Annotated in this window: 205 protein-coding genes, 3 tRNA genes and 1 pseudogene (1 of these 209 only partly in view); 105 read left to right on the top strand and 104 right to left on the bottom strand. The window is 33.9% G+C overall.

Annotation, left to right across the window (positions count from 1 at the left end; all coding sequences use genetic code 11):
* Window positions 1-70, top strand: the final stretch of a protein-coding gene (locus QYS48_RS08825; RefSeq protein WP_308355588.1) for an SDR family oxidoreductase. Its footprint begins 713 nt before the window's first position; only the last 70 of its 783 coding nucleotides appear in the window; the start codon falls outside the window, past its left edge; its stop codon occupies window positions 68-70.
* Window position 71: 1 nt separating this feature from the next.
* Window positions 72-1,511, top strand: a complete 1,440-nt coding sequence (locus QYS48_RS08820) for an aldehyde dehydrogenase (RefSeq protein WP_308355587.1) — start codon at window positions 72-74, stop codon at window positions 1,509-1,511.
* 77 nt (window positions 1,512-1,588) lie between these two features.
* Here QYS48_RS08820 and QYS48_RS08815 read toward each other — a convergent pair whose 3' ends face one another.
* A complete protein-coding gene (locus QYS48_RS08815; RefSeq protein ID WP_308355586.1) occupies window positions 1,589-2,332 on the bottom strand; it encodes a hypothetical protein in 744 nt (247 codons plus the stop codon).
* 413 nt (window positions 2,333-2,745) lie between these two features.
* Between QYS48_RS08815 and QYS48_RS08810 the strand changes: the two genes are divergently transcribed.
* On the top strand, window positions 2,746-3,711 hold the full coding sequence (locus tag QYS48_RS08810; RefSeq protein WP_308355585.1) for a hypothetical protein: 966 nt from the start codon (window positions 2,746-2,748) through the stop codon (window positions 3,709-3,711).
* A 71-nt stretch (window positions 3,712-3,782) separates the two neighbouring features.
* Here QYS48_RS08810 and tpx read toward each other — a convergent pair whose 3' ends face one another.
* Entirely contained in the window at window positions 3,783-4,283 is a 501-nt protein-coding gene (tpx, locus tag QYS48_RS08805) for a thiol peroxidase (RefSeq protein WP_308355584.1), read from the bottom strand.
* A gap of 77 nt (window positions 4,284-4,360) precedes the next feature.
* On the opposite strand from tpx, the gene QYS48_RS08800 reads away from it, so the two are divergent.
* On the top strand, window positions 4,361-4,903 hold the full coding sequence (locus QYS48_RS08800; RefSeq protein ID WP_308355583.1) for a DUF1543 domain-containing protein: 543 nt from the start codon (window positions 4,361-4,363) through the stop codon (window positions 4,901-4,903).
* Window positions 4,904-4,947: 44 nt separating this feature from the next.
* Here the strand turns inward: QYS48_RS08800 and QYS48_RS08795 are convergent, their stop codons facing one another.
* From QYS48_RS08795 to QYS48_RS08760, 8 genes are all read right to left on the bottom strand, one after another.
* Window positions 4,948-5,058 carry a MetS family NSS transporter small subunit gene (locus tag QYS48_RS08795; RefSeq protein WP_308355582.1) on the bottom strand — a complete coding sequence of 37 codons (111 nt, stop codon included), beginning with the start codon at window positions 5,056-5,058 and terminating at the stop codon, window positions 4,948-4,950.
* Window positions 5,055-6,563 (bottom strand): sodium-dependent transporter, encoded by a 1,509-nt coding sequence (locus QYS48_RS08790; RefSeq protein WP_308355581.1) that lies wholly within the window; start codon window positions 6,561-6,563, stop codon window positions 5,055-5,057. Before QYS48_RS08790 ends, QYS48_RS08795 begins: the two co-directional genes overlap by 4 nt.
* Window positions 6,564-6,729: 166 nt before the next feature.
* On the bottom strand, window positions 6,730-7,173 hold the full coding sequence (locus tag QYS48_RS08785; RefSeq protein WP_308355580.1) for a hypothetical protein: 444 nt from the start codon (window positions 7,171-7,173) through the stop codon (window positions 6,730-6,732).
* A gap of 2 nt (window positions 7,174-7,175) precedes the next feature.
* Window positions 7,176-7,904: a DUF6503 family protein gene (locus tag QYS48_RS08780; protein WP_308355579.1), complete on the bottom strand. Its 729-nt coding sequence runs from the start codon at window positions 7,902-7,904 to the stop codon at window positions 7,176-7,178.
* Between the two features lie 22 nt (window positions 7,905-7,926).
* Window positions 7,927-9,084, bottom strand: coding sequence for a formimidoylglutamase (locus QYS48_RS08775; RefSeq protein WP_302122496.1), 1,158 nt, complete (start codon window positions 9,082-9,084; stop codon window positions 7,927-7,929).
* 61 nt (window positions 9,085-9,145) lie between these two features.
* On the bottom strand, window positions 9,146-9,826 hold the full coding sequence (mnmD, locus tag QYS48_RS08770; RefSeq protein ID WP_308355578.1) for a tRNA (5-methylaminomethyl-2-thiouridine)(34)-methyltransferase MnmD: 681 nt from the start codon (window positions 9,824-9,826) through the stop codon (window positions 9,146-9,148).
* Between the two features lie 3 nt (window positions 9,827-9,829).
* Window positions 9,830-10,333, bottom strand: a complete 504-nt coding sequence (gene ispF / locus QYS48_RS08765; RefSeq protein ID WP_308355577.1) for a 2-C-methyl-D-erythritol 2,4-cyclodiphosphate synthase — start codon at window positions 10,331-10,333, stop codon at window positions 9,830-9,832.
* On the bottom strand, window positions 10,330-11,568 hold the full coding sequence (locus QYS48_RS08760; protein WP_308355576.1) for a pitrilysin family protein: 1,239 nt from the start codon (window positions 11,566-11,568) through the stop codon (window positions 10,330-10,332). Before QYS48_RS08760 ends, ispF begins: the two co-directional genes overlap by 4 nt.
* A gap of 168 nt (window positions 11,569-11,736) precedes the next feature.
* On the opposite strand from QYS48_RS08760, the gene QYS48_RS08755 reads away from it, so the two are divergent.
* The 3 genes from QYS48_RS08755 to ytxJ all read left to right on the top strand — a co-directional run bounded on the left by QYS48_RS08755 (window position 11,737) and on the right by ytxJ (window position 15,618).
* Window positions 11,737-13,713, top strand: coding sequence for a dehydrogenase E1 component subunit alpha/beta (locus tag QYS48_RS08755; protein ID WP_308355575.1), 1,977 nt, complete (start codon window positions 11,737-11,739; stop codon window positions 13,711-13,713).
* Between the two features lie 74 nt (window positions 13,714-13,787).
* The gene (locus QYS48_RS08750; RefSeq protein ID WP_308355574.1) at window positions 13,788-15,263 is read left to right on the top strand and encodes a hypothetical protein; all 1,476 of its coding nucleotides are present in this window, start codon (window positions 13,788-13,790) and stop codon (window positions 15,261-15,263) included.
* Window positions 15,244-15,618 carry a bacillithiol system redox-active protein YtxJ gene (gene ytxJ, locus QYS48_RS08745; RefSeq protein ID WP_308355572.1) on the top strand — a complete coding sequence of 125 codons (375 nt, stop codon included), beginning with the start codon at window positions 15,244-15,246 and terminating at the stop codon, window positions 15,616-15,618. Before QYS48_RS08750 ends, ytxJ begins: the two co-directional genes overlap by 20 nt.
* Here the strand turns inward: ytxJ and QYS48_RS08740 are convergent, their stop codons facing one another.
* Window positions 15,619-16,023: an OsmC family protein gene (locus QYS48_RS08740; protein WP_308355571.1), complete on the bottom strand. Its 405-nt coding sequence runs from the start codon at window positions 16,021-16,023 to the stop codon at window positions 15,619-15,621.
* Between the two features lie 161 nt (window positions 16,024-16,184).
* Between QYS48_RS08740 and QYS48_RS08735 the strand changes: the two genes are divergently transcribed.
* The 9 genes from QYS48_RS08735 to QYS48_RS08695 all read left to right on the top strand — a co-directional run bounded on the left by QYS48_RS08735 (window position 16,185) and on the right by QYS48_RS08695 (window position 27,128).
* A complete protein-coding gene (locus tag QYS48_RS08735) occupies window positions 16,185-16,898 on the top strand; it encodes a hypothetical protein (protein WP_308355570.1) in 714 nt (237 codons plus the stop codon).
* Between the two features lie 26 nt (window positions 16,899-16,924).
* The gene (gene lipA / locus QYS48_RS08730) at window positions 16,925-17,812 is read left to right on the top strand and encodes a lipoyl synthase (protein ID WP_308355568.1); all 888 of its coding nucleotides are present in this window, start codon (window positions 16,925-16,927) and stop codon (window positions 17,810-17,812) included.
* A 122-nt stretch (window positions 17,813-17,934) separates the two neighbouring features.
* Window positions 17,935-19,455, top strand: a complete 1,521-nt coding sequence (locus QYS48_RS08725; RefSeq protein ID WP_308355567.1) for a bifunctional GNAT family N-acetyltransferase/carbon-nitrogen hydrolase family protein — start codon at window positions 17,935-17,937, stop codon at window positions 19,453-19,455.
* A 1-nt stretch (window position 19,456) separates the two neighbouring features.
* Window positions 19,457-19,717, top strand: a complete 261-nt coding sequence (locus tag QYS48_RS08720) for a hypothetical protein (RefSeq protein WP_308355566.1) — start codon at window positions 19,457-19,459, stop codon at window positions 19,715-19,717.
* 1 nt (window position 19,718) lies between these two features.
* Window positions 19,719-20,759, top strand: coding sequence for a GntG family PLP-dependent aldolase (locus QYS48_RS08715; RefSeq protein ID WP_308355565.1), 1,041 nt, complete (start codon window positions 19,719-19,721; stop codon window positions 20,757-20,759).
* Entirely contained in the window at window positions 20,737-21,267 is a 531-nt protein-coding gene (locus tag QYS48_RS08710) for an adenine phosphoribosyltransferase (RefSeq protein WP_308355564.1), read from the top strand. The genes QYS48_RS08715 and QYS48_RS08710 overlap by 23 nt, the downstream gene beginning before the upstream one ends.
* 42 nt (window positions 21,268-21,309) lie before the next feature.
* Complete coding sequence (locus tag QYS48_RS08705; protein WP_308355563.1) at window positions 21,310-22,293, top strand: MoxR family ATPase; 984 nt, start codon at window positions 21,310-21,312, stop codon at window positions 22,291-22,293.
* Window positions 22,294-22,482: 189 nt separating this feature from the next.
* On the top strand, window positions 22,483-24,090 hold the full coding sequence (locus QYS48_RS08700) for a hypothetical protein (protein ID WP_308355562.1): 1,608 nt from the start codon (window positions 22,483-22,485) through the stop codon (window positions 24,088-24,090).
* Between the two features lie 176 nt (window positions 24,091-24,266).
* Window positions 24,267-27,128: a TonB-dependent receptor gene (locus QYS48_RS08695; protein ID WP_308355561.1), complete on the top strand. Its 2,862-nt coding sequence runs from the start codon at window positions 24,267-24,269 to the stop codon at window positions 27,126-27,128.
* 170 nt (window positions 27,129-27,298) lie between these two features.
* On the opposite strand, the gene QYS48_RS08690 is transcribed toward QYS48_RS08695, so the two are convergent.
* Both QYS48_RS08690 and QYS48_RS08685 read right to left on the bottom strand, forming a co-directional pair.
* A complete protein-coding gene (locus QYS48_RS08690; protein WP_308355560.1) occupies window positions 27,299-28,180 on the bottom strand; it encodes an ATP-binding protein in 882 nt (293 codons plus the stop codon).
* A 75-nt stretch (window positions 28,181-28,255) separates the two neighbouring features.
* On the bottom strand, window positions 28,256-29,143 hold the full coding sequence (locus QYS48_RS08685; RefSeq protein WP_308355559.1) for a mechanosensitive ion channel domain-containing protein: 888 nt from the start codon (window positions 29,141-29,143) through the stop codon (window positions 28,256-28,258).
* 89 nt (window positions 29,144-29,232) lie between these two features.
* Between QYS48_RS08685 and QYS48_RS08680 the strand changes: the two genes are divergently transcribed.
* Window positions 29,233-29,772, top strand: a complete 540-nt coding sequence (locus QYS48_RS08680) for an inorganic diphosphatase (RefSeq protein WP_308355558.1) — start codon at window positions 29,233-29,235, stop codon at window positions 29,770-29,772.
* Window positions 29,773-29,842: 70 nt separating this feature from the next.
* On the opposite strand, the gene QYS48_RS08675 is transcribed toward QYS48_RS08680, so the two are convergent.
* Both QYS48_RS08675 and QYS48_RS08670 read right to left on the bottom strand, forming a co-directional pair.
* Window positions 29,843-30,577: a head GIN domain-containing protein gene (locus QYS48_RS08675; protein ID WP_308358415.1), complete on the bottom strand. Its 735-nt coding sequence runs from the start codon at window positions 30,575-30,577 to the stop codon at window positions 29,843-29,845.
* 125 nt (window positions 30,578-30,702) lie between these two features.
* Window positions 30,703-30,924, bottom strand: coding sequence for a hypothetical protein (locus QYS48_RS08670; RefSeq protein WP_308358414.1), 222 nt, complete (start codon window positions 30,922-30,924; stop codon window positions 30,703-30,705).
* A gap of 113 nt (window positions 30,925-31,037) precedes the next feature.
* Here QYS48_RS08670 and mazG point away from each other — a divergent pair, with 113 nt between their 5' ends.
* The gene (mazG, locus tag QYS48_RS08665; RefSeq protein ID WP_308358413.1) at window positions 31,038-31,859 is read left to right on the top strand and encodes a nucleoside triphosphate pyrophosphohydrolase; all 822 of its coding nucleotides are present in this window, start codon (window positions 31,038-31,040) and stop codon (window positions 31,857-31,859) included.
* 160 nt (window positions 31,860-32,019) lie between these two features.
* Window positions 32,020-33,312, top strand: a complete 1,293-nt coding sequence (locus QYS48_RS08660) for an ammonium transporter (RefSeq protein ID WP_308358412.1) — start codon at window positions 32,020-32,022, stop codon at window positions 33,310-33,312.
* A 40-nt stretch (window positions 33,313-33,352) separates the two neighbouring features.
* On the opposite strand, the gene pyrF is transcribed toward QYS48_RS08660, so the two are convergent.
* The 4 genes from pyrF to QYS48_RS08640 all read right to left on the bottom strand — a co-directional run bounded on the left by pyrF (window position 33,353) and on the right by QYS48_RS08640 (window position 37,696).
* On the bottom strand, window positions 33,353-34,168 hold the full coding sequence (pyrF, locus tag QYS48_RS08655) for an orotidine-5'-phosphate decarboxylase (RefSeq protein ID WP_308358411.1): 816 nt from the start codon (window positions 34,166-34,168) through the stop codon (window positions 33,353-33,355).
* Between the two features lie 122 nt (window positions 34,169-34,290).
* Window positions 34,291-34,926, bottom strand: coding sequence for an outer membrane lipoprotein carrier protein LolA (locus QYS48_RS08650; RefSeq protein ID WP_308358410.1), 636 nt, complete (start codon window positions 34,924-34,926; stop codon window positions 34,291-34,293).
* Window positions 34,927-34,943: 17 nt separating this feature from the next.
* Complete coding sequence (locus QYS48_RS08645) at window positions 34,944-37,415, bottom strand: DNA translocase FtsK (RefSeq protein WP_308358409.1); 2,472 nt, start codon at window positions 37,413-37,415, stop codon at window positions 34,944-34,946.
* 205 nt (window positions 37,416-37,620) lie between these two features.
* Window positions 37,621-37,696, bottom strand: a tRNA-His gene (locus tag QYS48_RS08640).
* Between the two features lie 211 nt (window positions 37,697-37,907).
* Here QYS48_RS08640 and tviB point away from each other — a divergent pair.
* The 15 genes from tviB (at window position 37,908) to QYS48_RS08565 (ending at window position 56,312) form a co-directional block, all read left to right on the top strand.
* Window positions 37,908-39,158 (top strand): Vi polysaccharide biosynthesis UDP-N-acetylglucosamine C-6 dehydrogenase TviB, encoded by a 1,251-nt coding sequence (tviB, locus tag QYS48_RS08635; RefSeq protein ID WP_308358408.1) that lies wholly within the window; start codon window positions 37,908-37,910, stop codon window positions 39,156-39,158.
* 2 nt (window positions 39,159-39,160) lie between these two features.
* Window positions 39,161-40,270 (top strand): non-hydrolyzing UDP-N-acetylglucosamine 2-epimerase, encoded by a 1,110-nt coding sequence (gene wecB, locus QYS48_RS08630; protein WP_308358407.1) that lies wholly within the window; start codon window positions 39,161-39,163, stop codon window positions 40,268-40,270.
* Window positions 40,271-40,274: 4 nt separating this feature from the next.
* On the top strand, window positions 40,275-41,486 hold the full coding sequence (wecC, locus tag QYS48_RS08625; protein WP_308358406.1) for a UDP-N-acetyl-D-mannosamine dehydrogenase: 1,212 nt from the start codon (window positions 40,275-40,277) through the stop codon (window positions 41,484-41,486).
* 5 nt (window positions 41,487-41,491) lie between these two features.
* Entirely contained in the window at window positions 41,492-42,625 is a 1,134-nt protein-coding gene (locus QYS48_RS08620; protein ID WP_308358405.1) for a glycosyltransferase, read from the top strand.
* Window positions 42,622-44,061 carry an oligosaccharide flippase family protein gene (locus tag QYS48_RS08615; RefSeq protein ID WP_308358404.1) on the top strand — a complete coding sequence of 480 codons (1,440 nt, stop codon included), beginning with the start codon at window positions 42,622-42,624 and terminating at the stop codon, window positions 44,059-44,061. Before QYS48_RS08620 ends, QYS48_RS08615 begins: the two co-directional genes overlap by 4 nt.
* Window positions 44,058-45,209 carry a polysaccharide pyruvyl transferase family protein gene (locus QYS48_RS08610; protein ID WP_302102385.1) on the top strand — a complete coding sequence of 384 codons (1,152 nt, stop codon included), beginning with the start codon at window positions 44,058-44,060 and terminating at the stop codon, window positions 45,207-45,209. The genes QYS48_RS08615 and QYS48_RS08610 overlap by 4 nt, the downstream gene beginning before the upstream one ends.
* 357 nt (window positions 45,210-45,566) lie before the next feature.
* Window positions 45,567-46,556 (top strand): hypothetical protein, encoded by a 990-nt coding sequence (locus QYS48_RS08605; protein ID WP_308358403.1) that lies wholly within the window; start codon window positions 45,567-45,569, stop codon window positions 46,554-46,556.
* Between the two features lie 82 nt (window positions 46,557-46,638).
* Window positions 46,639-48,036: a hypothetical protein gene (locus QYS48_RS08600; protein WP_308358402.1), complete on the top strand. Its 1,398-nt coding sequence runs from the start codon at window positions 46,639-46,641 to the stop codon at window positions 48,034-48,036.
* A gap of 215 nt (window positions 48,037-48,251) precedes the next feature.
* Complete coding sequence (locus tag QYS48_RS08595; RefSeq protein ID WP_308358401.1) at window positions 48,252-49,712, top strand: MBOAT family O-acyltransferase; 1,461 nt, start codon at window positions 48,252-48,254, stop codon at window positions 49,710-49,712.
* On the top strand, window positions 49,672-51,060 hold the full coding sequence (locus tag QYS48_RS08590; protein ID WP_308358400.1) for a hypothetical protein: 1,389 nt from the start codon (window positions 49,672-49,674) through the stop codon (window positions 51,058-51,060). The genes QYS48_RS08595 and QYS48_RS08590 overlap by 41 nt, the downstream gene beginning before the upstream one ends.
* A 3-nt stretch (window positions 51,061-51,063) precedes the next feature.
* Window positions 51,064-52,104 (top strand): hypothetical protein, encoded by a 1,041-nt coding sequence (locus QYS48_RS08585; RefSeq protein WP_308358399.1) that lies wholly within the window; start codon window positions 51,064-51,066, stop codon window positions 52,102-52,104.
* An 87-nt stretch (window positions 52,105-52,191) separates the two neighbouring features.
* Complete coding sequence (locus tag QYS48_RS08580) at window positions 52,192-53,208, top strand: glycosyltransferase family 4 protein (RefSeq protein ID WP_302102392.1); 1,017 nt, start codon at window positions 52,192-52,194, stop codon at window positions 53,206-53,208.
* Between the two features lie 380 nt (window positions 53,209-53,588).
* Window positions 53,589-54,440 (top strand): O-antigen ligase family protein, encoded by an 852-nt coding sequence (locus QYS48_RS08575; protein WP_308358398.1) that lies wholly within the window; start codon window positions 53,589-53,591, stop codon window positions 54,438-54,440.
* Complete coding sequence (locus QYS48_RS08570; protein ID WP_308358397.1) at window positions 54,433-55,131, top strand: WecB/TagA/CpsF family glycosyltransferase; 699 nt, start codon at window positions 54,433-54,435, stop codon at window positions 55,129-55,131. The genes QYS48_RS08575 and QYS48_RS08570 overlap by 8 nt, the downstream gene beginning before the upstream one ends.
* 95 nt (window positions 55,132-55,226) lie before the next feature.
* Window positions 55,227-56,312 (top strand): MraY family glycosyltransferase, encoded by a 1,086-nt coding sequence (locus QYS48_RS08565; protein ID WP_308358396.1) that lies wholly within the window; start codon window positions 55,227-55,229, stop codon window positions 56,310-56,312.
* A 55-nt stretch (window positions 56,313-56,367) separates the two neighbouring features.
* Here QYS48_RS08565 and glmS read toward each other — a convergent pair whose 3' ends face one another.
* Genes glmS through QYS48_RS08550 form a run of 3 tightly spaced genes read right to left on the bottom strand, consistent with a single transcriptional unit; the run spans window position 56,368 to window position 60,413 of the window.
* Entirely contained in the window at window positions 56,368-58,203 is a 1,836-nt protein-coding gene (gene glmS / locus QYS48_RS08560) for a glutamine--fructose-6-phosphate transaminase (isomerizing) (protein WP_308358395.1), read from the bottom strand.
* Between the two features lie 7 nt (window positions 58,204-58,210).
* A complete protein-coding gene (locus QYS48_RS08555; RefSeq protein ID WP_308358394.1) occupies window positions 58,211-59,644 on the bottom strand; it encodes a DUF4270 family protein in 1,434 nt (477 codons plus the stop codon).
* Entirely contained in the window at window positions 59,601-60,413 is an 813-nt protein-coding gene (locus tag QYS48_RS08550) for a glycogen/starch synthase (protein ID WP_308358393.1), read from the bottom strand. Before QYS48_RS08550 ends, QYS48_RS08555 begins: the two co-directional genes overlap by 44 nt.
* A 125-nt stretch (window positions 60,414-60,538) precedes the next feature.
* On the opposite strand from QYS48_RS08550, the gene panC reads away from it, so the two are divergent.
* From panC to QYS48_RS08515, 7 genes are all read left to right on the top strand, one after another.
* Window positions 60,539-61,384, top strand: coding sequence for a pantoate--beta-alanine ligase (panC, locus tag QYS48_RS08545; RefSeq protein WP_308358392.1), 846 nt, complete (start codon window positions 60,539-60,541; stop codon window positions 61,382-61,384).
* Window positions 61,385-61,411: 27 nt separating this feature from the next.
* A complete protein-coding gene (gene panD, locus QYS48_RS08540; RefSeq protein WP_308358391.1) occupies window positions 61,412-61,759 on the top strand; it encodes an aspartate 1-decarboxylase in 348 nt (115 codons plus the stop codon).
* Between the two features lie 3 nt (window positions 61,760-61,762).
* Entirely contained in the window at window positions 61,763-62,785 is a 1,023-nt protein-coding gene (locus QYS48_RS08535) for a lysylphosphatidylglycerol synthase transmembrane domain-containing protein (protein ID WP_308358390.1), read from the top strand.
* Window positions 62,772-63,242: a D-glycero-beta-D-manno-heptose 1-phosphate adenylyltransferase gene (gene rfaE2 / locus QYS48_RS08530; RefSeq protein WP_308358389.1), complete on the top strand. Its 471-nt coding sequence runs from the start codon at window positions 62,772-62,774 to the stop codon at window positions 63,240-63,242. The genes QYS48_RS08535 and rfaE2 overlap by 14 nt, the downstream gene beginning before the upstream one ends.
* Window position 63,243: 1 nt before the next feature.
* Complete coding sequence (locus QYS48_RS08525; protein WP_308358388.1) at window positions 63,244-63,939, top strand: zinc metallopeptidase; 696 nt, start codon at window positions 63,244-63,246, stop codon at window positions 63,937-63,939.
* 79 nt (window positions 63,940-64,018) lie between these two features.
* Window positions 64,019-65,158, top strand: coding sequence for an acyl-CoA dehydrogenase (locus tag QYS48_RS08520; RefSeq protein WP_308358387.1), 1,140 nt, complete (start codon window positions 64,019-64,021; stop codon window positions 65,156-65,158).
* Between the two features lie 212 nt (window positions 65,159-65,370).
* Window positions 65,371-66,294, top strand: coding sequence for an AraC family transcriptional regulator (locus tag QYS48_RS08515; protein ID WP_308358386.1), 924 nt, complete (start codon window positions 65,371-65,373; stop codon window positions 66,292-66,294).
* Here the strand turns inward: QYS48_RS08515 and QYS48_RS08510 are convergent.
* Genes QYS48_RS08510 through QYS48_RS08500 form a run of 3 tightly spaced genes read right to left on the bottom strand, consistent with a single transcriptional unit; the run spans window position 66,280 to window position 67,800 of the window.
* Window positions 66,280-67,047 carry a geranylgeranylglyceryl/heptaprenylglyceryl phosphate synthase gene (locus tag QYS48_RS08510; RefSeq protein ID WP_308358385.1) on the bottom strand — a complete coding sequence of 256 codons (768 nt, stop codon included), beginning with the start codon at window positions 67,045-67,047 and terminating at the stop codon, window positions 66,280-66,282. The two genes, QYS48_RS08515 and QYS48_RS08510, sit on opposite strands and share 15 nt — an antisense overlap.
* Complete coding sequence (locus QYS48_RS08505; RefSeq protein WP_308358384.1) at window positions 67,028-67,417, bottom strand: hypothetical protein; 390 nt, start codon at window positions 67,415-67,417, stop codon at window positions 67,028-67,030. Before QYS48_RS08505 ends, QYS48_RS08510 begins: the two co-directional genes overlap by 20 nt.
* Window positions 67,418-67,440: 23 nt before the next feature.
* On the bottom strand, window positions 67,441-67,800 hold the full coding sequence (locus QYS48_RS08500; RefSeq protein ID WP_302102401.1) for a phage holin family protein: 360 nt from the start codon (window positions 67,798-67,800) through the stop codon (window positions 67,441-67,443).
* A gap of 79 nt (window positions 67,801-67,879) precedes the next feature.
* On the opposite strand from QYS48_RS08500, the gene QYS48_RS08495 reads away from it, so the two are divergent.
* The 3 genes from QYS48_RS08495 to QYS48_RS08485 all read left to right on the top strand — a co-directional run bounded on the left by QYS48_RS08495 (window position 67,880) and on the right by QYS48_RS08485 (window position 70,339).
* Window positions 67,880-68,731 carry a BadF/BadG/BcrA/BcrD ATPase family protein gene (locus tag QYS48_RS08495; protein ID WP_308358383.1) on the top strand — a complete coding sequence of 284 codons (852 nt, stop codon included), beginning with the start codon at window positions 67,880-67,882 and terminating at the stop codon, window positions 68,729-68,731.
* Window positions 68,728-69,531 (top strand): N-acetylmuramic acid 6-phosphate etherase, encoded by an 804-nt coding sequence (murQ, locus tag QYS48_RS08490; RefSeq protein ID WP_308358382.1) that lies wholly within the window; start codon window positions 68,728-68,730, stop codon window positions 69,529-69,531. Before QYS48_RS08495 ends, murQ begins: the two co-directional genes overlap by 4 nt.
* A gap of 238 nt (window positions 69,532-69,769) precedes the next feature.
* Window positions 69,770-70,339: a hypothetical protein gene (locus QYS48_RS08485; protein ID WP_308358381.1), complete on the top strand. Its 570-nt coding sequence runs from the start codon at window positions 69,770-69,772 to the stop codon at window positions 70,337-70,339.
* A gap of 2 nt (window positions 70,340-70,341) precedes the next feature.
* Here the strand turns inward: QYS48_RS08485 and QYS48_RS08480 are convergent, their stop codons facing one another.
* Window positions 70,342-70,959 (bottom strand): SprT-like domain-containing protein, encoded by a 618-nt coding sequence (locus tag QYS48_RS08480; protein WP_308358380.1) that lies wholly within the window; start codon window positions 70,957-70,959, stop codon window positions 70,342-70,344.
* A gap of 226 nt (window positions 70,960-71,185) precedes the next feature.
* Between QYS48_RS08480 and QYS48_RS08475 the strand changes: the two genes are divergently transcribed.
* The 7 genes from QYS48_RS08475 to QYS48_RS08445 all read left to right on the top strand — a co-directional run bounded on the left by QYS48_RS08475 (window position 71,186) and on the right by QYS48_RS08445 (window position 77,497).
* Window positions 71,186-71,908 (top strand): 1-(5-phosphoribosyl)-5-[(5-phosphoribosylamino)methylideneamino] imidazole-4-carboxamide isomerase, encoded by a 723-nt coding sequence (locus QYS48_RS08475; protein ID WP_308358379.1) that lies wholly within the window; start codon window positions 71,186-71,188, stop codon window positions 71,906-71,908.
* Window positions 71,909-72,109: 201 nt separating this feature from the next.
* Complete coding sequence (locus tag QYS48_RS08470) at window positions 72,110-72,670, top strand: hypothetical protein (protein WP_302102407.1); 561 nt, start codon at window positions 72,110-72,112, stop codon at window positions 72,668-72,670.
* A 353-nt stretch (window positions 72,671-73,023) separates the two neighbouring features.
* Entirely contained in the window at window positions 73,024-73,245 is a 222-nt protein-coding gene (locus tag QYS48_RS08465; protein WP_308358378.1) for a hypothetical protein, read from the top strand.
* Entirely contained in the window at window positions 73,245-73,547 is a 303-nt protein-coding gene (locus tag QYS48_RS08460) for a type II toxin-antitoxin system RelE/ParE family toxin (RefSeq protein ID WP_308358377.1), read from the top strand. The genes QYS48_RS08465 and QYS48_RS08460 overlap by 1 nt, the downstream gene beginning before the upstream one ends.
* A gap of 372 nt (window positions 73,548-73,919) precedes the next feature.
* A complete protein-coding gene (locus QYS48_RS08455; RefSeq protein WP_308358376.1) occupies window positions 73,920-76,073 on the top strand; it encodes a prolyl oligopeptidase family serine peptidase in 2,154 nt (717 codons plus the stop codon).
* 121 nt (window positions 76,074-76,194) lie between these two features.
* Window positions 76,195-76,974 carry a hypothetical protein gene (locus tag QYS48_RS08450; protein ID WP_308358375.1) on the top strand — a complete coding sequence of 260 codons (780 nt, stop codon included), beginning with the start codon at window positions 76,195-76,197 and terminating at the stop codon, window positions 76,972-76,974.
* Between the two features lie 355 nt (window positions 76,975-77,329).
* Window positions 77,330-77,497, top strand: a complete 168-nt coding sequence (locus QYS48_RS08445; RefSeq protein WP_302122374.1) for a hypothetical protein — start codon at window positions 77,330-77,332, stop codon at window positions 77,495-77,497.
* 365 nt (window positions 77,498-77,862) lie between these two features.
* On the opposite strand, the gene secDF is transcribed toward QYS48_RS08445, so the two are convergent.
* The 3 genes from secDF to QYS48_RS08430 all read right to left on the bottom strand — a co-directional run bounded on the left by secDF (window position 77,863) and on the right by QYS48_RS08430 (window position 82,650).
* Complete coding sequence (gene secDF / locus QYS48_RS08440) at window positions 77,863-80,856, bottom strand: protein translocase subunit SecDF (protein ID WP_308358374.1); 2,994 nt, start codon at window positions 80,854-80,856, stop codon at window positions 77,863-77,865.
* Window positions 80,857-80,994: 138 nt separating this feature from the next.
* Window positions 80,995-81,345, bottom strand: a complete 351-nt coding sequence (locus QYS48_RS08435) for a hypothetical protein (protein WP_302102413.1) — start codon at window positions 81,343-81,345, stop codon at window positions 80,995-80,997.
* Window positions 81,346-81,426: 81 nt separating this feature from the next.
* Window positions 81,427-82,650, bottom strand: a complete 1,224-nt coding sequence (locus tag QYS48_RS08430; protein WP_302102414.1) for a HAMP domain-containing sensor histidine kinase — start codon at window positions 82,648-82,650, stop codon at window positions 81,427-81,429.
* 145 nt (window positions 82,651-82,795) lie between these two features.
* Between QYS48_RS08430 and QYS48_RS08425 the strand changes: the two genes are divergently transcribed.
* Window positions 82,796-83,482, top strand: a complete 687-nt coding sequence (locus QYS48_RS08425; RefSeq protein ID WP_302102415.1) for a hypothetical protein — start codon at window positions 82,796-82,798, stop codon at window positions 83,480-83,482.
* A gap of 74 nt (window positions 83,483-83,556) precedes the next feature.
* Here the strand turns inward: QYS48_RS08425 and QYS48_RS08420 are convergent, their stop codons facing one another.
* The gene (locus QYS48_RS08420) at window positions 83,557-84,159 is read right to left on the bottom strand and encodes a DUF3244 domain-containing protein (protein WP_302102416.1); all 603 of its coding nucleotides are present in this window, start codon (window positions 84,157-84,159) and stop codon (window positions 83,557-83,559) included.
* A gap of 167 nt (window positions 84,160-84,326) precedes the next feature.
* Between QYS48_RS08420 and QYS48_RS08415 the strand changes: the two genes are divergently transcribed.
* Window positions 84,327-85,199, top strand: a complete 873-nt coding sequence (locus QYS48_RS08415) for an AraC family transcriptional regulator (protein ID WP_308358373.1) — start codon at window positions 84,327-84,329, stop codon at window positions 85,197-85,199.
* A gap of 2 nt (window positions 85,200-85,201) precedes the next feature.
* Here QYS48_RS08415 and QYS48_RS08410 read toward each other — a convergent pair whose 3' ends face one another.
* Both QYS48_RS08410 and QYS48_RS08405 read right to left on the bottom strand, forming a co-directional pair.
* Window positions 85,202-86,107: a type IX secretion system membrane protein PorP/SprF gene (locus QYS48_RS08410; protein WP_308358372.1), complete on the bottom strand. Its 906-nt coding sequence runs from the start codon at window positions 86,105-86,107 to the stop codon at window positions 85,202-85,204.
* Window positions 86,104-98,793 carry a gliding motility-associated C-terminal domain-containing protein gene (locus tag QYS48_RS08405; RefSeq protein WP_308358371.1) on the bottom strand — a complete coding sequence of 4,230 codons (12,690 nt, stop codon included), beginning with the start codon at window positions 98,791-98,793 and terminating at the stop codon, window positions 86,104-86,106. The genes QYS48_RS08410 and QYS48_RS08405 overlap by 4 nt, the downstream gene beginning before the upstream one ends.
* A 551-nt stretch (window positions 98,794-99,344) precedes the next feature.
* Here QYS48_RS08405 and QYS48_RS08400 point away from each other — a divergent pair.
* Window positions 99,345-100,109, top strand: a complete 765-nt coding sequence (locus QYS48_RS08400; RefSeq protein WP_308358370.1) for an outer membrane beta-barrel protein — start codon at window positions 99,345-99,347, stop codon at window positions 100,107-100,109.
* A gap of 4 nt (window positions 100,110-100,113) precedes the next feature.
* Here QYS48_RS08400 and QYS48_RS08395 read toward each other — a convergent pair whose 3' ends face one another.
* Window positions 100,114-101,232 (bottom strand): glycerate kinase, encoded by a 1,119-nt coding sequence (locus QYS48_RS08395; protein ID WP_308358369.1) that lies wholly within the window; start codon window positions 101,230-101,232, stop codon window positions 100,114-100,116.
* 58 nt (window positions 101,233-101,290) lie between these two features.
* On the opposite strand from QYS48_RS08395, the gene QYS48_RS08390 reads away from it, so the two are divergent.
* The 8 genes from QYS48_RS08390 (at window position 101,291) to QYS48_RS08355 (ending at window position 108,928) form a co-directional block, all read left to right on the top strand.
* A complete protein-coding gene (locus tag QYS48_RS08390) occupies window positions 101,291-102,628 on the top strand; it encodes a GntP family permease (protein WP_308358368.1) in 1,338 nt (445 codons plus the stop codon).
* 19 nt (window positions 102,629-102,647) lie between these two features.
* The gene (locus tag QYS48_RS08385; RefSeq protein ID WP_302102448.1) at window positions 102,648-103,265 is read left to right on the top strand and encodes a hypothetical protein; all 618 of its coding nucleotides are present in this window, start codon (window positions 102,648-102,650) and stop codon (window positions 103,263-103,265) included.
* A 79-nt stretch (window positions 103,266-103,344) separates the two neighbouring features.
* Window positions 103,345-103,914: a TetR/AcrR family transcriptional regulator gene (locus QYS48_RS08380; protein WP_308358367.1), complete on the top strand. Its 570-nt coding sequence runs from the start codon at window positions 103,345-103,347 to the stop codon at window positions 103,912-103,914.
* Between the two features lie 3 nt (window positions 103,915-103,917).
* A complete protein-coding gene (locus QYS48_RS08375; protein WP_308358365.1) occupies window positions 103,918-105,039 on the top strand; it encodes a hypothetical protein in 1,122 nt (373 codons plus the stop codon).
* A 10-nt stretch (window positions 105,040-105,049) separates the two neighbouring features.
* Window positions 105,050-105,757 carry an ABC transporter ATP-binding protein gene (locus QYS48_RS08370; RefSeq protein ID WP_308358364.1) on the top strand — a complete coding sequence of 236 codons (708 nt, stop codon included), beginning with the start codon at window positions 105,050-105,052 and terminating at the stop codon, window positions 105,755-105,757.
* Complete coding sequence (locus tag QYS48_RS08365; protein WP_308358363.1) at window positions 105,754-106,917, top strand: FtsX-like permease family protein; 1,164 nt, start codon at window positions 105,754-105,756, stop codon at window positions 106,915-106,917. The genes QYS48_RS08370 and QYS48_RS08365 overlap by 4 nt, the downstream gene beginning before the upstream one ends.
* A complete protein-coding gene (locus QYS48_RS08360; protein ID WP_308358362.1) occupies window positions 106,914-108,185 on the top strand; it encodes an FtsX-like permease family protein in 1,272 nt (423 codons plus the stop codon). The genes QYS48_RS08365 and QYS48_RS08360 overlap by 4 nt, the downstream gene beginning before the upstream one ends.
* Entirely contained in the window at window positions 108,182-108,928 is a 747-nt protein-coding gene (locus QYS48_RS08355) for an outer membrane lipoprotein-sorting protein (protein WP_308358361.1), read from the top strand. The genes QYS48_RS08360 and QYS48_RS08355 overlap by 4 nt, the downstream gene beginning before the upstream one ends.
* Window positions 108,929-108,961: 33 nt before the next feature.
* Here the strand turns inward: QYS48_RS08355 and rpiB are convergent, their stop codons facing one another.
* The 4 genes from rpiB to QYS48_RS08335 all read right to left on the bottom strand — a co-directional run bounded on the left by rpiB (window position 108,962) and on the right by QYS48_RS08335 (window position 114,438).
* On the bottom strand, window positions 108,962-109,390 hold the full coding sequence (gene rpiB / locus QYS48_RS08350) for a ribose 5-phosphate isomerase B (RefSeq protein ID WP_308358360.1): 429 nt from the start codon (window positions 109,388-109,390) through the stop codon (window positions 108,962-108,964).
* 18 nt (window positions 109,391-109,408) lie between these two features.
* Window positions 109,409-110,596: a GlmU family protein gene (locus tag QYS48_RS08345; RefSeq protein WP_308358359.1), complete on the bottom strand. Its 1,188-nt coding sequence runs from the start codon at window positions 110,594-110,596 to the stop codon at window positions 109,409-109,411.
* A 125-nt stretch (window positions 110,597-110,721) separates the two neighbouring features.
* A complete protein-coding gene (locus QYS48_RS08340) occupies window positions 110,722-112,896 on the bottom strand; it encodes a bifunctional alpha,alpha-trehalose-phosphate synthase (UDP-forming)/trehalose-phosphatase (protein WP_308358358.1) in 2,175 nt (724 codons plus the stop codon).
* Between the two features lie 99 nt (window positions 112,897-112,995).
* Window positions 112,996-114,438: an aldehyde dehydrogenase gene (locus QYS48_RS08335; protein ID WP_308358357.1), complete on the bottom strand. Its 1,443-nt coding sequence runs from the start codon at window positions 114,436-114,438 to the stop codon at window positions 112,996-112,998.
* A gap of 175 nt (window positions 114,439-114,613) precedes the next feature.
* Between QYS48_RS08335 and gldD the strand changes: the two genes are divergently transcribed.
* Together gldD and recG are read left to right on the top strand one after the other, a co-directional pair.
* On the top strand, window positions 114,614-115,213 hold the full coding sequence (gene gldD, locus QYS48_RS08330; RefSeq protein ID WP_302122315.1) for a gliding motility lipoprotein GldD: 600 nt from the start codon (window positions 114,614-114,616) through the stop codon (window positions 115,211-115,213).
* Window positions 115,197-117,290 (top strand): ATP-dependent DNA helicase RecG, encoded by a 2,094-nt coding sequence (gene recG / locus QYS48_RS08325; RefSeq protein ID WP_308358356.1) that lies wholly within the window; start codon window positions 115,197-115,199, stop codon window positions 117,288-117,290. The genes gldD and recG overlap by 17 nt, the downstream gene beginning before the upstream one ends.
* 50 nt (window positions 117,291-117,340) lie before the next feature.
* Here the strand turns inward: recG and QYS48_RS08320 are convergent, their stop codons facing one another.
* Complete coding sequence (locus QYS48_RS08320) at window positions 117,341-118,048, bottom strand: hypothetical protein (protein WP_308358355.1); 708 nt, start codon at window positions 118,046-118,048, stop codon at window positions 117,341-117,343.
* A gap of 318 nt (window positions 118,049-118,366) precedes the next feature.
* Window positions 118,367-120,811, bottom strand: coding sequence for a zinc-dependent metalloprotease (locus tag QYS48_RS08315; protein ID WP_308358354.1), 2,445 nt, complete (start codon window positions 120,809-120,811; stop codon window positions 118,367-118,369).
* Window positions 120,812-121,031: 220 nt separating this feature from the next.
* On the opposite strand from QYS48_RS08315, the gene QYS48_RS08310 reads away from it, so the two are divergent.
* On the top strand, window positions 121,032-121,556 hold the full coding sequence (locus QYS48_RS08310; protein WP_308358353.1) for a hypothetical protein: 525 nt from the start codon (window positions 121,032-121,034) through the stop codon (window positions 121,554-121,556).
* 15 nt (window positions 121,557-121,571) lie between these two features.
* Here the strand turns inward: QYS48_RS08310 and QYS48_RS08305 are convergent, their stop codons facing one another.
* The 9 genes from QYS48_RS08305 to QYS48_RS08265 form a co-directional block, all read right to left on the bottom strand.
* Complete coding sequence (locus QYS48_RS08305) at window positions 121,572-121,790, bottom strand: hypothetical protein (RefSeq protein WP_302102474.1); 219 nt, start codon at window positions 121,788-121,790, stop codon at window positions 121,572-121,574.
* 7 nt (window positions 121,791-121,797) lie between these two features.
* The gene (locus tag QYS48_RS08300; protein WP_302102476.1) at window positions 121,798-122,529 is read right to left on the bottom strand and encodes a shikimate dehydrogenase; all 732 of its coding nucleotides are present in this window, start codon (window positions 122,527-122,529) and stop codon (window positions 121,798-121,800) included.
* A complete protein-coding gene (locus QYS48_RS08295; RefSeq protein WP_308358352.1) occupies window positions 122,526-123,473 on the bottom strand; it encodes a DUF368 domain-containing protein in 948 nt (315 codons plus the stop codon). The genes QYS48_RS08300 and QYS48_RS08295 overlap by 4 nt, the downstream gene beginning before the upstream one ends.
* Window positions 123,474-123,486: 13 nt before the next feature.
* A complete protein-coding gene (locus QYS48_RS08290; RefSeq protein ID WP_308358351.1) occupies window positions 123,487-124,260 on the bottom strand; it encodes a phosphosulfolactate synthase in 774 nt (257 codons plus the stop codon).
* Between the two features lie 3 nt (window positions 124,261-124,263).
* Window positions 124,264-125,673, bottom strand: a complete 1,410-nt coding sequence (locus QYS48_RS08285) for a tetratricopeptide repeat protein (protein ID WP_308358350.1) — start codon at window positions 125,671-125,673, stop codon at window positions 124,264-124,266.
* 76 nt (window positions 125,674-125,749) lie between these two features.
* Window positions 125,750-126,733, bottom strand: coding sequence for an NAD-dependent epimerase/dehydratase family protein (locus QYS48_RS08280; protein ID WP_308358349.1), 984 nt, complete (start codon window positions 126,731-126,733; stop codon window positions 125,750-125,752).
* Window positions 126,733-129,105, bottom strand: coding sequence for a polysaccharide biosynthesis tyrosine autokinase (locus QYS48_RS08275; RefSeq protein WP_308358348.1), 2,373 nt, complete (start codon window positions 129,103-129,105; stop codon window positions 126,733-126,735). Before QYS48_RS08275 ends, QYS48_RS08280 begins: the two co-directional genes overlap by 1 nt.
* Window positions 129,106-129,114: 9 nt before the next feature.
* Window positions 129,115-129,840 (bottom strand): polysaccharide biosynthesis/export family protein, encoded by a 726-nt coding sequence (locus QYS48_RS08270; RefSeq protein WP_308358347.1) that lies wholly within the window; start codon window positions 129,838-129,840, stop codon window positions 129,115-129,117.
* Between the two features lie 131 nt (window positions 129,841-129,971).
* Window positions 129,972-131,126, bottom strand: coding sequence for a glycosyltransferase family 4 protein (locus tag QYS48_RS08265; RefSeq protein WP_308358346.1), 1,155 nt, complete (start codon window positions 131,124-131,126; stop codon window positions 129,972-129,974).
* Between the two features lie 289 nt (window positions 131,127-131,415).
* On the opposite strand from QYS48_RS08265, the gene hflX reads away from it, so the two are divergent.
* The 3 genes from hflX (at window position 131,416) to QYS48_RS08250 (ending at window position 133,215) form a co-directional block, all read left to right on the top strand.
* Window positions 131,416-132,594 (top strand): GTPase HflX, encoded by a 1,179-nt coding sequence (gene hflX, locus QYS48_RS08260; RefSeq protein ID WP_308358345.1) that lies wholly within the window; start codon window positions 131,416-131,418, stop codon window positions 132,592-132,594.
* Between the two features lie 19 nt (window positions 132,595-132,613).
* Window positions 132,614-132,685: transfer RNA gene (locus QYS48_RS08255), tRNA-Arg, on the top strand.
* Between the two features lie 119 nt (window positions 132,686-132,804).
* Window positions 132,805-133,215: a hypothetical protein gene (locus QYS48_RS08250; protein ID WP_308358344.1), complete on the top strand. Its 411-nt coding sequence runs from the start codon at window positions 132,805-132,807 to the stop codon at window positions 133,213-133,215.
* A 43-nt stretch (window positions 133,216-133,258) separates the two neighbouring features.
* Here the strand turns inward: QYS48_RS08250 and QYS48_RS08245 are convergent, their stop codons facing one another.
* Window positions 133,259-133,687, bottom strand: coding sequence for a VOC family protein (locus QYS48_RS08245; protein WP_308358342.1), 429 nt, complete (start codon window positions 133,685-133,687; stop codon window positions 133,259-133,261).
* An 84-nt stretch (window positions 133,688-133,771) separates the two neighbouring features.
* On the opposite strand from QYS48_RS08245, the gene QYS48_RS08240 reads away from it, so the two are divergent.
* Entirely contained in the window at window positions 133,772-135,013 is a 1,242-nt protein-coding gene (locus QYS48_RS08240) for a parallel beta-helix domain-containing protein (RefSeq protein ID WP_308358341.1), read from the top strand.
* Window positions 135,004-136,104, top strand: a complete 1,101-nt coding sequence (locus QYS48_RS08235; protein WP_302102492.1) for an SO2930 family diheme c-type cytochrome — start codon at window positions 135,004-135,006, stop codon at window positions 136,102-136,104. Before QYS48_RS08240 ends, QYS48_RS08235 begins: the two co-directional genes overlap by 10 nt.
* Before the next feature lie 249 nt (window positions 136,105-136,353).
* Here QYS48_RS08235 and QYS48_RS08230 read toward each other — a convergent pair whose 3' ends face one another.
* Complete coding sequence (locus QYS48_RS08230; protein WP_302102493.1) at window positions 136,354-137,151, bottom strand: (Fe-S)-binding protein; 798 nt, start codon at window positions 137,149-137,151, stop codon at window positions 136,354-136,356.
* 34 nt (window positions 137,152-137,185) lie between these two features.
* Window positions 137,186-138,499 carry a 4Fe-4S dicluster domain-containing protein gene (locus QYS48_RS08225; protein ID WP_308358340.1) on the bottom strand — a complete coding sequence of 438 codons (1,314 nt, stop codon included), beginning with the start codon at window positions 138,497-138,499 and terminating at the stop codon, window positions 137,186-137,188.
* Between the two features lie 95 nt (window positions 138,500-138,594).
* On the opposite strand from QYS48_RS08225, the gene QYS48_RS08220 reads away from it, so the two are divergent.
* Together QYS48_RS08220 and QYS48_RS08215 are read left to right on the top strand one after the other, a co-directional pair.
* A tRNA-Phe gene (locus tag QYS48_RS08220) sits at window positions 138,595-138,667 on the top strand.
* Window positions 138,668-138,900: 233 nt separating this feature from the next.
* A complete protein-coding gene (locus QYS48_RS08215) occupies window positions 138,901-140,325 on the top strand; it encodes an ATP-binding protein (protein WP_308358339.1) in 1,425 nt (474 codons plus the stop codon).
* Between the two features lies 1 nt (window position 140,326).
* Here the strand turns inward: QYS48_RS08215 and QYS48_RS08210 are convergent, their stop codons facing one another.
* From QYS48_RS08210 to dusB, 5 genes are all read right to left on the bottom strand, one after another.
* Window positions 140,327-141,178 carry a pseudouridine synthase gene (locus QYS48_RS08210; protein ID WP_308358338.1) on the bottom strand — a complete coding sequence of 284 codons (852 nt, stop codon included), beginning with the start codon at window positions 141,176-141,178 and terminating at the stop codon, window positions 140,327-140,329.
* Between the two features lie 72 nt (window positions 141,179-141,250).
* Window positions 141,251-141,814: an SMC-Scp complex subunit ScpB gene (scpB, locus tag QYS48_RS08205; RefSeq protein WP_308358337.1), complete on the bottom strand. Its 564-nt coding sequence runs from the start codon at window positions 141,812-141,814 to the stop codon at window positions 141,251-141,253.
* Window positions 141,814-142,200, bottom strand: coding sequence for a TraR/DksA C4-type zinc finger protein (locus QYS48_RS08200; RefSeq protein ID WP_302122270.1), 387 nt, complete (start codon window positions 142,198-142,200; stop codon window positions 141,814-141,816). The genes scpB and QYS48_RS08200 overlap by 1 nt, the downstream gene beginning before the upstream one ends.
* A gap of 146 nt (window positions 142,201-142,346) precedes the next feature.
* A complete protein-coding gene (locus QYS48_RS08195) occupies window positions 142,347-143,240 on the bottom strand; it encodes a DMT family transporter (RefSeq protein WP_302102496.1) in 894 nt (297 codons plus the stop codon).
* Window positions 143,237-144,235 carry a tRNA dihydrouridine synthase DusB gene (dusB, locus tag QYS48_RS08190; protein ID WP_308358336.1) on the bottom strand — a complete coding sequence of 333 codons (999 nt, stop codon included), beginning with the start codon at window positions 144,233-144,235 and terminating at the stop codon, window positions 143,237-143,239. The genes QYS48_RS08195 and dusB overlap by 4 nt, the downstream gene beginning before the upstream one ends.
* 38 nt (window positions 144,236-144,273) lie before the next feature.
* On the opposite strand from dusB, the gene QYS48_RS08185 reads away from it, so the two are divergent.
* From QYS48_RS08185 to QYS48_RS08140, 10 genes are all read left to right on the top strand, one after another.
* Window positions 144,274-145,212 carry a CPBP family intramembrane glutamic endopeptidase gene (locus QYS48_RS08185; protein ID WP_308358335.1) on the top strand — a complete coding sequence of 313 codons (939 nt, stop codon included), beginning with the start codon at window positions 144,274-144,276 and terminating at the stop codon, window positions 145,210-145,212.
* The gene (locus QYS48_RS08180) at window positions 145,209-145,415 is read left to right on the top strand and encodes a DUF2007 domain-containing protein (protein WP_308358334.1); all 207 of its coding nucleotides are present in this window, start codon (window positions 145,209-145,211) and stop codon (window positions 145,413-145,415) included. Before QYS48_RS08185 ends, QYS48_RS08180 begins: the two co-directional genes overlap by 4 nt.
* The gene (locus QYS48_RS08175) at window positions 145,396-146,229 is read left to right on the top strand and encodes a phosphatidate cytidylyltransferase (protein WP_308358333.1); all 834 of its coding nucleotides are present in this window, start codon (window positions 145,396-145,398) and stop codon (window positions 146,227-146,229) included. Before QYS48_RS08180 ends, QYS48_RS08175 begins: the two co-directional genes overlap by 20 nt.
* Window positions 146,230-146,317: 88 nt before the next feature.
* The gene (locus tag QYS48_RS08170) at window positions 146,318-147,592 is read left to right on the top strand and encodes a Glu/Leu/Phe/Val dehydrogenase (protein WP_308358332.1); all 1,275 of its coding nucleotides are present in this window, start codon (window positions 146,318-146,320) and stop codon (window positions 147,590-147,592) included.
* A gap of 110 nt (window positions 147,593-147,702) precedes the next feature.
* Window positions 147,703-148,365, top strand: a complete 663-nt coding sequence (locus QYS48_RS08165; protein WP_308358330.1) for a phosphatidylserine decarboxylase family protein — start codon at window positions 147,703-147,705, stop codon at window positions 148,363-148,365.
* 30 nt (window positions 148,366-148,395) lie between these two features.
* Window positions 148,396-148,842 carry a RimK/LysX family protein gene (locus tag QYS48_RS08160; protein WP_308358329.1) on the top strand — a complete coding sequence of 149 codons (447 nt, stop codon included), beginning with the start codon at window positions 148,396-148,398 and terminating at the stop codon, window positions 148,840-148,842.
* Window positions 148,843-148,849: 7 nt separating this feature from the next.
* Window positions 148,850-149,782 (top strand): hydroxymethylbilane synthase, encoded by a 933-nt coding sequence (gene hemC / locus QYS48_RS08155; RefSeq protein ID WP_308358328.1) that lies wholly within the window; start codon window positions 148,850-148,852, stop codon window positions 149,780-149,782.
* Window positions 149,783-149,789: 7 nt separating this feature from the next.
* Window positions 149,790-150,665: a peptidylprolyl isomerase gene (locus QYS48_RS08150; RefSeq protein WP_308358326.1), complete on the top strand. Its 876-nt coding sequence runs from the start codon at window positions 149,790-149,792 to the stop codon at window positions 150,663-150,665.
* The gene (locus tag QYS48_RS08145; protein WP_308358325.1) at window positions 150,662-151,558 is read left to right on the top strand and encodes an SDR family oxidoreductase; all 897 of its coding nucleotides are present in this window, start codon (window positions 150,662-150,664) and stop codon (window positions 151,556-151,558) included. Before QYS48_RS08150 ends, QYS48_RS08145 begins: the two co-directional genes overlap by 4 nt.
* Before the next feature lie 168 nt (window positions 151,559-151,726).
* Entirely contained in the window at window positions 151,727-151,942 is a 216-nt protein-coding gene (locus tag QYS48_RS08140; protein ID WP_308358324.1) for a hypothetical protein, read from the top strand.
* Window positions 151,943-151,954: 12 nt separating this feature from the next.
* Here the strand turns inward: QYS48_RS08140 and QYS48_RS08135 are convergent, their stop codons facing one another.
* The 3 genes from QYS48_RS08135 to QYS48_RS08125 form a co-directional block, all read right to left on the bottom strand.
* On the bottom strand, window positions 151,955-153,163 hold the full coding sequence (locus QYS48_RS08135) for an NAD(P)-dependent oxidoreductase (RefSeq protein ID WP_308358323.1): 1,209 nt from the start codon (window positions 153,161-153,163) through the stop codon (window positions 151,955-151,957).
* 75 nt (window positions 153,164-153,238) lie between these two features.
* Window positions 153,239-153,874 carry a deoxynucleoside kinase gene (locus tag QYS48_RS08130; RefSeq protein ID WP_308358322.1) on the bottom strand — a complete coding sequence of 212 codons (636 nt, stop codon included), beginning with the start codon at window positions 153,872-153,874 and terminating at the stop codon, window positions 153,239-153,241.
* Window positions 153,875-154,047: 173 nt separating this feature from the next.
* Window positions 154,048-154,719 (bottom strand): DUF2461 domain-containing protein, encoded by a 672-nt coding sequence (locus QYS48_RS08125; protein ID WP_308358321.1) that lies wholly within the window; start codon window positions 154,717-154,719, stop codon window positions 154,048-154,050.
* A gap of 80 nt (window positions 154,720-154,799) precedes the next feature.
* Between QYS48_RS08125 and QYS48_RS08120 the strand changes: the two genes are divergently transcribed.
* Both QYS48_RS08120 and QYS48_RS08115 read left to right on the top strand, forming a co-directional pair.
* A complete protein-coding gene (locus QYS48_RS08120) occupies window positions 154,800-155,999 on the top strand; it encodes a DnaJ domain-containing protein (protein ID WP_308358320.1) in 1,200 nt (399 codons plus the stop codon).
* Window positions 156,000-157,220 (top strand): M28 family peptidase, encoded by a 1,221-nt coding sequence (locus QYS48_RS08115; RefSeq protein ID WP_308358319.1) that lies wholly within the window; start codon window positions 156,000-156,002, stop codon window positions 157,218-157,220.
* Here the strand turns inward: QYS48_RS08115 and QYS48_RS08110 are convergent.
* Entirely contained in the window at window positions 157,217-158,440 is a 1,224-nt protein-coding gene (locus QYS48_RS08110) for a glycosyltransferase family 4 protein (RefSeq protein ID WP_308358318.1), read from the bottom strand. The genes QYS48_RS08115 and QYS48_RS08110 overlap by 4 nt on opposite strands.
* Before the next feature lie 70 nt (window positions 158,441-158,510).
* Window positions 158,511-159,080, bottom strand: a complete 570-nt coding sequence (locus tag QYS48_RS08105; protein ID WP_308358317.1) for a hypothetical protein — start codon at window positions 159,078-159,080, stop codon at window positions 158,511-158,513.
* A gap of 103 nt (window positions 159,081-159,183) precedes the next feature.
* Between QYS48_RS08105 and QYS48_RS08100 the strand changes: the two genes are divergently transcribed.
* Window positions 159,184-161,271 (top strand): ATP-binding protein, encoded by a 2,088-nt coding sequence (locus QYS48_RS08100; RefSeq protein WP_308358316.1) that lies wholly within the window; start codon window positions 159,184-159,186, stop codon window positions 161,269-161,271.
* Window positions 161,272-161,276: 5 nt separating this feature from the next.
* Here QYS48_RS08100 and purE read toward each other — a convergent pair whose 3' ends face one another.
* The 5 genes from purE to QYS48_RS08075 all read right to left on the bottom strand — a co-directional run bounded on the left by purE (window position 161,277) and on the right by QYS48_RS08075 (window position 166,743).
* The gene (gene purE, locus QYS48_RS08095) at window positions 161,277-161,798 is read right to left on the bottom strand and encodes a 5-(carboxyamino)imidazole ribonucleotide mutase (protein ID WP_308358315.1); all 522 of its coding nucleotides are present in this window, start codon (window positions 161,796-161,798) and stop codon (window positions 161,277-161,279) included.
* Complete coding sequence (locus QYS48_RS08090; protein WP_308358314.1) at window positions 161,795-162,931, bottom strand: 5-(carboxyamino)imidazole ribonucleotide synthase; 1,137 nt, start codon at window positions 162,929-162,931, stop codon at window positions 161,795-161,797. The genes purE and QYS48_RS08090 overlap by 4 nt, the downstream gene beginning before the upstream one ends.
* Window positions 162,932-163,058: 127 nt before the next feature.
* Entirely contained in the window at window positions 163,059-163,667 is a 609-nt protein-coding gene (locus tag QYS48_RS08085; RefSeq protein WP_308358313.1) for a SiaB family protein kinase, read from the bottom strand.
* Window positions 163,668-163,741: 74 nt separating this feature from the next.
* Window positions 163,742-165,169, bottom strand: a complete 1,428-nt coding sequence (locus QYS48_RS08080) for a DUF5723 family protein (RefSeq protein WP_308358312.1) — start codon at window positions 165,167-165,169, stop codon at window positions 163,742-163,744.
* 11 nt (window positions 165,170-165,180) lie between these two features.
* Window positions 165,181-166,743 (bottom strand): hypothetical protein, encoded by a 1,563-nt coding sequence (locus QYS48_RS08075; RefSeq protein WP_308358311.1) that lies wholly within the window; start codon window positions 166,741-166,743, stop codon window positions 165,181-165,183.
* Between the two features lie 68 nt (window positions 166,744-166,811).
* On the opposite strand from QYS48_RS08075, the gene QYS48_RS08070 reads away from it, so the two are divergent.
* The 4 genes from QYS48_RS08070 (at window position 166,812) to QYS48_RS08055 (ending at window position 173,048) form a co-directional block, all read left to right on the top strand.
* Window positions 166,812-167,363 (top strand): 2'-5' RNA ligase family protein, encoded by a 552-nt coding sequence (locus tag QYS48_RS08070; RefSeq protein WP_308358310.1) that lies wholly within the window; start codon window positions 166,812-166,814, stop codon window positions 167,361-167,363.
* Window positions 167,364-167,549: 186 nt separating this feature from the next.
* On the top strand, window positions 167,550-168,353 hold the full coding sequence (locus tag QYS48_RS08065) for a helix-hairpin-helix domain-containing protein (RefSeq protein WP_302102525.1): 804 nt from the start codon (window positions 167,550-167,552) through the stop codon (window positions 168,351-168,353).
* Window positions 168,354-168,419: 66 nt separating this feature from the next.
* Window positions 168,420-172,442 carry an AAA domain-containing protein gene (locus QYS48_RS08060; RefSeq protein WP_308358309.1) on the top strand — a complete coding sequence of 1,341 codons (4,023 nt, stop codon included), beginning with the start codon at window positions 168,420-168,422 and terminating at the stop codon, window positions 172,440-172,442.
* Window positions 172,443-172,577: 135 nt separating this feature from the next.
* Entirely contained in the window at window positions 172,578-173,048 is a 471-nt protein-coding gene (locus tag QYS48_RS08055; RefSeq protein WP_308358308.1) for a CBS domain-containing protein, read from the top strand.
* 54 nt (window positions 173,049-173,102) lie between these two features.
* On the opposite strand, the gene atpG is transcribed toward QYS48_RS08055, so the two are convergent.
* The 10 genes from atpG to QYS48_RS08005 all read right to left on the bottom strand — a co-directional run bounded on the left by atpG (window position 173,103) and on the right by QYS48_RS08005 (window position 180,125).
* Entirely contained in the window at window positions 173,103-173,978 is an 876-nt protein-coding gene (gene atpG, locus QYS48_RS08050; RefSeq protein ID WP_308358307.1) for an ATP synthase F1 subunit gamma, read from the bottom strand.
* 80 nt (window positions 173,979-174,058) lie between these two features.
* Window positions 174,059-175,633, bottom strand: a complete 1,575-nt coding sequence (gene atpA, locus QYS48_RS08045; protein ID WP_308358306.1) for a F0F1 ATP synthase subunit alpha — start codon at window positions 175,631-175,633, stop codon at window positions 174,059-174,061.
* A gap of 28 nt (window positions 175,634-175,661) precedes the next feature.
* Complete coding sequence (atpH, locus tag QYS48_RS08040) at window positions 175,662-176,219, bottom strand: ATP synthase F1 subunit delta (RefSeq protein WP_302122205.1); 558 nt, start codon at window positions 176,217-176,219, stop codon at window positions 175,662-175,664.
* Between the two features lie 9 nt (window positions 176,220-176,228).
* Complete coding sequence (locus tag QYS48_RS08035) at window positions 176,229-176,729, bottom strand: F0F1 ATP synthase subunit B (protein WP_302102536.1); 501 nt, start codon at window positions 176,727-176,729, stop codon at window positions 176,229-176,231.
* Between the two features lie 85 nt (window positions 176,730-176,814).
* Window positions 176,815-177,003, bottom strand: a complete 189-nt coding sequence (gene atpE / locus QYS48_RS08030; RefSeq protein ID WP_085516136.1) for an ATP synthase F0 subunit C — start codon at window positions 177,001-177,003, stop codon at window positions 176,815-176,817.
* Between the two features lie 38 nt (window positions 177,004-177,041).
* Entirely contained in the window at window positions 177,042-178,109 is a 1,068-nt protein-coding gene (atpB, locus tag QYS48_RS08025) for a F0F1 ATP synthase subunit A (protein WP_308358304.1), read from the bottom strand.
* Window positions 178,110-178,221: 112 nt separating this feature from the next.
* Window positions 178,222-178,611 (bottom strand): DUF6168 family protein, encoded by a 390-nt coding sequence (locus tag QYS48_RS08020; RefSeq protein ID WP_302102540.1) that lies wholly within the window; start codon window positions 178,609-178,611, stop codon window positions 178,222-178,224.
* Between the two features lie 4 nt (window positions 178,612-178,615).
* Window positions 178,616-178,828, bottom strand: coding sequence for an AtpZ/AtpI family protein (locus QYS48_RS08015; protein WP_302102541.1), 213 nt, complete (start codon window positions 178,826-178,828; stop codon window positions 178,616-178,618).
* Window positions 178,806-179,249, bottom strand: a complete 444-nt coding sequence (locus QYS48_RS08010; RefSeq protein WP_302102542.1) for a polymer-forming cytoskeletal protein — start codon at window positions 179,247-179,249, stop codon at window positions 178,806-178,808. The genes QYS48_RS08015 and QYS48_RS08010 overlap by 23 nt, the downstream gene beginning before the upstream one ends.
* A gap of 24 nt (window positions 179,250-179,273) precedes the next feature.
* On the bottom strand, window positions 179,274-180,125 hold the full coding sequence (locus QYS48_RS08005; protein WP_308358302.1) for a M23 family metallopeptidase: 852 nt from the start codon (window positions 180,123-180,125) through the stop codon (window positions 179,274-179,276).
* A gap of 116 nt (window positions 180,126-180,241) precedes the next feature.
* Between QYS48_RS08005 and QYS48_RS08000 the strand changes: the two genes are divergently transcribed.
* Genes QYS48_RS08000 through uvrC form a run of 3 tightly spaced genes read left to right on the top strand, consistent with a single transcriptional unit; the run spans window position 180,242 to window position 186,976 of the window.
* Window positions 180,242-182,839: a tetratricopeptide repeat protein gene (locus QYS48_RS08000; protein ID WP_308358301.1), complete on the top strand. Its 2,598-nt coding sequence runs from the start codon at window positions 180,242-180,244 to the stop codon at window positions 182,837-182,839.
* Window positions 182,840-182,876: 37 nt separating this feature from the next.
* Entirely contained in the window at window positions 182,877-185,156 is a 2,280-nt protein-coding gene (locus QYS48_RS07995; RefSeq protein ID WP_308358300.1) for a transglycosylase domain-containing protein, read from the top strand.
* Window positions 185,157-185,167: 11 nt separating this feature from the next.
* Window positions 185,168-186,976 carry an excinuclease ABC subunit UvrC gene (uvrC, locus tag QYS48_RS07990; RefSeq protein ID WP_308358299.1) on the top strand — a complete coding sequence of 603 codons (1,809 nt, stop codon included), beginning with the start codon at window positions 185,168-185,170 and terminating at the stop codon, window positions 186,974-186,976.
* Window positions 186,977-187,007: 31 nt separating this feature from the next.
* Here uvrC and gldN read toward each other — a convergent pair whose 3' ends face one another.
* From gldN to QYS48_RS07950, 8 genes are all read right to left on the bottom strand, one after another.
* Window positions 187,008-187,898 (bottom strand): gliding motility protein GldN, encoded by an 891-nt coding sequence (gldN, locus tag QYS48_RS07985; protein WP_308358298.1) that lies wholly within the window; start codon window positions 187,896-187,898, stop codon window positions 187,008-187,010.
* 20 nt (window positions 187,899-187,918) lie between these two features.
* A complete protein-coding gene (gene gldM, locus QYS48_RS07980; RefSeq protein ID WP_308358297.1) occupies window positions 187,919-189,505 on the bottom strand; it encodes a gliding motility protein GldM in 1,587 nt (528 codons plus the stop codon).
* 34 nt (window positions 189,506-189,539) lie between these two features.
* On the bottom strand, window positions 189,540-190,370 hold the full coding sequence (gene gldL, locus QYS48_RS07975) for a gliding motility protein GldL (RefSeq protein WP_308358296.1): 831 nt from the start codon (window positions 190,368-190,370) through the stop codon (window positions 189,540-189,542).
* 57 nt (window positions 190,371-190,427) lie between these two features.
* Entirely contained in the window at window positions 190,428-191,465 is a 1,038-nt protein-coding gene (locus QYS48_RS07970) for an SUMF1/EgtB/PvdO family nonheme iron enzyme (protein ID WP_308358295.1), read from the bottom strand.
* A gap of 170 nt (window positions 191,466-191,635) precedes the next feature.
* Window positions 191,636-192,592 carry a type IX secretion system membrane protein PorP/SprF gene (locus QYS48_RS07965; protein ID WP_308358294.1) on the bottom strand — a complete coding sequence of 319 codons (957 nt, stop codon included), beginning with the start codon at window positions 192,590-192,592 and terminating at the stop codon, window positions 191,636-191,638.
* Between the two features lie 113 nt (window positions 192,593-192,705).
* The gene (locus QYS48_RS07960) at window positions 192,706-193,485 is read right to left on the bottom strand and encodes a uroporphyrinogen-III synthase (RefSeq protein WP_308358293.1); all 780 of its coding nucleotides are present in this window, start codon (window positions 193,483-193,485) and stop codon (window positions 192,706-192,708) included.
* 25 nt (window positions 193,486-193,510) lie between these two features.
* Entirely contained in the window at window positions 193,511-194,596 is a 1,086-nt protein-coding gene (locus QYS48_RS07955) for a DUF4271 domain-containing protein (RefSeq protein ID WP_308358292.1), read from the bottom strand.
* Between the two features lie 63 nt (window positions 194,597-194,659).
* The gene (locus QYS48_RS07950; protein WP_308358291.1) at window positions 194,660-196,297 is read right to left on the bottom strand and encodes a hypothetical protein; all 1,638 of its coding nucleotides are present in this window, start codon (window positions 196,295-196,297) and stop codon (window positions 194,660-194,662) included.
* A gap of 1 nt (window position 196,298) precedes the next feature.
* On the opposite strand from QYS48_RS07950, the gene hemW reads away from it, so the two are divergent.
* Window positions 196,299-197,429 carry a radical SAM family heme chaperone HemW gene (gene hemW, locus QYS48_RS07945; protein WP_308358290.1) on the top strand — a complete coding sequence of 377 codons (1,131 nt, stop codon included), beginning with the start codon at window positions 196,299-196,301 and terminating at the stop codon, window positions 197,427-197,429.
* Here hemW and QYS48_RS07940 read toward each other — a convergent pair.
* The 3 genes from QYS48_RS07940 to QYS48_RS07930 form a co-directional block, all read right to left on the bottom strand.
* The gene (locus QYS48_RS07940; RefSeq protein WP_302122154.1) at window positions 197,426-198,145 is read right to left on the bottom strand and encodes a LytTR family DNA-binding domain-containing protein; all 720 of its coding nucleotides are present in this window, start codon (window positions 198,143-198,145) and stop codon (window positions 197,426-197,428) included. The two genes, hemW and QYS48_RS07940, sit on opposite strands and share 4 nt — an antisense overlap.
* Before the next feature lie 18 nt (window positions 198,146-198,163).
* On the bottom strand, window positions 198,164-199,198 hold the full coding sequence (locus QYS48_RS07935) for a histidine kinase (RefSeq protein WP_308358289.1): 1,035 nt from the start codon (window positions 199,196-199,198) through the stop codon (window positions 198,164-198,166).
* 87 nt (window positions 199,199-199,285) lie between these two features.
* Complete coding sequence (locus tag QYS48_RS07930; RefSeq protein ID WP_308358288.1) at window positions 199,286-200,596, bottom strand: NAD(P)/FAD-dependent oxidoreductase; 1,311 nt, start codon at window positions 200,594-200,596, stop codon at window positions 199,286-199,288.
* 606 nt (window positions 200,597-201,202) lie between these two features.
* Here QYS48_RS07930 and QYS48_RS07925 point away from each other — a divergent pair.
* A complete protein-coding gene (locus tag QYS48_RS07925) occupies window positions 201,203-201,508 on the top strand; it encodes a hypothetical protein (RefSeq protein ID WP_302122152.1) in 306 nt (101 codons plus the stop codon).
* Window positions 201,509-201,598: 90 nt separating this feature from the next.
* Here the strand turns inward: QYS48_RS07925 and QYS48_RS07920 are convergent, their stop codons facing one another.
* From QYS48_RS07920 to QYS48_RS07855, 14 genes and pseudogenes are all read right to left on the bottom strand, one after another.
* Window positions 201,599-202,465 carry a transporter substrate-binding domain-containing protein gene (locus QYS48_RS07920; protein ID WP_308358287.1) on the bottom strand — a complete coding sequence of 289 codons (867 nt, stop codon included), beginning with the start codon at window positions 202,463-202,465 and terminating at the stop codon, window positions 201,599-201,601.
* A 229-nt stretch (window positions 202,466-202,694) separates the two neighbouring features.
* Complete coding sequence (locus QYS48_RS07915; protein ID WP_308358286.1) at window positions 202,695-202,952, bottom strand: hypothetical protein; 258 nt, start codon at window positions 202,950-202,952, stop codon at window positions 202,695-202,697.
* Entirely contained in the window at window positions 202,933-203,244 is a 312-nt protein-coding gene (locus QYS48_RS07910) for a thioredoxin family protein (RefSeq protein ID WP_308358285.1), read from the bottom strand. Before QYS48_RS07910 ends, QYS48_RS07915 begins: the two co-directional genes overlap by 20 nt.
* Window positions 203,245-203,361: 117 nt before the next feature.
* The gene (locus QYS48_RS07905; protein ID WP_308358284.1) at window positions 203,362-204,840 is read right to left on the bottom strand and encodes a glycine--tRNA ligase; all 1,479 of its coding nucleotides are present in this window, start codon (window positions 204,838-204,840) and stop codon (window positions 203,362-203,364) included.
* Window positions 204,841-204,892: 52 nt separating this feature from the next.
* Window positions 204,893-206,581, bottom strand: a complete 1,689-nt coding sequence (locus QYS48_RS07900) for an ATP-binding protein (protein ID WP_308358282.1) — start codon at window positions 206,579-206,581, stop codon at window positions 204,893-204,895.
* A gap of 183 nt (window positions 206,582-206,764) precedes the next feature.
* The gene (locus tag QYS48_RS07895) at window positions 206,765-207,379 is read right to left on the bottom strand and encodes a class I SAM-dependent methyltransferase (RefSeq protein ID WP_308358281.1); all 615 of its coding nucleotides are present in this window, start codon (window positions 207,377-207,379) and stop codon (window positions 206,765-206,767) included.
* Window positions 207,354-208,268 (bottom strand): patatin-like phospholipase family protein, encoded by a 915-nt coding sequence (locus QYS48_RS07890; RefSeq protein ID WP_308358280.1) that lies wholly within the window; start codon window positions 208,266-208,268, stop codon window positions 207,354-207,356. Before QYS48_RS07890 ends, QYS48_RS07895 begins: the two co-directional genes overlap by 26 nt.
* A 286-nt stretch (window positions 208,269-208,554) precedes the next feature.
* On the bottom strand, window positions 208,555-209,247 hold the full coding sequence (locus tag QYS48_RS07885) for a TrkA family potassium uptake protein (protein WP_308358279.1): 693 nt from the start codon (window positions 209,245-209,247) through the stop codon (window positions 208,555-208,557).
* A pseudogene (gene udk, locus QYS48_RS07880) lies at window positions 209,244-209,876 on the bottom strand (uridine kinase); the annotation flags it as partial. The pseudogene udk and the gene QYS48_RS07885, both read right to left, overlap by 4 nt.
* A 15-nt stretch (window positions 209,877-209,891) precedes the next feature.
* On the bottom strand, window positions 209,892-210,470 hold the full coding sequence (locus tag QYS48_RS07875) for a non-canonical purine NTP diphosphatase (RefSeq protein ID WP_308358430.1): 579 nt from the start codon (window positions 210,468-210,470) through the stop codon (window positions 209,892-209,894).
* 2 nt (window positions 210,471-210,472) lie between these two features.
* Window positions 210,473-210,970, bottom strand: coding sequence for an FKBP-type peptidyl-prolyl cis-trans isomerase (locus QYS48_RS07870; protein WP_308358278.1), 498 nt, complete (start codon window positions 210,968-210,970; stop codon window positions 210,473-210,475).
* A gap of 13 nt (window positions 210,971-210,983) precedes the next feature.
* Complete coding sequence (locus QYS48_RS07865; protein ID WP_308358277.1) at window positions 210,984-211,523, bottom strand: FKBP-type peptidyl-prolyl cis-trans isomerase; 540 nt, start codon at window positions 211,521-211,523, stop codon at window positions 210,984-210,986.
* Window position 211,524: 1 nt separating this feature from the next.
* Window positions 211,525-212,457, bottom strand: a complete 933-nt coding sequence (locus QYS48_RS07860) for an FKBP-type peptidyl-prolyl cis-trans isomerase (RefSeq protein ID WP_308358276.1) — start codon at window positions 212,455-212,457, stop codon at window positions 211,525-211,527.
* Entirely contained in the window at window positions 212,444-213,487 is a 1,044-nt protein-coding gene (locus tag QYS48_RS07855; protein WP_308358275.1) for a bifunctional oligoribonuclease/PAP phosphatase NrnA, read from the bottom strand. The genes QYS48_RS07860 and QYS48_RS07855 overlap by 14 nt, the downstream gene beginning before the upstream one ends.
* 194 nt (window positions 213,488-213,681) lie before the next feature.
* On the opposite strand from QYS48_RS07855, the gene QYS48_RS07850 reads away from it, so the two are divergent.
* On the top strand, window positions 213,682-214,101 hold the full coding sequence (locus tag QYS48_RS07850; protein WP_308358274.1) for a nucleoside-diphosphate kinase: 420 nt from the start codon (window positions 213,682-213,684) through the stop codon (window positions 214,099-214,101).
* A gap of 75 nt (window positions 214,102-214,176) precedes the next feature.
* Here the strand turns inward: QYS48_RS07850 and QYS48_RS07845 are convergent, their stop codons facing one another.
* Entirely contained in the window at window positions 214,177-214,494 is a 318-nt protein-coding gene (locus tag QYS48_RS07845; RefSeq protein WP_308358273.1) for a hypothetical protein, read from the bottom strand.
* A gap of 186 nt (window positions 214,495-214,680) precedes the next feature.
* Between QYS48_RS07845 and QYS48_RS07840 the strand changes: the two genes are divergently transcribed.
* The 5 genes from QYS48_RS07840 to QYS48_RS07820 all read left to right on the top strand — a co-directional run bounded on the left by QYS48_RS07840 (window position 214,681) and on the right by QYS48_RS07820 (window position 224,292).
* Window positions 214,681-216,441, top strand: a complete 1,761-nt coding sequence (locus QYS48_RS07840; protein ID WP_308358272.1) for a long-chain fatty acid--CoA ligase — start codon at window positions 214,681-214,683, stop codon at window positions 216,439-216,441.
* Window positions 216,442-216,515: 74 nt separating this feature from the next.
* Window positions 216,516-217,628 carry a PQQ-dependent sugar dehydrogenase gene (locus QYS48_RS07835; protein ID WP_308358271.1) on the top strand — a complete coding sequence of 371 codons (1,113 nt, stop codon included), beginning with the start codon at window positions 216,516-216,518 and terminating at the stop codon, window positions 217,626-217,628.
* Between the two features lie 223 nt (window positions 217,629-217,851).
* Complete coding sequence (gene gltB / locus QYS48_RS07830; protein WP_308358270.1) at window positions 217,852-222,375, top strand: glutamate synthase large subunit; 4,524 nt, start codon at window positions 217,852-217,854, stop codon at window positions 222,373-222,375.
* On the top strand, window positions 222,376-223,842 hold the full coding sequence (locus QYS48_RS07825; RefSeq protein ID WP_308358269.1) for a glutamate synthase subunit beta: 1,467 nt from the start codon (window positions 222,376-222,378) through the stop codon (window positions 223,840-223,842).
* 42 nt (window positions 223,843-223,884) lie between these two features.
* Window positions 223,885-224,292, top strand: a complete 408-nt coding sequence (locus QYS48_RS07820) for an STAS/SEC14 domain-containing protein (protein ID WP_308358267.1) — start codon at window positions 223,885-223,887, stop codon at window positions 224,290-224,292.
* Between the two features lie 6 nt (window positions 224,293-224,298).
* On the opposite strand, the gene QYS48_RS07815 is transcribed toward QYS48_RS07820, so the two are convergent.
* On the bottom strand, window positions 224,299-224,754 hold the full coding sequence (locus tag QYS48_RS07815; RefSeq protein WP_308358266.1) for a hypothetical protein: 456 nt from the start codon (window positions 224,752-224,754) through the stop codon (window positions 224,299-224,301).
* A gap of 166 nt (window positions 224,755-224,920) precedes the next feature.
* On the opposite strand from QYS48_RS07815, the gene QYS48_RS07810 reads away from it, so the two are divergent.
* Together QYS48_RS07810 and QYS48_RS07805 are read left to right on the top strand one after the other, a co-directional pair.
* Window positions 224,921-226,204 (top strand): acetyl-CoA hydrolase/transferase C-terminal domain-containing protein, encoded by a 1,284-nt coding sequence (locus QYS48_RS07810; protein ID WP_308358265.1) that lies wholly within the window; start codon window positions 224,921-224,923, stop codon window positions 226,202-226,204.
* An 89-nt stretch (window positions 226,205-226,293) separates the two neighbouring features.
* Window positions 226,294-226,440: a hypothetical protein gene (locus QYS48_RS07805; RefSeq protein WP_302102604.1), complete on the top strand. Its 147-nt coding sequence runs from the start codon at window positions 226,294-226,296 to the stop codon at window positions 226,438-226,440.
* Here the strand turns inward: QYS48_RS07805 and QYS48_RS07800 are convergent, their stop codons facing one another.
* Complete coding sequence (locus QYS48_RS07800) at window positions 226,441-228,153, bottom strand: capsule assembly Wzi family protein (protein ID WP_308358264.1); 1,713 nt, start codon at window positions 228,151-228,153, stop codon at window positions 226,441-226,443.
* A gap of 140 nt (window positions 228,154-228,293) precedes the next feature.
* Here QYS48_RS07800 and QYS48_RS07795 point away from each other — a divergent pair, with 140 nt between their 5' ends.
* The 3 genes from QYS48_RS07795 (at window position 228,294) to QYS48_RS07785 (ending at window position 230,652) form a co-directional block, all read left to right on the top strand.
* Window positions 228,294-228,542 carry a type B 50S ribosomal protein L31 gene (locus tag QYS48_RS07795; protein ID WP_308358263.1) on the top strand — a complete coding sequence of 83 codons (249 nt, stop codon included), beginning with the start codon at window positions 228,294-228,296 and terminating at the stop codon, window positions 228,540-228,542.
* A gap of 140 nt (window positions 228,543-228,682) precedes the next feature.
* Window positions 228,683-230,098, top strand: coding sequence for an aminotransferase class I/II-fold pyridoxal phosphate-dependent enzyme (locus tag QYS48_RS07790; protein WP_308358262.1), 1,416 nt, complete (start codon window positions 228,683-228,685; stop codon window positions 230,096-230,098).
* Window positions 230,099-230,187: 89 nt separating this feature from the next.
* The gene (locus QYS48_RS07785; protein WP_308358429.1) at window positions 230,188-230,652 is read left to right on the top strand and encodes a tyrosine-type recombinase/integrase; all 465 of its coding nucleotides are present in this window, start codon (window positions 230,188-230,190) and stop codon (window positions 230,650-230,652) included.
* The last annotated feature ends 34 nt before the right edge of the window (window positions 230,653-230,686 follow it).

The following is a 230,686-nucleotide window of genomic DNA, read 5'->3' as shown; positions in this document are numbered from 1 at the left end:
ATCAAAGAAGGCAGCATATATCAGTGGGGTCAATTTACCAGTGGACGGTGGTCGATTAGATTGTATTTAAAATGGAAAAAATAGCTAATTATATAAATGGAGAACTTATCACTCCATTTTCTTCACAATACATGGACAATATTGCTCCTGCAACTGCTGAGAAATATTCAGAAATACCTTTATCTGATAATTCAGATTTAGATGAAGCTATTAAGGCGGCAGAAATTGCATTTCCTAGCTGGAGTAATTTAAGTGCCAATGAAAGAGCCTCTTTTCTTTTAAAAATATCTGAAGAGATTAAAAAGAATTTACATGAATTAGCTAAAGCTGAGAGTAGGGATACAGGTAAACCTTTAAGCCTTGCTATGAATGTTGATATCCCCAGAGCAAGCGCAAATTTTGAATTCTTTGGCCATGCCATAACTCAGTTTAGCAGCGAATCACATTCAGGGGTAGATAGTATAAATTACACCTTAAGAAAACCTATTGGAGTAGTAGGATGCATTTCACCATGGAACCTACCACTTTATCTTTTTACTTGGAAAATTGCTCCTGCCTTAGCTAGTGGGAATTGTGTAATTGCAAAACCATCTGAAATCACACCTTACACTGCTTTTTTATTAAGTAAAATCTGTAAAAAAGTAGGCTTACCAAAAGGTGTATTAAACATCCTGCATGGTAAAGGAGCAGAAATAGGAAATGAAATTGTAAAAAACGGTAAAATCAAGGCTATATCATTTACAGGCGGTACCGCCACAGGTAAGAAAATAGCCGAGATTTCTGCCCCCATGTTTCGGAAAATCTCACTTGAATTAGGAGGGAAAAATCCTGCTTTAGTTTTTGCAGATTGTGACTTAGAAAAAACTGTGGATGAATTAGTAAGAGCCTCATTTGCCAATCAGGGTGAAATATGCCTATGTGCTTCTAGAATATACATTGAAAGCTCAATTTATAAGGAGTTCAAAAAGATATTTGTTAGTAAGGTGAAAAACTTAAAGGTAGGAGACCCAAATCAAGAGGATACCAATATGGGTGCCTTAGTTTCAGCTCAACATAAAGAAAAAGTTATAAACTATATTCAATTAGCAAAGGAGGAAGGTGGAACATTATTATGTGGCAATGAAACCTTAAAGCTAAATCCCCCTTATGATCAAGGTTATTTTCTAAGGCCTCATGTATTTGAAAACCTTAATTCATCTTGCAGAACGAATCAAGAAGAAATATTCGGCCCAGTAGTAAGTTTAAATACTTTTGAAAATGATGATGAAGCAATTCTATTAGCAAACGATAGTGATTATGGTCTTGCCTCAAGTATCTGGACTTCAGATTTATCAAGAGCTCATCAGATTAGTGAAAGAATTAATACAGGTATTGTATGGGTAAACTGCTGGATGAAGCGCGATTTAAGAACTCCGTTTGGTGGAATGAAAAATAGTGGTTTAGGTAGAGAAGGAGGACTTGAAGCATTAAGGTTTTTTACTGAACCTAAAAATGTATGTATTCAATACTAATTAAATTGTCCTAATTACTCTTAAAATAATAAAGGCCAATCAAATGATTAGCCTTTATATTCAAATTAGATATGCTCTTAAGCAGAAGCGTCAGTTGCTGTTTCAGCACTAGGCTCTTTCAATTTAGCAATGTGGAAAGTCTTTCTAGCTTTATGACCACAATATGAGCATTTGAAATATTTCATTAACTCACCATCTTCAGTTACTGTAGGTGATTTTATAATTTCTTCCTTTACAACTTTTAAAGTTTGGTAATTACATTCAGAACATTGTAATGCGTGTAAGTGACCAGAATACTTCTCTATTTTAGTATAACCAGTTTCTTCATCTACCCAAACATCATAATCCACTGAGAAAATATCTTCTTCCGCCTGCATACCTTCATCAAGGTAAACATCTTCTTCCTCTTCACTCAATAATTTCATTGGCTTACCAGTTTTAGGAGAGACTCTAGGCGTATAACGTAATTTCTTCAATCTCTTTTCGATGTAAAAAGGAAAGTAGAAACGTAATACATTTTGAATAATTACACCAATTATTAGAGCTAACATAGCCGAAACAAAAACTTTCACAGCAAACCATAAAAATTCTTGCTCTCCAAATACAGAGTTCACCCAAATAACTACACCTACTAATAAAATTACAGCAGAACGCCATAAAGCATCAATTTCATTTTTATTGATGTAATCATACCTCTGTTTGAATTCTTTCAAGGTGCCTAATCTTAAATAATAAAGTAAAACAAGTAAGACGGCTATTCCAACAGTAACCATTCCTACATATGGTCCGTATTGGTTAATCATGTCAAAGATATCTGCCATAATTCAGTTTTTTAGTGATGGTAAATTTAGTTTTCTAATGCGAAATATGAATAATTCATTGTAAAAAAACAACGAAACTTCAAGCAAGTTAAAATTAATTCGTTAAAATTCTATCAATAAAGTTATATAAATTAATTGAAATACCTAAAAAAATATTTTTTTATCCTTTCATCTTAAGTCAATACTCTAAGCAATGACTACTAATCAACTTATTACTAGATGATTACAAAGCCAATTTGAGATTATATCTTGATACAGAAGAATATAAAAAAAGGATAGAATAAAAATTTACTGAAAATTATTCTTTAAATAGACAACCTTCTAGCAATTATTCGTGTCTTAAAATTATCCGAGTAACAATACTTGGATATAATTATATCGCGTATTTTTTATATTATTAAAAGAGATTTATTATGATGAAGTTATTGAAAAATGGATTGCTTCTAGCAATTACAGGTTTATTCATTTTCACAGCCTGTGATCAAACTGGAGATGAATTACCTACTGGTACTGCGCCAAATGTGACTGTTAGTGTTGCTGACCCTCAAGACGAATATTTTCCTGGAGATGTTATTGATATTGTAGTTGATTTTACTGCTGATGCAGCTGCTGTAGGCAGTGTTATTAATGTTGAAACCGAGGAATTTACCATTACTCTATCCGCTAATGGGATTTCAGATAATGTAATTGATTTAAATGCTTTTGGTGTCGCAAATGCCACTGAAGGTTCCTTCACTATACCAGGTTTTGAAATTCCTGAGGAAGCAGAAAATTTAACCCTAAGCTTTACGGTGCAAATGGAGGATGAAGAAGCTAGAACTGGAGAAGGGTCATTAGATATTCTAGTTTCTGAAAACTCCGTACCTGTCAATGAATTCTCAGCTATACTTTTAGGAGGTCAGCTTAATACTGCTTATGGAAGCTTTTTTAATGCTGTAGATGGTGAAGTATATAATGTGAGTCGAGCATTCGATCCAGAAAATACTGATAAAAATGATTTAGTATTCTGGTATGGAACTACTTCAGGATATGCTATTGGAGCAGTAGATGATGAAAGAGCTATTACTGCATTTAATGCTGAAGATGTTAATTTGCAAAACCTAAATCCTTCAAGCTTATCAAGATTTAAATTACTAATTGGAGATATTGATTTCGCTTCTATTGAAGATGAAGCTGACTTATTAAATGCTTTCAATGGAGATGGCAACGCTGACCTAACTAGAGTTGACAACTTAGCTATAGGTGATGTTTTTGGAATTACTCTAGATGAAGGAAGAGGCGGTAGAATTGGTTTAATAGAAGTTGAAGATATTTCTGGCACCAGCGGTTCAAATAGACAAATTACTATAAATGTTAAAATTCAATCAGTAGATAACTAACTTAAGTATATTTGAACAAAAAAGCTCAGAGTTACTTCTGAGCTTTTTTTATGCAAATATATTTCAACTAATTACTTTACCGCTTCTAATGCTTTTTCGTAATTAGGTTCATTTCCAATTTCAGGAACCAATTCATTATAAACAACCTCTCCTTCAGGATTAACTACTACTACTGCTCTTGCATTTAATCCTTTGAATCCGCCATCAACTAACTCTACTCCATAATCTTTACCAAAACTATCATTTCTAAAATTTGAAACAGGAATTGCATTTTCAATGCCTTCTGCTCCGCAGAACCTAGCCTGAGCAAACGGTAAATCTTTTGAAATACATAAGACTACAGTGTTATCTAAAGCCCCTGCTTTTTCGTTGAACTCACGAACTGACATTGCGCAAACCTCAGTATCAACACTTGGGAAAATGTTCAATATAATGTTTTTCCCTTTGTAATCTGACATTGAGACTTCCTTCATATCAGTTTTAACCAGATTGAAGTCAGGAGCTTTATGACCTACCGAAGGTATGTCTGATATGGTATTGGATGGATTGCCACCTAATGTTACTTGTGCCATAGTTTATTATTTGTTTTAGTTTACATTTGTTAACTTAAAATGCAAAGATTAGTTACTGATTATTTATAGTTATTAAAATGAAAGAACTTAAACTTTACGCTGTCGTATTAGGCGGGGCAGCTGAGAAATCAAATACTGAATTACATGATGTAGTTTTTGCGGTGGGTAAATCCATTGAAGATTGCTACACACAACTATTAGATAAATGGTTTGGCATTAAAGAGAAAATGCACATTGATTCCTACATTGAACTTGATGTGGTTGACGGTTATGAAATTAGTCTTGAAAAGGAAAAGAGTGATAATTCAGACAAAAAATTATTCTTTATTAATCTTGGAGCTTATAAAGAAGGAGATTTTATGGAACATCATGCCAATACTTTTTTAGTAGGAGGACTAGCCACCGAAATAAAAAATAGAGCAAAAGCTAAACTATTAAAAGGATATGACGAAGTTCATAAAGATGATCTATATGAGGTGGATGATATGATTGCCATTGAAGAATTAGAAGGTTATCATGTTCATCTTAACCCTACTACTAAAACTGAAAACTTAAAACCGATCAATGGTTATCACGTCCTACCCAAAAAAGTGGTAAGAGATTATTTAGCATCACACTAATAAAAAAGGGATCAAATGATCCCTTTTTGTTTTATAATCTATTTTTACTCTTCCTTCTTTTTGTCCATGGTTAAGGCTTTAAACAAAAACACTAAAAAACCTCCCACTGTGATAGTAAGACATACTATCATTCCTATTATTGCTTCTGTACTCATTTTTTAACAAATTTTTTGTAAAACCATCCATTAAATACTATTGCAATCAATAATGCAATTCCCCACTGCGTTACAATGGTCGCATTACTATAAATATCCATCACATTCCAATTTCCATTTTCATCAAACCACGGATATTCACTGTAGCCTTGGCTCATCCACCAATAAACAAGGAATAAACCTGCAACAAAGTTGAAATAAATCATTCCAGTGAAATACTTAGGCGACACCTTAAAATCAGAATTTTGATCAATAAAATCTTTCTTGAATTTAGCAGGGCCGTATTTGATGATAAGAAATGAAATAAATATCCCACTTACTAATAATCCAACTCCCCATACCCAGTCTTGGTTCTCAAAAACAGATAAAAACCATGCTGATGGAAATCCAATTACAAAACAAGCTGCACCTGCAATTATAGCAGCCTGTTTTTTAGATAAATCATAATCCGTTAAATTCCTGATGATTAATTGCATCATCGGCAATATCGAACTAAAAGCAGCCATTGCGAAAGCCCCGAAGAATATCCACGATAAGAATGGACCACCCGGCATTTTAGCAAATAATTGAGGTAAAATAGTAAATACTAAGGCTGTGTTTCCGTCATGAAGAAAATCAACCGCTTCATTAGGGGTAGCTGCCATTGCAAATACTGCTGGTAAAATAGCCATTGCCGCTAATAATGCTGCCGTATTATTACCAAATGCACCTAAAAATGTATTTAAAGTAACATCTTCTTTCGATCTTGAGAAGGAACCAATCGTGATCATTAATCCCCAACCTGCACCTGTACTCCAGGCTGAGTCGGTAATTGCTTCAATCCAAATTATTGGATCTTTAAATTTCTCAAAATCGATTGTGAAAAGGTATTCTAACCCCTGTGTACCACCCGGCATTTGAATTGCAAATGCAGAAACTACCATAAGTAAAATAAAAAGGGTCGGTATTAATATCTTGTTCGTTTTCTCTAAGCCTTGCTTAATTCCTTTACTTAATACCCAAATGGCAATACTAATGGTAAACATGTAGCATAAAACTGCTTCCCAACTTGAGTTAGATAAACCTGCCCAAAATGTGTCCATGAAATTTACATTCGGATCAGCAAATTTTGCATTCATGGCGCCTGAGCCAAAAATGTAATCTATTAAATTTTGTGTATTTAAAAGGAAGTATCTCAATGACCACCCTGTCACAACGGAATAATAAAATGCAATACCCATAGTAACAATGGTCACGAAGGTACCCATCCAGTTAAATTTTTTACCTGCTAAGCTACCCAAAGCACCTAAAGTACCCTTTTTGTAATGCTTACCAATGGCTAGCTCTGCCATTAAAAGAGGAATGGACCATACTACAAGAAAAAGCATCCAAAGGATGATGAATGCGCCACCGTGTTCTCCGGCTATTCTAGGAAATCTCCATAAATTTCCAGCTCCAATAGCCATACCTAAAGCGGCCAATATTATTCCCCACCTATTACTAAACTCTTCTGTTTTTTGCGCCATATATGTTTTATTTTGATTAAAAACATGCCGAAATTAGTTAAACAAATGGCTTATTCAAACTTAAACGGAGATTGATTTCAAGATTTGCAATCAGGGAAAAGTTATAATTTCAGTCTTTTGCGAAAAAATTTTGAGATTTTAAGAATGTTAGGATATATGAAAATTTTTAGCTTGCTTTTTGCTTTTTAGCTTTCTGGTTTAAGTATTTCACTAATTTATCATATTCTGTATTCTCTTTATTAGATAGCTTGATCACCTTTTTCTTTCCATAAAGAATTTTAGTCTCCTTAAATTCTCCTTGTTTGGTTTTCACCACATCTTCTCTCCAACCCCTGATTTCGGATAGCGGTAAATCAACTTTTGATCTGGTTATTGGGAAAAATATATTCAATTTATTATTTCCAGCCTTAACAATTTTTATAGCTGCTAATAATTTACCTAGCACTAACAAGCCAATTACCAATACTATCGGTGTTAGTATGAGTTTTATAATGAAATAAGATTGATTATTAAGTAAACTATCTAATAAAAGAAAAAAAGAACCAAAAATAAGGACCAAAAAGATTGATAAAGCAAATACAGTATTAATTCGTGGTTTTGATACTATCATGCTTATTTGCTTTGAAATTCTAAATCAATTTTTGATAATAATTCGAGTTCCCCACTTTCAAATAGAGCTGGCAATTCTGTAAGATCTGTTCCTTTTTCCACTTTATAATTATTATAGTCTCTAAAAATCACTCCGTTTACCCTTTCCGAATTAATAGATTCTCTAAATCTCACACCTCCACCATTAGTATGATAGGAATATGCAAAATAGTCCATGTCATACGTTTTGGTATTAAACCAGAACATGAAAATATCTTCATAATCTGTACCTCCACCCTTTTGCTTAAATTTTACTTCAATGGTTTTATAGGCTTCACCATTTATTAATGCATCATCCTTATTGGTAGCAATCACAGCTGCATCATTTAAATTATAAGGAAGTAAAGCAAAATAATGCACTGAATTTACTGAATTAGCGTATGCTGCAGAATCTTCAGTAGACAAATCTGCATTTTCTCCATCAATTAACCTTTTAAACCCATCATTATCTAAGATATCATTAATATGCTGACCAGTGCTATCTATAAATATTCTCTCGTATTTAAAGATTCCATTATTATGATATAATTTATAATCCTTATCTCGGAATTTGAACTCAACTTCTAAATTGGAGTATCCATTCCCGCCATGATATTGAATGGCTTCTTGAATATGTTCTTCTGCTGATTTCTCAGTTGGATTACAGGCAGCAAATATTACTGCAATAAAAACGAATGGTAAAAATTTTCTCATAAGTAAAAAATACGCCTCTCCATTAAAATAGTTTAGAATGCATAACAATCCATCGTTCAGGTAAATCACCATTCATAGCTTGTTGATAATCTGAATAGCTACATGGAACAATAGAATTTCTATTAAATCTATTATCGCCTGAAGGATTAGGCACTTCCATCCACCATTTATCTATGAAATTACTTTTATAAAAAGTTAATGATTCGGGTTCATTAGGCATAGCCACTACATATTTCATGTAATCATTCGATCTGAAATCACGTGACTCTTTTCTTGAATAAAAACCTTCAATAAAATACCAAATCATAGTGGCTAAAACGGCTGCTGATTTATCAGAGTCATCTTCCCTCGTAACATCAAATTCGTAAAAGCCTGCAGCGCTTAGTTTTTCATTAATACCAGCATACCAACATAATTGGCAAGCCTCCTCCCCTGTCAAACCAAATGGCTGTGGTTGACTGGTTGCTGGGAAATCCGCTGACTTTATAGCTGATAAATCAAAACTTAGCATATCAGCCTGACGAATTACGGGCTCCATTTCTTTTATATCATGTCGCAAAGCCCCAATTCTATGAGCTTCAAAATAGAGTTTTTCAAGTGTTGCTATTGCCTGAGGATTAACTAAATAAGTTTGATAGGCAAGATGACTATAGTTAAATAAAAAATTAGGCTGATGCATTAATAGCTTTTGAACATGCCTTTGGTTTGCTGGAGAATCTTTATCCTCCATATCTAAAAAAGCATCAACATTTAAGACGCTAATTAGCTTCTCCATTTCTTCATAGGCCAAATATTGAGCAAAACTCATATCATGTGAGCCTCCAATTAAAATAGGCAACACATTATTCTCAATACAAGCATGACACACTTCTTGAACTCTACCTAAAGTTTGTTCAGTATCGATGGCTTCAGAAATATTACCAAGATCTACAATATTGTAAGCTCCAGAACCTTTCGTAAGCCTATATAACTTTTTCCTTAAGGCATCAGCGCTACCCACAGTTCCAGCATTTTCTCCATTTTCACCTTTATCCGATATTCCAATTAGTGCGATATCCGCGCTTTTATAATCTGGAAATTTCTCTTGGTATACTTTAATGCTTTTGTAGAAGCTTCCTTGTTTTTTAATGTCTGAATAAAGTTGCTCCTGAATTGGGGTGAAGAATAGTCTTAAATCCATGGCATGAATTTAATAACAATAATTAGATGAACACGAAATATAATCTAAAGAAAATCAATAATTAGTTTACAATTCCCCTTACCATTTCTTTTTTTCCGGGAGGACCCGCTAATGTTTCTACCTCAAACCCAACTTTTTTCAAATCTCTCTTAAGTTGTCCTTTAGCACTATAAGTAGTAAAAACACCATCTGTTCTTAATAATTGATAGCATTTTTGCATCATTTCTTCAGTCCACAATTCTGATTGTTTATTAGGAGCGAAAGCATCGAAAAATATAATATCAAACTGCTTTTCCCCAGTGAAATCTTCCAGCTTACCTTTAAATTTTTTCAATGAAAAAAAAGGGTTAATCTCTACTAATTCATCCCACTTAGCAGTATGTAATTGTTTAAAGGTTTCTTTTAATTCTTCCTTACCGATCTGATCAATATAATTTAGCTGGTTTATGGTATCCATAGGAACCGGAAAAGGTTCTACAGAGGTGAAATTTATTTTGACCTCATTTTCTGTAGCAAATTTTGCAGCTAATAGTGCATTTAGCCCTGTGCCAAATCCTACTTCAAAAATATCTACCTCTTTGGGCAGTCCGTTTTTTGTTCTCCAAAATCTTAAGCCTTTTTCTATAAAAACATGAATAGACTCTTGAAGTGCACCATGAAAAGAATGGTAGGTTTCTTTCAATCCCTCATGATAAAGAGAATGAGACCCGTCTTCAGTAGTTATTATTTTAATATCAGCCATAGCCTATGAATCTAAATCATTATGATGCCCAACTTTATAAATCAAGGCAACTGCATGAGCGTCTACTCCTTCTTCTCTACCAACAAACCCCAATTTCTCTGTTGTAGTAGCTTTTAATGATAAATCATCTTCACTGATCTTCATCACCTTCGCTAATACACTCTTCATTTCAGGAATTAGTGGATTGATTTTAGGTTTTTGAAGCCCTACTGTTACATCTAAATTCCCAATTTCATAGCCTTTATCGCGTAATAAGGCTACTGTCCTTTCTAATAATATCTTGCTATCTATCCCTTTATATTGTGGATCCTGATCAGAAAAATGATAACCTATATCTCTTAAATTAGCTGCGCCCAATAAAGCATCGCATATAACATGAATCAAAACATCAGCATCGGAATGACCAACACCGCCTTTATGATAATCCAGCTTTATTCCACCTAGCCAAAACTCTTCACCTTCAGCTAAACGGTGAACATCATATCCATACCCTATTCTAAAGTTCATTTGTTTGATTTATAATAAATAGTGGAACAATTATCTTCTCTCAAAACCTCATTGGCCGCATTATAAATATCATGAGTATTCACCGCTTTAATAAAATCAGTTTCTTCATTCACAAGATTGGGATTACCCATAGCAGCCCCGAAGGCAATCGACATAGCCCTATTGAGAATATCTACCTCTCCGTAAACTATTGAAGATATTGCCTGATTTTTAACCTTTTCTAATTCTTTGTTAGCAATTTCTTCTTCTTGTAATTCTTTAATAATCTGCTTTACGGCTGTATCAGCTGCTTCAATACTAATTCCTGAGGAAACCTGGCCACTGATCACTAACAATCCGGGATCAACTGAACCAGTTACATAGGCTGCTATACCAGAAAATATGCCTTCTTCTTTAACTAATTTTTTATACAATCTACTAGACTTCCCTCTTCCTAAAACATCACTCATTAAATCTGTAGAATAATATTTTTCATCCGTTTTGGCGGGCATGTGATAAGCTTTGTATAAAGCATCCACTGGAACATCTGCTTTAATTTCTAAAAACCTAGCTTCTTTTTGTTTTGGTTCTTTTGGTAAATCTCTTTGCTTCTTTTCCCCTGCAGGAATTTCACCAAACCATTTTTCAGTTAATTTTTTAATGTTCTCAGTTTCCACATTACCCGCCACTACTAAATAGGCATTATTAGGTCTATAGTGAGTAAAAAAGAAATCCTTTACATCCTCCATGGTTGCATCCTCAATATGAGAAATTTCTTTACCTATTGTAGCCCATCTATAAGGATGCTTTTGATATGCTAAAGGCCTCAATTTCAACCATAAGTCTCCATAAGGTTGATTTAAATAACGTTGTTTAAATTCCTCAATCACAACACTCCTCTGAACTTCTAATACTTTAGGATCAAAAGAAAGAGACATCATTCTATCGGATTCTAACCAAAAAGCAGTTTCAATATTTTCAGCAGGAAGTGTTACATAGTAGTTTGTAACATCCGGACTGGTAAAAGCATTATTTTCACCCCCTACTCTTTGTAAAGGTTCGTCATAATTTGGAATGTTTTTAGAACCACCAAACATTAGATGTTCAAAAAGATGGGCAAAACCTGTTTTTCCAGGCTTTTCATCACGTGAACCCACATCATAAAGTAAATTTACAATCGCTAGTGGCGTGTTTTTATCTTCATGAACATACACGTTTAAACCATTATCAAGCGTAAATGAATTATATTTTATCATAAGCTTAAGAGTGAATCAAAAATAAAAAATATAATGGCTTTTGCAGATTAGACCATTACTTTAAATTTGTCAGATAATTCCATCTGATTTTTAGGAATCCCAAAGATAGAAACAGTAATTTAAAAACTAAACTTAAACTTATAAAGCCTCAATCAAAGGTATTTTTTAATGCAATTCGATAGAAAAAAATTATCCGACAACCAGTTAATTAACCTCTATAAACAAATTTTGTTGCCCCGCCTTATCGAGGAAAAAATGTTGATTTTACTTCGTCAAAATAAAATCAGTAAATGGTTTTCAGGGATTGGGCAAGAAGCTATTTCTGTAGGCTCTACAGCAGCTCTTGAAACTGATGAATATATTTTGCCAATGCACAGAAATTTGGGAGTATTCACAACTCGAGACATTCCTTTAAACAGACTTTTTTCTCAATTTCAAGGAAAAATGCAAGGCTTTACTAAAGGTAGAGATCGATCTTTCCATTTTGGAACGAATGATTATAACATTGTAGGAATGATCTCTCATTTAGGCCCACAATTAGGTGTAGCAGATGGAATAGCTTTAGCTAATAAGTTAGTTAAAGATCAAAAAGCCACATTGGTTTTTAGTGGTGATGGTGGAAGCTCAGAAGGGGATTTTCATGAGGCATTAAATGTAGCCGCAGTATGGGATTTACCTGTAATCTTCATGATTGAAAATAACGGATATGGTCTTTCTACTCCAAGTGATGAGCAATTCAAATTCAAAAATTTTGTAGATAAAGGGCCTGGTTATGGCATGGAAGCCATTAAAGTAGATGGTAACAATATATTGGATGTTTACCATGCAGTGGCTAAAGCGGCTGAAAAAATGCGAAAAAATCCAAAGCCCATTTTAATTGAAGCCATTACTTTCCGAATGAGAGGACACGAAGAAGCTTCAGGAACCAAATATGTTCCTCAAGAGCTTTTTGACAATTGGGCTAAAAAAGACCCAGTTGAGAATTATGAAAAATATTTACTAAATGAAAAAATTATTTCAGATAGTGATATTGAAGCTTGGAAAGCGGATATCAAAAAGCAAATAAATGAAGGATTGAAACTGGCTAATGAAGACCTATATCCTGAAATAAGCACAGAACAGCAACTCCATGATATTTATGCTGAAAGTAAAGTAGAAATCATTGAGGCAAGTAAAAATAAAACTACCAAAAGATATGTTGATGCTATTTCAGATGGTTTAAAACAATCATTGGAAAAATATCCTGAATTGGTAGTAATGGGACAAGATGTAGCTGATTATGGTGGCGTTTTTAAAATTACAGAAGGTTTTATCGATCAATTTGGGAAGGACAGAATTAGAAACACCCCTTTGTGTGAATCTGCTATAGTGGGAATTGGATTAGGAATGAGCATTAAAAAGCAAAAATCGGTAATTGAAATGCAATTTGCTGATTTTGTAACCTGTGGATTCAATCAGATTGTAAACAATTTAGCCAAATCTCATTATCGTTGGGGCCAAAATGCTGATGTAGTGGTTAGAATGCCTACAGGAGCAGGTGTTGCAGCAGGCCCATTCCATTCACAATCAAATGAAGCCTGGTTTTTTCATACTCCTGGTTTAAAAATAGTTTTCCCATCAAACCCATTAGAAGCAAAAGGATTATTAAATGCTGCCATTGCGGATCCAAATCCAGTTATGTTTTTCGAACATAAAGGTTTGTATAGATCCTTATCAGAAGAGGTAAGTGATGATTATTACATAACTGAAATTGGAAAAGCTAGAGTTATAAATGAAGGAACTGACATTACTATTATTACCTATGGAATGGCTGTCCATTGGGCAAAAGAAGCAATGAATGATTTGGGTGACATTTCTGTTGAGCTTGTAGACTTGAGGACTTTATTACCATGGGATAAAGAAACTGTTAAAGAAAGCGTTAACAAAACGGGCAAGGTTTTAATATGTAATGAGGATTGCTTGACTGGAAGTATCAGTGGTGAAATCGCAGCTTGGATCAGTGAAAACTGTTTTGAAGCTTTGGATGCTCCGGTTATGCGTGAAGGAAGTTTAGATACTCCTGTTCCATTTAATGCTGATTTAGAAAAGAACTTTTTACCTAAAGAAAGAATTAAAGAGAAGCTTAAAAAACTTGCTGAATACTAAAATTTATTACCTCTGGTATTAAAAAATTCATATTCTAACAATTTGGAATTAAATTGTGAGTTGATAAATCAAACTTGATTAAAAAACTACCATATTATCCTTTTTTAGCAATTGTTGTAATGACAATTGCTTTTGCTATGCCAAATAATTTATCCGCACAAAAGACTGATGGTGATAAATTAGAGGTTACAAAAAATGATGGCCCACAGAAAATGGATAATAAAAAGATTAGGACCAAAAAGCAGATAAAGGCAAAAGGCAATCCTAATCAAGGTAATAATAGAGTTATCAAAATAAATCCCTTCAAGTGGGATTGGGATAAAGTGATGTGGTTTAAGGCTAAAAAAAGCGATTATAAAACCAAAAAATACAATCCTAATAAGAGAACCAAACGTGAAACTTATGACAATAAGCCTAATTATAAGTCTGCTGATCGAGATGCAATAACCAATCCATCGGAGATGAGAGAGCCTTTGATTCCTTATGATAGCCGAATTTCAGAAAAGGGGCCAGTCTTGAACAAAAAATCAAAACCTAAAAATGTCAACCTTCAATCTGGTGGACCACAAGATAAACCTCATTTGATTGAACTTAATGAACCCTCTCAAACATTATCAAAAGCATCTAAAAAAGAGAGAAATAGCAAAGTAGATGGTAAAAGATTATACAGTAATAATAAAGATACTAATAGAAAGCCTTTCAATAACAGTAAATTAGAAACAGCTGAAAAGATTGATCCAGAACCAAAAATGGATGATGATAAAATCATGTTCAAAAAGCAGGATAAAGAATATTCAAAAATGAATAATGACAAACTAATGACTGCTCAAAAGCCTGATTATAAAGAGCAAGATTTAAATGGCGACCGACTCAACACAGTAAAAGTGAAAGATAGCAAGAGAAAGCCATTTGATGATGATAAATTAATGACCGCCACAGTTCAGGATAAAGAGAGAAAGCCTTTCGATGACGATAAACTGATGACCGTTAAAATTAATGACTCGGAACGAAAAGAATTTGATGAGAGCAAATTAATGACTGTAAAGGTTAACGATAGGGAACGAAAACCTTTTGATAATGAAAAATTAATGACCGCTAGTCCTGCGAACCCGAAAAGAAAGGAATATGATTACGATAAATTAATGGTAGCCGAAAAGATTGATCCTAAAAAACAGGATTTGCATGATGACAGACTTTTAACTGTGCCAGAAAGAAAAATACCAACGGCCGAGATGAAGGACTTATCAAAGGATATTTCAAAAGAAGATGGGGATTATGTCAGACATTTTTACGTAACAAACGAATCGCATCCTGGCACAAAAATCTTAGCAGCAGAAAATTCAAAAGCTCCATTCTTTGCAAGAACTTTTCAATCCATTTCTTCGTTTTTCACCAATATTTGGTCAGATGATACGCAACCCAATTATGTAACTCGTAAAAAACCGAAAGAAAGAAGGGATAAAAAAGAGGGACAAATTTGGGATAATTCGGTTCATCCTGACACATGGAAGAAACCTGAAGCGGAATCAGGTGAAACTCAAGAAAATTAAATTATTAAAAGTAATGAACTGGGAAAGAATAGACAGTATAGAAAGTTTAAACAACATTGTAGAGGAATCACAAGACAAAGCTGTGATGATATTCAAACACAGCACTAGCTGTTCCATAAGCTCTATGGCATTAAATAGATTAGAAAGAAGCTGGAGTGAAGACGAAATGTCAAATGTAAAAGCCTATTACCTTGACCTAATTTCTTATAGAGATATTTCTAATGCTATTGCTGATAAATTTGGAGTGATGCACCAATCACCACAGATTTTATTAATAAAAAATGGAGAATGTGTGTACGATGATTCACATATGGGTATCAGTTATCAAAATCTAAAATCTAGCGTGGGCGTCTAGTTAAAGCATAATAAAACTGATTTTTTGCTCAATATCGGGATGCAAACTTTTTGCAACTGGGCAATTCAACCCTATATTTTTTAATTTTTGAATCTCTTTTTCAGGCAAATCAGTTTTCCAACGCATTTCTATAGTTATGGCTTTTATCCTTCGTGGGTTAGAAGCCATTTCTTTTTGTAAATCACATTCAATTTCTCCAAGATCTAAACTGTTCTGATCAGCATAAATTCCCATAACGGTCATCATGCAACTTGCAAGAGAAGTAGCCGCCAAATCAGTAGGAGAAAAATAAGCGCCCTGCCCATTATTATCCACTGGGGCATCAGTAATTAAAGAATTTCCTGAACGATTATGGATTGCAGTTGTTTTTAATGGATGTGTATATTTTATTGTTGAAGTTGGCATAAACTAAGTCAATCTTTTATCGTTATTTCATTGCAAGATAACATTTATGATTAAAATATCTTTTAATGTTGCATTGATGTAAGTAGTTTTAGATGAAAGGATTAAAAAATTATTTAGTTTCCGCATTTAAAACCATAAATTTGTAATTCATTTAAAATACAATGAAAAAAGTTTTTATACTTTCCATATTTATGATAGCCCTTCTTTTTGATGCCAAAAGTCAAAAAGAAGATCCATTTGATTATGGACAAGAATTCCTATTTGGAATTACAAAAGCTACAAATGGCGGGCTTTTTTCAGGAGGTTTTTTTAGATATAGCGCTAAAAAGTCAGATAGAATATTCCAAACTTTTGGAATTGAGGTTGCCAATATTAGACATCCACAAGAAAGACGAGTTCCTAGCCCAACTTTTTTTAGCACATCATCATTTTACGAAGGCAAAGAAAAATATTTAATCAGTACTCGACTAATGTATGGCTATGATATGTTGCTATTTAAAAAAGCAGAAGAAAAAGGTGTACAAATAAATGGAGTACTAACTGGTGGGCCAACCTTAGGATTTGTTTCTCCATATTTACTAAGAAGTGAAGGTGGCGGACTTGTAACCTATTCACAATTTTTAAATGGTTCAGCTATTATTGGACCTGCTGGTTATTTTGCTGGAATCGATCAAATGGAATTAGTATTAGGCGCACACATTAGAGCCTCATTGCTTTTCGAATTCGGAACATTTAAATCTAAAATAACAGGTTTCGAAGTAGGCTTTTTAGGCGAAATATTTAGTAGAGAAATTCAAATAGTTCCGCTAGGAACAAAAAATTATAGTTTTTACCCGGCAGCCTTTGTAAGTATTTTGTTTGGGTCGAGAAAATAAGTTTAAGGATAGAATAATAAGTTGATATGATAGATTTACCGGTAGTAAGCCAGGAAGAAAAGAAGAAAAATAAAAAACCGGATTGGTTAAGGGTAAAGTTACCTGTTGGTAAAGAATATGCTAATGTTCGAAAAATTGTAGACGAAAATAAGCTACATACTATTTGCGAAAGTGGAAACTGTCCTAATATGGGTGAGTGCTGGGGTGCTGGTACTGCAACTTTTATGATTTTAGGAAATGTATGTACTAGAAGTTGCTCATTCTGCGCAGTTGCTACTGGCCGTCCACCAGAATATGATGAGCAAGAACCTCAAAGAGTAGCGGAAGCCATCAAAAAAATGGGAGTTAAACATGCCGTTATCACTTCTGTTAATAGAGATGAATTAAAAGATCGTGGTGCAGAAATTTGGTATCAAACTGTTGTAAAAACGAAAGAACTTTCTCCTGAAACAACAATAGAAACCTTAATTCCTGACGTGAAAGGAAAATGGGATGCTCTTTATAGAATGATTGAAGCAGGGCAAGAGGTAGTTTCGCATAATATCGAAACAGTTCCAAGTTTGTACAGAAGAGTTCGTCCTCAGGCAAAATATCAAAGAAGTTTGGATCAAATTAAATTGACTAAAGAATACGGTAAAAGAACAAAAACCGGAATCATGGTAGGTTTAGGCGAAACTCAAGATGAAATGTTTGCTACTATGGATGATTTAGTAGAGCACGGATGTGACATTTTAACTTTAGGACAATATTTACAACCTACTAAAAGACACCACGATGTGATTGAATATATTCACCCTGAAGTTTTTGATATGTACAGAGAAGAAGGCTTAAAAAGAGGACTTAAATATGTTGAGTCAGGGCCATTAGTTCGTTCTTCTTATCATGCTGAAAGACACGTAAACGTACCTATCTAAGGAATAAATATATTTTGAAGAACCACAGCATAAAGTGATAATCACTTATATTGCTGTGGTTTTTTGGTTTTAAACATCAATGGTAAATTTTTACATTTTTTTAGTTCAACAGCTTAAATTTTATGCAAGATAATTTCATCATAACCCTAGAAAACTTAAAGTTAAAAGACTATCGAAGCTTAATAAAGTCTATGAAAAAGGCTTATGCGGGTTGGGATGACTTGTGGGAGGTTGAACATATCAAAAGTTTAATTGATAAATTCCCTGAAGGACAGTTATGCGTTTTAGTGAATGGTCAAGTTGCAGGATGCGCCTTATCAATTATTGTGGACTATTCAGATTTTGGTGACAATCATAATTATCCTGAAATAACAGGAAAAGAATCTTTCAATACTCATAATCCTGAGGGGGATGTATTATATGGAATAGATGTATTCGTACATCCTGATTTTAGAGGAATGCGAGTTGGAAGAAGATTGTATGATGCTCGGAAAGATTTAGTGGAACAACTTAACCTCAGATCAATAGTGGCAGGCGGCAGACTTCCGGGGTATTCAAAATATTCAGATAAATTTTCTGCTAAGCAGTATATTCAAAAGGTAATCGCCAAAGAAATTTATGATAAAGCATTATCCTTTCAATTATCAAATGACTTTCATGTTAAAAAAGTATTAAAAGGATATCTACCAGGTGATAAACAATCTGCTGAATATGCAGCTCTAATTGAATGGAATAATATTTACTACGAACCGTCTGAAGAATATGTTCATATTCCTAAAACAGTTATAAGATTAGGATTAGTACAATGGCAAATGCGTCCCACTCCTTCCTTAAAAGCTATGCAAGAGCAAATTGAGTTCTTTATTGATGTAGTAAGTGGTTATCAATGCGATTTCATATTATTCCCAGAATTATTCAATGCCCCTTTAATGGCTGAATTCAATCATTTGGATGAAGCATCAGCAATTCGTGAATTAGCTAAATATACGGAACCACTTAAAGAGGTTTTTCAAGAATATGCTATTAATTATAATGTAAATATCATTACGGGTAGCATGCCAGTGATGAGTCGTGGAAAACTTTACAATAAAGGCTTTTTATGCAGAAGAGATGGTACCAGTGAGACCTATGAAAAAATTCATATGACTCCTGCTGAAGTAAGTGCCTGGGGAATGAGTGGAGGCAAGAAAATTCAGGCCTTTGATACGGATTGCGGAAAAATTGGAATCAATATTTGTTATGATGTGGAGTTCCCTGAAATGGGAAGACTATTAGCAGATGAAGGAGTTAAAATTTTATTTGTGCCTTTCTTAACTGATACTCAAAACGGATATATGCGAGTAAGGCTTTGTGCGCAAGCACGCGCTATTGAAAATGAGTGTTATGTAGCTATAGCTGGAAGTGTAGGGAATTTACCAAAAGTAAATAACATGGATATTCAGTTTGCTCAATCTGGAGTATTCACCCCTTCCGATTTTTCATTTCCAACAAATGGCGTTAAAACAGAAGCTACTCCTAATACAGAAATGACAGTAATTGCAGATGTAGATGTTAATTTGTTAAAAGAATTGCATACTTACGGAAGCGTGCGTAATTTGAACGATCGAAGAAAAGATCTGTACTCATTAAAAAAGAATAAGTGAAGTGAAGGTAGAAGAGTTTGTAAATTTAAGCCTGTTTAAAAAGATAAAAACATTATATGTTGAGGGTGAATTTGTCACCTCTATTCGGTATTATCGGTATAAGGTGAATTTATTTTTATTAAATGATTTTTATGTTGAAGCCTTTTACCATCCCAAAACAGATAGAATCGAAAAGATTGTTCCATTCGATAGTAACCACTCTAGAAAAAAATTCTATACTGACCAGGTAAAACTACCACATTGGTTCGAAAAAGTTTCCTAATATGATTGATTTAAGAAGCGACACCATTACTCAGCCTACTACCGCTATGAAGCAAGTTATGTTTGAAGCTCCAGTTGGTGATGATGTTTTCGGTGAAGATCCCACTATAAATTCTCTTGAAGAAAAGGCTGCTGAGTATTTTGGTATGGAAGCCGCAATATTCTGCCCCAGTGGCACCATGACCAATCAAATTGCGATTAGAGTTCATACTGACCCCCACACTGAAGTAATTTGTGATGAAAAATCTCATATCTATTTATATGAAGGGGGGGGAATCGCTTATAACTCTTTTGCATCTGTCAGACTACTGCACGGAGACCGTGGCCGGATAACCGCGGAAATGGTAAAAGATAATATCAACAATCCTGATGATGTACATGCTCCTATTTCCAGACTTGTTTCATTAGAAAATACGATGAACAAAGGGGGTGGATGTGTTTATGATTTTAAAGAAATCGAAAAGATCGGTCAATTATGTAAAGATGAAAATCTAAAGCTACACCTAGATGGCGCAAGATTATTTAATGCTTTAGTAGCTTCAGGAGATGATCCTAAAAAATACGGTAAAACCTTTGACACCATCTCCATCTGTTTATCCAAAGGTTTGGGATGCCCAGTTGGTTCTTTATTAGTGGGCGATAAAGATTCCATTAAAATGGCCCGAAGAATTAGAAAAGTGATGGGAGGTGGCATGAGGCAGGCTGGTATTTTAGCTGCTGCTGGAATTTACGCTTTAGATCATCATATAGAAAGACTAACCGAAGACCATAATAGAGCCAAAACCATTGCTGAAAATTTAAAGGATTTAGCTTTTGTTGAATCAATTCTTCCAGTAGAAACCAATATTGTAATATTTAGATTATCAAATAATCAACTGGCCACGGATTTTGTAGAAAAACTTAAAAATCATGGGATATTAGCAGTTCCTTTCGGAAAGCATGATGTTCGCTTTGTAACTCATCTTGATTTTTCGGATGATATGCTGGATGAGCTTATTAAAAAAATTAAAACAGATATAAATGACCCTTTCAGAAAAAATTAATGCTGAAATCCGTGATATTAAAGACTTTCCAAAGCCTGGTATAGTATTTAAAGACATTACCCCAATTTTAAGCCGTCCAAAATTAGTATCTGAAATTGTGGATTGGTTCGTTGAAAAAGGAAAGCAGGATAAAATAGATGTAATTGTTGGGGTTGAATCCAGAGGTTTTTTATTTGGGATGATGGTAGCAGAACGATTAGGTTTGCCTTTTGTACCCGTTAGGAAAGAAGGCAAACTGCCTCATAAAACCATTAAACATTCTTATGATTTGGAATATGGTAGTGCTACCATGGAAATTCACAGCGATGCCATAAAGCCAGGACAAAAAGTAATGATTCATGATGATTTATTAGCTACAGGGGGAACAGCACTTGCGGCAGCAAAACTAGTGAAAGAATTAGGCGGAAAAGTAGGCAACTTTACATTCTTGATTGAGTTAGGGTTTTTAGAGGGAGAAAAAAAGCTGAAAACAGAAAATGAAGCGGTTTACAGTATCGTTACTTATTAATATATTTGAAATTTAGTTGAATAAAGATTTTTGAGATAAACCATGGAAGAAGCACAGTTAGAAAAGAAAAATGAATTACAGCAAAAAGTAAAAGACGTAATGTCTGAAGTTAGCAAAGTTGTTGTAGGTCAAGATTATATGGTGAATCGCCTTTTAATTGGATTATTCACCAATGGACACATCTTATTAGAAGGAGTTCCAGGCTTAGCCAAAACACTAACCGTTAACACTTTAGCGAATGTTTTACATTTAGATTTCCAAAGAATTCAGTTTACTCCAGATTTAATGCCTTCTGATTTAATCGGTACGATGATTTATAATCAGAAGCAAGGTAACTTTGAGGTTAAGAAAGGTCCGATTTTTTCAAATTTAGTATTAGCAGATGAGGTCAACAGATCTCCAGCTAAAGTACAATCAGCCTTACTTGAGGCGATGCAGGAAAAGCAAGTAACAATTGGAGAAACTACTTTTCAATTAGATCGCCCATTTTTAGTACTCGCCACTCAAAACCCAGTAGATCAGGAAGGAACTTATCCTTTACCTGAAGCGCAAGTTGACCGTTTTATGCTAAAAGTAATGGTGGACTACCCTACTAAAGCTCAGGAATTAGAGGTGATGCGTAGAATGTCTAATATGACTTTTAATAAAGAAGTCAAAACTATTCTTACGAAGGAAGAAATATTCAGCATTAGAGAACAAGTGAATAATGTTGAAATTTCTGAATCATTAGAGCGATACATCATTGAATTGGTTTATGCTACTAGATCTCCTTTGGAATACGGATTAAAGCAAGAAGCTGATTATATTCAATATGGAGTATCTCCTAGAGCAAGTATAAATCTTAACTTAAGTGCTAAAGCGGTAGCCTATATGGAAGGTCGAGATTATGTTTTACCAGAAGACATTAAAGAAGTAGCGTTTGATGTTATGAATCACAGAATACTTTTAAACTATGAGGCTGAAGCTGATGGTGTTACTACTAAGGATATCATTGAAAAAATCTTAAAACAAGTTCCCATTAGTTAAAATTAAATTGACCATAACCCGTCCTAAATAAAAAGCATCCGATGACTAGCGGATGCTTTTTTTGTTTTACCTCAATATTAACACATTAATGAATTAGTAACAATTTGCTAAAAAGTCTGACAAATTCAGTTAACAATTAAAAACCACCTTTGCATCAAAGAAATTTAAACTTATTCAAAATTAGTCACAATGAAGAAATTTAATTTAATCGCGATGCTAGCAATGGTATCAGTTTTTATCTTCTCATCATGCGAAGAAGAAACTGCAGAGCCAAACAACCTAGTAACAATCGAAGGAATTCCAGCAACAGCTGAAATTGAAAACTTAGGGACTGTAGGCCCTGTTTCTGCTACAGTTACAGCTCAAGATGGTATTTCAAGCATAGTAGTTACAAAAGATGGTGACACTTTCTTAGAACCAGAATTCACAGCTGAAGCAACTACAGCAACATTTGAATTCACATATACTGCAACTGAAGCAGATGCTGATCAAAACATTGTTTTTGAATTTACTGCTACTGATGCAGATGGTGATACTGAGTCTGTTACTCACGTATTATCTGTTGGTGCTGCTCCTCAACAATTACCAAATCAAGTATTATCAGGTCTTATCGAAGAGGATCTAACATTAACAAACGACAGAATATGGGAATTAGCAGGTCGCGTAATTGTAACTGCAGGAAATACTTTGACCATTCAACCAGGAACTGTAATCAAAGGGCGTCCAGGTGATGCTGCTGCAGCTTCTGTATTAATTATAGCTAGAGGTGCAGATATCCAAGCTAATGGAACTGCTGAAGCTCCAATCGTATTTACTTCAACTGCTGATGAAATCCGAGTTGGTGAATTCGAAAGTTCTTTAGATTTAACAACTCAAAGAGGTCTTTGGGGTGGTGTATTAATTTTAGGAAATGCTCCAATCTCTGCTGAGGCGGATGAAGCTCAAATTGAAGGTATCCCAACTACTGTAACCGAAGGTTTATACGGTGGTGATGATGTGGCAGATAATTCTGGTGTATTTGAATACGTTTCAATAAGATTTACTGGTGCTGAATTAGGCCCTGGAAACGAATTACAAGGATTAACTTTAGGCGGTGTAGGATCTGGTACTACAATCAATCACGTAGAATCAATCAATAGCTCTGATGATGGTGTCGAAATTTTCGGAGGTACTGTAAACATTACCAATTTTATTGTTTGGGCACAAGATGATGACGGTTATGATACTGACCAAGGATGGAGTGGAACTATAGACAACTTCGTTTATATCGGTGCTGATGAAGCAAATGGTTATGCTTGGGATGGCGATCACGGTATGGAATTAGATGGTTCTGAAGGTGACGATGGATCTGCTAACTTAGTAGGTAAATTCATCAACGGATCTTTAAGAGGACTTTCTTCAAGTGATTACGCTGATTTAAGAGATGGTGCAAAATATGATATTCAAAACACTTATTTCTTTGACTTTGCTGAAGGTTCTGATATTGAGATAGATGCTGATGATAATGATGATGATCCAAGAGGATCTGACAACTATGCAAATGATATCACAGTATTCAGTGGACTTGAATTCAATACTACAAATGTGATTGGAGATATATTTGTTGATAAATTAGATGCTGCTGCCGCTGCTGCTGCTAATGATAGAACTGAAGCTGAATTTGCTGCACAAATCACTGCGAATGGTGAGAAATTTGTTAGCAATAATTCAGTGGTTACTGAAGCAACTGTTGGTGCTGATGTAAGCGTTTTATCTTGGTCTTACGCTGCTGCACAAGGCCAGTTAGACAACTTCTAAGATACTTAAACATATTCTTAAGGAATAGCTCTCAGGAAACTGAGAGCTATTTTTTTTTAATGTATATTAAGTTAATGTTTTTGTTAACATATTATTAACACATAGACAATTCTATGATAAACTAATCTGATTTTATTTGAACTACTTTTGCATGAAATATTTAATTAAAATTAATTATGAAAATTAAAGTAGGAATTTTTACTGTCGCATTTCTTCTTATATCAACTCTTTTAGTGGCACAGAAGGGTACTATTAGAGGTAAAGTAATTGATAATAAGACAGGGGAAGAAATGATTGGAGTTTCTGTTGTAATTAAAGGTACAGCAAATGGTGCTGCAACAGATCTTGATGGTGCTTTTTCTTTTGGTGCTGCACCAGGTGTTTATGACCTACAAGTATCTTTTATTTCATTCGAAACATTAACTGTAAGTGGAATAGAAGTAAAAGCAGGAGAAGTTAGCAATGTAGGCACAATCAGACTTGGAGAGTCGGTAGAGCAAATGCAAGAAGTAGTTGTTAAAGCCGAAGCCATAAGAGAGACTGAAGCTGCTTTATTAACAGTAAAAAAGAAATCTGCTAATATAATGGATGGAATATCATCAGAAACTTTTCAATTAATTGGTGATTCTCATGCTGCAACTGCCGTAAAACGTGTTGCTGGTGTTTCCATTCAAGATGGTCAATATGTTTTTGTAAGGGGACTTGGGGATAGATACACTAAAACCACCCTGAATAAAATGAACATTCCTGGACTAGATCCCGATAAGAATGCTGTTCAGATGGATATTTTCCCTACAAGTTTAATAAACAATATAATTGTATATAAATCATTTACTCCAGAATTAAACGCTGACTTTGTAGGTGGAACTGTAGATATCGAATTGAAAGACTTTCCTACTGCAAAGACTTCAAGCTTTTCATTTAGCACAACCTATAATCCTTCTATGCACTTCCAGTCAGATTATAGAAGTTATGAAGGGGGTAGTTTAGATTTCTTAGGAATTGATGATGGCACAAGAGACTTACCATATAATGCAAAATTAGATGGTGGAAAACTTCAAAGCACAATCCCAACCAATGATGAAAGTATTAGATTTCTAAGTAATGTAACTAGAAGTTTTGATTCAAAAATGGCTGCTCAAGTTTATGGGAACAATTTGCCAGATATGAGTGCTTCATATTCTAGAGGAAATCAATTTGACATAAATACTTACAAATTAGGTTACAATCTAGCAATCAATTACAATAAAAGTACTAACCACTATCAAAACGCGATAGATGGATATTACCTAAGACCACAGGATGCAGATGAATTTGAATTAATTTCTGATAATATCTATGAGGGTCCTTTAAGCTCAAGAGACACTAGATTAAGTGGGCTAGCTGGACTATCATTAAAAACTGATGCTTCTAAATATTCTCTTAAAGTACTAAGAATACAAAACGGCATATCAAGGGCAGGACAAAGAACTAGAACAGCTTCATTGACCAATTCCTATACTGCATTTTTAGATAATTTGGAGTATACCGAAAGAATTATGAATAATGCTACTTTAGATGGTACGCATAGCTTCAATAGAGGTGAATTTGAAATTGATTGGATTTTGGCTTCAACTTTTTCTTCTGTAGAGGATAAAGATGTAAGAATAACCCCATTCACAATTGCTGATGATGAAGGAAATCTTGCTATTCAATCTCAAGAAGGTGGGGAACCACAAAGAATTTGGAGATTATTAGATGAGCAGAATTATAGTGGAAGAGTAGACTTCAAAAAAGGATTTAACCTAAATGAAAATGAATCAAAAATTTCATTTGGAGTTAGTGAAGATTTCAAACAAAGAGATTACGAAATCCAAGATTTTGGAATTGACTTCTTCGGTAATCAAAACCTTTTAGAACTAAATGGTGATGCTGACAGAATATTTTTACCAGAAAATATAATTGGTGAGCTTGAAGGTGTTGATGATTCTAGATTTGGAACATATGTAGGAACTAGATTTACACCTAGTAACGCGTTTAATGGCAGCATTAACATAGTTGGAGCATATGTAAGTAGTGAATTAGTTTTCACTGATCAAATTAAAGCGATCGTTGGTGTTAGATCAGAGAAGTACGATCAATTTTTCACAGGTCAAAATCAGAATGGGTCAAGGGTATTTGAAAATGAAAATGTTTTATCATCTTTAAAATTATTCCCTTCACTAAATCTAACTTATTCACCATTTGATGATACTAACCTAAGAGCTTCATATTCTAAAACTGTTGCTAGACCTTCTTTTAAAGAGAAATCAACTTTGGAAATTCCTGATGTATTAACAGGTTTAACTTTTATTGGTAATATCGACCTTGTAGAAACAGATATTGACAATTTAGATTTAAGATATGAAATGTTCATGAGCAGAGGTCAAACAGTATCAGTTGGGGCATTCTTTAAAAGATTTGTAAATCCAATTGAACTTGTAAGAAATGATATTCAGTCTGATAATGTTAGCCCTCAAAATGTTGGGAACGGTCAAATAATGGGTGCTGAGTTCGAAATCAGAAAAAGTCTAGATTTTATAACTCCTGCTTTAGAAAACTTCTTATTCAAAGGAAATTTCACTTACGCTAGCTCATTTATAGAAAGAAATGAAACAGAAGCTGACGGTACAAAAAATGGCTTGAGAACTGGAGAGGAATATTCAGATAGAAGAGATTTCCTTGGACAACCACCTTATATCATAAACGCTGGATTAGATTATGTAGATTTTGAAACTGGTTTTGAATCAAGTATTGCATACAATATTCAGGGACCTACTTTAGCTATTGTTGGTGTTAATAGAACTCCAAGTACTTATACTGTTCCTTTTCACAGCTTGAACTTTAATATGAGCAAAACTTTTGGTTTAGATGGGAAAAACAAAATTGGATTAAGAGTTAATAATATTTTAGGAGATATTCAAGAAAGAGTATTTAGATCTTTTAATGCTGAGGATCAAATTGAATTTAGCAGAACTCCTGGAAGATCTTTCAGAATTAAATACTCAAGAACATTCTAAGTTTAGGTTGACTTAAATATTAAAAAGCTTTCGGGGAAACTCGAAAGCTTTTTTATTTTGTACAATTTCTCGATCGCATAAAAAAACCTGTGAAGGACACTCCACAGGTTTATATAATTTATCTTAAAACCGTCAACCAATTTTAGGACGGATCAGCGTTTTATTGAAATTTATCTCTCAAGCTGATAAGCCACTACTTTATTGCTAAAGAAAGTGGGAACGTATACAATTTCTTTTTCCGCATTCAAACCAATATCAGCAGTTTGAGAAGCTTCCTCAGTATCTAATAATAAAGTGGCTTTATTACCCGCTACATGGTAAATTTCTCCTTTCCATCTACTTGCAATGTAAGTACCGTCATTTAAAACTGTAAGTCCATCTCCACCTGTAACTGAATCATTAACCATTTCAAATTTATTAGAAGCTAAGTCTAAAGATCTTAGTCCCATTCCATCTAAAGTCATTAAATGATCTCCTTTGCTTAAAAGGCCATTAATACCTTTAACTCCTTCAGCTACAGTTGATAGTTCTCCATTTTCAATTTTATGAATTAAACCTAAACTCATATCTGAAATGAAAACAGCAGATTCTGAAGTTGTAATATCATTTAAAAACTCAGCTTTTTCAGGAGTAAATTCTTTTGCTATTTCACCCGTTTCAAGATCAATCGCAACCACTCTATCTATATCAGTAACATACAGATGACCATCAAAAATGCCCATTCCTTTAGGTGCATTTAATCCGGCAGCCCATTTTAATGACTCAACACTACCATCTAGATTTAAAATAGAAATAAATCCTTCTCCGTTTTTATCTAGTGGCTGTCCATTGATGTTTGACACGAAAAGTCTGTTTCCTTCACCATCAAACAAAACTGACTCACAAGTAGTCATGACCGTATCCGTTTCCCAAAGCTTCACCAATTTTGGATCAGCTGGTTTTTCCACTACTTCTTTTTCTACTGCCTCTTTCTCTTCTGAATTTTCTTTTTTTGCTGGTTGGCATGCAAAAATTAATAATGCGAAGCCTAAAATAAATAATGTATTTTTCATAGTAACTTATGTTGATTTGTTATAAAGTTACAAAACTTATGAAAAACCTAAGTGTTTCGTTTTTATGATAATACCTTAAACTTTTTCCTCTCCTATATATTGTAATACTTTCCTTAAAGCTACTTTTCTAATATCTTTTTCTCTAACTGCAGAATGTCTATGCAATACAAATTGAAATTTTAAGGAAGTGAAATTTTCATTTATTTTAATTATCCTTAACATATAACTATCGTCTTTAATGTATTGCTGATAGTCACTTAAAGCTTCTATAATATATTTTTCAACGGCACTAACATCCGTGATTAATTCATTTTTGAGGTCAAAATCAAAACTAACCTTTCGAATAGCTCTTTTAGTGTAATTATAGATTTGAGAGGTAAACACTAATGAATTCGGAATATAGATCAGGTCTTCATCATCATTCGTTATATGTAGATTAACTAGTGTAATATCAGTGACTTTCCCCTTAACTTCACCAATTTTAATTTCATCTCCAATCATAACTTCCCCATTAAACATGATCAACATACCATTGATCATATTGGCTATATAATCTTTAGATAAAATAGCAATGGCAGCAGCGACAATACTTAATGAGGTGATTAAAGCGATGGGATCTATATTGAATAACATTAGAATTGTCCCAATCAAAATAAAGGTGTGTAGAATATTAGCAATATGATCTATGCCTAATACAAAGTTATTTTTAGTACCCCTTGAGAGTTTATGCTTTTTCTTATAATAAAATACAACCCCCAATCTGATGAATGAAACCCATAAATCGGCATAAAGATAAAAGCGAGCTGCCTTAACATAATTCTCCCCTATTCCATATTTTAATATTTCAGCATGATAGGTGTTGATGGCAAATAATGCAGCAATAAAAATGATTGCTTTCACTAAAAACTTGATTCTTCTTTTATACTCAAGTTTACTGGCCGGGTTAACAGATTTTCTATTCATTTCTCAAAGTTATAACAATCTAATAACACTTAAAGTAGGTGCTCTCGGCTTCATCCATTATTTTTGTGAAAATATTTTACAAATTAAAAATGATAGACAACAAAAGAAACCCTTGGCACGACATCCATTATGGTGATGAAGCGCCAGAATACGTGAACGCTGTAATAGAAATTTCGAAAGGGAGTAAGGGTAAATTTGAGTTAGACAAAGAAACTGGTTATTTAATGCTTGATAGAGTATTATTTAGCTCTGTACATTATCCAGCAAATTATGGGTTTATTCCGCAGACTTATTGTGATGATAAAGATCCATTAGATATCATGGTAATTACTTCTATTGAATTACCTCCTCTATGTATGGTAAAAGCTAAGGTATTAGGTGTAATGAAAATGATGGATCAAGGCGAAGCAGATGATAAGATCATTGCTGTTGCGGCTAATGATATGTCAGTAAACCATATGAATGATATTCACGATTTACCTCCTCATACATCAAGAGAAATGCAGCGATTTTTTGAGGATTATAAAAAGTTAGAAAACAAAAAAGTGGTTGTAGAAGACTTTTTTGACAAAGCTGAGGCTCACAAAGTGATTAATGACAGTATTGAATTATACAATAAAACTTTTTAATACGCTTAGATAAGCAAAAAAGGCTTCTTAAATAATATTTAAGAAGCCTTTTTTATATCAATCAAAAGAATTACATTCTTGAAACTTTACCTCCTGAACTTGAATCAGAATCCACAATTGCTGGGTTTCCTCCATAATTGATTTTACCTGAAGAAGATGCTTTTGCTACTAATTCTTTTTCTACATTAAATTCTACTTTTCCTGATGAACTTGCTGAAACATCAGCATTATTACAAGTAAAATTAGTGGCAGCAATTCTTCCCGAACTACTTACTTTAGCTTCAAAATTATCTGAATTACCCGATAAAGTTAATCTGCATGAGCTACTAGCTTTCGCTTCAACATTGCCAGACTTAACACCTACATCTATTCTTGCTGAACTTGAGCCCGAAATTTCTACATTTGCAGCCTCAACTTCAACATCAATTCTTGCTGAGCTAGAACCTTTAATTTCGATATTATTAGCTTTTATTAGCCCTTCTGCAGATAATCTTGATGAGCTGCTAGCTTTCAACTCTTCCAACTCTTGATAGTAAACTGTAACTTCTACTTCAATATTTCTATAACTTTTGTTTGAGGCCATTTCGATAACCAAATCCTCACCTTTAACATCCGTGATAACATCTTCTAATTCACCAGTTGTGCTTACCTCAACTTCTGGCTGGCTCCCCTTTTTCAATATAACTCTTATGCTTTGTGATGATGATACAGATGTAAAATCATCAATAGATCTGGTTTCAGTTTCCTGAGCAAACAATTGAACGCTTAAAAGAACAAAAATTAGGGCTAATAGTGATTTTTTCATGATTTTATAAGTTTGTTTATTTGATAGATTCCAAAATCACGAAAAGGTTGCATGTTCAAAAAAATAAAATAAAAAAGGCACGACTGATAAAGCCGTGCCTATATAATTGTTAGTATTTTATACGATTAAAACTTACTTAAAACCTTATTCACTTCTGAATCAGGGTTAGCACATTTTTCTCCAGGTTGTTTCCCGCAGAAACTACATGCTTCACCATCCTTATTTAAAAAAGGGCTTTGAGAAGCACATGTACCTTTAAATTCACCATTTTTTACAAATAATAGTCTTACTGACATTAATACGAAAAACGCTGCTATTAATCCGATTGCTAATAAAAAAGTAGTCATATTTTTAATTTTTAAGACTTTCCTAAAGCCTTTTGAATTCGTTGTGCAAATTTAACATTCTAAAATCATAACGCCTAGTAAGAATGCAAAGTTTCTTAAATTGCGATTAACTAATGAAGAAACACATCCCTATGAAAGAAGTTCAAAAATTCCCTGATAATAGAAGAAAAGAAAAAATTGAAGCTTTCGATAGATTATTAACCATTATGGATCAATTAAGGAATTTATGTCCTTGGGATAAAAAACAAACTATTGAAAGTATAAGACATTTAACAATTGAAGAAACTTTTGAATTATCTGATGCCATTCTCGATAATGATTTAGAGGAAATCAGAAAAGAACTAGGTGATATTATGCTTCATATGGTGTTCTATGCTAGAATGGCAGATGAAAAGAATGCATTTGATATGGCTGATGTATTAAATGGTATTTCCGAAAAATTGATAAATCGTCATCCTCATATCTATTCTGATATTGAGGCAAAAGATGAAGAAGCCGTAAAAGAAAATTGGGAAAAGATTAAGTTGAAGGAAAAAGGGAATAAGTCGGTTCTAGGAGGAGTACCCAAATCTTTACCCGCATTAATTAAAGCAATAAGAATCCAAGAAAAAGCAAGAGGCGTTGGCTTTGATTGGGATAATAAAAATCAGGTTTGGGATAAGGTTGAAGAGGAAATGAATGAATTTCAACATGAGGAAGAATCTGGTAATAAAGAAAAAGCAACTGAAGAATTTGGAGATTTACTATTCAGCTTAATTAATTATGCAAGGTTTTCCGATATCAATCCTGAAGAGGCATTAGAAAAAACCAATAAAAAATTCATAAAACGATTTCAATTTCTTGAAGAGGAAAGTAAAAAAGATGGAAAGCAGATTTCTGAAATGAGCTTAGCTGAAATGGATACTTACTGGGAGAAAGCTAAAAAATTACCCTAAAAATTTAAAATTATTGCAAATCTATAAGATAACAGTTTGAAAATAAACCATAAAATTAATAAAAAACATATTTTTACCACAGAAAGGTTAATTATTATACCTTATCCATTTAATTTTTAGGTTAAATTCATAAATTAGGGTTTCATTAAACCCAATTTTTATGAATTTAATGTTTTTAAGCTCATTTAAAGCTTTATTTACACCCTTATTAGCAACAAATCTAGAAAGTGCTGCTTCTGAAGTTAACATTGAAGTACTAACAGTAAATAATGTATGGATGATGCTATGCATCGCTCTCGTATTTATCATGCATTTAGGATTTGCATGCGTGGAAGCAGGCTTCACTCAATCTAAAAATACAGTTAATATTTTATTTAAAAATACAGTCACACCTGCAATAGGACTAGTTTCTTATACGATTATAGGTTTTAACCTTATGTATCCTGAATTTGCTGATGGTCCAGGTTGGTTTGATTTCAATGGATTTTTCTTAAATGATTTTGCCGGCATTAATTATAATCAAAACTATACTTATTGGACAGACTTCCTTTTTCAAGCCATGTTTGCAGCTACAGCCGCAACAATTGTTTCTGGAGCTGTTGCTGAAAGAATAAAAATTTCCGGCTATTTTATTTTCACCATCATATTTGTAGGGTTTGTTTACCCTGCTATTGGAAGTTGGAAATGGGGCGGTGGCGCATTAGATGCTATGGGCTTTTATGATTTTGCAGGCTCAACTTTAGTTCATTCAGTAGGTGGCTGGGGAGCTTTAGCGGGCATTATTGTACTTGGACCTAGAATTGGTAAATACGTAAATGGAAAAGTAATTGATAAAGAAGGATCAAGTGTTCCATTAGCTACTATAGGCGTATTCTTATTATGGTTCGGATGGTTTGGTTTTAATGGTGGTTCTGTACTTTCTGCAGAACCCAGAGCGACATCTTTAGTCATTATGAATACCTCATTAGCTGCCGCAGCAGGCTCATTAGGAGGATTTCTAATGGGATATATCACCTTTAAAAGACTTGATTTAGGCATGGTGTTAAATGGTACACTTGCGGGATTGGTCGGTATCACTGCGGGTGCTGATTTAATGACCCCTGGACTATCTTTATTGATAGGTTTTATTGCGGGTATGTTGGTGGTATTGTCAGCGATTGGACTAGACAAATTGAAATTAGATGATGCAGTGGGAGCTGTGTCCGTCCATCTAACATGTGGAATATTCGGAACTTTAGCGGTTGGAATTTTTGGACAAAAAGCGGGTTGGGAACAATTCGTCAATCAATTAATAGGCGTAGCTGCTTGTGGAGCTGCTGCATTTGGTTCTGCTTTTATTATATTCTATGTACTAAAGAAAACGATTGGCTTAAGAGTTTCGAAAGAACATGAGGAACAAGGCTTAGATAGCCATGAACATGGTATAAGAGGATACACCATTACTTATGAATAAACTATACAGAGCTTGTCTTATTAGAAGCAAGCTCTTTTCTTTATAAATACTGATCTAGATATCCCGCCATATCTTTTTGAATCTCTAAAGCTTTGATACCAGCAGTTTTAGCAAAATCTTGACCATTTGAAGCATATATAATTCCTCTGGATGAGTTAACTAATAATCCTCCATCTTTATTTAGGCCATTTTGAGATAGCTCTTTAAGATTGCCTCCTTGTGCGCCTACTCCTGGAACTAAGAGAAAATGATTAGGTACTAGTTTTCTGATTTCCTTAAACTCATCAGATCGGGTAGCTCCCACAACATACATCATATTTTCTTTAGTACCCCATTTTTGAGAAACCTCTAATACTTTTTGGTACAATAGGCCTCCCGAATTTAAAGATTCAAATTGAAAATCCTTACCTCCCGCATTTGAAGTGAGAGCCAATAAAATCACCCACTTATCTTCAAATTCAAGAAAAGGCTCCACAGAATCACTCCCCATATAGGGCGCTACAGTTATGGAATCAAAATTCATTTGTTCAAAAAATGCTTTTGCATACATTTTTGATGTATTTCCTATATCCCCTCTTTTTGCATCTGCTATCGTAAAAACATCATCAGGTAAGTATTCAATAGTCTTTTGAAGACTCTCCCAACCTTTTACACCCATTGATTCATAAAATGCTATATTAGGCTTGTAAGCAACAGCATAGTCAATTGTTGCATCAATGATCTGTTTATTGAATTCAAATATCGGATCCTCTTCTTTTAAAAGATGTTGAGGTATTTTATTAATATCAGAATCCAAACCCACACATAAGTAGCTAGACTTAGATTTAATTTGTTGAGAAAGTTCTTGGTAGTTCATGATAGTATAAAGGGCTACAATATAAACCTGTCAGGTTTCTAATTAAATCTACAATGGTTGTATTCAGGAATAAATCATAATAAACCTTAAACCTGACAGGTTTGAATCATTTAATAAATGAATTATCTGAAGTCTAATACCTCAATATCAGGGTATTTAGATGGGTCAAATATGAAATCTTTATCTGTTAAACTATTATCAACTTTAAAATTAGTCACTTCGTAGTTAAAGATGTTTCCTGCCCTGTCAAAGATGGTCCACTTGTCTAACAGATTAGTTTTCTTATCAATTTTTAATCTTATTTTATAAAATGATTCATCTTTATCTTCAGGCACTAGATCAATTACATGGTATTGAGCATTTCCTTCGCCCGCCATATATAAATATTTGTAACCTTCTTGATAAGCCTTATAAATCTTACTTGGATTCATCTCTCCAGCCTCTGCATCGTAATCATTAATCGTAACTTCATTAGCATCTCTCAGGTAAGTCCAAACCGTTTCATTATTATTAACGATTAACTGACCTGCAACATCTGCCTTGAATTTATCGCCACTCACTACAATTTCACCTTTAAAGGTATCAGTGAAATCTTCCATTTTATTCTCGAGCGATTGAGTGAAAGTTGCTGTAAAGCCAGGTATATCACTGTATTTAGCACTCATATCATCCAAAATTGCTTTGGCTTTTGGATCATTTTGCGCCATTACTGCGATGCTAAAAAGGCCTAGCATCAAGATTAGTGTGTATTTTCTCATCTCTTTTATATTCTTATTTAATTGTTATTATCGATATTGTTCAATAATTGTTCCAAACTATATTCATCAGGAATTAAAACTTCTCTCGCTTTACTTCCTTCGAAAGCTCCCACAATCCCGGCAGCTTCTAATTGATCAATTAATCTACCTGCTCTATTATAACCTAGTTTAAGTTTTCTTTGAATTAAAGATGTACTTCCCTGTTGGTGCATCACAATCAATCGTGCAGCTTCATCAAACAAAGCATCTCTTTCCGATAAATCAACCTCTCCCACTTTACTATTATCATCATCACCTGAAAATTCTGGCAACTGATACGCTTGTTCATATCCTCTTTGATTACCAATAAATTCAACTACTTCATCAATTTCTGGTGTATCTATAAAAGGGCATTGCAATCTGATTAAATCCGAGCCTTGAGAAAGCAACATATCCCCCATTCCCACTAATTGTTCTGAACCACCTGTGTCTAAAATAGTTCTGGAATCAATTTTTGAGGTAACTCTAAATGATAATCGAGCAGGGAAATTTGCTTTAATAATACCTGTAATAACATTAACAGACGGACGTTGAGTAGCTACTACTAAGTGAATTCCAATTGCTCGAGCCAACTGAGCCAATCTAGCAATTGGAGTTTCAACCTCTTTTCCAGCAGTCATCATCAAATCTGCTAACTCATCTATTACCAATACAATATAAGGTAGGAATCTATGACCTTTTTCAGGATTGAGTTTTCTATTTACAAACTTGTTATTATACTCTTTTAGATTTCTACAACCTGCATCTTTTAATAAATCATAACGATTATCCATTTCAATACAAAGTGAGTTTAATGTATTGACTACTTTTTTGGTATCGGTAATAATTGGCTCTTCTTCATTAGGGAGCATTGCTAAAAAATGGCGCTCTAACTTATTAAATAAAGTTAATTCCACCTTTTTAGGATCAACTAATACGAACTTCAACTGGGATGGATGCTTTTTATAAATAAGCGAAGCAAGCATTACATTCAACCCTACTGACTTACCCTGACCTGTTGCACCCGCCATTAGTAAGTGAGGCATTTTAGCTAAATCAGCAATAAACACATCATTGCTAATAGTTTTTCCTAAAATGATAGGTAATTCTTTATCGCTTTTTAAGAATTTATCAGTGGCAAGTACTGATTTCATACTTACCATCTCTCGATTTTTATTAGGAACTTCAATACCAATAGTCCCCTTTCCAGGTATAGGGGCAATAATTCTAATACCTAAAGCAGCTAAACTAAGCGCAATGTCATCTTCTAAGTTTTTAATTTTAGAGATTTTAACTCCTGCTTCCGGTACAATCTCATAAAGAGTTACTGTGGGCCCAATAGTAGCCTTAATACTTTGAATCTTAATTTTGAAGTTAGTAAGCGTCTCTAAAATTTTATCTTTATTAGCTTCTAACTCTTCTTGAGTAACCTTAACTTTTCCAGAATTATGATCTTCAAGTAAATCTAATATAGGATACTTATAAGATGATAGATCTAAAGTCGGGTCATAATTTTCAACCTTTTTACCAAGCTTTTCATCAAAAGCTGATTCTTCTACCTCAAAATCTTCATCTTTAACTTCAGATTCAATCTCTGGCTCTGAAATCACCTTATTTTCTAAAGTGTTCTCAACTTCCATGGTTAATTCTTCTTTCTGAGGTGACTTTTTAGGTTTTTGTTCGGTTACTGTCCAAGTACTTGCATCATCAAAAGATTCATCATCATCTTTCTGAGCTTCTTTTTCTTGGTTGTCTATAACTTCTTCTTTCTCAGGTTTATTTACTTCATCAACAGAAACATCATTCTTTTCAACTTCATCTTCTTTATCCATAATTTCAGAAGGGTTTGATGAAAACAATGAAGTCACATCAAAATAGAAGACCATGAAAATCAATAATGATAATATTAAAACTAAATACGTACCCCATCCAAAAAGACTATTGAAGAGTACAGCTAATTCATATCCAATACCACCACATAAAAATGAAAAAGCTGTTATTTTTCCTGATTCAAAAACCATGAATCCTAGTAATAAACTAGCCCAAAATAGGAAGAAGACCATGAAAGTAAAGGCTCTTCGAATAGAAAATATTTCTTTTTGAAAAGTAATTTTGTAGCCCGCCAAAAATAAAAAAGGCGGAATAAGAAAGGAAGCAAGACCGAACCATTTAAAAACGAAATAATAAGCAGACTGAGCTCCTAATAAACCCAACCAGTTGTCCATTTCAGCTCCTGATGCTTTGATTCCATTTTCATAAGCAGATTGCAAGACGCTCATATCTGCTTTACCAGTAAATAAATAAGAAATAAAGGCAGTAAATAAAAATATAGAACTTGACAATAGAAAAAAGCCGAAAGCAAGGTGCAATCTTCTATCTTTCAGAAACCCAATATTAAAATTAAACTTTGGACTCTTCTTTTTACTATCAGATTTTTTAAATGTATTTGATTTATAGGTGTTTTTAGCCATAAAAATTGCCTGCTAAGCTATAATAAAGTTGCATAAATTCCATTAAAGTGCAAAATACTAATCTTCAATTAGAATTTAGTATGTTTTTAACGATCGCTGAGATTAATTCTTACTTCTTAAAATTTGAATTATGATTAACTCAGTAATAAACGACTTGCTTGGACAAAAAAATAGCCTGAATAATTAAATCCAGGCTATTTGAGATGGGTGGAAGATGGGACTCGAACCCACGACCTCCTGAACCACAATCAGGCGTTCTAACCAACTGAACTACGACCACCATTTTGAGCACACAAAGGTAAGAAGGTTTCTGAAATTCAAAAAAGGTTTTAGTAAAAATTATTGTAAAGATTTGCTAACACTTTTCAGTCAATGATAATGGAAATAATAAAAGACTCCCCCATAAATCTTGAGTGTATATTTAAGATTAAAATTACATTCTCTTTTTAAGTATTATAAAATGACTAATTTTGCACTTCATTTGGATTTTATATGAAGAAAATAGCAGTAATCGGATTAGGTTATGTGGGATTACCACTAGCCGCTGAATTTGGTAAATATAGAGAGGTTCTCGGTTTTGATATCAATGAAAAAAGAGTAAAAGAATTAAAAGACGGTTTCGATAGAACTTTAGAAGTTGATACTAATGAATTAAAAGAGGCCAGCCAATTAAAATATACTTCTGATGCAAATGATTTAATTGAAGCCAAGATATATATTATCACTGTACCTACACCGATAAATGCATATAAACAACCCGATTTAACACCTTTAAAAATGGCTTCGGCAACCGTGGGTAAAACCTTAAAAAAAGGGGATATAGTGATATATGAATCTACTGTTTATCCTGGATGTACTGAGGATGACTGCGTACCAATCATTGAAAAAGAGAGTGGATTAAAATACAATCAAGATTTCTTCTGTGGATATTCACCAGAAAGAATTAATCCAGGAGATAAAGAACATAGACTGCCTACCATTAAAAAAGTAACATCAGGTAGTACTCCTGAAATTGCTGAAGAGGTAGATCAATTATATAAAGAAATCATTACCGCTGGTACTCATAAAGCTTCTTCAATAAAAGTAGCTGAAGCAGCAAAAGTCATTGAAAACTCACAAAGAGATCTAAATATTGCTTTTGTGAATGAGTTGGCACTGATTTTTGACAAAATGGGTATCGATACTGCAGATGTATTAGCAGCAGCAGGAACAAAATGGAACTTTTTACCATTTAAGCCAGGTTTAGTGGGCGGTCATTGTATAGGAGTAGATCCCTATTATTTAACTCACAAAGCTGAGTCATTGGGTTATCATCCACAAGTAATTCTTTCTGGTAGGAGAATCAATGACAATATGGGAGCACATGTAGCCAGTTCTGTTGTAAAATTAATGGCACAAAAAGGTTCAGTGATCAAAGGTTCAAAAGCCCTAGTAATGGGTATTACTTTTAAGGAAAACTGTCCAGATATTCGGAATAGTAAAGTAATTGACGTTATAAGAGAATTAGAATCTTATGGGATTGAAGTTGATACTTACGACCCACAGGCAGATTCTGATGAGGTTAAACATGAATATGAGATTAATTTAATTGAATCTCCAAAAAAAGATTACAATGCTATAATATTAGCAGTATCGCATAAAGAATTTAAATCTTTTGACTTGTCCAACCATTTACAAGAAAACGGAGTCACATACGACATCAAAGGATTTTTTGAGAGAAGTTTAGTAAATAAAAGATTGTAAATTTGAAGCACTTATTTGTATTTGGTACTCGACCGGAGGCTATAAAAATGGCTCCATTAATTAGGACATTTCAAGCCGATCCTAATCAGGAAGTAGTAGTGTGCGTCACAGGGCAGCATAGAGAAATGTTAGATCAGGTATTAGATTTTTTTGAGATCAAACCAGACCATGATCTTAATTTAATGGCGCCTAATCAAACCTTATACGATATTACTGCTAAGGCGCTTTTAGGACTGAAACCAATATTGGCAGATGAAAAACCTGATAACATTTTCGTTCAAGGAGACACAACAACTGCATTTATCGGTGCTTTAGCTGGCTTTTACGAAAAGATTAAGGTCTCACATATTGAAGCTGGTCTTAGAAGTGGTGATTTATATTCTCCATTCCCTGAAGAAGGTAACAGGAAATTGGCTGGACATCTAGCTAATTATCATTTTGCGCCTACTCAACGTGCAATAAACAACTTAAAATCTGAAGGAATCAAGAACAATGTTCATCAAGTAGGCAATACGGTTATTGATGCATTATTATTAGGGCTTGATATTATAAAAGAAAAAGGTGAAGAGTCTTACGAAGAATTCTTTAAAGAAATCGATTTCTCTAAAAAAGTGATTTTAGTGACAGGACATAGACGTGAAAGCTTTGGAGGACCTTTTGAAAATATGTGCACTGCCATGAAGGATATAGCATTAGCCTATCCCGACACAGAATTAGTTTACCCCGTCCATTTGAATCCAAATGTTAGAAGCACAGTAAATGAAATTTTAACTGGAGTCAATAATGTCAAATTGATTGAGCCATTGGCCTATCCTTTTTTAATTTGGTTGATGAACAAATCATATTTCGTATTAACAGACTCTGGAGGAATTCAAGAAGAAGCACCTTCTTTAGGAAAACCAGTTTTAGTAATGCGTGATGTTACAGAAAGACAGGAAGGAGTGGAAGCAGGAACTGCTAAATTGGTAGGAACTAATTATGATGTCATCATGAAAGAAGCCAAATTGCTTTTAGATGATGAAAAACATTACAAGGGCATGGCCAACGCTGTTAACCCTTACGGAGATGGTACTACAAGTAAACAAGTATTAGAAATTTTAAAGAAATCTTAATTGAATGGTTAAGAAAGATAGAAATATAAAAGCAGTAATGGTGGGCCTAGGCTATATTGGTCTACCAACGGCAGCCTTAATGGCAAGCAGAGGTATTAAAGTTCATGGAGTTGATATTAATCAAAAAGCTGTTGATACGATAAATAGAGGTGAAATTCACATTGTGGAGCCTGATTTAGATGGTCTGGTTAGACATGTAGTAAAAGAAGGTTATTTAGTTGCCGATACACAAGCAACTGCTGCCGATGTTTTTCTCATTGCAGTTCCGACTCCCTTCAAAGGAGATCATGTCCCTGACATCTCTTATGTGGAAACCGCAACGAGAAACCTCTGCCCTTTTCTTGAGGAAGGCAACCTCGTTATCCTTGAATCAACTAGTCCGGTAGGAACTACAGAAAGAGTAAAAGAAATAATTGATGAAGAGCGTCCTGAATTGAAGGGGAAAGTATTTATTGCTTACTGTCCGGAACGCGTACTTCCTGGAAACGTTATTCATGAACTAGAACATAATGATCGTTCTATTGGAGGGATGGACGAAAAATCTACTGAGCAGGCAATTAATTTCTATAGAAACTTCGTAAAAGGAGAATTAGTGGCTACAAATGCTAGAACTGCTGAAATGTGTAAATTAGTAGAAAACTCATCTCGTGATGTAAGCATTGCCTTTGCTAATGAGCTATCTATGATTTGTGACAAAGCAGGAATAGACGTTTGGGAATTGATTAGTTTGGCCAACCGTCATCCAAGAGTAAATATTTTACAGCCTGGTACCGGAGTAGGTGGACATTGTATAGCTGTAGATCCTTGGTTTATTGTATCAGAATTTCCAGAAGAGGCCAAGATTATTCGTTCTGCTCGCGAAATCAATAACTATAAAACGAATTGGGTAATTGAAAAAGTTAAAAATTCATCTCTAAAATTTGAATTAAAACATGAAAGGAAGCCAAAAATTGCTTGCATGGGGCTAGCATTTAAACCAGATATTGATGATCTACGTGAAAGTCCTGCTTTGAATGTCACTAAAGCTTTAATTTCTGAAGGTTTGGATATTATGCCTATAGAACCCAACATTGAATCACACCCTGATTTTGATGTGTATTCAATCCAGGAAGCGAGAGAAAAAGCTGATATATTAGTGTTTTTAGTATCACACAGGGAGTTTAGAAAGCTCTTTGATAAAGGAATTGATAAGGAGTATTTAAGTTTTGTGAATTAATGCCAATGAAGATTTTAATAGTTGTTAATAACTATCTTTCTCCTTCTATGACCTTTATTTATAATCAGGTTAAATCATTCTCCCAAAAGAATGAAGTTAAGGTAATTGGATCAGAAATTAACAATATTCATTTGTTTCCATACCATGACTTGGTTCAAATACCCTATAGAAAATTCAACTCATCAAATCTAATTTCGATGATTAAGCGAAAGCTTAAGATTGAATATACAGGTAATAATGCAGGTTATACTAAATCATTGGTAAGGGAAATTGAAAGTTTTAAACCAGACATTATACATACACATTTTGGCCTTCAACTCATAAGAATTGCTAAAGCTGTTGAGAAAACCAATACTAAAACAATTGTAACATTTCATGGCTACGATGCATCCCAGTTGCTGAGAAATAAACTTTACGTTAAGGAGTTGCGAAGAATATTCAATTTCCCTAATGTTTTTGGAACTACGGTTTCAGCCAATATGAAGGATAGACTTGCTCAGCATGGTCTGCCTCCGGAAAAGTTATTTGTTGATTATCTTGGGGTAGATGTAAATTTCTTTGAGCCAAAAGAGAAAATAGAAAATAGAAAGAAAACATTTCTCCAAGTTTCTAACTTTTTGCCTAAGAAGGGTCATGAATTTACAATAAAAGCATTTGCTAGGTTCTTGGACAAAGCCAATAGAAAGGATTATAGACTTATTTTGGCCGGAGCGGGCCCTCTTTTAGATGAAATGCAGCAGCTTACGAAAAAGCTAAATATTGATAAGTTTGTTTCCTTTCCTGGATTAGTAAATAGGACAGAGGTAAAAGATCTAATGCAACATGCAGATTTCTTTGTACACCATAGTGTGACTGCACCAAATGGTGATAGTGAGGGTATACCTACGGTTATAATGGAAGCAATGGCTATGAAATTACCTATATTATCTACCTTTCATTCGGGGATCAGTGAATTAGTTGAAAATGGTAAGGATGGAATTTTAGTAAGAGAAAAGGATGTTTCGGCTTTTGCACATGCCTTCTCCGAAATTCAAAATATCAATGTTAATCCTGACTCTATAAGAAAAAAAATAGTGGGTAAGTTTAATCTTTACAAGCAGTCATTTAATCTGTTAACTTTAATCGAATCACTTAATTGAGTATTGCCAAAAATTTTGTTAGGAATACCAAGTGGAATAGCCTAATTGTATTATATAATATTTTAATACAATTTTCTCAGTTAACCCTACTTACCTATATTCTCACTGTGCAAGAAATGGGTGTGGTTGGGGTAATTGCCATTTTTCTGGGAATTTACTCCATCTTTACCGACTTTGGACTAGGCCGAGCTATAATACAAGATGAAAATTTTGATCAAACCAAACTTTCATCAGCGCTATGGATAGGTATCTTCGCTTCAATAATATTTTCATTAATATTTCTGTTGTGCTCCCCTTTAATATCTGAAGTATTTAACTACGATTTATTTAAAATCATTTTGTACTCACCTCCTATAATTATAATAAATACAATTGGTAACCCATATCATTCGGTTTTACAAAAAGAGTTAATGTTTAAGGAGATTACAAAAATTAATTTTTTTGCGAATTCTGTCTCCTTTGTTTCCGTATTGATGTTTGCTTGGTTTGACCATGGACCCATTTCAATCATTTATGGAAATATTTTAATGTCATCAATAAACACATTGGGTTATATTTATTATTATCCACTTACTTTAGAGGCCCCCATTAAATTTTCTTGGATTCAAATAAAGCCCTACGTTTCATTTGGGCTTTATCAAACAGGAGAAAGATTAATAGGCATTTTGCGATACCATTTTGATAAATTCTTGATTGGTGCCTTTCTGGGGCTTGAAGTTCTAGGAGTTTATAATATTGCCTGGAATATATTAATTATGCCAATTTCTAAACTGAATCCTATCTTATTAAAGGTAGCTTATCCAGTTTTCGCAAAGATCAAGGCAAATGAGAATGCTTTGCATAAATACTATGCTTCCTCAATAAAAGCTGTGGCTTTAATTAATTTCCCTATATTATGCGGTATTTCAATAGTTGCTCATGAATTTATTTCAATCTTTTATAAGCCTGAATATGAATTAGCCGGTTACATGATTGTTCTTTTAAGTTTGGCTTTTTATAACTCTGTGATCGGTAGTCCAGCAGGGACTATTATTGTCGCCAAGGGTCAAGCTAAGGTATCATTCAGATGGAATTTGGTTTACATTTTAATTACCGTTATTACATCCTATATCTTTGTAACTCTCTATCCTCAAATTGATACAGTTCTTTATGCTAGAATTTTACTTACTTATTTTGTGGGTATTTATATCCACAGGATAGTTTATAGGGTTTCTGGATTTAATATATTAGAGTTGATGCCCTTCTTATTAAAACTTGCTTTCTTATGTTTTATAATGTTTAAATTTACCAACCTACTTTTCAGCTGGTTAATTATCTCAGATATCTTTGTATTGTTTGTTTTAAAAGTTCTAACCGGTATTGTTATATATATTGTTGGTATTTATATTCTGTTCAAAAAAGAATTTTTTGATATTTATAAACTCGTAAAAAAATGAAAGTACAAACTAAAAATATTATCATAAGTAATGCTATACCCACTAATAATGGTGATGCCGCGCTTGTTTTTGGTTTAGCAGATCAACTAAAGAGACAAGGCCATAATGTGATTATATCAACTTTTGGATTTTCAAGAATAAATGGGATATACGCTAATGATTATAATTTCATCAAAGAATTCTACGATTATAACTGGCTAAATAAGTTAAAATACATCAATATCTTCTTGTATCCCTTCTTTTTCATTTTTAAATCTAGCTTTAGAAATGCTGATCTAATAATAAGCGCACCAGGTGGTTATATTAATTCTTATTACGGAATTCTTAAAAAGGTAGTACCAATCATTTGGGCAAAATGCTTTGGTAAAAAGGTTGTTATATATTCTCAATCGATAGGTCCTTTAAACATTAGGGATAAGAAAATTTTACGCTTTAGTATGAGATTTATTGATTATGTAATGGTTCGTGATCATTTCTCGCACAAATATATCAATGAAATAATTGATGATAGCATGCTTCATAAAGTAATGAGGACGGAGGATGCCGCATTCTTGTTAAATCCTGTTACCAATTACAGGAAAGCAGTAACAGAAAAAATTGCATGTATATCTGTAAGGAGCTGGAGTCATGATGAAAGAAACAAAGAAGCCTATTATACCATGATCGCTACCTTTACACATAAGCTAATAGATAAGGGATATAGAGTTGAATTTCTTAGTACATGTCAGGGTTTAAACGATTATATAGATGACTCCAAAGTAGCAAAGGAGATAGTTAACGAATACGTTGCTCATGCTTATAAGGAAAAAATTAAGGTCAATAATGATTATTACAAATTGGAGGAACTTAGAGGTAGATTAAGTTCATTTGATTTAGTAATTGGTACGCGCCTGCATATGTGTATATTATCTCTGATTGAAAGTATACCTACATTAAATATTTCATATGAAGTAAAAGGTAAAGAATGCTTTAGTTATCTAGATTTATCAGATTATTCTATCGATTATAATTCTGATATAGATACGGCCGTAATAAGTTTAAATGCTTTAATCAATAATCGAGAGACGTTATCTGAATTTATATCAAAGAAGATTACTGAATTGAATATAAAATCTCAGGAATATTTGACGAATGTTTTAGAGAAGTAAATAATGCTGCAAAAAACTTTTTGTAGCTCTCTTAAGAATATAATCTTTAGAATAATACATGGTCCTGCAAGATCTGTAAGCTTGCTTTAATAGAATATAAGATTTAATATTTTAAATGATATTATGTTTGGTACTATACAAAGCTCATATAAAATCCAGCTAAGTAGCTTCTTGATTTCCCTCTCCCTTATTTTCAGTTATTTGGCTGTATCAAGCTTGTATATGCTGGTTTTTTATTTTATTAGTATCATTTTCTCCTTTTTATATATTTTGAAGTTCCGATTAGGGAAAGTTTATTTTTCACGATCTATAGTCGCATTTCTAATACTTTATTTACCTTTTTTAGTCTATGGGATTATGAATAACTCTGCCGCTCATATTGACTATAAATTTCATTTATTCACATTCTACCTGCTCCTGATGATTCGTACCTTTGAAAGGGAGGTAGGCTTTTATGAGAGGCTCGAAAAAATTTTGATGTTAATATGCTTTATAGTATTTAGTTATTACTTATTATTTTCTTTTTTAAATCTTCCTAGCTCCTTAAATATTTATAATAGAGGAACTGCGGCAGGTGGTTATAGCTATAGAATCGCTGGACCGACTACACTGGCTTTTATACTTGTTGCGTGTCTAAAAATATGGAATAAAACAAAATGGAATCTGATTTATACTTTTACGTTCCTTTTTGGATTAATAACTATTCTTTTACAGGGGAGCTTACAATATCTAATGATTTATGTTATTGTAAATGGGCTTCTTTTTATTAAAAAGGATAAATGGTTGATAATTCTGCCAATTATTTTTATTGCTCTTTTTGCAATAGTTGCGAATACGGCTCAATTTTTTTTCAATGAAAAGTTAACAGAGAAAATAGGTTATATAACCAAACCATGGGAATATAGTACGGTAAAACATAGAGTCGAGACAGTTAATTTAATGCTAGATAAAACGACAGGCTCTTATCAGGAGATCTTTTTTGGCTCTGGTGTAGGCGTAACTTCAACTTATTTTGAGATTAATGAGATATCTCCTTCTTTATCAAGACAGCGAACTTTTCATGAAATTGATAATGGTTTTTATTATGTGTATCATAGATTTGGTCTCGTGGGTCTCAGTATTTTCTTATTATTTCATTTATACCTTTTATTTGGTTCAAAGGTTAATCTCAGGTTTAAACTAGCATTCTTGGCAATTTTTTTAATCTCTAATCTTCTTTCAATTCATTACTTCACCAACGCGTTTTTCGTGCTTTTTCTTATTTTATTTCTTAATAAACATAATAGAAGCGCAGCAAACCATCCTAATAACTCTAAAGAGATAATTGCCTTTAAAAACCAAGGCTAGTTTTATTAAATCAATTTGAACTTAAAACTGTAAAGAGTCCAATGCCGATTGCTATAGTTTTAGAATTAATATTTTAACCAATATGAAAAGGAAGAAAGGTTCTTTAAATATTCTTGCAGTAAAGTTTTTATTATTAGTGATGATATTCTTATGGATTGTTAAAGGGTTGTCCAGTTTTATTAAGATTAGTAGGGACAAGAATTTACTAACAGCCCTGAACCACCTTGATCAAAATAATCAAGAAAATAATTTCGACATTTTATTTTTTTCAAATTCTCAGGTTTATACAACTTTTGATCCGCTATATATAAAACATTTGACTGGTAAAAATGCGTTATTATTAGCTAGTCCCTCTCAAAGCTTGTTTTTTACCTTGATTACAATTGAAAAAGCGTTACAAAATCACTCGCCAGATAAAATAGTAATAAGCTTAACGGCTGAATCATCAAAATTACCTGATGATCAAAAGGCGTGGTTTTATAATTCTAGAGCCATGAGGGTTCTTGAACCAGATTTTTCAAAATTTTGGACGTTTATGAAATTGATACCTCACGTAAAAGCACAAAAGGTACTCTTAGAAGGTTTATCTAGTTTCGCATATGCGCTATGTCATTTGAATGAATGGAAGAATTACAAAGTCTCAAATCCATCAAAAAACGTATATAGTGATAGCTATTTAGGCTTCATCCCCAAAAGAAGGCCAAATAATAATGATTTTAATAATTATTCAAGTAGAAATTGTCATAATAAAAATGAAAAGCCAAATCTATTTTTTGATACTCCAACTAGAGAGTTCTTCAAAGATTTCTTAAATAAATTAAAAAGGAAGGGAATCGATTTAGTTATAGTCTCCCCAATAGTAGTTGATTCGACATCTGAACTTAATTTTATGCAAGATGTGGGCACTATCATAGAAGAAGTGGGTATGACAAACAAAGTAAAGCTCATTGATTTGAACCAGATTAATAATACATCAAGATTAAATGTTGGAAAGAATGAATTCTATGATTGTAATCACTTGAATCACCTTGGGGCCTTAAAAGTAACAAAGTATTTTTGTGAAGAGATATTTGGTGAATCGAATAACTTAACCAAAATTCACCCCAAACTTAATTACCGAAAAAACCTTAACCTCAATAATTATCAATTATTGATTGATGATAATTTTCAGAAGGTGGTACAATTATACCTCAATGATATACCAAGGGATTATTTAGACTACAATACGGTTATCAATGTTATTCCTTTTTCTGATTTTAAGCATAAACTTATAGATAGTACCTCGAGTAGCGATGCATCGTATTTAAAAGTTAAAGAATACTTTAAACTTGCTGATAGCAGTTATCTGGCGCATATTCCTTTAGACACAGAACTTAAAAGCTCTGAAATAGAACGAATAGACTTGTGGTTCTATAAACCTAATTCATTTGGTAGTGGAAAACACTCAATTTACAAATCAAATCTAATTTTAGAGCCTTAATTCTGGGAGTTTTTATATTCAACATGAAAATCTATAATTTGAAATTGCAAAACTTTAGGCGTTGATAAGGACAAAAAAAAGGTTGTTAATATTTAGATTATGTAAGGATATTATTCAATTTGAAATCTTCATTTCCTTATTAATGCGGTGATAAATAAATTTGTTAGCTTTGCATCTTTATTATGATTGACATTTTTCCATTCAATTGTTAACCTATGTTATTTAATTCACTTGGTTTCCTGTTATTTTTCCCGATAGTTGTAATTATCTATTTTATTTTACCTAATAAATGGAGATGGGTATGGCTCCTAGCGGCTAGTTATTATTTCTACATGAGCTGGAATGCTACCTATGCGCTTTTAATACTAACTTCAACGGTTATCACCTATTTATCGGGAATATTCATTAATAAGAGTGATAAAGTTAACAAAAAAAAGGTATGGGTAGCCATAAGCTTTGTTAGTAATTTATTGATATTGATTTACTTTAAATATTTCAATTTCTTAGCTAATTCTATCAATGACCTTATGGAAATATCGCAGTTAGGTATAAATATACCTAATCTTGATATTTTGCTACCTGTAGGGATTTCATTCTATACATTTCAAGCATTGAGTTATACCGTAGATGTATACAGGGATCAAATAAAGCCTGAATTACACTTTGGCAAATATGCTCTTTTTGTTTCCTTTTTCCCACAGCTAGTTGCTGGTCCAATTGAGAGATCTTCTCATTTGATCCCTCAATTTAGTCAAAGGCATCCTTTCAACTATAATAAATTTAAGAGTGGCTTAAGATTGATGATATGGGGATTCTTTATGAAGCTGGTGGTGGCTGATAGGGTGGCCATATTGGTCAATGAAGTATATAATTCACCGGAGGATCATTATGGTGTTCAGATATTAGTGGCAACCGTTTTTTTTGCAATTCAGATATATTGTGACTTCGCTGGGTATTCTAATATAGCCATTGGTGCAGCCAGGATTATGGGTTTCGATTTAATGAAAAATTTCGACACACCTTATTTTTCAAAATCTATCACAGAATTTTGGAGGAGATGGCATATTTCACTTTCTACTTGGTTTAGAGATTACCTTTATATTCCGCTGGGAGGAAGTCGCGTTAAATTATATCGTTCTTATTTGAATCTATTTATCGTATTCTTAGTTAGTGGTTTATGGCATGGAGCATCTTATAATTTTCTAATTTGGGGTGCTCTACATGGAATTTTTATCGTTGTAGAAAAGGCTATTAACACAAGCGCTCTTCGCCCTACGATTAATAGGTTTTTTAACTTTGATTTACTTGCTAATAAACTATTATTAATTGTATTTACCTTTATTCTTGCAGACTTTGCCTGGATCTTCTTTAGGGCAAACAATTTGAGTGATTCAGTAGTGATTATAAGAAATCTCTTTGATTGGGACTGGAATCTACTTTTTAATGGGAGTTTATACAATCTAGGGCTAGAGGCTAATGAGTTTTGGTTAGCTGTTTATTCCATCCTTTTTTTAATTGGTTTAGAGGTCTTTCAATCTAAAATGAATCTGTCTAAAGCATTAAATGCCCAACCTATTATATTCAGGTGGTCTGTTTATTTAATATTATTGTTTTCAGTTTTAATCTTTGGTGTATATGGATCTGAGGAAAAATCCTTCATTTATTTTCAGTTTTAAGTTAGTAGTCTTTATACTACTAATAGTTCTAATAAGTTATTTTATCTCTGATTTTATTGTTCCTAAGTCAGATGAGAGGCTGGATGTGAGTTTTAAAGAATTGAGGAATGAGACAAAAGACGGTACAAATTATGACGTTTTATTTTTCTCTAATTCTCATGTTTTCACAGCCATTGATCCATTACTACTTGAAAACCTAACAGGAATTAAAAGTCTTCATTTAGGTTCTTCGGCCCAGAGAACACTTTTTACGATTGAAACAATAAAGGCTGCATTAGAAATTCATAAACCTAAAGTAGTGGTGCTTGATTTCTCTCAAAATGCAACTTTTATTCCAAAGGAGGAGGAAGTTTGGTCTTTTAATACAAAAGGTTTTCTGTCCATTGAGCCGAATTTATCCAAATTGAGAACCATGTTAGAAGTAATTCCTCATGCTGAGAAGCCTGATTATCTTATCAATGGGTTTTCTGGCTATTTTTATGCACTAAATAATCTGAATAAGTGGAAAAATTACACCACAAAAGAGCCAGAAGCCTTCTCCAGAGGATATCTTGGTTTTAGACCTGCAGCTAGTTCTTTATATGAGAAAGATACTAGTCATGCAACATGGAATGATGCATACATGAATTTTAATTGCAATAAGGAATATAAATTCTTTGATGATAACGTTACAAAAGATTATTTAATAGAGTTTCTTAAAGAGTACGATGAAATTGGTGTTAAAATAGTTCTTGTTTCATCTTTAAAATTATATTCCTGTACAGAGGCTAATGTCGTTAAAGAGTTTAGCGAAATAACTGAAGGCACAAATAAAGAGAACATTAAATTGCTAAATCTTAATACTCCTAAAGTTAAAAAAGAGCTAAATTTTAATAGAAGACATTATGCCAATAGCACTCACTTGAGTAAATTTGGTGCATTTGAACTAACAGAATACCTAGCTCCATATTTTAGTAGTTTGGTTGGTAATATAAGGAATCAAAATAGTTGTTTAAAATATAGAAAGGGTCTTAATATTCATTCCTTTCAACTCCAACTAGACGATTACTTTAATAAAGTACTTCATTTATATTTTGATAGTATCCCTTCAGATTATCTAGAGTATAACACTGTTATAAATGTGTATCCAAAACCAGGTTTAGAATATAAACTAATGAATCAGGATAAAAAATCTGATAATACCTATATGGAGGTGAAGGATTTTAAAAAAATTAGGAAAGGATTTGTTGCAGATATATACCTTGATACGAAACTTATGAATGATGAAATTGAAAAAATCGATCTATGGTTCTATAAACCTAATTCATTTGGAAGTGGGAGACACACAATATACATAGCCAAAGATTAAATTATGATCCTATATATAGTACCAAATATCAATAAAGTAAGTGGTGGTCCTAGATCTAGGATTATGAACTTTAAAAAAGAATTCATATCAAATTCTGATTTGGTGATAGAGGGTAATGGATTTGATAAATTGAAATCCGTATTTGGTACCAGGCGTCATGGTAAAGTATATATTGAAACTGCTTCCAACCGCTTGTTCTTTGTGGATTTCATATGCCTTTCAATTCTCTATCTGAAGGGATGCAAAATTATCCCGTTCATAAGAGATATCTATATTGAATTACTTCCTCAGGAGTATAGCTCTTTTCGAGGAAAAATAACGAAGCTTTTTAATAAGATATCTAATAAGTTTCTATGCAAAATTGCGGAGTTAGTGGTTTTTCCTACTAAAGAAATGGGAAAGAAATACTTCGAAATTAATCAATTTTCTAAACCTATTAGATACGATGAGTTACCGCCAGGCTGTTTTAAAACAAATGAAGAGAAAAACATGCCAGCAGCTTCTGTTAGCAAGGAAAAAACTGGTTTAGCATTTATAGGTGGAGTCAATTATGCAAATTCAGGCATTGATAATTTCATAAATATTGCAGGGAAACTGAATGTAAAATACAATTTCTACATTCTAAGTCAAGACAAAAACGTTGAGAAAATCCTTGAACAGCATAATTTGACTCTTAAAATTACTTTCACACACGTGAAATTTGAATTGTTAGCAACTTATTTCCAGGACAATAATATTAAATTTGCAATTCACGCACGTTCAAGAAGTCTATATGATGACCTCACATTCCCAATTAAAATATTAGATCTAATTTCTTTAGGCATTCCATTTTTAAGTGAAAAGCACAAACCAATTGCTAGACTGACCGGTGATAAATATCCTCTCTTTTGCGAAATAGAAAAAGTGGAAGAAATTGACAAAAAGCTATCTCAATATGAGCAAGAATCATATTATGGTAAACTTTTAGATGACATTAGATTGCTTCGTGAGCGGAATCTTTATAAACAGAGATACATAGAATTAACAAAGTTCTTTAAAAACTAAATAAAGCAAATGGATAAATTCTGGGTGATATCAAACATGTATCCATCTGAAGTTAACCCTAGGTACGGTGTATTTGTGAAGAATTTTGTGAAGGATTTAGAAAATCTAGGCCTTAATTTCACTCTTAAGACATTTATAAAAGGAAGGAACTCCAACGCTTTTTATCAAAAGTTGATGGATTACCTTAAATTTTATATTGAAATTTTTAGAGGTTTATTTTTAAAAAATTCTCAATTTAATAAAATTTATGTACACTTCCCGTTACACGTAGCCTTTTTATTAATCTTTGTAAATAAGCCAATATTCTTAAATTTTCATGGTTCAGAAATAAGCCGTTCAAATCTATTCAGTAAGCTTCTTTTTTTCTTTTTAATGAAATTAGTAGAAAAAAGAAATGTTCAGATTGTAGTGCCATCTCATTTCTATAAAGATAAAGTTAATGCAATTTTCCATCTTGATACTAAAAAATACATTGTATATCCTTCTGGCGGGATCAATACAAGTATTTTTAAACCTTTTACTATAGATAAAATTAAAGAACTAAAGAAAACTTATAACTGTCAATCAAATAGTTTTATAATAGGTTTTACTTCATCTTTAATAGAGGACAAAGGAGTTAGAGTTTTTCTTAAGACGTTAAAAAAATTAGAGAATATTAAAAAAATTCAAAAATTAGATATTTTTATTGTAGGTGATGGACCATTGAAAAGAGAGGTTGAAGAATTTGTTAGGTCCTATAATAACAGTATGCTGTTTCATTTGCTACCTGCTCAAAATCAAAAAAAATTATCAGAATTATTTAATATTTTTGATCTTTTGGTTTTTCCATCGTCTAGAGAAAGTCTGGGTTTAATTGGTATTGAAGCAATGGCTTGTAAAAAAGTGGTCATTGCCGCTGATAATGGTGGAGTAAAATCATATCTAATAAATAATCAAAATGGCTTTTTATTTGAGAAGAATAATGATACCCAGTTGAAAGATAAAATACTTAATTATATTAATTTAGACAAGAAGAAGCTAAAACTCATAGAAGATCAAGCCATTAATACCGCTTTACTATATGAATCTAAGAAAGTAAATCTCAAACTAATAGAAAGACTCTAAAGATGATTGTTATTAATAAAAAAATCATAGAAAACATTTGCTTGTTATTTCTATATTTGGTCGTTTTAACAATTCCATTTCAAATATTACTTAATAGCTATTTGATAATTAGTCTTACTCTTTTCTCGACATTTTACTTTTTTTCCCTTAGATTGTATACTAAAGTTAAGATAAACAAATTCTATTTTCTACCTTCTTTATTTTTCCTGATAGCTATTTTAGGTTTAAATCAATCTGTAAACATCGATTCTGGAACAAACTTCATCGAGAAAAACCTTTCATCTATAACGTTTCCTTTAGTATTTTTGCTTTTAACTCCCATTATTAAAAAAAAATATTGTAAAATAATTACTGTATTTGCATATTCAGTTATCTCATTGATGACTTTCTATTTAATATTTCAACTAGTTCTAATAATTGAAACAGGAGCTGGCCTAGAAACTCTTTTTCATTATAATACACATTATAATATTGCAAAGAGGTTTGGTTCTCACAATACCTATTTATCACTTTATTTAGTATTTAGTGTTGGAGTTTATTTAAATAAACTGGTCAAGAATAAAAAGTATCGCCTTTTCACTCTACTATTAATTATTTCATCTGTTTTATATATAGTAATTCTTGCATCACGGTCTCAATTTATTGCATTAGGAATTTTACTTATTGTTTCAGCAATAATATATATTTTTAACAAAAGAGAGTTAGCAAAAGGAGTAATTGCAATTTTTTTAATCAGTGGATTATTATTTTTTTTAATGAAAAACGTGCACTTTCTATCCTATCGTTTTGATAAAATCATGGAAAGAGAATTCAATATTGAAAACATTGATAAAAGAGGGGACAAACGTTTTTACAGATGGAAATCAATTTATAATCATATTGATAAAAACACGTTATTTGGTTATGGTACTGGGGATGAAATGGAAAACCTTAATACTTTTTACCAACAGGACAATTTATTTAGTGCAATAAATAAATATAATGCACATAATGAATATATTTCTACTTATATCAGATGGGGATGGATTGGTTTAGTTTTACTTGTAATTTTTTTAATTTATCAATTTTCCCTTTCTATTAAAAATAAAGATTATTTGTATTTTGTTTTTATATTGATCATTGCCCATTTATGCTTATATGAAAGTATATTTGGAGTACAGAAAGGTATAGTTTTTTTCTTTTTCTTTTCATCCTTATTTTTACATAAATATAAAATCCAGTCTATTGATTAAAGTAGAAATCATTAATGAATATAAAATTCATGCCCCTCAAACAAGGAATGAATTGTTGGAATACATTGGAAATTACAAGGGTATACTTGTAGCTATGAACGCTGAAAAAATCCTTAAAAAAGATAATAGGCTTAAGAACTTAATTAATAATAATCTTGGTTATCCAGATGGTATTGGTGCTGTTTGGGCTTTGAAGAAAAAAGGTTTACAAACTACTAAAATCGCAGGTGCAGAATTTTGGTTAGACATCATTAATAAATTTCATAGAAAGAAATCCTTCTATCTTGTAGGCGCTTCAGTAGAAGTGATTAAACAAACAGTAAATAAACTACAATTTGAATTTCCTGAAATTGACATAAGGGGCCATAGAAACGGGTTTATTCAAACAGATGAAGAGAAAAATGATTTGATTCAAGATATTTCTAAAAAAAAGCCTGATGTAGTATTTGTCGCTATGGGAACTCCTAAACAAGAGTTTCTAATGGAGGAAATGCTATCTCATAATAAGTCTTTGTATATGGGCTTAGGTGGTAGTTTTGACGTATATTCCGGACATAAAAACCGAGCCCCAGATTTTTTCATAAATAACTGGTTAGAATGGTTATATCGTTTATTAAAAGAACCTACTAGATACAAAAGACAGCTGGTCCTAATTAAATTCTTTTTTTTGGTTATGTTTAATCGAATTTAAAGTAACTACATGACATAATTAGATAATTCACTAAAACCCTTTAAATTTGTCTATCCAAGACACGATAAGAATCGAATATCTTTCAAATTTAAGCAATGCCGCAAACCCTAGCTAGTTTAATTACTTCCTTTATTCTAACCTTTCTCTTAACGCCATTGGTAATTGGCTTCTTTAAGAAGAAGAATATCATGGATAAGCCAGGAGGAAGGAAAATCCATATAGGTGATACTCCCTCTATGGGAGGCATTGCCATATTTATGGGAGTGGTGATTGCATTATTAATTTGGATGCCAATGCTTGGTTTACAGAAATTTAAATTCTTTTATGGTGCAATAGGAATTATGTTCATAGTTGGACTGAGGGATGATTTGGTTCCTGTAAGACCAATAGTAAAACTTGCAGCCCAATTATTATCATCTTGTATGGTGATCTTCCTTATGGATATTAAATTAAACTCTTTATATGGAATATTAACAATTGAAGAAATACCATACATAATCAGCTTTTTCTTATCATTATTTACCTTAATAGTAGTAACTAACTCCTATAACTTAATTGATGGATTAGATGGTTTAGCTAGTAGTATAGGAATAATAGCATTTTTCTTTTTTGGGATCTATTTCTTTTTGGTAGGGCAAACTTATTATTCTATGGTATGCTTTGCATTCATTGGCGCTTTAATCGCCTTTCTCAACTTTAATTGGGAACCTTCGCGCATATTTATGGGAGATACTGGAGCCTTATTAATTGGTTTTGCATTAGCTGTAGTTACTATCAAATTCATTGATTATAATCATTATCTGCCAGCTGAAACTCCTTTTAAACTTAATTCATCAATCGCTGTTGGTATATCAGTTATCATCATACCTCTTTTTGATACATTGAGGGTATTCATCTCCAGAGCTATTAAGAAGAAATCTCCATTCTCCCCTGATAAAACACATATCCATCATATCTTGATGCGACTTGGTTTTAGTCACTCTGGAACCACATTAATTATGATTGCAACTAATATTGTGATTATATGCATAGCTTTAGCACTAGACTTTTTAGGTGACAATATTTTAGTCCCAACAATAATTGGATTATGCATTCTCCTAAGCTTAATGCTTGATCAAATACTACAGGCTAATATTAGAAGAAAAAAGAAAGAAGTAGTGAAGAACTTTAGAAGAGATTAAATAAAAAAGGAGCTATAAAGCTCCTTTTTTATTGTGTTATATACGTTATCTCTATTTATTCAACTGTTACGGATTTTGCCAAATTCCGAGGTTGATCAACATTAGCTCCTCTCATTACTGCTATATGATATGACAATAACTGCAATGGAATAGTTGATACCATTGGCATTAAAGCTTCATGTGTACCAGGAACTTCAATGGTATGGTCTACCATAGACGGAATCAATGAATCTCCTTCTGAAACCACAGCTATGACTTTTCCTTTTCTAGCTTTTACTTCCTGAATATTAGATACGATCTTATCATAAGAACTATCTCTTGTGGCAATTACCACTACTGGCATTTCCTCATCGATTAAAGCAATTGGACCATGCTTCATCTCAGCAGCAGGATAGCCTTCTGCATGTATATATGATATTTCTTTTAATTTCAATGCTCCTTCTAAAGCCACAGGGAAATTGTAACCTCTTCCTAAATACAAGAAATTTCTTGCATCTTTAAATAACTCAGCAATACCTTCAACCTGCTTATCAGTTTTTAAAGCTTTTTCAACTTTTGCTGGTATATTCTCTAAATCAACTAATATTTCTCTATATCTCTGCTCAGCAATTGTTCCTTTCCTAAAAGCAGTTTTTAATGCTATCATTGTGAGAACTGTTAACTGAGCGGTAAATGCCTTTGTACTTGCCACACCGATTTCTGGACCTGCATGGGTATAAACTCCTTCATGAGAAACCCTAGATATAGAAGACCCTACTACATTACATACTCCTAAAACTATGGCTCCTTTAGACTTTGCTAATTCCATAGCTGCTAAAGTATCTGCGGTTTCTCCCGATTGAGAAATAGCAATTACTATATCTCCTTCTTTTATTACTGGGTTTCTATACCTAAACTCTGAAGCATATTCAACTTCAACAGGTATCCTGCAAAATTCTTCGAAAATATATTCTGCAACTAAGCCTGCATGCCAAGAAGTTCCGCAAGCTACAATTACAATTCTTTCAGCATTAATTAGAGCATTTGAATAATCTCTAATACCGCCTAGTACTAACTTTCCTTCATTAGCCATTAAACGACCTCTGAAACAATCTTTAATTGACTTAGGCTGCTCAAAGATCTCTTTCAACATGAAATGCTCGAAACCACCTTTTTCGATAGCTTCTAATTCCATATCCACTTTTTGGATATAAGGAGTCATTTTAACATCTTTAGTATCCCTGATGCTTATTTCACCATCTTTAATTAAAGCAATTTCATAATCATTTACATAAATGACTTCATTAGTATATTCTACTATTGGAGTAGCATCTGATGCTAAAAAATATTCACCTTTTCCAACTCCAATTACTAAAGGGCTTCCTTTTCTCGCTGCAATAAGCTGATTAGGGTGATCCTTTGACATAACAACAATAGCATACGCTCCTATCACTTTAGTTAGAGCTAATCTAACTGCCTCCTCAAGAGATCCGTCATTATTTTTATAAATATCTTCAATGAAATTTATAAAAACTTCTGTATCAGTTTCACTTTTGAATGTGTATCCTTTATTCTCTAGATCTTTTCTTAATGAAGAATAATTCTCAATGATTCCGTTGTGAATAATTGCTAAATCACCACTTTGAGAAAAATGGGGATGTGCATTTTCATCACTTGGAGCACCATGAGTAGCCCATCTAGTATGACCAATTCCAATGGTACTCTTTGTGTTTTTATCCTTTAAAAAGGACTCTAATTCAGCTACCTTCCCTTGTTTTTTATATATATTGAGACCATCGTTCATCAGGGCAATACCTGCACTGTCGTAACCTCTATATTCCAATCTCTTTAACCCTTTAAGGATAATCTCAGAAGCATTCTGATGACCTACATATGCTACAATTCCACACATATTCTAATTATTTAAATGTTGTGTAATAGATTCTTATTTTGATATTCTCTTTATCTACAAAGAAATGATCAAAGTTACCTAAATTAATTTTTGGAACTTCATTAAATGGAGTTGAGTTTCTTCTTATAAACTGGCCTGTAAATATGAAATCATAGTCAGGATTCCATAAACCAGGATTATTATAAATCTCTTGTAAAAAGAAACTTATATCTCCTTTAATTTCCTTCTTACCCTCATCATAAGAAAGTGCAATTGGAGTTGATGCTCCATTAGGATTTACTGGTGCTCCACCACTTCCGAAATTGGCTTGAAATGCCCAGAAATCCTCTCCTTGTTTTTCAATATTTCCATCTTCTCCTAAAATGTAAGGAATGATATTACTCGCGGGCCTTATTTGATTGGTTTGATTCTCCTCTAAAACAAAATCAGGGCTACTGATAACTAACTCTGCTCTATTTATCTGCATAAATTCAACAGTATCCAAGAACGTAAGATAGTTTGACAATTTTACTTTAGGGGAGATTCCAAGCATATTGTTAAAATAAGCTTTAGAATCATCAGCTAATTCAAATTCTTCTTTACCAGAATAATTCATTGGAATCATAGAACCCGGCTGGAAATCAACTTGAGTAAAACTAGATCCCGATAAAGATAATTGTACACTTCCTAATGTGTCTAATTCTGGAGATTCATAAATGACCTCAAGATAGGACTCTCCATCTGCCAAATTTATACCCTGAATATTGTTCAAATCTGAGCCAAGCTCAATTTTAAAACCTTTCAAGGCATTATAGATATCCACAGAACTATTATCAGTATCCTGAATTAATGATATTATTTCATTCCCTAGATCATTGCGCATAGGAATAAAATGGTCTAATGTATCAATAGGACTCACAATTATTTCCTCGTCTAATGATAACATTTCGTCAAGAGGTATTTCATCGTAAATTCCATAGGACCCTCCGTTGATAGCCAAGGTATCTGCCAATTGATTAACCACAAAATTTTGACCAGAGGTGAACTGTGATCCATAATAGTAATTGAATCCTAATTTTAATCTGGTTTGCGTTACTGAAGCATTACTTGGAATGCTGTCTCTTCTAAAATCATTATCAAGCAATAAACCAAAATAACCACTTGCCGAAAAATCTCCAATTAAAGGATCATTCTGTTTCCCTACAAAAATTTGCCCTCTTGAACCCGCAACAGCATTTGTACTTACGATTAATGAATCGAAAGCTGTATGATTCATCTCCAATGGTATTTCCACAAATCTGATTTCTGTGCTATTACCACCGGGTACTAAATCACCTTCAACTTCAATAGCTTCCTCACATGAAACGAAAAAAAAGGCCAGCAGGATAGCTGGCCCTGATAAAAATGTTCTTGCAGTATTAACCTGCCAATTCTGTATATAGGTTGAAATAAGACTCTTCAAAGTCTTCTCCTTTTTCAATAGTGTCAACTTTCTTTTCTTTTTCGAATGTTGAAAATAATTCATCAAGGTTTTCTTTAAACTCATCACCTGCTTTAATAACTGCATCTGCATATTCTGCACCGATTTTTATGAACCCTTCATAGTCGGCTGATTCTAAGTGAGACAACATGCTATCATCAATATCAAGCATTTTTACTTTGTCCACTAAATCTGTCCCAAATTTATGAGAGAATTCTGTATTATACACAGTAAATACAGATTTTGCATCTTTAAATATTGGGTCATTTTTATAAGTGGTCTTTAAGTACATTGGAATCAAGCTAGTCATCCAGTCATTACAATGTACTACATCAGGAGCCCACCCTAATTTCTTAACTGTCTCTAACGCTCCTTTGCAGAAAAATATTGCTCTCTCATCGTTGTCTGGATAGAAATTATTTTCCTTATCATGGAATACAAATTTACGCTGAAAATAATCTTCATTATCAATGAAATAAACCTGAAGTTTAGCATTAGGTATAGAAGCTACCTTTATGATTAAAGGTTTTTCCTCCTCTCCCACTGAGATATTTATTCCAGAAAGACGAACCACTTCGTGTAGTCTGTTCTTTCTTTCATTGATCAGCCCGAAGCGAGGCACTAAAATACGAATTTCCATTCCTCTTTCCTGCATGGCTTGAGGGAGCTTTCGTACAAATTCTGCTACTTCTGATGTTTTTAAAAATGGATTGATTTCATTGGCTACGTAAAGAATTCGAAGCTTTGACATATGCTTATTGGATTTGATTAATTCATAAACGAAGCACAAAAATACAAAAAAATACTCACTTTCCATTATTTTTTTGATTAAACAGCTAGATTTGTTCCGAAACTTTATAATTTAGCGCATTTTTTATGATTACAACGGGCTCAATCGCTGAAATTCAATCACTTATTAGAAAATATAAAGCTGAAGGTAAAAAAATCGGCTTTGTCCCTACTATGGGAGCGCTTCATGACGGACACCTAAGCTTGGTAAATAAGGCTAGAGAAAAATCTGACATTGTTGTGTCTAGCATTTATGTAAATCCTACTCAATTCAATAATCAAGAAGACTTACAACATTACCCAAGAAAGACGGAACAGGATAAAAGTCTTTTAGGCAATTGTGGTTGTGACATTTTATTTCTTCCATCTGATGAAATCATGTATGCAGATAAAAGTATTATTTCTTTTGACTTTGGTCCATTAGATAAAGTGATGGAAGGGGAATTCCGGCCTGGCCATTTTAGCGGTGTAGCATTAATCGTTTCCAAACTATTTAACATTGTTCAGCCTGACTTTGCTTATTTTGGGCAAAAAGACTTACAGCAATTATCCATTATCAAAACATTAGTTAAGGATTTATTATTCAATATTGAGATTGTAAGCGTCCCAATTAAAAGAGAACCTCATGGTTTAGCTATGTCATCTAGAAATGAGCGTTTATCAGAAGAAGATAGAAAAGAGGCTAAAATATTCTATGAAGCCTTAAATGCCGCGAAAAATATTATCTCTGAGAAAAAATCAACAGAGGAAGCCAAATCTAAAGTTCAGGAGCTATTTAAAAACCATAAAGCCGAATTAGAATATTTTGAAATCGTAAGCGATAAAGATTTACTTCCTAAATCTGAGAACTACTTAGCCCCAGATACCGTTCTTTGCATAGCAGGGTTTATAGGAAATGTGAGATTAATAGATAACATGTATATTATTTCTTAACTTTGCGGCCAATTTGAAGAGTAGAGTATGTTAATCGAAGTTTGCAAATCAAAAATTCACAGAGTAAAGGTTACTCAGGCAGAATTACATTATGTAGGAAGTATTACCATTGATGAGGATTTAATGGAAGCCTCCAACATAATTGAAAATGAAAAAGTACAGATAGTCAACATTAACAATGGTGAACGACTTGAGACTTATGTTATTAAAGGAGAAAGAGGCTCTGGTATGGTTTGCTTAAATGGGCCTGCAGCAAGAAGGGTTCAAGTAGGTGATATCATTATTATCATTAGCTATGCTCAAATGGACTTTGAAGAAGCTAAGTCTTTTAAGCCTTCTTTGATATTTCCTGATGCGAACAATAAATTATCTTAATCCTTGAGGAAAGGACTTCAATCATTTATTAAATATACCTTATCTCTAGGTATTGCAGTTTTATTATTTTGGTATCTGTACAAGGATACTGATTTTAATGAAATGCTGCTTAGCTTTAAAAAAGCTGACATCAGATGGATTATCCTTTCTATTGCCCTTGCTATTTTTAGCCATTACTTAAGAGCTTGGAGATGGAATATGTTATTAGAGCCAATTGGTTATAATTTAAAAACTTCAAGAACTTTCCTGGCGGTGATGGTAGGCTATTTAGCTAATTTTGTAGTTCCTAGAATGGGTGAAATCTCAAGATGTGGAATTTTAAAGAAAACTGATAATGTAGCAGTTACCCAAGGGTTTGGCAGTGTTGTAACTGAAAGAGTCTTTGATTTAATCTGTTTAATTGCTATTGTTTTCATTACACTCACTTTGGAATTCAAAAGATTGAATGAATTCTTCCTTAGCTTATTTCTAGATAAGGCCTCGGGTATTCAAAAAAACTACATTACTCTCATTGTGATTGGTATAACTTTAATTACTGTGTTGCTTTTAACTGTTTTTTTCTTAAAAAGAAACCACAGAAAGCTTCAGCAGAATGAATTATACAATAAAATCATAAGCTTTTTAAGGCAATTAGTTGAGGGGCTAACTTCAGTTAGTAAATTGAAAAATCCTGCTTTATTTTGGCTTGCCACCATTGCCATTTGGGTTTGCTATTACTTCATGACCTATGTGTTCTTTTTTAGCATGGATGTCACTCAGAATTTAGGGATCTCAGCAGGATTTGTTCTTTTAGTATTAGGAGGAATAGGCATGGCCACTCCTGTTCAAGGAGGTATTGGAGCCTTTCATTATTTAGTTAGTGCAGGACTCTTATTGTATGGAATAGCCGAAAAAGATGGAATCACATTTGCCTTTCTTCTGCATACTACGAATTCTATTGCTATTATTGTAGTAGGAAGTATCTCACTATTTATTAGTATGATAATTCCTAAAAGATTCTCAAATCAAAATTATGCCAACAGCTGATAAAATAATAGTTAAGAGAGAGCTTCTTGAGTTAAGAAATGAGTGGAAGAATGAAAAGCTTGTATTTACCAACGGCTGCTTTGACATTCTACATTTGGGACATGTTGACTATTTAGAAAAAGCTGCAGAAAAAGGCACAAAATTAATTGTTGCAATCAATACAGATCAGTCTGTAAGTAAATTAAAAGGCCCGGATAGACCGGTAAATGATGAATATTCAAGATGCCGCTTAATTGCAGCATTAGCTTTTGTAGATGCTGTAATTCTGTTCTCTGAAGATACTCCCCTATCCTTGATTACCGATATAAAGCCTGATGTTTTAGTTAAAGGAAATGACTATACAATTGACAACATTGTAGGAGCAGATGTCGTAATTGAAAACGGTGGAAAAGTTGAGACTATTGAACTTGTGAAAGGATATTCTACTACAAATATTATTAATAAATTAAGTAAATAAGATGTTTTATATCGTGATTTTTATCGGATTTGCGATTGCTAGCTATGCAGTACAATCCCGTTTAAAGAGTAAATTTAAAAAGTATTCACAGGTAAGACTTAGCTCAGGAATTTCTGGTAAAGAAGCTGCAGAAAAAATGTTGCGTGATAATGGAATACATGATGTACAGGTAATGTCAGTTGAAGGGCAGTTGACTGATCACTACAATCCTGCCAAGAAAACGGTAAATCTTAGTTCTGACGTTTATCATGGTAGGTCTGCTGCTGCAGTAGCTGTTGCTGCTCATGAGGTAGGTCATGCGGTTCAACATGCACAAGCCTATTCATTCTTAGAATTAAGATCTGCCTTAGTGCCCTTACAAAACGTAAGTGCTAAAATCATAAACTTTGTATTTATGGCCATGCTATTCGGAGCATTTTTTATCCAAGGATTATTTAGCTTTGAATTAGCCATGATGGTCATTATAGGATGTTATACAGTATTTACATTATTTGCATTTATAACATTACCAGTTGAGTACGATGCCAGTAAAAGAGGTTTAGCTTGGATGACAAGCTCAGGCGTAACCACTTCACAAGAGCATGATATGGCTAAAGATTCATTAAAATGGGCTGCAAGAACCTATTTAGTTGCTGCAATTGGTTCATTAGTGACCCTGCTCTATTATGTGATGATGTTTATGGGTAGCAGAGATTAAATGGATTTTTCCTATATTTGCAAAACTTTTGCACGAACACTAAGTTTTTGCACCACAACGACTAAAAAATAATTAATAGATGGATTTTCAACTTACGGAAGAGCAGTTAGCCGTACAAGCTGCTGCGAGAGATTTTGCACAAAACGAATTATTACCGGGTGTTATCGATCGTGACACTCATGAAAAATTCCCAGCTGAACAAATTAAGAAAATGGGTGAGCTAGGATTCATGGGAATGATGGTTGATCCTAAATATAATGGTGGCGGAATGGACACAATTTCTTATGTCCTGGCTATGGAAGAAATTTCAAAAATCGATAGTTCTGCTTCTGTTTCAATGTCTGTTAATAACTCTTTAGTATGCTGGGGGATAGAAAAATACGGTACTGAAGAGCAAAAAGAAAAATATCTTAAAAGATTAGCAACGGGTGAGATAATAGGTGCATTTTGTTTATCAGAGCCTGAAGCTGGTTCAGACGCCACTTCACAAAGAACAACGGCAGAAGATAAAGGTGATTATTACCTATTAAATGGTACTAAAAACTGGATAACTAACGGTAATAGTGCCTCTGTTTATTTAGTAATTGCTCAAACGGATAAAGAAAAAGGCCATAAGGGAATTAACGCCTTGATTGTTGAAAAAGACATGGAAGGCTTCCAAGTAGGTAAAAAAGAAGAGAAAATGGGAATCAGAGGTTCTGATACTCACTCTTTAATGTTTACTGATGTAAAAGTACCTAAAGAAAATAGAATTGGTGAAGACGGTTTCGGATTCAACTTTGCTATGGCTACTTTAAACGGTGGTAGAATTGGTATTGCTGCTCAAGCATTAGGTATTGCATCAGGTGCTTACGAATTGGCCCTTAAATATTCAAAAGAAAGAAAAGCTTTTGGGAAAGAGATCAACCAGCACCAAGCTATTGCTTTTAAATTAGCGGATATGGCTACAAACATCGAAACCGCTCGTTTATTATGTTTGAAAGCTGCATGGTTGAAAGATCAAAAGAAAGATTTCTCTCAAGCAAGTGCTATGGCTAAACTTTTTGCTTCACAAGTGGCAATGGACACTACTGTTGAGGCTGTTCAAGTTCATGGTGGATACGGATATGTTAAGGAATACCATGTTGAAAGATTAATGCGTGATGCAAAAATCACACAGATTTACGAAGGTACTTCTGAGATTCAAAAAATTGTGATCTCAAGAAATATTCTAAAGTAAAGATCATATAATTGAAAGGTTAGCGCTTTTTAAAAGCATATAATCTTAAAATAATTCAATAAAAGTAATTTTTAGGCGTTCAATCTTACATGACGGTAAAGGTTGAGCGCCTTTTCTTTTTTTTGATATAAAACTATTTATCATTAGATTTATACAATTATTAGAAAAATTACTTTTACTTTTTATAGTTAATCCATTCATAAAAAAAGAAAATGGAAGATTACAACAAAATCATTGAATCCCTTGGCGTTAAGTTCGTCAAAGCAAAAAATATTAAAATACAAAAACCGGTAACCGTTAGTAACCTGTATGAAGTAGAAAATAAAATTATATGGGTTAATAAAGGAGAAGTACTATTAGGGGAAGAAAAACTTTTAGCAAAAGAGGGAGATTTTGCTTTTATTCCCGGTGGAAAAGCACATCAAATTACTTACGGAAGAGGAAGTCAGATTGAAACTATTACTAATGATAAATTCATAAGTGGTAAATCTGAGTACTTCAATTCAATTACACACGATGAGTTACTTTCTGAAGGTGGAGATAGCTTCAGCTATATTTCATTCGAAGCAAAAGTATTTGATTCAGTTAACTTCTTTGCTTCTTTAGATATTCCCCCGTTCATATTCAGTAATGATGTGATTAAGTCCTTACACGATAAAATCTTTTCTGAATTAAATACGGATGAGCCTGGTGCTGATCGTATGGTAAAAGTGTTGACTGAATACTTATTAGTAGAGTTATTCAGACATATCGTTAGAAATAAATTATTTGTGGAGCAATTGGCTACCAACAGTACTTATTTCAAAGATCCAAGATTAATTGATATCTTCAACTACATCAATGAGCACTTAGGCGGTGATTTATCAAATAAAAAGCTAGCCGAAGTTGCGAATGTATCTGAAGATTATGTAGGCCAGTATTTCAAAATGCTTACAGGTATTAATCCTCAAGATTATATTGAATACCAAAGAATGGAAGAAGCGGTAACGCTATTAAGAACTTCTAAAAAGAGCATTCGTGACATTGGACATGAAGTAGGTTATAAAGATACTGCTTATTTCTGCCGAAGATTTAAAATGATGTTCGGAATTCCTGCAGGAAAAATGAGAAGAAGAGAATCTTTAATGAACGTTTAATTGCTGATTGAGCACAATCTTAGCTTCAGTCATTTCAATTAATAAGTCAGGATTTTGCTCAATAGCATTCCCTACAACCACAACATCAGCGCCTGATTTCCAGGCGCTTTTTGCTTTTGATACAGAATTAATTCCTCCACCAATTACTAAAGGGATTTCTATTGCTCTTTTTACAGAAGCAATCATTTTTTCACTGATCATTTTATCTGCCCCACTTCCTGCATCCATATAAATAAGCTGGAGACCTAATAACTCACCTGCAATAGCTGTGCTTACCGCTATATCATACTTATCATGAGGAATGGGATTGGTATTACTCATATAAGAAACAGAGGTTTTATTCCCCCCGTCAATCAACATATAACCCGTTGGCCACACTTCCATTTTACTTCTTTTTAAAATTGGAGCTGACAAAACATGTTGACCTATCAACAAATCAGGATTTCTGCCAGAAATGAGAGAGAGATAAAGAATTGCATCCGACTGCAAGTCGATATATTGATTATTTCCAGGAAATAGAATTACAGGAATGTCTGTTGCTGATTTGATTTCTGATATGCACGCACTTAATAAATCAGAAACTATTAAACTACCGCCAACAAAAAAGAAATCAACTTCATTTTCAATAGCCATATTTACTAGCCTTTGCAATGAAGCTCTATCTTTTACTTTATCAGGATCAATTAATAGGGCAAAGAATTTACGTTTATTTTCACTGCCTGAGCTAAGTTGGTTAAGCTTCTTCTTTGTCATTCTTGTCGTTTTCTAACTGACTTAAAAATTCTAATATTTTTTCCCTAGCAATTGCTACTAATATACTACTTACTTCAGCTTTTATAGAGTCAATAATGCCATGATTGCTCTCTTCTCTTTTGATGATAAGTCGAGGTGCGTCATCATAATCATTTTCATCTTCCTCTACTTCCTTATAAACCTTAGTATTTCTACTTTTTTTACTTCCAGTAATCAGCCTTACAGCCTGATATGCTAAAAACACACCTCCTGCAATCATCAATGCATTTTTGCCTATCTTTTCAGCCTTACCTGAAAATTCAGTTAGTTGCTCTGATAAGTCCTGCTCATATTTTTTACTTTTCTCAAGTAATTTCTCCTGATTGCTCATGATTGTAAATTTAATAATTAAAATTACTGATTTTCAGATTCTTGATCCTCTGGTTTTTTAAACGAATTCTTTAGGCTTTTGCTGTCTTTTAAAAAATAAAAGATCACCGTTAGTAATAAATAGAATAATGTTACGATTCCAAAACCATAAACAAAACTATCCAAAAGTTCAGCCAAATAGAAGCCTAAAGTAAAGCTGGCAAACAACACCACTAAACTTAAGAATAGAAATACAAAAAGTATAGGAAGGAATTTCGCTATCTTCTCAGCAATCTTATCTTCTACCTCATCTTTAATGATGGCAATTCGTACTTCTATTAATTTCTGTAGCGATTCTATTATATTTTCTATTCCCAAAAGCCCTAAGAGTTTACTTTTTTTCACAACTTTAAGTGTTAATTGATTCCTAAGTTATATAAATTTCGGTTGATGTTAAATTTACACGTAAAAATAATTAGAAAGATTGAGGCAGCTTATAGTAGATAGTGGATCGAGTAAAACAGATTGGAGGATTATTAATGAGGATGGATCTATTCAGCAGCTCAAAACAAAGGGTATAAATCCGTATTTAATACCAGGAAATGAGCTTCTAGATAGTTTAAAGAATGAATTAAGTGAAATTGTAAAGATTGAATTTGATATCATTCATTTTTATGGAGCGGGCTGTGGGCAATCAAAAAATAAAGCCAAAATAAAATCAGTACTTAATAGTATTTTCAATAATAGTAAAGTTTTGGTAGAAGATGATATGCTAGCAGCAGCAAGAGCATCATGTTTAGACCAATCGGGCATAGTATGCATTTTAGGAACAGGTGCGAATGCCTGTTTTTATGATGGAAAAAGCATTACGCAAAAAATGATTTCTCTTGGTTATGCATTAGGTGATGAAGGAAGTGGTAATTATATCGGTAAAAGGATATTAAAAGCCTATTTAGAAAACGATTTATCTGAAAAACTACAAACGGCTTTTAAAAATACTTTCCCCGAAGTTACATTAGAAAATGCCTTAGAAAATATCTATCAGAAACCGTATGCAAATCGCTATTTTGCTCAGTTTTTTGAGTTTGTAATACTTCAGCAAAAAGAAAAATACTGTTTCGAATTAATGACAGATGCATTTCAGCAGTTTTTAGAAAAGTCAGTATTGAAATTCGACCATCATCAGGAATATCCTATTCACTTTGTAGGAAGTGTGGCTTTCCATGCTAATTCCATCATAAGAATGGTACTGAACAAAAATCATTTAACAGCCGGGAATTTTATGGAAAGTCCAATTGCAGGCCTAACGCTATATCACAAAAATCAGAATTCATGAGCATTACAGAATCAGAATCAAATTTTAATGATTTAGAAAATTTATCTATTTCTGAATTATTGACAGGTATAAATCAAGAAGATCAATCCGTAGCATTATCCGTTCAAAAAGCTTTACCGCAAATTGAAAAAGCTGTTGAATCGATAGTGGGTAAGATGAGGCAAGGAGGTCGTATTTTTTATATTGGAGCCGGTACCAGTGGGCGCTTAGGAATACTGGATGCCTCTGAATGCCCCCCTACTTTTGGAGTGGATCACAATACGGTAATAGGATTAATAGCTGGGGGTGATCATGCAATTAGAAAGGCAGTGGAATTTGCTGAAGATGATCGAAATCAAGCCTGGAAAGATCTTTTAGAGTATAAAATCTCTAAAAATGATTTTTTAGTGGGTATCGCTGCATCCGGTAGAACGCCTTATGTAATAGGAGGACTGAAAGCTGCACAGGAGAACAATATCAAAACAGCCTGTATTACCTGTAATCCCGATTCTGCAGTAGTTGAATTTTCAGATTACCCTATTGAAGTTCCGGTAGGGCCTGAGTTTGTTACAGGGAGTACCCGAATGAAAGCCGGCACTGCACAAAAGATGGTGTTAAATATGATTTCTACCACCGCTATGATTCAATTAGGCAAAGTAAAAGGCAACCGAATGATAGATATGCAGCTGAGCAATGATAAGCTGGTGGATCGCGGTACGAAAATGATTATGCTGGAGCTTAAAATTAAATATGATGCAGCTAAAAAATTATTGCTTGAACATGGATCTGTAAGAAAGGCTGTTGAGGCTTGCAAAGGGTGAATTAGGATAATCTATTGATAGTGACTGGTATGTTACAATTCTCGGAAATGCTTTATTAAAAACCTGTCAGGTTTGTATAATCAAATTTTGATTAGATTTTTATATTCTATCACTATCTGCTGTTTTTAAACCTGACAGCTTTCATTTGCTGAGAAAACAAATCTTAATTTTATAAAACTTTTTCACCTCAATTCGCATTAAAACCTATTACTTAAACCCTAAAACTTATTACTCATTAATGCATCATATCGAGCCCTACTATAATTGGTTAAAATATTACGATTCTTCACAGGATGAGCTTTCCCCTTTTTATGGAAAGGAATATAACTATGAATTATATACAGATACCATTTATGGTTATTATATCGATCCTGCCTGGGATGCAATTGGCTCTGAAACGCTCTACATCAAAATTCTGTATGCCAATTATGAGGATGGAATTGCGGTAATTGAAATGATAGGCGAATGGAATGACACTTTGCATAATGACATCATGCATTTAAAAAGAAATATAATCGAGCATATGATTATGCAAGGTATCAATAAGTTCATCTTAATTGGTGAAAATATATTGAACTTCCATGGCTCTGATGATGAATATTATGAAGAGTGGTTTGATGAGGTTGAAGAAGGTTGGATAGTAGGGGTTAATTTCAGAGATTTTGTACTCGAAGAATGGGCTCAATACAATGTTGATCATTATATTAATTGCGGTGGACAGTTTGAACATTTGAATTGGAGAACTTTAAAACCTCAGGTTTTCTGTAAAAGAATAGAAGAGCATGTGATGAGAAGATTAGATTTCTGATATTATTTAACTGGAATAATCATCGCCATTTTATGTACTAAATAATATTTTCCCGATTTTATCTCTTTACATCTCACTCTTGTTCTTCTACTCTCTAGCTTTTCAAAAACACGATTTTCTAATTTAAACTTTTGCCCTTTCTCAACATCTAATAAGCTAACTTCATCCGGATTAATAGGATCATGATTCTTTAAAGCCTTCGCCAAATGAATGTCAGATAAGGAAGCGGCCTTAGGGTTTCGCATATAGAGATTCAAAGCTTTTAAAACCTCTTCTGGGAAGATGGCAGCATTCTGAAAAGGCAGCATCAATTCTTTAAAAGCTAATTTCCATTCTACCCCATGTGGGCTCACTCTACTCTTGTATTGTTCATTAACCCAATGGTGCGCCACTTCATGTACATAAGTGATAAGAAAGGAATAAGGATTTAAATTTTCATTCACCGTAATCACTGCCTCCTCACCTGGCTTAATTCTGAAGTCACCCAATTTGGTATTCCTAGCTTTTGAGATCACAAAACGAAAAGGTTTTTGTTGCCAAAGTTCGAAGGCTAAATCAGTAGCTGATTCAGGAATAAATCGACTAATCCGCTTATATATTTGTTTTTCGTAATGCGTCATATTCGAGCCAAAATTAAGTAGAAATAATTAGTAAATAAGCATTTAGCTCACCTAATCCACTATTTCCTCTTGATCTCAAAAAATATTTCCAGCTGTATTTTTTTTGTAATTTCCATATTAAACTGTAATTTCAGAGCCCTTTAGAAGGTTAACATAACCTTAATGGGGCAAAAGCTTGTAGAGTAGACAACTTTTTCTAATATCATACTCTTAAACCATTAAAACTATGATTCAAATTATTCCATCCATTGCCATAAAAGATGGCAAAATTATTAGAGTTGAAGGTTCTGACATTGGAAGCGCTAAAGTGTATGATGATTCCCCGATTGATGTTGCCCGAAAATTGGAAGATAATGGCATTAAAGTCGTGCATATTGTGGATTTAGATGGTGCCCACAGAAGCCAGCCCGTTAACTACCATATCCTGGAAGCAATCCACGGCTATACAAATCTTGAATTAGATTTTACAGGTGGTATTAATACAGATGGGGATATTAGCAAAGCTTATGAATATGGTGCTGATTACATCACTGCGGCCAGTGTCGCGGTTGAAAATAAAGAGCTTTTCGCTTCGTGGATTGTATCCTATGGGAGAGAAAAAATCACTTTAGGAGCCGATGCTTTAAATGGAAAAATTGCCTACAAAGGATGGATGCAGAATACAGACATCGACATTATTGAGCACATCCGCTATTTCTATGACCGAGGCCTAAAATACGTTAAAACAACTGATATTAGTAAAGAAGGCTCATTATCAGGTCCTGCGTTTGATTTGTATGAAAAAATATTGAAAGAATTCCCAGACATCTGTGTATTAGCCAGTGGTGGAGTTAGGGATATTGATGATATCCGAAAGCTTAATGATATGGGAATATTTGCGGTAATCTTTGGTAAAGCTTATTATGAGGGTAATATCAAGCTTGAAGATTTGAAGGAATTTTTACAGTAAAAAATAAGTGTAGATTTAAACGTTTAATAAACGTTTAAATCTACGGTTATTATCCCAATAAGAAGCTTTAATTAGCTTTATAGCTGTTTTCTCTTCTTTACTTAAATTCTAAAGAAACCAAAAATATAATATGGATAACAACACCAAAGGTGTTGTTATCCAATTGTTAGCATTAATCTCCAGCAGAATTAAATCATCACTTTGGAATCAAAATTCAAAACAAACCTAATAATTCTATCTAAGAAAGGATCCAAATTAGGATGCTTTTTAGCCATTGTCATTTTCGTCCCTGGGATTATTGGAATAGTTTCCCAAAACTCATTGCTAATTTTATTAGGCTTCGTTGGGATATTACTAATTGTGCTTATTCAAATTATTACCAGAAATAAACATAGTGCGACAAATAATATTCAAACTTCCGAATTTATCGAGTTCGACCAAGCATCTTTAACAATTTATAAAAATCAAAAAGTCAATAGATTTAATTGGACAGACATGCATGATATAGTTATAAGGATTCACGATTTTAAAGGAGAGGTATCCAGAGCTTCAGGTGAATTTTTAAATACTAGTCATGGAACCTTAAACTACATTTCTTTCAAACTCATTTCTGAACAACATAGATATCATTTTTATTTAAAAGATTCCCAGGATAAAGAAGCCTTAATCAATTTAATTGAAAACAGTTTGAAACCAATTCTTACACAAACTAAGAGATTAAAAACATTGAATGTAAGAGCCACTGATAGCTTCCATAATTAATAATGCTAACATGATATAAAACCAATTTGCTAACTCATTTCATAGCTAAGTTTTCTGCAGGTATCCCGTAATTTATGCTTGCTTTTCATAGCTGGCAACCAAGGATATTGCGCGAGGCAAGTACGGTGCTTATTTATTACAAGCATTTGCAATTAATGAAGTGTATTAGTTTGCAGAGAAAGCATAAATCACTACTTTCAGTATTTTATAGATCAGTATAGCAAACGGGTTTTATACGGTCGTTGTAAATCATTCGGTCCTAAATCATCAATTGGTACTATTAAAATCAATCCATTAAAACTGTTCATTTACGACTGCGTTTATTTTATTATCTTTGTACAAATAAAAAGAGCATGAACATTCAAGCCGAAAAACTCAGGATAATGAAAATGATTCTTGAAACAGATAATCCAACTATTCTTGAATCAATTAAGAATCTGTTTGTAAAACAACCCGATTCGGACTTTTGGACAACTCTCCCGGAGAATGAGAAAAAAGATATTCTAAAGGGAATAGAGGAGCTTGAAAAGGGAGAAGTGGTTAACTACGATGACTTTATAGCAAGACATCGGTAATGAGAGAAATATTACTCTCGAAACGAGCATCTGACAAGTTAGAAAAACTGCTTAACTATCTTGAATTGGAATGGTCTCTGAAGGTGAAAAAGGCTTTTATTGGCAAGCTCGACACCGTATTTGCTCAAATTTCAAAATACCCAGATAGTGCACCTAAATCTGATTCGGTAAAAGGCATTCACAGATTTGTAATATCGAAGCAGACTACCATGTACTATAAATATGATAGCAAATCAGTACAAATTGTTACCTTTTTCGATGCCAGAATGAATCCTAAAAGGCTAAAGAAGGACACCAAATAGAAACGATTTACAACATTGTATAAAAACCCATTTGCCCACCACCTTGTAGCCAAATGCCTGCTAAATAGCCCGCAATTTATGCATGCTTTTCATAGCTGGCAACCAAGGTTTGAGTTCTAATCAAATTTGGCAACTAATTATTTTAAGCTTTTGCAATTAAAGAAGTCTACCAGTTTGTATAGAATGCATAAATTACTACTTTCAGTATTTTATAGGTCAGTATCGCATTTTAAAGGTTATGCTCTACGGAAGTGGTAATTAGAAATTAAAAAATCCGACTTGGAGGACCTTCTGAAAGCGCATTTAACAAGGGCGAGAGCGCTATTTGAGCAGCATATGATTATTTTACCAGACAAATATTAAAACAAACACATGAAAAATATCTCTTTTTGGCAAACATGGGTAGTGGTAGGCTTACTAATGGCAATGCCCGTAATAGTCACAGCACAAGAAGCTGAGCTCACTCTTGATGATCTTTTCGCAACGCCAAAACTGACCGGAACAAGCCCATCTGCACCTGTGTGGGCCCCGAACAGTGAGCACTTCGCCTTTTCGTGGAGTGAACCAGAAAATCCAGGGCGAGGCCTTTGGGTTTCCACAAGCGATGGAAAGAAAGTACGTCTCAGTTCCAATACGGCATCTGTTCGCGATATCGCCTGGGCTGATGCGAACACCATCATCAGCCTGCGAGCTGAACACCTATGGCAGACATCGCTTAGTAAAGAAGAGGACCTTCAGCTTATGCGGGTTGAAGCTGGTGCTTATAATCTGTCCATGTCTCCAAACGGTAAACAAGCGGCCTATATAAGCAAGGGTGATCTATGGATTGCTGACTTGACTTCCAAAGAGAATCGCCAGCTCACAGAAATCGGCATTCCAAGTCTCTCGAACTTACAAAAGGGGCGCTACAGCCGACCAGAACGTGAAATCGGTCCAGGAATTTGGAGTGGACCCACCTATAAATGGTCTCCGGATGGCAAAACAATCGCATTTCATGTTGTAGACAGACGTGAGATGAGAAAGGTGGCCTTTCCGGATTATCTCGCTGCCGAAACCAATCCTAACGAGATACGCAGAAGTTACCCGGGTGATCCAAACGAGATTCGCAAGGTCGGGCTCCTAGATGTAGAAAGTGGAACTATCACGTACCTCAACTTGCCAGATCCGCATGCCAATCAAGTCATTGACTTTAACTGGTCACCGAGCGGTGCACTGCTGGTTGATACCGCATCCGACACTGCAGTTGAACGTAAGTTGTATGTCGTTGCACCCGGAGAAAGCAAACTGCGCGAGATTTGGAGAGGTGTTCGAGAGAGTCGCATGTACACATCCTTTGGATCTAGCTGGCATCTGGATGGGCAGCAGGTTGTTTTCTTAAGCGATATGGGTGATCGATATGGCCTTTATACAATCGATGCCTCACCGTCTAAGGATCGTCCAAAACTCCTAACAGATCCATCCTATGATGTATTGTCTGCCCCAACCATTGCGGGTGATGCACTATTTTATGCAGGCAATGGAGTTAATCCCTACGAACAACATGTATATCGCCTAAAAATGTCCGGTGGCGAACCCGAGCAACTAACGCAACTTGCAGGCCGAAACGATGGTTACCCCTCACCAGATGGTAGACACTTGGTTTTCAGGCACAGCAACGACACCTCACCGCCCGAGCTTTACGTGCTCAGCAGTGATGGTGGTGAAGCTACTCGAGTAACCCACTCACCACTGCCCGCCTTCACTGAGCGAAGCTGGACCGCTGCAGAATACGTGAATTTTCCAAGTCTTGTAGATGACTACAGGCTACATGCGCGGATTATGAAACCAAGTAAGATGCAGCCCGGCAAGAAGTATCCAGTGCTGTTTGGGCCTGTTTATTCAAATACAGCCAGAAACCGTTGGGCAGGCAACTACAGCCTCATACAGCAGCTCTTAGTAAAGAAGGGGTATATTATCGTACAGGTGGATTCACGTGGCAGTAACGGTTATGGCCGGGCATTCCGTGAAGAGTTCCTGTTGGGTTTTGCCGATCAGGACATTGAGGATTATGCAAGTGCCGTTGCCTATATGGAGTCGTTGGATTATGTCGATCCTGACCGCATCGGTATCTGGGGTAGCAGTTATGGTGGCACACTCTCCGTTTATTCTTTATTGATGAAGCCGGGTTTATTCCAAGTGGGTGTCGCTGCAGCAACTGCTGTCGACCCGGACTTCTTTGGTACAGATGACGTTGCGATTGTTCGTAGCCCACAGACACACCCTGAGATCTTCGAAAGAAAAGCGCTCAAGTATGCAGGCAATTTGAAGGACAAACTCCTGTTTATCCACGGCATTCAGGACCATGTTGTACCCTTCAAGACAACGGCAGTTTTAGCTGAAGAACTGATTAAACAAGGCAAGGACTTCGACTTTGCATTTGCACCAGGTGCAACGCATGCGTGGAGCCGCGAGCAGTATTATAATCGCTACTTGTTTGGTAAGCTAATAGAATACTTTGACCGACACCTAGGCGAGCCCTCTAAGTAGCTATTGGCAGCTAGCTGTCTTGTTGCCAGGTGTTAGAGAAAGATTACCTAGATTTGAAAGTCCAGAAGCACGAGACTGGTCATTAGCTTTAATGGGCAGAAACATTATTAAATTAAAAAGAATGAATAATATTTTTCAAAAAATAGCGGTAATACTCATAATTACATCTCTATTTAGTTGCAAAAAAGATGTTATTAACAAGTCTCATGATGAGGAATATCACTTAAAAATTCTATATGGAAATATAGAAAACTACACTGGCAATGATGGTCAATGGCTCAATATCTATCAAGCTGAAGCAAATGAACCAACGCCTGTTTATATATGGGCGCATGGTAATGGACATACCTACATGGACGCCCATGAAAAATATGAACCATTTATTACCACTTTGCTAGAAAATGGAATTTCTATCATCAGTTGGGAATCCATAAAACAAATGGATGAATCTAATATTTTGGACATATTAGATGATGCTGACTTAATGTTTGAATGGGTTAAGAGTAATGCAAAAACCTATAATTTAGATTTGTCAAATGTTATCATTGGTGGCCATTCAAGAGGGACAATTGCAAGCTGGAGGTTAGCACATAGCGGTGCTTCTGGTATTAAAGGAATCTATCATGGAGATGCAGCTGGCAATCTTGATGATGTAAATGATTTTGCTGGTAATTTAGTAACCATCAATTCTCCACCTATAAGAATGTCTTATACACAGAATAAAATCAATAATGACGGACAGCATGACCCTAATGAAGGACAAAAGATAATAGACATTTATAGAGATTTAGGCTTCAATGAAGAAGATTCAAGGTTACTCGAGAACCAAGGATATCCTTCTATGTCAGAGCTTGGCTTTTACAATAACCTTCTCCCATTTTGTCTATATGTTCTTGAATAAAAAGACTGAAATAAAGTATGAGCAATAATACGCGCTGTCGGTCGAACTACACTTATACAATCCTTGTATTTAATTCCTGTCTTATAATTTATCTGCTAGCAAATTGACAGAAATTAGTAATTTCAATCATTAATTTAACAACTGCTAAAATCATTTGTTACTCTGATTGAATATAAAACGAGTTGAAGAATTGCATATAAGTTGCTTGAGGGCTCATTTTATAGCAAATTTTTATGAGGCCAGCTATTCGTGCTTTCAATTCAAACAATATTACCTAGATTTGAGAGCCCAGAAGCACGAGACTGGTCATTAGCTTTAATGGGCAGAAATATTATTAAATTAAAAAGAATAAAGCATGAATAAAATAAGAATCATTGGTTTAATTATGTTAATAATTGGTATTCTTTTGCAGTTTCCCTTCAAAAATGAGGGGACGGATTTCATTTCAGGTGTCTTACTTGGAGCAGGAATCTCATTGCTGGTGACAGGTAAAATTAGGTCAAAAAACAGATCCGTTAGTTAGTTACTTTTCCTCTTAAAAACCTTTTTATTGTAGTAGAATGATAATAAACGAAATTCTAACAAAGTATTCTATAGATAATACTTTGTTTCGTTATTTCAAATGATCACTACAACCCTAGCTCTTTTACTTTTACAGCTTTTTAATTATATCAAATATTGCTGGTAATTGATATTTAACAGGTCAAGAGTGAACAATAGAGCTAAATAAACCTAGCAACACATTAAAAGCTATTGCCTTATCTTAGCTACCATCTTTCTATTAGAATATCCCAAAGTAAGTTACTCCTTCAGACTGAAATACGACAATAAAAAAAGCCGAATCAAATGAATTGATCCGGCTTTTTACATTTAAACTTAATCTATTTTTTAAGCTTCTACTTGTTTCTTTTTACTACCTTTTGCTAAATCCAATACTACTGGAGTTGCAATAAAGATTGACGAATAAGTACCCACTAAAATACCTACTAATAAAGCGAAAGAGAATCCTCTTAATACCTCACCACCAAAGATGAATAAGATTAAGATTACAACCAATGTCGTGATGGAAGTCATTAAGGTTCTACTGATCGTATTATTAATCGCCATATTGAAAGTTTCCACATTAGAAGCTTTTGACTTAACACCTAATGTCTCTCTAATTCTATCAAATACAACCACGGTATCGTTAATTGAATAACCAATAACGGTTAAGATTGCCGCAATAAATACCTGATCGATTTCGAATGAGAAACCTAATAGTTTAGCAATCGCAAAAGCAGATAATACAAATAATGTATCGTGGAATAAGGCAACAACAGCACCTAAACCAAACTGCCATCTTCTAAATCTGATTAAGATATAGATAAAGATTGCGATTAAGGCAAATATTACAGACTCCTGTGATGAGTTTCTGATATCATCCGCAATAGTAGCACCTACTTTTGATGAACCGCTGATGGTGAAATCATTATCTCCCATTGCTGACTCAGTCTCAACATAGCTCATTCCAGTTGCTTGAGCGATACCATCAATGATTTTTGATTTCACTTCATTATCCGCTTCAGTAGATTCTTCATTCACTAAATAAGAAGTAGTTACTTTCAAGATATTGTTCGCACCATAAGTTTTCACCTCAGTACCTGCATCTTCTAAAGTACCATCCAAAGCAACTTTAAGGCTGGTAGTTTCAACTTGGTCAGCAAATCTTACTACATAAGAACGACCCCCTGTGAAGTCAACACCGAATGTTAAACCTTTCGTAACCATTAAAACAACACCAATCACGATTACAATACCAGAACCGATATAGGCCATTTTTCTCTTACTCATAAAGTTAGCAGAGATGTTGGTTAATAAGTTTTTAGAGAATGGAGTCGCGAAAGAAATCTTAGACTGATCACCTTTTTTGCTCATCCAGCTCACAATTACTCTGGTGATGAATACCGCTGAGAAGAATGAACATGCAATACCAATCATTAAAGTAATCGCAAATCCTTTAACAGGACCCTGGCCTAACCAGTATAAAATAGCACCCGTTAAGAAGGTAGTTACGTTCGCATCCACAATTGAGCTATAGGCTTTAGAGTAACCCGCTGATATCGCTTTTAATAAAGGAGATCCACCTCTCATTTCTTCTCTGATACGCTCGAAGATAAGTACGTTCGCATCAATTGACATACCAATTGTTAACACAATACCGGCAATACCTGGTAAGGTTAAAGCAGCATTTAATTGTGCTAAAATTCCTAAGATAAAGAAGATGTTAAATACTAAGGCAATGTTTGCAATTAAACCACCTTTAGCGTAGTAGGCTACCATGAAAATCAATACCATTGCTAAACCAGCAACAATTGAAATAATACCTTGTGCTCTTGCTTCTTTACCTAATGTTGGACCAATAATCGCTTCTTCTACAATTCTAGTTGGCGCTGGTAATGAACCTGCTTTTAAGATATTCGCTAAATCTTTAGCTTCTTCAATAGTGAAATTACCTTCAATGATAGATTTACCATTAGGAATCTCAACATTTACATTTGGAGCAGAATACACATAATTATCTAGAACTATTGCAATTCTTTTATTGATGTTTTCTCTGGTAATTTTCGCCCATTTTCTAGCACCTGTAGCATCCATGCTCATGTCTACGGCAGGCTGACCAACTTGATCAAAAGTTTGTCTTGCGTCATTAATAACCTCTCCCGTTAACATGGCTTGGTTATTTCTTAAAGTTCTTACTACATAAAGTTCTAATAACTCAGTACCATCATCTAACTTTCTTGGCTTAACATCCCAAATTAATCTTGTGTTTCTTGGGAATAAAGCTTGAACATCTTCTCTTTGAATAATGTCATTAATTTTAGCTGTATCGGTAACTTCATATACTAAACCATATTGGCTTCTAATTAAGCTGAATAATGGAGATACATTTTGAGCATTTTCTAATGAATCAAGACTTGCATCCGTTGAATCACCCTCAGCAACTGCTGTAGTATCAGTTTCATCTTCTGATAATAAATCTGCTAAATCCGCACTTTCCTCTTCAGAAACATCTTTTGCATCCTCAGAACCTAATTCATTGCTTTGCTTAGCTTTTTGTTCTTCTACTATTAATTCATTAGCTGCACCTAAAGCATCAGAAACCTCATTTACTTCAACAACTTGTAAGAATTCAAGCTTAGCAACCCCTTGTAATAATTTTCTAACTCTTTCTGGGTTATCTACACCTGGAAGCTCGATTTGAATTCTTCCTGTATTTTCTAATTTCTGAATATTTGGCTGTGATGTACCAAATCTATCAATCCTAGTTCTTAAGATTTCAAAAGAACGATCAATAGCATCATCCACTTCTGAACGAATAATTCTCATTACTTCGCTGTCTTCTGTTTGGAAGCTAATTCTCTCTCTGTTCGCTGAAGTAGCAAAGAATTCGCTTAACTTTTTATCAGGATATTCTTCCTGGAAAGCCTGATAGAATAAATCTACAAAACTGTTTTGGCTAGTTTTTTGTCTTTCTTTAGCTGTTTCTAAAGCCTGATTAAAACCTTCATCTTCATTATTACCACTTAAACCTTTGATTATATCAACTGGTGATACCTCAAGAGTAACGTGCATTCCACCTTGTAAATCAAGACCAAGATTTAACTCCATGTCCTGTACTTCTTTGTAGGTAAATTCAGCTCCTAAAAGATTATAAACGGGTACATTGTATACAGAATCTAAATATTCTTGTCTTTGAGAATAATTGATATTCCCTTCTTGATCTGTAGCATAAGCTGTGGCATCATCTTTAATGCCGTTCGACACAAAAGTGAATGACAAATAATAGATACATAATAATGTAACTATTACAGTCATAAACACTATAAATCCTCTGTTCTTCATGTTTATTGTATTATTAAATTAAGTTTCGAAATCATATTTTAACATAAATATGACTTCATATTGATTAGTAAATTGAATTAAATTTTAAGTAATTGTTCAGATCGGAATAGATCTGTTTATTGTGAAAAAAGCTAATGCTTAGGGTGCATTAGGCGATATGATGAGTTGAAAAAGCGTATGAAAGTAATTATGATAAGCTTTTTCAACATATTCCATCAAAGAAAAATCGATCTTTTCCGGAACGCTTATTTCATTCAATAAATCAAATGAATGAAATAAGTTAAACTGCATAGCAGGAAGCAATAAATCATAGGCCATAATCTGATATTCAGCTTCTGGCTTTTCCTGATCACTTTGCTCTGTTCTTTCTACAGTATCATTAGCATCCACAACATACGGTTGCTGAAAAAACATCAGCAAAGCCATTGCAAGTCCAAACAATAGACTGGCCGACTTCTTAATTGATTGTATGTTATTTGTTCTTTTCATTCTTCGGAATGCAAAAGTAATTAAAAATGCTGAATTTCAATATTTTTATTAAAATCAAATGAATTTATCAGGGAAAGTTAACTACCGCTTTAAAATAATGCGGAAGGTAGTTCCTCTATTCACTACAGATTCTTTTACAAAAATTTTACCGTTGTGATAATTTTCAATGATTCGTTTTGCTAGTGTAAGTCCAAGTCCCCATCCTCTCTTCTTAGTTGAAAAACCGGGCTGGAAAATCTCTTTTATCTTACTAGAAGGAATTCCTTTTCCAGTGTCTTTAATATCTATCAAAGCATCTCCATATTTTCCTTCTTTTAAGGTAATGGTTATTTCACCTTCTCCACTCATAGCATCAATTGCATTTTTACATAGGTTTTCAATCACCCAATCGAATAGCGGTTTATTTATATCTGCTGAGATGACATCGTCTTTACAGATAAAGTCAATAAAAACTTTCTTTGAAGTTCTTTTTTGAAGATAATTTACTGTAGCCTTAATAAGCTTTGAAATATTCTCGTCTCTTAATACTGGAACCGAACCAATACTTGAAAAGCGTGAGGTGATCAGCTCAAGCTTACTAATATCCTTCTCTAATTCCTTAGTCACCTCTTTATCTTTGAGATCATCATCTATTTTCATGATCTCCAACCAGGCCATTAATGAAGATAGTGGCGTTCCTAATTGATGAGCGGTTTCTTTTGCCAGCCCAACCCAAACCTGATTCTGCTCTGCTTTACGGGAATATGAAAACGAAACATATCCAAAAAAGACAAAGGCTGCGATTACTGATAATTGAATATAAGGATAGTAGCGAAGTCTATAAATCAAATCAGAGTTTCTGTAATATATGTACTGATAACTACTGGGGTCATCCGGATCAGTACCCGATATGGCAATGGGTTCATATTCTTGCTCCATGATCTTCAATTCCTTTTTAAGGATTTTAGCCATGGCTTCCTGATCATTTTTGCTGCTATCTACCTCTATATTCCTAAAAATACTGGGATTCCCATTGGCATCTACCACAATTACAGGAATTGAGTTATTGGGGGTTACAATTTCCTGAAATATAAAAATTAGGTTCTCACTATTATCTGAATCACTAGTATAGGCAAGTGTATTGGCAAAAAGCTCAATATATCGCTCTTCTCTTTCTTTCAATTCTTCTACTATACTATTGGTATATAATACTGAGGCAAAACCGATAATAAGTGAAAATGCTAAGGCAATCCATTTTAAAGCTGCTTTACTTTGATAAAAGGAAGATGCATTTCCCATGAAAGGATTTTCCGAAGGATTAACCATTACTATTATTCATTCACTGTTATGCTATAACGAATAACGCAAAAGTTTTTCATTATTACCTACTCTAAAATAATTTATCAGCAATATAAAGCCTTCTCTACAGTTACAACAGTAACAATTATATCAATTAATCGATTATTAGTATATGGAAGACATTGTTCAGATAGAATTATTTGGAATTAGAATTGATGAGCCAATCGTTACACTCACAGACTTGCTTGTTAGCTTTTTATGCTTTCTATATTTTTTCAAAATGCAGCAAGAAAATAGAAAAGAGAAGGTATACCTATATTTCAAATATTACTTTTTAATTATGGGACTTGCCACCACATTTGGTGGATTGATTGGTCATGCTTTTTATTATGAATTCAGTAAAGCCTGGAAATTGGTAGGCTGGATAATAAGTATGTTCGCTATAATGCTAATTGAAAGAGGAGCTATTGAACATACTAGAATAGTACTCAATAAGAAATATGTGAAAATACTGGGGGTAGTTAATATAATAGAGTTTCTAATTTTCTTAGGACTTGTTTTTTATACCCTAGATTTCTTTTACGTACAGCTACATTCTGGCTACGGATTAATGTTTGTTGTGCTTGTAATTGAATTCATGTTATTCTTGAAAACCAAAAATCTCTCCACTCAATATATTATGGCAGGTTTAGGGTTTGCGGCACTTTCAGCATTAGTTTTTGCAACTGAATTTAGCATTCATAGATGGTTTAATTATTTATCGATAAGCCACACCCTTATGGCGGTTGCGACAATTTTTATCTACGGTGGAGTGAAAAGGATTGAAATAAAAGAAAAGCAACCTAAAAAATACGCTTAATTTTTGAGCATAAAAAAAGCCCGCCATTCTCCAATGGCGAGCCCTACTATGGAAACGACTAATTGAATACTAAATTAAAGAGCGATTACTTGTTTAAAGTTTCTATCGCTGGTTTGAACTAGAAATTGATAATTTCCTTTTTCTAATGATGAAAGGTCATATCTTTTCTCTATTTCAAGGTTTTTATCTAAATCTTCTTTGTAAACCACATTGCCTTTGTTATTGATAATCAATATAGAAGCTGGTTTTGAATTCAGATTTAGAAAATTAAAATCTACAATACCATTTTCATTTGCCTTAATAAATGGCTTATAAATAGTGTTGAAACTCTCTTTATCGACAGTTACGTTATCATAAGTAACTTTAATAGGTAAAATTTCTATGTTTAAAGCGTTTTCTAACTCAATCATATATTGACCAGACTCTAAATGCTTTAAATCAAAGTTTTTAAGAATTCCATTTTCGTTCTTCACAGTCTCACTGTAAATCACTTTACCAAATTGATTTTTTAACTTAATATTTGTAAAGTCAGATTCACCAGAGGTTACTCTTAAAGTGATCAATTTATTTTCCTTAGTTGTAAGTTTCACAAATGGGAAACCATCGGCAAAGCTCATTAAGGGTAATGCCATCATGAAGAAAGCGAAGACCGTTTTTTGAATGTTTAAATTTTTCATAAGCTTTTTGTTTAATTGTACATTACAAATGTAGGGCACTTTTTTGCAAGCAACTATGTTGAAATTTTCCAATATCTATACTATATTAACCTTATAGTGTTATTAAATTGTTAATAAGAGGTAAAATCTAACAACATTATTGATACTAGAGCGTTTAAAACCAAATTATGCAATTTTACAAACCAACTCTTGAGCAGATCGAGCCAACCTTTGGTAGTTCGGTTTTAGTTAGAAAATTTGAGGAATCTAAACCTAATAAAGATCCCTTTTGGCATTTTCATCCTGAAATAGAATTAGTTTATGTTAAAGGAGGAAATGGTAAAAGGCATATAGGCAATCATATCTCCTATTATCAAGATGGTGATTTGATGTTAATAGGATCAAACCTTCCTCATTATGGCTTCACAGATAGGTTGACAGGAAATGAATCGGAAACTATTATTCAAATGAAAGAAGATTTCCCTGGTCCTACTTTTCTGAGTTTACCTGAAATACAACCTATCAAACAGTTAATAGAAACTGCAAAACTTGGAATTGTATTCAAGAATGAAACTAAGAATAGAATCGGTAGTAGAATTGAAAGCTTAGTTGAAAAACCTCCATTTGAAAGATTAATCGAGGTGATTCAGATTTTAAAAGAATTATCAGAGGTAAAGGACTACTATTTATTAAACTCAGAAGCAGTATCTATTGAAGCAAAGGCTGTAGATCAGCAAAGAGTAAATTTAATTTATGATTATGTAAGAGATAATTTCAAGAAATCAATCGCCCTGGAAGAAATAGCAAAGGAAGCTGCTATGACAGTTCCAGCATTTTGTCGTTATTTCAAAAAAATCTCTAATAAAACCTTTACTCACTTTGTAAATGAACATAGAGTGGTTCATGCTTCAAAGTTATTATCAGAAGGAAATTTGAATATAACGGATATCTGCTATGCATGTGGATTTAATAACATATCACACTTTAATAGACAGTTTAAAGAAGTAACAGGTAAGAGTCCTTCAGAATACAGAAAGGAAATAAAAAGGGTAGTTCGCTAAATCTAAAAATAAGTAAAGCACTTTTCTTTATATAAATTTATCCTGTAAATCAGCATCAACTCATGCGTATCATTAGTATAGTTTCTGATGTTTGAAAGTGTGTTATCATAAGCATAGCCAAAAGTAAAGTTCTCATTTACCGTAATGGAACACATCATGGATATTGCATCACCACTTCTATAAGAAATACCAACATTCAAAATATCTTGTAAGATAGCATTTGCATTTATGTCAAAACCTATGGGAGCATTTTCCTGTACTCTGACCATAGCAGAGGGATAAAAAATCACATCTTTATTTATCGGAAATAAGTAACCACCGGTAAGAAAATAATAGCGTGCCTCCTGAGCATTTGTTAAGCCACTGCCTGTTCTTAGCACTCTATTTTCTACTATATAAGGAGAAGAAAGCCCAATAAAACCATTTCTGTTACTGTAAAATAAGCCAACTCCAAAATTAGGATTAAAGCTATTTTGAAAGGTGGAAAAGACCACATCGTTTTGACTTTGGAGATTTAATTCTTGAAAATTGGAATTTAATTGATTGAAACCACCTTGAATCCCTGCCGCTAGTGTTCCGGTTTGAAATTCAATTGAAAATGAATAAACACCAAAAAGTGCCATACTTTTATGTACTCCAATTGACTCATCAACAAAGGTTAATCCAAACCCGGAATGTTTATCTTTAATACCAGTATGCACAGATGCTATATTACTAACAGGAGCTCCTTCCAAATTCACCCATTGGTTTCTGTGTAGTAGATTTACTGTTAAATCGTTTTTATGTCCAGCATAAGCTGGATTAATAACCAACTGATTAAAGCGATATTGAGATAAAACACTCTTCTGCTGACTGAAAGCAGTTGATGCAATTGTAAATAATAATATTGTGATTAATATTTTTCTCATCTAAATAATTCTAAATATCCAGTTACTGCTTCTGATCCATCATTTTTATCAATGACGTAGAAATATGTCCCATCAGGCAAAATCTTTTCGCCTGCATAAATTCCTCTATTTCCAAAACCACTAAATGTATTGGAACTATTATCATAGCCTTCAGTAGAGAATACTAATGCGCCTGCTCTATTATAAATTTGAACTCTGTTTCCTTCAAAATTTGAAATACAGCCAATCTCCCAAACATCATTCTCACCATCATTATTAGGTGAAATACCATTGAATACGTTGATCTCTGCAGGAACCGAGAACTCTCTGGTGTATTCACAACCATTGCTTCCGATTACTGTAACTGAGTAATTACCAGCAGTAAACTCATCAAATGATTCGCCATAAGCTGTACCATAAGGCGTATCCCATTCAATAGACCTATATTCATATTCATCATTAATAGTAATAGTAGCTAATCCATTATATTCACCACATAATTCTGGCTCAATGCTTAAGCTAATTTCTGGCGCCACTCTCCCATCTTCAATTTCAACTAAAGTTGGTTCCGAAACACAACCTGAAACTGTATCGGTAGCTGTAACATAGTAGGTTCCGACTTCTAATTCATGAACATCAGGAGCTAATAATTCTGCTGAATCGGACACCTCACCAAAATACCATCTATATTCATAATTTGGATTAAGGTCAGATGCAGAGATTTCTGCAGCACCATTTGGCTCCTCACAACTATCAAATAATGCTGTTATTTCTACTTCTGGCGATGGCACAACCGTTAAATCTTCTGTAATCGTGATATTAGATTCCCAAATACAGTTTGTTGTGGTATTCCTATAGCTTATAGTATACTCAGTCGCTGCCAATTCTGAATTAATTCTTCCACTATACTCTTCTCCTCCATTTGGATATGATTCTGATCTAAACCATAGCACTTCAAATCTGGAAGTTACGAATGCTGTATCCGCTGGATCTTCTTCATCTACATAATATATTATGGCTTCAGCTACTCCATTCACTTTATCCGGATCGCAATAGGTGTTCGGACTAATTTGATTTAACTTCAACTGAGGTACCTCAATCAATTCTTCAATTGAGAAGTTAATGATTTCTGAAGTACAAGCTGGAGCATCCAGATCGATGGCTTCAACTGTATAATCTTCTACTGGAAGACCGGTCAACCAATCACCCGTGAAATCCGGTTGATTCTTAATGCTATTTCCTATGTACCAATTAAATTGGAAATTACCTTCCATATTATAAATCTGAGCATAGGCTGCACCATTTGGACTACCACAATTGGTAACTGGAGCCGTAGTAAGAGATATCTTAGGTAATTCTGGAGAAAACTCTACATAAAATTGGGCAGTAGAGGAACAGTTTGTTATAGTGCTATATACTTCAACTGAATAATAGCCGCTATCTAAAGCATTAATTCTGTTTGCGTTACCAATTTCAGTGGATGTTGCCTCTATTGGTAGATCTCCTTGATACCAGGTAAAAGTATAACCTGCAGTTTGGCCCCCATCAGCTGAAACTTCCAAGAAGCCATCCGGTGTGTTCGGATCACAATCAGTGTTAGGTTTAGCACCTAATAACTCTATAGCCGGGCTTGTTGCTGTAAAAGGAATTTCAACTTCAATCGGTTGTTCCGTGATACAGCTTGTAGCTGAATTAGTGATCATCACATAATACGTTCCCGCTGGTTGAGCTGTAATGGTCTCAGTATTTCCTCCATTAATTAAACCATTAGCATCAAAGCTTTCATAATACCATTCATAAGTAAAATCGCTTGGTAGCCCAGGACTTAATGAAGCCACCGTGATTGCTCCTGAATCGAAACAATCTGATTGTGGAGTAATATCAAACGTGACATCTTTCGCAACATCTATTGTTAAGTCTTCCAATAAATAAAAAGATTCAATGCTAGAACATGCTTGTCCAGGAGCAGTGTTATCTGTAACACGTACCGTATAATTACCTGCCGATAATCCGCTTATGGTTTCTCCAGAAGCTCCAGAAATTTGTGAAGCTGGTACTGGACTTGATGTATTATCTAAACCTATAAACCATTCATAAGTAAAATCAGCAAGAGGCTCACCATTTACTGAAGCGCTTATGCTTCCGTTGGGATTAGCTGGGTCGCAACTTGAATTAGGTGCATTTTCGACAATTACTATATCAGGTCTTATTGCAGCATCTAACACTTCAACTCTCACAATATTTGATATACATGTTGATCCCGGATTTTCACCAGCATTTCTAATCGCCTCAACATAATATTCTCCGGGAGATAGGTTTGATAATGTATTCGTTATTTCTCCAGATATCTCATTTCCACTGGTATAATTGGCTTCTCCGTTATACCATCTAAAAGTATAATTATTAATAGCACTAGGATCAATACTGTTTACCGTAATACTTCCACTTGGAGTACAATTAGTAGCATCAGTCACCGAGATGTCATTTCTACGAAGGATAATAGATTGTGGATTATCCTCTACCGTGATGCTTCGGGTGATACTACAGTTCGATACATCATTAGTCACCATTACCTCATAGGTTCCTGGCATGATCAAATCTGTAGGATCTTGTGGGAAAGTTACCGATAATGGGCCAGGGCCTGCTCCTGTTGTAAAAGAAACCACCGATGCATCCGTTGGTACACTCGTGAAATCTATCGTATAGGTCGAGTTTAATATCCCTGCTGTCGGACTCGGTGTTTCCATCTCTACTGTTAAAGTCGCATCTGAATTTGGATTTGGATCACATGCCGTATTTGCTGTTTGGCTTAAACTCACTATCGGATCAACTTGCTCATTTGGTATCTCTACTCTCACTGCCACTGAACTACATCCCGAGCCAGGATTGTTGCCCGCTATTCTACTCGCTACTACATAGTAAACTCCTGCCGATATCGATCCATAAGTCCCGCTATTCAATACTGAGCCTGAACCTCCTACTATATTCGCTGCATCTACACTGCCCGCAAACCAGGTATATGTATATTCTCCTACTGCACCTGGACTTATTGAACTTACCGATATCTCTCCATCTGGATTACACAATTGCTGTGGTAATACCGTTAAATCTGATCTACTGAATACAATCGGCTCAGGATTATCCCCTACTGTAATGCTTCTGGTGATACTACAGTTCGATACATCATTCGTCACCATTACCTCATAGGTACCTGGCATTATTAAATCTCCTGCTGCCTGTGGGAAAGTTACCGATAATGGGCCAGGGCCTGCTCCTGTTGTGAAAGAAGCCACCGATGCATCCGTTGGTAAGCTCGTGAAATCTATCGTATAAGTGGAATTCAAAATCCCTGCTGTCGGACTCGGTGTCTCCATCTCTACTGTCAAGGTCGCATCCGAATTTGGATCCGGATCACAAGCCGTATTCGCAGTTTGGCTTAAACTCAATACTGGATCTACTTGCTCATTTGGTATCTCTACGCGAACTGGTACTGAACTACAGCCCGAGCCAGGATTGTTGCCTGCTATTCTACTCGCTACTACATAGTAAACTCCTGCCGATATCGATCCATAAGTCCCGCTATTCAATACTGAGCCTGAACCTCCTACTATATTCGCTGCATCTACACTGCCCGCAAACCAGGTATATGTATATTCTCCTACTGCACCTGGACTTATTGAACTTACCGATATCTCTCCATCTGGATTACACAATTGCTGTGGTAATACCGTTAAATCTGATCTGCTGAATACTATCGGTTCTGGATTATCCTCTACCGTGATGCTTCTGGTGATACTACAGTTCGATACATCATTAGTCACCATTACCTCATAGGTACCTGGCATGATCAAATCTGTAGGATCTTGTGGGAAAGTTACCGATAATGGGCCAGGGCCTGCTCCTGTTGTGAAAGAAGCCACCGATGCATCCGTTGGTACACTCGTGAAATCTATCGTATAGGTCGAGTTTAATATCCCTGCTGTCGGACTCGGTGTCTCCATCTCTACTGTCAAGGTCGCATCTGAATTTGGATTTGGATCACAAGCCGTATTTGCTGTTTGGCTTAAACTCAATACTGGATCTACTTGCTCATTTGGTATCTCTACTCTCACTGCCACTGAACTACATCCCGAGCCAGGATTATTGCCCGCTATTCTACTCGCTACTACATAGTAAACTCCTGCCGTTATCGATCCATAAGTTGCACTATTCAACACTGAGCCTGATCCTCCTACAATATTCGCTGCATCTACACTGCCCGCATACCAGGTATATGTATATTCTCCTACTGCACCTGGACTTATTGAACTTACCGATATCTCTCCATCTGGATTACACAATTGCTGTGGTAATACCGTTAAATCTGATCTACTGAATACAATCGGCTCAGGATTATCCCCTACTGTGATGCTTCTGGTGATACTACAGTTCGATACATCATTCGTCACCATTACCTCATAGGTACCTGGCATGATCAAATCTGTAGGATCTTGTGGGAAAGTTACCGATAATGGGCCAGGGCCTGCTCCTGTTGTGAAAGAAGCCACCGATGCATCCGTTGGTACACTCGTGAAATCTATCGTATAAGTGGAATTCAAAATCCCTGCTGTCGGACTCGGTGTCTCCATCTCTACTGTCAAGGTCGCATCCGAATTTGGATCCGGATCACAAACCGTATTCGCAGTTTGGCTTAAACTCAATACTGGATCTACTTGCTCATTTGGTATCTCTACGCGAACTGGTACTGAACTACAGCCCGAGCCAGGATTGTTGCCTGCTATTCTACTCGCTACTACATAATATACCCCTGCCGATATCGATCCATAAGTCCCGCTATTCAATACTGAGCCTGAGCCTCCTACTATATTCGCTGCATCTACACTACCCGCATACCAGGTATAAGTATATTCTCCTACTGCACCTGGACTTATTGAACTTACCGATATCTCTCCATCTGGATTACACAATTGCTGTGGTAATACCGTTAAATCTGATCTACTGAATACAATCGGCTCAGGATTATCCCCTACTGTAATGCTTCTGGTGATACTACAGTTCGATACATCATTCGTCACCATTACCTCATAGGTACCTGGCATTATTAAATCTCCTGCTGCCTGTGGGAAAGTTACCGATAATGGACCAGGGCCTGCTCCTGTTGTGAAAGAAGCCACCGATGCATCCGTTGGTACACTCGTGAAATCTATCGTATAGGTCGAGTTTAATATCCCTGCTGTCGGACTCGGTGTTTCCATCTCTACTGTTAAAGTCGCATCTGAATTTGGATTTGGATCACAAGCCGTATTTGCTGTTTGGCTTAAACTCAATACTGGATCTACTTGCTCATTTGGTATCTCTACTCTCACTGCCACTGAACTACATCCCGAGCCAGGATTGTTGCCCGCTATTCTACTCGCTACTACATAATATACTCCTGCCGATATCGATCCATAAGTCCCGCTATTCAATACTGAGCCTGAACCTCCTACTATATTCGCTGCATCTACACTACCCTCATACCAGGTATAAGTATATTCTCCTACTGCACCTGGACTTATTGAACTTACCGATATCTCTCCATCTGGATTACACAATTGCTGTGGTAATACCGTCAAATCCGATCTACTGAATACTATCGGCTCAGGATTATCTTCTACTGTGATGCTTCTGGTTACTGTACAACCAGAGACATTATTTTGAATAGTAAAAGTGTAAGAACCTGGTAAAACTATTTCACCATTACCTGGAGCATCAACTCCATACTCGAATGGACTAGCTATACCCAACTGATCAGTTAATGTCGCTCCTGGCTGATTATCAACTATTATATTATAAGTAGCCCCAGAAATACCAGCATTTAAAGAAGGAGTTGACATTGCCAATTCAATAGAGGCATCAGAATTAACAACAGGGTCACATGAAGTGTTCTCAGTTTGTGTTAATGAAAGGACCACTGGATCTAAATCATCAGCAACAGTTTCTTGTATAAAAGCACTTGTACATCCTTCTGCATCTGCACCTGCTACTGTTCTTGTAGCATTGATGTAATATGTTCCTGCTTCTAAATTAGAGAAGACTACACTAGCAGCGGTTGCAGTTACAGTTGTACTTCCAGTTATTTCATCAGCTGCATCAGTTCCATTTAAAAATACCTGATAAGTATACTCATCTGGAGTACCTGGTGTAATTTCAGTAGCGTCTATCGTTAAAGATCCATTTGGATTACAATAGGTTTGAGCAACTGGAGTAATATTACTTATACTAGGGATTACTCTTTGATCTAAAATAGTATAAGTTCTAGTAATAGAACAAGTTGTGTTATTATCAGTGACTGTAACAGTATAATCTCCAGGAGTTAATCCAGTCCTTGTATTTGTCACCTCTGTGCCATCATCTGCCCACGAATACGAATATGTAGTTGCAGCTAAAGTATCTGGTGCATTTGGAGTTGCAGTTACAGCTATTTGACCGTTTCCTATACAACTTGTATTTGGAGTAATAGCAGCACCTAAAACAGGTTGACGTGCAGCTGAATCTAAAAACATTGTATATGGTGTTAAGCGACAGAAAGAAGGGAAGGTCTCAATTGGAACAACCGTATAATAGCCAGGACTCAAGCCCATTGTAGCTCCATTTTGATTAAGTAATGCCGTGGTTATTACCGTTCCGCTGCCATTAACTATTTCATTACCTATATCTTCATTAGTACCTTCATACCACTCATAAGAATAATTCGAAAAAGATTGTCCACCAGGAATATTAGCTAAGTCAGTTACCTCAAGACTACCATTTGGAGTGCTACAGTTAGTTGAATTTGTGATTTCAACTTCGGCAACCACTACTTCTGCTCCATTATTAAACCCTATATCAATCCTAATAAATTCTTTGCATCCTGTAGGTCCTGTTACCACCACAGTATACTGTCCAGATTCTCTGCCAAATAATGAAGCACCTTGAGTAGCATTATCAGGTGCAAAATAGTCTGTACCAACGACTCCAGCACCTCCCGGAATAGAACCTGGATAATCACCATTCTGATCAATCGCAATTACAGAATTAGGAGCAAATACAGGCTCAGGATTAGTGTAATAATTTGCAGCTAAATCTGTTGGATTACCTAAATACCATTCAAAAGTATAATTCGCATAATCTACTTCTCCCGGGTCGAGGGTGCCGTTTGAATTTGCATCAACATATGCAGTAACAATACCTTCATCAACACCACAAGTAGACGGAAGAACATTTACATTATACTTAATATTAAATAAAGGTGCTGGCCGGTCTAAAAAGATGGTTTCTGTCGAAGAAACACAACCTGTAAATATATCGGTTACAACAACTGTATAATAACCAGAGTAAATGGTAGTACCTGTATTTGCTGTACTTAATTCAGGATTGGATGTCCCCGCATCAGTCGTTACAGCAATAACTGGATCTGCTATACTTTGACCTGCATGCCAAGTAAAACTATGACCGGAAGGTGCAGCATTTGCAGAAGTGATAGTTGGTGTAATAACGCCATCGAAACTGCAATCAGTCATCGGAGTAGTAACTGCAAGACTTACTACAGGATCAATTATGTTTTCATCAAGATATATATTTTGAGTGGTTCGGCATCCCGTAGCTAAATCTGTTACCCTTATTGTATAATCACCAGCAGCTATATTTTGAATCGTTTCTCCATTAGCTCCTATAATATTTCCATCAACCCCATCATTGAATGCTATTGTAGCATCTGACCCTACAAACCATTCATATCCATAACTACCACTTCCTGAAGCCCCCGTTGCAGTTAATTGACCATTTGGAGCACCACAAGATGTCTGAAGAGCATCTTTATTAATAGAAGCCGTTGGTGTTGTAATATCGTTTGGAACTGTAACTGTGATCGGTTCGGAACTACATTGGAAGCCAGTTCCTGGATTTATTCTTGTTACAACCAGTGAATACTCACCAGCAGCAAGATTAGGATAATTATTTGCTCCAGCTCCTGTTGCTGAAAAATCAGCTGCACCGCTTGTATCATTTCCAATATACCAATCAAACCTATAATCTGCCAAAGTAATTGCCGCGCCATCATAAGTGACATTTGCTGTAATTGCTCCGTTATAAGCTGGAGCTGTTGCTAAAGCTGGATTACAAACTGAATTAGGAGTTATATCTGCATTAGGATCAATACTTATTAATGGCTTTTTAATGTCACTCGGTAAGGCATAACTAACCTCTTCTTGACATCCTGTAGCCTCATCTGTGATCACTACCGTATAAGTTTGAGCACTTAAACCAGTGATATTAGCTGTTGAAACTATTATATCTGTAGGATCTGAGGTATCAGTACCTGGATACCAATCATAGGTATAACTTGTTCCACCTGATCCTGCTGCTGTTAATTCTCCATTCGGTGCAGATGTATCACAACTCGTTTGCGCTGCATCTAGCGTAATAGCACCTCCAATCGTTGGGGTAGCATCTGGTACGGTTACCACCAATCGATCTGATGGACAGGTAGTGGCATCTTCTACTACCACCACAGTGTAATCACCTGATGGTAAGTTCGAATAGGTTGGTCCGGTGAAATCTGGTGCACTAATATCTGGTGCTGCCACATCACCGTCAAACCAGTAAAAAGTATAGCCTGCTGTTACTCCTCCTATCGATGCTTCTATTTCTCCATTATTACTTATTGCTGGGGAAGTTAAAGCTGGATCACATACACTATTCGGTACTACATTATCAATATCAACTTCTGGATATACAATGGCACTTGGAACTGTAAAACTAACCTCTTCACTACAACCACTGCCCTGATCCGTAATTATTACTGTATAGGTTTGAGCTTCCAATCCGCTAACATTCGCTGTTGTCGCAAAGCCGGCACCTGAAGTGTCTGTCCCTGTATACCATTCGTAACTATATGTTCCAATTCCGCCTGATCCCGCTGCCGTTAATTCTCCATTCGGTGCAGATGCATCACAACTCGTTTGAGAGGCATTTAAGGTGATACTTCCATTTAAGGTTGGAGTTGCATCTGGAACTCTTACCACCAATCGATTTGATGGACAGCTCGTGGCATCTTCTACTACCACCACGGTATAATCACCTGATGGTAAGTTCGAATAGGTTGGTCCGGTGAAATCTGGTGCACTAATATCTGGTGCTGCCACATCACCGTCAAACCAGTAAAAAGTATAGCCTGCTGTTACTCCTCCTATCGATGCTTCTATTTCTCCATTATTACTTATTGCTGGGGAAGTTAAAGCTGGATCACATACACTATTCGGTACTACATTATCAATATCAACTTCTGGATATACAATGGCACTTGGAACTGTAAAACTAACCTCTTCACTACAACCACTGCCCTGATCCGTAATTATTACTGTATAGGTTTGAGCTTCCAATCCGCTAACATTCGCTGTTGTCGCAAAGCCGGCACCTGAAGTGTCTGTCCCTGTATACCATTCGTAACTATATGTTCCAATTCCGCCTGATCCCGCTGCCGTTAATTCTCCATTCGGTGCAGATGCATCACAACTCGTTTGAGAGGCATTTAAGGTGATACTTCCATTTAAGGTTGGAGTTGCATCTGGAACTCTTACCACCAATCGATTTGATGGACAGCTCGTGGCATCTTCTACTACCACCACGGTATAATCACCTGATGGTAAGTTCGAATAGGTTGGTCCGGTGAAATCTGGTGCACTAATATCTGGTGCTGCCACATCACCGTCAAACCAGTAAAAAGTATAGCCTGCTGTTACTCCTCCTATCGATGCTTCTATTTCTCCATTATTACTTATTGCTGGGGAAGTTAAAGCTGGATCACATACACTATTCGGTACTACATTATCAATATCAACTTCTGGATATACAATGGCACTTGGAACTGTAAAACTAACCTCTTCACTACAACCACTGCCCTGATCCGTAATTATTACTGTATAGGTTTGAGCTTCCAATCCGCTAACATTCGCTGTTGTCGCAAAGCCGGCACCTGAAGTGTCTGTCCCTGTATACCATTCGTAACTATATGTTCCAATTCCGCCTGATCCCGCTGCCGTTAATTCTCCATTCGGTGCAGATGCATCACAACTCGTTTGAGAGGCATTTAAGGTGATACTTCCATTTAAGGTTGGAGTTGCATCTGGAACTCTTACCACCAATCGATTTGATGGACAGCTCGTGGCATCTTCTACTACCACCACGGTATAATCACCTGATGGTAAGTTCGAATAGGTTGGTCCGGTGAAATCTGGTGCACTAATATCTGGTGCTGCCACATCACCGTCAAACCAGTAAAAAGTATAGCCTGCTGTTACTCCTCCTATCGATGCTTCTATTTCTCCATTATTACTTATTGCTGGGGAAGTTAAAGCTGGATCACATACACTATTCGGTACTACATTATCAATATCAACTTCTGGATATACAATGGCACTTGGAACTGTAAAACTAACCTCTTCACTACAACCACTCGCATCTGTAATTAAAACAGTGTAAGTCTGAGCAGATAAACCAGTAATAGAAGCCCCGCTTGTAAAACTGGTTCCAGATGCATCCGCACCAGTAAACCATTCATAAGTGTAACTAGTGCCTCCACTTCCAACTACACTTAAAGCTCCGTTTGGTGCTGAGGTGTCACATGAAGTCTGTGCTGCATCTAATGTAATCGTTCCACTAATAGTTGGTGTTAAATCTTGGATAGTCAATACTTGAGAAACAGAAGTACATTTTGTAACATCATCCTCGACTACTAAAGTATATTCTCCTGCCGTTAATCCGCTGATTGTAGCTCCTGTTCTATCTGGACTTGTAAGGTTAGGTGAAGCAATATTTCCATCGAACCAATAAAAATTATAGTCTGCTGTTGCGCCACCAACATTAGCTTGAATTTCACCATTAAGTGGATCACACTGACTTTGATCAATAACAGTTACTGTTGGAACTGGAGTTATTCTATTATCTAAAACGGTATGTTCATAAATATCAAAACATCCAGTAGTTGAATTCTCAGCTAAAACAGTATAAGTTCCTGCAGTTAAGCCTGTAATAGTCGCACCAGGTGAAGGCATGATTTCATCAATTGCTGCAGTGCTAGATCCATTAAACCATCTAAAATTATATCCTGCAGTAGTTCCATCAGCGGTTATTGATATTGATCCGTTTGGTGAATCACATGATGTTAATTCTGTAGAAGATGCTAAAGCAATTGTTGGAGTAGTCGTAAGATCAGCAACAGTGAAAGTTTGAGGTGTTGAAGTACAAGAAGTTATATTATCCTCAACCACTAATGTGTAATCTCCAGCAAGCAAATCACTAATAGATGAACCGGTGTAATCTGGATTATTTAAATCAGGACTTGCTACATCTCCATCAAACCAATAAAATGTGTAGCCTGCTGTTGCGCCACCAACATCTGCAGTAATAGCACCATTTGGATTCACGCAATAGCTTTGATCTGTCACTGATCCGTTTATTCCACTTGGATCCGTTAGCGTTTGAGTAACTTCTATTTCAGCAGTTGAAAAACAATTCTGTGAGTTAGGATCAGAAGTGTTGGTTACTCTTACCGTATAAAAACCAGCTGCTAAGCCAGTAAGTGAAGGGGTACTTCCAACTAAATTTTCATCTAGTGTATTTTGACCTTCAAACCACTCAAAGCTATAACCTGTAGTGGTTCCATCAGCAGTCGCAGAAACTGCTCCATTTGGGTTTGCTGGATCGCAAGATGTCTGCTCTGCATCTAGTGTCAAATCAATTACAGGAACAGATGTTAAATCAGCTACCGTTAAAGTAAGTGGATCTGAAGGACAACCGGAACTTTTTTCAGTAGCTACTACCGTATAATTACCCGCTGCTAAACCCGTGATGGTAGTTTGATTATTGTAATCAGGTGTTGCTTTTATAAAATCTCCGATATACCAGTCAAATTCATATTTATTGCTATTCTCTCCGAAAACAAAAGCAGTTAATGCTCCTGCATTTGTATCTTCACAATCTGTAATATTCGTCACAACAGTTCCATCCACTATGGGTTCTTCAGCATCTAAGCCAACCGATAAACTAACAACTGATTGGCAACCATCTATTTCATTGGTAACTACAACGGCATAGGTACCTGGCTTTAAATCTTTTGCATCAGCCCCAACTGCTACTACATCTCCAATAAATGGATTATTTCCTTCATACCATACAAAGTTCCAGCAAATATCATGTTTACAATCCTTAATATCATCATGAAAATGATCAGGGTCACCTTCTGAAGGGAAAAATGATTGAACTCTAACTTTTGCCCTTCCATCATTTTCTTTACAGTTCTTAGCATTTTTAACTTCTTTAACATAAGCGTCAGGTTGAGCGTCAGTTTTATCAATTGTTATAGTTACTTGATCTGTAAAAGAGGATTTATCATGAATAGCAACTATGGTATAGGTTCCATCGGCCATTTGATCATAAGTAGGACCAGTATGAATTGGGGTACCGCTTGGAGAAGTGCCCAAATACCAATTGACAGTGAAATCTTTTAGGTTAGTATCTTCTTTTCCTTTATCGTCAATTATAACAGCAAAGGCTGACCCTGTTGGATCTAAACTATCATCACATAGGTTATTATCAGAAAGTTTTATAACATCTAATCTGACAGGAGTTTTTGCAATAAGGTTGGTAAACGTTAAAAATATTGCTAGAAATATAAAAATTGACCTCATTAAATGTATTTGCTTTGCTGAATAATTACCTTATGGGAATAAAGCCATTGTTAAAAACAAACTTAACGAGTATCAGTCTTTATAAAATTGAAATGTATCCTTATATATTACAACTTACTGAAAGTTACATAATTTCCACTAATCATTTAATGGCCCATTATTTCGATTAATCTATTAATTAACAAGATCGATAACCCTTTAATGTAGATTTAAAAAAAGAACCATTTTGAATGGGATTTAATTGGTTATAAAAAGAAAGAACTTATGTATGATTTTACTGATAAAACTAAAAGAAAATTATAATCTTAAATTGAGTAAAAAATATTCTAATCCCCATTAAAATAATATTAAATAGTTGTTATACAGATATTTACAATCTTTAACTTTTAAGCTTAATAATGAAATAAAAGATATCAGCTGTAATCTTGGTTAAATTTAAAGTCTAAAAATTTCAGTTATCAACTGCATGTAGTACCTCAATACAGAAGTTAAAATAAAATCTAAAACTTATTAATATCTTTGATAAAATTCTGTATTTCAAAACACAAAGAATGCGGTTCTTATACCTTAGTTTTTTAGTTCTTCTTTTATCTTCACCTGCATTTGCACAATACAATGTAGGAGGCACTCAATTCTATATCGGCCCAAAAGCCAGCATAAATGCAGCTAGATATACTCCAGCTAAAAACACACCTGATTTACCTTCTGCTTATAAAAATAAGTTAGGATTTGGAACAGGATTTATGTACAAATTCAGAGTAACAGATTTAATAAGTTTACATGGAGAGTTAAATTACATTCGTAAATCTCGCTCTGTAATTGACTCTACGATTGTTACTGAATATCAAAACTTTCATTTAGATGCTCCCATACTATTTGAAATTAGTTTCCCTGCAAAGCTCCCAAGAATTGGTAAGTTTGAATACTTTTTTAATGCTGGTCCTCAATTAAGTTATTGGATAAGTGGAAAAGGAAACACACAATTTGAAGACAATCCCGAACAAGCTTCCAGTAATTACGCTGTTAATTTAAATACAGAAAACATTAACAGATTGCAGTACGGAATTATTTTTGGGGCAGGCATGACTCTTCCATCAGTAGGGGATAATTATTTTGTAGTTGAAGCTAGATACTCTTTTTATCAAACTCATTTAGGTGAAAAATATGTTACTACTTTAGGCGATTTTACTCATATAGATGATTTGAGAGGGAATTACAATGTACTTTCCTTATCGGTAGCCTATACATTCGGGCTTAATTTTATGCCAAGTAGTCAGAAAAATAAAGGCATGAAAGTTAAAACAGTAGTTCAATAATAAACTATTTTTCATTAAATAAATCCTGTTCTTTAATCATTAAATCTACTGCCCTTTTTAGATACTCTTGAGGATTTTTTATAGCCTCATTTTGATTTCCTGCTATTTCAGTCAAACTGTAAACTACTGGTAGATTTTCAATTTCTGACAAGGCATTATAACCCACTAATAACAAACATTCCTTATTAAATTTTTTACATGATTTTTGAACTCCAGATACTACTTTACCTTTAAAGGATTGTTCATCTAATTTCCCTTCTCCAGTAATAATCAAATCTGCCCATTTAACTTTTTCATCAAGTTGGGTCAGCTCTGCGATATAGTCTATCCCAGAATGTAAATGGGCATTTAAAAAAAATGTAGCCCCTCCACCTAAACCACCTGCAGCTCCAGCACCCGCTTTTGTATCAATATCAAAATTAAATTGCTTTAAAATTAAAGCATGAAGATGATGCATTCCTTTATCCAGTTGCTGCAATTCTTCAGGACTTGCTCCTTTTTGTAAAGCATATTGAAAAACCGCTCCATTTTCACCCATTAAAGGGTTATTCACATCAGTGAGCACATCAAATTGAATTCCTTCTAATAAATCATTTTCAGGTTTTGCTATAGACTTAATATTGTCTAAATTTTCTGCTGAAGGTATAAATTCATGTCCAAAATGGTCAAAGAATTTAAAACCAATAGCACTGGCCATTCCAACTCCTCCCTCGCTAGTTGCGCTCCCACCTATGCATAAAATAATATGTTTGGATCCTCTTTTTATAGCATCTAAAATCAGTTCACCCGTACCATATGTATTGGTTTTCTTTACGTTCTGTTCTTCAGCTTTTAACAGTTGTAAACCACTTGCTACAGCCATTTCAATAAATGCAGTTTGATTTGAAATGAAATAATGAGCTTCGATTATTCGACTGAGAGGATCATGAACTTCAATATCAATTTTTTTAGCGTTCTGTTGATTAGCTATTAATTTTGCTGAACCTTCACCACCATCTGCTAATGGCAAAAGCTCTATTTCAATGTTTTTAGATTTTTGTTTTAGCCTTTTCGCTATGATTTCACAAACTTGTTCTGCCGATAAACTATGTTTGAATTTATCAGGTGCAATTAATATTCTCATAGCGATTAAAAATTATTATTTATATTGAATGGATTGAAAATACGATAATTCATACCACATGGAAAATTTCTATTCTATAATTTTTTGGATCCTTCTGTCAATTTTCCTGATTATCATAGGCACCGCAAAGTTTAAATTTCATCCCGCCTTAGTGCTTTTTACAGTCGCTATGATTACTGCATTAGGTTTTGGAAATTCAATATCTGAATCTATTAAGATTGTAAGTCTAGGTTTTGGAAATATGTTAGCAAACATAGGGATACTAATATTATTAGGCTGTATTCTGGCTGTTATTTTAGAAGAATTGAATTCAATCCAATACCTTTCTACATTGTTTTTAAAAGCCTTTGGATTAAAAAGGCCATTTTTACTTCTAAGCTCTTTAGGGGGATTAATAGGCATTCCTGTTTTTTGTGATGTAGCCTATATCATCCTTTCAAATTTTAGCAAATCATTGGCTCAAAAAGCTGGTGTTAGCAAAATTTCAACCTCAATTACCATTGCTTCCTCATTATATATTGCACATAATTTAATTCCCCCAACCCCAGGTCCATTAGCCGTGATTGGAAATTTTCAGGCATCTAATCAATTAGGATTAGTATTTCTATTAGGAGTAATAATAAGTATTTTTTTGGTTCTAATTCTCGCTGCTTATGCGAGATATATTTCAGCCAAGACAGCTCAAAGTGACATAACCGACAATCATGAAGAAGTAGAAACTTCAAATCAATCATTCCTCATCATTACCCCCTTATTAATCCCGATCATATTAATAGCTATAGGTAGTTTTATTGGGTTATCTGAAAATGAATATTTTATCTTTAAATATATAGAAATCATGGGGAATCCGATAATTGCTTTAGGGATTGGAGTACTGATTGGTTTATTTTTACTCAGAAAAAGAAAATCAAATGCTGAAGGTGACATCATTAAAGATGCTATTTCTCAAGCAGGACCAATTCTGATTATCACTGGCTTAGGTGGAAGCTACGGACAAGTAATCAAAAATAGTGCATTTTCAGATCTACTTATTGAAAATGTGGGGATTGAATCACAACAATCTATCATTATCTTATTGATGGCCTATCTATTGGCTTTCTTTATAAAAACTGCACAAGGATCCAGTACATCCGCAATGATCATTGTTAGTTCTATAATTGCTCCATTGATTATAGGTTCAGAATTGAACAATCCTTTAGGTATTTCTCTTTTAGTATTAGCAATTGGCTCCGGTGCTATGATGGTGAGCCATAGTAATGATTCCTACTTCTGGGTGGTAAAAGAGTTTAGTGGCATGTCTGTTAAACAATCTTTAAAAAACTTTAGCGTAGGGACCATTCTTTTATCCATTTCATCTTTCCTGATGGTTTTGTTGATGTTTTGGATTTTGATTTAATTTTAATTTCTATTGATTTATGCAAGATTATGTTTGGTATGCAAGTTATGGTTCGAATCTATCGGAAGACCGATTTATGTGTTACATAAAAGGTGGAAAGCCTGCTGGAGCTAAAAAGATATATGAAGGCTGTAGTGATAAATCAAATCCTGTTGATCAAAAGGCAATTGAAATCCCACATGAATTGTACTTTGCCAAAAGTGCACAAGTATGGAGTGGCGGAGGTGTCTGTTTTATAAATCCACAGATCAATAATGAAGCAAATACATTAGCTAAAATGTACTTGATCACTAAAAGTCAATTTATTGATGTGGTAAAACAAGAGAACAAAACTAATGAATCATTAAATGTTGATCTCAATAAAGTAAAAGAACATAAATCACTGATTACCATTGAAAATAGTTGGTATGGAAACCTTCTCCATCTTGGTAATGAGGAGCATTCTCCGATTTTCACCTTTACTAACCAAGGGTATCTTCATGATGAAATAAACTCTCCAAATCATCACTACCTCAAAACAATCATTAGAGGATTGGTCGACTCCCACAAGTTAAGTGAAGTTCAAATTGTTGATTACTTAAGTAGCAAAAAGGGAGTTTCAAAAAATCAAATTCATAATATTATTACTGAGCTATAAAATCAAAATGTTACTTTTATAAATAATAAAACTATATTTGTAACAATACGTATAATATGTAACACATTTTGATTAGAAAATGACTAAAAGTCAAAAAGCAATTATAGCAAGTGCTAAATCTTTATTCTGGAAGTATGGCTTAAAAAAAGTCACTGTAGAAGAGATTTGTGACAAGGCGGGAGTAAGTAAAATGACCTTTTACAGACGCTTTGTAAATAAAGAACATGCAGCAGAAGAGATATTGGAAGACATTTTAGAGGAAAATCTCAGAAAGTATAATGCTGTAATGAGTACTAATAAGCCATTCCCTGAAAAAATAAATGAAATCCTTCATCTAAAGCATCAAGAATCTAAAAATTTAAGCAAAGAATTTATCAATGAAATTCTTACTGAAGATGAATCCGCTTTAAGTGAACTTATTCAAAAATTCAGTATAAAAAGTCAGAGTTTAATGCTAGAGGATTTTGAAAAAGCCAAAAAAGAAGGATGGGTAAGGAAAGATCTGAGGCCTGAATTTATCATGGACATGTTGGGGATAATCAAAGCAAGAATGCAAGATGAAAATTTCCTAAAAATGTTCAATTCAATGGATGAAGCGATCATGGAGTTAAGCAATTTTTTCTTCTATGGAATATTCGTAAAAAGATGATGCATGAAAAAGATCATCATCATATCATTAATTGCTCTACTTTCAGTTCAACTTAAAGCTCAACTAAACTGGAATGGGCAAGTATCTGCCTTCACCAATTTCAGTCCTGATAATCAATACTCCCTTTTCTTAGGGGGTAGGTATATTCCTGAAATCAACTATATCCATTCATTAGATTCAGGCAAAAGCTTCGATATTTTGGCTTCTGTAGATTTAAATAGCTCTATTTTATCTGATCCCTTTCAAGGCCAAATTTATAATGGCGCTTTAAATCCTTACAGGTTTTGGGCGCGCTATTCTGGTCAGAATTATCAAGTTCGAATTGGGTTACAGAAAATTGATTTCGGTGTTTCTACCTTGCTAAGACCTTTACAATGGTTTAATCAAATAGACCCCAGAGATCCCTTAGCTTTAACCAATGGGGTTTACGGTATAATGGGTAAGTATTATTTCAAAAATAATGCGAACATCTGGGCGTGGGGCTTATACGGTAATGAAAAAAGACGAGGCTTTGATGCGATTGCTACTAATGATAAAATCCCTGAATTTGGTGGCCGATTGCAATTACCTATCCTAACTGGTGAAATAGGCCTTACCTATCATCACAGAAAAGCAGATGCAAGCAATTTTATAAATGAATCCATTTACCAGGAAATTGCGGAAAATAGGTTTGCTCTAGATCTTAAACTCGACTGGATAGTCGGTTTTTGGGTGGAATCAACTTATATCCATAAAGCAGAAAACCTTGGCCCTTTAACCAATCAAAATTTAATAAATATCGGGTCAGACTATACTTTTGGTCTAGGGAATGGATTGACAATTATTGCAGAAAATCTGCTTTATGGTAGTAGTGAAGAAGCTTTTTCAAGTGATTATTCCAATATCACCGCTATGAGCCTAAATTATCCATTTGGCTTCTTCGATAGTATCAGCAGTCTTACTTACTATAATTGGGATACCAATAGCACCACATTTTTTGTTAATTATCAACATCAGTTTAATAAAATCATTGGATACCTAATGGCCTACTATAATCCATCGGATTTTCAGGGTATTCAACAAAATGAATTAGTCAATAACTTTTCTGGCCCCGGGGTCAGACTAATGTTAGTTTATAATCACTAAACTCTTGAACATGGAACCTATCATAAAAATTGAAAATGTCACCAAGAAATTCCCAGAAGGAGAAGGGGAATTTACAGCCTTAAGAGATATTAATCTCAATTTTGAAAAAGGTGAATTTACGGGTATTGTTGGACCAAGTGGTTCTGGAAAAACTACTTTGCTTAACATTATTGGATCATTAGATAAACCCACATCAGGCAATGCTTGGGTCATGAATAAAAATATTGCAGAATTAAGCCACAAGGAATCGGCTCAACTTCGAAATCTTCACCTCGGCTTTATATTTCAAGTATATAATCTTCTGCCAGTTTATACAGTTTTTGAAAATGTTGAATTTGCACTTCTTCTTCAAAATAAAAGCAAAGAAGAAAGAAGAAAAGCAGTAATGCAGGCCCTAGAGTGGGTAGGGTTAGAAAATATTGCTAATAAAAAGCCTTCGAAATTATCAGGAGGTGAAGGCCAAAGAGTAGCGATTGCCCGTGCTATGGTAAAAGAACCTAAGATAGTATTAGCAGACGAACCCACTGCTAATTTAGACGCTGCAAATGCACATGCCATTATTCAAACCATGAAAAAGCTTAATGCAGAACTAGGCACTACATTTCTTTTCTCTACTCATGATGAAAAGGTAATGCAGTATTTAAACCGAATCATCCATCTTGAAGGAGGAAGGGTCGATAAAGACGAACTTATAACATCTCAAAAAGCTGTATCATGAAACTCGCATTTCAATTAGCTTACAGGAATTTAGTCGGGGCAGGATTACGCACTTGGCTAAATGTTGGGATTCTGGCCTTCACATTCATCATCATCATCTTTTTTAATGCGTATCTAGATGGCTGGAATTTGCAAGCACAACGCGAAAGTATAAAGTGGGAATATGGTAGTGGTCAATTAAGACATCATGATTATGATCCACTTGATCCTTTTTCAATTAAGGATGCTCATGGTAATCTAGACAATCAAAAAAAGGATAATCTTATCCCCATTTTAATTCAGCAAGGATCTCTTTACCCAAATGGTAGAATGATTTCTATTGTAATGAAAGGAATAGAAGAAAATCAAACATTACTAGAACTACCTACCTCTTCCTTTACTTCCTCTCAAGCGAATATTCCAGCAATCATTGGTAAAAGAATGGCAAACTCCAACAAATTAGAAATTGGAGATAAGGTACTTTTAAGATGGCGAGATAAGAACGGAACTTTTGATGCAGCTGAAATCACTATAGTCGATATTTTTGACACAGATGTCAGCAATGTAGATGTCAGTCAGATTTGGATTCCAATTGAAAAACTTTGGGAAATGACAGGTTTAAAAGGAGAGGCAACATATTTTGTAGCTAATGAAAATTACAATACTGCTGATCTTGAAAACTGGAATTTTAAATCTAAGACTGAATTACTAAAGCAATTACAAGAAATCATTGAAATGAAAAGTGCCAGTAGTTCCATACTCTATCTTTTGCTTTTAGGAATAGCACTTCTGGCCATTTTTGATACTCAAGTATTATCTATTTTCAGAAGACAGAAAGAAATCGGGACTTATATCGCATTAGGTATGACGCGCTGGCAAGTAGTTCAATTATTTACAATTGAAGGAAGTATGTACAGTATTATGGCCAGCATAATTGGGGCCATAATCGGAGCTCCAATATTCTGGTATTTTGCAAGCACTGGTATCGGAATGCCAGACTATGTAACCCAACAGGATATGGGAGTTACAATTGCTCAGCGTATTTATCCTGCTTTTACAATTGGCTTGATAATAGGCACTATTGCATTAGTGGTTATCTCTGCAACTATCGTTAGTTTCATTCCTTCAAGGAATATCGCAAAAATGGATCCCGTTGAAGCATTAAAAGGCAAGGTGCAATGATACAGTTTATTTTAAAAGGAATATTACGAGATAAAAACAGAAGCCTTTTACCCATTGTAATTGTAGCTTTAGGCGTTACACTCACCGTATTTTTAAGTGGTTATTTGGCAGGAGTTTTTCAAGATGTAATCCAGCAAAATGCACGATTTGAAACGGGTCATGTAAAGATCATGAGTAAGCCCTACGCGCAAAATAAAGATCAATTACCGATTGATTTAGCTCTGTTAAACACCGAAAAACTTAAAAAAGAACTTCAGAGTGCATATCCTGATATGCAATGGGTTCAAAGAATTAAATTCGGGGGGCTTTTAGATGTGCCTGATGAAAATGGTAATAGCAGAAGCCAGGGCCCCGCTGCAGTCATGGCGATTTCAATTCTCTCTGATAATAATGAAATAGAAAGGCTAAACATTAAGAATTCAGTTATCAAAGGAGGCATACCAACTAAAAGTGGCGATGTACTCATCTCAAATGACTTTGCAAATAAGTTGGATATTAAAATTGGAGATGAAATCACATATGTAGGTTCCACTATGTATGGGAGTATGGCCTTTCAGAATTATAGAGTATCAGGAACGGTTGAATTTGGAAATGTAGGCTTTGATAAAGGTGCTATTATCATGGATGTTTCAGATGCACAGCAAATCTTAAACATGGAAGATGGCGCAACTGAAATATTAGGTTATTTTGGTAATAGTCAATATGAAAGTGATCGAGCTAATTCAATTGCTGAAAATTTTAATACTAAATATAAAAACTCAGAAGATGAGTTTGCTCCAGAAATGTTCAGCTTAGAAGAGCAAAACGGATTAGGTGAAATTCTAGCCTACAGCAATTATATGTCTCAAATCATTGTCACAGTTCTAATATTTGCGATGTCAGTTGTTTTATGGAATACTGGTTTGCTTGGAGGTTTAAGACGATATAAAGAATATGGAATTAGGCTTGCACTAGGCGAATCAAAAGGAAGCATTTATCGGAAATCCATAATAGAAGCGGTATTGATAGGGGCAATTGGAAGTACACTTGGTACCTTCCTAGGATTGATCGCTACTTATTATATGCAAGAAGTAGGCCTCGATATAAGTGATTTAATGGATAAATCAAGTATGATTATGCCCTCAACTATCCGAGCTAAAATTATCCCTAATCAAATTTACATTGGTTTTATTCCAGGCGTTTTGGCAATGGTGTTAGGCAATATGCTTTCTGGAATGGGAATATATAAACGAGAAACTGCCAACTTATTTAAAGAATTAGAAGTATGAGAACCTTTAAAATATTAAGTCTAATCAGCTGTTTATTATTTATATCTATTATTGCTCATGGGCAAATTACAGCTAATGAAATTCTGGACAGAGTAAAAGAAAATATGAACTCAGAATCAACCATCACAGAATCAAAGATGGTGATTAGAGGAAAGCGTAATACTCGTGAGATTGTATCGAAAGGCTATGCAGAAGGAAATGAAAAATCCTTTACTGAGTATTTATCTCCTGAAAGAGAAAAAGGTACTAAAATGCTGAAATTGGAAGACAAATTATGGATATATAATCCATCAACAGATAGAACCATTCAATTATCGGGGCATATGTTAAGGCAATCTGTGATGGGATCTGATTTATCGTATGAGGATATGATGGAAGATAGAGAACTGATAGAAATATATGATGCCACGATTATAGGAGAAGAGAAAATAGGAGATCGTAATTGCTATATTTTAGAATTAAATGCAAAAGTTGAAGATGCTAGCTATCAAAAAAGAAAAACCTGGGTAGATACTGAACGCTTCATTCCTCTTAAAGAAGAATTATTTGCCAAAAGTGGTCAGCTCTTAAAGAGAGTTAGCCTAAGTGATATTCAGAAATTAGACGGGCGTTGGTACCCTACCAAAATAAATTATAAGGATATGTTGATGAGCGGAGAAGGTACTGACTTTATTGTATTAAATATTGAATTTAATCCAGAAATACCGGATTATATTTTCAATAAAGCCTCCTTGAAAAGATAAAATGGAGCCTCAAAATGAGGCTCCATTCAAATATTAACAGCTAATTTTATCCACTCTTCTTCCGTGTCTACCCCCTTCAAAATCAGTAGATAAGAAGGTTTTGACAATTGATTCTGCTTTATCATAATCTATAAAGCGAGCAGGAATACAAATTATATTAGCATTATTATGTTGACGAGCTAGAGCTGCTAATTCTTCCTCCCAAGCAATTGCTGCTCTAATATCTTGATGTTTATTAGCTGTTATTGCCACACCATTCGCACTACCACACAACAAAATACCCAAAGTTTGCTCTTTCTTTTCAACGGCCTCAGCTAAAGGATGTACATGATCTGGATAATCAACAGATGCATCTGAATCTGGCCCAAAATCTTTAACTTCATGACCTTCTTTTTCTAGAAATGCCACTAACTTTTTTTTGTAATCAAATCCGGCATGATCGCCACCTATTGCTACTTTCATTTTATATTAATTTTTTATTTATTTCTCCCAAAAGCGATCCGCCTTACTTTCCTCAAAATGAGTAGTTAATATTTTTTGTTCTACTTCATTCAATTCCTTATCTCTTCTTTCCATAACTTTTTCAGCAACCTCAAAAGCTTTTTTTAATTGAAAAGTTGAAAATCCTGCAGAACCTCCCCAAGCAAATGATGGAATAAAATTACGTGGAAATCCTCCACCGAAAATATTAGCACTTACGCCCACCACAGTACCCGTATTGAACATGGTATTAATTCCACATTTAGAATGATCTCCCATCATCAAACCGCAAAATTGTAAACCTGTGTCTTTGAAACCACCTTTGGCATAATCCCAAAGCTTTACATTCGCATAATTATTTTTCAAATTGGAAGTATTGGTATCAGCACCTAAATTACACCACTCTCCTACTACAGAATTACCGATGAATCCATCATGTCCTTTACTAGAATAGCCAAAGAATACAGAGTTACTAACTTCTCCACCTACTTTGCAAAAAGGACCAATAGTTGAATCCCCTTTTATTTTAGCTCCCATATTAACATGAGAATTATCAAGCATTGCAAATGGCCCTTTAATGATGGCACCTTCATGAATTTGAGCATTTTTCCCAATATAAATCGGCCCATTTTCAGCATTTAAAATTGCCGCCTTAATCGATGCCCCTTCTTCAATAAATATATTCTTCTCCCCATAAACTCTGGTATGTGGATCATTTACATGTTGTGTATTTCTTCCTTTTGTAATGACATCAAAATCACTTCTGATCTCTGCAGCATTTTTCTGAAAGATGTGCCAGCTCTGAGTAATCATTGTGATATCACCATCGTATTCAGCAGCCTCTTCTAATTTCTGGCTTGGATTAAAGAAATCTATTTCTTCTTCAGTAGCAGCAGCACAGATTAAAACTCCATCTTTTTTTAGGCTTGCTCCTAGCTGAATTGCCTTCACTAAATCAGGGTTAGGACAAACAGAACTATTAATTAATATATTTCTAGCATCCCTTTTAGCAGGATATTTCTCAGATAATTCTGGGGTAGAAATATGTGAGACATTGCTTTCAAGATGCGTTTCCCATTTCTCTCTAATGGTTAATATCCCTACTCTTATTTCAGAAATAGGACGAGTGAAGGTAAAGGGCTTAAGTTGATTTCTAAAGTCGGCTTGTTCTATTAGTAAATAGTTCATGTTGCAAAATTAAAAGCTTCATTGAAATATTTGTCTATTAAGTCAGGAAATTCAAGAAGCAAAAATCATCCAATAAAAAAGCCCATATTTTTATGGGCTCTTTTAGTTTAATAACACATCAATTTTTATTCTTCCATTACAAATTTCTCTAGGAGAGTACGAACTTCCTCATTATTCTCCACAGCATATTTAGCATAAGAAAAACCACTTCCAACCTTTACTGATAAAGCATCATTAGGAAGCGCCTCAAATGTATCTTCATCCGTTCTATCATCACCAAAAGCCATTATAAAATCTGTTTTTTCTCCTTTTAATCTTTCAATCGCTGCTTTTCCTTTATTTATAACGGAAGGTTTTACTTCCACTACATGATCACCTTCAATAACATCAAGGCCTTTATTGGTCATGAAATGTTTTAAATGACTAGATAATTCACTTGATCTTAAATCCCCTAATCCCTTTTCTACTTTTCTATAATGCCAAACTAAGGTATGTTCCTTTTCTTCAAGAAAGGAACCCGGAGTTCTTTGAATATAAAACTCTAAAATATCACGTGCTTCATTCTTCCAGCTATCCTCTTGTAAGTTTCCATTTACCTCCCATTTAGCACCCGCTCTTTTGGTTTTGATCCCATGCTCAGCGATCAAATCAATATTGAACTCATCTAACCATTCTTCAAGTGTAGCTGCTTTGCGTCCACTAATCACTACTACTTTAGCTTTTACTGCTAATTGATGTAAAATCTGAGACAGTTCCGCATCTGGCGCACAATCATCAGGGTTTTCATTAAATGGCATTAATGTACCATCATAATCTAGGAAGATGATAGGATTTTTAGCCTTTTTAAAATCTTTAGTAATTGAATTCTTCAACTCATCATCAAGCCTTTTTGTAGCCATTGATTGCTGTCTTTCTTTGAGGTCTTTCAAATTATTCATGAATAAATCTACCCACTGGAAAATAGTATATTTCTTTACAGTGCCCTGCATGATCTTCATTCTGCGTTTCTGCTCAGCTAATGGCATCTCTAGTGCTCTTTTTATGGCTTCCACCATTTCATTTTCATCATTTGGATTAACCAAAATTGCATCAGAGAGCTCTTTTGAAGCACCTGCCATCTCACTTAAGATCAACACTCCGTCTTCATTTTCACGACTTGCTATAAATTCTTTACAAACCAGATTCATACCATCACGCTTAGGAGTAATCATAGCGATTTTGCACATTCTGTAAAAAGCAGATAAATCATCAAGAGGGAAACTTCTGTAGTAAAAATGAACTGGGACATAATTAATGGTTCCATATTTACCATTCACATGACCTACTAAGAATTCAACCTGTTCTTTAAGTGCTTTATAACTCTCAACCTGATCTCTGGATGGCACTACAATTAAGAATAAAGAGACTCTGCCTTGATATTCAGGATATTTCTCCAAAAACTTATCGAATGCTTGTAATCTACCCGGGATACCTTTAGAATAATCTAGTCTATCCATAGATAAAATCAATTCCTGCTTACCCAGAGAATCGCGATATGATATTTCTTTTGCTTTTGCCAATTGGCTGGTGGCAGATTCAAGATATTTATCATAATCTATTCCCATTGGAAGCGAATCTGCCTCCACTAATCGGTTTTTAACCAGAATTTGATTTCGCTCGTAACTATAACCAGCTAATCTATGGCAGCTGCTGAGAAAATGGCGCATATCATCGTAAGTATGAAATCCTATATAATCAGCACCTAAAACACCATTTAATAATTTCTTACGCCAAGGGATCATTCTGAATACCTCATAAGAAGGAAATGGAATATGCTGAAAGAAACCTATGGTTACATTAGGAAATTGCTTTCTCAACATATTAGGCACTAACATCAGCTGATAGTCATGTACCCAAATAATATCATCTGGCTCTAACCATTTTGAAATAGCATCTGCAAACTTTCTATTAGCATTATAATAGGCTTCCCACTCTTCATCTTTAAAACGCATATGATGAATGAAGTAATGAAATGCAGGCCACAAGGTTTGATTGCTGAAGCCTAAATAGAATTCATCTACATCATGCTCCGTCAAAAATACTGGCCTCATGTTTCGGTTGATCAGTTCTTTTTCAACCTCTTCCTCCTCTTCATGGCTTAATGAAATTCCAGGCCATCCTATCCAAATGTTATTGCCTTCTTTATAAATGGATCCAAGTCCTGTTGCTAAACCACCCTCACTTGTTTTATATACTTTCTGTCCATCTTCCTTTTCAATTCGAATCGGAAGCCTGTTCGATACTATTATAGTTTTTGCCATAGGTAAATAGTTAAGTATACAATTTAATTGATATGGCCTTTAATTCATAAGAGAAATGGCATTCATTTTTGATTTAGATAATATGGAATAAAAAATGGCCTATTTCATTAAGAACTTGATTAGCTTCATGCTATTCTCATCAAATGGCGGGTATTTCTTTTTTAAGTCGAACCAAGTACCTGATTTTAGAATTGATTTTTCATTAGAGAAAGTCAGGAAACCTGATTTTCCATGATAGCTTCCGCTTCCGCTATTTCCTACACCTCCAAATGGTAATTCAGGATTAGCAAGATGGACAACAGTATTGTTTACTGCACCTCCACCAAATCTTATACGATCTAAGAAATAATTTTCAGTTTTCTTATTGGAAGTGAAAATGTAGAAGGCTAACGGATCAGGATTTTTTTGGATAATTTCCACTGCATCCTCATTTTTGGAATAAGTAAAAATGGGTAGAATTGGCCCAAATATCTCTTCTTGGAATAATTTATCATTCTCAGTAATACCTTCTATCAAAGTAGGTTCAATCTTTCTCTTTTCATCATCAAATCCTCCGCCAAATACAATTTTTCCTTCATTTAAGTAAGCCTTTAAGGTATCATATCTCTTCTGATTAACGATTTGAGTAAGGTCTTTACTTTCAGTTGGAGAAATACCATAAAACTCCATCATAGTAGCTCTTAACTCATCTAAGAAATCTTCCTTAATTTTTTCATGCACTAATAAATAATCAGGAGCAACGCATGTTTGTCCTGCGTTTAATAGCTTACCAAAAGAGATTCTTCTTGCTGCCACAGTTAAATCTGCTTTTTCATCAATTATTGCTGGTGATTTCCCTCCAAGCTCAAGTGTAGTAGGTACTAATTGTGGCGCTGCTAGTTCCGCTATAATTCTACCCACAGGAACACTACCCGTGAAAAAGACATGATCAAATCTATTTTCTTTCATTAACTGGGGCACAACCACTCTTCCTTCACCCATTACCACAGCCAAAAACTCTGAATTAAAGTTTTCTGAGATTAATTTTTGCACCAGATTAGATATATGAGGTGTTTCTTCTGGTGGTTTTATGATAGCCGTATTCCCTGCTGCTATAGCCGCTACAACTGGAGCTAAAAGGAGTTGAAAAGGATAATTCCATGGACCTATGATTAAAGTAACTCCTTTGGGTTCATAAATAATTTTACTTTTTGACGGGAAATGAACCAGTGATGTACTCACTTTTTTTGGTTTCATCCAACTTCTTAGATGCTTTAGTGTGAAATTGATTTCATCATATAAAAACCCAATTTCTGTTACATAGCTTTCAAATGGTGGTTTACCAAAATCTTTTGCTAATGCATCCATAATAGCTTCTTCATTAGCCTTAATGATAGATTTTAGTTTTTCAAGTTGTCCTTTCCTAAAGCTATAACCCTTAGTTTTTTGGTCATTAAAAAAAGCCTTTTGAGCTTTAAATATTTCTTTTTGCTTTTCTAAAGGGGTGTTAGCTATAGGTGTAATATCTTCCTTTTCTTTATTTTCAATAAGTTCTGTATTCATATCTGATTTCTTTAATAATCAAAACACTATTTAAGTGCTTAAAATTTCTAGATAAGCATAAAAAGCATTTTTTAAGTTAAGAAATTTATTCAAAATCTCATGAATTAGACCAGAAGCCTATAAAACTTTTTTTATTTATCAAGGCATGATTAACTTGAAGACTTAACTTTGTAATATGAAATTAACTCAGCTACTAGGTCTAGTTTTAATTACTATCTTCTCATTTGCAGCATGTGAATCAGATTACTATCCCAAACCTAATGGATATAATAGAATCGATTTGCCAGCTCATCAATATCAAAATTTACCAGATTCATTCCCTTACACATTTGAATATTCAAAGCACGCTAAAATTCTGCCTGATACATCTTATATTAGGGAACGTTATTGGTTTGCTTTATTTTATCCTGATTTTATAGCTGAAGTACACATAACTTACAAACCGCTAAATAATAACAGAGATTCTTTGAGAGCTAATATTGATGACGCATACAAACTCACTACAAAACATCAAATAAAAGCTAGTTCTATTCAGGAAACAATCATGATTACACCTTCTGGTAAAAAGGTTTCGCTAGCTGAATTAAAAGGGGATGTGCCTAGTCAATTCCAATTTTACACTACAGATTCTACTACCCACTTTTTAAGAGGTGCATTATATTTTAGAACAGCAACAGCAAATGATTCATTGGCACCTGTGATAGAATATGTAAAAAAAGACATAGTCCACAGTTTAAATACTTTAGAGTGGAAAACGGATGGCTTCATTCTTTAAAACCCCTATAGAATATTTAAAGGGAGTAGGTCCTCAAAAAGCCAGTTTACTTAATAAAGAACTGCAAATTTTCACTTATGCTGATTTATTACAGCATTATCCTTTTCGCTATGAAGATCGAACAAAGTTTTATAGCATACGAGAATTAAATGACCAGATGTCCAATGTGCAAATCAAAGGACAAATCCTATCAAAGCAGATCGTTGGAGGCGGAAGAAAACAAAGATTAGTGGTTCAGTTTGCAGATGATACAGGCACCGTTGAACTGGTTTGGTTTAAAGGGATAAACTGGATAAGTCCTAAATTAAAAAGTGGAATTGAATATGTAGTTTTCGGACAACCCAATCGGTTTGGCAGCAAATTCAACATTGCCCATCCAGAAATAGAGGTTTTAACTCCTGCACTTTCACAACAAGAATTTCTGCAACCTGTATACTCCACAACGGAAATGCTGAGGAAGAAATTTTTGGATAGCAAAGCCATTTTTAAGCTTCAAAAAGCATTATTAAAAGAAGCATATAATAGAATCCCTGAAACACTTCCTCTTTCAATTATTCAGCAATATGGATTTTTAAGTAAGAAAGATGCTGTAGCTCAAATTCATGTGCCAAAAAATCAACAGCTTTTGCAGAAAGCTAGATTTAGAATGAAGTTTGATGAATTTTTCTTTATGCAGCTTCGCTTACTGATGCAAAAGCAAGTCAGGCTAGAAAAATTCAAAGGCCAGGTCTTTCAAAACACTGATTTATTAACCACTTTTTATAATGATCACCTTCCCTTTGAACTTACCGGTGCCCAGAAGAAGGTGATAAAAGAGATATTTGCCGATTTCAAAAGTGGGAAGCAAATGAATCGTTTGCTTCAAGGGGATGTGGGAAGTGGAAAAACAATTGTTGCCTTTATTTCCTCCTTGATTGCCATTGATAGCGGTGCCCAAGTGGCCTTAATGGCTCCTACTCAAATTTTGGCCACTCAGCACTATGAAGGATTGAAAGAGTTCGCAGATGAAATTGGAGTAAGTATTGCATTGCTTACAGGCTCCACCAAAACAAAGGCTAGAAGAGAAATTCATGAGGATTTAAAAACTGGCGAATTAAAAATATTAGTTGGGACTCATGCCTTACTGGAAGAAGTAGTTCAGTTCCAAAATTTAGGACTTGCCATAGTGGATGAGCAGCATCGGTATGGAGTAGCACAACGAGCTCGCTTGTGGAAGAAAAATGAAAACTTTGTACCTCATGTTTTAATAATGACGGCAACGCCTATACCAAGAACCTTATCCATGTCAGTTTATGGCGACCTTGATATTTCCATTATAGATGAACTACCAGCTGGAAGAAAAGCTATTAAAACCATTCATCAGTATGACTCAAACCGACTGAAATTGAATGGTTTTATCAAAAAAGAAATCGAAAAAGGAAGACAGATTTATTTCGTTTACCCCCTTATTGAAGAATCTGAAAAATTAGATCTTAAAGATTTAATGGATGGATATGAAAGTATTTCGAGATCTTTCCCCCAATATCCTATCAGCATTGTGCATGGAAAAATGAAAGCTGAGGATAAAGATTTTGAAATGGCAAGATTTGTTAAGGGTGAAACCAAAATTATGGTAGCTACTACTGTTATTGAAGTGGGAGTTAATGTTCCTAATGCTTCAGTTATGGTAATTGAAAATGCTGAAAGGTTTGGATTGGCTCAATTGCATCAGCTTAGAGGAAGAGTAGGAAGAGGTGCTGAGCAATCCTATTGTGTATTGGTATCTGGTTATAAGCTCAGCAAAGAAGCCCGAACTCGTATTGAAACCATGGTGCGTACTACCGATGGATTTGAAATTGCTCAAGTAGATATGAATTTAAGAGGGCCTGGCGATATGATGGGAACTCAACAAAGCGGTCAGCTTGATTTAATGATAGGGGATTTAAGAGAAGATGAGCCTATCTTATCTATTGCGAGACAAAGTGCCCATGATATAATTACAAAAGATCCTGAATTGGAAAAAGAAGAAAATAAATTGATTAAAATTCAGGTGGAGCAACAGAAAAAGAAAAACTTAAACTGGAGTAGAATTTCATAAATTAAAAGAACAGGTAAAAAAACCTGTTCTTTTAATACTTTATATGAAATTTACATTTTTATTTCCACTTCTGTAGCTAAGTCTAAACCATCAGCAGCAATATCAAAAATATCTGCGTTACTGGTTTCACTGATAACAATTACACCATTATCATTTTTAGTAGCACTTGATAATTCTTCTAAAGTCACACCTGCAAACCAAACTACTGGATCAAAAGTAACTTCAGCTAATACTTGAGCTCCTTCTCCAAACACTACCCTACCTTCTTTTTCAACTTCAAAAGTTTCACCTGAATTGAATTCAAAACGAATAGGATGTGTCTCGTTATCTGAATCTGTAAATGTCCCTTCCAGAACAACAGATGGATCACTATTTTCATCCAAAAGTTCTAATTCTACTCTTGCCTCCTCATAAGTTCCGATTGGAAAAACAAGATTTTCTAAATTTGGTGAAGTTTCACCTGTTGCAAAATCAATTTCAATAACTCTTTCAATTTCAACTTCAACTGAATCTACGTCTTCCGTTTCTACCTCAAACTGAATTCTTGACAACTTAATAGTACCAGAGGTAAACTCTAAAGTGTTCGCAATAGAACGACCTGCTGAAACTGTAGAAGCGGAAGTGTTACCTTTAAAACTGAAGGAAACTGATGGGCTAGAGTTAGTTTCATCATCACAAGCAGTGAATACTAATGCGATGAATATGATTGCTAAGTATTTTACTGATTCTTTCATTTTAATTTTAGTTAATTGTTTCATTTTTGTTTCTTTTTACTCATTTCAGTTATAAAACAGTTAACAATTAAAATCTCCTACCCAAAAAATTAAAAAATACTGATTTTCATATGTAACCTCTTAAGCCAGAAGCTTGAGTTAGCATATGTATATATCATCAAAATGTAGCTAATGCATAATTTCTTAATATGGAGTAAACTTTCGGTATGATTTGAAAATGAAGGATAATGCATAAAAAATCCTGATATATAATAGAAGAATCGAAACTGGGGTAGAATTCCATAAAAACAAAAAAGCCTTTCAGATAAAAATCTGAAAGGCTCCAATAAGGGTTTTTATTAATTATCCTCTAGGATCTAAAATCATATCAATCCTACTTACTAAATCTTGTAAATGATAACGTGACATCTCATCTCTCTGTCTTGCTAATCCACGGTTGATTTCAGATCTTAAGATATTCAAGTTTCCTCTTGCTAATGAAGGAATATCAGTAGTTCTTAGATCATCATCTTCAGTATTTACTAATTTACCCAACTGCTCTACAAATGTTTTCTGAAGATTTCTTCTATAGGTATCGATTGTACTTCCAGTTCTTAATTCAGAGAATATGCCTCTTCTTAAGTCCTCCATCATTTCTGTTGCTTTATAAGCATCATTACCATTCAATACTTCATTCTCAAGAACTCTCTTCACTCTGTCAGCTTGAAATAAATTCCCAAGCGTTCTAGTTTGTAAAGCTTTAATTCTATCCACTATACCTGCAGTTTCAATACGCGTTAAAATTTCAGCGTTGATGATCCAATCAGGAGTAGCAAATAACTGCTTATTTAAAAACTCAATCGCTCTTTCTTGTTTGTCTTTAGGCGTATGGGTATAAACCGCTCCCTCTTCATCAGAGGTTTTGAAGTTCTCATACACACCACCAACATTATTAGAAACATGGCCCATATAACGATTATATTGACCGATTACGTTTCCATACAATTCTTGTAGTTCCTCATAGTTCTTTCCTTCTTCAGTTCCCCACTCCATAAGGTTTGAAGTAATACGCTTTAAGTTTTCTATTCCTAAAGCTGATGCTCTCATAGCATCATCTCCTATATCCTCAGTTTGAGCGCTAGGATCTACCACTCCTCTTTGCTGACGACCATAATGCATTGCTCTATCATCTGCTCTTTCTAAAATCCACTCATTAAGAGTTTCTTCTTCATCATCAGCAGTTTTTATATTTGGAAGTGCTCTGTAGCCATACTCAATAGCCCATTTATCATATTCTCCAATTCTTGGGAAGAAATTAGTTACTCCATCACCTGGCTGAGCCACATAATTAAATCTAGCATAATCCATAATTGATGGTGCTACACCATGAGTTGCTGTAAAACTTGGTGATCTTAATGAATCAACTGAATAAGCAGGGCTTGATCCCATATTATGAGGTAAACCCATTGTATGTCCTACTTCGTGAGCAGCAACAAATCTGATTAACTCACCCATTAATTCTTCTTCGAATTGTATTTTTTGTGCTTCAGGATTCACTGCAGCGGTCTGAATAAAATACCAGTTTCTTAATAAGTTCATCACATTATGATACCATAAAATATCACTTTCTAAAATTTCACCCGTTCTTGGATCATGAACGTGTGGACCTTGAGCATTCTGGATATCTGTAGCGATATAGCGGATTACTGAATATCTTACATCTTCAGGACTCCAATCTGGATCTTCTTCCTTGGTTGGAGCATCTTTTGCGATTATAGCATTTTTAAAACCTGCTGCTTCAAATGCTACTTGCCAATCTTCCACACCTTGTTTAATATATTTTCTCCACTCATTAGGAGTTGCAGGGTCAATGTAATAAACAATCGGCTTTACGGGTTCAACTAGTTCCCCTCTGTTGTAAGCATCCCAATCTGATGGCTCTAATCTCCAACGTGTAATGAATCTTCTGTCACCTGCCTTGAACACATCTTTAGAATAATCAAGTTGTCTGATTGAAAAGTAACCTACTCTTTCATCAAAATTTCTTGGCACAATAGGATCCTCTGGTAAAAGAATCATTGATTGGTTCATTTCAATTGATAATGTTTCTGTGATTTCATTATCTGGAAGTTCTCCACCTTTGTATGTAAGTATATGTCTTACTTCAACATTTTCAGGAAATGCTTTACCGTGAACGATAATCGAGCGTTCTTTATCAACTCTAGATATTTTGAATGCTTTACGCTGTCTATCTGACAATGCTCCTATCATTGGAACATCAGTTGTGAAGAAATCATTAATCTTAATCACATAAGAAGAAGAATCTTTTCCTATGGTTTCAATTTTGAAGCTCTCAATAATAGGTTCAAAATTATTGTTCTTTACAGATTTATAAATAGGATCTTCTTCATTAGCAACAGAGTTGTAAGAAACAGATCTCAACAATAAATGATCATCCTTCTTTTGAAAACGGATCACTTGTTGAGGACGAGACTTCATTCCCGCACCACCGAAATTCAAGCCTTTAACATGCCCTGAAATTCTTGATACAATAAGAATTTCTTTTTCTAATATATCTGTAGGAATCTCAAAGTAGTAATCTTCTCCTACCTTGTGAAAAGTAAATAATCCCTCATCTGACTCCGCTTCGGATGTGATGATTTTTGAATAAGGCTTATATTTTGACTTTGGCCCTTTTTCCTCTTTCGATTCCTCTTTTTTCTTTTTACCAAATAGCTGAGCATTACTTTCTGAAGCAGAAAGCCCAATAAATGCTATTAAAGCAAGACTTAATATGATTTTTTTCATTGTATGTACATTTAATTTCCTGCTAAACTAACAATCTGAACGTATTATGTTTAGAATTTTAAACTCTTTTCCATGAGTGGGTAAATGTGGTATATTAAAGGGCAATACCTTTAACCTATGATTGGTGTTTACTATAAGTTTTAAGTCTAATAATTCATTTTAAAAGATTTTAAATGGATTTATATTAGTTTTGTATGGAATAATAATTTTGAATAGAAGCATGAAGAAAGCACTGTATATAATTGTAGGTCTGGGCATTATTTCATTAATCGTTTATGCTGTTTTAGGTGGTTTTAAAACGGTAGAAATTTCTGTAAATGAAAAACCACAAGTCCATATTGCTGGGACATTTTTTTCAGGCAAAATAGGCTCTGATACTTTGCAGTCTTTATTTATGCAGTCTAAAAAATTAGTGGAGACAGAAGAAACTGCAAGCTCCATTGCTATAGTTTATTTTGGTGAAGCAGATACAAAATCTGGTAAGGTGGAAAACTTCATTGGGGTAGTAGTGGGAGATGATCCTATTCATAAAATGCCTGAAAATTGGGAAATCAAATCTTTCTCTAGTAAGCAATCCATTAAAGGATGTATTGAAGCGAATGTATTAGCAATGCCTACTCCAGATGACATGCTTGAGGATTTAAGATCTCATGCGAGTGAGCGGAATATTCAGACAGATTCAGTTTTCATTGAATACTATCCAGGGCCGAATCAGTTGTGTGTGGAATTATTAACTACTGAGTAAGCTAATTATATATTCTTACCTTACAGACTTAATCATATCCTTAGCATGACTCGTTATAAAACTTGCACTTAAAAGATTGATTCCTAAATAAATTATAAAAACTGTATTCGTATCAAGCCCTAAATCATTAAACCCAAATTTAAGATTAAAGTATACTAAGTTTACTACCAAAATTAGAATACTAAGCTTCTTAATATATCTAAGCTTTTTGTGAAGATATTCTTTGTCTTTCATCCTATCATTATTTATTCCAAATCTCCCAGGATTTTTCTGCCTGACCGATCAGCATCTCTAGTCCATTAAGTACTTGAGCTCCTTGTTTTTTCCCAGCTTTCATAAAAGCTGTTTCAGCAGGATTATATACTAAATCGTAAAGATTATGATCTTCCGTTAATAAGGTATAAGGTATACTCGGTTTATTCTCAATATCAGGATATGTCCCTAATGGAGTAGTATTGATAATTAATTTATTTTCTTTGATAATCTCTGGATTCTGATTCAAATCAGTATAGGTTAAATCATACCCTTCTTTTCTAGAAACTACACTAAAAGGAATATTAATATCTTCTAACACTTTCTTAATAGCTTTAGAAGCTCCTCCAGAACCCAATATTAGAGCTTTCGAATTGAAGTCTGTTGGTAAGAATTTTAACAATGAATTCTTAAAACCAAAATAATCAGAATTAAAGCCTTTGGTTTCTCCATCTTTAAATTGAACCACATTTACAGCTCCAATTGCAGCTGCATGTTCATCTAATTTATCTAAAAAGGGAATGATTTGTTCTTTATAGGGAATAGTGACATTCAATCCAGCAATTTCTTGCTTTTTTAAGTTTTCAAATTCTTGAATATTTTCGAGTGGAAATAATCGATACTCACAATCTTCGATATTTCCCTTTTCAAATTTCTCAGCAAAATATTTTCCAGAAAAGGAATGCTCTAGTGGATAACCGATTAAACCAAAGGTTTTCACTTTAAGGTGGATTTTACATTTAAAATCCTAGCAATTTTTTCAATTGCTACCACTATAAAAACTCCCAAACTAGCCATCAAAATAGCTTGCATCAATTGAGGATCTTGTGCTGTTTCATTTAAAAATTGCTGTGGTAGAACATTATGATCGAGGAAAGGAACTTGTTCTCCTTTACTATTTATTCTGAATGAATCAACAACTTTCCATGGCCATACTTTATTTAAAGAACCTATCATAAATCCAGCTAATGTAGCAACTGTAATCGACTGAAAGTTTTTCAAGCTCCAGGAGATTACACGTGAAAAGCTTAAAATACCTACAATACAACCAATAGCGAATATTGCCAATGGCAATATTTCCACATTATGAATTGCTTCTAAAATGAATTTATATTTACCCAAAATCAATAATAGAAAGGCGCCAGATATACCTGGAAGTATCATTGCGCAAATCGCAATAACACCTGCTATAAATACAAACCATAGGCTTTCAGGAGTTTGAGCAGGAGAAACTGATGTTATAAAGTAGGCAATAACAACACCTATTATTCCTGCAATTATTGATTTCCAATTTTTATTTTCAATATCTCTAGCTACTAACAGAGCAGATATTATGATTAAACCAAAGAAGAATGACCAAACTAGAATTGGATAGGTAGCCAAAAGGTAACTTATGAGTTTAGCTAAACTAATTAAGCTAATTCCAATTCCAGCAAGTAGTGTAATTAAAAAGGAGCCATTAATATGGCTCCAAAACTCTTTCAAATTAAATTGAAATAATAGTCTTAATGCGGTAGCATCAACAGATTTTATACTATTCAGTAATTCATCATAAATTCCAGTAATAAAGGCAACTGTTCCTCCTGAAACACCTGGTACTACATCTGCACTTCCCATAGCGATGCCTTTTACTAGCAATACAAGATATTCTTTGATTGATCGCACTAAAACTTCGTTTTTATAGTAAATCTTTATTATTCAAGAAATGGTGGAAAGTATCCCCTCTTAATCCCAAACGAATTGTTTCTAAAGGAATTACTTCATTAGGTGCAATATTTCCAAGATTTACGTTAGCTCCAACCAACTTAATAAAATATACTTGCTGTGCTTTTTGTGGCGCCTCCCATATAATTTTTTCAAAAGGAATTTTTGTTAAGATTTCCTGAACTAGTCCTGATCTTACCTCTCCACTAGCTCTAAATAATCCAACATTACCAGCTTCTCTCGATTCACCAATAACTTTCCAAGCACCAGCATCTAATTCAGATTGCATTAATTCAATCCACTGATAAGGCGGTATAATTTTTTCTGCATCTTTGGATCCTACTTCCGAAAGTACTGTTACTTGATCAGATAATTTATTGATGTAGTCTAGCTTTAAATCGTGAGGTAATTCAATGGAGCCGTCTGACACTTCACAAAACTCCATATCATATTTATCCAATAACTTTCTATAATCCTCAAACTGATCTCTGATTACAAAAGCTTCAAATAAAGTGCCTCCAAAATAGGTTGGAATACCCGCTTCTTTATAAAGAGCTAATTTATCTTTAAGATTTGTAGTTACGTAAGATGTAGCCCATCCTAACTTTACGATATCAGTATATTCTCCACTGCTGTCAATAAAGTCCTCCACTTCTCTTAAGCTAAGGCCTTTATCCATAGCCATAGTAAATCCTACATCTCTTGGTTTGTTTGGTCGTTCAGGGATGTGTTTTAATTCGTAGTTCATGTTTTAATGGTTATCTTTTCTGAATTGGTCAATGATTTTAAACAATGCCTTTTGTGTTTCCACCCTGGGAAAGAAATCATAAAGCACTGTATGCATTTCAAAGTCCAAAACTAATGCATTTTCCAGAAAGATAAAGGCTTCTTTGTATTTACCGTATTCAATTAGATAGGCCGTCATTCTAAAATAAAGTTCAGGAGCATCAGGATTATCCTCCATTCCTTCCTTAATTATATTGATTGCAACCTCCAATTCACCTGATTCATAATAGATATAGGACCAGTCTAAAAATAAACTAACCTCCTCAGGGTCAAGCGCTACAGCTTCTTCATAAGCTTCAATAGATGAGTTTTGATTGCCTAATTGATATTCTGCATTAGCTAAGGCTTGCCAATATTTTGATTCGTGTTTATTTATTTTAATTGCTTTCTTGGAATAATGAACTGCTTCTATCCATTTTTCTTGTTCAATAAGGCACAGAGCCATTCCGAAATACGCTTCATCATATAAGGAATCGAACTTTACAGCCTTTTGAAAATACTTTATCGCTAAATCAACCTGATCAAGTTTGTCATAAGTTTCAGCCATTCTGCAATACACTTCCGCACTAGGCCCTTCAATTCTTAAGGTTTGAGAAAAAGCATCAAGTGCTTTATTATTTTCCTCAATTGCAGAATATGTATTCCCCATATTAAAATAAGCTGAGGCAAAATTCTCATCAATTGCAATAGCGTAATCGTAGGCTTCAATAGCCTTCTCGTATTTTCCTAGTTTGTGTAATACCACACCTAGATTATACCAAGCATGGTATGAATAAGGGTCCGCATCAATAAACTTTTCATAATAAGCAATACTCCCTTCAAGTTGGTCTGTAACATCCAAGCAATAGGCTAACTCATATATAGCATTTTCATGATTTATATTTTCTTCCAATACTAGCTTATAGTTTTTGATAGCTTCTTCATATTTACCTAATTGCTGATAAGCCATCCCCATTTGAAATAAGACTTCATCTTTTTCCTCCGCAAAAGTTAAGGCCTTCCGTAAGCATTCTATGGCATCGTGATTTTTGTTTGTAATAGTTAGGATGTTCGCTTTTGTTAACAATAAATCAACATCATTAGGCTGGATATTTTCGGCTTTTTCAATTGCCACTAATGCTTTATCATAACGGGAATTACTTGCTAAAACATGAGCATTAAGAATTAGTAATTCTACAGAAAACGGAAATTGTTCAACTGCAAATTCACTTGCTTTTAAAGCCTTCATGAATTTGTCATTATCAAGATATAATTCAATTACCTTTTCTAATTCTTCAACATCAAAAAAATGGAAATCTTTACCCTGAATATGATTTTCGAATTTTTTAATCAACTCTTTCTCTTCATCTTTTCTGTTTCTGAAAAATTCGCTCATAAATAATTGTATGTGGTTAACTAAATTTACTTATTAATAAGTGAAAAACAAGCAACGCTATTTTATTTTCTTAAGTTTACAATTCTCCATTTTTTTGCATTTCTGCTGCAGTCCATTCTATTGAATCATGTAATTCGCGAAAGGAAAAGTTCAATTCTCGTTTTAGCTTGCTTGAATCATAAATAATTGAGCTCCCTGCCATCTTCGCTGTTTCTAGGCTCAAAGTTGGTGGTTTACTTCGGATTTTACTTAATAAATTTTCAATTATTGCCCCAAAAACAACTAATGATTTGGGGACAGGTATAAAAGGAGGTCTTTTCTTCAATTCTTTAGCTATTGCATTAAAAAATTTTTCGTAGGATATATAGGATGCGCTTACTACATATTGCTGATTTACAATTTCATTATCTACACAATTCAAAATTATTTCTGCTACATCTCTTGCGTCCACATAATTGATTATCCCTTTTGTAAAAAACGGTTTATTATCACTTATATAGCCAAATAATTGGGCGCTGCTTTGGTATTTATTGGCAGGGCCTATGATAACTGAAGGATTCAATATTAAAAGAGGCAAGCCATATTCTGACATCTCTTTTAATTTTAATTCTGCCTCTCTTTTACTTTTTCCATAATTTGTGATAAATGACTGCTCTGAAAAATTAGTGTCTTCCTTTACTATATTATTCACACCGTTTTTACCTAATGCTGATACACTACTGATAAAGATAAATTGATCAACCTTTGCTAGAAGCGCATCATTTGCAATTTTTAAAGTCCAATCTTGGTTTACAGAAAATATCTTTTCTTTATCTTTTTGTAAATATGATACTAAAGCTGCAGCATGAATTACAATATCAATTTTTTGAGAAACCTTATCGAATAGGTTTTGAGAATATGAATCATAACTTATCCAGGTAACTAGCTCAGAATTTATGTTGGAGTTTGAACCAGCCCTTTTAACTGCAAATACCTTGTGCCCTTGTAAAATTAATTTTCGTAGAATTTGAGTTCCTAATAAACCCGTAGCTCCAGTTAATAAAACTGACTTTTTAGGCATTAAATATTGAATATTCTCTTCAGAGTTGAAATTGATTTGCTCCCATTATCATTGTAGTAATCCTGATAATATCCATACCCTTTGTTGTCCTTTCGAACAGCATTGAAAATAATAGAAATATTTTGGATCTTGTTAAGATTAATACTTCTGTGTAAATCTTCTATATACGATCTTTTTGAATAATCTGCTCTTACAACAAACAATGAATGATCAGATTTTTTTATAGCGATCATACCATCAGAAACTAATCCAATTGGGGGTGTATCTAACAATACCAAATCATATTCTTGTTTTAACTCATTAATAAGTTTCACGAACAATTCCCCTTCTAAAAGCTCCGCAGGATTTGGAGGAATAATACCTGATGGTATAAAATGCAGGTTTTTTATTTTAGTTTCGTTCACACAGTCCTTCCACAAAGCCCCTCCGCTTAAAATTGAGCTAATGCCAAATTCATTTTGTTCTAAGTTAAAGGCATATTGAGCTCGTGGCTTCCTCATGTCTAAATCAAGTATGATTACTTTTTTGCTAGACATGGCCAAGATAGCAGCCAAATTAACAGATATAAAAGTTTTACCCTCTCCACTAGTTGTAGAACTAACTGATATTACTTTGTTACTTTCTTTAATGCCAACAAAGTCTAAACTGGTTCTTAAGGTTCTGAAAGCTTCACTGATTTGGGATCTAGGTTTTTCAGCAACAATTACCCCGCTTTTCTTTGCTATTGAACTATTTAATCTACTTATTTTAGCAATTATTGGAATACTTGTAAGTCTTTCCAATTCATTTATACCGTTTATCTCATTGTAGAATAAATACCTAAAACCGATAAATACAAAACTTACAATAAAGCCAATTACAAAAGCTCCTATATAAATTATTTTTGTTGAAGGGCCGATTGGAGTGTTTGGTAGGTTTGCAGGAGTTAATATATCTACTTCGGATAAGGTCCCCGCTTGCGCAATCTCAAATTCAGTTTTCTTTTGCATTAAGGATAGGTACAATTCCTCATATAAAGAATAAAATCTTTTTTTCTGATTTAATTCATTCGTTTTGGATGGCAACTGATTGAATTTCGCTTCAATTTTTTGCTTTCTTTCAATAGTTATTTCCTTTTTATTTGACAGGTTTTCTAATCGATTACCTAAATAATTATTGATTTTATCTTTTAGTGTAATAATCTGTAATTTCTTATTTTGAAGAATTTGAGTCTCTTGTTTATACCTTGATTTAGCTATTTGATATTCTTGCAACATTTCTGAAAACTCTTCAAAAAGCTGTCTAGTATCTTGGGGTAAAATCAAATAATTTATTTGGTCATGGCTAAGGGTGTCTTTTTCTAATTGCTTTTGAACATCCCGAATTTCCATTAATTGATAATTAATTCCATATAAAATAGAATCAATTTTTATCATTTCGGTGATTAAGCGGTTTACATCTTCAGATGGGTTCACCGTTTTATTCTCTACTGTGAAATTCTCAATGTACTGCTCATAATTAGACAACTGTTGCTCAGTTTGTTCAAGCTGTTGATTTAAAAATTCAATTTTTAGCTGGTTAGCTCTATTTTTTTGCTCCTTACTATATTTAGTGTAAAGCTCACTAACTGCTTCTACAATTTCCTGAACCTTATAAGGATTGTAGTCTTCAAAAGTAATTTTAATGGTATTTGCATTTAAGTTCTCTGGAGCAACAGAAAGATTGGACTCAACATAATTAATTAAGCTTTCTGTATTTGAAATTGAGAAGAATAATGGCTCAGTGCTAAAAAAATGTTGCGTTTTATCTAGCTTATATGAACACCCATCCATTAAAAAATATTCGCCAAAAGTATGAGTAGTCCAATTTCCTTTATCTGGATTATCGGTGATTTTGAAACTATCTCCATCCACAGCATTTACAAAATACTTTTTATTATATGCTACACAGGATTTATCATAACTAACTCTAAAAGGAATAAACTTGTAACGTTCTTCATTTTTAAACCTACCTATAACCTGATAAGTAACGTCTAATGGGAGTTTCTCAATCACCTGCCTTAGAAAAAGTTTCGATCTTATTAATTCTACTTCACCTGATAAAGTGTTTAAATTCGAATTCTCTTCCTTTAGTGGATTAAAACCAAAAACGCTCGCTTCACTTCTCTTATTAAGCTTTAATTCAGCATAAGATTGGTATTTTACATTTGTATATCGTATGTATAGAAATGCAATTAATAAGGTTGTTGAAATCAATAAAAAGGCCCAAATTAGATTCTTTTTTAAAATTGTTTTTAGCTTAAAAAAATCCACAATTTCAGGACTTGTGTTTTCAGGTTTTTTAGAGAACTTCTCTCCAATGTCTCTTTGATATCGTGTTTCTTGATTAGGCATTCTCTAAGCTTAATTCAGGTTTTGAATCACGATGAATAAAGTAACTAAATTTGTAACCATGCCTACTACTGGCGCAATATCTCGAATCGATTCAGTAAATATCCTTCTTACTGGTTCTACATAAACAATATCGTTGGGCAGTACTTGTAAATTGGCTTTAGTCATACCTTCAATAGTGGCTAAATTAATGACTTGGACAGATGGATTATCTAAAGGCCCTCTAATTAACCTAATATTTCTTCCTTTCGCATCTCTGTTTAAACCACCCGCCAAAGCTAACACCTCTAATACAGTCATTTTTTCATTTTCAAGTGGCACAACTTGACCACCCATAGCACCTAATACCACCACTCTTCTATTAAGAGGTCGAATTCTAACATAGGGTTGGATATAGTATTCAGAGTATTGGTTTTGTAATTCTTCTTGTAACTCTTGTATAGAATATCCTTGAACCTCAATTTCACTTACTAATGGTAATATCACATTTCCATTTGGTAAAACCTCAAATTCTTTATCCGGCATGAAACGTCCTCCTCCTGCCGCTCCAGCACCTGTAACAGAATTTAATTCTAAGTTTGGATCTATAACTCTTTCTCCTTTATTAGTATATACTTCAATATTGAGCCGGTCCCCAGCTTGAATCTTATAAGCTCCTTCTACTTTAGCAATCTCATTTTTAAAGTTTTCCGAATTAATATCAGCTTCGGTTTGAAGAATAACATTCTGCTTATACACTTTGCATGAACTTAATAGCAGAATAAGTGCAATGATATAGAAAGGATATTTTATGATTTTTTTGATAGTTTTATTCACTAATCGTAAAAATATAACCAATTAGTCAAAAGACAATGTTTTATTGTAAATGCTTATAAATTATTTACATATGAAGGCATTAATTGAGGTGTATATTTGCCATTCTGTTGAATTGCCTTTAAATATCTTTCTATAACCCTATTGTGATCAAACCTTCTTTCTGCAACCTTTCTTCCTTTGTTTCCCATTTTCATCCTTTCTTCAGGCGCCATATAAAACATTTGCTTCATTTTTAAGGCTAAGTCATCCTCGTCTTTAACTTTACATAGTAAACCATTATATAAATGATCTACTACATTATTACATCCCGGTACATTTGAAGCTACAATAGGCCGTGCGCTGGCTGCTGCCTCCAAAAGTGTTCTTGGCGTGCCTTCTCTATAACTAGGTAATACTACACAATCGGATGATTTGATGTAAGGACGAACGTCATCAGTACTTCCAAGATAATTAATATACCCTTCTTCAATCCAATCATTTAATTCCTCTGATGAAATTCCCCTGGAATGCAATTCATCTAGTTTTCCTAGAAGATTAAATTTGGCGTTCATTCCACGCTCTTGTAAAATTGCGGCTGCCGCCACATATTCTCTTATGCCTTTATCAATAATTAATCTTGAAATCATTAGAAATTCAAAAGGCGAGTCTTTTGATTTTTCTTCGTATTTCTGAGGATAAAATTCATTTATATCAATCCCAGAACCAGGAATGACCTCGCAAATATTTCTCTGGATTAATTTCTTATCCATAAAGAGTTGATAATCTTCATGGTTTTGAAAAAACACTTTCTTAGGAAACTTAAATGAAAATCTGTAAAGTGATAGCGCTATTTTGGATATCCAATTGTCATTCAAAAATATCGTACCTAATCCACTTACATTATTAATTACTGGAATCCCTAATTTTGCTGCCGCAAGTGTTCCGTATATATTGGGCTTAATTGTGTAATGTAAAATAATGTCAGGACGAACTCTTTTATAGATATTATGAAGCTCGAAAGTTAAAGCCAAATCCCGAATAGGACTAGCTCCCCTACTATCCATGGTGACATTTTCAAACTCACAACCTGCTTTAATTAACTTTGATGTGTACTCATCATGTGGAGCAATAGCAATCACCTGATGGCCATCTTTTTGCAAGGCACGAATTAAGGACATTCTAAAATTAAAGATGTTCCAAGAGGTGTTTAAGGTAATAGCAATTCTCATAAGCAATATCCAAAATTACTTAATATTAAGTATACGTTTTTAATTAAGTGGGGAGATTTCGATAGGTATTTAATAATAGCGGATTAGCTTGCCGTAATTCACTTTCAAATAACCATATTCAAATATAGGAGACTAATTGAATAATTTTAAGAATACAATTAATTTATTCTTAATTTATCAAGAGTAATTTTATTTTAAATAAAGAGTAAACCTTTGAAGAATAATAGCGTGAAAAATAGAAATAGATAACTTTGTACTCTGTTTTACATTAATATCCTTACAACAAAATATGCAATATAATTCTGATGATGAAAAAAGAGAGAAGAAGGCTGTATTAGTAGCCATTATTACTCAAAACCAAAATGAAGAAAAGGTTAATGAATACTTAGATGAATTGGCTTTTTTAACTTCTACTTTAGGTGCTAAAACCATTAAAAAATTTACTCAAAAGCTAGAGAAGCCAGATGTAAGAAGCTTTGTTGGCAAAGGAAAATTAGAAGAAATAAGTGCATATGTTAAGGCCGAAAATGCCGATTGGATTGTTTTTGATGACGATTTAACTCCATCGCAATTAAGAAACCTTGAGAAAGAACTAAAAGTAAAAATATACGATAGGAGTTTATTGATACTTGATATATTTTTAAATAGAGCACAAACAGCCCAAGCAAAAACACAAGTTGAGTTAGCCCGAAACCAATATTTACTCCCAAGATTAACCAGAATGTGGACACACTTGGAGAGACAGAGAGGGGGAACCGCAACTAGAGGCGGAGCCGGGGAGAAAGAAATAGAAACGGATAAAAGGATTATTCGAAACACTATTACGAAGCTGAAAGAAAAGCTTGCTAAAATTGAAAAGCAAAGCAGAACACAGAGAAAATCTAGAGGTAAGATAGTACGTGTTGCTATTGTAGGTTATACCAATGTGGGGAAATCAACCTTGATGACTTTATTATCTAAATCTGATATTAAAGCAGAAAATAAATTATTTGCAACTGTTGATTCTACTGTAAGAAAAGTCAATTTTCAAGATATCCCATTTCTACTTTCTGACACGGTTGGCTTTATAAGAAAATTGCCCACTCACCTTATTGAATCATTTAAATCAACTTTAGATGAAATAAGGGAAGCAGATATATTAATTCATGTTGTAGATGTAAGTCACCCTACTTTAGATGATCATATTCAGGTGGTAAATCAAACCTTAGCAGATATTGATGCCAGTGATAAACCCACTTTATTAGTATTTAACAAAGTGGATTTATTAAAAGACGAGGAAGAATTGAGTGTTAAAGAAAAAATAAAATCCCTTAAAAATACGTATTGGAATAAAGAACAAAACGATGTGGTTTTCATTTCAGCAGCTAAAAAACAAAATATAGAAGAGCTTAGGAATAAGCTACGTAAACTCGTAGAAGCCAAACATTATACCATCTTTCCTAATTATTTAAAGAATACTTATTATTAATTTGCAATTAGTACAATTTGGCCTCTTAGTTCAATGGATAGAATAGAAGTTTCCTAAACTTTAGATCCAGGTTCGATTCCTGGAGAGGCCACAACTCACTACGCTATAATAATTAGATTAATATAAATCTACCTCTCCCTTCTAAAAATCATATTTATCTTGGAACTATTTCTGTGTTTAAACATCTTTACATTATTAAATAAGATCTAAATGGAGAAAGAAGCGACAAAGGAGTTAGTGTTTGAGGAAAAATATGTGAAAGCATTTGTATTACACGACTTGAAATGTCTTGAATTAATTTGGGATGGTAATCTTAAGGAAGAAGATTATAAAAGGACGTGGGAAAGAAGCTTAGAAACTATGAAGAAATATAAGTTGATTTATTTCTTTTCAGATATAAGCAATCAAGGGATTATAGGAGCTAATTCAAGAAAATGGTTTGAAGAGGAAATTCTTCCGAATGTGAAAGCGGTGGGATTAAAGAAAGCGGGCACTATAACAGATGCTAGTATATTTAAGAGATACTATTTAAACCTGATTCTAAAATCAATTGGAAAATTTGGAGTTCCATTTAAATTATGTGGATCTAGAGAAGAAGTAATTAAATTTATTTCTGAATAAAAATCAAGGATAGCTAAATGTTATCCTTTTTATTTTCACTTACTTAATAATCATTATTTACCTCTACCCAATAGCCATTCGGATCTTGAAAGTAAATTTGCTTCACACCATCTACTCTTGTTGTCACTTTATTTTTCTCACCGGGCCAATTTTCAAAGCTAATATTCTGTTCCCTTAGCTTTTTGATGATCTTTTCGATATCAGCAGTACTAAAGCAAAGATGATTATTCTTATTAATAGTCGGCTCTTCCCATTCTCCTTCAATAAGGTGTAGTTGTGATTCACCAATTTTATACCAAACATGTAATCCATCTTTAAATGGCTCTTCTATCTGTTCCAACCCAATTATATCTGAATAAAAGTTCCTGCTTTCTTCTAAATCCTCCACATAAACTGCAATATGATTTAATTTTACTTGAGCTAATCCCAATTGAGCAATTAGCATCAGGCTTACAAAAAGTATAGTCTTCATAATTATTATTTTCTTTGTTTTCAATTTAGAAATATCAAGGCCTATTCACAAGATTTTGTATATTGATTCAAATTTATGATAAAAATGAAACGACTTTTTTACTTTTTTCCCCTTCTTATTTTTTATGGCTGTAATTCAAATACTGAAATAGCAGACAGAAGCAATGTTCAATGGCAAGACATTGAAAAAGATTTACAGACTGCACTTATCATGGCCAGTGATGGTGATACTATTAATCTTCCTGAGGGCTATTTTAAATTTTCGAAAAGTCTTTTAATGGATGAAAAATCGAATATTGTTTTTAAAGGGGCTGGAATTGACAAAACAATTCTATCCTTCAAAGAGCAAAAAGAAGGTGCCGAAGGAATAAAAATAGCAGATTGTAAAAATATAATTTTAGAAGGTTTCACCATTGAAGATGCTGCTGGTGATAACATAAAAGTTACGGACACAGAGGGAATCACCTTTAGAAAAGTAAAAGCCCAATGGACAGGAAAAGTGAGTGAAGAAAACGGAGCTTACGCCTTATACCCAGTGCTTTGTAAAAATGTATTGATTGAAAATTGTATTGCAATTGGATCATCTGATGCGGGAATCTATGTAGGTCAATCCGATTCAGTAATTATCAGAAATAATGAAGCCTATCAAAACGTGGCGGGTATCGAAAGTGAAAATTCAAATCATGTAGAAATTTATGAAAATATTGCCATAAATAATACGGGAGGTATTTTGGTGTTTGACTTACCAGGACTAACTCAATATGGCGAGGATATAAAAGTTTATAAAAACGTAGTAAAGGAAAATAATCACAGAAACTTTGCCCCAGCAGGAAATATTGTAGGTGTGGTTCCTCCAGGTACTGGAATAATGGTTCTGGCCACACGAAATGTAGACATTTACAAAAATGAAATTATCGATAACCGATCAGCTGGTATAGCCATTATAAGCTATGAATTAGTAGCGGCAATAAGCGAAGAGGAGACTAAAGAAGCAAATGAGGAGCAAGCTGGATCTGCTCAAAGGGTAAACAACAATTACAGCCTAGATGAGAACTATAACCCCTATCCGTGGGAAATAAAAATTCACGAAAATGTAATTTCTAATGATAAATGGTTTGCTACTTTCCAACATGATTTTGGCAAATTATTCAACTTCAAATATCCATTCAATCCGCCCGATATAGTTTTTGATGGTTTTATCGCTGATGGGAAAGAAGCAAAAGATGTTTTGTGCATTGATCAAGAAGATATCCATTTTGTGAATCTTGATGCACCTAACGAATTAGAAAACATGAATGAAAAAATTGAGGATTTCCTATGCCTTTAAAAAAACATATAGTAATAATATTAGCAGCAGTTTTTACGGTATCTTGTTACACTAAGGAGAAAAATGAAAAGGTTGAAAAGCTAAGCGAAGAAAAAGCATCCAATACTTTTGTTTTTAAATCCAATCAAAATATAGGTAAAGAGAAGTTATCGGATTACAACTTCTTTAAAGGTGAATTAAAAACATTAGAACCCGGTAAAAATGTTCATCCATATACTTTAAATTCTCCACTTTTTTCAGATTATGCACAAAAAGCTCGTTTTGTCATGATTCCGGAAGGAAAAGAAGCGCAATATCATTCTACGGAAGTATTGGAGTTCCCTGTGGGCAGTATTTTGATCAAAAACTTTTATTATCCAAGTGATTTTTCGAATCCAGATGGAGAGAGAAGAATTATTGAAACCCGATTATTAATTCATGAAGAAGAGGGATGGAAAGCACTTCCTTATGTTTGGAATGACGAACAAACTGAGGCTTTTTTGGAAGTAGCAGGAGCTACAAAAAGTGTAAGCTGGAGAGATACTGAAGGCAATAATCAAAAAATAAATTATAGCGTTCCTAATATGAATCAATGTAGGAGCTGCCATCTTAAGAATGGTAAAATCACACCAATAGGGCCTTCCGCAAGACAATTAAATGGTGATTATAATTATACTCAAAATGGAAACATGAATCAATTAGCTTATTGGGAAAAGCATCATTTAATATCAGATTTACCTTCAACAGGTATGCCAAAATTGGTAAATTATGAAGATGATCAAGCTCCTTTAGCAGATCGAGCCAGAGCTTACTTAGAAATAAATTGTGGACATTGCCACAGACCTGATGGACCAGCTAAAAACTCCGCACTACATCTTATGGCCTCTGTGGATAATCCTGCTGCTTGGGGAGTAGGTAAAACTCCAATCGCAGCGGGTAAAGGTTCAGGAGGTTTGAAATACGATATCGTACCAGGCCATCCCGAAGAATCTATTCTAGCCTACCGAATGGAGTCTACAGACCCAGGAATTATGATGCCAGAACTAGGAAGGCAATTGGTCCATAAAGAAGGATTGGAATTGGTAAAGAATTGGATTGCAGAAATGAAATGATTTCAATCATTCTTCTTTGGAAGCAATACAGTAAACATAGCCAATATTAAAAAAATATTGGATAATGGACCTGCAATTTCTGAGAACGAAAGATGATCGTAATCTAAGCTGGAAAGATTTACAATCAACAAAGCTGAAGAAAAAATAATGAGTACTAAAGCAAATATTTTTTTGTTATTCATAACTTCTTTTAAGTAAAAATAAATGCTGAGCTCGTTAAAGTCTCAGCATTCACTAATAAATTATCTTTTACAGTCCTTCGTTTTTAGCAATCAATTCCGCTAAATCAAGAACTTTCACTTCACTTTCTTTTTCTTTATTCTTTACACCATCTCCCATCATAGTCATACAAAATGGGCAACCTGCTGCAATCACTTCAGCTCCTGTATCCAGTGCTTCCTCAGTTCTTTCTATATTGATTTCTTTATTGCCTTTTTCAGCATCTTTAAACATTTGAGCTCCTCCAGCACCACAACATAAGCCTTTTGACTTACAACGCTTCATTTCTACCAACTCAGCATCTAAAGCCTTGATTACATCGCGTGGCGCCTCATACACACCGTTTGCTCTACCTAAATAACATGAATCATGGAAAGTGATTTTCTTACCCTTAAATTCTCCACCATCTTTAAGTGTAACTTTCCCCTCATTGATTAATCCTTGAAGGAATTGAGAATGGTGCACTACATCATAATTACCTCCTAATTCAGGATACTCATTTTTGATTGTATTAAAACAGTGAGGACAAGCCGTAACTATTTTTTTGATGTTATATCCGTTTAAAACTTGAATATTACTCATCGCTTGCATCTGGAAAAGAAATTCATTCCCAGCTCTCCTAGCAGGATCTCCAGTACAACTTTCTTCGGGGCCTAATACTGCGAAATTAATTCCTACTTTATTTAAGATTTTTGTAAATGCAATGGTAACCGCTTTGTAACGGTCATCAAATGAACCTGCACAGCCTACCCAAAATAATACCTCAGGAGCTTCTCCTTTAGCACTCATTTCTTGCATGGTAGGGACTTTATATGTTGAATCGCTCATAATATCTATATTTTGAATTTAATCGTTTCCTATTTTATTTTTCTTCTCCTTTTAATTTATCCGCCCACTTAAATCTGTCTGTTGGTGGGAATTTCCATGGTGCAAAACTAGTCTCAACATTTTGGAACATAGAATTCCATGATTGTGGCGAGCTACTTTCTTCCATCGCCATATATCTTCTTCCTTGAAGAATAATATCCAATGGATTAATGCTTACAGGACATGCTTCAACACATGCATTACAACTTGTACAAGCATTCAGTTCTTCTGCTGAAATATAATCATCGCTGAATAATGGACTTCCAGATTCCGCTTCTTTGCCTGCCTTGATATTTTTCCCTATTTCATCAATTCGATCACGAGTATCCATCATGATTTTTCGAGGAGATAATTTTTTACCAGTTAAATTGGCTGGACACTCAGCAGTACACCTACCACACTCAGTACATGAATAAGCATTCATTAAATTCACCCAAGTAAGATCAGTTGCATCTTTAGCTCCTAATCTTGCTACTTCAGCAGGTGGAGTACCAGCATCCATTCCAAGCATACTTTTAACCTCAGTCGTTACTTCATCCATATTATTCATTTTGCCATTTGGAGTTAATCTGGCAAAATAAGTATTAGGGAAAGCAAGGAAGATATGTAAATGCTTAGAATAGGTTACATAAACTGCAAAAGCTAATATTCCAATGATGTGAAACCACCAAGCGAAACGCTCAGTAAAAACCAAAGCATCAACACTCATTCCTTCAAATAATGGTGTTAAGAAACTACTAAAGAAAAAACTTCCTGTTTGCACATAATGCTCATCCTTTCCTTGCAACAGCATATCAGTTGCATTCATAGTAAGAATAGCAAACATTAAAATAATTTCGATAACCAATATTAAATTACCATCTAACTTAGGCCACCCACTTAATGATCGAAGTCTCTTTACATTTAGTACGTTTCTCCTCAAAAGAAAAGCAACACATGAAACCAATACAGCAACGGCTAGGAACTCAAAAACATTAATTGCGACTGTATAAGCATCTCCTAAAATTGGAGCAAATATTCTATGCGTTCCAGCTACACCGTCAATAATGAATTCCAATACCTCTAAGTTAATTACTAGAAAACCAACATAAATCATTAAGTGAAGAATAGCTGGAATAAACTTTTTGAACATTTTCTGTTGACCAAAAGCAATCAAAAAAGTGTTCTTCCATCTTTGACCACTATTATCACTTCTATCAACCTCTTTACCCAGATTGATATTTTTCTTGATGCTCCCTATTCTTTGTGCTAAAAAGTACGCTGCAACTGCAAGTACCAGTAAGAAAGCAATTTGCGAGATGTATTCCATAGTTGTTTATTATTCGTTGAAAATTTTTTTCAGATTTTTTTTTAAATTTCTTTTGCAGGATAAATATTTAACCTACTTTTGCACCACTCAATCACGGTGCTGTAGCTCAGGTGGTAGAGCATCGGACTGAAAATCCGTGAGTCGGTGGTTCGAGTCCACTCAGCACCACAAGCCTTGCTTTAACTAGCAAGGCTTTTTTTATGTTCTTTAATATTTCAAATTCAGTCATTTTTTTCATCTTTCATCCAAAGCTTACACTTGAAATTTAAAAATAATAGTTGAGTTTAAAAATAGTATGCATACATACTATTTTTGCAATAATTTAAAATCAATACAGATAAGCATTTGTTTACTATATCAGATATAAGTTGTTACTTTAGTAGATATTAAAATTTAAAGAGTTGATAAGTCAGTCAATCATTAGTATATTTTTAAAAGAAATTACCCCTACATACATCGGGCAAGCATTTTGGGGGATAGGATTGGCTTTAATTCTATGGTATTTTTATAGTTTGTACCAACGAAAACATCTAAAACTTTGGGCTTATAGCTGGCTCTCTTTCGCCCTTTATATCATTATTACTTTAATAACATTATATTTTAATTCTAATGAAAGCATAGGACCCTTTTGGCAAAATGTATTTACATTTTTCTTCCAAATTGCAGGTTTAATGCATATTGTATGGCTATTACGGGGGGCGTACCATCTAATCGAAAGAAAAAGCATCAGTTTAAAATTTGAATACGCACAATATGCAACAGTAATAGTTATTTCACTATTCAGTGCATTAGCTTTTGTTTTGGATGAAGAAGGTGGCTATAAATACTCATTAGCTCTACCTTTTACCGTAAAATCATTAATTGCTGGTTTTGGTTTTCTTTTTGCAGGAATTCAAATTATGAGAATAGGAAAGAGGGATACCGCTGTAGGTAAAAAATTATTGTGGATTGCATTCATTCTTTATGGTTTTGAAAACCTTAATTATGCCCTCGGTGGGCTTTCAGTACTATTTGATAAGCATTACATTTTAAAATTAAACAGCAGCTTAGGCGCTTTAGATTTCTTGTTAATTGCATTCATAGGAATTGGGATGATCATTTGGTTACTTGAGGAAGAAAGATCTGCTTTAGAAAAAACTAACCGAGAATTAGATAGCTTTTTATACAGCACCTCCCATGATTTACGAGCTCCAGTCGCTTCTTTACTGGGTTTAATTAATATTGCAAAACATGATATTAAAGAGGAATCTGGCCAAAAGTATGTGCAAATGATGGAAGAAAGGGTTAAAAAGCTAGATGATATTTTTAGCGATATCCTCAATTATTCACGCAATATTAAAACTGAAATAAAACCTACAACTTTTAGGCTGGGTGAGATTGTGGAAGATGTTATCACAGATGTGAAATTCAATGAGGGAGCTGAACAAATTCGCTTAGATTACAGTGAGCAAATACATCATATTCTAAAAACTGACTACTATCAGTTAAAAGTAATTTTAGGAAACCTGATCTCCAATGCCGTTAAATATCATGACTCTAAAAAAGAGGATCAATACATTGCTATTCGATTTCAGAAAATAGACAGAGATGTACACATATCAGTAGAGGATAATGGCATTGGCATCTCTCCAGAAAGTCAGCACAAGGTATTTGATATGTTCTATAGAGCTACCAGCGAAGCAGAGGGTTCTGGATTGGGACTTTTTATAGTGAAACAAGCTTTAGAAAAAATTAATGCAAGAATCACCTTAAAATCAGAAGTAAATATGGGAAGCACTTTTACAGTAGTCATTCAAAATGCCGCTGTTAAATATAATGATCGATAAATTATCTTAAGTGCTTCAAATTGATCACTTCCTTTTGCTTTAAAAATCTCCACTTACCTCTTGGAAGATCCTTTTTTGTAAGACCTGCAAAAGTTGTTCTATCAAGCTTCACGACTTCATAGCCTAAATGCTCAAACGTTCTTCTAACAATTCTATTTCGACCAATTCTAATTTCTAAACCCAGCTTCTTAGCATCTGGACTTAAAATAGCAATCTTATCTACTTTAACCTCTCCGTCTTCCAGGCTTATTCCCTCTTCAATTTTCAAGAAATCTTCTTCCGTGATAGGCTTATCTAATTCCACTTGATAAATTTTAGCTGCTTTATGTTTTGGGTGAGTTAGCTTTTTGGCTAATTCTCCATCATTAGTGAAAAGAAGTAATCCTGTAGTATTGCGATCTAATCTGCCAACCGGGTAAATCCTCTCCTGCCCAGCAGCTGCAACCAAATCCATTACCGTTTTTCTTCCTTTAGGGTCATCCATAGTGGTGATAAATCCTTTAGGTTTATTCAACAACACATAAACTAACTTTTCTCTTTTTATTGGTTTACCTTCAAATGCTACCTCATCTGATGGTTTTACTTTAAAGCCTAGTTCTGTAACTACTTTACCGTTTACTTTAACTTTGCCTTCCGATATATGCTGATCGGCTTCTCTTCTAGAAGATATTCCAGCATTTGCGATAAATTTATTAAGGCGAATCCCTTCTTTAAGCTCTTTTTGCTTTACCTCCTCCGATTTTAATTTTTTAATATCATATTCCGGGGTTTCAGCTGTATTTTTCGCCTTAAGGTTTTTCTTTTTAAAACCTGATTTAGGCTTATTATGATTCGGGGATTTCTTTTTATGCATAGAATAGAAATTTACATCCTGATAGGATTATCAAGACTTTATTTCAATTACAAAACTACGCTTCTATTTTGATTAATCCTCGTTTTCTTTCCCAATTTGATTGTCTTCCTGAGAAAAGTCTTTTGGAGTTGGAAGATCTTTGATATCGTTTATTCCGAAATACTCCATGAAGTTCTGGCTGGTACCATAAAGAATTGGCCTACCAATTGCATCTGCTTTACCTTTAATTTCAATTAACTCTTTTTCAAGGAGCTTTTGCACCGTATAATCGCAATTCACTCCTCTAATTTGCTCCATTTCGCCTTTGGTGATAGGCTGTTTGTATGCAATAATTGAAAGCGTTTCTAGTGCAGATGTAGATAGTCTTTTTTTGGATTGTTGCTTGAGCATGATGCCAATACTTGCCTGGTAAGCAGGTTTCGTCATGAATTGATACCCCCCACCTACATGCTCAACTTGGAAAGAATATTCATCGGACTCATATTTCTTTAAAATCTTTTCGAGAGCCCGATCAATATCCTCTTTGGGAACATCTGCTTCAAACATTTCTGACAAACACTTATGTATTTCTTGCACCTTCAATGGAGTGGTGGCACAAAAAATTAGTGCTTCAATATGATTCAGCAGAAAATCCATTATTTATCTTGTGCTAATTTTGCTTCAATTGATTGAGTAGTGTGAGGAACTGCCTTTAAACGCTCTTTAGAGATTAATTTACCTGTTACAGAACAGATTCCATACGTTCCATTTTTGATTCTTACCAACGCATTTTCAAGATTAGTGATGAACTTTTGCTGACGGGCAGCTAATTGATTCATACTTTCTTTCTCCATAGTATCAGCACCATCTTCTAATACTTTAACATTTCCTGATGTACCGTCAGTACCCGTATCTGCAGATCGAGTTATGGTTGATTTAATATATTTAAGCTCTTCTTTGGCCTTATTTAATTTGTCAGTGATTAAATCTTCAAACTCTTTTAGCTCATCTGCATTATATCTTGTTTTCTCTTGATCACTCATAACATTGTCAGGTTTAAATTATTGCGGGCAAAAATAAATGCTTTCGCTTAAAACAAAAATTATTTAACGATTTTATAGAATATTATATGTTTAGCGATTTACCAGCAACAATGTTTTGTTTTATATATATTGAAATTATCCAAATATTATTTTTTTGGACGATTAGCAAATGCTACTCCTAAAATTATTAATATAATACCGATATAATGACCTATTACTAAAATTTCACCATCCCATATCCCCCAAATAATGGCTACAATTGGGATTAAGTAAGTTACAAAACTTGTAAAGATTGGAGAAGTCAATTTTACGAGCCTATTAAATAATATTAACGCAAATGCAGTTCCTATCACACCTAAAATACAAATGAATAATAAAGCCATGCCAGCCCCATCTGCATATTGCATTTTATGAATAAAATCACTTGCCCCAAACAAATAGCCTCCTGCCAAAGGAGCTATTAAAACCAAAGAAATACTCGTAATCATTCTTGGTGTTAATACATTAAACTGGGTTTTGATTATATTCAGGTTTAGTCCATAACAGAAGGTTGCAAGTATTACGAATAAGGCATAAAAGTTAAAATTTCCAAGTTCACCACCAGATCCAGCAACAATCAAAACAACAGTGCCAGCAAAGCCTAAAGCAATCCCTAAACTATCTCTGAGTTTTAAACTTCCTTTAAAAAATAAAACGCCAACTAGCAATGCAAATATTGGAGTCAGTGCATTCAATACACCTGTAATCCCACTTTCAAGTTGAGTTTGTGCATAGGCAAATAAAAATGCTGGCCCAAAACTGCCCACCATACCTGAAATAAAAAGCCATTTCCATTGCCTTCTATTTAATGTTTTGAGTTTAGGTAATGATAAGGGCGTAAGCACTAAAGCTGCTGAAAAAATCCTGATGGCTCCAACTTCTCCAGCTGAAAAGACAAGAAGCCCTTTTTTAATAAGAATAAAAGAGCTTCCCCATATGAGCGCGAGTAATATTAATAATCCGTAAATTAAAACTGGACTTGCAGTTTCTTTTTCATTCATATTTTCTCGGTCATTTTATCAGCAAAAACTTCTTTTACTTCATCTAATGTATTTAAAACTTCTTGAAAACTATCTCCTTCTACTAAACGAGTTCTATAAGGTTTGAAATGTGAGATGCCTTTGAAATAGTTAGTATAATGCCTTCTCATCTCATAAATACCTACTTTTTCACCCTTCCATTTAACTGAAAACTCCAAATGCTTTTTAGCAGTCTCTACTCTATCTTCCAGATTTGGAGCAGGAAGTGTTTCTCCCGTTTTCAAATAATGTTTGATTTCATTAAAAATCCATGGATTACCAATAGCCGCCCTTCCAATCATAATTCCATCAACACCATATCTATTTTTATACTCTAAAGCTTTTTCAGGAGAATCAATATCTCCATTCCCAAAAATAGGAATGTTGATTCTTGAATTATTCTTTACTTTAGAAATTAATGACCAGTCAGCTTCTCCTTTATACATTTGCTTTCGGGTTCTCCCATGTATGGATAAAGCTTTAATCCCAACATCTTGCAATCTCTCAGCTACTTCTTCAATATTTTTGGAATCCTCATCCCAGCCTAATCTGGTTTTTACAGTAACAGGCAAATCAGTAGATTTTACTACAGCCTCAGTTAACCTCACCATCAAGTCAATATCTTTCAAAACTCCAGCTCCAGCGCCTTTCGTGACAACTTTCTTTACAGGACAACCAAAGTTGATGTCCACTAAATCCGGCTGAGTTACATTGACAATATTAGTAGCTATAGACATTGCTTCTTCATCTCCTCCGAAAATTTGAATCCCTATCGGTTTCTCATAATCAAAAATATCAAGCTTTTGTCTGCTTTTGATGGCATCTCTTATTAATCCTTCAGAAGAAATAAATTCTGTATACATTAAATCGGCACCATTCTCTTTACATACTGCTCTAAATGGCGGATCACTGACATCCTCCATAGGTGCTAATAATAATGGGAACTCGCCTAATGATATGTTTCCTATCTTTACCAATTTGATAATCTTAATTTTGGTGTAAATTTACGCACTATATGAATTCTTTAAAGCATAACAACCCACAAATTATCTATAAAAATCCCTGGACTTCAATTTTTTACCTTGTATTACTGTTTTTAGCATGGAATCTTATAAGTCAACTCATTGGCTCTGGTTTAGCAGTTTTAGTTTCAGGCGTTAATATTTTTGAGAGCCAAGAAATTTTACAACCGCCTTTTGGCCCTGAAAGTAAATTATTTATGTATGTGGCTCAAGGAGTAAGCCACTTCCTAGGCTTTACTCTTTTTGGCTTATTTTTTATAAAAAAAATGGATAAGCAAGAGTTTAAAGATTACTTCCATAGTAAAAAATTGAGTCTAAACTCGGCCTTAATAATTGTATTGATGACGTTTTCTTTCATGATGTTTAATTCTATCATTATTGAATGGAATATGAATATTGAATTTCCAGAATTCATGAAAGCTTTTGAAGAATGGGCGCGAGCCACGGAAGATCAACTAATGGAGTTGACAGAGTTGCTCAGTAACTACGATAGTTTTGGTGAAATGCTTATCGCTCTACTAATTATTGGTGTTTTACCAGCAATTGGAGAGGAACTAGTATTCAGAGGTTTATTACAGAATAAGTTAGAATCAGCGACCAAAAATGCTCATTTAGCAATATGGATATCAGCTATAATTTTTGGAGCCTTTCATATGCAATTCTATGGTGTTGTACCTCGAATTATGCTTGGCGCTTTGTTTGGGTACATTTATGTGTTTTCTAGAAATATTTGGTATCCGATTATTGCCCATTTTGTTAACAATGGATTGGCAGTTATATTAATGTATGTTGGGCCAAGGTTTATAGATGATTTTGACGCACAAGAAGTAGATTCTTCGGTTCCAGTATATATTTCACTTTCAGCCTTATTCGCATGTCTCATTTTTTTCCGTTACTTTAAGCAACAAATGAATAAAGCTGCTCAGGAATGAAAAACTGGAAAACTGTTTATAAAACAGATAAGTTATATCAAGCACAAATAGTGAATGATTATTTGCAGGAAAAGGAATTGAATCCGATTATTGTAGATAAAAAAGATTCAGCCTATCAGCTTGGCTACTATGAAATCGTAGTTACTGTGGATCATGTAATTCGAGCGATCAAACTAATTGAAGATGATATCAAATTTGAGTAAATACAATAATTTAACTCAAAGGATTATTGCCGCTATTCTTGGTGTAGCAATTATTCTTTCGGCTATTATTTATAGTGAATGGACCTATTTTGCAGTGTTTTTTATACTCTGCGCCTTAACCCAACTTGAATTTTATAAACTAGTTGGAATTGATGGCATGTTGCCTTTAAAGTTTTGGGGAACAATCACAGGATTATCAATCTATACGATTACATTTTTAGTAAGGGCTGAACACCTTGATCCAAGGATTTACTTTGTAATTGCTCCAATAGCATCAACCGTTTATTTTGTAAAACTTTACAATAAAAATGATAAAAAACCTTTCACAAATATTGCCTACACTTTCTTAGGAATTATTTATGTAGCCGCTCCTTTTTCTTTACTGCATATAGCTGTTTTTTATAATGGGACCTACAGTTTTCAAATCATAATTGGTGCATTATTCATACTTTGGGCTAGCGATACAGGCGCTTATTTTGCAGGGGTTAAATTTGGGAAAAGGAAGTTGTTTGAAAGGATCTCTCCCAAAAAGACTTGGGAAGGGGCTTTAGGTGGAACAATTTTGGCATTTATTTTTGCTATAATCATGGCTGCAAATTTCGATGAAATTGCAGATTGGCAATGGCTTTGCATTGCAGGAATAATCGTAATAGCAGGAACATATGGAGATTTAGTTGAATCTCTATTCAAAAGAAGTATAGATATTAAAGATTCTGGCTCAGTTATACCGGGCCACGGAGGCTTTTTAGACAGATTTGATGGACTTTTGTTGTCTGCACCATTTATTTCAGCTTTTTTAATGCTTTTTGAATGATTTTTTCAACATTAGTACATAAAAAAGTAAAAATCAGATAACAAATAGTTAATTTCGCCTCCAAGTTTTTATAAAAACAAATACTACTATGGGATATATCGAACCGGCTCCAATAAAAGACTTAGAAAACCCTTTTGAGTCGATGATGTCGCGATTCCACATCGCTGCGCAACATTTAGGTTTAGATGATGAAATTTACAACGTATTGAAGTCACCTGCTCGTCAGGTTACAGTAAATCTTCCAATAACAATGGATGATGGGTCAATACAAGTTTTTGAAGGCTACAGAGTTATTCACTCCACTATCTTAGGCCCATCAAAAGGTGGTGTAAGGTATGATATGGGTGTGAATATCGATGAGGTTAAAGCACTTGCTGCATGGATGACATGGAAATGTGCGGTAGTTGACATCCCTTACGGTGGTGCCAAAGGAGGTATTAAGTGTAACCCACGTTCAATGTCTGCTGGTGAAATTGAAAGATTAACCAGAGCCTACACAGAATCAATGGTTGATGTATTTGGTGAAGACAGAGATATTCCTGCACCAGATATGGGGACTGGCCCAAGAGAAATGGCGTGGATGATGGATGCTTATTCAAGATCCAAAGGTATGACTGTAAACGCAGTTGTTACCGGTAAGCCATTGGTATTAGGCGGTTCATTAGGTAGAACAGAAGCTACAGGACGTGGTGTAATGGTTTCAGCTTTAGCTGCAATGGAAAAACTGAAAATCAATCCTTATAAAGCTACAATGGCTGTTCAAGGGTTTGGAAATGTTGGTTCTTTTGCTGCTTTATTGTTAGAAGAAAGAGGTGCAACTATCAAAGCAATATCCGATATTTCTGGTGCATATTTCAATGATAAAGGCATCAACATTAAAGAAGCTATTGAATACAGAAATAATAATAACGGTACTTTAGAAGGTTTTAATGGTGCAGAAAAAATTGCACATGAAGAATTATTAACCCTAGAGGTTGATGTATTAATTCCTGCTGCAAAAGAGGATGTGATAACACATGATAATGCAGGTAAAATAAAAGCTAAACTGATTGTTGAGGGTGCAAATGGACCAACTTCAGCAAAAGCAGACAGCATTATTAACGAACATGGAATTATGGTGGCTCCAGATATCTTAGCGAATGCTGGTGGTGTTACGGTATCATATTTCGAATGGGTGCAAAACAGATTAGGTTATAAGTGGACAAGAGAACGCGTAAACAGACGTTCTGATAGGATCATGAAAGATGCTTTTGAAGTGGTTTACAAAACTTCTATTGACTATGACGTACCTATGAGAATTGCTGCATACATTGTTGCAATCGATAAAGTAGCTCAGACTTATAAATATAGAGGTGGATATTAATTTATCAGCCAAATAATTTTTAATATATTTAAAAGCGCAGTAAATCTGCGCTTTTTTTAATAGAATTAGAAGTGAATAAAACTTCAATAGAATTCATATAATTTAACGCTATGACTTTACATAAAGAAGGAAGAAAAATATTGTTCTTTTCGCTGATTATATTCATTGGTATATTTTTCTTATTTGAATATGTGTTAAATACTCCACAATGGGTAAATGATGGAATATTAATCATATTAATTGTAGTTTATTTGTTAATACTTCAGTTTTTCAGAAATCCAAAATTCATCATCAATAAGAATGACAAACATGTTTTGGCACCAGCTGATGGAAAAGTGGTAGTGATTGAAAACACGGAAGAAACAGAATATTTTAATGAGAAAAGGAAGCAGATTTCCATTTTCATGTCACCCGTAAATGTGCATGTAAACAGAAGTCCGATTTCTGGTGTAGTGAAATTCTGTAAATATCATGCGGGTAAATATTTAGTAGCTTGGCATCCTAAATCCAGTACGGAAAATGAAAGAACTACTATTGTTGTTGAAAACGGAAGTGGCATTGAAGTACTTTTTAGACAAATCGCTGGAGCTATGGCAAGAAGAATCAAATGGTACGTTAATGAAGGTGATGTTGTAGAACAAGGTGGAGAGTTTGGTTTTATTAAATTTGGTTCCAGAGTTGATATATACCTACCATTAGATGCTGAGGTAAAAGTAAATATTGGTGATAAAACAAAAGGTGGAAGAACTGTAATAGCGGAACTCAAATCTTAATCTTATCAGACTAATCCTCTATTTTAAAAATTGAAGCAAAAGAGAACTATAGGCAGAGTTGACAAAATAAGCCTACCTGAATTAGGCTTAGTAAACGTCCAGGCAAAAATTGATACTGGCGCTTATACTTCTGCTATACATTGTTCAAAAATACATCTAGAAAAAGAAGACAATGCTGATTTTTTAGTCTATACCATTAGTGGTAAAAGACTAGGTGAAGGCATGAAAGCTCGCAAATTCAGGACTTCTGATTTCAAATTGAAAAAGATCAGAAGTTCGAATGGTCAGGTACAAGAGCGTTATATTATTAAAACAAAAGTCAAAATCTTCAATAAAATTTACAATACTGAATTTTCTCTTTCAGATCGTAGTCATATGAAAAACCCCATTTTATTGGGTAGGAAATTATTGAGTGGTAGATTTGTGGTGGATGTAGCAGAAGAAAATCTTTCTTTCCAATACAATCAAAAATCATAAAAGGGAAATGAACATTAGAATTGGAACTAGAGGAAGCAAACTGGCCTTATGGCAAGCCGAATACGTTAAAAATAAACTAGAAAAAGCAGGTCATAGTGCTGAAATCAAAATCATTGAAACCAAAGGTGATAAAATTTTAGATGTTGCTATTTCTAAAATAGGAAGTAAAGGTGTGTTTACCGAAGAAATAGAAGCACAACTTGCTGAAGGAAATATAGATATCGCAGTTCATAGCGCTAAGGATATGCAATCTGAATTACCGACCGGATTTGAATTAATTGCCTTTACTGAAAGAGAAAAAGTTAATGATGTATTAGTATCTCATAAAGATTCTATTGATTTTTATAATAAAGAAAATCCAATTGTAATCGGAACTTCTTCAACCAGAAGAATTGCTACTTTAAAACACTTCTATCCGCACGTTAAAACAGTTGATATTCGTGGAAACCTTCAAACCAGAATTCGAAAAATGGAAGAAGGACTATGTGATGCCATTTTATTAGCCTATGCTGGTGTACATAGAATGAATTATGATGAGAAAATAAAGCTTGAACTCTCAACAAAGGAATTTATCCCTGCGGTTGGTCAAGGCTCAGTAGCCATAGAAGTACATAAAACAATTGACCAAGAAAAGAAAGACATTTTAAGATTTGCTTTAAATCATAAGCAAACAGAATATTGCCTAAGAGCAGAAAGAGCCTATTTAAAATACTTACAAGGCGGCTGCAGCATTCCAGTATTTGGTCTGGCTCAACTAGAGGGTAATTCCATTGAAATGGAAGCAGGGATAATCAGTCTTAATGGAAAAGAAAGAATATCACTGAAACTGACAGATGAAGCTTCTAGAGCTGAAGAGTTAGGGAACCTTATCGCAAAACAAGTCCTTAAAAAAGGGGGGGACAAAATATTAAAAGAAATAAGAGAACAACTTTCTGAATAACTATACCATGAAATACAAAAATTTAATACTGACTACAGTTTTATTTATCACTTTATTTGCCTCTTGCCAAACTTCAAAAGATTCTGTGATTGTATTACATACAGAATATGGTGATATGAAAGCCATTTTGTACGAAGAAACACCAAAACATAAGCAGAATTTCATAAAACTAGTTGAATCAGGAAAATATGACAGCACTATATTTCATAGAGTGATTGAAAACTTTATGGTTCAAGGTGGTGATGTAAATCAGAAAAAAAATATTGAGGATGAGGATAAGGTAAACTACACTATCGAGGCAGAAATTCAACCTGACTTTTGGCATGTAAAAGGGGCTTTAGCTGCTGCAAGACAAGGTGACCAAATCAACCCTGAACGAAAATCTAGTGGATCTCAGTTCTACATTGTTCATGGACAAAAATTCGAAGAAAGTGACCTAAAGCAAATGTCTGAGGGTAGAGCTCATCAGCAAAAGCAAATGAAATTACGTGAGCTTTTAGGCATGAAAAAATATGCTACTTTAAGAAATGAGGTGATTGAAATGCAAAAGGCCCAGGATATGGAAGGATTGCAAAACTTCATGGAAACGATAGCAGATTCATTAGTTGAAAAAGAATTTGGCAAGATTGAATTATATGAATTCAATCAGAGTCAAATCGAAGATTATGCCAATATTGGAGGTGCGCCTCACTTAGATGGAGAATATACAGTTTTTGGAAGAGTGGTCGAAGGCTTAAATGTGATCGATTCTATTGCTTCGGTGAGGACTGCTGGTGCAGATAAACCTGTTAAAGACATTTATATGACAGCGGAAGTTGAAAAAATGTCTAAAAAGAAAATTACTGAACAATACGGTTACGAATATCCAAGCGAAGAAAAATGAAAATTCTGCTAACAGGCTCAAATGGATTATTAGGTCAAAAATTAGTTAAACTTATAACTGAGCAAACAGATCATCAACTGGTAGCTACTGCAAGAGGAAAAAACCGTTTACCAGCAAGTGATCTATATCAATTTGAAAGTCTTGACATAACAGATAAAAATCAAGTCTTAAACTGTATAAAAACTCATCAGCCAAATGTTGTCATTAATACAGCTGCAATGACCAATGTGGATCAATGTGAAACAGAAAAGGAAGATTGTTGGCAACTAAATGTTACCGCTGTTGAGTATTTAATTGAAGCTTGTGAACAAAATAATTCATTCCTTTTACATTTATCTACTGATTTTATTTTTGATGGTGAGGATGGCCCGTATTCAGAAGAAGCTGAAGCTAATCCTGTGAGCTATTATGGTGAAAGCAAATTGGCAGCAGAAAAATTAATTGAAGGAAGCAATATTGAGTGGGCTATAGCCAGAACTGTTTTAGTGTATGGTATAGCGCATGACATGAGTAGAAGTAATATCATTTTATGGGTCAAAAAATCTCTTGAAGAGGGTAAAGAAATTCAGGTAGTAGATGACCAGTGGAGAACCCCAACACTCGCTGAAGATCTGGCGCAAGGTTGCTTATTAATTGCTGAGCAAAAAGCTACTGGTATCTTTAACATTTCAGGTGATGATTTATTAACACCATATGAAATGGCCATTTCCACGGCTGAATTCTTTAAACTTCCTACGGACAGTATGACTAAAACAGATAGCACTAAGTTTAAGCAAACAGCTAAAAGACCTCCTAAAACTGGTTTTATTTTAGATAAGGCCAAAAACATTTTAGGTTATAAACCACATTCATTTAAAGAAGGTATTGAAATTTTGGCTGGCCAAATAAACTAGAGATTCCTTATTTCCTATTTTAAAAAAAATTGAGAATTTTTCGTTTATACCCTTTTATTTATCGAAATATTATGTGGCTTCATGGAAAAATTTCCATATAAATATTACATCCTATAAACAATCTCATTATACAAGGCTTATTAATATCAGTTTTAAAAATTGATACCTATGCCAAAATTTACGATTGTTTTTAATGATGATTCAACAAAAGAAATAAAAGCAGAAAGTAAAAATGAGATGATTAGAAACTTCAGCATAGAAGATGCTACTGCATTTCAAGCTGATGTGAAAGAAATTAGGTGGGAAGAAGGAAATTTTTGTTGTATAGAAACCATTTCTAGTGGAAAAATTAGTAAAACACTAAGTGAACTAATGGAAAAATAAAGGGAGATATTTTCACTCCCCATCAACAAATCCTTGTAAATATTTATAATTATCATTCAATTGTCCATTCTCTGCAATTGTAGCATTTTTGATAACTTGTTGGGTATCGCCCTTAAGTAAGTGCGGAAGAACGTTTTCAATTAGCTCATTTCCAAAACTTTCAGACGCATCTCTAGGGAGTTCACATGGTAAATTATCAACCGCCATAACGGTAATGTTGCTCTCTACACTAAATTCTGGCTCTATTGTATCAGTATTAGGATTATAATCATATACTGGGTCATCTATAGTAGCCGGCTTTTTTGTACTTGGAATAGAGCCTTCTATGTCACAAGTGATATCTCCAATTATCCTAATTTTAAACTCCGGACGCATGGCATCCTCCTTTGTAAAAAGCATAGGAGCTCGAGGATCCCAAAAAGCACCAGCAATTAAAACATCCGCCACTTTAGCATATTTCATAAAATCGCCCTCATACAAGCCTGGATTTTCATGGAATTCGTTTCTGTTATAAGGGCTTCCATCTCTCTTAACATGGTAAGTATGACTATTTAACTGAGCAAAAACAGGCCTGTCAAATCGTTCATTTAAAAACTCGTAAGGAGTAACTTGAAGTATATCCATTCCATACATTACCTCCATTGCTCCCTTTGCCACTCTACCCCCACCTGTTATCGCAATCTTAATAGAAGGTAATTTAACTTTTTCATATTCCGATTTCATATCATCAAGATCGAAACATTCATTTGCTCTCCTTAAATTGAATAGATTATATCGTTTTCCAAAAGTCCATATGGTATTATATGCTCCTACTATACCTGCAAATCTTCCAAAAGCAACTATTCTTTGATTAGTTTTTGGGTCTAATAAACATTCATAGTCAACTAGCTTTATTTTCTTTTCAAGAATGGTTTGTAAAAGTTCTCTATTATACTCTTGCTCTTTTATAGTATGTGAAAAAAAGAAATACGTTTTTCCTTCAATAAGTTTTTCGGTAGGAACTTCTTTTACTCCTAAAAGGATATCACAATCGCTTATATCTTCTACTACTTCAATTCCATGTTGTAGATATTCCTCAGCTTGAAAAATCCTAACCTCACTTTTCTGAACTTTTACGTCAACATTAAACTTATTGGCAACTTCTTGACATTGAGCAGGCGTTAGTGGTGAGCGTTTATCAACCGGTATTTTATCCTCTCGAATGATTCCTAATTTCAGCATAAATAACGTTAATTCTTACAATTGGATTAAATCCTAAAGTTATTAAAATTAATTATGCTGAAGAATTAATAGGGATTAATGTTGAGAAAATAAACCGTGAACTTCAGTATCAATTTTACTCACGATTAAAGCAAAATCTTCTACATTATTTAAATAATCTAGCTGATTAACGTCTATAATTATAAGCTTGCCTTTATCGTAATTCTTTACCCAAGCTTCGTAATGTTTGTTAAGATTTTTTAGGTATTCGATTCGGATTGTTTCCTCGTATTCTCTACCTCTTTTTTCTATTTGCCCAACTAGCTTAGGAATGTCGGCTCTTAAATAAATTAGTAAATCTGGAGGAGTAATTACAGGAGACATAGAATAGAAAAGCTCCAGGTAATTATGATAATCTCGATCCGACATATTACCTGATTCATGAAGATTTTTAGCAAATACATGGCAATCCTCATAAATAGATCTGTCCTGAACTACTGTATGATCACTTTTCCTAATTCTTTTAACCTGATTCAGTCTGCTATTCAAAAAATAAACCTGTAAGTGAAAAGCCCATTGCTTCATATCATCATAAAAATCCACCAAATATGGATTCTCCTCTACTGCTTCAAATTCTGTTTTCCATCCATAATGATGTGATAACTTTTTTGCTAAAGTAGTTTTACCCGCACCTATATTTCCCGCTATTGCAATATGCTTTAGTTCCTTCATTCTTATTTTTATCTGGGCACAAAATTATAAAATCTATAGTTTTTACATCCTATATTTTTCTTATATAATCTTATAATTTTAAAGGTTGGTCGTATTGTGTATAACAAATAAAATTTATTGTTAAATCTGTATCAGGCTGATTATACAATATTCATGACTTCAGCTACTAAACTTTATTCAACCTCCTCTACCGCTTGCCTTAAAAATTTATTTACCGGATAGGCTTTTTGAAACTTATCCGCACAAAAGGATACCAAATTATTTGAGGTGATTTTATCTTTTCCGTATTGACTCATAAAATAAAACTGCTTGTTATACAAAAGCGGAATTTGATCTCCATATTCTTTATATGGCGGTTTTAATATTTTGTTTTTATTACCTTGAAGCCCTCTAAATTCCTTTTTAAAATCTGAATTTCTCATGACTTCATTTATTTCATTTTCATTGTATAAAATCTCCTGCCTTACCTTATAGATATTTTCAGTAGATAAGTCATACAAACCTCCTCCTAACCAAATTCCTTTAGCATCTAAATGAACATAATATCCTGGAAACTGCTCCTTTTTAGAGCTTCTTGAAATGTAGGCCGCTACATTATTTTTGTAGGGTTGCTTATTTTTAGAAAAACGAATGTCACGATTAATTCTAAAAATTGCATCCTTTGGTTTTATCATGATTTCAGGATCAAATTCCTGTACTGCTAAAATCAAATCAGCAATGAAGGATTTAAAAGGATCTTTAACCTCCTTTTCGTATCTTTTTCTATTCTCATCAAACCATTCTTTATGGTTATTCTCAGCTAACTCTTCGAAAAAATTAATAAAATCATTACTAAAATAGGCCATTCTTTCTACATTAAAGGAACTAAAATAGCAATAAATAATTGTTATGTTTGTTTAAGGATTGTTGAATTATTTTCCTCATAATGCAAAATTACTATCAAATACTAGGTATAAGTGAAATGGCTACTCTAACTGAGATTAAATCAGCTTATAAAGCGCTAGCAAAAGCTTATCATCCAGATATAAATCCTTCTAAGGAATCTGAGGAAAAATTTAAAATTATTTCAACTGCCTATTCTGTATTAAGCAATAATGCTTCAAGGCAACAATATGATGCAAAACTAGCTCATCAAAGACTTCAAGCAAAAAGAGCTAGCATGCGCGCTTATGAAAACCGGCAGAAGTCGTATAAAAATCCTTATCAAAATTATACCTATCGGCCGCCAGTTTATAGACCTTCTTCATTTGACAAAAATGCCGAAAAGAAAGCGAATTTATATGCCATAGGAATAGTCCTTTCAGTTGCAGTTTTAATCCTTATAGGTATAAGTATCTATGATTTTTATCATGAATATAAGTTGGAGAAAAAAATCTCCCTATTTGATGAAAGTGTAAAAAGAGCTGATAGTTTATTCTATGCAGGTAAGGTTGAAGCAGCATTAAACTCTGTAATTAAAATAAAGTCTGATAATAATGAATATAACCCCATTAAAAGTTATGAGATCGATTACCTGAATTTCAGAAGAGAACAAGCTGATATTGATTATAGAAATAAAGCATACCAAGATGCACTTTGGGGGTATTTATTCTTTATGGAATATAGTCAAACTCAAAATCCTGACATGCAATTTAAAATGGCGGTATGCTATCGAAATATGAATGAACCTAATAAAGCAGTTTTCATTTTAAATGAGTTGATGAATAATAATTACAAGCGGATAAGGATGATTGCCTTAATCGGTGAAATCTATAAAGAGGAATTAAACAATACAGATGTAGCCCTACAATATTATGATATGGGTATTCAGAGTATAATTGCTGATTTTAAGCGAGTATATGGTAATGCTTACAGATTATTAGTTTCTGCAGAAAGAACACCAGAAAATGTTAAATCAATTTATTTTAATTCTGCTGAAATTTATTATCAAAAGAAGAATTATAAACAGGCTTCAAAGCTTCTTGAATGGGTGATATTCTTTAAACCCGAGAATCAACTTGCTTATGAATACTTAATTAACAGTTATTTCGAATTAGGTAATGAAAAGGAAGCTTGTAATATTTTTAAAAAGGCAGAAAAACTGGATATTCACCCAGATTTAAATATTCAATTAAGCTGTAATTAAATGCGGAACTTTCTTTTATTAGTATTCACTTTATTGATTTTCTCATTTCCTAGCTTTAGCCAAAGCAAAAAAGCTCAAAAACATATCTCCATATTAACTGCTGATTCACTTGCAGGCAGAGGTTTCACAAACGAGGGACAAATTAAGGCTGCAGATTATATTATAAAGGAACTAACAGATTCAAACGTAATTCCAGCTGGTGAAAATCAATTCATACAGGAATTATCTTATCCTGTAAATTCATTTCCAGGAATGGTTCAATTTTCAACTTCTATTGCAGGAACTATAAAAATTTATGGCGCAGGATCAGATTATTTATTTCACCCTTCATCAAACAGAATTGATATTGAAGGAAAAATAGAAATTATAGACACTACTTATTTTTTTGATAAAACTGAATCTAAAAATATTTACTACATTGATCATAAACCCCAAAACCAGTTTATTGAAAAATTCCTTTTTGAATCAGCCTCCCAAAATTCATTATTAATAGTAAGAGATACAGCAAAATGGAGCTGGTTTCCTTCTGATAAACAATCTCAAAATACAATAATGTATGTAAAAGATGAATTGAAATCTGGCGTAGAAGTTAAAGTTAGTAATGAGGCTGAGTTCAAACCCAATTTTAGATCTTCTAATATAATAGGGAAAATAAATGGAGATAGATCAGATTCAATAATAGTTTTTACTGCTCACTATGACCATATTGGACAAATGGGTAGCGCCATTTTCAAGGGTGCTAATGACAATGCATCAGGTGTTTCTATGTTGCTTAGTCTTGCGGAATCTTATAGCAAAAACACACCTAAATATGACACTTATTTTTTATTTACAACCGCTGAAGAAGTTGGCTTAATTGGAAGTTATTATTTCATTCAAAATCCAACTTTTGATTTACGCAAAACAAAGATGCTGATCAATTTAGATATGGTAGGAACTGGAAATGAAGGAATAACCGTAGTAAATGCTATAAAACAAGAAAGATTTTTTAAGCTATTAAATGAATTGAATGAAGGTAGGATAACAGAAATTAAAAAAAGAGGAAAAGCATGTAATAGTGATCATTGTTTATTTGATCAAATAGGTGTGCCGTCTATATTTATTTATACCTTAGGAGGAAAACAAGCCTATCATGATGTATTTGATGACGGTAAAGATTTAAGCTTGGAAGCTTTTAATAGTTTACACGATCTATTAATTGAAAGCGTGAATAGTTATTAAGCGCTTAAGCTAAAGATTGACCGAACTTCTGCTTCTTGCCTTAAACTTTTACCCTCTATTGCTTGAACAAAATGCTGGCTTAATTTTTTTCTACTAAAAAATTGCTCAGCCGTACTTCTTGAAGCTATTTGGTACTTTCTTAATAAATCTGGTGACTCAATAAATGGTTTTATTTTTTCAGAAAATTCAGTTGGAAAATCTGAATCTGCAAAAAACCCTATGTGTCTCTTCTCCACCAAGCCTCTAATCCATCCTTGAATATTTGTAATTATAAGTTTGCCAGAAGCAATAGCATCGAAAAATTTATTAGGTGAGTTTGTTCTTAAAACCGGTTTATGTAGAAATGAAACATAACAAGCATCCGTTACATTCATCACGTCTCTCACTTCTTCCTTAGTGCCATATGGAATAAAAAATACATTCTTGAGCTGATTTTCGGACACATAATTCTTAATGGAATCTAAACTTAAGCCTTCTCCCATAATCAAGAAACGAATAGGGAGATGAGTAGATAATTCAGCACATTTTATCAGACTCATTAAATCATTCACTGGCCCTACAGCACCAAAATAACTTACAACAAATTTATTTTTAACTCCATATTGAAGCACCAAATCTTCATCCTTCTCTTCTACTCTACTAAAGAAATCACAATCTGCCACGTTTGGAATTAAATCAACATTTACATTCGGAACCCTTTTTTCTATATGGTTTCTCATTCCAGGAGATAATGCTATAACTCTTTCTGCATTTTTATAAAAATCTAACTCCTTTTTTTGAAGCCATATCTTTAATAAAGGATTTCTTATTACCCCCATTTGAATGGGTGCCTCTGGCCATAAATCTCTTACTTCAAAAACATAAGGAATGTTAAACTTCCTCTTAGCCCAAAGCGCAATAAAACCAATTGTAAGTGGAGTACTTGTTGCGATTATTTTATCGTAATTATTATGCTTTTTAATATAAGATTTGCAAAGCATTATAAACTTCAGAAAAGCGGAGATTCTTTTAATAAAGCCATATTTATTGTTATAGCTAACCGCTAAATAATGAACGTTTAAACCATCAACCCTTTTACTCTTATCCGCACTTTCATTATGGGCTGTAAGCATATCTACCTGATGCCCTTTTTCTTTTAAGGCTTGAGCCATAAAATAAGAGCGGTTTGCCCCTCCTTCATCTGGAGTTTTAAAATATTGATGGATGTAAAGAATCTTCATTGAACACTAAAGTAAGCCCTTTATACTTAATACAACAAAATTTCAATTATAAAATTCTATAATTTGCACACTAGCCAATCTCACTTATTAAAGGATATTCATTTTGAGATTTTATTGTGATCATTCCATCCTCAATAACTTTTAAATAATCCTCTGATTTAGATAAGTTACTCAATTCAAAGTTTTCACTATTTTCCAGTTTTAATTTAAAATCCTTGGGGTACCACTTTTTGAAAATAGGCTCAACATTCAAAATATATTTGCCACTTTCAGTAAAAAAATTGATAGGTAGGTGAATTGTGTTCTTAATAGATATAAACTTGGATAGCATCAAATCATTTTTGCAAAACACATTTAGGCCCGTATACTTCTTTTTGTTCAACCACTTAGCAATACTTGGCCATAAATTATCTGACTTCAAAATTATATCTCCCTCTTCAGCCTCCAATGTATTATCCTCTTCTAAAATTAAACCATCAATTTTAGTCCGCATAATTTCAAAATAATACTTTAGCTCTGGCTTAATCAAAACCAATGGTGACCAACCTAATAATTCTGAAAGTTGATTCCAGTTATCATGCAACTCAAATATCAAAATAGGTGGCTCTTGCTCGTCTCTAATTACATGATGAGAAGACATAATACTTTTTTATTTAGGTTAAATCTGCTATTTTAAGCAATATGGCAAAATGATTTTGTATTATTACATTGAAATTATATAATCGCTTTAACAGTTATTCAAAGTGAAACTCAAAAACTATTTCATATTATTGTCTTTAAGCTTTTTACTCCCAAATATTGGACTTGGGCAAAATCAGCAACTAATCGACAGCTTGAAGTCTAGTATTGAGAAATCAGCTCCTACCGAAAGGGTTGAAATATACAATCAACTTGCTTGGGAATACAGAAAGTCATTTCCTGACAGTACCATTTTCTTTAGTGAAAAAGCTATTGAATTAGTTAAAAGTAAACCTGAACTAAGTGAAAGTATTGCTAAATCAATAAATTTTAAAGGTGTTGGCCATTTTTACGAAGGAGAAAACATCAAAGCTTTTGAAACCTATAAACAAGCGAAAGACTCTGCCTTAATTTATGGAGATTCTTTACAATATGCCTACGCTTTAAATAATATTGGTAGAATTTATTTTAATCAGGGAAATTATGTTTCTGCTTATGATAACTTTTTCCGTGCATTAGAAATTTTTGAAGTACTCAACGATATCCAATCTATGAGTTATGGCTATAAGAGTTTAGCAGAATTATATCAAACTCAAAATAATTTAGAAAAGGCATTAGAAATGTCATTAAAGACAGCCGAATACCGACAAAGATTTGATGACCCTTCCGGAATCATATCAATTTATTTGGAAATAGCTGGTATTTATGGCCAAATGGAGAATTACAATAGTAGTTTAAAGTATTTTACTCAGGCCTACGAGGTAGCTTCAAAAATAAATGATGAGGCTAATCTTGCCATTATTAAATTATCAATAGCAGAAATGAATACTAAAAGAGGACAATTAGGAATTGCCTTAACCAATGCTATTGAAGCGCTAGATTTTGCCTCTAAGTCTAAAAATATTAACCTCATAATTCAAGTCTATTCCTTACTAGGGGAAATCTACTTCTACCAAAATAATTATGCTCAATCAAAATCATATTTCTTAAAAGTAAGCACCTTAGCACCTAATAATGATATTACATACACGCAAGAAGCATATTATTACTTATCTAAAATAGCAGAGAAACGCGGAAATATTGCCACTGCATTTGATTATTTTAAAGAATATACAAGCTTGAAAGAAAAAACTGAAAATGTAAATACTGCAAGGGAAATTGAACGCCTTGAGAGTAGATTAGCATTAGAAGCCAAAGAAGTTGAAAATGAGTTATTGAAAAAGAATGAAGAGACCTACAAACAAGTAATTCAAAAACAAAAGGCCTTTAATTATGCACTTATTGCTATTGTGCTACTTACTTTAACCTTATTAACTATTATTTGGATAACTGCCACCAGAAGAAGAAAGCATAATATGGTGCTTCAGTTGAAGAATAATAAAATTGAATCACAACAAAAAAGAATTACTCTTCAAAATAAAGAGATAAAGTCTCAGAATGATCAATTAATTATTCGAAATAAGGAATTGGATGATCTAAATAATGAAAAGGACTCTTTATTAAGCTTAGTAGCACATGATATGAAAGCTCCTTTTCACAGAATTAAAGGCCTAACTGAATTACTCAGATTATCAGGCTTAAATGAGGAACAAATGCAATATGTAAGCATGATAAAAAATAATGCTAAGCATGGAGCTTATCTAATAAATGATTTATTGGATGTTAATTCAATGGAAATTGAGAAAGAGAATTTAAAAGTAGAAAATATTGAATTAAAGGAATTGCTGGAAGAAATTAATTCAAATTTCATAATAGAACTCACCAATAAGCAAATTGAAAGTAAAATTGAATGCGAAGCTGGGCTTGAAGTTAGAACTGACAAAAACTACATCAATAGGATTTTAGAAAACCTTGTATCTAATGCCATAAAATTCTCTCGATTAGAATCCGAAATCATATTGAGAGCAGGTAAAAATAAAAACCGTTTTTGGATTTCAGTAAAAGATTTTGGTCCTGGGTTTACCGAAGAAGATAAGATTAGTTTATTCAAAAAATTTAAAAAACTAACGGCTAAACCAACAGGTGGTGAAAGTTCAAATGGGCTTGGTTTGGCAATCGTAAAAACCTTAACAGATCGTTTGAATGGAAATATTGAATTAAGAACAGAATTAGGAAAATACAGTGAATTTACTCTGTATTTTCCATTATCATAATTATTTTAAAATCCTACCTTACCAGACTTCCAACCTTTTTCTTCAACCTCTTCAGCAGTTTTCAACACTTTATCTTTCATTTTCTTTTTATAATCATCAAGGTTTTTAGCAGCTGATTTATCAAAAGTAGAAACTATCTGAGCTGCCAAAATACCTGCATTTTTTGCTCCATTTAACGCTACTGTGGCAACAGGAACTCCTCCGGGCATTTGCAGTATAGATAATACCGAGTCCCAGCCATCAATGGAATTACTTGATTTCACGGGCACCCCAATCACTGGCAGTGAAGTATAAGCCGCCACCATTCCTGGTAAATGAGCAGCACCTCCTGCTCCCGCAATTATGGCATGATAACCATTATCTCTTGCCTTTGTAGCAAACTCCATCATTCTTTCAGGTGTTCTATGGGCCGAAACTATGGTTAAATCAAATTTCACCTCTAGTTCCTCTAACACTTTAGCTGCTTCACTCATTACAGGCAAATCAGACTGACTTCCCATTATAATTGCAATTTTACCTTTACTCATGCTTTTACTTTTAATGTAGATTTCACAATATCAATTTTCCTTTTTAAAGAGGTTAAACTAGGATCAGTTATCGTTACATGTCCCATTTTCCTGAAAGGCTTGGTTAACTTTTTTCCGTATAAGTGAACTGATGCTCCTGGTATTTTCATCACTGCATCCATTCCCTCATATAAGGCATTACCAGTAAATCCATCTTCTCCCAGAACATTTACCATAGCAGAGCTAATTTTGGTTGAGGTATCTCCTAAAGGTAAATTCAAAATTGCTCTTAAATGTTGATCATATTGAGAAACAAAATTTCCTTCAATACTTTGATGTCCGCTATTATGTGGCCTAGGAGCTATTTCATTTACTAATATGTCATTATCCTTAGTTAAAAACATCTCAACTGCTAAAATCCCAACCATTTCTAATTTCTGGATGATATCGGTGGCCACCTGCTTTGCTTTAGCCTCTTCCTCTTTTTCAATTATTGCAGGTGATAAAAGATACTCTACCAAATTATGTTCAGGGTGAAAAACCATTTCAACTACTGGAAAAGTATTGACTTCTCCTGCTTCATTTCTACTTACTATTACAGCCAATTCTTTTTTGAAAGGAACAAACTCTTCCAAAAGTGCAGGAGCATCAAAGCCTGATTTAATTTCCTCTTTTGATTTAATAACTTTTACTCCTCTTCCATCATATCCTCCCTTTCCAATTTTATGAACAGCAGGTAATTTATCAGCCAGCTTTTCAAGATCTTGAAGATTTTCAGTTAATGTAAAGGGGGCTGTAGGAATATCGTTATCCACATAAAATTGTTTCTGAACTCTTTTATCCTGAATCATTTCAACAATTTCAGGCTGAGGATATACTTTTACGCCTTCAGATTGAAGCTTTTTCATCGCTCCAATATTTACTTTTTCGATTTCAATTGTGAGTATGTCGCAATCCTTACCAAAATTGTAAACTGCATCATAGTCTTCTAGATCACCAACTGTGAAATCAGAAGTTAAATTTGAACATGGAGCATTAGGATCAGCATCCATCATTTTTAAATCAATATTAATATTAATGGCACTTTGCAAAAGCATTCTGCCTAGTTGCCCACCACCTAAGACACCAACTTTTAAATCTGTATTAAACCTCATAGAAATGATTTATGTATTTCTTATTATGCAACAAAGATATGAATATTGAAATTGTTCTCTTTTTAAAAGGATATAAAAAAAGCCTTTCCTTAGAGGGAAAAGCTTTTAGAGTTTCTTGATGGAGATATTATTTACCTTTTACATCTTTAATTTTATCTCCATTGATTTCTACTTTCAATATGAATAGATCAAAATCCTCATCTATTGGTAAAAATTTATATACTAATTTCTCACCTGTTTTTCTTGCTATATCTATCAAACCTAGTCCTGCCCCTCCTTTATTAGAAAGCTTACCATGCTTAATTTGTTGCATATACATTTTCTTAAGCTCATCAGCGCTAGCAGCATTTACTTCATCGATTGCGCTTCTTAAGTCCTCTACTTTATTTCTCGCAACCTTATTACTTGTAATTACATAGTAAATGTCTTCTTTATTACCAATGACGAACAATCCATTACCGATCTGAGCATCAGTAATTTCATCAGAGTGTTTATTCATGTTTTGAAGCGTTTCAACCATTACATGATATACTCTCTTTTTCACATATCTATCCTCTTTTTTACGCTCCATGTCCGACTCAGCCATGGAAGTAAACATCTTTGTAATTTCGTGATTAAATTCTCCTAAATAGACTAAGGAAATCCCGTTTCCTTGCATTTCAGAAAAAAGACTAAGTACCGATTTGATGAAATTTACGTTTAAATCCATCTTATTTTCATTTATGTTCTCTATCATCAATAACTAGATTTTTATTTCTACTTTTTACAAATATGTGAACTTTTTACAAATTAGGATATTTTTTTGAAAAATCAGTCAATTCCTAAATCAATTGTTTCAATTGTATCTTTACTATTCTTTTTACCTTTTGATTTTCCCTTTGAAACATTACCAAAAGTATGATTTATTCCAAATCTAAAATCAACTACCCTCCCTTTTACAGGATTTAAAATAGAGGCCAAATCATTTGTAGCCAATACAACTTGAAATGGAATTAGGTTCAGGGTTATGCCAGTTCCGAAGTTATTTATTCTTCCATTCATTGCAGTAGCTGAAAAAGCAAAATTAAAGAATGTTCCAGCCTGGAAATTATACATTGCGGTTAACGCTGGAATCAATGCACCTCGATATAATTCTGAATACAGAATAGCAGAAGCTGTTTGCCTTCTGCTTAATTTGTAAGATGCTCCGGCATAAAGTCTACCTGTTAATGAGGTAGAAAAAGCCTCTCCTGTTGTTTCAGCAATTTCCAAATCGTTTACAACACTGTCAAAATCATCCACTACCGAAATACTATTCCCGTTAATCAAATCAACCACATCAACTCCACTAAAACTGTAGTTAAAAGCGGGTACGGTTTGCTGATTTGTATAACTCTCATTCCACCTAATGAATCCCAAATCATTCAAACTGGCGAAAAAGTTAATTTTTTCATTAAACTCATAAGTAGCTCCTAAATCCAATCCGAATCCTCTGTTTGATAATGCCGAGGAACGAATGTCTTCTGAAGTACTTTGATCATTAAACAATGCACCTGTGACACCTGCCGTTCTAATATCAAATTCATTTATATTCATTGAAATAGAATCCCCTCTAAATTCTTCATTGCCATATGTTTGCAACTGAGCATCAAATGAATTGATGTCCGCATAAGCATGGCCTAATAATAACTTCAGTCGAGCACCAACCGTCATTTTACCTGCTAAAATTTCACGACCATGGCTTATTCCTATTTCAGTAAAGCCTATTGTTTTAGTATTAAATCTATTTAAATCTAATAAACCATCTTCTAATTGATCACTAGCATTTCCTAAAACAGCAAATTGAAAAAATTCTTCTGGAATACTTACACGAGAGATTGCTCTAGTGTTGATACTAAAAGCTGTATAACTTGCAAGGCCTCGAATACCTAAGTGAAGCACATTAACCGTATTATTGACACTGATACGATTATTTCTTCTTAATCTATTTAAGATTCTTTCCGTATCAATATTCCCTTCTGCATCTGTAGAAGTTAACAAATCAAGATTTGTGAAATTTTGCCCTAAATTGAGGTGGAATCCTGATAAGCCTGGTAAGCCAAATGAGAACTTATAATCTGGTAAAACAGCCGGGTTTAAGTTATTGGCTTGCGGTAATGTTTTATTTAATCCATAAGAGATCATATCAGATTGGGCGAATACACTACCACTAGTAATAAGCAGCACAATCAGAATTATATATTGTAAATTTCTTTTCATAATAGTAGTCATTATAGATTTACATTATATTTAGCTTGAACAGCCAAATTGAATTGAACAGCCGCATCAGCGGTAATTCTTTCTATTGTTGTTCCGTTATTAGTAGTTGAAATCGTAGCTTTAATCCCGATTCTTCTTACATCTGCTAAGCCTTCAAGATTATCCTCTAATCTTATAAGATCACTTAAAGTCTCTGGTTGAGATGGGCTACCCCCACCTAAAAACTTACCATCAAATAAAGTTCTTACGAAACTACTGTCTTCTCTTAATAAATCTGCCCTAAAATTAAGATCGATTGGCAATGAGTTTTCTGAAGTAAACTTAAATAATGCATAGTCCAAATCCTGAAGATCAACCCCATCTAATTCAACTGTTTCATTTATTTCTAAACCACTTAGACTTAACTCTAGAGGAAGCTCAATCTCATAGCCTGCTTGAATGTAACTGTCTTTAGTGACGAAATTATCCGCAACATTTTCGGGGTCAATTAAACCACTAATTTGAAGTGAAACAGAATCAGGAACGTTATTGACTAAGTCTTTAAAAGCCTGATCAAAATTTGTTTCTGATTGTACTATTTCACCTTCTGGTGCAGATAGTAGTTCGATAGTATTGTCAATTGGCTCAACTGTTTGAGCTCCATTTTTAAAGGACAAGAAATTATCAATTTGAAACCTTACTGGTAATCCCATTGAATTTGTCAAAATTAAAGAGAACTTGGGGTCTTCAAAGAAATAATCTATGTTCTCAGCAAAGTCCACTCCACTAAAGAAATCTGTACTGATTGTATTTAAGTCTGTCACAATATTTTGTGTGCTCAAATCACCATATATTGCATTGAATATAATATCCCGTACTTGTAAATTTAACAAAATTGAATTTTCCCCAAATGTCAAGTCTTGATCCACTCTACTAATCGTAATATCAAAATTGAATGCTAATTGAGATTGACTTGCATCTTGATCAAAAATAAATTCTACACTTCCGAATTGATCTGATTGTTGGTCGGTTCCTACAGGGTTTCCACCTATGTTATATCCAAAAACATGTTGATAATCAAATAATCGAATATTCGTAGGTGCATCTAATGAAAAGGCCATGTCTACATTAGCTGGAAAATCCTCAGTAACATCAGCACTAACGGTACCTTCATCAATGAGTAATCTGTCATAATCGCCCGCTAAAGGATTATTTACATTTACACTTCTTGAAATTGAAACGCTTCCATTCTGATTAAATTCATTAATCTCATTTGGCGTTAGAATGATTGGCGGTACATTTATGTCTCTATCTGGAACTGAATAGTACTCGGTAGCCGACTGGCTAAACAAACTGTCATCTGCTAGAGTAAAAACAATTGTATTTTCTGAATTTGTTGTATAGTCTATATTAGCTGCATTAGTTTCCAAGATTTCACTTAAAGTAAAGCGAGAATCAACTAATGGAACACCTAATTCAGGACTCCATTTTATGCTACCTAGTTCCAATTCACTCAATTCCGAGTAACAACCTCCTGTTGTAAAGGAAATTAGTAGAACGAAATAGAACAATGGTTTTCTTATCATTCGATTCATATCTATTAAATTTATTTCAAATCTATCGAAAATTGAAGGATATTTATAAATTATAGAAATAAAAATATATGGAAAAGCAGTTGTATTTTATTGGAATCTGCCCTCCTCATCCATTAGAACAGGATATTCATAGGATAAAAGAGGAGTTTTATCAAAAATATGGTATTAAAGGTGCTTTTCGATCAAAAGCCCATATTACGCTGCAAATGCCTTTTCATTTAGCTGATAAAAAGGTAAGTCCTCTAATTAAAGGATTGGAAGATACACTCTATTTTCAGAAGAACTTTTTAGTAGAAATACGAAATTTCAATGTCTTTGAACCTAGAGTAATATATATGGATGTTGTGAGAAACAAAAAGCTAGAGGCTTTACAGCAGATGATCGAAAAATATATGAAGCAATATCAAGTGTTTAATGGCACACATAAAAACAGAGGTTTTAATCCTCATATAACAGTAGCTTTTCGAGATTTAAAAAAGCCTACCTTCTATAAAATATGGAATGAAGTGAAAGGTCGAAAATTTCAGGAGTCATTTGAGGCAGATTCAATAACTGTTTTCAAGCATAATGGCAATGATTGGGATAATTATAAAGAATTGAAATTTGGTAATGCTGAATAATTGCAGTTTAGATTGAACTTTTTAACTTTAAAAATCAACCATCCTTTAGAAGTCTAAATGAATAAAGTATACATCTGGTTCCGTAACTTTTTTGGCTTTTCCAGATCAGAAAGTAATGGATTTGTTCTTTTGCTTTTCATCATGATCCTGATTATTTGCATTCCATTTATTACCAAATCCATTTTTTTGAAATACAACCCGCCAATTCAATCTAAAGCTGACAAAGCCGCATTAGATAGTCTTATTGTTGAAATTGAAAAAAGAATAGTTAAGCAAAAGGAAGAAGAAAATAATTTCAAGACTTTCAATTTAAATACCTCAACTGTTGATGAAATAGTTGAAGCTGGTTTGCCAAATTATTTGGCAGAAAGAATAGTAAACTATAGGGAAAAAGTAGCGCCATTCAGTGAAAAAACTGACTTATTGAAAATTTATGGAATTGATAGTGCTTATTATTTAAGATTATCTTCCTTCATTAAGGTTACAAAAAGCGAGAACTCAATAAGTGAATTTAATATTTCTGAGAATATAGAAATCAAATCTTCAACCTATGGAAAAGCAAACTTTAAAGATAAAAGAGAAATAATTAAGCCTTTCGATATTAATAAAGCGGACGCTAGTCAACTACAAAAAATATACGGAATTGGACCTAGTTATTCAGAAAGAATTATTAAATACAGAAATCTATTAGGTGGTTTTTCTTCCTTAAATCAATTAAAAGAAGTTTATGGTCTTAAAAAAGAAAGTATAGATTCAATTAAAGCATATTCTTTTGTTGAAAATAATTTACAATTAAAAAAATATCCTATCAACCTTATATCTGCTGATAGTTTGGTTAAGCATCCCTATATTCGCTACAAAGACGCCAACCTCCTTATTAATTATCGAAATCAACATGGATATTATACATCTGAAAATGACCTATATAAAATAATTGCGTTAGACAGCAGTTGGATTAAGAAGGTTATCCCTTATTTATCATTTCAATAAGCAAAAAACAAAGATTTCAAATACGCTAATAATTTATTAAATTGATTCCTTGCTAATTATTTTTTTATGCACGACATACTAAGGTACTATTTAAAACGTCTGACAAATCTTTCTGGTAGTAATCGTTCCTTATTACTGCTTCGTTTAATCTCAGATCAGACCTTAGATTTACATGATTTTGACTTTTTACTAAATAAAAGTTCGTTTTCGCTAATTGAAGATTTAATAGCCAGAAAAAAGCATATCCCACTTACTGCGCTTAATGATCCTCGTCTGGAGGATAATAACATCATGAGTCATAAGCTGAAAAAGCTAAAAAGGATTGAAAAATTTATTTATGATGAAAGAGGCGCTAAAGATTTATACGTAGGATGGCCCTTTGTAAGGGGTAAATTTCAAGGAGGTACTTCTGTACGATGCCCCCTTATTTTCTTTCCCATTGAAATTAAACAAATAAAAGATCAGTGGGTAATGGAATTGAGGGAAGATGTAAATATCACTTTCAATAAGTCATTCCTATTAGCTTATGCTCATTTTCATGAAATTAAAATTAGCGATGAGCTTATTGAAAAAGTATTTGAAATTTATGATCCCGACAGTAGAGTATTCAGAACTGACCTTTATCAAATTTTTAAAGAAAGTCCTATTGAATTAAATTTTAATCAAGATAATTTTATTGATGTACTTCATTCTTTCAAAAATTTTAAAAAGACTGAATTTGAAGAGAATGAAAAAGAAGGAGAGCTCAAGCTTTACCCTGAAGCAGTATTAGGAATCTTCCCCCAAAGTGGATCTTATTTAGTACCCGATTACACTTATTTATTAGAAAAAGAACAGCAAGTTCAGGATATAGAAGAATTCTTCTTAAGTAGAAATCCAGACAAGGAAACCGAAGATCCGAATGATTATAAACAGCGCTATCGTTTTATAGAAAGTATTAAGGAAGAAGAAACCTTTTCTGTTTTTCCTTTGGATGCTTATCAGGAAAATGCCTTGAAAGCAGTAAAAAAAGGAAATTCTCTCGTGGTGCAAGGTCCTCCAGGAACTGGTAAATCACAGCTGATTAGTAATTTGGTGACTGATTTTATTGCTCGTGGTAAAAAAGTACTGGTAGTATGCCAGAAAAGAGCTGCATTAGATGTGATTTACGATAGAATGAAATCAATCGACATGCAGGCTTTTGTGGCTCTAGTGCATGATTTCAAAAATGATAGAAAAGCCATATTTGAACAAATCCAGAATCAGATTGATCGATTGGAAGAATATGAGGCAAAGAACAATGGATTAGATTCTGTACAAATTCAAAGAGAATTTCTTAAATCAAGCCGTATAATTGATCAATTAGTAGAGGAAAAGGAAGAGTATAGATTGGCTCTATTTGATGAATCTGAATGTGGAATATCAGCTAAAGAACTGTATTTAAATTGCGATTTTAATCAACCCAAAATTGGCTTTAAGCAAATCCATAGGCATTTTCACAAAAAAGAGATTCAAGACTTTGCTGAAAAGCTTGTTCATTTTCAAACTTATGTGGATGACTTTAGCAAAGATGATTTTATTTGGCAAGACAGGGTAAATTTTAAAGATTTTGGATTACCGGATAAATCTGAAATCATTAGGCTTTTGGAGAAAATACCTATCTATTTTCAAGAGAATGCAGAAAAATCTAAAAAACTGGTAGGTTCATCCATGTCGTTAAAAGAATTCGAGGATGTAGTTGAACATAAAGATAAGCTGGAAAAACTTGAAGAGTTACTAAATATTACCTCTTATGAATATCTGTTTCATATGTTTAATTACTCCGATGATAATACCAATGCTCTTTGGTTAAGTAATGTACAAAGAGTAATTAACGACTGTTTTAAAGACGGGGGAATTGAAAGTAGCTTGCCATCAAAAGATTTAGGAACACTTCAAAAAGTAATACAATTAAGACGCCAATCCAGGAAAAGACCTACAAAATGGCTTCATTGGCTTTTATTCGCGAAAGAAAAATACTTCTTAAAAAAGGTTTTAGTAGCTAATCAATTAGAAGTAAATGGTGCTGGAGTGAAAGAGCTCGAAAAACGTTTAGACAATAGGCTAAATTTTGAGCATAATATGACCAAGCTAAAAAAGCAAAATTGGTTAAAAGACATTCCAGATAGTAAAAATCAAATGGAATTAAACCATTGGTTTCAAGAACAAACACAAGCCATTAAATCAAAAGAGATAATAAGTTCATTTACTAATTTCAAAGCTTTTTCTTTAATAGAAGGAAAAAGTCTTGAAGAGTTTATTGATAAAATAAAGTCAATCATAAAATTATCAGAAGAGACAATACATGAGAAAAACACATGGAAAAAATATTTAACCCGAACTCAAATTGATCAGCTTGAGCAGGAGCGCTTACCAGAATCCTATATTAAAACTTTTCAAAGGCATTTCGATGAATTGGTTCAATTTGATCAATTGTATGATGAGCTTGAAGAATATGAAAAGCAAGTAGTGAAATTGCTAAATGAAAGCGATATCACCATTGATCATAAAAATATAAAACCAATATTTCTAAATAGTATTTATTTGGAATGGTTGGATCATATAGAAACTAAATATCCAATTTTAAGAGAGGTATCTACTAGAAAATTTGATAAACAAACAGATGATTTACAATATGCAATTGAAGATAAGCTGAAACTCAGTTCTGAAATATTAAATCTTAAAGTAAGAGAAAGAACATTTGCTAATGTTGAGTATAACCGATTAAATAATCGAGTTTCATACAGAGATTTAAGCCACCAAGTCAGTAAAAAAAGGCAAATATGGCCGATCAGAAAAGTGATTCAGGAATTTCAAGATGAACTTTTCGATTTGATACCATGCTGGATGGCAAGTCCTGAATCTGTTTCAGCCATATTCCCAATGGAAGAAATTTTTGATCTAGTAATATTTGATGAGGCTTCACAGTGTTTTGTTGAAAAAGGAATCCCTGCTATGTATAGAGGGAAACAAGTTGTTGTAGCGGGAGACAGCAAGCAATTAAGCCCAAATGATTTGTATAAGGTAAGATGGGAAGAGGAAGAAGTGGACCATCCTGATTTAGAAATTGATTCATTACTAGATTTAGCCAATAAATACTTAATGAATCTACAATTATCAGGACACTACAGAAGTAAATCTTTAGATTTGATTGAGTTCTCAAACAAGCATTTTTATAAAGACAGATTAAGATTATTACCTGACTTCAACTATATCAACAATGCAGATCCAGGAATTGATTATATTAAAGTAGAGGGTGTTTGGGAAAAGAATACCAATAGGGTTGAGGCTTTAAATGTAGTAGATTTAATAAAAGAATCGCTTAATAATCAACCTGAAAAGGAAATTGGAGTAGTAACCTTTAATGCAGCTCAACAAGGCCTTATCTGGGATTTAATTGAAGATCAAGTGGCCGAAGGAAAAATCACACTCCCAGACAATTTCTTTGTCAAAAATATTGAGAATGTGCAAGGTGATGAAAAAGATATTATCATTTTCAGTACAGGTTATGCAGCTGATAAAGCTGGAAGGCTTCGTATGCAGTTTGGTAGTATAAATGCACCAAAAGGCGAAAATAGATTGAATGTAGCCATTACAAGAGCTCGTGAAAAAGTAATTATTGTAAGCAGTTTATTTCCTGACCAATTAAAGGTAGAGGATACTAAAAATAATGGTCCTAAATTACTTAAATCTTATTTACAATATGCTTTAGAAGTATCAAAAGGAAACTTTATACCTAAGCCTAAAAGTACTGAAAATTTCAATAGTCCATGGTTTCTGAAAAATAAGGTGAAAGAAGAATTAGAAAAAACTAACAAAGCAATAGAAGCCGCAGAAGAACTTCCATTCGCTGATCTCAGCTTCAAAGATGGAAATCAGTACAGAGGACTATTATTATCAGATGATAATTTATTTTATGATAACCCATCAGTGAAAGACATATTCGCTTATACACCATTTTTATTGTCTAAAATGAATTGGCCATACATTCAAATCAAGAGTAGAAACTTCTGGAATGATAAAGAAGAATTGATGGAAAGGGTAACTCAGTTCGTAAAAAGGAATGAATAAATAAGCTTATTGATCTTAATATCAAGGCAAGAATTTCTTTACTGCATTGAAAGTAAACTACTGTGTTTAAATCAATTACAGTTGTAATTAAGTATAATTTCCACTATATTATACTACACTAAACTATTTTCACGTATGGTAAAAAGTTATAAAGGTGCCTTTATAAAGAAAGAGGCAGCACCAGAGGAATCACATAGTCTTTCTGTAAAAGATTATATGGCTACTCAATTAATTAAGTTTCACGAGCATCAAACTGTCTACGAAGCGATGGATACACTCCTTAAAAAGAAGATATCTGGTGGACCAGTAATTGATGAAGAGGATAATTTGGTTGGGATTATATCAGAAGGGGATTGCTTAAGAGAAGTGGTAAAGGGAAAATATAACAATTCACCTAGATTACCCGGTCTTGTAAAAGATTATATGGCTACTAATATAGTCCATATCGATGCTGATGTGAATATATTTGAAGCTGCTGATATGTTTTTAAGAATGCGCTTTAGAAGATTCCCAGTATTAAAAGAAGGTAAACTAGTAGGTCAAATCAGTCAAAGAGATATCATGAGAGCGGTAAGAGATACCTCCGAAGTAAATTGGAAACATTAAAAAAGCCGAAACTAATAATTTCGGCTTTCCTATATCATAATGTACCGACTTATTTTATTCTGCTGCTAAAGCTTCAGCACCTGCTGTAATCTCAAGAATCTCAGTAGTAATAGCAGCTTGTCTTGTTCTGTTATAAGTTAATCTTAATTCTTTTAATAACTCACCAGCATTATCAGTTGCTTTATCCATCGCAGTCATTCGAGCTCCATGCTCAGATGCATTAGAGTCTAATAAAGCTTTGAACAATTGAGTTTTTAAAGAAGTAGGAATTAATTCATTCTCGATATAATCTCTAGATGGCTCATATGTATAATCATAATCTGATCTACTTTCCTCATCACTTGATTTAGCTATCGGTAAGAATTGCTCTTTATTTAAGATTTGTGTAGCAGCATTTTTGAACTCATTGTAGATGATTTCTACTTTATCGTAAGTTCCTTTTTCAAACTCATCCATAATGAATTGAGCTGCTTCGCTAGTCGCTTCAAAAGTTAAGTTATTGAATAAATTAATATACTGATCGTTATAAGAAAGCTTATTTCTTTTCAAATAATCAGAAGCTTTTTTACCAATAGTCATAAAATGAAGATTACCACTTTCAGCATATGACTTATACTCACCTTCCATCAAGCTTTTTACTTTACGCGTTACAGTAGAGTTAAAAGCTCCGCATAGTCCTTTATCAGAGGTTACTAATATCAAAAGGATATTATTTACTGGTCTTTCCTTAGCATAAGGATTATTCATCTCACCGCTACCACTAACATTTTGTAATATAGTAGATAACTTCTGAGAATAAGGACGCATCATGGTGATTCTGTCCTGAGCTCGCTTCAACTTAGCGGCCGCCACCATTTTCATGGCTTTGGTAATTTGTTGAGTTGAAACAACAGATGTAATCCTATTTTTTACTTCCTTTAGATTTGCCATACAGCCTTATATCTATTTTTACCTTTACAAGGAAAATTTATCTTAAACTTTTAAAGGAGCTCTTTTGAGCTCCTAAATAATTAATATTTAGACGATAAATCGTCAGCTACTTTCTTAACCACTGCAATTAAATCGTCATTAATTTTACCAGCTTTGAAAGCGTCTAATGTTTCTTTCTCTTTGTTTTCCATCATCATCGCAAATTCCTTCTCGAAAGCACGAACTTTATCAACTGGCACCTTATCTAAGAATCCTTTTGTAGAGGCAATAATAATAGCTACCTGCTGCTCAACAGCAACTGGAGAATATTGTCCTTGTTTAAGAATCTCTTGGTTTCTTCTACCTCTCTCAATAACTCTTTTTGTTGTAGCATCTAAGTCAGATCCGAATTTAGCAAAAGCTTCTAGTTCACGGAACTGGGCTTGATCTAATTTCAAAGTACCTGAAACCTTCTTCATTGACTTAATCTGTGCATTACCACCCACACGAGAAACCGAGATACCTACGTTAATAGCAGGTCTAATACCTGAGTTAAAGAGGTTTGTTTCTAAGAATATCTGACCGTCAGTAATTGAAATTACGTTTGTTGGAATATAAGCAGAAACATCTCCCGCTTGAGTCTCAATAATTGGAAGTGCGGTTAATGAACCCCCCCCTTTAACTTTACCTTTTAAAGAAGGAGGTAAGTCGTTCATATCTTTAGCAATGTCATCATCATTAATAACCTTAGCAGCTCTTTCTAATAATCTTGAGTGAAGATAGAATACATCACCAGGGTATGCTTCACGTCCTGGAGGTCTTCTTAATAATAATGAAACTTCACGGTATGCTACGGCTTGTTTTGATAAATCATCATAAACAATTAAACCTGGACGACCCGTATCTCTGAAGTATTCGCCAATTGCAGCACCAGCAAATGGAGCAAAGAATTGTAATGGAGCAGGATCAGCTGCAGAAGCTGAAACAATAGTAGTATAAGCCATTGCACCAGCTTTTTCTAATTCTGATACAATTTGAGCAACAGTTGAAGCCTTTTGACCAATCGCTACATAAATACAGTAAACTGGCTCACCAGCATCATAAAATTCTTTTTGGTTAATGATGGTATCAATCGCAACAGCTGTTTTACCAGTTTGACGGTCACCAATGATTAACTCACGCTGACCTCTTCCAACAGGAATCATTGCATCAATTGACTTAATACCTGTTTGTAATGGTTCAGTTACTGGCTCACGGAAAATTACACCAGGCGCTTTACGCTCTAAAGGCATATCGTAAAGTTCACCTTCAATCGGTCCTTTACCATCAATTGGTTGACCTAAAGTGTTTACAACTCTACCTGCGATTCCATCACCAACTTTAATCGATGCAATTTTACCAGTTCTTTTAACAGCATCTCCTTCTTTAATACCTTGAGAGCTTCCTAAAAGTACAGCACCTACATTATCTTCTTCTAAGTTAAGTACTAAAGCTTGTAAGCCATTTTCAAACTCTAATAACTCACCTGATTGAGCTTGAGTTAAGCCGTAAATACGTGCAACACCATCACCTACTTGAAGGACGGTACCAACTTCTTCTAATTCTGCTTCTGTTTTGAAGCCTGAAAGTTGCTCTCTTAATATTGCTGAAACCTCGTCTGGTCTAACCTCTGCCATTATTCTTATATTATAGGTTAATTAATTTTTAAATCTTTTTGATATATTGATTTTGAGTTAATTCCCTTCTCAAATCATTTAATTTACTTTGAATAGTTTCATCTATTTGTCTATCGCCTACGCGAATCAAAAATCCACCAATCAAAGATTCATCTACTGTTTCGTTTAATTCAACTTCTTTGCCAGAAATCTCTGTAACTATTTTTACAACTTCTGAACGAAGAGCATCATCTAATGGAAATGTTGTGCTTACTTCAGCAGTAATAATTCCCTTATGTTCATTGTAAAGCTGCTTGAAAACTTTCGCAATCTCAGGTAAATATTTGTCTCTATTCTTTCTTGAAACAATTTCAAAAAATTTGGATGTCATATCCTGAACTTTGCCGCTGAATACTTTCTTTACTATGGCAGCCTTTCTTAGGCTCTCCAAAATAGGATTATTCAACATCAATACAAAGTCTCTATTTTCAGTACAGACTTTCGAAAGTAATTCCATATCTGCCTTTGCATCTTCTAATGTTCCCTTCTCAACAGAAAGGTCTAACAAAGACTGGGCATATCGGGATGCAATTCTATATTCTGACATTGGATCAGATTAATTGAGTTTCAATTCTTTCATAAAATCTTCAGCTAAAGCTTTTTGAGCTTTATCGTCAGATAAGTTTTTGCGGATAACTTTTTCAGCTATTTCTAATGAAAGCTCAGCAACTTTAGTAGTTACTTCTTTCAATGCTGCATTTTTCTCTACTTCAATAGAGTTTTTAGCATCAGCTATCATTTTATCAGCTTGCTTAGCCGCATCAGATTTCGCTTCTTCTTTAATCTTATTAGCAATATCTGTTGCTTCTTTAAGCAATTTATCTCTCTCCATTCTAGCTTCTTGCAATAACTTTTGGTTATCAGCCTGTAATTTCGCCATTTCTTCTTTAGCATTTTCAGCAGCTTGCAATGCATCTGCAATACTACCTTCTCTTGCTTTCAAAGAATTTAGAATGGGTTTCCAAGCAAACTTTGTTAACAATAACAAGAGAACACCAAAAATGATGAGCTGCATGAAAAACAAGCCCGGAGAAAAGTCATTTATTAATTGTTCCATTTTTTTCTTTGATTAATTTAAATTTTTAAAAACGCTATTTGCAGCCTAGCGCATACAAATAGCGTTGTTTCATTTTCAGGATTAATTATCCAGCTAAGATTAAAGCACCGAATGCTAAACCTTCTAATAATGCTCCGATAATAATCATGGCTGTCTGGATTTTACCAGAAGCTTCTGGTTGTCTAGCAATACCTTCCATTGCTTTTCCACCAATCTGTCCTAGACCGATACCAGCACCAATTACGATTAATCCTGCTCCAATTAAATTGTACATGATAGTTGATTTATATTAAATTAAACAAAAATACTCTTTTAATGATGCTCCTCTACTGCCATACCTATAAATAATGCTGATAACATTGTGAAGATATACGCTTGAAGAAAAGCTACTAATAATTCTATTAGGGTAATAAAAAACGCTAAGCCAAATGAAATACTTGAAGAAGCTACTATACCAAATTGAGCGCGCATTGTAATAATTAAAGCTATTAAACTCATTACTACTACGTGACCAGCTGTTATGTTTGCAAATAAACGTATCAACAAGGCAAATGGCTTTGTAAACATTCCTAATACCTCAATTGGCATCAAGATAATTTTCATGACTACAGGCACACCTGGCATCCAGAAAATATGCTTCCAATAATTTTTATTCCCACTAAACTGTGTAACAACGAATGTAATGAGTGCTAAACCAACTGTAATGGCAATATTACCCGTTACATTGAACCCTAAAGGCGTTAAACCTAATAGATTCAATATCCATATGTAGAAAAATACTGTAAGTAAATAAGGAATAAACTTCTCGTATTTAGGACCAATGTTTGGTCTTGCGATCTCATCGCGCACATAAATCACTAATGGTTCAAGAATTCGACCAACGCCTTTCGGAATTGCTCTTTTGTGATAACCCCTTGCTAAACTGTTAAAACCTAAAAATATTAACAATGAAGCTAAAAGCATCCCTACCACATTTTTCGTGATTGAAAAATCTAAAGGTTTTGAATTTGTAGCGTGACCTTCTTCATCTAAATTAATTTCACCCTCTGCATTAGTTTCATAAACTTTACTGTGATAGAGTGCAAAATACTTTCCGTTTGATTCAGCTACCTCATGTCCATGATCAAACTTTGAAGAAGAGAAAACATGAAGACCATCAGACCATAAGATAACTGGTAAATGAAAACCAATATGGGTTCCTGTTTTACCGTTGGTCCACAAAGTAAAATCATGAGAATCTTGTAAGTGATGCTCAATATAATCTTTTATCTCCTCTTGGGTGTCTATTTGCCCACCTTCTTCCGAACCTCCTGAAACCGCAAATAACGTATTCACGTTAAATAGCGATACTAAAAGTGCGAACAACAATGTTTTTCTCATTATAGTTGGATTGATCATTCTACTTTTCTACGATAGCCTTAATTTGGGGGCAAAGGTAATCATTTTCTTAATAAACATAATTTTTTTATTAAGTTTTTTACCACTTGAAAATTCATGCTTTGTCATTGGTATTCATAAGCCTTCCGCTATAAATAGCTTCCATAACTAAAAACATGAAGAAAGGGATGATAATGGAAATTCTTTCAGGAAAATTCAATTCTTCTTCTGAAAACAAAGTATTCTTAAAAATCAGAACAAATAATCCAATTTTAATAAATACACTTGCTAAATAGAAGTATCCTACTTGATCAGGAAGTTTTTTGCTTAATAATCCAACTGAACTAGCTATTACAATAAATGATATGAAGTGAAAAATATACATTGCCTCTAAAGAATAAGACAATACTTCATTTTGGTTTGATAAATACCAGTTTTGGGCAAATAGAATTACTACTGCTAACACTAATGTTAATAGTGTAAAAATCATTAATCTTTTAAGCATGAATCTATTCTTGGGATTTTATAACTTCTCTTATCACAACAAATATGGATAAGAAAACTGCCAAAAGCGTTATGACTTTGGTATAAATGTCAGACCCACTTTCGGCAACTTCATCTACATATTCACCTAGCAAGTTGCCTAGGTAAATGGTTACAGCCATTTGAATGGCTAAACCAGAAAATTTAAGATAATTATTATACTGCTTTTGCTTCTTCAATTTTTGGGTTTGATTGTGATTTGTTTCCTTTTTCATCACCTATTTTAATAGACTTGTTAGAAACACCCATTTTACATTCGCCATTGAATGTAGCACCTGATTCAACAATTAGCTTATTTGTAATAATGTCACCGTGAACAACAGCTGATGGTTTTAATACAAGTAATTCAGTTATTTCAACTACTCCTTTAACTTCACCTTCTATTTCTGCATTTTGAGCCAATACATTTCCTTCTATATGAGAGGTGCCACCTAAAACCAATTTTGACTTGGTTTTAATATTACCAATCACTTTCCCATCTATTCTGATATTACCAAATGTCTCTAAATCTCCATTTATAGTAGTTCCTTTACCAATAGTATTGCTAGAACTTGTGATATCCTGTGCCATCTGTATTTTTTCTTGCTTGTTATTAAACATTTCTGTATTCTTTTCTTAATTATTTTAAAAGGTAATAAATTCTTCCGGATCAACCGGGTTACCATTATACCATATTTCTAAATGAACATGCGGGCCTGTAGTTAACTCTCCAGAATTACCTATAATTGAAATAACCTCCCCTGCATTTACAAAATTACCAACTTTTTTTAATATAGCAGAATTATGCCTTACAACTGATATTAAATTCGCTCTATGTTGAATTGCTATAACATACCCTCCGTCTTGAGTCCATGATGATAATATAACGGTACCATCTGCAATAGATTTTACTGGCTCGTTAGATTTTGCTACTATATCTATTCCATAATGATCAATACTCATATCATATGGAGAACTAACAATACCTTGCAAAGGAGGAAAAAAGAATATATCCTTTAATTCTTCTGAATAGTTATTGCTAGAATAACTAGTTAAGCTAAAGTCTTGCTCTTCAAACTCCTGCCTAATAATTGAATCCCCTGCATTCATCTTTTGAGGATTCATATCTCTGTTCAATTCCTCGGTGTTGACCTGGCTTGGTCTCCGATAAGTTTCTCCATCTGGCACATCACCCTTTAATATGGTTTGAAGATTACCTATAAATTGATCTTGTGCCTGCAGCCTTGATTTCAATGAATCCATTTCCATAGTCAGCGACAATAACTTTTGATTATACTCCATTGTGGTATGCCGTGGATCAAACCATTGTGCTAATAATGATTGGGATAGATATAATGCACCAATGAATATCAAAACGAAAGTTAATAGTCCTACTACAGCAACTTTTGCATAAGTAAAGTTAAGTGAAGATACTTCAGCTAAGTTTTCTTCGTTTCTTACCACCATTTGATATCTTGTGGTAAGCCAATTGGACATTGTTTTTCTTATTCGCAAATTTGTTATTTTAATATTTTATGCAAAAATACATATTATCAACGACTCACAACAGTTTTCTTATATGAATCGCTTAATTTAGTCGTTTCAAAATTACTGTGCTGATTAAAATAAAAAAATATCGCTTAATATTATTCGGGCTATTCTTGATTATTGTAAGCTGCTCCCCAGAAAATTCTGGTGTGATTGGCTATAGTTATCATAATATTACCGCTAAGTATAATGCCTATTTTATTGCTAACGAAAAATTAGATGAGGTATTACTTGAAATTAAAGAAGCTCACAAGAACAATTTCAATAGAGTTTTAAAAGTAAAAGCTCCAATTGACACTAACATTGTTAATTCAAATACGGAGAAAATTGAAGATATTATAAAAAAAGCATCCATTGCTATACAACGACATGAAGTTAGTAAATGGGTAGATGATAGCTACATATTGGTAGGAATTGCCAGAATGCTAAATCAAGAATATGAGGAATCAATTGAAACTCTGAAATATGTAAATGTGAATAGTGAAGATGAGCAAACCCGATATTATGCTCTCACTCATTTAATAAGAACATTTACAGAATATGGCGAACTCAATAATGCTTTAGCAGTAATTGATTATTTAAATAGGCAGAAACTATCTAAATCCAACCAAAGGTATCTTTATTTAAATGCCGCTTATTATTATCAAATAACTAATAATCCAAATAATGTAATCCAATACTTAAGTGCCGCTATAAAAGTAATGCCTAAAGGGCCTAAAAAGGCAAAAATGCATTTTATTTTAGGACAGCTTTTTCAAAAATCTAAGCTTGATGCAGTAGCTTATGATAATTATTCTCAGGTGTTAGAAAACCGACCACCTTATGAATTATCATTTTATGCTCGACTTAATATGGCTCAAGTTACCGAATTAACTAAAGGCGAAGATGTAAAAAGAATTAGGAAATATTTCGAACAGCTATTGAAGGACGGGAAAAACGTGGAGTTCCGTGACAAAATATATTATGAGATGGCTGAATTTGAATTAAAACAAGGAAATATAAAAGAAGCTATCCCATTTTATAAGTCATCAATAAAATCCAGTGTTGACAATCCAAGACAAAAATCGTTTTCCTATCACAAATTAGGAAAAGTATATTTTGATCGATTAAAAGAGTATCCATTAGCCAAAGCTTACTATGATAGCGCATTTAGCATTATGCCTAAAGATGAACCAATCTATCCCCAAGTTGAAACTAGGCATGCTGTACTTTCAGAATTTATAAAACAAATCAATACTATTAATGAGAATGACTCATTATTAAATCTTGCTCAAATGGACAGTTTAGCATTAAATAATTTATTCCTTTCAAAAAGAAAGGAAAGAATTCAAAATGAGAAAGAGCAGGAGAAAAAGGAAAGAAGAGCCAAAAGAAATCAAGCGAGCTATACGAGCAATAATGCATTTAATGATAGCCCAACCATCCAAAATAATTCAGCCCCTGGAGGTGGATTTTATTTTTATGACCCTGCAACCGTTGCACAAGGTAGAAATACATTTAAAAGGATTTGGGGAGTCCGCTCTTTGCAAGATAATTGGAGAACCAAAAGAAATACAGTTTTTGAAGAGGAGTCATCAGCAACAACGGAAGCAACTGCATCTAATGAAAGTGTAGAACAACCGAAAATTTCAGAGGAAGATTTAATTGCACAAGAAAGGAATGAATTCTTCAATTCAATCCCATTCGACACGGCAAGCCAAAGAAAAATGCATGAAGAAATGGAGCTAGCTTATTACAAACTAGGGAACATTTACAATTTTGATCTTCAAGAAAAAGAAGACGCTATTGCTACTTATGAAAAATTATTAGAAAAATATCCTGATACCGAATATAGGGCAGAAATACTATATCTATTATATATCTATTATGAAGAGAGAAATCCTGAAAAGGCTAAACAATTCTCACAAGAATTATTAAACAGATTTCCGGATACTATTTTCGGAAAGCTAATTGAAAATCCTAACTATCAAGAAGAAAGTAATGTTGCTAGTGCAAAAGTTAAACTAATTTATGAAGATGCCTATCGAGTATATCAGGAGCAATATTATGATTCCGCATTAACCATAATCAATAATGGCTTAAATGATTATCCCGAAAATGATTATGAGGATAACTTAGTATTATTAAAAACATTAATCTCTGGAGTTCAAAACGGAAAAAACACCTACCGTTTTAATCTTCAAAAATTTATGGAAGATTATCCTGAAAGTGAATTATACAGTTTTGCTAAAACCTTATTAGCTGCAATAGATGAATTAGATCAGAAGCAATTACAAAAAGAGCAAATTAAATACATCCCCTATTTTGAGCAAACCCACTATTTCGTTGTGGTTTATGAAAAGAATAAAGCTTTATCGGGGATATTACCTTCTGAAATTGAATCCTTTGCTGAAAAATTCTTCCCTAATGAGAACTTAAATGCTGGAAATTTAATTTTCAATGACGACTATTCAATGGTTTTATTAAGTGAATTTGAAGGAAAAGAAAGTGCTGAAGCTTTTTATAAAAAATTTAATAGCGATTTATCGCCCTTAAAAAATTTCAATAGTTTAAATTTTAGTAATTTTATAATTTCAAAAGACAATTTTCAGATTTACTACCAAGCAAAAATGGTAGATAGTTATGATGAATTCTTTAATAATAATTATCAAATAACTCCCTAATTGAAGTATTGATCTTCAACTGAAGCAATTCGAGAATATGAAAAAATCTAAGATATCTAAAATAATAATTGCATTATGGTCTTTATTCGCCCTGGCTATTATTAGTTTTTCTTTATTCATCTATAGTATTAGTATAAATTTAAATGGTTGGTATGGTGAATTACCTGGACTAAAATCATTAGAAAACCCTAAAAGTGATTTATCATCAGTTCTATACTTTGCTGATAATAAAGAAATGGGGAAATATTACAGATACAACCGAAGCCAGATTACTTTTGACGAATTATCACCTAATGTTGTAAATGCACTTATTGCAACGGAAGATATCCGTTTTACTGAGCATTCCGGAATTGATTTATATGGCTTAGGCCGTGTATTCTTTAAATCAATTTTAATGTTTGACAAAAGTTCTGGTGGTGGTAGTACGATTACGCAGCAATTAGCTAAAATATTATTCCGAACTAGAAGTGATTTGTCAAACGGTAGTTTAAATGATGTTCCCGTTTTAGGATTGGTAATTGCCAAGATGAAGGAATGGATTGTGGCTGTGAAATTGGAACGTTCCTATACTAAAAAGGAAATCATTGCCATGTATCTAAACACCTTTGAATTTGGTAGTAATGCATTCGGAATCAAAACTGCTTCGAAAACATTTTTCAATACTACTCCTGATCAATTAAAAATTGCAGAAGCTGCTGTATTAGTTGGATTATGTAAAAACCCGAATTTATTCAGCCCAGTTTATGAACCTGAAAATGCATTTGAAAGAAGAAATGTAGTATTAAACCAAATGAGAAAATATGGCTATATAGATGATGTAGCATATGATTCAATTTCGTCTAAACCGATTGAGCTAGATTATGATGTTGAAAATCATAATGATGGTTTAGCCACTTATTTCAGAGGTGTTATTTTGTGGGATTTATTAGCTTGGACTAGAGCTAATGGTTACGATTTATATGAAGACGGTCTAAGAATTTATACTACCATCGACAGTAGAATGCAAAAATATGCTGAAGAAGCCGTAGAGGAGCATATGAAATTTCAGCAAGAAATATTTGACGAACACTGGGAAGGAAAAGCTCCCTGGAGGGACGAATCCGGGAGAGTAATTAAAGATTTTATTGAAAATCAGGCTAGAAGAACAAAGGCATATAAATATTGGGAGAAAAAGCTGGGAGATGATGAAGAAGAGATTTTCAAAAAACTGAATGAACCTAAAAAAATGAAAGTATTTAGCTGGGATGGTGAAAAAGATACTGTCCTTAGCACTATGGATTCAATCCGCTATTTCAAAAAATTCCTGCATGCAGGATTTATGGCAATGAATCCTAACAATGGACATATCAAAGCTTGGGTTGGCGGAATAAATTACAAATATTTCAAATATGACCATGTGAAACAAGGTAGAAGGCAACCAGGCTCCACCTTTAAACCTTTGGTATATGCCGCTGCTATAGATAATGGATATTCTCCATGCTATCAGGTAGAAGATGTTCCTGTAACTTTTGAAGTACCAGGAGATCCTCCAACCTGGACGCCTGTAAACTCAAATGGAAAATATACAGGTGAAACCTGGACATTAAGAGAAGCTATGGCTCAGTCTTTAAATTCTGGTACCGCTTATGTTATGAAAAAAATTGGACCACAAACCGTAGTGGATTATGCGAAAAGATTAGGAGTTGAAAGTCCTTTAGCTGCAGTACCTTCACTCTGCTTAGGAACCTCCGATGTTTCTATTTACGAACTCATTGGCGCTTACAGTACTTTCGTAAATGAAGGATTCTATACTATGCCATTCTATATAGATAGGATTGAAGATAAGAACGGAAAAGTATTAAAACAGTTTGTACCGAAAACTGGTGAAGCTCTAAGTGCTGAAACTGCTTATGTGATGCTTCATATGTTGAAAGGTACAACAGAGCTACCAATAGGAACTGCAATTGGTTTAGATAGAGAGCTAAGAACAGATAATGAAATTGGTGCAAAAACGGGTACCACCCAGAATTACTCAGATGGGTGGTTTGTTGGCGTTACTAAAGATTTAGCTGCTGGAGCATGGGTTGGCGGAGATGACAGAAGTATTCACTTTAGAAATATTGCCTTAGGACAAGGAGCAAGAATGGCAATGCCTATATGGGAGAAATTCATGAAGAAAGTTTATGCAGATGAAGAATTAGCAGTATCTAAAGGCCCATTCAAGAAACCTTCAAATCTTTCAATAGAAATTGATTGTGAACAGTATGATATGCAGCAAAATAATGTAACTGATTCAACTGAACAAATTCAAAAACTTGATGTTGATGCCATACAGTAAATAGCTGGACTATGTATGATGCAGTTTTTTTAGATCCAAAGGATATATCCGATTTACCAAAACAGCCTGGAGTTTATAAATTCCATAATAATAACGGAGATATTATTTATGTAGGAAAGGCAAAAAACTTAAAAAATCGTGTTAGCAGCTATTTCAATAAATCCTCCAATCACAATAGAAAAACAATTCGATTAGTTGGGGAAATAGATAAAATTGAAATAGCTATTGTAAATTCTGAATTTGATGCTCTTTTATTAGAAAACTCATTAATAAAAGAGCTTCAGCCAAAGTATAACATTCTATTAAAGGATGATAAATCTTTTCCTTATTTATGCATAACTAATGAGCCATTCCCAAGGATAATTTCAACCAGAAAACGTATTGCAAGAAATGGCACTTATTTTGGGCCATATGCAAGTGTTCGAGCTATGAATAATGTTCTTGAATTAATAAGGAAGCTTTATACGATACGGACATGCAAACTCAATCTTTCAGATCAAAATATTAAAGCAGGTAAATTTAAAGTTTGTTTAGAATACCATATAGGTAATTGTAAAGGGCCCTGCGAGGGAATACAACAGCATGATAATTACCAAAAAGATATAAATCAAGCTGCAGAGATTTTAAAAGGAAATTTAAATGTTCCTAAGCAACACTTTAAACTAAATATGCAACAAGCTGCGGAGGAGTTAGATTATGAAAATGCTCAAAAATATAAAGAAAAATTAGAGTTATTAGAGAAGTTCCACAGCAAATCATTAGTTGTAAATCCTAAAATAACCGATATTGATGTTTGCACTATTATTTCTGAAGAGAAAAGTGCTTTTGTTAATTACCTAAGGGTTAAAAATGGAAGCATTACGGTAACCAAAACCATTCAGCTAAAAAAGAAGCTAGATGAATCCGAACAGGAATTATTATTGTTGGCATTAATTGATCTTAGGAAACTATATGAGAGTGGTACTGAAGAAGTATTAACCAACATAGATATTGAAAACCTTCCAGAAAAATTTCACTTTATAAAACCACAAATTGGTGATAAAAAGAAATTAGTGGAGTTAAGTTTAAAAAATTCTTTATTCTTTAAGAAAGAAAAACTAAATCAGAATGAATCATCAAAAATAAAGGAGTTGAGAGTCTTAAAACAGTTACAAAATGATTTAAGACTAAAAGAATTACCTATCAAGATAGAATGTTTTGATAACTCCAATATGCAAGGTACTAATCCGACTGCTTCCATGGTTCATTTTAAAAATGGTCGGCCTAAGAAGAGTGAGTACAGACATTATCATGTCAAAACTGTGGTTGGGCCTGATGACTTTGCTTCCATGACTGAAATTGTAGGTAGAAGGTATAAAAGATTGAAAGACGAAAAGCAGGAAATGCCTAATTTAATAGTAATTGATGGTGGAAAAGGACAATTGAGTTCAGCAGTCAAAGCACTGAAAAAGCTCAATCTTTATGGAAAAATTCCAATAATAGGGATAGCTAAAAGATTAGAAGAAATTTATTTTCCTGAGGATCCCTATCCTGTCCATATCAGTAAAAAAAGTGAATCACTAAAGTTATTACAAAGACTTAGAGATGAAGCGCACAGATTTGCCATTACGTTTCACAGACAAATTAGAAGCAAAAATTCTTTTAAGATTGATCTAGAAGGTATCAATGGAATAGGAGATAAAACAATTGATCAACTATTGACTCATTTTAAATCCCCCAAAAAAATCAGGGAAGCTTCATTTGAAAACCTTAGAAATGTGGTGGGTACTTCTAAAGCAGAAATAATTATAAAAGCCTTTAAACAAAAAAAGGAAGACTAAAAGCCTTCCTTTTCAATTTATTGCATTTGGATTAATAAGACCACAATTCGTGTTCTTTTTCCATTAATTCATATTCTAACCATTGAGATGCCATAATACCCTCTTTTGGAGATTCATTATAAACATCAACAATCATATTATCATCAGGATTTGCAACCTTAACAATTCTAGCAGAGAATAATCTTAAAGCAAAGGCGTCAGCTAAATTTTTATGCTCAGCGCTATTTTGAGGGTTGAACCAAATCATTTGTTCTGGATTACTTCTAAACAAGTCAATCAAGTCTTTGTATTTAAAAACTCCAACTAATCTTTCCACACCAGAGGTAAAATTCTGTGCTGGAATTATGATTTTAATTGCTTGAATATCCCAATGAGTTACTGATCTTTTTCTATCAAAGATCATGTCTTCCACTAATTCTAAAGTAGATAACTGAGTAATTCTAAATTCGGTACTGATTTCACTAGCTGAAGATTCTTCTTCTGTTTCTGAACTATCATCTCCTGAGCTATCGCCCCATCCATCATCACTACCCCATGAATCACCTCCACCGGAATCTCCCCAAGCATCACCGCCTCCGCCCATATCCATATTAGCAAGAGATGGATCTTCTAATTTCTCAAGGAATTCTTCTTTTGTCATTCTATTAACCATAGAATCACCTTTGTAAATTGGGAGAATACCTGCCTTGGCAGCATTTACAATATGCTTAGTTATTTCATTACCTTTTGCAAAGAAAGGCTTATTCTGCTTTTCTCTTAAATCCATTCTTCTCCATACTCTCTTTTTATACATGATATCATCTTCATGCACGGGGTACACAGAATTAGGATTATAACCATTGTTTTCAGATTCTTGCGCTTTTACTGGTTTTACATAAACCATCAAGCCAAGAACCAAACATAATAACACAAACTTTTTCATACCTATATTCTTTAACACTATTAATTTAGAGATATCGGGAATACTTGTTCTCCAAGATTAACTTCCTCAGTATTTCCTCTAAAATTTCTTCTTAATACTTGGTCCACTTGAACAACCAATCTATCACCCGGACGCGCATTACTCATTAATTGACTAATGTTTACAGTTTCACTAGTAGCTTTGATCGGCTGACCCACTGGTCTTGGACCTCTAGCTAAAGTGATCGTCCATCTTGTAACTCTATATTGAGCATCCTTTGGTAACTGAGCCTTAAAGTTTTCATCAGGAATGGCCTGTACTCTTAAAACTCTCATTGCAGTAGCTTTTTCACCTTGTTTTAAGTTAACTGGTTTTGAACCATTATATACTTGAACATCTGGCTTAGGAATTCTTCTTACGCTGAATACTTTATTTCCTATTTTGTTACCATTTGAACTTACACCTAAAGTAACTTTAGGAGCATTAGGAATAATCGTTACTAATCCTCTTTCTTTACCTTGTATTGATGATCCACCAGATACTGAAAAAGAAGGATTATAAGAACTACCTAAAGCAGGCACTGATACATTTAATTCGTTACCGCAATTCAAATATAGTTGACTTAACGCAGCAGATTGAACTTGAATTACTGGCTCAGCAACAAAATACTCAATTTCTTGTCTGTAAACACTATCTTTCAATTTAGCAGTAGCTTCATAAGTCTTACGAGCTGTACCTTCTTCACCATAAGAACCTGCAGGAGTAGCTGTAAATTCTATTTGGCCAGCACCACCAACTACATCAATTTCTTTTCCATTAAAAGTCATTTCTGGGTCTTCAGCTGAAGATGAAGCTGCAACAATTAAATCAGCTTTATATTTTGCACCGGCTGCAACAACCTTTGATTCAGGTAATGCAACTAATTGGATTAAATCAAATTTTAAATCACCTGCACCAACCTTTCTTGCCAACAAATCTAAAGCTCTTGCTTCATAAGCCATCACTTTATTTTGATAATCAGAAATTGTAGCTAATGCGGCAGGAGTAGGAGCACCCATGAATTCCAATGTAGCCCAATCTTTCCCTTTTTGATTTGGATCATCTTTAAATCTCGGATTATCATTGGCATCTAAAGCTAATGGAGCGAAAGAAACAGCAGAATCGCCAACAGTTTCATCAATAAATGTTGCATATGCATTTAAAGATTTCTGTAATTTTATTCCATTATTCTGGTTTTCAGGCATCATGTAGTTTCCTACCTTATCATAGTCGGTTTTACCAACAATGTTTCCAGTTTCATCTCTACCTCCAGTAATTTCTATAAAGGTATCTTTATATGTCCCTAATTCTTTAACCATGTCTCTGGTTTTCTCTCTGATGGCTTTAGCGGTTTCTAAAATTTTCACATCATCAGGACGATTACCAGATTCTTCCACTGCGTTTTCAATTCTACGCAATGTATTACCATTCTGCTCTCTAGCCGCATCAACTGATACTTCTAGTGAGTTATTAATATCGATGAATTTGTCGAGTACTGTAACACTAACGTTAAGTGCCAAAAGGGCCGTTAGTACTAGGTACATCATACCTATCATCTTCTGTCTTGGGGTTTCTTTTCCTCCAGCCATATAGCTCTAAGTTTTAAGTTTTTTTAATAACAAATTAACCTTTCATAGCAGATAGCATATTGCCATATACCTTATTCAATTGAGAAAGATTAGTTGTTAAGTTTTTAACTTCAGTCTGGAATTGTGCAGTATCCTTACTTGCCTCAGTCATGCTATCTAAAGCAGTTGATAAATTTTTGTAGAATTTATTCATTGCTTTTACATGATTCTGAGAGTCTTGCAATTCCATTTCGTAAACTTGATTTAAAGCTGTCAAGTTTTTAGTAACCGCTTGTACTTGTGAATGATATTCTTTTGAGTCATTCGTAGCGGAAGCCATTTGCTTCATAGCTGCAGCAGTACTATCATATGATTTGTTCATTTCCATCAATGATTTACTTGCCTGCTTAACGTTATTCGCATAATCGTTCGTAGCAACTGCTGCATTACTTAGGGTAGACATTTGTTTAGCTGATTCAGCCATATTTTTCATACCGTCACCTAAACTTTTAATCAACTCAGGACCAATTTTACCTTCTTCTAAAACTTTGTCAAGTTGCTGAGCAGTAGATCCAGAACTTTTCCCGATTTGTTTCTTTGACCCTCTAGAATCTAAATCTTCATATTCATCATTATCATCAAACTCTGTAGCTAGTTCAGGGTAAACTTTACTCCAATCTAATTCCTTATGCTGAGGCTCAAATGCACTTAGTAAGAATATAAGTGCCTCAACACTTAAACCTATACCTAACATGGCACCCGCACCAGGTAAGTGAAGAATTTTAAATAATGCACCAACAATTACAACTGCCGCTCCAATACCATATACCTTCGGCATAATGGTTTTAAATAGTAACTCCTGAAATCCGCCTTTTTTATTGCTCATGTTTGTAGTTTTTAATGGTTAATGTCTAAATATGATTTTATTTTTTTAAAAAGTCAATTAAAATTCCGCCCCAGATGATCTTCCTAAGTAAGTCATTGCACATCTGAAACCAATGTATGCTCTAGTTGAGTCTTTATGTTCGTAAGCTCTGGTACCTGTTTCTAAGTAATAAGCGATATCCTTCCAAGAACCTCCTCTGATAACCTTTCTCGGTTCACTCTCATCGAAAAACGTTGGGTTCAAATCCCATACTAAAGGAACTGATGCAGGATTAAATGCATCTTCACACCATTCGGAAACATTACCTGACATATCAAATAAACCAAAATCATTAGGGAAGTACGACATTACTTGAGCAGTATATGCATTTCCGTCATCGTAATAATTACCTCTACCTGGTTTGAAGTTAGCTAACATACAACCTTTAGCGTTTCTGATATATGGATTACCCCAAGGATATTTTGCCATATCTCTTCCGCCTCTAGCAGCATATTCCCATTCAGCCTCTGATGGTAATCGGAATGCCGGCATAGGAAATTCTCCTAATGATTCTCTATATGAATTTAAATAATCAGTTCTCCACTCTGCGAAAACTTTTGCCGCTTCCCAATCAACCCCAACTACAGGATAATCATCAAATGCAGGGTGCATATAATAATACTCTTGCATAGGATCTCCCATATGATTAGTGAAGTCTTTCATCCAAACCGTAGTATCTGGGTAAAGTTCAGTCATAATAAAATCACGACCCAATGTTGAAGCAGAATCCTCCATCATTCTTTGGATGAATTGACGGTACTCGTTATTAGTGATTTCAGTTTCATCCATGTAAAACCCACCAATCGTTACCTGTCTGTTGAAGTTAATCATACTCGCTGCTACATCTTCGTCAGCTTGTCCCATATGAAAAGTTCCAGCTGGAACTGATCTCATACCATAAGGAGTGGCCATATACCATCCTTCTCTTCCGGGAACACCTACCAAGTTACCGCCATCACCACCGCTTCCACCAAAAAGGCCGCAACCTTCTAAGAAAAGAGTAGCAATAAACAAAATCGATAGGGTTAAATTTTTCAAAACACCTTTATTATTCATAACACCTATTTGTTTCTAACTAAACGCTAATATATTGACAATTATTAAATATATTCTTTACACCTAAACAATATAACCTCACACTGTAAGGTTTTATTGTATTTTAAATAATTTATAGAAATATCTTTACAATTTTGAGAAAAAAGATTTATTCTGCAAGCATTTTACGATTAATGTCTAAATCTAGGCGTTCGTACAACCTTTTTTCCCGATGTAGATATAGCTGGCAATCGATAACTCAACATGATTTCATGAGAAGTAGTACTTTTTGCACTTTGAGCTACCAATACATAATCAAATGCGTAACCTAATTTTAAAGTATTTTCTTTAAAAAAGCTATAACCCACCATTGCGATTGCTGCTTCTTGTTGTCTGAAAGATAAACCACCCCAAATTTTTTCTTTATAAGTTGCCACTGCTGAAACATCAAATGTATAAGATGTAAACTCAGTAGTTCTTACTAAAAAGCTTGGAGTTAAACTGATGTCATAATTAATTGGAAATGTATAACCACCTGTTATTAAAAAGTCTTTTGGATATGGATTTCTAATTGCATCTGCACCGAAACCAAATTCCGCTTCAATTAAATGATTAAAAGCAGCACCAATGTAAAAATCTTTATGCTGAAAATTTACACCCATTGAAAAATCAGGACGTACTTGAGTAGCCTGTACATTGTCAATATTTGGATCATCATTATCAATATAGATATAACCATCTTTATTAATATTTTGAGTGATGGCCCCACCTCTAAATCCTATACTGATTTTTGATTCTTTTATCCCTAAATGATAGGCTCCTGAAACTTGTACTTGAATATAATTCTGATTCGCTATATCATCATTTAATACATAAAACCCGAATCCGCTATTGTAGCGCATAATAGGAGATGTTAATGAAATTAATTGCGAGTTCAGACCTGAAGTCGGGCCATTAGAGGGTGCATAACCAGCCCATTGTGTACGATGCAAGGCTGTTAGTTTAGTATAACCTTCAACTCCTGAATAAGCGGGGTTATTGAAAAGGTTATTAAACATGTAATGAGAGAACTGCACATCTTGACTGTAGGCATTTGAAATGCCCACAGCAAGAAAAGCAATTACTAATAATTTTGAAATTTTTTTCATATCCTCAACACTTTAGAGGGATAAATATAATAAAAATAACTTTTGTTCAAGCCTTTATGTAAGTAATTTAAAGTTATTATATAATTATATATGACTAAAGGTCTAAATACCAGCTATTTAAGACCATTAGCTTTTTTAATATAAAGTTCTAATGCTCCCGTCATAGACGGTGCATTTGGCAATGGTGCTTCTATATCTATTATCAGACCTGCATCCCTTGCAGCTTTAGCTGTTGTGGGTCCAAACACAGCAATTCTGGTTTTGTTTTGTTTGAACTCCGGAAAGTTCACAAACAATGAATTAATTCCTGACGGACTAAAGAACGCTAAAATATCATACGTAATATGTTCAAGATCAGATAAGTCTGCTGCAACTGTTTTATAAATAGTTGCTTCTGTGAAATTGTAACCGTTTTTGGTCATGAAAGATGGAATGTCATCTTTTCTGATATTTGAACAAGGAAAAAGATACTTTTCGTTTTTATGTTTCTTGATAACATTTAAAATGTCTTGCGCAGTTCGCTCTCCCACAAAAACTTTTCTTTTTCTAACTACAATGTATTTTTGTAGATAATTAGCCGTTTGTTCTGAAATACAAAAATATTTCATTTCAGGTGGCATCTCGATTTTACTACCCTTACAAATTCGAAAGAAATGGTCTACTGCATTTCTACTTGTAAAAATGATTGCAGTATGCTTTAAGATATCAATTTTTTGTTTCCTAAATTCTTTTGCATCAATAGGGTCAACATTGATAAATTGCCTGAAATCAATTTTAATTTTGTACTTATCCGCTAATTTGTGATAAGGAGAATTCTCAATATTCGCTGGTTCCGGCTGTGAAACCATAATACTTTTTACCGGATAAAATCGGTCTTTTACAGTTGTTGACATATTAATTGGTCTACTTTGAAAAGTTTTATCTCACGAAATATTTTAATCCAATTAAAAATGGGAATATTTCTGTGGTGCAAAAGTAAGAAAATAAATATAGATTACTGAACCCACTCAGTTTTAATATTTTAAAATATAGTAAGATCAACCTCAATAGATAGAAGAATAATAGGCCAAAGAGCGCTGTATTGAACCAAAAGTTAGGTATGAAGCCCAAATACAAGAATATTAGAGCCGTAATGAAAAATATAATTATGATAAAAAATAAATTTATGTTAAGCATTTCCTTTATGTAAAATGCTGAAATTTTGTTATTGCCAAACAAATTAGAAAAGAGGGTAACCAATACCACTTTTGAAATTAAGCCTATTGCTACCCATAATATAATGTTGAAAAACTCAGGTAGCCCTTTATTAGAAATAAGTGAGATTTCATAAGGGCTGTAAAAACTTAAAAAATAAACCAATGATGAGATTAGAAAAACATACAACCCTCCAAAAATTAAATTGTCTTGATCTGTTATTCTAACTCTTGATTGATCGCCTTCATTCAATCTGGTTGTAAATACTTTATTAAATGATAAAACCTGAAAAAGTCTTTTATCATAATTTAATTTAATCACAACCATTGCTAATGCCGTGATAATTAAAATTATGATTAATACATTGTTAGAAATCCATATAGTTTCCCGATTAAAGGTTATTAATCCTGTGAATAAAGCATTTTCTTTTTTGTGCTGAAGAAAATATGTTTTAAAAGAAAATTCTTGAGCCTTATCGTCAATTCCTAAATAATAATTACCTTTTTCTGCCTTATCAATTTCAAAACGGAGTTCTCCAGTATTAGCGCCATAGATTAATTTTGCATCTTTAAATAAATATAATGGAGCATCTGCGACCGCTTCTAAATATAATTTTTTGTTTTCAATTGTTTTTATTTTAATCTGCCTAAGACTATCCGAGTCCCACTGGCTTAAGTTAGATAGAGTATCCGCCTGATAAATTATTTCAAGCTGATTGGATGATTTAGTTAATTCAATCTCAGCTTCTCTATCTTCTGATTGACAAGAAAAAAATAATAAGGGGAGTATATAAAGAATGATTCTGTACATTTCCAGAAGAAAATATTTTTAAAGTTTATGTATCTAAGACTATCGCTAGATAATAATTGAATTTTAAAAAACTGCAATATAGCCGAAATGAATTTTAGCTTGTCGAAAATCTACATTTTCATCAAGCTCATTTCCTAAAGCATAAATAATTCTAAACCAGCCATTTTTACTTCTTACATCCAAACCAGCGCCAAAAGCATAAGTCCAATTTATTACAGGCTGCAATTTAGCAATATCAGTTAGCAAAAACACACTGGATTCATTATCTAAGAAATATCTATAATTCAAATTTAATAATGTATAATATCTAGAATAAAAATAATTTCTGTCAAAGCCTCTTAAATTCTGCAAGCCTCCCAAACGGAGCAAATCGTTTTGCGAAAGGGCTGAATTTTCAATGATATTATATTGAGGAATAATTTCTATTAAAAATCGCTTAGCTAGCCTTCTTTGAAAATGTAACTTAATTCTAGTAGAAAAATACAAGCTATTTTCAGGCACATCTTGCCAAACTTCTGGTAAAGATGAATAATTTAATATTCTTTTTCCCCCAATTCCGAAGGCAGATTCCAAATAATAATCATTTTTCAAAACTGGATAATTAATTGCTCTATTCCAGTCAGCAGACAACTGAATTGCATTCGTTTCTGAGCTTCTATATGCAATATCATCTATTTCTTCTGGCGAAAATTCTCTTAAAACACCATTGCTTTGTCTCTTATAGGATACGCCTAATGTCAATAATTTCCAAAAAGGATATTCTAGTCCGATATTTAAATCTGTTTGTAAAAAAGTACTATCCTCTTGCAATAAATTAAAATCAAAACTTACTCCTAAATCAGTTTTAAAAGCATAGGATTGACTTAAAGCAGTTGCCAAGGTTTGTGAATTTGCCGAATACTTTTGCCAAAAGATATCTAAGGCAACTCCCCTTTTGAATAAATTTCTTAGGCGAGTGTCAACTTGCCCTGTGATATTTACCTCATCACCATTAGGTACAAGGCCAATAAATGCATCAAATTGATTTGAAGTTTCTTTTATTAAATCTAGACCAATAATAGCTTTATTATTTTCAAACTTAAGAGTAGGGCTAGAACTTAAATTGATCTGATCAATACTTTCTATTTTCGTGTTAATTGCTCTAAAATCTTTGATATTAAATGCCCTACCAATTTCTAGATTTAATGCATTTGAAAGATATGAACTGTTAATTGATTGGATACTCGACTTAATATCTAGAGAATCATAAACAATATAATTTTGGGGTTTTATATAAACTGATGCTAAAACATTATTAGCATTCAGCCCTTCAATTGTTAAATTGGCTTTAGCAAGAGGATATCCTGATTTGTGATAGTTTTCAACCAAATACTTTTGCAAAGCTTTTTTTAATATGTATTGATTAGCCTGTTTTCCTATTTGCTTATCCAGAGATGAAATACTGATTCTAGCCTCCTTTTCATAAACTTTTAAATCACTCCATAGGTAAGGTTTTCCTTCTTCTATTTTGAAAGTGCTATCATTTTCAATTTCTACAATAGCTTCCCAATAACCCAGATTAATTAATGAATCCTCTAGCTTCTTCTTTTGTTGCTTTAGGCGATCAATATTGACTTGCGAATAAGTATTTGGTGAGATAAAAAAATATAGGAAGAGGACGAGCAGGTACTTCTGTAAAATTCGAATTAACTTTGTATTCATTTTGGCAGGTATATACATACATATTCCCTTTTGTAAGCAAGCATGCTTTTATTGCGACTTCCATTTTTCTACCAATATGGTAATTAAAAATGAAATGGTAGATGCAATCTGTAAAGAAATTGAAATACAAAAGGATTACTTAAAAGGAGAAGTTGTTGAGTCCGTTTATTTTGGGGGTGGAACTCCTTCACTTTTAGATCCAAATCAAATACAAAAGATTCTTTCTACACTAAACGAATTCCATACTATTTCAAATACGTCAGAAATTACATTTGAAGCCAATCCAGACGACATAAAGCCTGAAAAATTAAAAATACTTTATGATTTAGGTATAAATAGGCTTAGCGTTGGAATACAATCTTTCAATGAAGAGATTTTAAAATGGATGAATCGTGCTCATAATAGTGCTGAGGCTTTCCAATCCCTAGAATGGATCAAGGAAAGTGATTTTTCAAACTACAGTTTAGACTTAATTTATGGTATTCCAATTGCATCTCATGAAATTTGGGCTGAAGACTTAAGAAGACTTGTTGCGTTTGAACCTCCACACATTTCATCCTATTGTTTAACCATAGAACCTAATACAGTTTTCGGTAGATGGCAGCAAAAAGGAAAATTAGATGAGGCTTCAGAAGATTATGCTGCTGAACAATTTCAATACCTAACTGCGTATCTGAAAAAGCATAATTATGAACATTATGAGGTATCAAATTTTGCTAAGAAAGGTTTTAGATCTCAACATAATAGCAGCTATTGGCAACAAAAAGCCTATTTAGGATTAGGCCCTTCTGCACATTCTTTTAATGGAATAAATCGCCAATTTAACATCAATAATAATGCTAAATACTTAAGAGCTATCAAGCTAGGTCAACTTCCTGCTGAAATGGATATTTTAAATAATGAAGACAGAATAAATGAGTATATCATGACTTCTTTGAGAACTATTGAAGGCTGTAGCTTAGACTATTTAAGTCAAGAACATGATTATGATTTGATGAAAAATGCAAAGCCTCAAATCCAGCAGTGGATAGGATTGAAACTTTGCACTTTGCAAAATAATTATTTAAAACTTACAACGAAAGGAAGATTATTAGCAGATAAACTTGCCTCAGATTTATTTGTAGTTAATTAGAGACTCATCAAATCTTTAAACTTCGTTGCTTGTCTTCTAGAAACCTCTACTTTTTCACCGCCTTTCAATTTTACCATTAATCCCCCGTTGAACCAAGTCTCAATTTCATCTATCCATTCAAGATTAATAATATGCTTTCTGCTCACTCTGAAAAAATGTTTATTGTCTAACTTTTCATCCAAAGCATTTAATGATTTATGAATCATTGGTTTGTTTTTATCAAAATATACTTTGATATAATTACCATCCGATTCGAAAAGTCTAACATCTTTCAATTTCACAAACCAACAATTATCACCATCCTTAACAAATACTTGATCATTTACTGTTAGTTGTGTATTCTTCTTTTCAGATTCTTGCAATGCCTCAACTTCCTGCCTTATTTTAATGATAGATTCCATCAATCTTTTGGGCTCTATTGGCTTTAGTAAATAATCCAATGCGTTGAATTCAAAAGCTTTTAATGCATATTCATCATAAGCAGTAGTAAAGATTACTTTAGGTGTTTTCTCTAAAGATTCTAATAGTTCAAACCCCGTCCTTCCAGGCATCTGTATATCAAGAAAAATCAAATCCGGATTAAGGTTTTCAATCATTTCCTCCGCCTCATCAGCATTTGCCGCCTCTCCAACTATATTTATATCTTTATACTCCGCTAAAAGATTCCCTAATTCTTTTCGAGCCAATCTTTCGTCATCAATAATTAATACCTTCATATCTGCAATTTAATAAAATTAATAAATGATTTGAGGGATTTTTACGGTTGTTAATACCGTTCCCTCTGATTCATTTTTAATACTAAAAGATGCTTCTTTATCAAAAATCAACTTTAAACGCTGTTTGGTATTTTCAATTCCAAAGCCTTTATTTTTTTTTCTTTTATCCAATTTAAAATGACCAGAATTCCTAATGTTGATATTCAAACAGTTTTTTTCTACAATTTCTGTTTCAATTGACAGCCTTCCTCCGTTAGTTAAACTTGATATTCCGTGCTTAATTCCATTTTCAACCAAAGTTTGAATCATTAATGGGGGCACTTGATACTTATACGAATCCGGATGAATGATAAACTCAGTTGTCAACCTTTCTTCATATCTAATTTTCTCAAGAGCTAAAAAATCAATTACCGTATTTAGCTCATCATTAAAATTAATAAGTCTTTTTTTATCCAGAATAAGCGAGTTTCTTAGAATATTTGATAGTTGAGTAATAGAATTTTTGGCCTTCGCAGGGTCTTCATCTACAAGTGCTCTCACACTATTTAAAGCATTGAATATAAAGTGAGGGTTTAGCTGAGATTTCAGGTTATTCAATTCAATCTCATTCATTGCTGCATCAAATTTCAATGACCTATTGTAATTCTCAACATAATGATACATAAAGTAAACCAAAGACCATAGGAAGAATAGAATTAGATAAGCGAGTATATTTAGAAAAATTACCTTTGGATTAAGGTCAAAGGCAGGATCAAAAAATCCCAAAAAAGTTGTCATGAGAAATAAGAAAGCATAATTAATAATGCTTAGGACAAAGCATGCAATAATTACTCTAACAACTAATTTCTGAATAATAATCTTTAGCCACCCATTCCGGATTATAAAAATTCTGTAAATATGAGTGATGATAATATAGAAAGGTACCAGAATCAGCTGTCCCAATGTCTGCTCTTTTGAAAAACTTCCTCCAAAGTGAGCCAACGAAATATTAAGTAGGCCATATGCAGTCCAACCGACAATTTGAAGGGTCCAGTACAGTACCTTTTTATTCATTCTATTTTACTTCTACAAGAATCTGATTAAGCATGCAAAATAAGCTTCTTTTTGCAGATTTAAGAAACCGTCTATCAAATCATATGATTAGGTCTTTTTCTGCTTATTAATTTTAGGTATAAATGGTCTAATGATTAATCTAGTACCCCTATCGTAGGTGAAATAATTCCAAACCCAGTTACTAAGAATTACAATCTTATTTCTAAAACCAACAATGGAGATCAAGTGTACAAACATCCAAATGAACCAAGCCATAAATCCGCCAAAATGTAGATTCTTCGGTAAATCAACTACTGCTTTATTTCGCCCCACTGTAGCCATACTGCCTTTATCTAAATACTTAAAAGCTTTTTGCTTTTTTCCTTTTAGAGAAGCTAAAATGTTTTTTGCCAATAAGTCTGCTTGCTGCATTGCTACTGGCGCTAACATAGGGTGGCCTTTAGGGAAATCTTCGGTTTCCATTAAAGCTATATCACCAACTGCATAAATATTTTCTGTACCTTCTATTAAATTATATTTATCGACTTTGTAGCGACTATTTTTTACACTCTCTTCTGCGAGACCTTCAATTATGTTCCCCATTACGCCAGCACCCCAAAGCAAAGTAGTGGTTGGGATTTTTTCACCATTATCAAATTCAACGTTTTCTCCATCGAAGCTTTTGACCATAGTCTTTAACTTTACATTCACATCAAACTTTTTTAGGTATTTTTGAGCTTTTACATCCGCGAATTCTGACATACCTCCTAATAACCTATCCATTCCTTCCACTAAGTAAATATTTAACTTCTGGAAATCTAAATCAGGATAATCATTAGGTAGAACATGCTTTTTGAGTTCCCCTAAAGCCCCTGCTAATTCCACGCCTGTTGGTCCACCACCTACGATCACAATATTCATTAAGCGCTCAATGTCATTTTCATCAGAGCTTAATACTGCTTCTTCAAAATTTTGTAAAATATGACTTCTGAAATCTAATGCTTGCGGAATCTGTTTTAATGGAAAAGCTTTCTCAAACTTTTCTTGCTGACCAAAGAAATTAGTTTTCGATCCTGCTGCTATAATTAAATAATCATACGAAAGCTCCCCAACATTACTTTTGATTTTATTATTACTGTTATTAATATTAGTAACAGTTGCCATTCGAAAGAATATATTTTTATGATTTTCTAGTAACTTACGCAACGGGCCAGCAATTGAATCTGGCTCAAGCCCCGCAGTTGCAACTTGATATAATAAAGGTTGAAAGGTGTGATAATTATGCCTATCTAGTAATACAACCTGAACATCTTTACCCGCAAATTTTTTAGCCAATGTGATACCTGCAAATCCTCCACCTATTATAACTATTCTTTTTTGTTGAGTATCTGGAATTCTGAACGCATTAGATTGATTCATATCATACTTATTTAAAAAATACAGTCCTTATTAACTAATATAAATGTATTGCTTATTCTTATCCTTTCAACATTATTTCCATTCTATAAAGCAATTTTTCTTACACTTCAGGAAAATTTTAACCCCTCTAAAATACTCTCTAGTTACAGTAATCCTATTTCTGAATAGAATACAAATTACAAAAAGGTAAAATGAATAAAATCTAGGCCTAAGGCAAAATTATAAACTATCCTAAATTGGATTGTAAGCTAAGTACAATTTAAGATTTTACAATAAGAATAAACCTTTCACATGGCTAACCCTATATTGCTGATTTTTAACACTTTAAGTAGTGAATGAATTATAGATATAAAAACAAATTCAAAATAATATTAAATATATTAATGAAATAATTATATGAGATAAACAGTAAGCCTAAGGTTGATTTATAATATTTTATACGGCAGACTCTCCATTTTACAATATTTTCTTTTTATATAAAAAATATATATTTTAATATAAATCTTACATGTTAATTACATCAGCCGAATATTTTTCTGTAAAGTACATGCAACTTTCCGCTATTATTCTGCGTCAACGTACTAAAAGAACCTAAAACAAAATATTATGAAATTTGCAGTTGTATTTTTCGCTTTCTTATTCTCAATTACTAGCGTTTACGGTGATGATGAGAATAAAAACATTGATCAAAAATTAATAGAAGAAGTAAAAGCTGAGCTTGCAGCTCCAGTTTTTAATCTGGAAGAAATAAATGAGCCAGCTATTTTAATATATAATACAGATGGTACTCTATTATATAGTTTTGAAAAGGATAACATTGATCCTGTAGCAATGAGAAATGTTGACTTACTTATGGAATTAAAAAGCCAGAAAATATTTATTAAGTCGCAGGAACTAAAACCTAATATTTAGAATTAATAAGTTATAGTTTAATTCATAGTGAATGGTTGATGTTTTGGTAAGTAAGAGCCTCTTTACGAAAAGTAAGAGGCTCTTTTTATTTTAATTCCCTCCTGCAACGGCATCAAGTAATTGTAATGCATTAGGGCCTAAATGTTTTGCTATAATTTTTCTGTAACTAGGGCTTGTTCTATATTCCTCTGTTAAAAATTCAGCAAATGGCTTTGCCCAATCGCTATTTTTTGGCATTACAATACCAAATTCTTCTGCAGCCTGATCACCAGCGGGGTGTCTCTTTACTGGTTTATTTGATTTCGTTGCATCCAAATAATAGGTAAAGTCAACATTTCCAAAATAGTCTGGACTGCTAATCACTTTATCCATCACTTCTTCGAATGAATTTACATATTCAATTTCTAAGGAAGGAAAATATTTCTTTTTGATATTTAATATTTGATCTTCATTTGTAGTTCCTTTAACTGAAACTGCTTTTTTACCAGCAAATACTTCCGAAATTTTTGATATATCTGATAAAGTAGGCACATCGCTATGTGTAAGCATCATTCCAATATTCGTGATATATGCAGGGCTAAACTTGTAAATAGATTTTCTTTTTTGAGTAATAGTGGTGTTACTTAAACCAAAAACACCATTTGAAGACTTCTTAACAGCATCTAAATAGGCTGTAAAATTATCAGCATGATCTTTTACCATTGTTGAATTAACGGTGATTCCGTAATTATCTAATAAATAGAATTCAAAATCACTCATAACATCAACGCATACTCCTTCAACCTGTCCATTTACTTCTGCGGCAAAACCAGGTGCTTCGGAATAAACATAAGTTAAATTGGCTTTTTTAGATTGCTTCGCTTTGGCAAATGTATCTCCGGAATATTGAGCCACAGATATAAAAGCTTGGAATAGAAAAATTGATAAAAGCGAACTTTGGATTAATAGTTTTTTCATAATATTTGATTAAAGTACGAATAGGAAACTTATGAATGACTTATCATTATTTCAATAATATTCGTCAAATCAAATACATTTATCGATAAAATAAAATTATAATAAGAAAATAGTAGTCTAAATTATATTTATCAGCTTAAAAATATAATTAATCTAATGTATTGTTTTTTTAAGACATAAAAAAACACAGCTTAAAAACTGTGCTTTTTGAAAAAATGAATTTATATATTTAATTATCGATAGACCCCATCACTCTTTGCATGAATCCATTAAGTGCTTCTTTTTTAGGGGTACCACCTTTTATTTCTTTTCTAACCTCAAGAGCTCCAGAAAAATTAGAGAGTAATTCTCCAATAACTTCTAATTCCTCATCCTTAATGCCTTTCGCCTCAATAAGGTCTTCAAGAACCTCCATTGTTTCTATTACAAAATCATCATCATTCTTTTCGATGAACTCTACAACGTGCTTAATTATTGGTAACCTCATTTAATAAATCAGTTATAATGCTTGGTTTATTTCCAGAAATAGAATTTACTAACTTACCATTTTTGAATCCTGCAAAAGTGGGTAAGTTTTTAACTTCTGCTAAAGATCTTGAATTTGGTAATTTTTCCGCATCAACATAAACAAATTTTATGTTTTCATTTTCACCTGCTAACCTTTTGAATTTTGGTTTTGTAATCCTACAATTTCCGCACCATGTAGCTCCATATTGCACCATCACGGTTTCATTACCTTCAATTATTTCTTGTAAATTATCTTCTGCTAATTCTATCATGTCAATTTTTATTTAAACTCTTGCATATTTAGAACGCAAAATTAACAATAGGTTTCAACAAATTAAATTGATTGTTTTCATACTCTTATAGACAAAATCTATAAATAGCAGTATCACCTACAATTTTTCATAGATTCTATTGAATGAAGTAGCTTTTGCAATAAAACTTTCTAATTCATCAACAGACATTCTTTCTTGCTCTGTACTATCTCTATGGCGAATGGTTACCGTATTATCTTCCAATGTTTGATGATCAACTGCAATACAAAATGGCGTACCAATTAAATCTTGTCTTGTATAGCGTTTCCCAATGGAAGCAGCCTCTTCATAAACAACATTAAAGGCTCCTTTTAAAGAATTATAAATCTCCTTTCCTTTTTCTGGCAATCCATCCTTTTTGGTTAATGGTAAAATAGCAGCTTTCACAGGCGCTAATGCTGGGTGTAATTTTAAATAAATTCTGGTTTTAGCTTTGTCACCTTCTCCTACTTCTTCATTAGTATATGCATTGCAGAAAAGCATTAAGAAAAGTCGATCACAACCAACAGAAGTTTCCACAACATAAGGAATATAATTTTTGTTAATTTCAGGATCAAAATATTGTATCTTCTTTTTTGACACTTCCTGATGACTTTTCAAATCGAAATCAGTTCTGCTGTGTATTCCTTCAACTTCTTTAAAACCAAACGGAAATTTATATTCAACATCCACTGCTGCATTAGCATAATGTGCTAACTTTTCATGCTCATGTAATCGTAAATCTTCCTCTGGGATTCCGATGGCTTTATGCCATTTTAAACGCATATCGCGCCATTTTTCATACCATGAAATTTCTTCCCCTGGGCGAACAAAGAATTGCATTTCCATTTGCTCAAACTCACGCATTCTGAAAATAAACTGACGTGCAACAATTTCATTTCTGAAAGCCTTTCCAATTTGGGCAATCCCAAATGGCACCTTCATTCTAGCAGTCTTTTGCACATTCAAGAAATTCACAAATATACCTTGAGCTGTTTCAGGTCTTAAGTAAATTTTACCTGAATCATCAGCCACACTACCGATTTGAGTAGAAAACATTAAATTAAATTGTCTCACTTCAGTCCAATTAGCCGTACCTGAAAGTGGGCATTTAATGTCTTCTTCAATAATTAATTCACGAACTGCTTTAAGATCTTCCGCTTCCAACAACTGGCCTGCCTTTTTTAATAAAGCATCTGCTTTTTCTTTATCACCTGCGTTCTCGTATTCAGCTGCCTTTTCTTCTAATAAAACATCGGCACGATAACGCTTTTTTGAATCCTTATTATCAATCATAGGATCATTGAAGCTATCAATATGGCCTGATGCTTTCCATGTGTCCGGGTGCATGAAGATAGCAGAATCTAGACCTACAATATCATCATTAAATCGAGTCATGGTATTCCACCATAATTCTTTGATATTTTTCTTTAATTCAGCACCATAGGGACCATAATCATATACAGCTTGAAGTCCATCATAGATCTCGCTAGATTGGTATACAAAGCCATATTCTTTTGCGTGTGCTACAATATCTTTAAAAAGTGAATTCTCGGTTGCTTGTTCTTTCTTTGCCATGCCGCAAAGATAAATTAATTCAATTATGGATTGGAAAGGATTGTTTGAAAATTTAGGCTTTTGGTAATATTATCGTAAAAATGGTTCCTTCTCCTGATTCAGATTCAAGACTAATTGAACCACCCAATCTTTCTGTCATGTCTTTAACAATGTACAAGCCTAAACCAGAGCCTTTTGAATTTTCAGATGCTCGATAGAACATATCAAATATTTTGTCTTGAGCATTTGATGGAATTCCTTGACCATTATCAATAATTTTAATGGATAAATCACTTCCTAAATCTTCGGATTGAACTGCGATATATTTCCCAGGATAGCTATGTCTATGATATTTAATTGCATTATCAATCAAATTATTTAATATAACACTTAGCCTTCCAATATCGGTTTCTAAGATGGTATCTTCTGGAATTTTCATTCTGAAATCTATATCAGCTGATAATTCACGATATTGAGTATTTTCAAAGGTTTCTTTTACTAAATCATAAAGATTGACTTCTTTTTTGAGAATTTCTGTTCTTGTATTTCGAGCAAAATTGATAATCTCATCAATGAAAGAATAAAGCTTTTTAACTCTATTCTTCATCATTCCCAATAACTGTTTTAGTTCTTGCGTGTCATCGGTAGTATCACCAATATTTATTAAGCCTTGAATTGAATTTAGAGGAGCCCTTAAGTCGTGAGACACACTATAAACAAATCGATCTAACTCAGCATTGGTCTGCTCAAGCAAATCATTTTTTTCTTTTATCTCTTCTTCTTTAACCTTCTTTTCAGTAATGTCTATTAATGAGCCTACCATACGAGTGGGTTTCTCATCACTAGTCCATTTTGCCTGACCCGATCCATGAAACCATCTGTAGGTGCCATCTTTATGTTTGAGCTTATATTCTACGGAAAAAGGCTCTTTACTATTTAAGTGTTTTTTAAAGTCTTTTATGAGTTTCGGATAGTCTGATTTTTCAGCTAACAGGTTTTTGAAACTTGCTTTAGACGGGGTGAATTCTTTCTGGCTATACCCCAATAATTCATATAATTTTGGCGACCACCACTGCTGATCTTTATTGATATTTTCCCAATCCCAAATTCCAGCATTGGTGCCTTCAACAGCTAACCTAAACCGTTCTTCACTTTCCTTCAATTTCCGATCTTGTTCTAAAATTTTTTGCTCCGATTTATGTTGTAGTTTAACTTGATAATAAATCACTACTATCAAGGCCGAAAAGGTGAATAAATAATTTAAAAAGTAGGTCTTATTTATATTTTCCTCTGAAACCAAATCTATCTCAAATAATCGAAAATCAGTATATTCACTAATTAAGAAGCAAGCGAAAGCTAAAAGGCCATATAAAAACCAATATTTAATTTTTTGATACCCAAATAAAGCAATTGAAGCAACTAATATGGGGAATAAATACAATTGAGAGCCATAGTACTTTCCATGATTCGTCATAAAAACAAATACAAACAAAATAGTAATTAGAATTAAGCTGTGTTTTGCCAATTCGAATTTACCAACTCTATTTAGCAGGAATGAGATTATTGCACCAAGTATTCCAATTAAAAAAACTGGGCTTAGATCTAAACTCCAAACGAATACACTTATTACGGCATGAACAGAACTAAAAAATAACAATAACAAACAGCACGCCCCTACAAGCAGAGCCTTTCTGTATTTTGACTCAGATTCTATATGAGTCGTATCGCCCAAAATAATATTTCGAAAAGGGTATTTTTTCATACTAACTGTTAGTAAATATACTTATTTCTCGAAATTTATTTAATAATTAAAGACAAGTGTTTGTGCTTACAAATGTGGTATTATACTGAAAAAAAAAGAATTCCACCTGATAAAAAGGCTAAGGATGCCAATATGAATTCCTAAAGGATGTTTTAAAGATGTAAGAAAGTGAAGAATATTGTATTATTCCTTACATAGCATAAAGGTCCCCATAGAATGCTTACCCTGTACTAAAACTTCTTTATAAGGTTCTATTAAGCTAAAACCTATTCGGTTCATCTGATCTATAAATTGGTCTGAATTAATTACATATCTTAAGTTTTTCTGACCTAAATCGACTATATTTTCCTTCAACTTTAGAGTTGAATCAGAAAAATAAAGATCCGTCATAGTCCGTATAAATAGAGCGCCTTTGGATTTTAAAACTCTACTCATTTCTTCTATCATTTTATTAAAATGATTCTTATCGGATGCGAAATGCAATACCGCATTACAAATTATAGTATCAAAAGTTTGATCAGGGAATAATAGTTTATCAAGTCTCATTTGCTGAAACCTTGCCTCAACATTATCTAATTTATGTTTATTAGCTATAAGTCTCAAGAAATGTAATGCTTCAGGATTTTGATCAATACCAAAAACATCCATCTGGTTTTTCAGACAATAATGAATGTTTCTTCCTTCACCACAACCAGCATCTAAAATTTTTGCCCCCTCTTTTAAGTATCCTTTAAGAATAAAATCCAACCAGTAAAGGTCAATATTTCCTAATTCATGATTTACTTCTTTCCAATTCATTTATATAATTATGGTATGCTTTCTCAAATGCAGTTTTACCCAATTCAACCAATTCATTGCTTTTGTAAAATTCAAAAGTGCCACAAGAATTTCTAGAAACTTGAACCAACATATCAGGCTTTATGATATCCATTTGTAGATTGGTCATTTTTTCCTGCATTAAATCAATAGATCTATTCAGTAAATCAAAGTAACCGAACTTTTTTGGTGTATTATTATCTTTGCCGTTGTTACTAGGAAAAAAGCTTTTAATCCGTGCTGTAAAATCATCTAAAAACTGTTTGTTCTTTTCATCTTGCTCAACTTCCTGTGCTGTTACTGCAATTTTTTTCTCAAAAGGTATTGCGGCATTTACATCAACAGCTATTAAAATATCTCCATCTACTCTTTCTACTCTATTTAACGGGATCGGATTTAAAACCCCACCATCTACAATTTCTTCATTATTATGATAAACTGGAGTTAAAACAGTAGGGATTGCACATGATGCCCTTAAAGCATCCATGAGGTTTCCTTCATTATACAACACTTCTTTTTGAGTTCGGATATTGGAGGCTACGGCAGTGAATGGAATTTCAAAATCTTCAATTTTAAACTCCCCAAGTAACCGCCTCATTTCTTTAAATACTTTCTCTCCCCTAACAATACCTTGCCAGCTTAAGGTGAAATCTAAAAGTTTAAAAACGTCTATTTTATCGAAATGTGTAACCCATTCTTTATATTCCTGCATTTTACCAGCAGCATATAAGCCACCAATAACGGCTCCCATACTTGAGCCTGCAATGGCAGAAATCTCAAAACCATTTTCCTCTAAAGCTTCAATTACGCCAATATGAGCAACTCCTCTAGCGCCACCGCTGCCTAAAACAAGTGCAACTTTTTGTTTCATTGATATTAAAAAATTTGGCTGAGCTCTAAGTTAGGAAAAATAAATCAAGTTATTAGGCTTATATGCCTAAGTATCATTAGCGTTTCTTTACAAATTTTAAGGCTGCTATAGCAAGTGAAAAAATTAATAGCGGGAATATGAAAGAAAGTTCAATACCTCCAATTTCTGGACGATGCATGATGTGAACTGTAAAAAAATACAAGATTGAAAGGGCTGTAATCACTTGTAAAAGAATTTTGGTTGGCTTCATGTGACTCTAAAGGTTGATGAAAAAACTTATTTTGATTTATTTATTCACCTCAATAAACTTATTTACATCTTTAGATTTTCCTAAGATGATCATAATATCTGTTTCTTTTAGGAAGGTATCGGCTCGCGGAACTCCTATGATGTGTTCTACTTGTTGTAGCTGCCCATCCACTTTCTCATCATATAATCTTTTTACTGTAATGAGGTTAAGGTTATATTTTTCACGTAATCCTATTTCGCTAATGGTTTGATCTACCACTCGTGTAGGGGTGTTGATCTCTACAATTTCATAATCATCCGGTAAAGGAAGGAAAGATTTCATATTAGGATGCAGCAACATTTCAGCCACTGTTTTCCCTACTGTTTCTTCAGGTGATAGAATCTCGCTAATCCCCATCTTCTCCAAAATCATGCGTTGCTGAGCGTTGGCTGCTCTGGCGATAATTCTTTCTACTTCAAGCTCTAATAATAAAACCGTAGTTAGTAATAGGCCTTCAAAATTTTCACCTATTGCCACTACCACAGCATCCATATCCTGAATATTCTGTGCTTTTAATGCTTTCACATCTGTAGAATCTAATGCTACAGCATAGGCTACATCATCTTTTATAGCTTCAACTTTATCTAAATCAATATCAATAGCAAGTACTTCAGCACCACTATCACTCAAAGTTCTAGCAATTGATTCTCCGAACTGTCCTAATCCTATTACTGCAAAGCGATTGGTCATAAGGCTTTATTTTTAAGGTAAGATACTAAAACTTCTAATCCTTTATCAAATTTATTGTTATTAGGTACTATGATATCGGCATCATATTTAAATGGATCGATATATTTTTCGTAGGTAGGTGCTACATGCTTTTCATATCGATACAATACGTCATCCAGATCATAACCTCTTTCAGAATTATCGCGGACAATTCTTCTTTTCAACTTCACATAATCCTTTGCATCAATAAATACTTTGAGATCCAATAATTTCGCTAATTCAGGAAAATAGAATACGAATAATCCTTCTACCACAATTATTTTAGAAGGTTTAAACTCCAGCATTTTAGGTACTACATCCGGATTATTGAAAGTATATTCTTTACGGCTGACTGACTTACCCTCCTTCAACATTTTAATGTCACGGGCATAGTCATCAAACTCTATAGATTGAGGAGTGTCAAAATTTTCAATACCATTCTCATCTTTAGGTTGCAAATGGCGATCTTTGTAATAATTATCTTGTGAAACTAAACAGATTTCTTCTTCAGGGAAATGGTCGAGCAAGCTTTTCAAAAACATGGTTTTTCCTGAAGCGCTTCCTCCTGTTATGCCTACAATGAATGGATTGTTCATGAGTGCAAAACTACGTTTTTTAAACTGTTTTTAGGAATTTGTTTTTAAAAAATCGACTAGTTTTCTTACAGCTTTCGAACGATGAGAAATTTTGTTTTTCTCTTCCAAACTCATTTGTGCAAAAGTTTGGTCATAGCCATCCGGAATAAAGATTGGATCATAGCCGAATCCTTTATCACCACTGTGAGAAGAAGCAATTTTGCCTTCCACTATTCCTTCGAAGAAATGCTTCTCATCATTAATAAAAGCACAAATTACCGTTCTAAACCTTGCTTTCCTGTCTGATGATTTTTCCAAACGCTGAAGTAATAGCGCCATATTATCTTCATCAGACCTTTGAGGACCAGCATAGCGAGCAGAAAATACTCCCGGCTCATTATTCAAAGATTCAACCTCTAAGCCAGTATCATCAGCGAAGCAATTTGTATTGTAATTATTATAAACGTAAGAAGCCTTTTGTTGAGCATTGCCTTCTAAAGTACTCTGGTCTTCGCTAAGCTCCTCATTGCATCCAATATCTTTTAAACTAAGAAGCTCAAAGTTATCACCTAACATTTGAGCTACTTCTTTAATTTTATTAGCATTATTAGTTGCAAAACAAATCTTCATCATCAATATGTATTCAGACGGATTCGAAATTCTACATTACTTCCTTCAGGGATATTCCTTGGAAAAACATCACTAATACCTTTATTGATCAACAATTCTGCTGGGATGAAGACTCTATAATCCGCTCCTCTATTCATTAAGCTTACGGCAATTTTAAATCCTGGTACTACTGAGTTAGTTCGTAAGGAGAATTCACTACCAATCGCACTAATAAAGATCTCATCGCTTCCTAGTTCGCGCCCTTCATAATCAATAGATACAGACGAACAAAAATTTGGAGATCTTCCTTCACCACTTTCTAATTCAACATATCGTATTCCAGATGAATGCGTTTGGTAATCAAGACCTTCAGCACTCAGATAAGCTTCAATTTCATTGATTTGAGACTCCAGATTAGATTGATCTGGAGAGATATCTGGCGCCTGATCACATTGGATTTCAGATGTGCAAGAAGAAAAGATTGTAAATAATATACTTATTGATAAAAGATATCTTATCATTCTTTCTTAAAATTTAGTTATTGATACTTACTAATTCTACTTCGAATAGTAAAACGGTATTAGGTGGGATGCTAGTATTTCCTCTAGGACCATATGCTAAATAGGAAGGCAAAAGTAAAGTAGCTTTTCCTCCTTCACTTACTTTTTTCATCCCAATTTCCCATCCTAAAATCACCTGGCGCAAGCCTAAAGTAAATGAAAAAGGCTCATAGGTTCTTGACTCACTAAAAACACCTGCATCCTTAGCTACAGATTCAATACTGGTATCAAAAACTTCACCATCAAGAAATCGGCCTACATAATTAACATTAATTTCCTGACCATTTTCAGGAAAAACTCCATTTCCTTCCTCCTCAATTATATAAAACAAATCATAAGAAGGATCTCTTTCGGCTTCAAGGTTATTTTCGGCTATGTAATCTTCAATTAACTTAACGTCCTTGGCCAATTGCTCTTCCGGACATTCCCCTCTTAAATTTTCACATTCTTCATCACAAGAAGATAGCAAGACTGCTGCTAGTCCTGCTATCATAAATACTAATATCTTCTTCATTTTATTTTACCTCCACTAGCTCAACATCAAAAATTAAAGATGAGTTTGCTGGAATTTTTGGTCCTGCAGCTCTTGCTCCATAAGCCATGCCAGAAGGAATATACAAAGTAGCTTCGCTTCCTTCATTTAACAACATGATGCCTTCGTCCCATCCTCTGATTACTCTACCTTTACCAATAGGGATTTCGATTGGACCATATTCTCTCTGCTCATTATAAACACCCGATTCTTTAGCGATATCTTCGTATGAAGTATCAAAAACAGTACCATCCATAGTTCTACCTACATAGTTCACTCTTACAGTATCTCCTGCTTCAGGCTTCTCTCCTGATGCTTCTTCAGTTACCATATAATAAAGACCTGATTCTGTTTTCTCTGCCTCAATCTCGTTTTTAGCTAAGAAATCTTGAATCAATTGATCATCAATTCCTTTTTGTGCTTCAGCATCTGCTCTTTGCTTCTGCATTGCTTCCTCTCTTTTTTGTTGCTGCCATTCCATAAAACCAGCAGTATCCAATTTCTGAAGTGCTTTTGCATATACTGTTAATCTTTCTTCAGGATCTTTATCCTGAGCAACAGGCTGTCTGAATCCTTGAGTTAAAACTTCACTTGCAGAAAGTTTAGTTTTAATACTATCGCCAATATTCAATTCCTTTAAAATTGAAAACAATGGGCCTCTTGTTGATAATACAGAATCAATAATTTGAACTGGCAACTCACCTACTTCTTCACTATTGATCAATACTGAATCTTCACTATCAACTAATTTTAATGAGTAGATTGCGAAATCACCTTCAGAAAATGATTCTCCATTTTCACTTTCTACTAATACATAATCAATACCATCTTGAGTAGTCTCTTTCTTTTCACTATCACATGCTCCTAAAAAGATGATGGATAGTAAGGCTATGGCTAAACTCTTATAATTGTTCATAAACTTCTATTTTTTCTCTGTTTTGTAATTGTATTGCGTATTCTCTTATAATTCTTTCAAATAAATTCACGGTCTCCTTTAAACCTAAATCAACCTTTCCACCAGCTGCATTCTTATGGCCTCCACCATTAAAATATTCTCCTGCCAGGGTATTAACTTCAAAATCACCGATTGACCTTAAAGATAGTTTAGTACCATCTTCTGTTTCAGTAAACAATGCCGCCATGGTAATACCATTAATAGATAAAGCATAATTTACAAGACCTTCTGTATCACCATTTTTAGAATTAAATTTTTTCAAATCTTCCAATGAAATGGCAAAATAGGCTGCATGCTCCTTTTCGAAAACTGTTAATCTTTCACTTAATGCAAAACCTAAAAATTTTAAGCGATCAAGTGAATTTGTATCATATATCAATCTTGATACTTCCGAATTGTTAGCTCCTAAACTAATTAACTCCGCTACAATTTCATGTACCTCCTGAGTAGTGTTAGGATGTTTAAAGGAGCCGGTATCGGTCATGATTCCTGCATAAAGGCAATCTGCAATATCAGGATCAATTTGTTCTTTATCTCCAAAAAGCTTAATCATTTTAAAGATTAGCTGAGCAGTAGAAGCTGAATCGACATCATGATAAACGTATTCAGCAAATTCTTCCGGACCGCGGTGATGATCTATTAATACTTTATGCGCTTTTGATTCACCTACAGCATCTCCTAATTCATTTATTCTATGAAGATTAGAAAAATCAAGACAAAAAATTAGATCTGCATCCGCTACTAATTGGTTTGACTTTTCCTCATTTCCATTTTCATTGTATACAATCACCTTTTCATTGCCTTTCATCCAATAAAGGAATTGCGGATAGTCAGTAGGGGTAATTACTGTTGCATTATGACCGTTTTTGATAAGATAATTATAGATTCCCAAACTACTGCCTAATGCATCAGCATCAGGTTTTTGATGGGTGGTTATTACAATATTTTGAGGTGTTTCTAATACCTCTTTTAGTTTTAAAATGTCCTGCATGAATCAGATTAACCCTATTGGGATTAAATTGATTTGCAAAGTTGACAAGAAAATCATGAAAAACAAACGCCTAATTGCCTGCGAGTTGACGAAAAAATTAATTTCCTGCTGAGATTAAGGAAATATAATATTTCATATCAGATTTATCCCTTAAATTTGCATTTCAAAATATTCAAATCAATAAATTTAACACAATGGCTGGAAACAGAACATTTACGATGATTAAGCCCGATGCAGTGGGTGAAAACAATATTGGTGCAATTACAAAAATGATTGAGGAAGGTGGATTCCGTATTGTATCAATGAAAATGACGAAATTAAGTGAAGAAAGAGCGGGTCAGTTTTATGCCGTTCACAAAGAGCGTCCTTTCTTTAAAGATTTAGTAGAATATATGTCAGGTGGCCACATTGTTGCTATGATTTTAGAAAAAGATAACGCAGTTGAAGATTTCAGAAAATTAATTGGAGCGACTAATCCAGCTGATGCTGAAGAAGGAACTATCAGAAAAATGTTTGCTAAATCAATTGAAGCAAACGCTATTCACGGTTCTGATTCTGATGAAAATGCTCAAATCGAAGGAAGTTTCTTTTTTGCTGATATTGAGAAATTCTAAGAATTAAGAATTTTGATTACTAAAAAAGGCATCTGCTGGAAAGCGGATGCCTTTTCTTTTTATTTAGTTTTTCTTCTAATTCGTTACGATTTCCGAAGCAGCTGGAGAATCAAAAATTTCTTTAAAGCTATACCTATATATAACCTGAAATAAGATGTTATATGACATTGAAGACATCGAACTTTGAGAATTCGCCTTATTATCAACGCTATCTTTTAGCATAGGCTTTTCCCTAATGTTGGCTAAAGAATCGGTTTTGCTTTTCTTCTCCGGATCTACTTCAATTGTTTTGTATTTTTCTTTTTTGTCTTCTGCGGTTTCGGCTGAAACATCAAATGCACAAAAAGCACCGAGTAATAATACTATAATACTGGTTTTTTTTAGATCAAACATGGCTGTTTCATTTTGATGTTATCAAATATATTGAAATAATATGACATTATCCCAATAACCTACTGATAACTATCTCTTTGCTGTAAGGTTTCAATTATTTTTTTATAAAAAAGTGAAATTTCCTTCGGTGTCTCCTATCATTCATAAATTTTGATTTATATTAAAGGAAAAATTAAGATCACTATTATGGAACTCACTAGGCTTTTCGATTTACTATCTTATCAAAAAGAAAACCACCCAATTAAAGATACATTCTCCTACAAATATGATGGCCGCTGGAAAAACTACAGCACAGATGATGTAATAAATATTGTAAATGCTGTATCAAGGGGCTTTCTAAAATTGGGATTAAAAAAAGATGATAAAGTTGGAATAGTCTCTTCCAACAGACCAGAGTGGAATTTTATTGATCTTGCCTTACAACAAATTGGTGCTGTTAGTGTGCCTATGTACCCTACCATCACCCCAAAAGATTATAAATTCATTTTTGAAGATTCAGGATTGAAATATGTTTTTGCTGAAGATCAAGAATTATATGATAAAGTTAAAAAAGCTTCACAAGGCTTATCCTTTGTAGAAAATATTTACTCCTTTGAAAACCTGAATAATATTCCTCACTGGTCAGAATTAAGAGAAAGTGGAGAAAATGACACCACAGATTTAGAGGAATATAAAAAAGCCGTTACTCCTGAAGATTTAGTAACACTTATTTACACTTCTGGTACAACTGGTAATCCTAAAGGTGTGATGCTTACCCATAATAATGTATTAAGCAATGCAAAAGCTGTCTCAGAGAACTTAGATGTTGCCGGAATAAGAAAGTCTTTAAGCTTTTTGCCACTCTGCCATATATTCGAAAGAACCAGTGTTTATTTCTATTTATACCGAGGCGTTGGAGTTTATTATGCTGAAAACCTTGAAAAAATTGGAGACAATTTAAAAGAAGTTCAGCCTGATATGTTTACGACCGTACCAAGACTACTTGAAAAAATCTACGATAAGATAGTAGCAAAAGGAATGGAATTAAGCGGAGTGAAAAAATCACTTTTCTTTTGGGCATTAAATTTAGGTCATAAGTTTGATCGAAATAAAAACCAAGGAGGCTGGTATAACTTCCAACTCAAACTAGCCAATAAACTAATCTTCAGTAAATGGAGGGAGGCAGTTGGTGGTAATATTAAAATAATTGCTTCAGGTGGTGCTGCATTACAGCCTAGATTAGCTACTATTTTCTGGTCGGCACAAATACCTGTTTTGGAAGCCTATGGTTTAACTGAAACCTCTCCAGGCATTTCTTTTAACAGATACAATAAAGAAGATATGCTTATTGGTACAGTTGGTCCTGCATTACCTGGGGTTGAAATAAAAATTGCCGAAGATGGTGAGGTTTTAGCCAAGGGGCCAAATATCATGAAAGGGTATTATAATCAGCCTGAAAAAACTGCCGAGGTAATTGATAAAGACGGTTGGTTCCATACCGGTGATATTGGAGAAATGGTGAATGGTAAGTTCCTTAAAATTACAGATCGTAAAAAAGAGATGTTCAAAACATCAGGCGGGAAATATATTGCGCCACAATACATTGAAAATAAACTAAAGGAATCCACCATGATTGAGATGGCTATGGTAGTAGGTGATGGACAAAAATTCCCTGGGGCACTTATAGTTCCAAACTTTGAAGCTCTAAAGGAATGGTGTCAACATAAAGGTTTAGCCTATACATCTGACTCTGAAATGATAAAGGATGAAAAAATAATTGGAAAATTTGAGCGGGAGATAGGGAAAGCAAATGATCAATTTGCTCAGTATGAAAAAATCAAAAAGACCATTCTTCTTCCAGAAGCCTGGACTGTTGAAAATGGTGAATTAACTGCAAAACTTAGTTTAAAGCGAAAAATAATTGAAGCAAACTATAAAGATGAAATTGCTTCTATATATAATAATTGAGATATAATTTCATTTAGGTGGTTTACAATTCTTGATATAATAGTTATATTAGAGAAAGCGTAAACCACCTAAATATGAGAACCTTAGCTGCTCTTAAATTTCTTTCATTACTTTTTATAATTAATTTTTCATGTAATGCTGAACCTGAAAGCAATCTTAAAGATGATTTTGAGGTAGTCACTATTGCTGATGGATTAGAAAACCCCTGGGGAATGACCTGGCTGCCCGATGGCAAAATGCTTGTTACCGAAAAAAGAGGAGAAATTTTAGTAATTGAAAATGATGCTTTTGAAGGAGTAAAATTAAAAGGAGTTCCAGAAGTTTATAATCGTGGTCAAGGCGGACTTCTTGACATTCAAGCCCATCCCAATTATGCTGAAAATGGCTGGATATATTTTAGCTATGCAAAACCAGGCAAAGGAGGCGGTAGCACAGCTATTATGAGAGCCAAACTCGATGGAAATCAATTAGTCAATAAAGAATTGATCTACGAATCCTTCCCAAAAACGAATTCAGGTGTTCATTTTGGTTCCAGAATAGATTTTAAAGAGGGTTACATCTTTTTTAGTATTGGAGAAAGAGGGGAAATGGAAAACGCCCAATCAGTGGGAAATCCTTTTGGTAAAATCCATCGATTGTATGAAAATGGTGATCTTCCAGAAGATAACCCTTTCGTAAAAATTCCTGATGCTGAACATAGCATTTGGAGTTATGGGCATAGAAACCCTCAGGGCCTGCAGTTTCATCCTGCAACTGGAAATTTGTGGGAACATGAACATGGACCTAAAGGAGGAGATGAATTGAATATAGTAGAAAAGGCAAAAAATTATGGCTGGCCTGAAATCACCTATGGAATAGATTATGATGGCACTATTATTAGTAATGAAACCGAAAAGGAGGGAATGATGCAACCTGAGCATTATTGGGATCCTTCCATTGCCCCTTGTGGGATGACTTTTGTTAGCAGCGATCGATATCCTTCCTGGAAAGGCGACCTATTATTAGGCTCGCTTAAATTTCAATATTTATGTAGAGTTAATCTGGATGATGAGGGAAAATATATTAAAGAAGAAAAATTATTAAAGGGGATCGGAAGAGTTAGGCATGTTGCTGAAAGCCCGGACGGTTACATCTATGTTGCAGTTGAGGGGCCAGGAAAAATTGTCAAACTAGTTCCAAAAAAATAAAAATATTTAAGATGGTAATTTCATGGCTATCTCTCTCTATTTCCAATTTCAATTATTATTCTACCTTAAGATAATTCTTTTAGGCTGAACTAAAATTTGTAAAACTGAATTACTTAGTGTAAATTAGACACTAAGTATCCTTACTGATTTCCAACTTCTTTTACTTTTATGGATTACTTATTATCAGTAAATTATACATCTCAATTGACTGACTTTCATATTTATGCGTAACAATTCTTTATACAAATCTGCATTTGAACATGATGCCTGTGGAATAGGAACCATCATTAATATTAACGGCAAAAAAGAGCACCAACTTATTCAAGATGCTCTAGACATGTTGGAAAACATGGAGCACAGAGGCGGTACAGGAGCCGATAAGCAAACTGGTGATGGTGCAGGGATTATGATGCAAATCGATGAGCATTATATTAAATGGACTGCCGATGATGCGGGTATCTCATTTAAAAAGGAAAACCCGGTAGGGACAGGAATCTTCTTCTTTCCTAAAATGCCAAAAGTTGCTGATGAATGTAAAGAAGTATTAAATAAACATGCAGAAGAACTTGAGCTAGAAATTTTAGGATACCGAAAAGTGCCAGTTAATGAAAAAGTGCCAGGATCCGGTGCCAAGCCAGTAGAGCCTTTAATTGAACAGGTATTTATTCAGTCAAAAAAGGCAATTTCTAATGAAGAGTTAGAACGTAAATTATTTGTATTAAGAAATTACAGCACTCATTACATTGGCCATAATGTACAAGGAAACAATAAAGCTTTTTATGCCTGCAGCCTTTCTACTAATACAGTAATTTATAAAGGTCAATTAAGAACTAATCAACTTAGAGAATATTATTATGATTTAACAGACGAAAGATTTAAATCCGCTTTTGCTATTATTCACTCAAGATTCTCCACTAACACATTTCCAAATTGGAAACTTGCTCAACCTTTTAGATTCATCTCCCACAATGGAGAAATTAATACCATCAGGGGGAATGTAACCAAAATGAAATCTAAAGAAGCCAACTTTGATTCAAAGGTTTTTACTGATGCTGATTTAGAAAAGTTACTACCGGTAACCAATCCAGAGCATTCTGATTCCGCTAATCTGGATGCCATTGTTGAAATGCTAGTGCTTGATGGCCGACCATTAGAACATGTCATGATGATGATAGTGCCCGAAGCATGGCAGGATAATAACATGATGGATAAAGACAGAAAAGCTTTTTATAAGTATCATGCATCCATAATGGAGCCTTGGGATGGCCCTGCTGCTTTAATTTTTACGGATGGTAAAAAAGTAGGTGCCACATTAGATAGAAATGGATTAAGACCCTCTCGTTTCTGTATCACCAACAATAATCGATTAATAGTATCCTCAGAAGCAGGAGCTTTGCCGGTTAAGGCAGATGAAATTATCCAGAAAGGAAGATTACAGCCTGGTAAAATGTTGATGGCTGATTTAGAACAAAACAAAATTTTATTTGATGAGGAGATCAAAAATAGCATTACTGCTAATAAATCCTATCAAGACTGGATTATTGCCCATAGAGTAAAATTAAGAAATCTGCCAGTGCCTGAAGTTAGTACAGAAAAATTATCAGGTGAGAATTTATTACAACAACAAAAAGCTTATGGATATACTTCTGAAGAATTAAAAGTTATACTAGCTGATATGGCGGTTAGAGGAACTGAGCCCATTGGTTCTATGGGGGCCGATACTCCACTAGCCATTTTAAGTAAGCAAAGCCAACATATATCAAATTATTTCAAGCAGTTATTTGCCCAGGTAAGTAATCCTCCAATTGACCCCATCCGAGAAAGAATGGTTATGTCACTTTTCACCAGAGTGGGTGAAAGTTTGAATATTTTAGAGGAATCTCCTGCGCATGCGAAACAAGTTCACATATCACAACCTGTTTTACTGGATTCTGATATTGCTAAATTCATGTACTTAAAAGACATTGGCTTTGATTATGAGATTATTGATTGTGTATTTAAAGCTGATGGAGAGCCTGGCCGATTAGAAGAAGGACTAAATACGATTTGCGCTAAGGCAGAAGAGGCAGCAAAGAACGGAAAAGTTGTTTTAATTCTTTCCGATAGAAATATTGATCATGACCACGCCCCTATTCCTTCTTTATTATCAACTGGAGCAGTTCACCAACATCTTGTAAAATTAAACCTTAGAACTAAAACAGGTATAGTAGTAGAAGCGGGAGATGTAAGAGAAACTCACCATTTTGCCACTATCATTGGATATGGAGCTAGTGCGATAAATCCTTACCTAGCAATTAATTCAATTGAAGAACTGCATGATAAAGGTCAATTAGAAGATGGGCTTTCAAAAGAAGAAGCAGTAGCAAATTATCAGAAAGCAATCGGCTATGGCTTATTGAAGATTTTATCTAAAATGGGGATCAGCACCTTGCAGTCCTATCAAAGTGCACAAATTTTTGAAGCATTAGGTCTTCATTCAACCGTGATTGAAAAATGCTTTACGGGTACAATCTCTCGAATTGAAGGCATTGATTTTGATGGATTAGCTAAAGAAGTTTTAGTAAGACATTTACAAGCTTATCCTTCAAATAATCAGGTTAAAAAAGGTTTAGAAGTTGGAGGCGTTTACCAATGGAAACAAAGAGGTGAAAAACACCTTTTCAATCCGGAAACAATTCATCTGCTTCAGCATTCCACTAAGACCGCTAACTTTTCACTTTATAAAAAGTATGCTTCAAAAATTAATGATCAGGTAAAAGATACCTTAACCTTAAGAGGCTTATTCGACTTTAAGAAAAGAGTACCTATTTCATTATCTGAAGTGGAGCCAGCTGAAAGTATCATGAAAAGATTTGCCACCGGAGCCATGTCTTTTGGTTCAATTTCTCATGAAGCCCACTCTACACTTGCTATTGCCATGAATAGAATTGGTGCTAAAAGTAACAGTGGTGAAGGCGGAGAAGATGAAGTGCGATTTGAAGTAAAGCCAAATGGTGATTGGGAAAGATCTGCAATAAAGCAAGTCGCTTCTGGACGATTTGGTGTAACTAGTTATTACTTAACTAATGCTGATGAACTCCAAATTAAAATGGCACAAGGCGCTAAGCCCGGTGAAGGAGGTCAATTGCCAGGTCATAAGGTAGATGAATGGATAGGAAGAGTAAGGCATTCCACTCCAGGAGTAGGATTAATATCTCCTCCACCCCATCATGATATTTATTCGATTGAGGATTTAGCCCAACTTATATACGATTTAAAAAATGCTAATCGTACAGCCAGAATTAATGTGAAATTGGTTTCACAAGCCGGTGTGGGTACCGTGGCAGCCGGAGTTTCAAAGGCCAATGCAGATGTGGTTCTAATTTCAGGTGCAGATGGAGGAACAGGTGCATCGCCTTTAAGCTCTATTCGTCATGCTGGACTTCCATGGGAATCAGGATTAGCTGAAGCCCATCAAACCTTAGTAAAAAACAACCTAAGAAGTAGAATTACGGTACAAGCGGATGGACAAATGAGAACAGGTCGTGATTTGGCCATCGCTACTTTATTAGGAGCTGAAGAATGGGGAATCTCAACTGCTGCTTTGGTGGTCGAAGGTTGTATCATGATGCGTAAATGTCATACCAATACTTGTCCTGTAGGAGTAGCTACTCAAAATCCAGAATTAAGAAAACTCTTTACTGGAGATCCTGAGCATGTTGTGAATTTCTTTAAATTCCTAACTGAAGATTTAAGGGAAATAATGGCTCAATTAGGATTCAAAACTATTGATGAAATGGTTGGCCATTCAGAAGTATTAAAGGTTAGAAATGATGTGCCTTTCTGGAAATTAAAGGACCTTGATCTGAGTCCAATTTTATATCAGGAGCATATAGCTGAGCAAGTTGGAGTATTTAAACAAATTGAGCAAGAGCACGAATTAGATGAGGTATTAGATTGGCAACTATTGGAAACTGCCAAAGAGGCTTTAGACAATAAACAAGCTGTTCGAAAAACTTTCCCAATCCGGAATATCAATAGAGCGGTGGGGGCAATTCTTTCCAATGAAATCAGTAAAAAGTATAAAGGAGAAGGGCTTCCCGAAGATACAATTCGATATAAATTTGAAGGATCAGCAGGGCAAAGCTTTGGAGCATTCCTTGCTCCAGGAGTGACCTTTGAAATTGAAGGTGAGTCTAATGACTATTACGGAAAAGGCTTATCTGGCGGTAAACTCCTCATTTATCCTCCTAAAAACTCAAGCTTTACGGCATCTGAAAATATCATAATTGGGAATGTCGCCTTTTATGGGGCGACTTCTGGATATGCCTACATTAACGGAATGGCCGGTGAGCGATTCTGTGTTAGAAATTCAGGAGTGCATACCGTGGTTGAAGGCGTAGGGGATCATGCATGTGAATACATGACAGGTGGAAGAGTAGTGGTACTTGGTGAAACTGGTAAAAACTTTGCAGCCGGAATGAGTGGTGGTATCGCCTATGTGTTAGATGAAAATAATTCATTTGAGGAAAATTGTAATAAAGCCATGGTAGGCATGGAAAGTCCTTCGGAAGAGGATATAAATGAGCTTAAGACCTTAATTGATTATCATGCTCAAGCCACTGGCAGCGTAAAAGCCAAAACTATTTTAGAGGATTTTGATCACTATTTATCAAAATTCATCAAAGTAATCCCTCACGATTACAAGCGCATTTTAGAAGCAAAAAAAGCAGAAGAACAAAAGACTAACGAAAAAATAGTAGCATAAATGGGACAGCAAGACGGATTTTTAAAGTTTGATAGAGAATTACCAGATAGCAGACCACCTGAAAAAAGGATAGAAGATTTTAAAGAAATCTACCAGCCTTTTCCTGAGGTGAAAACCAAAAAGCAGGCAGCAAGGTGTATGGATTGTGGCATCCCGTTTTGCCATTCTGGTTGCCCTTTAGGAAATATTATTCCTGAATTTAATGATGCGGTTTATCATGAAAATTGGGAAGAAGCTGCTAAAATTCTTTATTCTACCAACAACTTTCCCGAATTCACAGGAAGAATATGTCCCGCTCCTTGTGAGGCAAGCTGTGTATTAGGTATTAATAAACCTCCAGTGGCTATCGAGCATATTGAAAAAACAATCGCTGAAAAAGCTTATGAATTAGGGTATATAAAACCAAATCCTCCTCAAGTAAGAACCGATAAAAAAGTAGCGGTTATTGGATCAGGACCAGCCGGATTGGCGGCAGCTGATCAGCTTAATAAAGCAGGACATTGGGTAACTGTATTTGAACGTGAAAGCAGAATTGGCGGATTACTTCGGTATGGAATTCCAGATTTCAAATTAGAGAAGCGGTTCGTAGAGCGCAGAATTAGCATTATGGACGAAGAAGGCATCCGTTTTAAGGTGAATGCTGAAGTAGGAAAAAATATTAATCCTGATATGCTGAAGGATGATTTTGATGCCATTGTGATTTGCACTGGTTCTACCGTGCCTAGAGATCTTCCTATTCCGGGTAGGGAGCTAAAAGGCATTCACTTTGCAATGGATTTCCTTACTATGCAAAACAAAGAAGTTGCAGGAGATAAAGTTGAAAATAAAATTTCAGCTGAAGGAAAAAATGTGGTTGTAATTGGTGGTGGAGATACGGGTTCAGATTGTATTGGCACTTCGCATAGACAAAAAGCTAGTTCTGTTCTTCAATTAGAATTGATGCCAAAACCTCACCTTAAAAGAGATGATAGCGATCCTTGGCCACTATGGCCTATGACTTTACGCACTTCTTCTTCACATGAGGAAGGTGGCGAAAGAAAATGGGGAGTATTGACTAAGGAATTTAAGGGGAATGAAAAAGGAGAATTAAGTCATATTAAGTTGGTCGATATTGAGTGGGTAAACCAAGGAGGTAGACAAAGCATGCAAGAAATACAGGGGACGGAAAGAGATGTACCTTGTGAACTGGCTTTACTTGCCATTGGTTTTTCTCATCCTGAAAATCATTTGCTAGAAAATTTAGGTGTTGAAAAAACCCAAACAGGATTAGTAGGAGCCGATCAATATAAAACCAATGTAGAAAATATTTTTACCGCTGGTGATGCCAGAAGAGGTCAGTCTTTGGTGGTTTGGGCTATATCAGAAGGTAGAGAAGCTGCCAGAGAAGTGGATCAGTATTTAATGGGACGAACAGAATTACCCGCGAAAGACAGTTCGTTTTTTGACATAGCTGAATTAGAAAAGTAACACTACTTTAAACATATTAATCAACGCATAGTTTTTAATGAAATGAAAACATATGCAACAATAGATTCTTCTGAAGAATCCTTAATTAAGGTAACGTTTACTGGTGAGAAAAGTACTGATGAAAACTTTAATCAATACTTATCTGAACTTTCTAAAATTTATGATAACAGGATAAATTTATCTATAATTTTTGATGCACGAAAAGCAGGAATCCCCAAATTATCTCACCAAAAAAAGCAAGCTACTTGGTTAAGTGAGCATTGGAAATTAATGGAAAAATATTGTAATGGAACAGCTTACGTAATATCAAATGCTGCTATTCGAGCTGTTTTAAAAGTTATATTTTCATTCCAAAATCAGCCTGTTCCTTATAAAATATTTTCAACTATAGATGAGGCCAAAGAATGGGTTTCAACGATTGATAATAAAAAAGCTAAAAAAATAAGCTAACAGCTATTATCTCGATTGATCTTGGATAGTGGTGTGTAAATAGCTTTTCAAGCTGTCAAGTTTTTGTAAAAGCTTGGCTTTCTTTTTAGCCGTTTTCAATTCAATTGTTGTACCATCTGAAAATTTAAGGAAGGCAATATATTTTTCAACATTGATAACGGAACTAGTATTTGCCCTTCCATAAAACCTTTGGCTAGTTTTTAAATTCTTAATAAATATTTTCTCAATTCCTTCATAGCCCTTCCATTCTCCAGTTTTGATAAAGTAAAACGCATTAAACTCTCTATACTTATTCCCTTTGAATTCGATTCCAGAATATGCGGTTAAAATTAAAAAACTAATCAGAAATAATAAAATAGCTACATATACATTAATAAATACAGCAATAAATGCCACTAAAAGTAAGCTATAGGCTAAAATCTGAAATTGTATCGGAAATAACAGTGCTTTGTAAAATCTCATAACTACATTCAATTGTCATTCATAATATAAATGACATTTTTACCAGCCTTAAGATATACATTTGTTAATATTAAATCCCTGACATTTATCATTATTTTCGATAGTTTTCCTCAAGAATCCTTAATTTGTGATTAATAATTTTGCGACTGCAAACAAGAAAAGAATTATGAAAGAATCACTAACTATAGTAACTGCCGAAGAGGCCGTTTCACACGTTAAATCTGGAAGTAGAGTATTCATTCAAGGGGCCGCCATGACTCCTTTAAAGTTAGTAGATGCGCTGTCTGAAAGATACAATTCGCTAGAAGATGTAGAGCTTTTTCACTTGCATACAGAAGGTCAGGCTTTATATACTCAAGAACCCTATTATAAAGCTTTTAAAATTAATAGCGCTTTTGTAGCAGGAAATGTTCGAAAAGCCATAGCAGAGGGAAAAGGAGATTATATCCCGATTTTTTTAAGTGAAGTACACTGGCTATTCAGAAGAAATATTTTGCCTCTTGATGTGGCTTTTATCCAAATCTCAACTCCAGACCAACATGGCTATTGTTCCTTAGGGGTTTCTGTGGATGTCACTATCCCTGCAATTCAAACGGCAAAGTTGGTAATTGCTCAGGTAAATCCTAATGTGCCAAGAACTCATGGTGACGGGATTATTCACATTAGTCAAATTGATTGTGCGATTGAAGTGAATGACCCCATTAGAGTACACGATGTGGTTGTACCTACTGAGGTGGAACATAAAATTGGGGAAAATGTAGCGAGTTTAGTAGAGGATGGTGCTACACTACAAATGGGCATTGGGGCAATCCCTAATGCTGCTTTACTAAATTTAGGAAATCATAAGGATTTAGGAGTGCATACTGAAATGTTCTCAGATGGAATATTACCGCTTGTAAAAAGTGGCGTAATCAATGGTCGTAAAAAAGAAATCAAAACGGGCAAATTAGTGACCTGTTTCGCCATGGGATCTCAAGAATTATATGATTTTATGGATGATAATCCAGTAGTTCATATGAAAGAAGCTGCCTACACCAACGATACTGCCATCATAAGAAAAAATCCAAAGGTAACCGCTATTAACTCTGCCATTGAAATTGATTTAACCGGTCAGGTTTGCGCTGATACTATTGGGCAATATCAATACTCTGGTGTTGGAGGCCAAATGGATTTCATTAGAGGTGCATCTCTATCAGAAGGAGGAAAAGCTATTATTGCTATGCCATCTGCTACCAATAAAGGGGTTAGTAAAATTGTTCCTTTCCTAAAAGAAGGAGCAGGTGTAACCACTACTAGAGCTCACGTGCATTATATTGTAACTGAACATGGTGTCGTGAACTTGTACGGTAAAAATTTAAGGGAAAGAGCAAAAGCATTGATTTCGATTTCTCATCCTGATGCCAGAGAGGAATTAGAAAAAGCTGCTTTCGAACGATTTGGTAAATTATAATTTACATACATTAAAATGTCCGATCATGAAGTCGGACATTTTTATTTTTTTGTGATGTTTAATAATTTTAGCCAAAAACTATCTAACCAATGAAAAGAATTAACAAAAACCAGTTCATCGGATTTCTTATAGGATTATTTGCCGTATTGGGTACTGAATTTTTATCCAATACTGAAAAATATGTAGATGCATTTAAGAATGGCTATGAGATGGCCCAAAAGTCTATATCCGAATAATTAAAATAAATTCTCTCGCTTAGGAATATTCCATCTAAGATTTATTCCATAAAAACTATTCTCACTGGTATTATTACCAAATTGGCTTTCTTGATTTCTAATACTATAATTTAAATCAAGGAAGAGATTATGATACGGCATATAACTTAAGGTCATTTTCACGAATTGTAAGGTATTACGTTCTCCTTGACCAATTGTATGTCCATATTGCCATCTGCTTCCTGTATCAGGATTGATGTGTGTATATCGAGTATTATTCGTTTTAAAAATATCACCTCCAAAATGGCCCACAGCAGTAGTATCTGTTCCAAATTCAGCCATTACCGCTTTTGCCTGAAAATTAATTCTAGGTGTGATTTGATAACGCAAAGTAGCCACCCACTCTTCAAAATTAGCACCTAAAGGATGAGCTAATGGTTGCTTATAATTCGCATAATTAGTGAAATTAGAATCATGCCCATAAATAAAAGGTCTTGCTACAATATATTCAGCCTGCAAATCCAAATTAGGAATTTCAAAAGCATTGAAATACTTCAAACCCGTCTGAACCGCCCATTTATTGGCCCACCAGCCTCCTTGTCTTAAATTATCAATTAAGAATTCATCCAAAACGAGTTGACCGTATAAGCTGAACCGCTTTAAGAATAATGCCCTGAAATCCATACCCAAAAGAGCGTTGCCAGAACTACCATCCTGTTGTTCTAAGGCTCTATAAAAAATTAATGGATTGAAGTAAACCGGATCAATTGGATTTTGAGCGACTGATGAATCGCCCGACATGATGGCCTCAAAAACTCCTATGTTGATGTTATCCGTAATATTATAGCTTAAATGGTGAAGCGATAAAAATTTTCGAGGATACTGATATTGTGTACCTGATAGCTGGTTCCCTCTTAGCACAACATCTGCTGTTTGTAATCCAAATAGGTTGGTATAATTCAATTTCCAGATGCTTGTCTCAGCTTTTAAAAATAGATAGCCCGGAGAAAAATCGCTTAGAATTAACGAACGTTCTCCATTCCCTATGAAAAAGCGATCATGACCAAATTGTAAATTAATACTTTTGGTAGCCTGAAATGAGATATATCCTCTAGCAGTGAAAAAATCTACCCCTTCATTATTATCACCATAAGGCTTCCAAAATCCTTCATTAGGCACTGCGCTAAAATCGCTTACATAATCATTCACATAAGACGGAAATACCACTTGATTTTCACCTACGAAAGTGTAAAATCCTAACTTTTCATTAATCAGCCCTCTTACCTCAAGCCCGCGGGTATTGGTATAAAGTCTATTATCAGAGATACTTTCTTGCCCGATTGAAAAATCTAAAACGGGGTTGATATGTAAATCAAATTCATCATTATGAACATTCAAAAAGTCTGCTTTAGTTTTATAAATGTGCCCAAATATGCCTTTTTCATTTTTGTAATCAGCACTATCAACCCATTCCCAATTATCATTTTTCAAATAATTATGGTTGAATTTATCTTTTCGGTTATAATCACCCGTATCTAAACTATCTAAAAACTGAGCAATTTCTTTTCTATTGAATGGCTTCATGGAAGCATGAAACCCTTCAGAAAATTTCCCGCTTTTCACTTCCAGTCTCTCCAATAAATGATAATAATCGCGGTTTAGAGGAGCATTTACAGCCTGGGCAAGCAAAAGTGAGGTGGAGAAAATGAAAAAGATAGTAAATAATAATCTCATATTGAATACTTTATGGCTTGCAAGATAATTAAAATAGTTAAGCAATAAATAAGCAGGTGTTTGGAAAGATTAAATGCATCTGCTATTTTTGCATTCCTTTAAAAGAATTGGTTGGAAATCAATAATTTAATTTATTAGTTATGAAAAAAGAAATTCATCCAGATTACAGAGAAGTTGTATTCTGGGATACTCAAGCAGACGTGAAATTCTTAACGAGGTCTACAATGACTTCTGATGAAACTATCAAAATGGATGATGGTAAAGAATATCCGGTAGTAAAAATTGAAGTTAGTTCAGCTTCTCACCCTTTTTATACAGGAAAGAAAATTTTCTTGGATACTGCAGGTCGTGTGGAGAAGTTCAACCAAAAATACAAAAAGAAGAAATAATTATAGATTATCACTTCTTCAAGAAAGTCTCTCTGAATTTAATTTTAGAGAGACTTTTTTATTTATACACCACTCAACATTTTTGTTTCGTCCATCACAATTATAAAGCTTATATTTGAATGCATTGAAAATCATTCATTATGGAGATAGAAGAGTTCAGAAAGCATGCCCATGCCATGGTAGATTGGATGGCCGATTATTTAGAAAATGTAGAAGAATATCCGGTCCTTTCAAAGGTTAAGCCGGGAGAAATAAAAGCTCAAATCCCTGAGAGCTTCCCTGAGAGCGCTGAGTCTTTCAATGCTATATTTAAAGATTTTGAAGATAAAATCATGCCTGGCATCACCCATTGGGAAAGCCCTAACTTCTTTGCCTATTTCCCCGCTTCTAAAAGCAAGCCTTCTATATTAGGTGAGATGTTGATGTCTGTATTGGGTACTCAAGGAATGGTTTGGCTCACCTCCCCAGCTGCTACCGAATTAGAGGACCGCATGATGGAATGGATGCGTGATTTGCTTGGCCTTTCTAAAGATTGGACTGGTTCGATTCAGGACACTGCCTCTACCGGTACCTTTAATGCATTGATTACGGCAAGAGAAAAAGCCTGTAATTTTCAAATTAATGAAAAGGGATTTCATCGAATGCCTCGATACAGAATTTACGCTTCAGAACAAGCGCATAGTTCCATTGATAAGAATGTGAAAATTGCAGGCTTTGGCATTAATAATTTGGTCAAAATTCCTGTAGATGAGAATTTCGCAATGATTCCTGAAAAGCTGGAAGAAAAAATTCAAAAAGATATAGATTCAGGCTACGAACCTCTTTTTATATTGGGAGCGTTGGGTACTACAGGAACGACTGCTGTTGATCCACTTGAAAAAATCGGACAGATTGCCAAAAAACATCATATCTGGTTTCATGTAGATGCTGCTTATTCCGGTGCAGCTTTAATTTGTCCAGAGCATAGATGGATGAGCAAAGGATTGGAATTAGCCGACAGTATGGTCTTCAATCCGCACAAATGGATGTTTGTAAACTTTGACTGTAGCCTTTACTATGTGAAAGAACCTGATTTATTAAAACAAACCTATAGCATAACTCCTGAGTATTTAAAAACAGATGCTGATGAGCAAGTGAATAATTATAGGGACTGGCACATACAATTAGGTAGAAGGTTCAGGGCTTTAAAATTATGGTTCGTATTGCGCGAATTTGGAGCCGATAAATTAAGATCCATCATTCACAATCATATTGTATGGGCGCAATGGCTGGAAAAAGAGATTGAAAAATCAGCTGATTTTGAAATGCTGGCGCCTGTTCCGGTTAACCTTTTATGCTTCCGATTTAATAATGGAAAAATGAATGAGGATGAACTGAATCAATTCAATGAACAGCTGCTAAAACAGGTAAATGTCACTGGGAAAATATTTATTACGCACACCAAGCTAAATGGAAAATACACTTTACGTTTAGTGGGCGGACACCCTGAATTGACTAAAGAACATTTAGAAATAGCTTGGAAACTGATCCAGGATACTGCTCATAAAACACAGTAAGCAAGCTGTATAAAAATAGCAAATACTGAGCCGGTAGAGCAGGCTATTTCTATGCTTTTTTAGCAGTATTTGCATAAAAAACATATAATATTAAACATCAATGCATCATAAGGTTACTTTATTCTTCAGGACTGAGAAGAGGAGAATTACTCAATTTAAAGATTAGTAATATAGATGGAAAAAGGATGACTGTAAGAGTAAATCAGGGAAAAGGAAAAAATGACAGATATAGTATTTTGAGTGAGAAGCTCCTTCTTAAGTTGCGCTTATATTATAAACAATATAAACCTGTATACTATTTATTTGAAGGTAAAAAAGGGCAGCAATACAGTGGAAGCAGCGTAAGGCAGATTGTTGCAAAAGCAGCAAAAAGTGCAAATATAAGGAAAGCAGTTCGACCACACATGTTAAGACACTCATTTGCAACACATTTACTAGAATCAGGAACAGATTTAAGGCATATTCAAATACTTCTTGGGCATAACACTGAAATTTATACGCATGTTGCTACGGATACTTTTAAAACCATTAAGAATCCACTAGATTGCATCTAAAACTATAGAAGGTATAGTGACAACTTTTATGTCA

Origin of the sequence: Marivirga arenosa (genome assembly GCF_030503895.2) — a bacterium.
Taxonomy (GTDB): Bacteria; Bacteroidota; Bacteroidia; order Cytophagales; family Cyclobacteriaceae; genus Marivirga; species Marivirga arenosa.
The sequence above is the reverse complement of the archived record's forward strand: the minus strand, read 5'-3'. Positions and strand labels throughout refer to the sequence as shown.

Coding starts and splice junctions, on each gene's coding strand:
- QYS48_RS08820 (WP_308355587.1), top strand. CDS start 72: ATGGAAAAAATAGCTAATTATATAAATGGAGAACTTATCACTCCATTT.
- QYS48_RS08815 (WP_308355586.1), bottom strand. CDS start 2,332: ATGGCAGATATCTTTGACATGATTAACCAATACGGACCATATGTAGGA.
- QYS48_RS08810 (WP_308355585.1), top strand. CDS start 2,746: ATGATGAAGTTATTGAAAAATGGATTGCTTCTAGCAATTACAGGTTTA.
- tpx (WP_308355584.1), bottom strand. CDS start 4,283: ATGGCACAAGTAACATTAGGTGGCAATCCATCCAATACCATATCAGAC.
- QYS48_RS08800 (WP_308355583.1), top strand. CDS start 4,361: ATGAAAGAACTTAAACTTTACGCTGTCGTATTAGGCGGGGCAGCTGAG.
- QYS48_RS08795 (WP_308355582.1), bottom strand. CDS start 5,058: ATGAGTACAGAAGCAATAATAGGAATGATAGTATGTCTTACTATCACA.
- QYS48_RS08790 (WP_308355581.1), bottom strand. CDS start 6,563: ATGGCGCAAAAAACAGAAGAGTTTAGTAATAGGTGGGGAATAATATTG.
- QYS48_RS08785 (WP_308355580.1), bottom strand. CDS start 7,173: ATGATAGTATCAAAACCACGAATTAATACTGTATTTGCTTTATCAATC.
- QYS48_RS08780 (WP_308355579.1), bottom strand. CDS start 7,904: ATGAGAAAATTTTTACCATTCGTTTTTATTGCAGTAATATTTGCTGCC.
- QYS48_RS08775 (WP_302122496.1), bottom strand. CDS start 9,084: ATGGATTTAAGACTATTCTTCACCCCAATTCAGGAGCAACTTTATTCA.
- mnmD (WP_308355578.1), bottom strand. CDS start 9,826: ATGGCTGATATTAAAATAATAACTACTGAAGACGGGTCTCATTCTCTT.
- ispF (WP_308355577.1), bottom strand. CDS start 10,333: ATGAACTTTAGAATAGGGTATGGATATGATGTTCACCGTTTAGCTGAA.
- QYS48_RS08760 (WP_308355576.1), bottom strand. CDS start 11,568: ATGATAAAATATAATTCATTTACGCTTGATAATGGTTTAAACGTGTAT.
- QYS48_RS08755 (WP_308355575.1), top strand. CDS start 11,737: ATGCAATTCGATAGAAAAAAATTATCCGACAACCAGTTAATTAACCTC.
- QYS48_RS08740 (WP_308355571.1), bottom strand. CDS start 16,023: ATGCCAACTTCAACAATAAAATATACACATCCATTAAAAACAACTGCA.
- QYS48_RS08735 (WP_308355570.1), top strand. CDS start 16,185: ATGAAAAAAGTTTTTATACTTTCCATATTTATGATAGCCCTTCTTTTT.
- lipA (WP_308355568.1), top strand. CDS start 16,925: ATGATAGATTTACCGGTAGTAAGCCAGGAAGAAAAGAAGAAAAATAAA.
- QYS48_RS08725 (WP_308355567.1), top strand. CDS start 17,935: ATGCAAGATAATTTCATCATAACCCTAGAAAACTTAAAGTTAAAAGAC.
- QYS48_RS08715 (WP_308355565.1), top strand. CDS start 19,719: ATGATTGATTTAAGAAGCGACACCATTACTCAGCCTACTACCGCTATG.
- QYS48_RS08710 (WP_308355564.1), top strand. CDS start 20,737: ATGACCCTTTCAGAAAAAATTAATGCTGAAATCCGTGATATTAAAGAC.
- QYS48_RS08705 (WP_308355563.1), top strand. CDS start 21,310: ATGGAAGAAGCACAGTTAGAAAAGAAAAATGAATTACAGCAAAAAGTA.
- QYS48_RS08700 (WP_308355562.1), top strand. CDS start 22,483: ATGAAGAAATTTAATTTAATCGCGATGCTAGCAATGGTATCAGTTTTT.
- QYS48_RS08695 (WP_308355561.1), top strand. CDS start 24,267: ATGAAAATTAAAGTAGGAATTTTTACTGTCGCATTTCTTCTTATATCA.
- QYS48_RS08690 (WP_308355560.1), bottom strand. CDS start 28,180: ATGAAAAATACATTATTTATTTTAGGCTTCGCATTATTAATTTTTGCA.
- QYS48_RS08685 (WP_308355559.1), bottom strand. CDS start 29,143: ATGAATAGAAAATCTGTTAACCCGGCCAGTAAACTTGAGTATAAAAGA.
- QYS48_RS08680 (WP_308355558.1), top strand. CDS start 29,233: ATGATAGACAACAAAAGAAACCCTTGGCACGACATCCATTATGGTGAT.
- QYS48_RS08675 (WP_308358415.1), bottom strand. CDS start 30,577: ATGAAAAAATCACTATTAGCCCTAATTTTTGTTCTTTTAAGCGTTCAA.
- QYS48_RS08670 (WP_308358414.1), bottom strand. CDS start 30,924: ATGACTACTTTTTTATTAGCAATCGGATTAATAGCAGCGTTTTTCGTA.
- mazG (WP_308358413.1), top strand. CDS start 31,038: ATGAAGAAACACATCCCTATGAAAGAAGTTCAAAAATTCCCTGATAAT.
- QYS48_RS08660 (WP_308358412.1), top strand. CDS start 32,020: ATGAATTTAATGTTTTTAAGCTCATTTAAAGCTTTATTTACACCCTTA.
- pyrF (WP_308358411.1), bottom strand. CDS start 34,168: ATGAACTACCAAGAACTTTCTCAACAAATTAAATCTAAGTCTAGCTAC.
- QYS48_RS08650 (WP_308358410.1), bottom strand. CDS start 34,926: ATGAGAAAATACACACTAATCTTGATGCTAGGCCTTTTTAGCATCGCA.
- QYS48_RS08645 (WP_308358409.1), bottom strand. CDS start 37,415: ATGGCTAAAAACACCTATAAATCAAATACATTTAAAAAATCTGATAGT.
- tviB (WP_308358408.1), top strand. CDS start 37,908: ATGAAGAAAATAGCAGTAATCGGATTAGGTTATGTGGGATTACCACTA.
- wecC (WP_308358406.1), top strand. CDS start 40,275: ATGGTTAAGAAAGATAGAAATATAAAAGCAGTAATGGTGGGCCTAGGC.
- QYS48_RS08620 (WP_308358405.1), top strand. CDS start 41,492: ATGAAGATTTTAATAGTTGTTAATAACTATCTTTCTCCTTCTATGACC.
- QYS48_RS08610 (WP_302102385.1), top strand. CDS start 44,058: ATGAAAGTACAAACTAAAAATATTATCATAAGTAATGCTATACCCACT.
- QYS48_RS08605 (WP_308358403.1), top strand. CDS start 45,567: ATGAATAACTCTGCCGCTCATATTGACTATAAATTTCATTTATTCACA.
- QYS48_RS08600 (WP_308358402.1), top strand. CDS start 46,639: ATGAAAAGGAAGAAAGGTTCTTTAAATATTCTTGCAGTAAAGTTTTTA.
- QYS48_RS08595 (WP_308358401.1), top strand. CDS start 48,252: ATGTTATTTAATTCACTTGGTTTCCTGTTATTTTTCCCGATAGTTGTA.
- QYS48_RS08590 (WP_308358400.1), top strand. CDS start 49,672: ATGGATCTGAGGAAAAATCCTTCATTTATTTTCAGTTTTAAGTTAGTA.
- QYS48_RS08585 (WP_308358399.1), top strand. CDS start 51,064: ATGATCCTATATATAGTACCAAATATCAATAAAGTAAGTGGTGGTCCT.
- QYS48_RS08575 (WP_308358398.1), top strand. CDS start 53,589: ATGACTTTCTATTTAATATTTCAACTAGTTCTAATAATTGAAACAGGA.
- QYS48_RS08565 (WP_308358396.1), top strand. CDS start 55,227: ATGCCGCAAACCCTAGCTAGTTTAATTACTTCCTTTATTCTAACCTTT.
- glmS (WP_308358395.1), bottom strand. CDS start 58,203: ATGTGTGGAATTGTAGCATATGTAGGTCATCAGAATGCTTCTGAGATT.
- QYS48_RS08550 (WP_308358393.1), bottom strand. CDS start 60,413: ATGTCAAAGCTTCGAATTCTTTACGTAGCCAATGAAATCAATCCATTT.
- panC (WP_308358392.1), top strand. CDS start 60,539: ATGATTACAACGGGCTCAATCGCTGAAATTCAATCACTTATTAGAAAA.
- panD (WP_308358391.1), top strand. CDS start 61,412: ATGTTAATCGAAGTTTGCAAATCAAAAATTCACAGAGTAAAGGTTACT.
- rfaE2 (WP_308358389.1), top strand. CDS start 62,772: ATGCCAACAGCTGATAAAATAATAGTTAAGAGAGAGCTTCTTGAGTTA.
- QYS48_RS08525 (WP_308358388.1), top strand. CDS start 63,244: ATGTTTTATATCGTGATTTTTATCGGATTTGCGATTGCTAGCTATGCA.
- QYS48_RS08520 (WP_308358387.1), top strand. CDS start 64,019: ATGGATTTTCAACTTACGGAAGAGCAGTTAGCCGTACAAGCTGCTGCG.
- QYS48_RS08515 (WP_308358386.1), top strand. CDS start 65,371: ATGGAAGATTACAACAAAATCATTGAATCCCTTGGCGTTAAGTTCGTC.
- QYS48_RS08510 (WP_308358385.1), bottom strand. CDS start 67,047: ATGACAAAGAAGAAGCTTAACCAACTTAGCTCAGGCAGTGAAAATAAA.
- QYS48_RS08505 (WP_308358384.1), bottom strand. CDS start 67,417: ATGAGCAATCAGGAGAAATTACTTGAGAAAAGTAAAAAATATGAGCAG.
- murQ (WP_308358382.1), top strand. CDS start 68,728: ATGAGCATTACAGAATCAGAATCAAATTTTAATGATTTAGAAAATTTA.
- QYS48_RS08485 (WP_308358381.1), top strand. CDS start 69,770: ATGCATCATATCGAGCCCTACTATAATTGGTTAAAATATTACGATTCT.
- QYS48_RS08480 (WP_308358380.1), bottom strand. CDS start 70,959: ATGACGCATTACGAAAAACAAATATATAAGCGGATTAGTCGATTTATT.
- QYS48_RS08475 (WP_308358379.1), top strand. CDS start 71,186: ATGATTCAAATTATTCCATCCATTGCCATAAAAGATGGCAAAATTATT.
- QYS48_RS08465 (WP_308358378.1), top strand. CDS start 73,024: ATGAACATTCAAGCCGAAAAACTCAGGATAATGAAAATGATTCTTGAA.
- QYS48_RS08460 (WP_308358377.1), top strand. CDS start 73,245: ATGAGAGAAATATTACTCTCGAAACGAGCATCTGACAAGTTAGAAAAA.
- QYS48_RS08455 (WP_308358376.1), top strand. CDS start 73,920: ATGAAAAATATCTCTTTTTGGCAAACATGGGTAGTGGTAGGCTTACTA.
- QYS48_RS08450 (WP_308358375.1), top strand. CDS start 76,195: ATGAATAATATTTTTCAAAAAATAGCGGTAATACTCATAATTACATCT.
- QYS48_RS08445 (WP_302122374.1), top strand. CDS start 77,330: ATGAATAAAATAAGAATCATTGGTTTAATTATGTTAATAATTGGTATT.
- secDF (WP_308358374.1), bottom strand. CDS start 80,856: ATGAAGAACAGAGGATTTATAGTGTTTATGACTGTAATAGTTACATTA.
- QYS48_RS08435 (WP_302102413.1), bottom strand. CDS start 81,345: ATGAAAAGAACAAATAACATACAATCAATTAAGAAGTCGGCCAGTCTA.
- QYS48_RS08430 (WP_302102414.1), bottom strand. CDS start 82,650: ATGGTTAATCCTTCGGAAAATCCTTTCATGGGAAATGCATCTTCCTTT.
- QYS48_RS08425 (WP_302102415.1), top strand. CDS start 82,796: ATGGAAGACATTGTTCAGATAGAATTATTTGGAATTAGAATTGATGAG.
- QYS48_RS08420 (WP_302102416.1), bottom strand. CDS start 84,159: ATGAAAAATTTAAACATTCAAAAAACGGTCTTCGCTTTCTTCATGATG.
- QYS48_RS08415 (WP_308358373.1), top strand. CDS start 84,327: ATGCAATTTTACAAACCAACTCTTGAGCAGATCGAGCCAACCTTTGGT.
- QYS48_RS08410 (WP_308358372.1), bottom strand. CDS start 86,107: ATGAGAAAAATATTAATCACAATATTATTATTTACAATTGCATCAACT.
- QYS48_RS08405 (WP_308358371.1), bottom strand. CDS start 98,793: ATGAGGTCAATTTTTATATTTCTAGCAATATTTTTAACGTTTACCAAC.
- QYS48_RS08400 (WP_308358370.1), top strand. CDS start 99,345: ATGCGGTTCTTATACCTTAGTTTTTTAGTTCTTCTTTTATCTTCACCT.
- QYS48_RS08395 (WP_308358369.1), bottom strand. CDS start 101,232: ATGAGAATATTAATTGCACCTGATAAATTCAAACATAGTTTATCGGCA.
- QYS48_RS08390 (WP_308358368.1), top strand. CDS start 101,291: ATGGAAAATTTCTATTCTATAATTTTTTGGATCCTTCTGTCAATTTTC.
- QYS48_RS08385 (WP_302102448.1), top strand. CDS start 102,648: ATGCAAGATTATGTTTGGTATGCAAGTTATGGTTCGAATCTATCGGAA.
- QYS48_RS08380 (WP_308358367.1), top strand. CDS start 103,345: ATGACTAAAAGTCAAAAAGCAATTATAGCAAGTGCTAAATCTTTATTC.
- QYS48_RS08375 (WP_308358365.1), top strand. CDS start 103,918: ATGAAAAAGATCATCATCATATCATTAATTGCTCTACTTTCAGTTCAA.
- QYS48_RS08370 (WP_308358364.1), top strand. CDS start 105,050: ATGGAACCTATCATAAAAATTGAAAATGTCACCAAGAAATTCCCAGAA.
- QYS48_RS08365 (WP_308358363.1), top strand. CDS start 105,754: ATGAAACTCGCATTTCAATTAGCTTACAGGAATTTAGTCGGGGCAGGA.
- QYS48_RS08360 (WP_308358362.1), top strand. CDS start 106,914: ATGATACAGTTTATTTTAAAAGGAATATTACGAGATAAAAACAGAAGC.
- QYS48_RS08355 (WP_308358361.1), top strand. CDS start 108,182: ATGAGAACCTTTAAAATATTAAGTCTAATCAGCTGTTTATTATTTATA.
- rpiB (WP_308358360.1), bottom strand. CDS start 109,390: ATGAAAGTAGCAATAGGTGGCGATCATGCCGGATTTGATTACAAAAAA.
- QYS48_RS08345 (WP_308358359.1), bottom strand. CDS start 110,596: ATGAACTATTTACTAATAGAACAAGCCGACTTTAGAAATCAACTTAAG.
- QYS48_RS08340 (WP_308358358.1), bottom strand. CDS start 112,896: ATGGCAAAAACTATAATAGTATCGAACAGGCTTCCGATTCGAATTGAA.
- QYS48_RS08335 (WP_308358357.1), bottom strand. CDS start 114,438: ATGAATACAGAACTTATTGAAAATAAAGAAAAGGAAGATATTACACCT.
- gldD (WP_302122315.1), top strand. CDS start 114,614: ATGAAATTAACTCAGCTACTAGGTCTAGTTTTAATTACTATCTTCTCA.
- recG (WP_308358356.1), top strand. CDS start 115,197: ATGGCTTCATTCTTTAAAACCCCTATAGAATATTTAAAGGGAGTAGGT.
- QYS48_RS08320 (WP_308358355.1), bottom strand. CDS start 118,048: ATGAAACAATTAACTAAAATTAAAATGAAAGAATCAGTAAAATACTTA.
- QYS48_RS08315 (WP_308358354.1), bottom strand. CDS start 120,811: ATGAAAAAAATCATATTAAGTCTTGCTTTAATAGCATTTATTGGGCTT.
- QYS48_RS08310 (WP_308358353.1), top strand. CDS start 121,032: ATGAAGAAAGCACTGTATATAATTGTAGGTCTGGGCATTATTTCATTA.
- QYS48_RS08305 (WP_302102474.1), bottom strand. CDS start 121,790: ATGAAAGACAAAGAATATCTTCACAAAAAGCTTAGATATATTAAGAAG.
- QYS48_RS08290 (WP_308358351.1), bottom strand. CDS start 124,260: ATGAACTACGAATTAAAACACATCCCTGAACGACCAAACAAACCAAGA.
- QYS48_RS08285 (WP_308358350.1), bottom strand. CDS start 125,673: ATGAGCGAATTTTTCAGAAACAGAAAAGATGAAGAGAAAGAGTTGATT.
- QYS48_RS08280 (WP_308358349.1), bottom strand. CDS start 126,733: ATGCCTAAAAAGTCAGTTTTATTAACTGGAGCTACGGGTTTATTAGGA.
- QYS48_RS08275 (WP_308358348.1), bottom strand. CDS start 129,105: ATGCCTAATCAAGAAACACGATATCAAAGAGACATTGGAGAGAAGTTC.
- QYS48_RS08265 (WP_308358346.1), bottom strand. CDS start 131,126: ATGAGAATTGCTATTACCTTAAACACCTCTTGGAACATCTTTAATTTT.
- hflX (WP_308358345.1), top strand. CDS start 131,416: ATGCAATATAATTCTGATGATGAAAAAAGAGAGAAGAAGGCTGTATTA.
- QYS48_RS08250 (WP_308358344.1), top strand. CDS start 132,805: ATGGAGAAAGAAGCGACAAAGGAGTTAGTGTTTGAGGAAAAATATGTG.
- QYS48_RS08245 (WP_308358342.1), bottom strand. CDS start 133,687: ATGAAGACTATACTTTTTGTAAGCCTGATGCTAATTGCTCAATTGGGA.
- QYS48_RS08240 (WP_308358341.1), top strand. CDS start 133,772: ATGAAACGACTTTTTTACTTTTTTCCCCTTCTTATTTTTTATGGCTGT.
- QYS48_RS08235 (WP_302102492.1), top strand. CDS start 135,004: ATGCCTTTAAAAAAACATATAGTAATAATATTAGCAGCAGTTTTTACG.
- QYS48_RS08230 (WP_302102493.1), bottom strand. CDS start 137,151: ATGAGCGATTCAACATATAAAGTCCCTACCATGCAAGAAATGAGTGCT.
- QYS48_RS08225 (WP_308358340.1), bottom strand. CDS start 138,499: ATGGAATACATCTCGCAAATTGCTTTCTTACTGGTACTTGCAGTTGCA.
- QYS48_RS08210 (WP_308358338.1), bottom strand. CDS start 141,178: ATGCATAAAAAGAAATCCCCGAATCATAATAAGCCTAAATCAGGTTTT.
- scpB (WP_308358337.1), bottom strand. CDS start 141,814: ATGGATTTTCTGCTGAATCATATTGAAGCACTAATTTTTTGTGCCACC.
- QYS48_RS08200 (WP_302122270.1), bottom strand. CDS start 142,200: ATGAGTGATCAAGAGAAAACAAGATATAATGCAGATGAGCTAAAAGAG.
- QYS48_RS08195 (WP_302102496.1), bottom strand. CDS start 143,240: ATGAATGAAAAAGAAACTGCAAGTCCAGTTTTAATTTACGGATTATTA.
- QYS48_RS08185 (WP_308358335.1), top strand. CDS start 144,274: ATGAATTCTTTAAAGCATAACAACCCACAAATTATCTATAAAAATCCC.
- QYS48_RS08180 (WP_308358334.1), top strand. CDS start 145,209: ATGAAAAACTGGAAAACTGTTTATAAAACAGATAAGTTATATCAAGCA.
- QYS48_RS08175 (WP_308358333.1), top strand. CDS start 145,396: ATGATATCAAATTTGAGTAAATACAATAATTTAACTCAAAGGATTATT.
- QYS48_RS08170 (WP_308358332.1), top strand. CDS start 146,318: ATGGGATATATCGAACCGGCTCCAATAAAAGACTTAGAAAACCCTTTT.
- QYS48_RS08165 (WP_308358330.1), top strand. CDS start 147,703: ATGACTTTACATAAAGAAGGAAGAAAAATATTGTTCTTTTCGCTGATT.
- hemC (WP_308358328.1), top strand. CDS start 148,850: ATGAACATTAGAATTGGAACTAGAGGAAGCAAACTGGCCTTATGGCAA.
- QYS48_RS08150 (WP_308358326.1), top strand. CDS start 149,790: ATGAAATACAAAAATTTAATACTGACTACAGTTTTATTTATCACTTTA.
- QYS48_RS08145 (WP_308358325.1), top strand. CDS start 150,662: ATGAAAATTCTGCTAACAGGCTCAAATGGATTATTAGGTCAAAAATTA.
- QYS48_RS08140 (WP_308358324.1), top strand. CDS start 151,727: ATGCCAAAATTTACGATTGTTTTTAATGATGATTCAACAAAAGAAATA.
- QYS48_RS08135 (WP_308358323.1), bottom strand. CDS start 153,163: ATGCTGAAATTAGGAATCATTCGAGAGGATAAAATACCGGTTGATAAA.
- QYS48_RS08130 (WP_308358322.1), bottom strand. CDS start 153,874: ATGAAGGAACTAAAGCATATTGCAATAGCGGGAAATATAGGTGCGGGT.
- QYS48_RS08125 (WP_308358321.1), bottom strand. CDS start 154,719: ATGGCCTATTTTAGTAATGATTTTATTAATTTTTTCGAAGAGTTAGCT.
- QYS48_RS08120 (WP_308358320.1), top strand. CDS start 154,800: ATGCAAAATTACTATCAAATACTAGGTATAAGTGAAATGGCTACTCTA.
- QYS48_RS08115 (WP_308358319.1), top strand. CDS start 156,000: ATGCGGAACTTTCTTTTATTAGTATTCACTTTATTGATTTTCTCATTT.
- QYS48_RS08110 (WP_308358318.1), bottom strand. CDS start 158,440: ATGAAGATTCTTTACATCCATCAATATTTTAAAACTCCAGATGAAGGA.
- QYS48_RS08105 (WP_308358317.1), bottom strand. CDS start 159,080: ATGTCTTCTCATCATGTAATTAGAGACGAGCAAGAGCCACCTATTTTG.
- purE (WP_308358315.1), bottom strand. CDS start 161,798: ATGAGTAAAGGTAAAATTGCAATTATAATGGGAAGTCAGTCTGATTTG.
- QYS48_RS08090 (WP_308358314.1), bottom strand. CDS start 162,931: ATGAGGTTTAATACAGATTTAAAAGTTGGTGTCTTAGGTGGTGGGCAA.
- QYS48_RS08085 (WP_308358313.1), bottom strand. CDS start 163,667: ATGATAGAGAACATAAATGAAAATAAGATGGATTTAAACGTAAATTTC.
- QYS48_RS08080 (WP_308358312.1), bottom strand. CDS start 165,169: ATGAAAAGAAATTTACAATATATAATTCTGATTGTGCTGCTTATTACT.
- QYS48_RS08075 (WP_308358311.1), bottom strand. CDS start 166,743: ATGAATCGAATGATAAGAAAACCATTGTTCTATTTCGTTCTACTAATT.
- QYS48_RS08070 (WP_308358310.1), top strand. CDS start 166,812: ATGGAAAAGCAGTTGTATTTTATTGGAATCTGCCCTCCTCATCCATTA.
- QYS48_RS08060 (WP_308358309.1), top strand. CDS start 168,420: ATGCACGACATACTAAGGTACTATTTAAAACGTCTGACAAATCTTTCT.
- QYS48_RS08055 (WP_308358308.1), top strand. CDS start 172,578: ATGGTAAAAAGTTATAAAGGTGCCTTTATAAAGAAAGAGGCAGCACCA.
- atpG (WP_308358307.1), bottom strand. CDS start 173,978: ATGGCAAATCTAAAGGAAGTAAAAAATAGGATTACATCTGTTGTTTCA.
- atpA (WP_308358306.1), bottom strand. CDS start 175,633: ATGGCAGAGGTTAGACCAGACGAGGTTTCAGCAATATTAAGAGAGCAA.
- atpH (WP_302122205.1), bottom strand. CDS start 176,219: ATGTCAGAATATAGAATTGCATCCCGATATGCCCAGTCTTTGTTAGAC.
- QYS48_RS08035 (WP_302102536.1), bottom strand. CDS start 176,729: ATGGAACAATTAATAAATGACTTTTCTCCGGGCTTGTTTTTCATGCAG.
- atpE (WP_085516136.1), bottom strand. CDS start 177,003: ATGTACAATTTAATTGGAGCAGGATTAATCGTAATTGGTGCTGGTATC.
- atpB (WP_308358304.1), bottom strand. CDS start 178,109: ATGAGAAAAACATTGTTGTTCGCACTTTTAGTATCGCTATTTAACGTG.
- QYS48_RS08020 (WP_302102540.1), bottom strand. CDS start 178,611: ATGCTTAAAAGATTAATGATTTTTACACTATTAACATTAGTGTTAGCA.
- QYS48_RS08010 (WP_302102542.1), bottom strand. CDS start 179,249: ATGTTTAATAACAAGCAAGAAAAAATACAGATGGCACAGGATATCACA.
- QYS48_RS08005 (WP_308358302.1), bottom strand. CDS start 180,125: ATGTCCAATTGGCTTACCACAAGATATCAAATGGTGGTAAGAAACGAA.
- QYS48_RS07995 (WP_308358300.1), top strand. CDS start 182,877: ATGAAAAAATCTAAGATATCTAAAATAATAATTGCATTATGGTCTTTA.
- uvrC (WP_308358299.1), top strand. CDS start 185,168: ATGTATGATGCAGTTTTTTTAGATCCAAAGGATATATCCGATTTACCA.
- gldN (WP_308358298.1), bottom strand. CDS start 187,898: ATGAAAAAGTTTGTGTTATTATGTTTGGTTCTTGGCTTGATGGTTTAT.
- gldM (WP_308358297.1), bottom strand. CDS start 189,505: ATGGCTGGAGGAAAAGAAACCCCAAGACAGAAGATGATAGGTATGATG.
- gldL (WP_308358296.1), bottom strand. CDS start 190,370: ATGAGCAATAAAAAAGGCGGATTTCAGGAGTTACTATTTAAAACCATT.
- QYS48_RS07970 (WP_308358295.1), bottom strand. CDS start 191,465: ATGAATAATAAAGGTGTTTTGAAAAATTTAACCCTATCGATTTTGTTT.
- QYS48_RS07965 (WP_308358294.1), bottom strand. CDS start 192,592: ATGAAAAAAATTTCAAAATTATTAGTAATTGCTTTTCTTGCTGTGGGC.
- QYS48_RS07960 (WP_308358293.1), bottom strand. CDS start 193,485: ATGTCAACAACTGTAAAAGACCGATTTTATCCGGTAAAAAGTATTATG.
- QYS48_RS07955 (WP_308358292.1), bottom strand. CDS start 194,596: ATGTACAGAATCATTCTTTATATACTCCCCTTATTATTTTTTTCTTGT.
- QYS48_RS07950 (WP_308358291.1), bottom strand. CDS start 196,297: ATGAATACAAAGTTAATTCGAATTTTACAGAAGTACCTGCTCGTCCTC.
- QYS48_RS07940 (WP_302122154.1), bottom strand. CDS start 198,145: ATGAAGGTATTAATTATTGATGACGAAAGATTGGCTCGAAAAGAATTA.
- QYS48_RS07935 (WP_308358289.1), bottom strand. CDS start 199,198: ATGAATAAAAAGGTACTGTACTGGACCCTTCAAATTGTCGGTTGGACT.
- QYS48_RS07930 (WP_308358288.1), bottom strand. CDS start 200,596: ATGAATCAATCTAATGCGTTCAGAATTCCAGATACTCAACAAAAAAGA.
- QYS48_RS07925 (WP_302122152.1), top strand. CDS start 201,203: ATGAAATTTGCAGTTGTATTTTTCGCTTTCTTATTCTCAATTACTAGC.
- QYS48_RS07920 (WP_308358287.1), bottom strand. CDS start 202,465: ATGAAAAAACTATTAATCCAAAGTTCGCTTTTATCAATTTTTCTATTC.
- QYS48_RS07915 (WP_308358286.1), bottom strand. CDS start 202,952: ATGAGGTTACCAATAATTAAGCACGTTGTAGAGTTCATCGAAAAGAAT.
- QYS48_RS07910 (WP_308358285.1), bottom strand. CDS start 203,244: ATGATAGAATTAGCAGAAGATAATTTACAAGAAATAATTGAAGGTAAT.
- QYS48_RS07905 (WP_308358284.1), bottom strand. CDS start 204,840: ATGGCAAAGAAAGAACAAGCAACCGAGAATTCACTTTTTAAAGATATT.
- QYS48_RS07900 (WP_308358282.1), bottom strand. CDS start 206,581: ATGAAAAAATACCCTTTTCGAAATATTATTTTGGGCGATACGACTCAT.
- QYS48_RS07895 (WP_308358281.1), bottom strand. CDS start 207,379: ATGAATTGGAAAGAAGTAAATCATGAATTAGGAAATATTGACCTTTAC.
- QYS48_RS07890 (WP_308358280.1), bottom strand. CDS start 208,268: ATGAAACAAAAAGTTGCACTTGTTTTAGGCAGCGGTGGCGCTAGAGGA.
- QYS48_RS07885 (WP_308358279.1), bottom strand. CDS start 209,247: ATGACCAATCGCTTTGCAGTAATAGGATTAGGACAGTTCGGAGAATCA.
- QYS48_RS07875 (WP_308358430.1), bottom strand. CDS start 210,470: ATGAAGATTTGTTTTGCAACTAATAATGCTAATAAAATTAAAGAAGTA.
- QYS48_RS07870 (WP_308358278.1), bottom strand. CDS start 210,970: ATGATAAGATATCTTTTATCAATAAGTATATTATTTACAATCTTTTCT.
- QYS48_RS07865 (WP_308358277.1), bottom strand. CDS start 211,523: ATGAAGAAGATATTAGTATTTATGATAGCAGGACTAGCAGCAGTCTTG.
- QYS48_RS07860 (WP_308358276.1), bottom strand. CDS start 212,457: ATGAACAATTATAAGAGTTTAGCCATAGCCTTACTATCCATCATCTTT.
- QYS48_RS07855 (WP_308358275.1), bottom strand. CDS start 213,487: ATGCAGGACATTTTAAAACTAAAAGAGGTATTAGAAACACCTCAAAAT.
- QYS48_RS07850 (WP_308358274.1), top strand. CDS start 213,682: ATGGCTGGAAACAGAACATTTACGATGATTAAGCCCGATGCAGTGGGT.
- QYS48_RS07845 (WP_308358273.1), bottom strand. CDS start 214,494: ATGTTTGATCTAAAAAAAACCAGTATTATAGTATTATTACTCGGTGCT.
- QYS48_RS07840 (WP_308358272.1), top strand. CDS start 214,681: ATGGAACTCACTAGGCTTTTCGATTTACTATCTTATCAAAAAGAAAAC.
- QYS48_RS07835 (WP_308358271.1), top strand. CDS start 216,516: ATGAGAACCTTAGCTGCTCTTAAATTTCTTTCATTACTTTTTATAATT.
- gltB (WP_308358270.1), top strand. CDS start 217,852: ATGCGTAACAATTCTTTATACAAATCTGCATTTGAACATGATGCCTGT.
- QYS48_RS07825 (WP_308358269.1), top strand. CDS start 222,376: ATGGGACAGCAAGACGGATTTTTAAAGTTTGATAGAGAATTACCAGAT.
- QYS48_RS07820 (WP_308358267.1), top strand. CDS start 223,885: ATGAAAACATATGCAACAATAGATTCTTCTGAAGAATCCTTAATTAAG.
- QYS48_RS07815 (WP_308358266.1), bottom strand. CDS start 224,754: ATGAGATTTTACAAAGCACTGTTATTTCCGATACAATTTCAGATTTTA.
- QYS48_RS07810 (WP_308358265.1), top strand. CDS start 224,921: ATGAAAGAATCACTAACTATAGTAACTGCCGAAGAGGCCGTTTCACAC.
- QYS48_RS07805 (WP_302102604.1), top strand. CDS start 226,294: ATGAAAAGAATTAACAAAAACCAGTTCATCGGATTTCTTATAGGATTA.
- QYS48_RS07800 (WP_308358264.1), bottom strand. CDS start 228,153: ATGAGATTATTATTTACTATCTTTTTCATTTTCTCCACCTCACTTTTG.
- QYS48_RS07795 (WP_308358263.1), top strand. CDS start 228,294: ATGAAAAAAGAAATTCATCCAGATTACAGAGAAGTTGTATTCTGGGAT.
- QYS48_RS07790 (WP_308358262.1), top strand. CDS start 228,683: ATGGAGATAGAAGAGTTCAGAAAGCATGCCCATGCCATGGTAGATTGG.